Annotated in this window: 203 protein-coding genes and 2 pseudogenes (1 of these 205 cut by a window edge); 103 read left to right on the top strand and 102 right to left on the bottom strand. The window is 44.7% G+C overall.

Features of this window, described 5'->3' with window-relative positions:
• Window positions 1–9,859, bottom strand: partial view of a tandem-95 repeat protein gene (locus R7Q47_RS03025; RefSeq protein ID WP_411912865.1) — the 5' portion only. Its footprint begins 9,002 nt before the window's first position; only the first 9,859 of its 18,861 coding nucleotides appear in the window; its start codon is at window positions 9,857–9,859; its stop codon lies off the left edge, out of view.
• The gene (locus tag R7Q47_RS26875; RefSeq protein ID WP_411912864.1) at window positions 9,838–11,397 is read right to left on the bottom strand and encodes a tandem-95 repeat protein; all 1,560 of its coding nucleotides are present in this window, start codon (window positions 11,395–11,397) and stop codon (window positions 9,838–9,840) included. The genes R7Q47_RS03025 and R7Q47_RS26875 overlap by 22 nt, the downstream gene beginning before the upstream one ends.
• Window positions 11,398–11,579: 182 nt before the next feature.
• Between R7Q47_RS26875 and R7Q47_RS03020 the strand changes: the two genes are divergently transcribed.
• The 7 genes from R7Q47_RS03020 (at window position 11,580) to R7Q47_RS02990 (ending at window position 21,132) form a co-directional block, all read left to right on the top strand.
• Complete coding sequence (locus R7Q47_RS03020) at window positions 11,580–11,948, top strand: hypothetical protein (RefSeq protein WP_031777210.1); 369 nt, start codon at window positions 11,580–11,582, stop codon at window positions 11,946–11,948.
• Window positions 11,949–11,957: 9 nt separating this feature from the next.
• Window positions 11,958–13,307 (top strand): HlyD family type I secretion periplasmic adaptor subunit, encoded by a 1,350-nt coding sequence (locus R7Q47_RS03015; RefSeq protein WP_033906830.1) that lies wholly within the window; start codon window positions 11,958–11,960, stop codon window positions 13,305–13,307.
• A 3-nt stretch (window positions 13,308–13,310) separates the two neighbouring features.
• Window positions 13,311–15,542 (top strand): response regulator, encoded by a 2,232-nt coding sequence (locus tag R7Q47_RS03010; RefSeq protein WP_318088591.1) that lies wholly within the window; start codon window positions 13,311–13,313, stop codon window positions 15,540–15,542.
• Window positions 15,517–16,941, top strand: coding sequence for a TolC family protein (locus R7Q47_RS03005; protein WP_025768454.1), 1,425 nt, complete (start codon window positions 15,517–15,519; stop codon window positions 16,939–16,941). Before R7Q47_RS03010 ends, R7Q47_RS03005 begins: the two co-directional genes overlap by 26 nt.
• On the top strand, window positions 16,931–18,517 hold the full coding sequence (locus tag R7Q47_RS03000; protein ID WP_005389021.1) for an ATP-binding cassette domain-containing protein: 1,587 nt from the start codon (window positions 16,931–16,933) through the stop codon (window positions 18,515–18,517). The genes R7Q47_RS03005 and R7Q47_RS03000 overlap by 11 nt, the downstream gene beginning before the upstream one ends.
• Window positions 18,514–20,652: an ATP-binding cassette domain-containing protein gene (locus R7Q47_RS02995; protein WP_318088589.1), complete on the top strand. Its 2,139-nt coding sequence runs from the start codon at window positions 18,514–18,516 to the stop codon at window positions 20,650–20,652. Before R7Q47_RS03000 ends, R7Q47_RS02995 begins: the two co-directional genes overlap by 4 nt.
• Before the next feature lie 105 nt (window positions 20,653–20,757).
• Window positions 20,758–21,132 (top strand): hypothetical protein, encoded by a 375-nt coding sequence (locus R7Q47_RS02990; protein WP_005375619.1) that lies wholly within the window; start codon window positions 20,758–20,760, stop codon window positions 21,130–21,132.
• 26 nt (window positions 21,133–21,158) lie between these two features.
• On the opposite strand, the gene R7Q47_RS02985 is transcribed toward R7Q47_RS02990, so the two are convergent.
• From R7Q47_RS02985 to R7Q47_RS02975, 3 genes are all read right to left on the bottom strand, one after another.
• Complete coding sequence (locus R7Q47_RS02985) at window positions 21,159–22,049, bottom strand: RNA polymerase sigma factor RpoD/SigA (RefSeq protein WP_017635872.1); 891 nt, start codon at window positions 22,047–22,049, stop codon at window positions 21,159–21,161.
• A 333-nt stretch (window positions 22,050–22,382) separates the two neighbouring features.
• The gene (locus tag R7Q47_RS02980; protein ID WP_017635871.1) at window positions 22,383–23,825 is read right to left on the bottom strand and encodes a diguanylate cyclase domain-containing protein; all 1,443 of its coding nucleotides are present in this window, start codon (window positions 23,823–23,825) and stop codon (window positions 22,383–22,385) included.
• A gap of 195 nt (window positions 23,826–24,020) precedes the next feature.
• Complete coding sequence (locus tag R7Q47_RS02975) at window positions 24,021–24,308, bottom strand: alternative ribosome-rescue factor A (RefSeq protein ID WP_017821594.1); 288 nt, start codon at window positions 24,306–24,308, stop codon at window positions 24,021–24,023.
• 365 nt (window positions 24,309–24,673) lie between these two features.
• Between R7Q47_RS02975 and R7Q47_RS02970 the strand changes: the two genes are divergently transcribed.
• The 4 genes from R7Q47_RS02970 (at window position 24,674) to R7Q47_RS02955 (ending at window position 26,518) form a co-directional block, all read left to right on the top strand.
• The gene (locus R7Q47_RS02970) at window positions 24,674–24,883 is read left to right on the top strand and encodes a cold-shock protein (protein ID WP_005375625.1); all 210 of its coding nucleotides are present in this window, start codon (window positions 24,674–24,676) and stop codon (window positions 24,881–24,883) included.
• Window positions 24,884–24,972: 89 nt separating this feature from the next.
• On the top strand, window positions 24,973–25,518 hold the full coding sequence (locus R7Q47_RS02965) for a YaeQ family protein (RefSeq protein WP_064376786.1): 546 nt from the start codon (window positions 24,973–24,975) through the stop codon (window positions 25,516–25,518).
• Complete coding sequence (locus tag R7Q47_RS02960; protein WP_033906823.1) at window positions 25,505–26,047, top strand: hypothetical protein; 543 nt, start codon at window positions 25,505–25,507, stop codon at window positions 26,045–26,047. The genes R7Q47_RS02965 and R7Q47_RS02960 overlap by 14 nt, the downstream gene beginning before the upstream one ends.
• A 111-nt stretch (window positions 26,048–26,158) precedes the next feature.
• Window positions 26,159–26,518: a glutaredoxin family protein gene (locus R7Q47_RS02955; protein WP_154203946.1), complete on the top strand. Its 360-nt coding sequence runs from the start codon at window positions 26,159–26,161 to the stop codon at window positions 26,516–26,518.
• A 191-nt stretch (window positions 26,519–26,709) separates the two neighbouring features.
• Here the strand turns inward: R7Q47_RS02955 and R7Q47_RS02950 are convergent, their stop codons facing one another.
• Complete coding sequence (locus tag R7Q47_RS02950; RefSeq protein WP_025768460.1) at window positions 26,710–27,336, bottom strand: OmpA family protein; 627 nt, start codon at window positions 27,334–27,336, stop codon at window positions 26,710–26,712.
• Between the two features lie 282 nt (window positions 27,337–27,618).
• Between R7Q47_RS02950 and R7Q47_RS02945 the strand changes: the two genes are divergently transcribed.
• Both R7Q47_RS02945 and R7Q47_RS02940 read left to right on the top strand, forming a co-directional pair.
• Window positions 27,619–28,251 (top strand): thiol:disulfide interchange protein DsbA/DsbL, encoded by a 633-nt coding sequence (locus R7Q47_RS02945; RefSeq protein ID WP_318088587.1) that lies wholly within the window; start codon window positions 27,619–27,621, stop codon window positions 28,249–28,251.
• 13 nt (window positions 28,252–28,264) lie between these two features.
• Complete coding sequence (locus tag R7Q47_RS02940; RefSeq protein ID WP_054578695.1) at window positions 28,265–28,738, top strand: FKBP-type peptidyl-prolyl cis-trans isomerase; 474 nt, start codon at window positions 28,265–28,267, stop codon at window positions 28,736–28,738.
• An 82-nt stretch (window positions 28,739–28,820) separates the two neighbouring features.
• Here the strand turns inward: R7Q47_RS02940 and cyoE are convergent, their stop codons facing one another.
• The 4 genes from cyoE to R7Q47_RS02920 are packed head-to-tail and all read right to left on the bottom strand — an operon-like array spanning window position 28,821 to window position 32,061.
• Window positions 28,821–29,720, bottom strand: a complete 900-nt coding sequence (cyoE, locus tag R7Q47_RS02935; RefSeq protein ID WP_005375639.1) for a heme o synthase — start codon at window positions 29,718–29,720, stop codon at window positions 28,821–28,823.
• On the bottom strand, window positions 29,713–30,732 hold the full coding sequence (locus tag R7Q47_RS02930) for a COX15/CtaA family protein (RefSeq protein WP_005385220.1): 1,020 nt from the start codon (window positions 30,730–30,732) through the stop codon (window positions 29,713–29,715). Before R7Q47_RS02930 ends, cyoE begins: the two co-directional genes overlap by 8 nt.
• 11 nt (window positions 30,733–30,743) lie before the next feature.
• The gene (locus tag R7Q47_RS02925; RefSeq protein ID WP_017635864.1) at window positions 30,744–31,280 is read right to left on the bottom strand and encodes a hypothetical protein; all 537 of its coding nucleotides are present in this window, start codon (window positions 31,278–31,280) and stop codon (window positions 30,744–30,746) included.
• Window positions 31,270–32,061 (bottom strand): SURF1 family protein, encoded by a 792-nt coding sequence (locus R7Q47_RS02920; protein ID WP_033906819.1) that lies wholly within the window; start codon window positions 32,059–32,061, stop codon window positions 31,270–31,272. Before R7Q47_RS02920 ends, R7Q47_RS02925 begins: the two co-directional genes overlap by 11 nt.
• Between R7Q47_RS02920 and R7Q47_RS02915 the strand changes: the two genes are divergently transcribed.
• Window positions 32,060–32,296 (top strand): DUF2909 domain-containing protein, encoded by a 237-nt coding sequence (locus tag R7Q47_RS02915; RefSeq protein WP_005375504.1) that lies wholly within the window; start codon window positions 32,060–32,062, stop codon window positions 32,294–32,296. The two genes, R7Q47_RS02920 and R7Q47_RS02915, sit on opposite strands and share 2 nt — an antisense overlap.
• Window positions 32,297–32,320: 24 nt before the next feature.
• Here the strand turns inward: R7Q47_RS02915 and R7Q47_RS02910 are convergent, their stop codons facing one another.
• Genes R7Q47_RS02910 through coxB form a run of 4 tightly spaced genes read right to left on the bottom strand, consistent with a single transcriptional unit; the run spans window position 32,321 to window position 36,608 of the window.
• Entirely contained in the window at window positions 32,321–33,205 is an 885-nt protein-coding gene (locus tag R7Q47_RS02910) for a cytochrome c oxidase subunit 3 (RefSeq protein ID WP_318088585.1), read from the bottom strand.
• Window positions 33,206–33,256: 51 nt separating this feature from the next.
• Window positions 33,257–33,796, bottom strand: coding sequence for a cytochrome c oxidase assembly protein (locus R7Q47_RS02905; protein ID WP_017821600.1), 540 nt, complete (start codon window positions 33,794–33,796; stop codon window positions 33,257–33,259).
• A gap of 20 nt (window positions 33,797–33,816) precedes the next feature.
• Entirely contained in the window at window positions 33,817–35,448 is a 1,632-nt protein-coding gene (gene ctaD, locus R7Q47_RS02900) for a cytochrome c oxidase subunit I (RefSeq protein WP_005375510.1), read from the bottom strand.
• Complete coding sequence (gene coxB, locus R7Q47_RS02895) at window positions 35,445–36,608, bottom strand: cytochrome c oxidase subunit II (RefSeq protein WP_005385208.1); 1,164 nt, start codon at window positions 36,606–36,608, stop codon at window positions 35,445–35,447. Before coxB ends, ctaD begins: the two co-directional genes overlap by 4 nt.
• A 330-nt stretch (window positions 36,609–36,938) precedes the next feature.
• Between coxB and R7Q47_RS02890 the strand changes: the two genes are divergently transcribed.
• Window positions 36,939–38,633, top strand: coding sequence for a phospho-sugar mutase (locus R7Q47_RS02890; protein WP_318088583.1), 1,695 nt, complete (start codon window positions 36,939–36,941; stop codon window positions 38,631–38,633).
• Between the two features lie 100 nt (window positions 38,634–38,733).
• On the opposite strand, the gene R7Q47_RS02885 is transcribed toward R7Q47_RS02890, so the two are convergent.
• Together R7Q47_RS02885 and R7Q47_RS02880 are read right to left on the bottom strand one after the other, a co-directional pair.
• Window positions 38,734–39,156: a GNAT family N-acetyltransferase gene (locus R7Q47_RS02885; protein ID WP_213876042.1), complete on the bottom strand. Its 423-nt coding sequence runs from the start codon at window positions 39,154–39,156 to the stop codon at window positions 38,734–38,736.
• A gap of 79 nt (window positions 39,157–39,235) precedes the next feature.
• Window positions 39,236–39,868 (bottom strand): LysE family translocator, encoded by a 633-nt coding sequence (locus R7Q47_RS02880; RefSeq protein WP_213876040.1) that lies wholly within the window; start codon window positions 39,866–39,868, stop codon window positions 39,236–39,238.
• Between the two features lie 229 nt (window positions 39,869–40,097).
• Between R7Q47_RS02880 and R7Q47_RS02875 the strand changes: the two genes are divergently transcribed.
• The 3 genes from R7Q47_RS02875 to R7Q47_RS02865 all read left to right on the top strand — a co-directional run bounded on the left by R7Q47_RS02875 (window position 40,098) and on the right by R7Q47_RS02865 (window position 42,026).
• Entirely contained in the window at window positions 40,098–40,925 is an 828-nt protein-coding gene (locus R7Q47_RS02875; RefSeq protein WP_005385198.1) for an AraC family transcriptional regulator, read from the top strand.
• A gap of 79 nt (window positions 40,926–41,004) precedes the next feature.
• Complete coding sequence (locus tag R7Q47_RS02870) at window positions 41,005–41,715, top strand: AzlC family ABC transporter permease (protein ID WP_042521500.1); 711 nt, start codon at window positions 41,005–41,007, stop codon at window positions 41,713–41,715.
• Window positions 41,715–42,026 (top strand): AzlD domain-containing protein, encoded by a 312-nt coding sequence (locus tag R7Q47_RS02865; protein ID WP_005385193.1) that lies wholly within the window; start codon window positions 41,715–41,717, stop codon window positions 42,024–42,026. Before R7Q47_RS02870 ends, R7Q47_RS02865 begins: the two co-directional genes overlap by 1 nt.
• On the opposite strand, the gene R7Q47_RS02860 is transcribed toward R7Q47_RS02865, so the two are convergent.
• Together R7Q47_RS02860 and R7Q47_RS02855 are read right to left on the bottom strand one after the other, a co-directional pair.
• Entirely contained in the window at window positions 42,023–42,637 is a 615-nt protein-coding gene (locus R7Q47_RS02860; protein WP_017635857.1) for a fumarylacetoacetate hydrolase family protein, read from the bottom strand. The two genes, R7Q47_RS02865 and R7Q47_RS02860, sit on opposite strands and share 4 nt — an antisense overlap.
• A 221-nt stretch (window positions 42,638–42,858) precedes the next feature.
• Complete coding sequence (locus R7Q47_RS02855) at window positions 42,859–43,917, bottom strand: porin (protein WP_053303773.1); 1,059 nt, start codon at window positions 43,915–43,917, stop codon at window positions 42,859–42,861.
• 609 nt (window positions 43,918–44,526) lie between these two features.
• Between R7Q47_RS02855 and R7Q47_RS02850 the strand changes: the two genes are divergently transcribed.
• The 3 genes from R7Q47_RS02850 to R7Q47_RS02840 all read left to right on the top strand — a co-directional run bounded on the left by R7Q47_RS02850 (window position 44,527) and on the right by R7Q47_RS02840 (window position 47,478).
• Window positions 44,527–45,498 carry a porin gene (locus R7Q47_RS02850; RefSeq protein WP_136976480.1) on the top strand — a complete coding sequence of 324 codons (972 nt, stop codon included), beginning with the start codon at window positions 44,527–44,529 and terminating at the stop codon, window positions 45,496–45,498.
• A gap of 464 nt (window positions 45,499–45,962) precedes the next feature.
• Window positions 45,963–46,820, top strand: a complete 858-nt coding sequence (locus R7Q47_RS02845; RefSeq protein WP_042521505.1) for a DMT family transporter — start codon at window positions 45,963–45,965, stop codon at window positions 46,818–46,820.
• Between the two features lie 43 nt (window positions 46,821–46,863).
• Window positions 46,864–47,478, top strand: coding sequence for a glutaredoxin domain-containing protein (locus R7Q47_RS02840; RefSeq protein WP_213986982.1), 615 nt, complete (start codon window positions 46,864–46,866; stop codon window positions 47,476–47,478).
• Between the two features lie 127 nt (window positions 47,479–47,605).
• Here the strand turns inward: R7Q47_RS02840 and R7Q47_RS02835 are convergent, their stop codons facing one another.
• From R7Q47_RS02835 to R7Q47_RS02825, 3 genes are all read right to left on the bottom strand, one after another.
• Complete coding sequence (locus tag R7Q47_RS02835; protein ID WP_318088582.1) at window positions 47,606–47,740, bottom strand: hypothetical protein; 135 nt, start codon at window positions 47,738–47,740, stop codon at window positions 47,606–47,608.
• Between the two features lie 133 nt (window positions 47,741–47,873).
• Window positions 47,874–48,221, bottom strand: coding sequence for a hypothetical protein (locus tag R7Q47_RS02830; protein ID WP_005391198.1), 348 nt, complete (start codon window positions 48,219–48,221; stop codon window positions 47,874–47,876).
• Between the two features lie 178 nt (window positions 48,222–48,399).
• Window positions 48,400–49,593, bottom strand: coding sequence for a multidrug effflux MFS transporter (locus R7Q47_RS02825; RefSeq protein WP_017821607.1), 1,194 nt, complete (start codon window positions 49,591–49,593; stop codon window positions 48,400–48,402).
• Window positions 49,594–49,698: 105 nt separating this feature from the next.
• Between R7Q47_RS02825 and R7Q47_RS02820 the strand changes: the two genes are divergently transcribed.
• Together R7Q47_RS02820 and R7Q47_RS02815 are read left to right on the top strand one after the other, a co-directional pair.
• Window positions 49,699–50,586, top strand: coding sequence for a LysR family transcriptional regulator (locus R7Q47_RS02820; RefSeq protein WP_017635852.1), 888 nt, complete (start codon window positions 49,699–49,701; stop codon window positions 50,584–50,586).
• Between the two features lie 183 nt (window positions 50,587–50,769).
• On the top strand, window positions 50,770–52,590 hold the full coding sequence (locus R7Q47_RS02815) for a putative bifunctional diguanylate cyclase/phosphodiesterase (protein WP_205461312.1): 1,821 nt from the start codon (window positions 50,770–50,772) through the stop codon (window positions 52,588–52,590).
• A gap of 107 nt (window positions 52,591–52,697) precedes the next feature.
• On the opposite strand, the gene R7Q47_RS02810 is transcribed toward R7Q47_RS02815, so the two are convergent.
• Together R7Q47_RS02810 and R7Q47_RS02805 are read right to left on the bottom strand one after the other, a co-directional pair.
• Entirely contained in the window at window positions 52,698–53,981 is a 1,284-nt protein-coding gene (locus tag R7Q47_RS02810) for a peptidoglycan DD-metalloendopeptidase family protein (RefSeq protein ID WP_025768471.1), read from the bottom strand.
• A 124-nt stretch (window positions 53,982–54,105) separates the two neighbouring features.
• Entirely contained in the window at window positions 54,106–54,735 is a 630-nt protein-coding gene (locus R7Q47_RS02805; protein ID WP_017635850.1) for a hypothetical protein, read from the bottom strand.
• Window positions 54,736–54,935: 200 nt separating this feature from the next.
• Between R7Q47_RS02805 and R7Q47_RS02800 the strand changes: the two genes are divergently transcribed.
• The 4 genes from R7Q47_RS02800 to R7Q47_RS02785 all read left to right on the top strand — a co-directional run bounded on the left by R7Q47_RS02800 (window position 54,936) and on the right by R7Q47_RS02785 (window position 60,290).
• The gene (locus R7Q47_RS02800) at window positions 54,936–55,337 is read left to right on the top strand and encodes a GFA family protein (RefSeq protein ID WP_025768472.1); all 402 of its coding nucleotides are present in this window, start codon (window positions 54,936–54,938) and stop codon (window positions 55,335–55,337) included.
• A 153-nt stretch (window positions 55,338–55,490) separates the two neighbouring features.
• The gene (locus tag R7Q47_RS02795) at window positions 55,491–56,162 is read left to right on the top strand and encodes a YoaK family protein (protein ID WP_005375484.1); all 672 of its coding nucleotides are present in this window, start codon (window positions 55,491–55,493) and stop codon (window positions 56,160–56,162) included.
• 455 nt (window positions 56,163–56,617) lie between these two features.
• A complete protein-coding gene (locus R7Q47_RS02790) occupies window positions 56,618–57,982 on the top strand; it encodes a YjiH family protein (protein WP_017635848.1) in 1,365 nt (454 codons plus the stop codon).
• A gap of 436 nt (window positions 57,983–58,418) precedes the next feature.
• Complete coding sequence (locus tag R7Q47_RS02785; RefSeq protein WP_017821611.1) at window positions 58,419–60,290, top strand: methyl-accepting chemotaxis protein; 1,872 nt, start codon at window positions 58,419–58,421, stop codon at window positions 60,288–60,290.
• A gap of 144 nt (window positions 60,291–60,434) precedes the next feature.
• Here R7Q47_RS02785 and R7Q47_RS02780 read toward each other — a convergent pair whose 3' ends face one another.
• From R7Q47_RS02780 to R7Q47_RS02770, 3 genes are all read right to left on the bottom strand, one after another.
• On the bottom strand, window positions 60,435–60,776 hold the full coding sequence (locus R7Q47_RS02780; RefSeq protein WP_213871208.1) for a hypothetical protein: 342 nt from the start codon (window positions 60,774–60,776) through the stop codon (window positions 60,435–60,437).
• Between the two features lie 232 nt (window positions 60,777–61,008).
• Complete coding sequence (locus R7Q47_RS02775) at window positions 61,009–62,166, bottom strand: amino acid permease (protein ID WP_213867825.1); 1,158 nt, start codon at window positions 62,164–62,166, stop codon at window positions 61,009–61,011.
• A 723-nt stretch (window positions 62,167–62,889) separates the two neighbouring features.
• Window positions 62,890–63,201, bottom strand: a complete 312-nt coding sequence (locus R7Q47_RS02770; RefSeq protein ID WP_005375472.1) for a hypothetical protein — start codon at window positions 63,199–63,201, stop codon at window positions 62,890–62,892.
• A 141-nt stretch (window positions 63,202–63,342) separates the two neighbouring features.
• On the opposite strand from R7Q47_RS02770, the gene R7Q47_RS02765 reads away from it, so the two are divergent.
• A complete protein-coding gene (locus tag R7Q47_RS02765; protein ID WP_005375470.1) occupies window positions 63,343–63,675 on the top strand; it encodes a helix-turn-helix transcriptional regulator in 333 nt (110 codons plus the stop codon).
• 111 nt (window positions 63,676–63,786) lie between these two features.
• Here the strand turns inward: R7Q47_RS02765 and R7Q47_RS02760 are convergent, their stop codons facing one another.
• From R7Q47_RS02760 to R7Q47_RS02750, 3 genes are all read right to left on the bottom strand, one after another.
• Window positions 63,787–64,167 carry a hypothetical protein gene (locus tag R7Q47_RS02760; RefSeq protein WP_005375467.1) on the bottom strand — a complete coding sequence of 127 codons (381 nt, stop codon included), beginning with the start codon at window positions 64,165–64,167 and terminating at the stop codon, window positions 63,787–63,789.
• Window positions 64,168–64,334: 167 nt separating this feature from the next.
• Window positions 64,335–64,721 carry a heme-binding protein gene (locus R7Q47_RS02755; RefSeq protein WP_318088581.1) on the bottom strand — a complete coding sequence of 129 codons (387 nt, stop codon included), beginning with the start codon at window positions 64,719–64,721 and terminating at the stop codon, window positions 64,335–64,337.
• 9 nt (window positions 64,722–64,730) lie between these two features.
• Window positions 64,731–65,699 carry an aldo/keto reductase family oxidoreductase gene (locus tag R7Q47_RS02750; RefSeq protein WP_248486219.1) on the bottom strand — a complete coding sequence of 323 codons (969 nt, stop codon included), beginning with the start codon at window positions 65,697–65,699 and terminating at the stop codon, window positions 64,731–64,733.
• A 154-nt stretch (window positions 65,700–65,853) separates the two neighbouring features.
• Between R7Q47_RS02750 and R7Q47_RS02745 the strand changes: the two genes are divergently transcribed.
• Window positions 65,854–66,729 carry a LysR family transcriptional regulator gene (locus R7Q47_RS02745; protein WP_248486217.1) on the top strand — a complete coding sequence of 292 codons (876 nt, stop codon included), beginning with the start codon at window positions 65,854–65,856 and terminating at the stop codon, window positions 66,727–66,729.
• A gap of 9 nt (window positions 66,730–66,738) precedes the next feature.
• Here R7Q47_RS02745 and R7Q47_RS02740 read toward each other — a convergent pair whose 3' ends face one another.
• A complete protein-coding gene (locus tag R7Q47_RS02740) occupies window positions 66,739–68,496 on the bottom strand; it encodes an SgrR family transcriptional regulator (protein WP_248486215.1) in 1,758 nt (585 codons plus the stop codon).
• Window positions 68,497–69,059: 563 nt separating this feature from the next.
• On the opposite strand from R7Q47_RS02740, the gene R7Q47_RS02735 reads away from it, so the two are divergent.
• A complete protein-coding gene (locus R7Q47_RS02735; protein WP_005385152.1) occupies window positions 69,060–69,599 on the top strand; it encodes a redoxin domain-containing protein in 540 nt (179 codons plus the stop codon).
• 512 nt (window positions 69,600–70,111) lie between these two features.
• On the top strand, window positions 70,112–70,801 hold the full coding sequence (locus tag R7Q47_RS02730; RefSeq protein ID WP_318088580.1) for a hypothetical protein: 690 nt from the start codon (window positions 70,112–70,114) through the stop codon (window positions 70,799–70,801).
• A gap of 189 nt (window positions 70,802–70,990) precedes the next feature.
• Here the strand turns inward: R7Q47_RS02730 and R7Q47_RS02725 are convergent, their stop codons facing one another.
• Together R7Q47_RS02725 and R7Q47_RS02720 are read right to left on the bottom strand one after the other, a co-directional pair.
• Window positions 70,991–71,356 (bottom strand): winged helix-turn-helix transcriptional regulator, encoded by a 366-nt coding sequence (locus tag R7Q47_RS02725; RefSeq protein WP_005375456.1) that lies wholly within the window; start codon window positions 71,354–71,356, stop codon window positions 70,991–70,993.
• 167 nt (window positions 71,357–71,523) lie between these two features.
• Complete coding sequence (locus R7Q47_RS02720; RefSeq protein ID WP_017635228.1) at window positions 71,524–72,108, bottom strand: NAD(P)H-dependent oxidoreductase; 585 nt, start codon at window positions 72,106–72,108, stop codon at window positions 71,524–71,526.
• A gap of 270 nt (window positions 72,109–72,378) precedes the next feature.
• On the opposite strand from R7Q47_RS02720, the gene R7Q47_RS02715 reads away from it, so the two are divergent.
• Together R7Q47_RS02715 and arsB are read left to right on the top strand one after the other, a co-directional pair.
• Entirely contained in the window at window positions 72,379–72,720 is a 342-nt protein-coding gene (locus R7Q47_RS02715) for an ArsR/SmtB family transcription factor (protein ID WP_005375451.1), read from the top strand.
• An 85-nt stretch (window positions 72,721–72,805) separates the two neighbouring features.
• Window positions 72,806–73,861, top strand: coding sequence for an ACR3 family arsenite efflux transporter (arsB, locus tag R7Q47_RS02710; protein WP_005385145.1), 1,056 nt, complete (start codon window positions 72,806–72,808; stop codon window positions 73,859–73,861).
• A gap of 36 nt (window positions 73,862–73,897) precedes the next feature.
• On the opposite strand, the gene R7Q47_RS02705 is transcribed toward arsB, so the two are convergent.
• Window positions 73,898–74,677, bottom strand: coding sequence for an AraC family transcriptional regulator (locus R7Q47_RS02705; protein ID WP_005385142.1), 780 nt, complete (start codon window positions 74,675–74,677; stop codon window positions 73,898–73,900).
• Between the two features lie 19 nt (window positions 74,678–74,696).
• Complete coding sequence (locus tag R7Q47_RS02700; RefSeq protein WP_017635230.1) at window positions 74,697–75,230, bottom strand: YbhB/YbcL family Raf kinase inhibitor-like protein; 534 nt, start codon at window positions 75,228–75,230, stop codon at window positions 74,697–74,699.
• Window positions 75,231–75,417: 187 nt separating this feature from the next.
• Between R7Q47_RS02700 and R7Q47_RS02695 the strand changes: the two genes are divergently transcribed.
• The 4 genes from R7Q47_RS02695 (at window position 75,418) to R7Q47_RS02680 (ending at window position 79,395) form a co-directional block, all read left to right on the top strand.
• Window positions 75,418–76,209, top strand: a complete 792-nt coding sequence (locus R7Q47_RS02695) for a PhzF family phenazine biosynthesis protein (protein ID WP_115386742.1) — start codon at window positions 75,418–75,420, stop codon at window positions 76,207–76,209.
• Window positions 76,210–76,416: 207 nt separating this feature from the next.
• Window positions 76,417–77,367: an HlyD family secretion protein gene (locus R7Q47_RS02690; RefSeq protein ID WP_373417462.1), complete on the top strand. Its 951-nt coding sequence runs from the start codon at window positions 76,417–76,419 to the stop codon at window positions 77,365–77,367.
• A 4-nt stretch (window positions 77,368–77,371) separates the two neighbouring features.
• Window positions 77,372–78,298 (top strand): ABC transporter ATP-binding protein, encoded by a 927-nt coding sequence (locus tag R7Q47_RS02685; RefSeq protein WP_041056887.1) that lies wholly within the window; start codon window positions 77,372–77,374, stop codon window positions 78,296–78,298.
• Window positions 78,298–79,395 carry an ABC transporter permease gene (locus R7Q47_RS02680; RefSeq protein ID WP_318088624.1) on the top strand — a complete coding sequence of 366 codons (1,098 nt, stop codon included), beginning with the start codon at window positions 78,298–78,300 and terminating at the stop codon, window positions 79,393–79,395. Before R7Q47_RS02685 ends, R7Q47_RS02680 begins: the two co-directional genes overlap by 1 nt.
• Before the next feature lie 109 nt (window positions 79,396–79,504).
• Here the strand turns inward: R7Q47_RS02680 and R7Q47_RS02675 are convergent, their stop codons facing one another.
• Window positions 79,505–79,876 (bottom strand): hypothetical protein, encoded by a 372-nt coding sequence (locus tag R7Q47_RS02675; RefSeq protein ID WP_248486213.1) that lies wholly within the window; start codon window positions 79,874–79,876, stop codon window positions 79,505–79,507.
• Window positions 79,877–80,266: 390 nt separating this feature from the next.
• Window positions 80,267–84,505, bottom strand: coding sequence for a formate dehydrogenase subunit alpha (gene fdhF, locus R7Q47_RS02670; RefSeq protein WP_248486211.1), 4,239 nt, complete (start codon window positions 84,503–84,505; stop codon window positions 80,267–80,269).
• 315 nt (window positions 84,506–84,820) lie between these two features.
• Between fdhF and R7Q47_RS02665 the strand changes: the two genes are divergently transcribed.
• The 7 genes from R7Q47_RS02665 to R7Q47_RS02635 all read left to right on the top strand — a co-directional run bounded on the left by R7Q47_RS02665 (window position 84,821) and on the right by R7Q47_RS02635 (window position 95,018).
• Window positions 84,821–85,243: a hypothetical protein gene (locus tag R7Q47_RS02665; RefSeq protein WP_248486209.1), complete on the top strand. Its 423-nt coding sequence runs from the start codon at window positions 84,821–84,823 to the stop codon at window positions 85,241–85,243.
• A gap of 135 nt (window positions 85,244–85,378) precedes the next feature.
• Window positions 85,379–86,770, top strand: a complete 1,392-nt coding sequence (locus R7Q47_RS02660) for a TolC family protein (protein WP_248486207.1) — start codon at window positions 85,379–85,381, stop codon at window positions 86,768–86,770.
• A gap of 164 nt (window positions 86,771–86,934) precedes the next feature.
• Complete coding sequence (locus R7Q47_RS02655) at window positions 86,935–88,653, top strand: efflux RND transporter periplasmic adaptor subunit (RefSeq protein ID WP_138939634.1); 1,719 nt, start codon at window positions 86,935–86,937, stop codon at window positions 88,651–88,653.
• Window positions 88,654–88,655: 2 nt separating this feature from the next.
• On the top strand, window positions 88,656–91,865 hold the full coding sequence (locus tag R7Q47_RS02650) for an efflux RND transporter permease subunit (protein ID WP_154203963.1): 3,210 nt from the start codon (window positions 88,656–88,658) through the stop codon (window positions 91,863–91,865).
• Window positions 91,866–91,941: 76 nt separating this feature from the next.
• Window positions 91,942–92,508, top strand: coding sequence for a copper-resistant cuproprotein CopI (copI, locus tag R7Q47_RS02645; protein ID WP_154203964.1), 567 nt, complete (start codon window positions 91,942–91,944; stop codon window positions 92,506–92,508).
• Window positions 92,509–92,834: 326 nt separating this feature from the next.
• Window positions 92,835–93,686, top strand: a complete 852-nt coding sequence (gene blaCARB, locus R7Q47_RS02640) for a CARB family carbenicillin-hydrolyzing class A beta-lactamase (RefSeq protein WP_154203965.1) — start codon at window positions 92,835–92,837, stop codon at window positions 93,684–93,686.
• Between the two features lie 282 nt (window positions 93,687–93,968).
• Window positions 93,969–95,018 carry a sensor domain-containing diguanylate cyclase gene (locus R7Q47_RS02635; RefSeq protein ID WP_053303796.1) on the top strand — a complete coding sequence of 350 codons (1,050 nt, stop codon included), beginning with the start codon at window positions 93,969–93,971 and terminating at the stop codon, window positions 95,016–95,018.
• Window positions 95,019–95,130: 112 nt separating this feature from the next.
• Here the strand turns inward: R7Q47_RS02635 and R7Q47_RS02630 are convergent, their stop codons facing one another.
• Window positions 95,131–95,283, bottom strand: coding sequence for a hypothetical protein (locus R7Q47_RS02630; protein WP_005375418.1), 153 nt, complete (start codon window positions 95,281–95,283; stop codon window positions 95,131–95,133).
• A 246-nt stretch (window positions 95,284–95,529) separates the two neighbouring features.
• Between R7Q47_RS02630 and speG the strand changes: the two genes are divergently transcribed.
• Window positions 95,530–96,069, top strand: a complete 540-nt coding sequence (gene speG, locus R7Q47_RS02625; protein ID WP_005375417.1) for a spermidine N1-acetyltransferase — start codon at window positions 95,530–95,532, stop codon at window positions 96,067–96,069.
• Between the two features lie 47 nt (window positions 96,070–96,116).
• On the opposite strand, the gene R7Q47_RS02620 is transcribed toward speG, so the two are convergent.
• The 7 genes from R7Q47_RS02620 to R7Q47_RS02590 form a co-directional block, all read right to left on the bottom strand.
• Window positions 96,117–96,914, bottom strand: coding sequence for a hypothetical protein (locus tag R7Q47_RS02620; protein ID WP_005385112.1), 798 nt, complete (start codon window positions 96,912–96,914; stop codon window positions 96,117–96,119).
• 176 nt (window positions 96,915–97,090) lie between these two features.
• Complete coding sequence (locus R7Q47_RS02615) at window positions 97,091–98,176, bottom strand: OmpP1/FadL family transporter (RefSeq protein WP_213962360.1); 1,086 nt, start codon at window positions 98,174–98,176, stop codon at window positions 97,091–97,093.
• A gap of 120 nt (window positions 98,177–98,296) precedes the next feature.
• The gene (gene vmeQ, locus R7Q47_RS02610) at window positions 98,297–101,437 is read right to left on the bottom strand and encodes an efflux RND transporter permease subunit VmeQ (protein ID WP_318088579.1); all 3,141 of its coding nucleotides are present in this window, start codon (window positions 101,435–101,437) and stop codon (window positions 98,297–98,299) included.
• A 10-nt stretch (window positions 101,438–101,447) separates the two neighbouring features.
• The gene (gene vmeP, locus R7Q47_RS02605; protein WP_213962358.1) at window positions 101,448–102,590 is read right to left on the bottom strand and encodes an efflux RND transporter periplasmic adaptor subunit; all 1,143 of its coding nucleotides are present in this window, start codon (window positions 102,588–102,590) and stop codon (window positions 101,448–101,450) included.
• Window positions 102,591–102,680: 90 nt separating this feature from the next.
• Window positions 102,681–103,472: a hypothetical protein gene (locus R7Q47_RS02600; protein WP_017821525.1), complete on the bottom strand. Its 792-nt coding sequence runs from the start codon at window positions 103,470–103,472 to the stop codon at window positions 102,681–102,683.
• A gap of 527 nt (window positions 103,473–103,999) precedes the next feature.
• Window positions 104,000–106,159, bottom strand: a complete 2,160-nt coding sequence (locus R7Q47_RS02595) for a prolyl oligopeptidase family serine peptidase (protein WP_054577082.1) — start codon at window positions 106,157–106,159, stop codon at window positions 104,000–104,002.
• Between the two features lie 206 nt (window positions 106,160–106,365).
• Complete coding sequence (locus tag R7Q47_RS02590) at window positions 106,366–107,937, bottom strand: ATP-binding cassette domain-containing protein (protein WP_033906795.1); 1,572 nt, start codon at window positions 107,935–107,937, stop codon at window positions 106,366–106,368.
• 445 nt (window positions 107,938–108,382) lie between these two features.
• On the opposite strand from R7Q47_RS02590, the gene R7Q47_RS02585 reads away from it, so the two are divergent.
• The 3 genes from R7Q47_RS02585 (at window position 108,383) to R7Q47_RS02575 (ending at window position 111,553) form a co-directional block, all read left to right on the top strand.
• Window positions 108,383–108,808, top strand: coding sequence for a universal stress protein (locus R7Q47_RS02585; protein WP_318088578.1), 426 nt, complete (start codon window positions 108,383–108,385; stop codon window positions 108,806–108,808).
• Between the two features lie 166 nt (window positions 108,809–108,974).
• Window positions 108,975–109,592: an NAD(P)H-dependent oxidoreductase gene (locus tag R7Q47_RS02580; RefSeq protein ID WP_005375391.1), complete on the top strand. Its 618-nt coding sequence runs from the start codon at window positions 108,975–108,977 to the stop codon at window positions 109,590–109,592.
• A complete protein-coding gene (locus R7Q47_RS02575) occupies window positions 109,589–111,553 on the top strand; it encodes a monovalent cation:proton antiporter-2 (CPA2) family protein (protein WP_248486205.1) in 1,965 nt (654 codons plus the stop codon). Before R7Q47_RS02580 ends, R7Q47_RS02575 begins: the two co-directional genes overlap by 4 nt.
• 92 nt (window positions 111,554–111,645) lie before the next feature.
• On the opposite strand, the gene R7Q47_RS02570 is transcribed toward R7Q47_RS02575, so the two are convergent.
• On the bottom strand, window positions 111,646–111,939 hold the full coding sequence (locus R7Q47_RS02570) for a hypothetical protein (RefSeq protein ID WP_005375389.1): 294 nt from the start codon (window positions 111,937–111,939) through the stop codon (window positions 111,646–111,648).
• Window positions 111,940–112,184: 245 nt separating this feature from the next.
• Between R7Q47_RS02570 and R7Q47_RS02565 the strand changes: the two genes are divergently transcribed.
• Entirely contained in the window at window positions 112,185–112,478 is a 294-nt protein-coding gene (locus tag R7Q47_RS02565; RefSeq protein ID WP_005375388.1) for an ArsR/SmtB family transcription factor, read from the top strand.
• A gap of 108 nt (window positions 112,479–112,586) precedes the next feature.
• Here the strand turns inward: R7Q47_RS02565 and R7Q47_RS02560 are convergent, their stop codons facing one another.
• On the bottom strand, window positions 112,587–113,936 hold the full coding sequence (locus tag R7Q47_RS02560) for an alpha-amylase family protein (RefSeq protein ID WP_248486203.1): 1,350 nt from the start codon (window positions 113,934–113,936) through the stop codon (window positions 112,587–112,589).
• Between the two features lie 488 nt (window positions 113,937–114,424).
• Between R7Q47_RS02560 and R7Q47_RS26870 the strand changes: the two are divergent.
• From R7Q47_RS26870 to R7Q47_RS02550, 3 genes and pseudogenes are all read left to right on the top strand, one after another.
• A pseudogene (locus R7Q47_RS26870) lies at window positions 114,425–114,591 on the top strand (MerR family DNA-binding transcriptional regulator); the annotation flags it as partial.
• Window positions 114,565–114,810 (top strand): MerR family DNA-binding protein, encoded by a 246-nt coding sequence (locus R7Q47_RS02555; RefSeq protein ID WP_411912866.1) that lies wholly within the window; start codon window positions 114,565–114,567, stop codon window positions 114,808–114,810. The pseudogene R7Q47_RS26870 and the gene R7Q47_RS02555, both read left to right, overlap by 27 nt.
• A gap of 58 nt (window positions 114,811–114,868) precedes the next feature.
• On the top strand, window positions 114,869–115,246 hold the full coding sequence (locus tag R7Q47_RS02550) for a carboxymuconolactone decarboxylase family protein (protein WP_005375385.1): 378 nt from the start codon (window positions 114,869–114,871) through the stop codon (window positions 115,244–115,246).
• A gap of 77 nt (window positions 115,247–115,323) precedes the next feature.
• Here the strand turns inward: R7Q47_RS02550 and R7Q47_RS02545 are convergent, their stop codons facing one another.
• The 3 genes from R7Q47_RS02545 to accD form a co-directional block, all read right to left on the bottom strand.
• Window positions 115,324–115,554 carry a PAS factor family protein gene (locus R7Q47_RS02545; protein WP_005375384.1) on the bottom strand — a complete coding sequence of 77 codons (231 nt, stop codon included), beginning with the start codon at window positions 115,552–115,554 and terminating at the stop codon, window positions 115,324–115,326.
• A 281-nt stretch (window positions 115,555–115,835) separates the two neighbouring features.
• Window positions 115,836–118,262, bottom strand: a complete 2,427-nt coding sequence (locus R7Q47_RS02540; RefSeq protein WP_318088577.1) for a M9 family metallopeptidase — start codon at window positions 118,260–118,262, stop codon at window positions 115,836–115,838.
• A 606-nt stretch (window positions 118,263–118,868) separates the two neighbouring features.
• The gene (gene accD / locus R7Q47_RS02535) at window positions 118,869–119,732 is read right to left on the bottom strand and encodes an acetyl-CoA carboxylase, carboxyltransferase subunit beta (RefSeq protein WP_213960800.1); all 864 of its coding nucleotides are present in this window, start codon (window positions 119,730–119,732) and stop codon (window positions 118,869–118,871) included.
• A gap of 141 nt (window positions 119,733–119,873) precedes the next feature.
• Here accD and R7Q47_RS02530 point away from each other — a divergent pair, with 141 nt between their 5' ends.
• Window positions 119,874–120,773 carry a LysR family transcriptional regulator gene (locus R7Q47_RS02530; RefSeq protein WP_213960801.1) on the top strand — a complete coding sequence of 300 codons (900 nt, stop codon included), beginning with the start codon at window positions 119,874–119,876 and terminating at the stop codon, window positions 120,771–120,773.
• A gap of 146 nt (window positions 120,774–120,919) precedes the next feature.
• Here R7Q47_RS02530 and R7Q47_RS02525 read toward each other — a convergent pair whose 3' ends face one another.
• Together R7Q47_RS02525 and R7Q47_RS02520 are read right to left on the bottom strand one after the other, a co-directional pair.
• On the bottom strand, window positions 120,920–122,479 hold the full coding sequence (locus R7Q47_RS02525) for a methyl-accepting chemotaxis protein (RefSeq protein ID WP_248486199.1): 1,560 nt from the start codon (window positions 122,477–122,479) through the stop codon (window positions 120,920–120,922).
• A 549-nt stretch (window positions 122,480–123,028) separates the two neighbouring features.
• A complete protein-coding gene (locus R7Q47_RS02520; protein WP_248486197.1) occupies window positions 123,029–124,105 on the bottom strand; it encodes a nickel/cobalt efflux protein RcnA in 1,077 nt (358 codons plus the stop codon).
• Window positions 124,106–124,240: 135 nt separating this feature from the next.
• Here R7Q47_RS02520 and rcnR point away from each other — a divergent pair, with 135 nt between their 5' ends.
• Window positions 124,241–124,513 carry a Ni(II)/Co(II)-binding transcriptional repressor RcnR gene (rcnR, locus tag R7Q47_RS02515; protein WP_005375370.1) on the top strand — a complete coding sequence of 91 codons (273 nt, stop codon included), beginning with the start codon at window positions 124,241–124,243 and terminating at the stop codon, window positions 124,511–124,513.
• A gap of 266 nt (window positions 124,514–124,779) precedes the next feature.
• On the opposite strand, the gene R7Q47_RS02510 is transcribed toward rcnR, so the two are convergent.
• From R7Q47_RS02510 to ltnD, 6 genes are all read right to left on the bottom strand, one after another.
• The gene (locus tag R7Q47_RS02510) at window positions 124,780–126,273 is read right to left on the bottom strand and encodes a GntP family permease (RefSeq protein WP_005375369.1); all 1,494 of its coding nucleotides are present in this window, start codon (window positions 126,271–126,273) and stop codon (window positions 124,780–124,782) included.
• Window positions 126,273–127,232 (bottom strand): D-erythronate dehydrogenase, encoded by a 960-nt coding sequence (gene denD, locus R7Q47_RS02505; protein ID WP_064369125.1) that lies wholly within the window; start codon window positions 127,230–127,232, stop codon window positions 126,273–126,275. The genes R7Q47_RS02510 and denD overlap by 1 nt, the downstream gene beginning before the upstream one ends.
• Before the next feature lie 61 nt (window positions 127,233–127,293).
• Window positions 127,294–128,070 carry a 2-oxo-tetronate isomerase gene (gene otnI / locus R7Q47_RS02500; RefSeq protein WP_005375365.1) on the bottom strand — a complete coding sequence of 259 codons (777 nt, stop codon included), beginning with the start codon at window positions 128,068–128,070 and terminating at the stop codon, window positions 127,294–127,296.
• Window positions 128,070–128,717 carry an aldolase gene (locus R7Q47_RS02495; protein WP_195723059.1) on the bottom strand — a complete coding sequence of 216 codons (648 nt, stop codon included), beginning with the start codon at window positions 128,715–128,717 and terminating at the stop codon, window positions 128,070–128,072. Before R7Q47_RS02495 ends, otnI begins: the two co-directional genes overlap by 1 nt.
• A gap of 12 nt (window positions 128,718–128,729) precedes the next feature.
• On the bottom strand, window positions 128,730–129,986 hold the full coding sequence (gene otnK / locus R7Q47_RS02490) for a 3-oxo-tetronate kinase (RefSeq protein WP_154204425.1): 1,257 nt from the start codon (window positions 129,984–129,986) through the stop codon (window positions 128,730–128,732).
• A gap of 25 nt (window positions 129,987–130,011) precedes the next feature.
• Window positions 130,012–130,920: an L-threonate dehydrogenase gene (gene ltnD / locus R7Q47_RS02485; RefSeq protein WP_033906788.1), complete on the bottom strand. Its 909-nt coding sequence runs from the start codon at window positions 130,918–130,920 to the stop codon at window positions 130,012–130,014.
• A 274-nt stretch (window positions 130,921–131,194) separates the two neighbouring features.
• Here ltnD and R7Q47_RS02480 point away from each other — a divergent pair, with 274 nt between their 5' ends.
• A complete protein-coding gene (locus R7Q47_RS02480; protein WP_033906787.1) occupies window positions 131,195–131,953 on the top strand; it encodes a DeoR/GlpR family DNA-binding transcription regulator in 759 nt (252 codons plus the stop codon).
• A gap of 178 nt (window positions 131,954–132,131) precedes the next feature.
• On the opposite strand, the gene R7Q47_RS02475 is transcribed toward R7Q47_RS02480, so the two are convergent.
• From R7Q47_RS02475 to ppiC, 6 genes are all read right to left on the bottom strand, one after another.
• On the bottom strand, window positions 132,132–133,886 hold the full coding sequence (locus R7Q47_RS02475; RefSeq protein WP_411912863.1) for an ABC transporter permease subunit: 1,755 nt from the start codon (window positions 133,884–133,886) through the stop codon (window positions 132,132–132,134).
• Between the two features lie 4 nt (window positions 133,887–133,890).
• Window positions 133,891–135,405, bottom strand: a complete 1,515-nt coding sequence (locus tag R7Q47_RS02470; RefSeq protein ID WP_005441857.1) for an ABC transporter substrate-binding protein — start codon at window positions 135,403–135,405, stop codon at window positions 133,891–133,893.
• On the bottom strand, window positions 135,395–136,243 hold the full coding sequence (locus R7Q47_RS02465) for an ABC transporter ATP-binding protein (protein ID WP_104976472.1): 849 nt from the start codon (window positions 136,241–136,243) through the stop codon (window positions 135,395–135,397). Before R7Q47_RS02465 ends, R7Q47_RS02470 begins: the two co-directional genes overlap by 11 nt.
• A gap of 20 nt (window positions 136,244–136,263) precedes the next feature.
• On the bottom strand, window positions 136,264–137,025 hold the full coding sequence (locus R7Q47_RS02460; protein WP_104976471.1) for an ATP-binding cassette domain-containing protein: 762 nt from the start codon (window positions 137,023–137,025) through the stop codon (window positions 136,264–136,266).
• A gap of 178 nt (window positions 137,026–137,203) precedes the next feature.
• Window positions 137,204–138,508, bottom strand: a complete 1,305-nt coding sequence (locus R7Q47_RS02455) for an MATE family efflux transporter (protein ID WP_203345619.1) — start codon at window positions 138,506–138,508, stop codon at window positions 137,204–137,206.
• Window positions 138,509–138,851: 343 nt separating this feature from the next.
• The gene (gene ppiC / locus R7Q47_RS02450; protein ID WP_080276970.1) at window positions 138,852–139,193 is read right to left on the bottom strand and encodes a peptidylprolyl isomerase PpiC; all 342 of its coding nucleotides are present in this window, start codon (window positions 139,191–139,193) and stop codon (window positions 138,852–138,854) included.
• Window positions 139,194–139,407: 214 nt separating this feature from the next.
• Between ppiC and R7Q47_RS02445 the strand changes: the two genes are divergently transcribed.
• Entirely contained in the window at window positions 139,408–140,322 is a 915-nt protein-coding gene (locus R7Q47_RS02445) for a chemotaxis protein (RefSeq protein ID WP_005385059.1), read from the top strand.
• Between the two features lie 80 nt (window positions 140,323–140,402).
• Here R7Q47_RS02445 and R7Q47_RS02440 read toward each other — a convergent pair whose 3' ends face one another.
• The 4 genes from R7Q47_RS02440 to hutW form a co-directional block, all read right to left on the bottom strand.
• Complete coding sequence (locus tag R7Q47_RS02440; RefSeq protein ID WP_005375333.1) at window positions 140,403–140,939, bottom strand: ATP:cob(I)alamin adenosyltransferase; 537 nt, start codon at window positions 140,937–140,939, stop codon at window positions 140,403–140,405.
• A 97-nt stretch (window positions 140,940–141,036) separates the two neighbouring features.
• Complete coding sequence (hutZ, locus tag R7Q47_RS02435; RefSeq protein ID WP_005375331.1) at window positions 141,037–141,567, bottom strand: heme utilization protein HutZ; 531 nt, start codon at window positions 141,565–141,567, stop codon at window positions 141,037–141,039.
• A gap of 56 nt (window positions 141,568–141,623) precedes the next feature.
• Window positions 141,624–142,127, bottom strand: a complete 504-nt coding sequence (gene hutX, locus R7Q47_RS02430; RefSeq protein ID WP_005385051.1) for a heme utilization cystosolic carrier protein HutX — start codon at window positions 142,125–142,127, stop codon at window positions 141,624–141,626.
• A gap of 32 nt (window positions 142,128–142,159) precedes the next feature.
• The gene (hutW, locus tag R7Q47_RS02425) at window positions 142,160–143,530 is read right to left on the bottom strand and encodes a heme anaerobic degradation radical SAM methyltransferase ChuW/HutW (protein ID WP_213873866.1); all 1,371 of its coding nucleotides are present in this window, start codon (window positions 143,528–143,530) and stop codon (window positions 142,160–142,162) included.
• Between the two features lie 160 nt (window positions 143,531–143,690).
• Between hutW and R7Q47_RS02420 the strand changes: the two genes are divergently transcribed.
• Genes R7Q47_RS02420 through R7Q47_RS02395 form a run of 6 tightly spaced genes read left to right on the top strand, consistent with a single transcriptional unit; the run spans window position 143,691 to window position 148,272 of the window.
• Window positions 143,691–144,437 carry an energy transducer TonB gene (locus tag R7Q47_RS02420; protein WP_064354554.1) on the top strand — a complete coding sequence of 249 codons (747 nt, stop codon included), beginning with the start codon at window positions 143,691–143,693 and terminating at the stop codon, window positions 144,435–144,437.
• Entirely contained in the window at window positions 144,437–145,135 is a 699-nt protein-coding gene (locus R7Q47_RS02415) for a MotA/TolQ/ExbB proton channel family protein (protein ID WP_318088576.1), read from the top strand. Before R7Q47_RS02420 ends, R7Q47_RS02415 begins: the two co-directional genes overlap by 1 nt.
• Window positions 145,132–145,545: an ExbD/TolR family protein gene (locus R7Q47_RS02410; protein ID WP_005375322.1), complete on the top strand. Its 414-nt coding sequence runs from the start codon at window positions 145,132–145,134 to the stop codon at window positions 145,543–145,545. Before R7Q47_RS02415 ends, R7Q47_RS02410 begins: the two co-directional genes overlap by 4 nt.
• A gap of 28 nt (window positions 145,546–145,573) precedes the next feature.
• Entirely contained in the window at window positions 145,574–146,443 is an 870-nt protein-coding gene (locus R7Q47_RS02405) for a hemin ABC transporter substrate-binding protein (RefSeq protein ID WP_053303820.1), read from the top strand.
• A gap of 9 nt (window positions 146,444–146,452) precedes the next feature.
• A complete protein-coding gene (locus tag R7Q47_RS02400; protein WP_005375318.1) occupies window positions 146,453–147,490 on the top strand; it encodes a FecCD family ABC transporter permease in 1,038 nt (345 codons plus the stop codon).
• Window positions 147,490–148,272 (top strand): heme ABC transporter ATP-binding protein, encoded by a 783-nt coding sequence (locus tag R7Q47_RS02395; protein ID WP_005385036.1) that lies wholly within the window; start codon window positions 147,490–147,492, stop codon window positions 148,270–148,272. The genes R7Q47_RS02400 and R7Q47_RS02395 overlap by 1 nt, the downstream gene beginning before the upstream one ends.
• Before the next feature lie 112 nt (window positions 148,273–148,384).
• On the opposite strand, the gene R7Q47_RS02390 is transcribed toward R7Q47_RS02395, so the two are convergent.
• Complete coding sequence (locus R7Q47_RS02390; protein ID WP_005385033.1) at window positions 148,385–148,846, bottom strand: TetR/AcrR family transcriptional regulator; 462 nt, start codon at window positions 148,844–148,846, stop codon at window positions 148,385–148,387.
• A 607-nt stretch (window positions 148,847–149,453) separates the two neighbouring features.
• On the opposite strand from R7Q47_RS02390, the gene R7Q47_RS02385 reads away from it, so the two are divergent.
• Window positions 149,454–149,753 (top strand): YfcZ/YiiS family protein, encoded by a 300-nt coding sequence (locus tag R7Q47_RS02385; RefSeq protein WP_005375307.1) that lies wholly within the window; start codon window positions 149,454–149,456, stop codon window positions 149,751–149,753.
• An 88-nt stretch (window positions 149,754–149,841) separates the two neighbouring features.
• Here R7Q47_RS02385 and R7Q47_RS02380 read toward each other — a convergent pair whose 3' ends face one another.
• Window positions 149,842–150,114 carry a YnjH family protein gene (locus tag R7Q47_RS02380; RefSeq protein WP_005375306.1) on the bottom strand — a complete coding sequence of 91 codons (273 nt, stop codon included), beginning with the start codon at window positions 150,112–150,114 and terminating at the stop codon, window positions 149,842–149,844.
• Between the two features lie 319 nt (window positions 150,115–150,433).
• On the opposite strand from R7Q47_RS02380, the gene R7Q47_RS02375 reads away from it, so the two are divergent.
• The gene (locus tag R7Q47_RS02375; RefSeq protein ID WP_025998668.1) at window positions 150,434–151,033 is read left to right on the top strand and encodes a hypothetical protein; all 600 of its coding nucleotides are present in this window, start codon (window positions 150,434–150,436) and stop codon (window positions 151,031–151,033) included.
• A 74-nt stretch (window positions 151,034–151,107) separates the two neighbouring features.
• On the opposite strand, the gene R7Q47_RS02370 is transcribed toward R7Q47_RS02375, so the two are convergent.
• Window positions 151,108–152,217, bottom strand: coding sequence for a 1-acyl-sn-glycerol-3-phosphate acyltransferase (locus tag R7Q47_RS02370; RefSeq protein WP_017821238.1), 1,110 nt, complete (start codon window positions 152,215–152,217; stop codon window positions 151,108–151,110).
• 191 nt (window positions 152,218–152,408) lie between these two features.
• On the opposite strand from R7Q47_RS02370, the gene R7Q47_RS02365 reads away from it, so the two are divergent.
• Window positions 152,409–153,017, top strand: a complete 609-nt coding sequence (locus tag R7Q47_RS02365) for an AraC family transcriptional regulator (protein ID WP_318088575.1) — start codon at window positions 152,409–152,411, stop codon at window positions 153,015–153,017.
• A gap of 109 nt (window positions 153,018–153,126) precedes the next feature.
• On the opposite strand, the gene R7Q47_RS02360 is transcribed toward R7Q47_RS02365, so the two are convergent.
• Both R7Q47_RS02360 and R7Q47_RS02355 read right to left on the bottom strand, forming a co-directional pair.
• Window positions 153,127–153,609 (bottom strand): hypothetical protein, encoded by a 483-nt coding sequence (locus R7Q47_RS02360; RefSeq protein WP_248486195.1) that lies wholly within the window; start codon window positions 153,607–153,609, stop codon window positions 153,127–153,129.
• Window positions 153,610–153,623: 14 nt separating this feature from the next.
• On the bottom strand, window positions 153,624–154,157 hold the full coding sequence (locus tag R7Q47_RS02355; RefSeq protein WP_065275432.1) for a nicotinate-nicotinamide nucleotide adenylyltransferase: 534 nt from the start codon (window positions 154,155–154,157) through the stop codon (window positions 153,624–153,626).
• A gap of 178 nt (window positions 154,158–154,335) precedes the next feature.
• Here R7Q47_RS02355 and nadE point away from each other — a divergent pair, with 178 nt between their 5' ends.
• A complete protein-coding gene (gene nadE / locus R7Q47_RS02350; protein ID WP_005375299.1) occupies window positions 154,336–155,166 on the top strand; it encodes an ammonia-dependent NAD(+) synthetase in 831 nt (276 codons plus the stop codon).
• 99 nt (window positions 155,167–155,265) lie between these two features.
• On the opposite strand, the gene R7Q47_RS02345 is transcribed toward nadE, so the two are convergent.
• Window positions 155,266–157,083 (bottom strand): hybrid-cluster NAD(P)-dependent oxidoreductase, encoded by a 1,818-nt coding sequence (locus R7Q47_RS02345; protein ID WP_151515378.1) that lies wholly within the window; start codon window positions 157,081–157,083, stop codon window positions 155,266–155,268.
• A 267-nt stretch (window positions 157,084–157,350) separates the two neighbouring features.
• Between R7Q47_RS02345 and R7Q47_RS02340 the strand changes: the two genes are divergently transcribed.
• Entirely contained in the window at window positions 157,351–157,515 is a 165-nt protein-coding gene (locus R7Q47_RS02340; protein WP_005375297.1) for a YqaE/Pmp3 family membrane protein, read from the top strand.
• 155 nt (window positions 157,516–157,670) lie between these two features.
• A complete protein-coding gene (pyrC, locus tag R7Q47_RS02335) occupies window positions 157,671–158,699 on the top strand; it encodes a dihydroorotase (protein WP_248486191.1) in 1,029 nt (342 codons plus the stop codon).
• 95 nt (window positions 158,700–158,794) lie between these two features.
• Here pyrC and R7Q47_RS02330 read toward each other — a convergent pair whose 3' ends face one another.
• Window positions 158,795–159,700, bottom strand: coding sequence for a DUF808 domain-containing protein (locus R7Q47_RS02330; protein WP_017821242.1), 906 nt, complete (start codon window positions 159,698–159,700; stop codon window positions 158,795–158,797).
• Between the two features lie 172 nt (window positions 159,701–159,872).
• On the opposite strand from R7Q47_RS02330, the gene R7Q47_RS02325 reads away from it, so the two are divergent.
• Window positions 159,873–160,790 (top strand): M14 family metallocarboxypeptidase, encoded by a 918-nt coding sequence (locus tag R7Q47_RS02325; protein WP_248486189.1) that lies wholly within the window; start codon window positions 159,873–159,875, stop codon window positions 160,788–160,790.
• On the opposite strand, the gene R7Q47_RS02320 is transcribed toward R7Q47_RS02325, so the two are convergent.
• Window positions 160,785–161,573, bottom strand: coding sequence for an AraC family transcriptional regulator (locus R7Q47_RS02320; RefSeq protein WP_213961215.1), 789 nt, complete (start codon window positions 161,571–161,573; stop codon window positions 160,785–160,787). The two genes, R7Q47_RS02325 and R7Q47_RS02320, sit on opposite strands and share 6 nt — an antisense overlap.
• A gap of 98 nt (window positions 161,574–161,671) precedes the next feature.
• Between R7Q47_RS02320 and R7Q47_RS02315 the strand changes: the two genes are divergently transcribed.
• The 3 genes from R7Q47_RS02315 (at window position 161,672) to R7Q47_RS02305 (ending at window position 163,625) form a co-directional block, all read left to right on the top strand.
• Entirely contained in the window at window positions 161,672–162,577 is a 906-nt protein-coding gene (locus R7Q47_RS02315; RefSeq protein ID WP_248486188.1) for a DMT family transporter, read from the top strand.
• A gap of 145 nt (window positions 162,578–162,722) precedes the next feature.
• Window positions 162,723–163,208, top strand: coding sequence for an acyl-CoA thioesterase (locus tag R7Q47_RS02310; protein WP_005375279.1), 486 nt, complete (start codon window positions 162,723–162,725; stop codon window positions 163,206–163,208).
• A 171-nt stretch (window positions 163,209–163,379) separates the two neighbouring features.
• Window positions 163,380–163,625 carry a hypothetical protein gene (locus R7Q47_RS02305; protein ID WP_005375277.1) on the top strand — a complete coding sequence of 82 codons (246 nt, stop codon included), beginning with the start codon at window positions 163,380–163,382 and terminating at the stop codon, window positions 163,623–163,625.
• 367 nt (window positions 163,626–163,992) lie between these two features.
• Here the strand turns inward: R7Q47_RS02305 and malG are convergent, their stop codons facing one another.
• The 3 genes from malG to malE form a co-directional block, all read right to left on the bottom strand.
• Entirely contained in the window at window positions 163,993–164,883 is an 891-nt protein-coding gene (malG, locus tag R7Q47_RS02300) for a maltose ABC transporter permease MalG (protein WP_005375275.1), read from the bottom strand.
• 12 nt (window positions 164,884–164,895) lie between these two features.
• The gene (gene malF, locus R7Q47_RS02295) at window positions 164,896–166,470 is read right to left on the bottom strand and encodes a maltose ABC transporter permease MalF (RefSeq protein WP_005375273.1); all 1,575 of its coding nucleotides are present in this window, start codon (window positions 166,468–166,470) and stop codon (window positions 164,896–164,898) included.
• A 79-nt stretch (window positions 166,471–166,549) separates the two neighbouring features.
• On the bottom strand, window positions 166,550–167,728 hold the full coding sequence (malE, locus tag R7Q47_RS02290; protein ID WP_005375272.1) for a maltose/maltodextrin ABC transporter substrate-binding protein MalE: 1,179 nt from the start codon (window positions 167,726–167,728) through the stop codon (window positions 166,550–166,552).
• A gap of 672 nt (window positions 167,729–168,400) precedes the next feature.
• Between malE and malK the strand changes: the two genes are divergently transcribed.
• The 17 genes from malK to R7Q47_RS02205 all read left to right on the top strand — a co-directional run bounded on the left by malK (window position 168,401) and on the right by R7Q47_RS02205 (window position 186,530).
• The gene (gene malK / locus R7Q47_RS02285) at window positions 168,401–169,519 is read left to right on the top strand and encodes a maltose/maltodextrin ABC transporter ATP-binding protein MalK (protein WP_005375271.1); all 1,119 of its coding nucleotides are present in this window, start codon (window positions 168,401–168,403) and stop codon (window positions 169,517–169,519) included.
• Window positions 169,520–169,939: 420 nt separating this feature from the next.
• Window positions 169,940–171,340, top strand: a complete 1,401-nt coding sequence (locus R7Q47_RS02280) for an undecaprenyl-phosphate glucose phosphotransferase (RefSeq protein ID WP_042521578.1) — start codon at window positions 169,940–169,942, stop codon at window positions 171,338–171,340.
• Between the two features lie 10 nt (window positions 171,341–171,350).
• A complete protein-coding gene (locus R7Q47_RS02275; RefSeq protein ID WP_248486186.1) occupies window positions 171,351–172,556 on the top strand; it encodes an outer membrane beta-barrel protein in 1,206 nt (401 codons plus the stop codon).
• Window positions 172,557–172,568: 12 nt separating this feature from the next.
• Window positions 172,569–173,102, top strand: a complete 534-nt coding sequence (locus R7Q47_RS02270; RefSeq protein ID WP_005375265.1) for a polysaccharide biosynthesis/export family protein — start codon at window positions 172,569–172,571, stop codon at window positions 173,100–173,102.
• Between the two features lie 15 nt (window positions 173,103–173,117).
• Window positions 173,118–175,298: a GumC family protein gene (locus R7Q47_RS02265; RefSeq protein WP_171342490.1), complete on the top strand. Its 2,181-nt coding sequence runs from the start codon at window positions 173,118–173,120 to the stop codon at window positions 175,296–175,298.
• A complete protein-coding gene (locus R7Q47_RS02260) occupies window positions 175,276–176,085 on the top strand; it encodes a putative capsular polysaccharide synthesis family protein (protein WP_005375261.1) in 810 nt (269 codons plus the stop codon). Before R7Q47_RS02265 ends, R7Q47_RS02260 begins: the two co-directional genes overlap by 23 nt.
• A gap of 2 nt (window positions 176,086–176,087) precedes the next feature.
• On the top strand, window positions 176,088–177,140 hold the full coding sequence (locus R7Q47_RS02255; protein ID WP_005385849.1) for a glycosyltransferase: 1,053 nt from the start codon (window positions 176,088–176,090) through the stop codon (window positions 177,138–177,140).
• Window positions 177,106–178,353, top strand: coding sequence for an O-antigen ligase family protein (locus R7Q47_RS02250; RefSeq protein WP_248486184.1), 1,248 nt, complete (start codon window positions 177,106–177,108; stop codon window positions 178,351–178,353). Before R7Q47_RS02255 ends, R7Q47_RS02250 begins: the two co-directional genes overlap by 35 nt.
• Before the next feature lie 15 nt (window positions 178,354–178,368).
• Window positions 178,369–179,202, top strand: coding sequence for a putative capsular polysaccharide synthesis family protein (locus tag R7Q47_RS02245; RefSeq protein ID WP_005375258.1), 834 nt, complete (start codon window positions 178,369–178,371; stop codon window positions 179,200–179,202).
• Entirely contained in the window at window positions 179,199–180,230 is a 1,032-nt protein-coding gene (locus R7Q47_RS02240) for a glycosyltransferase family 4 protein (RefSeq protein WP_017821257.1), read from the top strand. Before R7Q47_RS02245 ends, R7Q47_RS02240 begins: the two co-directional genes overlap by 4 nt.
• Before the next feature lie 8 nt (window positions 180,231–180,238).
• Window positions 180,239–181,546, top strand: a complete 1,308-nt coding sequence (locus R7Q47_RS02235; protein WP_017635291.1) for an oligosaccharide flippase family protein — start codon at window positions 180,239–180,241, stop codon at window positions 181,544–181,546.
• Between the two features lie 2 nt (window positions 181,547–181,548).
• Window positions 181,549–181,944: a VanZ family protein gene (locus R7Q47_RS02230; protein ID WP_171345494.1), complete on the top strand. Its 396-nt coding sequence runs from the start codon at window positions 181,549–181,551 to the stop codon at window positions 181,942–181,944.
• 67 nt (window positions 181,945–182,011) lie between these two features.
• On the top strand, window positions 182,012–182,332 hold the full coding sequence (gene yqfB / locus R7Q47_RS02225; protein ID WP_005385855.1) for a N(4)-acetylcytidine aminohydrolase: 321 nt from the start codon (window positions 182,012–182,014) through the stop codon (window positions 182,330–182,332).
• Between the two features lie 50 nt (window positions 182,333–182,382).
• The gene (locus R7Q47_RS02220) at window positions 182,383–182,982 is read left to right on the top strand and encodes a TetR/AcrR family transcriptional regulator (RefSeq protein WP_005385858.1); all 600 of its coding nucleotides are present in this window, start codon (window positions 182,383–182,385) and stop codon (window positions 182,980–182,982) included.
• A gap of 151 nt (window positions 182,983–183,133) precedes the next feature.
• Window positions 183,134–184,168: an NADP-dependent oxidoreductase gene (locus R7Q47_RS02215; RefSeq protein WP_213873852.1), complete on the top strand. Its 1,035-nt coding sequence runs from the start codon at window positions 183,134–183,136 to the stop codon at window positions 184,166–184,168.
• A 14-nt stretch (window positions 184,169–184,182) separates the two neighbouring features.
• Window positions 184,183–184,800 carry a glutathione S-transferase family protein gene (locus R7Q47_RS02210; protein WP_005375238.1) on the top strand — a complete coding sequence of 206 codons (618 nt, stop codon included), beginning with the start codon at window positions 184,183–184,185 and terminating at the stop codon, window positions 184,798–184,800.
• 290 nt (window positions 184,801–185,090) lie between these two features.
• Window positions 185,091–186,530: a catalase gene (locus R7Q47_RS02205; protein ID WP_248486182.1), complete on the top strand. Its 1,440-nt coding sequence runs from the start codon at window positions 185,091–185,093 to the stop codon at window positions 186,528–186,530.
• A 195-nt stretch (window positions 186,531–186,725) separates the two neighbouring features.
• On the opposite strand, the gene R7Q47_RS02200 is transcribed toward R7Q47_RS02205, so the two are convergent.
• The 4 genes from R7Q47_RS02200 to norV all read right to left on the bottom strand — a co-directional run bounded on the left by R7Q47_RS02200 (window position 186,726) and on the right by norV (window position 190,829).
• Window positions 186,726–187,604: an NAD(P)-dependent oxidoreductase gene (locus R7Q47_RS02200; protein WP_017821261.1), complete on the bottom strand. Its 879-nt coding sequence runs from the start codon at window positions 187,602–187,604 to the stop codon at window positions 186,726–186,728.
• Window positions 187,605–187,788: 184 nt separating this feature from the next.
• Complete coding sequence (locus R7Q47_RS02195) at window positions 187,789–188,127, bottom strand: DUF1971 domain-containing protein (protein WP_005375231.1); 339 nt, start codon at window positions 188,125–188,127, stop codon at window positions 187,789–187,791.
• 42 nt (window positions 188,128–188,169) lie between these two features.
• Window positions 188,170–189,318, bottom strand: a complete 1,149-nt coding sequence (norW, locus tag R7Q47_RS02190) for an NADH:flavorubredoxin reductase NorW (RefSeq protein WP_047102580.1) — start codon at window positions 189,316–189,318, stop codon at window positions 188,170–188,172.
• 8 nt (window positions 189,319–189,326) lie between these two features.
• A complete protein-coding gene (norV, locus tag R7Q47_RS02185; protein WP_372052361.1) occupies window positions 189,327–190,829 on the bottom strand; it encodes an anaerobic nitric oxide reductase flavorubredoxin in 1,503 nt (500 codons plus the stop codon).
• Between the two features lie 190 nt (window positions 190,830–191,019).
• On the opposite strand from norV, the gene norR reads away from it, so the two are divergent.
• From norR to azu, 4 genes are all read left to right on the top strand, one after another.
• Window positions 191,020–192,552 (top strand): nitric oxide reductase transcriptional regulator NorR, encoded by a 1,533-nt coding sequence (gene norR, locus R7Q47_RS02180; protein WP_248486176.1) that lies wholly within the window; start codon window positions 191,020–191,022, stop codon window positions 192,550–192,552.
• A 397-nt stretch (window positions 192,553–192,949) separates the two neighbouring features.
• Complete coding sequence (locus R7Q47_RS02175; RefSeq protein ID WP_053307894.1) at window positions 192,950–193,468, top strand: hypothetical protein; 519 nt, start codon at window positions 192,950–192,952, stop codon at window positions 193,466–193,468.
• A 269-nt stretch (window positions 193,469–193,737) separates the two neighbouring features.
• On the top strand, window positions 193,738–194,388 hold the full coding sequence (locus R7Q47_RS02170; RefSeq protein ID WP_262636378.1) for an HAD family hydrolase: 651 nt from the start codon (window positions 193,738–193,740) through the stop codon (window positions 194,386–194,388).
• A 335-nt stretch (window positions 194,389–194,723) separates the two neighbouring features.
• The gene (gene azu / locus R7Q47_RS02165; RefSeq protein ID WP_005375211.1) at window positions 194,724–195,176 is read left to right on the top strand and encodes an azurin; all 453 of its coding nucleotides are present in this window, start codon (window positions 194,724–194,726) and stop codon (window positions 195,174–195,176) included.
• A gap of 226 nt (window positions 195,177–195,402) precedes the next feature.
• On the opposite strand, the gene R7Q47_RS02160 is transcribed toward azu, so the two are convergent.
• The 6 genes and pseudogenes from R7Q47_RS02160 to R7Q47_RS02135 form a co-directional block, all read right to left on the bottom strand.
• Window positions 195,403–195,753: an ethanolamine utilization protein EutQ gene (locus R7Q47_RS02160; protein ID WP_033906751.1), complete on the bottom strand. Its 351-nt coding sequence runs from the start codon at window positions 195,751–195,753 to the stop codon at window positions 195,403–195,405.
• Window positions 195,750–197,066 (bottom strand): FAD-binding oxidoreductase, encoded by a 1,317-nt coding sequence (locus R7Q47_RS02155; protein ID WP_318088573.1) that lies wholly within the window; start codon window positions 197,064–197,066, stop codon window positions 195,750–195,752. Before R7Q47_RS02155 ends, R7Q47_RS02160 begins: the two co-directional genes overlap by 4 nt.
• A gap of 12 nt (window positions 197,067–197,078) precedes the next feature.
• Window positions 197,079–198,362 (bottom strand): NAD(P)/FAD-dependent oxidoreductase, encoded by a 1,284-nt coding sequence (locus R7Q47_RS02150; protein ID WP_248486585.1) that lies wholly within the window; start codon window positions 198,360–198,362, stop codon window positions 197,079–197,081.
• Window positions 198,351–198,512 (bottom strand): annotated as a pseudogene (locus tag R7Q47_RS02145) (rubredoxin); the annotation flags it as partial. The pseudogene R7Q47_RS02145 and the gene R7Q47_RS02150, both read right to left, overlap by 12 nt.
• Window positions 198,513–198,654: 142 nt before the next feature.
• Entirely contained in the window at window positions 198,655–200,091 is a 1,437-nt protein-coding gene (locus R7Q47_RS02140; protein WP_104980126.1) for an aldehyde dehydrogenase family protein, read from the bottom strand.
• A gap of 1 nt (window position 200,092) precedes the next feature.
• Window positions 200,093–201,280 carry an aromatic ring-hydroxylating oxygenase subunit alpha gene (locus tag R7Q47_RS02135; RefSeq protein WP_017635305.1) on the bottom strand — a complete coding sequence of 396 codons (1,188 nt, stop codon included), beginning with the start codon at window positions 201,278–201,280 and terminating at the stop codon, window positions 200,093–200,095.
• Between the two features lie 319 nt (window positions 201,281–201,599).
• Here R7Q47_RS02135 and R7Q47_RS02130 point away from each other — a divergent pair, with 319 nt between their 5' ends.
• Complete coding sequence (locus tag R7Q47_RS02130) at window positions 201,600–203,336, top strand: BCCT family transporter (protein WP_151515359.1); 1,737 nt, start codon at window positions 201,600–201,602, stop codon at window positions 203,334–203,336.
• A gap of 93 nt (window positions 203,337–203,429) precedes the next feature.
• Here the strand turns inward: R7Q47_RS02130 and R7Q47_RS02125 are convergent, their stop codons facing one another.
• The 6 genes from R7Q47_RS02125 to R7Q47_RS02100 form a co-directional block, all read right to left on the bottom strand.
• Entirely contained in the window at window positions 203,430–204,356 is a 927-nt protein-coding gene (locus R7Q47_RS02125) for a LysR substrate-binding domain-containing protein (RefSeq protein ID WP_115386780.1), read from the bottom strand.
• 247 nt (window positions 204,357–204,603) lie between these two features.
• Window positions 204,604–205,968 (bottom strand): TrkH family potassium uptake protein, encoded by a 1,365-nt coding sequence (locus R7Q47_RS02120; RefSeq protein ID WP_025768536.1) that lies wholly within the window; start codon window positions 205,966–205,968, stop codon window positions 204,604–204,606.
• A 1-nt stretch (window position 205,969) separates the two neighbouring features.
• On the bottom strand, window positions 205,970–206,623 hold the full coding sequence (locus R7Q47_RS02115; protein WP_053320111.1) for a potassium channel family protein: 654 nt from the start codon (window positions 206,621–206,623) through the stop codon (window positions 205,970–205,972).
• A gap of 151 nt (window positions 206,624–206,774) precedes the next feature.
• Window positions 206,775–207,473 carry a response regulator transcription factor gene (locus R7Q47_RS02110; RefSeq protein ID WP_171342477.1) on the bottom strand — a complete coding sequence of 233 codons (699 nt, stop codon included), beginning with the start codon at window positions 207,471–207,473 and terminating at the stop codon, window positions 206,775–206,777.
• Complete coding sequence (locus R7Q47_RS02105; protein WP_171342591.1) at window positions 207,470–208,504, bottom strand: DUF4118 domain-containing protein; 1,035 nt, start codon at window positions 208,502–208,504, stop codon at window positions 207,470–207,472. The genes R7Q47_RS02110 and R7Q47_RS02105 overlap by 4 nt, the downstream gene beginning before the upstream one ends.
• A 237-nt stretch (window positions 208,505–208,741) precedes the next feature.
• Window positions 208,742–210,595, bottom strand: a complete 1,854-nt coding sequence (locus tag R7Q47_RS02100; protein ID WP_033906862.1) for an ABC transporter ATP-binding protein — start codon at window positions 210,593–210,595, stop codon at window positions 208,742–208,744.
• 145 nt (window positions 210,596–210,740) lie between these two features.
• Here R7Q47_RS02100 and R7Q47_RS02095 point away from each other — a divergent pair, with 145 nt between their 5' ends.
• The 4 genes from R7Q47_RS02095 to fhuB are packed head-to-tail and all read left to right on the top strand — an operon-like array spanning window position 210,741 to window position 216,564.
• Window positions 210,741–212,843: a TonB-dependent siderophore receptor gene (locus R7Q47_RS02095; RefSeq protein ID WP_171342476.1), complete on the top strand. Its 2,103-nt coding sequence runs from the start codon at window positions 210,741–210,743 to the stop codon at window positions 212,841–212,843.
• Between the two features lie 51 nt (window positions 212,844–212,894).
• Window positions 212,895–213,680 carry an ABC transporter ATP-binding protein gene (locus R7Q47_RS02090; RefSeq protein WP_005383893.1) on the top strand — a complete coding sequence of 262 codons (786 nt, stop codon included), beginning with the start codon at window positions 212,895–212,897 and terminating at the stop codon, window positions 213,678–213,680.
• Window positions 213,671–214,600, top strand: coding sequence for an iron-siderophore ABC transporter substrate-binding protein (locus R7Q47_RS02085; protein ID WP_171342475.1), 930 nt, complete (start codon window positions 213,671–213,673; stop codon window positions 214,598–214,600). Before R7Q47_RS02090 ends, R7Q47_RS02085 begins: the two co-directional genes overlap by 10 nt.
• Window positions 214,597–216,564: a Fe(3+)-hydroxamate ABC transporter permease FhuB gene (fhuB, locus tag R7Q47_RS02080; RefSeq protein ID WP_171342474.1), complete on the top strand. Its 1,968-nt coding sequence runs from the start codon at window positions 214,597–214,599 to the stop codon at window positions 216,562–216,564. The genes R7Q47_RS02085 and fhuB overlap by 4 nt, the downstream gene beginning before the upstream one ends.
• A 95-nt stretch (window positions 216,565–216,659) precedes the next feature.
• On the opposite strand, the gene R7Q47_RS02075 is transcribed toward fhuB, so the two are convergent.
• The 8 genes from R7Q47_RS02075 to R7Q47_RS02040 all read right to left on the bottom strand — a co-directional run bounded on the left by R7Q47_RS02075 (window position 216,660) and on the right by R7Q47_RS02040 (window position 225,560).
• Window positions 216,660–217,508: a mechanosensitive ion channel family protein gene (locus R7Q47_RS02075; protein ID WP_005375171.1), complete on the bottom strand. Its 849-nt coding sequence runs from the start codon at window positions 217,506–217,508 to the stop codon at window positions 216,660–216,662.
• Between the two features lie 95 nt (window positions 217,509–217,603).
• The gene (locus R7Q47_RS02070; RefSeq protein ID WP_005383906.1) at window positions 217,604–218,944 is read right to left on the bottom strand and encodes an HlyD family type I secretion periplasmic adaptor subunit; all 1,341 of its coding nucleotides are present in this window, start codon (window positions 218,942–218,944) and stop codon (window positions 217,604–217,606) included.
• A complete protein-coding gene (locus R7Q47_RS02065; protein WP_318088572.1) occupies window positions 218,919–220,637 on the bottom strand; it encodes a type I secretion system permease/ATPase in 1,719 nt (572 codons plus the stop codon). Before R7Q47_RS02065 ends, R7Q47_RS02070 begins: the two co-directional genes overlap by 26 nt.
• Window positions 220,638–220,789: 152 nt before the next feature.
• A complete protein-coding gene (locus R7Q47_RS02060) occupies window positions 220,790–221,380 on the bottom strand; it encodes a calcium-binding protein (protein ID WP_005375168.1) in 591 nt (196 codons plus the stop codon).
• A gap of 206 nt (window positions 221,381–221,586) precedes the next feature.
• Window positions 221,587–222,243 (bottom strand): LuxR C-terminal-related transcriptional regulator, encoded by a 657-nt coding sequence (locus tag R7Q47_RS02055; RefSeq protein ID WP_031777174.1) that lies wholly within the window; start codon window positions 222,241–222,243, stop codon window positions 221,587–221,589.
• Between the two features lie 228 nt (window positions 222,244–222,471).
• Window positions 222,472–223,140, bottom strand: coding sequence for a LuxR C-terminal-related transcriptional regulator (locus R7Q47_RS02050; protein WP_062730913.1), 669 nt, complete (start codon window positions 223,138–223,140; stop codon window positions 222,472–222,474).
• 246 nt (window positions 223,141–223,386) lie between these two features.
• Complete coding sequence (locus tag R7Q47_RS02045) at window positions 223,387–223,587, bottom strand: restriction endonuclease subunit S (protein ID WP_005375165.1); 201 nt, start codon at window positions 223,585–223,587, stop codon at window positions 223,387–223,389.
• A 56-nt stretch (window positions 223,588–223,643) separates the two neighbouring features.
• Window positions 223,644–225,560: a methyl-accepting chemotaxis protein gene (locus tag R7Q47_RS02040; RefSeq protein ID WP_017821859.1), complete on the bottom strand. Its 1,917-nt coding sequence runs from the start codon at window positions 225,558–225,560 to the stop codon at window positions 223,644–223,646.
• Window positions 225,561–225,870: 310 nt separating this feature from the next.
• Between R7Q47_RS02040 and R7Q47_RS02035 the strand changes: the two genes are divergently transcribed.
• From R7Q47_RS02035 to R7Q47_RS02015, 5 genes are all read left to right on the top strand, one after another.
• The gene (locus tag R7Q47_RS02035; protein ID WP_025768547.1) at window positions 225,871–226,827 is read left to right on the top strand and encodes an AAA family ATPase; all 957 of its coding nucleotides are present in this window, start codon (window positions 225,871–225,873) and stop codon (window positions 226,825–226,827) included.
• A gap of 13 nt (window positions 226,828–226,840) precedes the next feature.
• Window positions 226,841–227,767, top strand: a complete 927-nt coding sequence (locus R7Q47_RS02030; RefSeq protein ID WP_154203995.1) for a DUF58 domain-containing protein — start codon at window positions 226,841–226,843, stop codon at window positions 227,765–227,767.
• 37 nt (window positions 227,768–227,804) lie between these two features.
• Complete coding sequence (locus R7Q47_RS02025; protein ID WP_017821862.1) at window positions 227,805–228,281, top strand: DUF4381 domain-containing protein; 477 nt, start codon at window positions 227,805–227,807, stop codon at window positions 228,279–228,281.
• Window positions 228,274–229,278 carry a vWA domain-containing protein gene (locus R7Q47_RS02020; protein WP_050550100.1) on the top strand — a complete coding sequence of 335 codons (1,005 nt, stop codon included), beginning with the start codon at window positions 228,274–228,276 and terminating at the stop codon, window positions 229,276–229,278. Before R7Q47_RS02025 ends, R7Q47_RS02020 begins: the two co-directional genes overlap by 8 nt.
• The coding region (locus R7Q47_RS02015; RefSeq protein WP_318088571.1) for a VWA domain-containing protein at window positions 229,271–230,686 on the top strand (1,416 nt) is incomplete at its 3' end. The genes R7Q47_RS02020 and R7Q47_RS02015, both read left to right, overlap by 8 nt.

The following is a 230,686-nucleotide window of genomic DNA, read 5'->3' as shown; positions in this document are numbered from 1 at the left end:
GCAATACATCGATGTTTGCGTTAGTTGCCGCAGTTGCACCGTCTTCATCAACAACCACAACATCTAGGCTCACATCGCCATCGAAGTTTGCGTTTGGTGCGAAGCTGAATGTACCGTCACCGTTATCGGTAAAGATACCGTCGGAGCCGCTGTAGCTGACGCTATCAATCGCAACTTCACCTTCAACATCAGAAGCGTTCGCCAATAGCTGTTCAGAGCTAATGGTGATGACTTCGTCTTCGTTCACTGAGTAGCTAGTCGCACCTGCGATTGGTGGATCGTTCACCTCAAGAACAGTAATACCTGCGGTAGTTGAATCCGTCGCACCGTCTTCATCGACCACGACAACATCTAGGCTCACTTCGCCATTGAAGTTCTCGTTTGGCGAGAAGGTGTACGTACCGTCACCATTGTCTTGGAACACACCATCTGTGCCGCTGTAGCTAACGCTATCAATCGATACATCACCTTCAATATCCGATGAGTTCGCTAGTAGCTGTTCATCACTGATGGTGATCGAGTTATCTTCATGCACCGTGTAAGACGTGCTGCCTGCCACTGGTGGATCGTTCTCTGGCGTCACGCTTACATCGATATTTGCGGTCACGGTATCCGTGCCATCGGAAACATCGAAGGTAAAGTTCACGTCGCCATTGAAGTTTTCGTTTGGCGCGAAGCTATAGGTACCATCTCCATTGTCAGTTAGGACACCATCTGCGCCTGTGTAAGTGACACCTTCTACCGATAGGTCATCGCCATCGATGTCCGTTGCACCATCCAGCAGGTCTTGATCAGTGAAGGTCAACACACCATCTTCACCAATGGTGAACGCTTGATCTTCTGGCTGCGGCAAGTCATTAACTGGGTTAACCGTTAGGTCCGCCGTTGCAACAATAGTGTCACTGCCATCATTGATGTCGAACGTGATATCAATGTCGCCATTGAAGTTCGCATCTGGCGTGATAGTGAAGCTACCATCGTCGTTTGCCGTAACCGTTGCATCACCGTCAACCACTAGGTTAGACGCAGTCAGCGCATCACCTTCTACATCCGATGCTTGAGCAAGTAGCTGCTCTTGGCTTAGCGTAATTGAATTGTCTTCATCAACGCTGTACGCCAAGTTACCAGATACAGGTGCATCATTGATTGGTAAGACATCGACTGTGATGTAAGTATCAACCTCTGCGCCATCTTCATCGCGAATGGTCACATCCAACTGTACTTGACCGTTGAAGTTTTCATTCGGTGCAAAGCTACAAGTACCATCACCGTTTACTGAGAAGATGCCATCTGGACCGTCGTAGCTGATGCCTACTAGCTCAACATCCCCTTCAACATCCGAAGCGTTCAGTAGCACTTGCGATTCACTGAAGGTTAGAACTTGGTCTTCATCGATAGTGTATGCGGTAGGACCTGCGATTGGTGGGTCATTTACCTCAATCACAGTAATGCCTGCAGTGGTCGAGTCCGTTGCACCATCTTCATCGACAACGACAACATCTAGGCTCACCTCGCCGCTGAAATTTTCGTTTGGTGAGAAGGTGTACGTACCATCACCGTTGATTTCCAGCACGCCATCGTTACCGCTGTAGCTCACGCTATCAATCGCCACTTCGCCTTCTATATCAGACGAGTTAGCCAACAGCTGTTCGTTACTAATGGTAATCGAATTGTCTTCATGAACGGTGTAAGCCGTGCTGCCTGCAACCGGTGGATCGTTCTCCGGCGTCACGCTTACGTCGATATTCGCCGTCACGGTATCCGTGCCATCGGAAACATCGAAAGTGAAGTTCACGTCGCCATTAAAGTTCTCGTTTGGTGCGAAGCTATATGTGCCATCACCATTGTCAGTAAGAACACCGTCCGCGCCTGTGTAAGTGACGCCCTCAACAGATAAGTCATCCCCTTCAATATCGGTAGCGCCTGTTAGGAGATCCGCATCAGTAAAGGTCAGCACACCATCTTCACCAATGGTGAACGCTTGATCTTGTGGTTCAGGCGCATCGTTAACTGGTGACACCAATAACTCAAGGTTGGTTGAGACAACATCATCGCCGTCAGACACATCGAACGTAAAGGTGATGTCACCATTAAAGTCCGCATCTGGCGTTAAGGTGTAAGTACCGTCACCATTGTCTGTGATGGTGATGTTTTCATCATCCGTTGCCAAGTTCAGTGCTGTCAGTTGGTCTCCATCCAAGTCACGCGCATTAGCGAGCAAATCTTCTTGCGTGATTAGGATTGAACCATCTTCTTCAACCACAGCAGAAACAGGCAATGCTTCAGGCGTATGTTCAATGTGAGCACCCGTTGCATTGACGTAGATGGTTTGAGAAACGGTTTCAGAATCATTATTTGATAGCTCTGTCGCCGTTGCCGTTACATTGATTTCTAGCTGTTGGTTAAAGTCTTCTGGCAATTGAATCTGTAGCTCTTGTTCAATTGCTGTGGTTGGAAGCGTTACAGAACCATCTGGACCGACTGTTACTTCACCGCTGTAGATCTGGCTGTTCACTTCACCTACATCAATGGTGAAGTTGAAGTCACTATAATCGGCATCGCCGCCACCGTAGAGATCTTCAAAGCCGTAAACCAGTTCACCGTCTTCGTTCACAGTAGTTCGAGTATGTTCAATGCCATCTTGGTTGAGCTCTGAGCTTGTGCCGCCATGGAAGACTGCATCACCAAATTGGCTTTGAATCACGGTTTCAGAACCATCAGCACCCACAAACACGAGTTGTGGGTCGACCGTATCCATGTTCGCAGGAGAGCCATCTGCCGCACGGAACTCATACTGACCATCTTGCATGGACGCAAAGTCATTGAAGTTATGACCGTTAGGAATCAAGAATAGGTTGAAGCTTTCCCCTTCCGAGATTTGGAAGCTGAACTGATCTTGTCCCGGAATGAGGTCACCGCCTCCGCCAACTTGAGAGGCGTTTTCGTACACCACTTCAACGCCCGTGATATTGCCGTCTTCATCAACTTTGTAATAGCCAGCTGCGTTTTGGTAACCCGCGGTTTCACCTTCAAAGGTAACCGTGATTTCAGTATCGTTAAAACTGGTGATACCGTTGTCTTGATCGTTAAGTACCCCTTCGTTGTCGTAGCTGATCACCGAACCTTCTGGAACGCCATCAACGGTCACAGTCAGCGTTTCTGACAAGTCTTGGTCAACCAATGCTGCGGCGATGTTCACTTCAACAATACCGCCTGGCTCAACCAAGATCGCTTGGTCATCCACGTTTCGACCGTCGCCATCAGTGATGACTAGGTCTGGCGCATCTGCCACGGCTTCGATATGGACATTAATGTCTTGCTCAACTTCATCCGTACCGTCAGAAACCGTAAAGCTGAACTGCAAGTCACCACTGAAGTGCTCTTCTGGTACGAAGCTAAATGTACCGTCACCGTTGTCCGTTACAGTACCTTCATCACCCGAGTAGTTAATGCTGGTAACGGTGAGGTCATCACCATCAATATCAATCGCGCCACTTAGCAGATCTTCTTGCGTGAACAGGATGCTGCCATCCTCTTCAATTTGGTACATGCCAGGCGCAACAATTGGAATGTCATTGACTGGATTCACCGTCAATGTCATTTCATTAGCAACACTTAGTTCACCGTCACTCACTTCATAAGTGAATGCAATGTCACCATTGAAGTTTTCCGACGGTGTCACCGTGAAGGTGCCGTCGCCGTTATCCACGATAGAGGCATTCGGATCATTGGTTTCTAGTGCCGTTGCGTATAGGTCATCACCATCTTGATCGCTGGCATTTTCAAGCAGCATTTCTTGTGTCACGAGGATAGAGCCATCCTCGTCCACGTCTGCCACGATTGGCGCTGCTTCTGGTGCGTCGTTGACGAACTCAACTTTCAAGTCGATGTTTGCCGCCACCACATCGGTGCCATCACTCACATCAAACGTGAGGTCAACATTACCAAAGAAGCCCTGCTCTGGCGTTAACGTGTAGGTGCCATCGCCATTGTCTGTCACTTGAACCGTATCGCTTGAGCTCGTCACGTTCACAACAGATAAGTCATCGCCTTCGATGTCCGTCGCTTGAGCCAGCAGCTCTGCTTCAGTAATCGTGATGGCTTCACCGTCTTCTGTGGTGAAGGACAAATCAGGTACATCTGGCAGGTCGTTCACTGGGTTAACAGTGAGGTTTAGATCCGCGGCGACGGTTTCGATCGCGTCAGTTACGTCATAAGTAAATTCGATTTCACCAAAGAAGTTTTCACTCGGCGTAATCGTGAAGCTACCATCAGCGTTCTCAACGATGGTTGCATTAGGATCGTTGGTCGACAGGTTCACCGCTTCAAGGTTGTCACCATCCACGTCCGTCGCGTTCGCTAACAAGTCTTCTTGAGTGATGGTAATTGAGCCATCTTCATCAACGACCGCATCAACAGGACCGCTGACCTCTGGACCTTCGTTGACGATCTCAACATCGATCTTCGCAGTGCTTGGTGCACTTGCTTGACCGTCGCTGATATCGAAGGTCAGGTTCACTTCACCGTAGAAGTTCGAAGTTGGCTCGAAGGTAAAGGTGTTGTCGCCGTTGTCTGTCAACGTACCTTGTGACTGGTCAACAAGCAGTAGATTCTCGATATGAAGAATGTCGCCATCCACATCGGTCGCACCTGATAACAGGTCTTTTGCTTCGATGATGATGGTGCCGTTTTCTAGCATTTGAGTATGCAGCGGTGCACCAGGAACTGGCACATCGTTGACCGGAATAACGGTCAGATCTAGATGGGTATCGACTTCATCGGTGCCATCGAAGACTTTGTAATCGATATCGACTTCACCATTGAAGTTTTCATTCGGCATAAAGGTGTAAGTGCCGTCGCCATTGTCGACAAGCTCACCGTTATCACCGCTGTAAGAGATATCAGAGATAGACAGCGCATCGCCTTCCACATCACTTGCATTGGCAAGCAGATCGTCCGCGCTAAACGTAATGCCCACATCCTCATCAGTCGACAACACAATCGGACCAGAAACGATTGGCGCATCGTTTACTGCTTCGAAGTTGATGTTGATGATGTTGTCGTCAGTGAGTTCACCATCCGTAACTTGGTAACCCAGCTCAATCTCACCGTAGAAGTTCTCATCTGGTGTGACTGTCCATGTACCATCGCCGTTGTCAGTTAACGTAGCGTGCTCCGCGTTATCCCCCACCAGCTCTAGGTTTTGAATATCAAGAACATCGCTATCGATATCACTCGCTTGTGCGAGAAGCTGCTCTTCTGTGATAACCACAGAGGCAAACTGCGTAGAACCTTCGGTATCGATGGTCACATTTGGCAAGTCAGCGGTCAGTTCGATTTCACTGTCACCTTCTCGGATATTCAGTTCTACCGTCTCCGTGATTTCCGTGCCGTCCACGCCAATAGATGTGAACACTGCTTCATCATGACAAGTTTGCGATACCGTCATGTTTTGAACCACGTAAGTACCGTTACCTTGAATTGTTCCTAGCTCAAAGTAAGACACTGGCTCGTTCACCGTTAGGGTGTAATCCGTCTCATAGCTACCACGATCTTCTTTGTGGTAAGTCATCGAGTCGATCAAGTCACCATCGGAGTTGAATGCACGAATTTCGACTTCGGTAAAGTGGCGAGACTCTTCCATAAACCAGCCACCTAGACCGTCTAGGTGGAAGCTGATTTCGTTGATGTCTTGACCTTCAACGCTCACAGTCAGTTTTTCATCACCACTCAAGCCTTGACGGTCAGTATCACCAATACCGTGACCGATGTGTGTTTTACCATTCCACGCACCGAGTGGGTCATCATTACTTTGAACGGTAACTTTCAAATCACCATCAACAAACTCACGTGTGTAAGGGTCAACAGCAGTACCCCAATCATCGAGGCTAGCGTTGTCATCAAAGGTACCAATTTGACTCGTGTGCGTACCGTTTGCCAATGCGTCATCATTTGGAATGAAGCGCACTTCCGTATCTGCAGGCACCTCCTGCCCGACTTCTAGCTGTACCCATTCGTCATTTAGATTTGCTTCAATGATGCCGTTTTCAGGGGCTTGGTCGAGACGTAACGCAGGCTCTTCACGCAGAGAAACACCCACGGTTTGATCTTCTTCTGCTTGAATAAAGATCTCGTCGCCCGCTTCTGGCGCATCGTTGACAGGATTAACGGTCAGATCCAACGTGGTCAGAACATCATTTTCGCCATCGCTGATGTTGTAAGTGAAGTCCAACTCACCGTTAAAGTTTTCCGTATGCGTAATCGTGAATGAACCATCGTCGTTGGCTACGATCGTCGCATCTGGGTCATTGGTTTGTAGATTGCTGGCAACAAGGTCATCACCTTCAATGTCTGTCGCATTCGCAAGCAACTGTTCTTGTGTAATGGTGATGGCGTTATCTTCATCCACTTCAGCTTGAATGCCTGACGTTTCTGGTGCGTCGTTCACCGCGATAACATCGATGCCTGCGGTTGTTGTATCCGTTGCACCATCTTGGTCGATAACTGTAACGTCGAGCGAAATGTTACCGTCAAAGTTCTCATTTGGCGTGAAGGTATATGTGCCGTCGCCATTGTCCACGAAGCTACCGTCGTTACCAGAGTAGCTAACATTCGCCAAGGCTACCTCGCCTTCCACATCAGAAGAGTTAGCTAACAACTGCTCGTCACTAATGGTGATTTGACCGTCTTCTTGAACCGTGTAAGACGTAGAACCTGCCACCGGTGGATCGTTCACTGGTGTCACGCTGACATCAATGAATGCCGGTGTTGAACCTGTGCCGTCAGACACATCGAATGTGAACTGAACATCACCGTTGAAGTTCTCATTCGGCGCGAAGCTGTAAGTACCATCACCATTATCGGTAAGCACGCCGTCCGCACCTGTGTAGAGAACGTTTTCGATAGACAGATCATCGCCATCAATATCCGATGCGCCTTCCAATAGGTCTGCATCCGTGAACAACAAGGTGCCATCTTCTTCTACCGTGAACTGTTGATCTTGCGCTTGTGGCAAGTCATTCACAGGATTAACCGTAATATCCAGACCAACTTGTACCGAGCCACCATCGTTATCAATGATATCGAAGGTCAGATCTAGGTCGCCGTTGTAGTTTTCATCCGGTGTGATGGTGTAGCTGCCATCATCGTTGTATTGAATTGTCGCGTTGTCATCTGTCGATAGATTGATGGCTTCAAGGTTCTCGCTATCAATATCGCCCGCTTTGGCAAGCAACTGCTCTTGGCTTAGCGTAATTGAGCTGTCTTCGTTGATGGTGTAAGCCAAATCACCCGATACTGGTGGATCGTTGATTGGCAATACGTCGACATTGATGTGCGTATCAACGGTCGCCCCATTTTCATCTTGAATGGTCACATCCAACTGAACTTGACCATTGAAGTTCTCGTTTGGTGCAAAGCTGCAAGTACCATCGCCATTGACGGTAAAGATACCATCCGAGCCTTCATAGCTGATGCCAACAAGCTCTACATCGCCCTCGATATCAGATGCGTTGGCAAGAATTTGTGACTCACTAAATGTCAGTACTGAATCTTCATCAATCGTGTAAGACGTTGGACCGGCAACTGGAGGGTCATTCACTTCAATGACCGTAATGCCTGCGGTCGTTTCGTCAATCGCACCTTGCTCATCCGCCACAATCACATCAAGGCTGATATCACCGCTGAAGTTCTCATTCGGCATGAAGGTGTAAGTGCCGTCACCGTTGTCTTGGAATACGCCATCGGTGCCTGAATAGGTCACGCTATCGATGGACACTGCGCCTTCCACATCCGAAGAGTTAGCCAGAAGCTGCTCGTCAGAAATGGTAATCGCGTTGTCTTCATCAACCATGTAAGACGTTGCACCCGCAACCGGAGGATCATTGACTGGAGTGACGCTCACGTCCACATTTGCTGGTACGGTCTCAGTGCCGTCAGAAACACCAAAGCTAAAGCTGACATCACCGTTGAAGTTTTCGTTTGGTGCAAAGGTGTAAGTACCATCACCGTGGTCAGTCAGCACACCATCGCTGCCTGTGTAGCTAATGCCATCAACCGTTAAGTTATCGCCATCGATGTCGGTCGCGCCAGCAAGCAAGTCTGCGTCAGTAAACTGAAGCGTGCCGTCTTCTTCAACACTAAACTGCTGGTCTTGAGGAACAGGAAGATCGTTAACCGGATTAACCGTTAGATCCGCCGTTGCTTGGATAGTGTCTGTGCCGTCCGTAATGTTGAATTGGATATCAATGTCACCATTAAAGTCCGCATCTGGCGTAATCGTGAAGCTGCCATCATCGTTCGCTGTAACGGTTGCGTTTCCATCGACAGTCAAATCGCTAGCAGTCAGGTCATCGCCCTCAATATCAGACGCTTGAGAAAGAAGCTGCTCTTGGCTGAGTGTAATCGCACCGTCTTCATCAACGCTGTAAGCCAAATCACCCGATACTGGCGCATCATTGATTGGCAATACATTCACATTGATGACGGTATCAACTTCTGCCCCATCCTCATCTCGAATGGTCACATCAAGTTGAACTTGTCCGTTAAAGTTCTCGTTTGGCGCGAAGCTGCACGTACCATCATCGTTAACGGTGAAAATGCCATCCGGACCATCGTATCTAATACCAACAAGCTCTACGTCGCCTTCCACATCAGAGGCATTCAGCAGCACTTGCGACTCACTAAAGGTCAGAACAGAATCTTCATCAATGGTGTAAGAAGTTGGTCCTGCGACTGGTGGATCATTCACTTCCAGCACCGTAATGCCAGCAGTGGTGACATCCGTTGAGCCTTCTTCATCAGCGACGACAACATCAAGCGTCACTTCACCATTAAAGTTTTCATTTGGAGAGAAGGTGTACGTACCGTCTCCATTGATTTGCAACACACCATCGCTGCCAGAGTAGCTCACGCTATCAATCGAGACATCCCCTTCTAAATCCGAAGAGTTTGCCAACAGTTGCGCGTCAGAAATGGTAATAGAGTTATCTTCGTGAACCGTGTAAGACGTTGAACCAGCCACCGGAGGATCATTCACCGGCGTAACGCTCACATCTACATTCGCTGAAACTGTATCTGTGCCATCAGACACGTCGAAGCTGAAGTTTAAATCACCGTTGAAGTTCTCATTTGGCGCAAAGCTATACGTGCCATCGCCATTGTCAGTTAGAACGCCGTCGGTGCCTTCATAGCTGATTCCCGTTACAGAAAGGTCATCGCCTTCAATGTCGGTAGCACCTGCAAGCAGATCCGCATCAGTAAATTGCAGTGTGCCGTCCTCTTCCACACTGAATTGTTGATCTTGAGGAACAGGCAGATCGTTGATTGGATTAACGGTTAGGTCAGCGGTTGCTTGAACGGTATTCGTGCCATCTGAGATATCAAAGCTAATGTCGATATCACCGTTGAAATCTGCGTCCGGCGTGATGGTGAAGCTACCATCGTCATTTTGAGTCACCGTCGCGTTGCCATCTACCGAAAGGTTAGAAGCCGTCAGTGCATCGCCTTCCACATCGGAAGCTTGCGACAACAACTGCTCTTGGCTCAAACGAATCGAGCCATCTTCGTCCACCGAGTAAGCAAGATTGCCAGACACTGGCGCATCATCGACTGGTGTGACGCTTACATCAATGTTGGCAGAAACCGTATCTGTGCCATCGGATACATCAAAGCTGAAGTTCACATCACCATTGAAATTTTCATTTGGCGCAAAAGTGTAAGTCCCATTGCCGTTGTCGGTCAGGATACCGTCACCACCGTCGTAGCTTACGCCCTCAACTGTTAGGTTATCGCCTTCAATATCGGTAGCGCCAGTAAGCAGGTCTGCGTCCGTAAAGATCAGCGTGCCATCTTCTTCCACGCTAAACTGCTGGTCTGAGGAACCGGCAAATCGTTGATTGGGTTAACGGTTAGGTCAGCGGTTGCTTGAACGGTGTTCGTGCCATCTGAGATATCGAAGCTGATGTCGATATCACCATTGAAATCTGCGTCTGGCGTGATAGTGAAGCTACCATCGTCATTTTGAGTCACCGTCGCATTGCCATCTACCGAAAGATTAGATGCCGTCAGTGCATCGCCTTCCACGTCAGAAGCTTGCGACAACAACTGCTCTTGGCTCAAACGAATCGAGCCATCTTCATCCACCGAATAAGCAAGATTGCCAGATACTGGTGCGTCATCGACAGGCGTAACACTGACATCAATGTTGGCAGAAACCGTATCTGTGCCGTCGGACACATCAAAGCTGAAGTTCACATCGCCGTTGAAGTTTTCATTTGGCGCAAAAGTGTAAGTCCCATTGCCGTTGTCGGTCAGTATGCCGTCGCCACCATCGTAGCTCACGCCTTCAACGGTTAGGTTGTCGCCTTCAATATCCGTTGCGCCAGCAAGCAGGTCAGCATCGGTGAAGATCAGAGTTCCGTCCTCTTCCACCTCAAAGGTTTTATCTTCAGGCACTGGTGCGTCATTGATTGGACGAACGGTTAAATCGATAGAACTTGAAACGGTTTCTTGACCATCACTGATATCAAACGTTAAGTCGAGTTCACCATTGAAATCAGCGTCCGGAACCACGGTGAACGTGCCGTCACCATTGTCTTGAACCGATGCATTCGCACCTACTTGGACGTTAGACGCAACAAGGTCGTCACCATCAACATCACTTGCGTATTCGAGTAATTGTTCTTGCGTGAAGGTAATGGTGCCGTCTTCATCCATGATGTAAGCCAGATCTTGTTCTACCTCTGGCGCATCGTTTTCACCTTCGACTTTAATTTGGAACGTTTCGCTCGTGGTTTCAGAGTCGAAATCATCTTCTACTTGCGTCGTGGTTTCTTCGCTGGTGTCTTGTACATCCACCGCGAAGCTCTCTTCAGTGGTTTCTGAATCTAGCTCGTCACCACCTTGAGAACCTTCAGAGTCTGAAGAAGCACTTGGCGCAGATGAAGTTTGTACCGCTTGTCCTTGCGCTTCATTGCCTTCTGCGTCCGAACCACCTTCAGAGCCAGAGGCATCACCACCACCGACCGCTTGGGCACCCGCCCCAGAATCCGAACCACCGCTGCCCAGAGCCTCGTCACCTGATTCTCCGCTAGAAGCTACACTATCAACAACATTGGATTGTGCAGCGTCAGAGTCGCTGCTACTTTCAGTATCCTCTTCTTGAACTGCGCCACCCGAGCTCACTGCTTCTTCTTCCGTACCCGCGCCACTAGGATTTTCTTCCATCGCACGATTGGCTTCATCAACAGCATCTGCACTTTCAGCACCGGTCGCTACAGTCGAAGAGACGGTCGACTGCTGTTTTTCTTCTTTTGTCCCCGTATCCTTCGTTTCTGTTTGCTCTACCGCATCGTTAAGCTTTTCATTGTCTTTTTCTTGATTAGTGTCGCCTGCCATTACAGCCTCCGTTGCTTTTAGCTAACTGATCGTATTTAGAGGCAGTAAAGGACACCATTTTTAGAAACCAACTTTTTTATACAACTTTTTTCATACCTTTCGAGTTCCATAAAAACAAAAAAATTTGAAAACCCAGTATAAAGATCCTTACTTGTTGTCATTAAAGCAATTAGTGCGGTGGGATAATGATAAATATGACAAATCTGTTGCGCTCAGTCGACAACAGCCATAAAGGGCTGCAATTGCTATTAGGCGATTTTTACCAAGATTTCAGTGACGCAGGGATTGATATTGAGATGCTGCATAAACAAAACCGTTTTGAAGCACTCAGATGTTATTCAAAAAGACTAAAGACCATTCTCGTCTTGTTATGTGATGACGACTTACCACCAAAATTGGCAAAACTTGAACACTTAAATAAACACCATTTCCCTGCTCCTAATGAATTGATTGAGGACGTTAAAACCGAGCTTAACAACGTAAACAAACAAATTAGCCAGCTGTTAAAAATCGAAAATTCAATCGATAGCCGCACAGGTAGTGAATCATAGGGGTGGCTCATGAGTAATAAGCAAATAGAACATCACCTCAAAAAGGCGCTTGTTTCGAACAACGAAGCTTCGAAGGTAACAGCAGACGATACAATCGTGCTAGCCAGTGCAATGACCAGCGTACACAAAACCTTGCTGGTTATCTTTTTGCTTTCCATGGTGGCTATCGCCGTGGCATCTCAGGCTCGTATCGACATTGTGGTGTCGGTGCGCGGTGAGCTATTGCTCGAATCTGACATCGAAAAAGTGCAACACCTTGAAGGCGGTATTCTAGAAGAAATGCTAGTGCGCAAAGGCGAAGTGGTTTATGAAGGTCAGCCTATTGCACGCCTTCGCTCTCTGGATAGAAACACTCAACTTGATACGGTAAACACAGAGATCATTCAGCTTGAGCTAGACAAGATTCGTTACGAAAGCCTGCGCGATATGGTGGAACCCGATTTTTCTGCCTACATCGAAAAGTACCCAGAATTAGTGCAAGTCAACATGAATACCTGGCAGCAAGAATTTTCTAAAAACCGTTCCAATGAAGAGTTGATCACTCACGATATCCAACATAAGAATTCGCTTATTGATTCAATGCTCAAGCGCCGTAAAAGCTCCGAGAACCAGCTCTCCTTGATACGCAAGCAGCTCAATATTAAGAACACCTTGTACAAAGAGGAAATGGCGTCTTACGTCGATGTTCTGAATATGCAGGTTCAAGAGTCAAACATGGTGCGTGAGATTGAAAACCTTGATGAGTCGGTCATGAATGAGCGCTTCCAACTCGACAAACTAGAGAAGCAGTACCGAGACTTGGTGGAGAATCGTAATGCCGAGTATCAAGCACAAATCATTCAAGCAAACAAGGACTTAAAGTTGAAACGTATATTACGTCCTCAACACTCAGATAAAGTGGATCGCCTCGTGGTTTACGCCCCTATTGACGGTGTAGTAGATAAAGTGCACTTCAACTTCCGCTCCGCTGTGATACCGCCAGGTGAAAGCATCGCGGACATTGCACCGATCAATAACGCCCTTCATGGAGAGGCGAAGATCCCGCGTAAAGACATGGGTTTTGTAGAAATCGGACAAGCGGTCAAAGTGAAGATGGATACCTACAACTTTGCCAAATACGGATTTTTGGAAGGTCGAATTGCATCGATCAGCCGTTCTTCTTATGAAGAAGAAGACGCTGAATTCTACCTCGCGGAAATCCAAATCAGTCAAAACTATCTAGAGCGCGGAGGCACACAATACAAGCTGTCCCCTTATATGGAGTTTACCGCAGACGTGAAAACAGGTTCACGCCGGGTTATCGAATACGCAGCGAAGCCGGTTATGTCGGCTATCGAAGACGCATTCGATGAGAGGTGATGGATGAGTAGCAAGCCTTCTTACAATATTTCCGTTCCTGTTATGCGCCTAAGCATTGCTTTCAGCTTGATGCTGGCTGCCCTCGCCTTTTATTTGTATATCTCTTGGGAAAAAGTGGATTCAGTCGAGAAAGTGCAAAACGCGCCTCTTTTGGTTCAAGCTCAACAGCTCAACCAAACTATCGAGTTTGATATTCAAACGCTTCAACGCTGTTTAAGCGCACGTTATTGCAGTACAACAGAGCTTGATTTTGAGGTTCTGAAAGACGAAATTGACCAATTTAAGTCGCTCGCGTCACTCAACAAAACCGAGTTTAGCTTGGTGGGCGCGACCGAATACACGCAGCTTGAACTGGCAATCAATCGCTTCTCAGACAGCCAAAAAACACGCGACGATGTGTTGGCACTGTACCTCTCGCTCACCAATAACTACCTACAAATGGACGACAACTACCGGACCATATTTAACAACCATGCGAACGACCTAATGATGGAGAAAAACGAGTTCTTCATTTGGTTGTTTGTGGTCGTTGTCGTACTGGTTGGTATCGCAGTGCTATCGAACTTGGTGGCAATCCTTAAGCTGAAAAAATCCAGCTCGAATGAGCGTGACATTGACCAAGAATTCGATGAGCTTTATCAAGAGCTCAAACAACTGGATTTACAAAGGTTGGAAGAGTTGCTGAATGAAGTGAGCATCAATCCGAAGCAGCGTCAGATCTACTCTCACCTAAAACTGATTTTCAGCAAACTCGAAGAACAAAAACGCAATAACGATCTCTACAAGCAGCTCTATGCTCTGATTGGTTACGAGATTCGTGGCATCACCAACACCATTAACGGCGGCGTGCAATATCTCGTTCAAGAGACCGATGAGAGCGGCGTGTTGATGGCGCAAGATATAACCTCGGCTGCCAATACCCTGTCTGAATTGGCAGAGAACTACAACCGACTCATTTCACAAGGGACCGAGAGCAAATCGAAAGAGTTTTCACTGCTGAATGTACTGTCTGAATTGATGATTCACATCAGTTCAAAAGTGCAGCGAAATGAAGGTGAGCTAGACTGCTTTATCTCAGATAACTTACCAAACCGTGTTGAAGGACAATCCACCAGCTTATTCTGGGTGTTGTTCCTACAGCTATCAAATGCCATCCAACTCAAAGCCGACAAGAAACTGTTTGTCACCATTGAATCAGGTGCGGCGTCAGACATTGAAAATACCCGCCTGACCATCAATCTAAACTTCTTAACCACGCTGGATGTGCCGCTTGCCAAGCTCAATACCCTACACTGGAGCGACCATAAACAGCACACTGCAACCAAAGACGATTTGGCGAAAAGCGTGTTGAAAGATTATGGCTATTACGAGAGCCATTGGTATCAATCGGGCAATCAGGAACGTTTTCAAATTCAGCTCGATTTGAAAGCCAAAAGCTTCCACACCGAGAAAACTCGCTTCGACAATAAGCGCCTATTACTGTGTGCCAACTCTCAGCTGCGCATTGATGTGATGAGCAAAATGTTAGTCAACTTGGGCTTAGAGATTACGCCAATTCGAACGCCGAACGAACTCTTCTCTGCGGCAAAAACCTTTGGCGAATACGATGCCATCATGCTGACCGACACGTTCGAGCCAAACAAGCTGCCCTCACTGAGCAAAACGGTGAAATCGCAACTGCGCAATCACCCGAACACGAAGTTGTTGCTTTCAGTCACTAGCACTCAGCAAGCACAAGAGAGTCATACCTTTGTCGACAAGATTCTGAACTCCCCCGCGATTCCGTATGAGTTCATCCCTAACCTATTAGCAATCATGGAAGCGGAAGCCTCTGAAGAACAGATGGAGAACAGCTCATTCCTGATTGTGGAGGATGACCGTGTTCAACAGATTCTACTCAAACGTATTTTGAGCAAGCAAGAATACGAAGCCGACACCGTTGGCGATGGCGCAGACGCCGTTCAGCATTTCATGAATCAGCGCTCAGACATCATTTTTATGGACTGCATCATGCCGGGCATGGGCGGCATTGAAGCGACCAAACGCATTCGACAATACGAACAAGAGAGCGGACAGAACCCTTGCACCATTATAGGTGCGACAGCATTGACCAGCAGTAATGAACACCAAGCTTGTATCGAAGCTGGAATGGATTACGTGATCAGCAAACCTTATAAAAACGACGAAATCATCAAGGTGATCAACAAGTATGTGGCGGTACAGAAACTTAACTAGCTGTGTATTGGCAGCGCTTACATTGAGCAACGCTCCTTCGGCAATGGCGACCACCTTGCTTGAGGCGGTCAAACTCGGCTTGGAAAACAATTTATCTCTGCGCGCTAGTGACAAAGGCGTGGAAGAAAACGAATACAACATCGACATTAGCCGTTCTAAGTTTCTACCCTCTTTAAACGGTGCTGCTGATACCACATGGAATGAAAACGAAACCATATTAACGGGAACACCGGATACACGTTCTAGCTACAACTCGAACAGCTACAGTGTGTCTTTATCCCAATCGGTGTTTAACCTTGGTGACATCTTTAAATACGGCACCGCGAAGCTTGATTTCAACATTGAAGAAATCAAACACGAGAACAAAATCCAGAGCACCATTTCTGAAATCGCGACGCAATATTTCGAATACCTCAAAAACAACGCGCAAATCAAAGCCACCCAAGTAGAACTTAAATCGTCTGAAACACGTGAGCGCCAAATGCGTCGCAACGTGGAACTTGGCAACACTGCGGCGAGCGAGTTGTATGAGGTAATTGCCCAGAAAGAAGGCATTGCCAATCGCTTAAGAACCTTAGAGAAAGACCGGCGCGTAATTTTGAACGGTTTAGAGATTCAAGTTCAATACCCAGTCACCCCATCACAGGACATCTACGAAAGCGTGCCCTTGGCGGAAATCAGCGAATCCGAACAACGTGAGATTCTTGAACAAGCTTTGAAGCTCAATAACGACTTATTGGTTGCGAAGAAAACCGTCGAGCGCAGCCGAAGAGGCTTGAAAGAAAGCGGTTCAAACTTTGTGCCGACCGTATCGCTCTCTGCCAGTTACCGTTACGACGATGCGAACAACTATGACCGAACCGACCCAACCGCAACAGGGGACAGTAACTCGACCAGCGTCGGGTTGAACTTGAATGTGCCAATTTTCTCCGGCGGTTCGGATTACTACGGTTATCAAAAATCGTCGACTGCCATCGAGCGAACCGAGCTGCTGTACCAAGATTCATTGTTCGCGACGCGCAATAGCGTTAACACCTCAGTACTCAACATTAACGACTTCTCCCGCGCCATCAGCAGTTACGAGAACATCATCCGTGCCAACTACTCTTCCTACAAAGGCATTCAACGCGCCTATCAGCTTGGTACGCGAACCATTACCGACTTACTGGCAGCGGAAAGTAAACTGTTCAGCGCACTACGTGATTACGAGAGCGCGCGCTATGACTACATCATTGAATCGATCAATCTTGAGCAAATCAAAGGCATGCTATCGGTTCAATCTATCGAAAGCATCATGCAGTTGATGAGCGATATCGAAGGCAGAAGCAATCAAGACTTAGTTCCAAAACACCTTCTCTCTAAACCATCGATTAAGAAAGGAGGTCGCAATGCAAACTGAGCACTTTTCCCAAAAGATTAACTTTGCTGACAAGTGTTATCTGACTTTCTCAACGGTCATCTCAACACTGTTTGGTTTAGTGCTGCCCTTTTCGATTCTTATTATCTTTGACCGTGTTTTACCTAACCAAGCCAAAGACACGCTGTTTCTTCTGTTTGCCATTATCTTGATCACCATCTTCCTCGACTATCACTTAAAGAATCAGGAAGAGAAGATTTCGTCGGTGATCATGAAGCAATTCGAAACCAACTTAACCAACAAGGTGTTTCAATCAATCTGTTTGGCTGAGATATCGAAGTTTCGTCGTCTAGAACCCGGTGAATACCTAGAGCGTATTGCGACCATTCCAGAGATTAAATCCTTCTTTGGCGGAGAATCTGTACGGGCATTGATCAACCTTGCCGTCAGCATACTGACCATTCTGATTATCGGTGTGATCAACATTTGGGCGGGAGTGACCATCTTGCTCGCCTCCATCATTTTGGCGGTGTTCGCACTCAGTCTTTCCAAGCAGAAAATCAACAGCTTAGAAAACAAATCCGACATCGAAGGCTTAACTACTTCTAAAATCATCGAGATCATCTCTAGCCCACTCGATATCAAAGCGCGCAATATGGAATATCGCGTTGAGAGCTTGATGACACAAATGGTGGAAGAACGTGAAGTCGAGAACATCAAATACGAGCAAATTGAATCAAACTTCAACCTTATCTTGTCGCTCATACAACAGCTCTCCATCGCTTGTGTGGTGGTGGTTTTGGCAACGGCAGTTATCAACATGCAATCGAGCCAAGGCATCATGGCTGCCATCATCATGCTTACCAACCGCTACTTCGCGCCATACCAGCAAGTAATGCGCACGGTGAGTCGATGGGAGTTGAACAAGCTTCATATTCAACGTATCGCCGAGCTGCTTGAGCTTGCTGCATCTATAGAACAACAAAACGACACGACAGAAGTCGAGCGCATCTCGGTGAAGTATTCGGAAAAACAACGCATTGAGTTTGAACGCGGTCAGGCTTACTTGCTGACGGGGAAAAGCGGCGCAGGTAAAACCCACCTCGCCAATTGCATTACGCGGCAAAACACCGACAGCAAGCTCGATATCCAAATCAACGAGACACCGCTCGATGACGTCAACTACAACGTCTGGCGTAATAGCGTGCTCATGGTCGACAAAACCAGTTCGTTCGTCGAAGGCACCATCATCGACAACTTGACTTGTTTCCGCCCGAGCTTAAATAACACGGCATTTGCGCTTTGCGAAACCATGAACATCAAGGCACAAATCGATGCCCTTCCCGCTGGTTTTTACACCGAGCTTAAAGGACATTTACGCAACCCATTCTCGCGCCAAGTCGCTTATGCCTTGTTGTTAGTGCGTGCCTTACTCGCGAACAAACGTGTGTTGATCTTCGACGACATCGACTGTGTTTATGATGACGACTTTGCTCGATTGGTTTTGACCAGCACCGCCTATCGCGCCAACGACAAAATCCTCATCATCGTCAGCAACAAGATGGACAAACTCAATCATCGCCTCAAACGCGTCAAACTTACCGGAGGTGACCAATGAGTATTTTGGTTGATTTTAATAATGTCCCTCAGCGCTTGTTGGACTTTGAGGCTCGCAGTTATGACGAGCGATACAATCAGTCACCTTTGATTCGTGGTTTAGCTTACACCCTCATAGCGCTTGAATGGGAAGGCACACCTTCTATCCTCAGCGACGCTTTTATCCCTAAACCAAAAGACAGCGACAGTTTTATCGCTACGATTGAACGCCTTGGTTACCGTTGTGACGTCACCAAACTAAAAACGTTGGAGCACATCGAGGGGCATCCTCATCCTTGTTTTATCGAGATAGAAAACCTCACTGCGATTTTCTTGGGCACTAAAGACGGCAAACTGATCCTGTTTGATTACACAAATAACAACACCATTGAATACCCGCTCTGCAAGAAGCCGTGCTTGTTGGTCTCGATCAGCGAATACTCCCGCTTATTCCGAGAACCGCCACCTGAATCTCAAGACCGCAGTAACTGGATTAAATACGCGTTTTATCGCTACAACAATGAACTCAAAAGCCTGATTATTCTCAGCTTCGTGGTCAGCATTCTCGGCGCACTCCAGCCCTTTTTTATTATGAGTGTGTACAACTTCGCCTTAACCTCTAGCTCGCAAGCCACGCTTTATTGGCTCACGTTATTTGCTGTGATTGTTGGGTTCTCGGAATACTTTTTCAAGAAAATGCGGGTCAACATCATCGCCACATCAGGAAAGGATTTGGCGGTGCATATTTCTCAAAACGTAATATCCAAACTGTTGTGGCTTCCTTATTCGATGACATCTACCGCTGGTGTCTCTTCTCAGTTAGCACGATTGAAGGACATCGACACTTTCCGCCGTTTGGTAACCGCAGAGTCAACATTAAGCTACTTCGACATGCCGTTTGTTATCGTATTCATTATTGCCATTGCTCTTATGTCTGGTACCGCAGCGCTAGTCGTTATGGCGGGGTTGATTCTAATGTTGGTGTTCTGTGTTTATTCTCGTTACATCTACTCGCAAGCCACGTCCAAGAGCTCTCGCGCCAACGCCATGGTTTCTTACCAATGGAATGAGATTCTTCGTGGTATAAAAACCATCCAAGGCTTGCCATTGTTGCGTGTTATCCAGTCCCGCTTTAGCGCATCACATTTACAAAGCACAAACGATGCAGAACATGTTTCAGTGACTAATAGCAGGGTTCAGGCAGCAGGCGGGAGTTTGATTCAGGTTATTGGTACCGCAAGTATCGTCGCGGCCGTTATCGGCGTGATGGACGGCACCTCCGATGCAGGTGCAATGCTTGCTACTGTAATTTTAGTCTGGAAGGCGTTGGGGCCTATTATGGGCATCTACAACTCTATTTCTAAGTTCCAATCCATTAAGGCGTCTTCTGCGCAAATCAACAACCTTATGGCGATGAATGACGATAAGCTAACGTTAGAGAAAAGCCCCCCTATTCGCCTCTTTCAAGGTAGTATCGTCGGCTCTGGTGTGAGCCATCGTTATAGTGGTGCGGCAACAGGCTTAACTAATCTTGGTTTTAAAATTCCACCGGGCGCAAAAGTCGTGATTTGTGGACCAACAGGTTGCGGTAAAACGACGCTCATCTCTATTATCGCTGGGCTAGAGGAACGCTATCAAGGCTCAGTTTCGGTGGACGGTTATAACATCAAACAGTTCAACAGTTACCGCTATCGAACCTCGATTAACTACATCCCGTTTAACCTGCATATTTTTGAAGGCTCCTTGGAGATTAACTTCATCTTGCATAATGGATTAATCCCAACAGAAAAAATGCGTGAAATGGTGAGTTTCTTTGAGCTCGATACATGGTTGCCACAAGGCCTGGACACTCAATTGAGCGTTGATATCTGTAAAAGTTTACCAAATGGTATTCAACAAAGACTACGGCTCGCATTAGGGCTAGGCAACTGCGAACAATCTTTGATTATCATTGACGAGCCATTTAATGGTGCAGAGCAAGAAAACTCGCACTACTTCAAGCGGTTATTCAGCGATAAACTACTCAATAAGACCGTTATTTTCTCAACGAATGATCCGGGCATGATCTCTACATCCAATATGAGCTTAGTCTTGGAGCCAGATGGCAACCTGAAGTATTTCGGGTTAACCGATAAGTACTTAAAAAGCCTAAGTTAAGTTCGGAATGTGGTGTGGTTCATCATTCATACTTGAGCACGGTCATTGACAAAAATGTAAACGATGAGACTATTTACTCTGTAAGCGCGTACACTAAGGAATCCGATGTATACATTTGTTGCAGACAAATTGGATGTGGTTTATTTATCAACAATACCAGAAAACTACCAGTTACAAGACTTCGACGTGCCTGAAGAAGAACTCGAAATTCGTGAAATTGTAGAGGTATGGTATGAGTGTGCGTTTCTTCCTGACTTTAACCTTCAACACATCGACATCGAAAACAAAACTGCTTTGGTCGAGACACAAGCGCAAGTCGTAAACAACTACACAAGTACGCTCGCTTTTTTACTCAAAAGTCGTACTTATCGCGCAGCACTTAACCGATTATTGAGTGTATGGAGATTGGAGGCAGCAGCTAAAGCACAGCTTGAGCTGCTGTTACTTACGGAAGAACAGAGTAGCAAGCCAGTAAATTAATCAGCTAGGATAAGGGGCTAAAAATCTTAAACCCAACCATCGAATCGGAGACGTTTCTGCACGCGTTCAACCGCCTCTATCTGCATCTGACGAACACGCTCGTTAGACACGTTTAACAACAGGCCTATTTCCGACAAGGTTTTCACTCTCTGGTCAAATAATCCGAATCGATGGATCAAGACTTTCTGCAACTTAGTTGGCAAAGTTTTAATAATATTTTCAATGGCTTGAGTAAAGCACTGGTTTTCACAGTCTTGTTGTGGATCTGGCGTATACTCACTTTCACACAGTTCAAGAACAAATGGAACACGATGTAGGTCCGCAGTGGTCGATACATCAATAAAACCACTTAGAGCAACAAGTTCATCTATACGTTCTGCTTTCACCCCTGAGCAGCGTGAGAGTTCAGAAATAGACAACTCCTTGCTCTCACTTTTTGACGCATCTAGCTTTTTTAAAGCCAGGCTATTTATCTCTTTGCACACATGAGCAGGTAAACGTACCGTGCGGCCATTGTTCATTAATGCCGCTTCTATATTCTCGCGAATCCACCATACCGCATAAGTAGAAAAACGGTAGCCTGGCTCAGGATCGAACTTATCGACCGCTTTTATCAAACCAATGTTACCTTCTTCTATTAAATCGAGCAGAGTAAAGTTATTACCTGGCCGTTTGAGGTAACCTTTTGCGATTTTCACAACAAGTCGAAGATTAGACTCAATCAACATTTCGCGCGCTTCTTCATCACCAGCTCGATTAAGTTTGGCGTAATGCAACTCCTCTTCACGAGACAACAAATCAATCCCCACAATATCTTTGAGATAGTGAGCATAAGGGTCTTTCCCAACTGACAACGATTCTTTCATTGACAGTTCATCCGTGACAGCTCGGAACCTAGCAAAGCATTCGTTGTTCATTCCCCGTCCTTCTCAAGCCAACTTATTTCTTATCTTCTTTAATTGTTTTTGTACAACACTGTATGCATCATGCTTTATATGCATTACTTTACACTGAGTGTAGACAGGGGTTCTGATCTTTACCAAGAAATCACTTATCACTTTAAAACAATTACTGCTTCTATGATAAAAACGTGAGCAGGCGGGGGTTTATATATATGAAAGTGATAGTATTTGTACGCAAATTGGCCTCAAAGAAAACAACGCAACGTGGTCGTCAACGCTTACCACGTTACTCTGACTAAACCTTTGAGGCTTGAGGATGCTTTGAAGTATCAGTTGAATTAGCGAGACCTAATTCACTTGACGAAGCGCAGGTTGAAGCTGACAGTCTGTTATGACTTGGAAAACTGCACGATTCTTTCCTTCAGACTTACCTTGATACATCAACTCGTCAGCATCTTGCAAGCTCACGATGTGGGTAAACTCAGGATAGTAAGCACAGCCCAAACTGATACTCAAATGAATTGCTTGTCCGCCCAGTATAACAGGCTGATCGTAAACGGCTTTACAAAGCATATTCGCAAAATTGAGTGCTTCTCGCTCTGACAGAGACGACGTAACGAGTGCGAACTCTTCTCCTCCAATTCTCGCCAATGTCATTCGGTCATCAGTCATCGACTTAGCGGCTTCTGCGATGGCAACTATTGCTCGGTCTCCAGCAAGGTGGCCATATCGATCATTGATTGATTTAAAATCATCAATATCAAACACCATCACCGTTAAGTTTCGCTTCAAATGATTCAGTAGCGCCAATTGCTCAATCAGGTGTCTACGGTTGTATAGCTTTGTGAGAGAATCCGTCAACGTCATCTCTAGCAATTGCTGATTGGCAATCGTTAATTGCCTTGTCCGAAGAGCAACCATACGTTTGAGGGCAAAAATATGATAAAGCGTTGCAACCGCCATAATGAAAATAGCAATAGGGAAAAGATAAAGTGGATAAACCGTTTTCACCACACTCCAACGGGTGAGGATCCGCTCACGGTCCGTATCGATGACTTTTTCAAACGCTCTTGATACCTCTAAAATGGAAGTTGCACTGTGCATTCCTGCTGCAATCCGAAGATCTTTACTATATAAGCTAATTGTCGGGACAAACATACCCGCTCCCGGCGTGGTTGCCATATAAAAGTTAGCAACTTGCAGGTCTGCAACAAAGTACAGCACCTTTTTATCGACGGCGGCTTGTATCATCGAATCATTGTTAATGTATTCTGCGATAGGTGCATTCGGATAATTCGTCTGAACAAACTCAGACTCGTAACTTCCTTTAACAACGCCAATTGGCAGCGTCATTTCGCCAGTTAAAACACTCCTGATATCAACCGAAAGTACATCTTTATTTACGTACAATTTGGTTTGGATAGGCATTATGACGGCGCCAAAGTCCATATACTTCGCTCTTTCGGGCGAGTAGACAAGTCCTCCGTGAAAGTCAGCCTTACCCTCTTTTACGGCTTGCAAAGAAGCATCCCAATCCAAAAGGAGAAACTGAACGTCAATTTGGTTGTTCGCCGCGTACTCTTTCCAAAAGTCGATTAAAATACCTTTAGGTTCACCATCTGGGCTAAGGTAAGAGAACGGCTTCCACGCTTTGGAGTTAGCAACAATTAAAGAATGAGACTCTGATTTGTGCGCATGCGCCATCGGACAAATGGACAGCCACAGTAGTAATAAAGAAGCACACGCTTTTTTACATTTGCAACCATAAGTACCATAACTCGTCGATGACATACCTACTTCTCACCAGTCTTTTTAAACCATAATCTCGGCTGTTTGATTAGACTAAAGATATAGTAGAGTTGCATAAGACAGGAAGTGACGCTTATTGATATGAATCTAACTTAGTAAGTTTTAGTACTTAATTGGTACTTTCAACGCCTGGTTCGCTGAAGCAGTTGAAGCAGTACATGATAAATTAGGAATAACTTATCTGGTACTAAAAAATTGAATATCATCAGTTTTGCAAACACCTAGTACCAATAAAAAAGCCCTATTCAAAATCCACCTTGGGGAGAACTTTGAATAGGGCTCTTTGCCTCTATGCTTCATTTTACGGCTGAAGCTACCTTTACCTTTTTTCGCTTTAACGACTCGTGTTTGGAACAGCTGACTGGTAACAACCGCTTTTAACGCGTTGTCTTTGATTTCACCTCTGCCGAAGTCGGTCTCATGTTGTGAGCCACTCGGTTGAGGACTGATTTTACGCTTTGCCATAAATCCTCCTTAATGGTCGAACCAGATTGGACAATAATTATATAAATAAGTCAAATTTATAGATTTAGTTGAATTTTATGCTAAAAAACTTCACATCACCGTCATTTATTTGAAATTTAATCAAAAACATGCTGGTTAAATAGTGACTAAATACAAATATTTGTCCATAAAGCACTAATATATGTTGACTCTTCGTGGAATTAACCTAGACTCAAACACGGCTAGAAAGAAAGTTCTTTGTTTTCACATTTCGTTGGATTACTTGTAACCCGTCGTCCTGTGGTACGCAATAGCAATTTATTTTTCCACGCTATAAGCGCCGTTGAGGCGAAAGATTACATTATTTAGATATTTAGGAAATAGACATGTCTAACACAGCTACTGGCACAGTTAAGTGGTTCAACGAAACTAAAGGCTTCGGTTTCATTCAACAAGAAAACGGTCCTGACGTATTTGCTCACTTCTCTGCAATCACTGGTGACGGCTTCCGTACTCTAGTTGAAGGCCAGAAAGTAGAATTTGTTATCTCTCAAGGCCAAAAAGGCCCTCAAGCAGAGCAAATCAAAGTACTTTAATTCTTAAAGAATTTGATACGATAGCCAGCTTTTAAAGCTGGCTATTTTTTTGCCTAAAACTTATTTTGCCAACAAAACGATATAAATCTATGGCTCTTAAACCAACCATTTACAAATTTCGTATCGCCATTTCCGATATGAATAATGACTATTACGATTCTAAAAATCTAACTATCGCCCTTCACCCTTCTGAAAAGCCGCAACGAATGTTGGCTCGCATTCTAGCTTACTGTTTAAATGCTCAAAGCAATCTAGAGTTTACAAAAGGACTCTCTACGATTGAAGAGCCTGATTTATGGCATGTTGGCGATGATCAAAGCATTACTCACTGGATTGAAATTGGCGAACCAGAACCAGACAGAATTAAGAAAGCTTCTCGCCTCGCAAAGCATGTAAAAGTTTACACTTATAACACCAAAGCGGCTGTCTGGTGGGACAAAATGTCAGGAAAGTTCTCAATGCTTCCCGTCAACGTAGAGAGCTTTGACTATGACGCTATCGACTTGATTTGTCAGCATCTTGACCGAGGTACTAACCTTTCTGTTATGATTACTGGCAGCTCAATTTTTGTTGATATCAATGATCAACATATCGAAGTAACGGTGAAGGAACTAAAAAACCATGACGTCTCTTAGTGAACTGAGTCAAGAGATGGGATTTGAAGAAATCCCCTTTGTTAAAGAACATAAAGCAGCAAAGCGACGTTGGTTAAAAGAACAGTCACAACTATTTACAAAAGTTTGTGAGAACAAACCCTCAACAGCACCTACTCTTCACCTGCTTGGCCTTTTGACCAAATCACATATTGAAGCAAGTGCTAACTACGAGCAAAATGCTCACTCTACCCAGCGTATGCAGCAAGTTCTGACTGACTCCTTGGGTAATGAGCACGCGGATAAGTTTACTAACCAATCTGCTGAAGACCTAATCTTAGTCACCCACCTTTGGTTATACACGCAAGGCTATTTAAATATGGATTTCAGCTTGGCGCACGATCATGCCGAGCAGACTCAAAATACATTGCAGCACGAGCTTGTCATAAAACGCATGGACGTTGATGCATTCAGAACCGAACTCATGCAAAGTTTTTATCAAGGTAAAGAAGCCCGTCCGGCTTCAGCAAGTGGCTTTTGGGGTTGGTTTAAACGTCTATTTTCCGCATAAAATACATGGTTTTATCCATTTCAAACAACTGATAGACTTCACGCTCAGTGCAACAAGCATCATGATTGCATTCTTAAAGGACAATTACCCAATGAACATCAAGGGATCATTATGAAGTTTATCCGTTGGATTTTAGGCAAGGTTATCTTATTGCTGAACGCGGTGTTCTCACCTCGTGGTATTAAGCGCACCGCAGAAGAACAGCAACGTATTGATGAAAAAGCGAAACAATACGCACTTTACCAATTTGAAGCCTGCCCTTTTTGCGTAAAGGTCCGCCGTGCAATGAAGCGTCAATCGGTGAACATTGAGCTACGTGATGCAAAAAATAACCCGGCTCATCGAGCTGAACTAGAGCAAGGTGGTGGGCGAGTTAAAGTCCCTTGCCTTCGTATCGAAAAAGATGGCGAAACACAGTGGTTATACGAGTCATCGGACATCGTCGCTTACGTTGAAAAAGAATTTGCCTAAGTTCCCCCTATGAACATTGGCGGATGTAAAAGAGGCACCTAACGGTGCCTCTTTTCTATTTTTTCTAGCTAAATGTTGCCGTGCGAGCTTTCCTTATTCAGTCTTCTTGCTCAACTCCGAACTTAAACTCCACTAAGCAAATAACGGGTATGCAAGAACAACACAACGAAGATTACCACCCAACGTCTGCGTTATTCATCCACGATCAATGTTAGCTCTACGCGCCGATTGCAAGCTTTACCACTCGCTGTCGCATTGCTGCACTTCGGTACATACTCCCCGAAGCCTCTAGAAAACACTCGTTGACGTGGAATACTCGTCGCCAATAGTTGTTTTTCTACTTCACGAGCTCGCTTTTCAGATAGCGTGTCATTGAAGCTTTCAGCTCCCGTGCTATCCGCATGACCATCAATCACGACATCAACATCAGTTCTTCCAGCCAGATAGTGACCAATGTTTCGAATCCAGTCTTGAGATTGAGCAGATAACCGTGCAGAACCCGTTTGAAAATGCACTTGCTCTTTCAAACGTATCATCAGGTGACCACCACTGAGCGTCTCGTGAGGAATGTTATGCCTGCTCAGGAACATTTCCAGAGAGGTCACGTTTTGCGACTTTTTTACTGACGCCCTCGCCGTTTGATATGAACGAGGGGAAGAAGCCACATTGGATGCGCTCGGGTATCCCCACTCTGGGTGTCTCAGCTCAGTGTTTGATTTAGGAGCTGTATCTAAAATGTTCCCACCAGGGACCATATCTTGATCGAGGCTGCTGCACCCGGCCAGAATGCCACAAACAATTAAAAACCAATGCTTCATACCATTACCAACGTAGAAAAACTCTTGTTCATTGTGTCGACAAAACACGCCGAATCTTTAGCGCTTTTGTCCACCGATTGGTTTGTCTATGCAGCGTTCATGCCACTGGAGTCAATGCAAAATCATCTCTCAAATAAAACGCAACACTAAAATACCCTACCCTTACAGTCCATACTTCAGGCAAAGTCTGTTACCAATGGTCTCACTTTATTGTTATTTAATGGTTTTAGTCACTATCGTTAACCGATAAACTAACGCAAATTTCTCATTTAGAGCACTACTATGTTAAAAACCATATCGAAAGGCTTTGCTGTTGTTGTTGCCGTAATGGCTTTGTCGGCATGCGATAGCGGCAAGAGTCAGCCTCAGCAAGGCAAACAATACGAAGTTTTGCCAGTATCCCTTGAAGAGTATGATTTAGCTCCCCTGACTGAAGCATTCTCTTTAACTTGTGGCCACTGCCGCTCAATGGAAGAGTTTGTCCCTCAAATTGAATCATTGACCGATCAAAGCGTTGAAAAAATGCATGTAACGTTCAATGAAAGTGCACAAGTGAGCGCCATCATCTTCTATACTGCCGTAATGCAGCTTGAATCAACACCAGATAAAGCGTTTATGGCGGATCTTTTTACTGCTGTGCAAATGGGTGCCGATGCAACGGCTGAGGAACGCCAAATCGCCGTAGAGACAGCCTTTGAGTCTCGCAACCTTATCAGCCCTTACCATTTAGATGAAGCACAGCAAAAAGCGCTGTTTGAGTACATCACTAAGGCAGAAGCGATCACGACTCGCGGCCAAATTAACTCCGTTCCAGCCTTTATCGTAAACGGAAAATATCAAGTGATTACTGGTGGTCATGACAGCGTTGAAGCCATGGCAGAAACCATCAAATTTTTGCTAAAACAACCTAAATAGACAAGGAGATTACGTGTCTAAATTTTTGTTTCCTCTTATTATTTTTATTTTGGCGGGCTTTTTCATTTACCGTACTTGGACAAACCATAAAGTAGCAGATGAAAACTTTGCCAAAGGCCAAGCATTCTTACTAGAAAATGCGAAAAAAGAAGGCGTCATCACAACAGAAAGTGGCCTTCAATACATGGTTCTTGAAAAAGGCGAAGGTGAGGTTCACCCAACTGCAACAAGTAAAGTAAAAGTACACTACCACGGCACCTTGATTGATGGCACGATATTCGATAGCTCTGTTAATCGTGGTGAGCCTATTTCATTTGGTCTTAACCAAGTCATTAAAGGCTGGCAAGAAGGTCTACAATACATGGTAGAAGGTGAGAAAATCCGCCTTTTCGTACCAAGCACGCTTGGCTATGGTAAGAGTGGCTCTGGCCCAATTCCACCAGCAAGTGTTTTGATCTTTGATGTTGAACTGCTAGAAATTCAATAAATCTAGAAAGCTTTGTCTTAAAGCCAAAGTATCAAAACCAAAAACGCCGCGAACCACGCGGCGTTTTCTGTTTTAAGAAAGGTTAAAAACCAATATAGTGATCCGAAAGCAATGCAATGAACAACGCCAAAAGATGATAGATAGAGAATTTAAACGTCTCCATCGCGGTATTTGGCTCTGGTGCATATTTTAGCTTCCATGCATGGTACATAAAGCCAACATTGAGTAGTAGCGAGGCAAAAAGATACACCACGCCGACCATGCCAACCAAAACCGGTAGAACACAAACCAAAGTCAATAGCACCGTATACAACAGAATAGAAGTTTTGGTGTACTCAATGCCGTGTGTCACTGGCAGCATGGGAATATCTACCTTGCGGTAATCCTCGACACGATGAATAGCGAGAGCCCAAAAATGTGGTGGCGTCCAGATAAAAATGATCATCACGAGCAGCCAAGCATTCGCATGTAATTGCCCTGTTACAGCAGTCCAACCGAGAAGAGGCGGCATCGCACCGGCAATCCCTGCAATGACGATATTTTGGGGCGTAGCACGTTTGAGGTACATTGTGTATACCATCGCATAGCCGAGCAAACTCATCAAAGTCAACCATGCCGTCAGCGGGTTGACCATCGCATATAGAAGTACAAACCCTAAGACACCTAAAACTGTAGCGAAGGCTATCACCGATGATGGCTTAGTCTCACCCGATGGCAATGGTCGTTTGTGTGTGCGTGCCATTCTCGCATCAATTCGGCGGTCAATTAGATGATTAAACGCTGCCGCAGACCCGGCCATCAGACCAATCCCCGTTAGGCCAACTACCGCCTGCAACCAGGGGAAATCATCAACCGGGGCTAAGCTCATCCCTACTACTGCCGTCACCAACATTAACGCCACCACTTTAGGTTTCGTTAACTTCAAATAAACGGAACTTAGTCGCTTTCGCCCATTTAACGACAGCGCGATTTCTTTACTCATAGCGAACTCCTTTCGCGGTGTAATTCCAAGCCGTTTTACCCTGCCACAAGTAAAACTGGCTAACACAAACGAGACTCAACATAACAGCGGCACCAAGGTTGTGCGCCACCGCGACATAAATAGGAAGTTGAAATACTACGTTGCTTACACCCAGCATAATTTGGCACACCAGAGTGAACAACAACCACCCTCCGATTCTCTGTGAATGATGAGAATCTTGCCTCATAAGCCCAATACTATAAGCCAATACCACGGTGGCGGTAACAATAGCGCCAATACGATGAGTGACGTGTATAGTCATTCTTGCCGGATACTCCAAAACACCAAATTCATAATTCTCGAATCCAGTTTGCCAGAAAGAAAACGCTTCTTTCCATGAGAGATGGCTCATCCAGTCTCCCTCACAAATCGGCAGTGTGGTACACATCAGCGCAGCATAATTTGACGAAGTCCACCCTCCAAGGAGCACTTGCACCAAAACGACCAGAAAAACCAACAATGAAAAGCCTCTCAGAGAGCTAGAAGATGGAGAGAAATAGAGATTGTTTTGCGCTTTTAATTGGCAGTAAAAAATCGCCTGTAACGCCAATAAAACAAAACCACCGAGCAAGTGAAGCATCACGATGACGGGCATTAATTTAAGAGTAACTGTCCACATTCCCAAAAGTGCCTGCCCAATCACCAATACGCTGAGCAACATCGGAATGGTTGAATTTACACGCTCAGACCTCATTGATATCGCTGCCATCGCAAAAATAACTAAACCTAACGTTCCTGCAAAATAGCGATGAATCATCTCAAGCCATGCTTTCTCATGCTCTACTGCCCGCTCGGGGAAGTTCAGGTTAGCACGTATGACGTCTTCTTCTTGATGCGGCACAGAAAAGTGCCCATAACAACCAGGCCAATCCGGGCAACCTAACCCTGCATCTGAAAGGCGAGTATATGCCCCTAACATGATCACCACGAGAGTTAGCAGCAAACTGAATCTAACCAACTGAATTAATTTCATATGCACTTCCTCTAACCGACTCGTGACAGTTTTAAGAGCTTGCGTAAGTCCGCCAACATACCTTTATTCAATAGGACTAAGTCCTCATTTGGTTTCGGCGAGTAAGACATCACCAGTTGCCCAAGAGGATCAACGATCAACATTTGCCCAGGTTTCACTTTTGCGGTAACCAATTCATTCATTTGCATCGCTAACATCGATACTTCCATGGGATCTGAATGCTCAGTCTGCCAAACGACTGGCACTACTCGCTCTTGATACTTACCTAAAGCAACATGGCTTTGCTGAAGCAGGTAAAGCTGCTGTTTACACTGTTCAGTGCATTCGTTAGGCAATACATAAGCGAGTTGCCAACCATGGTCTTTGAGAGGTGACTCTTGACCAAGCTGCTCTAACGTCGTGTATGGTTCGACTAACTCGCCTCTATTGGTCACTCCGCTTTGATACCACCCTTGTGTGAGAATGACTTTTGCAATGACAGCGGGAAGCGCGAACGTACAAACCAGCGCAATCAACATTAGTCGTCCTTTGGTTACTTTAGATGTCATGCTTCACCTCCATGTGACGCAACTTTTTTTGCCAACGAACAAAAACAATTAAAGTCAGTAATAAGAAAACACCTGCCATCGAAAACCATTGAATCGAATAGCCAAAATGTTTGGCACTATTGAGTGGCAATGGATTCCAAGGAAAGTCATAGGGCCAACGAGTTAAATTGTCTGGCTGCAAGACTGCGGGCATAAGTTCAATATTCAGTAGCTGATTCAATTGCGCGATGTTTAGGTTTTGCACGCGAATAACATCGCCAACTTCCGGCATTAACTCTGAGCTCAGTGGATTAGTAGATTTTCGGTACAGGCGTCCTGTGATGAAAGTCGAATTATCGAGTTTGGTGACCGTTGGTAACACTGAGCGTTCTGCTCTTCCCTCGACAAAACCAAGCTCCAATAACGCATAGGCACTAGGCTCATCGCTCGTCAATACAATCTGAAATGCTAAATATCCCACACTGCCTTGATGCGTTTGGTTGTCTAACAAAATTACGGGAAACGCCTGAGGAACAACATTAACTTCCACTTTTTTCCCGAGGATACTTTCCTCTCGCCAGTCGTTGTCTTCAAGAACGACGCTTAGTGCTCGGTACGCACTATCCGCACGCGCGAGAATGGCTTGTTCCAATGCTTGTTTTTCTTGCCCTCTCTCAAACTGCCAAAAACCCAGTTTGACCAAAAGAGAAAACACAACCACAGTTAAACCAACTGCAACCCAAAACCGTTTCGATAGCCATAATTGTCTTGATAACAACAATGATGAAACCGGAGGTGCCATGTCCACCGTATTTCTATTCAAACTGACGCTTGTCCTTTTGCTGCTTTTCATTATCTTCAACCTCGCAAAAGCGCTTATCGAAATGGTTCGTGAAGACCCAGATAATCCTGAAAAAAGAGACAAACCCATGAGTCATTACTTAGGCCGTCGAGTCATGTTCTCCGCTTTGGTGGTCGTCCTTTTGCTTATTGCGCTCAGCTCGGGTTGGCTAGCACCAAACCCTCGCCCTTATTAGTCGGACCAAGAGTTCACAATGAGCCTAAAGTACGTAAACAAACACAAACAGACATAACCAAACCACATCCACGAAATGCCAATACCAGCTGCCCGCTTGAAAGGCAAAATGGTTCTTTGGCGAAAAGTGATCTTTAGCGATTCTGAACAGCAGCACGATTAAGAAGATAGTCCCAAGACAAACGTGTAAACCGTGGAATCCCGTCAACATGAAGAACGTGTTACCGTAAATACCGGACTGCAACGTGAGCCCTATGTCTTGATAAGCATGAACATACTCAACCGCTTGGTAATATAGGAAAAAGCCAGCAAGTACGATGGTTATCTCTAACCAAACAATCAGTGCCGTTCTTTTGTCTTGTTCAAGGCTTATATGCGCCATATGTAGCGTAATAGACGAAAATAGCAGCAAGATAGTATTGGTAAGGGGTATGCCCTGCCACGGCATAGCTTGTGTTGTTTCTCCCCCCGGTGTCAGTGTGAGTGGCCACATCGCTTCGAAGGTTGGCCACAGGACTTCGTTGGTCATGAAGTTATTATCTGCCCCACCTAACCAAGGCACAGAAATCATTCTGGCGTAAAACAAGGCACCAAAAAAGGCACCAAAAAACATCACTTCAGAAAAGATAAACCAGCTCATTCCTTGGCGAAAAGAACGAGTAATTTGCGAGCTGTATTTTCCACTCAGTGATTCAGTAATCACATTACTAAACCAACCAGCCAACATGTAAAGCAAGAACAAGAAGCCCACCGCTAGCACAATGCCACCAATGGTTCCCACTGCACTGTCACTTTGTGTCCCCTGGACGGTCATGCCTGCGCCAACAGCCACTAAAAACAGAGCAAATGCACCGATGATCGGCCAGCTACTTTGAGCGGGAACATAATATGTTCCTGGCTTGTTACTCATAATTTTTCTCCTTACTGACCAACCTTGGTCTGTATCTCTCTCCCTGAGTGGCTAAGAGCCTGTAGGAGGGGGAAGTTTATAGAGTGTGTAAGACAGCGTTAACGTGTGTATAGACTCCGGCAAGTCCGGTTCGATATAAAAAATCAACGGCATTTGAGCTTGCTGTTTACCATCCAGAGGCTGCTGGTTAAAACAAAAACACTCAATCTTATTGAAGTAAGCAGCTCCAGTCCCGGGAGAAACAGAAGGAACGGCTTGCCCCACCAACTTCTGCCCGCTTTCATTAAATGCAAGGTATTCGGTTTGCACGACTTCACCTGGGTGAACATCCATCGAAATCACTTTGGGTCTAAACTCCCAAGGCATATCTGGGCTGACATGCGCCATAAACTCCACGCGAATAGTTCGGCTCATGTCCGGTTGCATACCTGTCGGTTGAATGGCGGCTACTTCACTTGTCTTTCCATTGATTCCCAGTGCGTCGCACATCACGTCATAAAGTGGGACTAGTGCATAGCCGAAGCCAAACATTAACAGGGTCGCCAAAAGCAACTTCACTGTGAGCTTCTTGTTTGATGGATTCGGTTTCATGTCACTCACCCCACTCTTTGCTAGTCAATCTTAGGCGGTGTAGTAAACGTATGATGTGGCGCAGGGCTTGGCACTGTCCACTCTAAGCCTTCCGCACGTTCCCACGGTTTTGCAGAAGCCTTCTCCCCGCCACGAATACACTTGATCACCAACCACAAGAAGATCAGTTGTGACAACCCGAATGCAAACCCACCAATTGATACTATTTGATTAACATCAGCAAACTGAATGGCGTAATCCGGTATGCGTCTTGGCATGCCCGCTAAGCCTAGGAAGTGCATTGGGAAAAACAGGACATTGACGGAAATAATTGAGCACCAGAAATGCCATAAACTCAGCTTGTGGTCGTACATATTGCCCGTCCACTTAGGTAGCCAGTAGTATGCCGCTGCCATGATCGAGAATACCGCACCAGATACCAACACATAATGGAAATGGGCAACCACGAAGTAAGTGTCATGATATTGGAAATCCGCCGGCACAATCGCCAACATCAGTCCCGAGAAGCCGCCAATAGTAAAAAGCACAATAAAGGCAATGGCAAACAACATTGGCGTTTCAAATGTCAGAGCTCCACGCCACATGGTGGCAACCCAGTTAAAGACTTTAACCCCCGTTGGTACCGCAATCAGCATAGTGCAATACATAAAGAATAGCTCAGCAAAAACTGGCATCCCCGTGGTAAACATGTGGTGCGCCCACACAAGGAAAGATAACAATGCAATGCTGCACGTCGCGTAAACCATCGAATGATAACCAAACAGCTTCTTACCACTGAAAGCAGGCAGAATAGCGGAGATGATTCCAAACGACGGTAAAATCATGATGTACACTTCTGGGTGACCAAAGAACCAAAAGATGTGTTGGAACATTACCGGGTCACCACCACCAGCTGCGTCAAAGAAGCTAGTCCCGAAATATTTGTCAGTAAGAACCATGGTCACCGCACCCGCTAGTACCGGCATAACCGCGATCAACAAGAAAGCGGTGATTAGCCAAGTCCAAACAAACATTGGTAACTTGAACCAAGTCATTCCCGGAGCTCGCATATTTACGATCGTCACGATAACGTTGATCGCGCCCATAATGGAGCTGATACCCATGATATGAACAGAGAATACAAACAGCGCAGTGCTATCCGGGCCATAAGTCGTGGACAGCGGAGCATAAAACGTCCAACCAAAATCAGGACCGCCGCCAGGTAAAAACAACGAGCTCAACAAAATAAGAAATGCAAAAGGTAAGATCCAAAAGCTCAAGTTGTTCATGCGCGGCAGCGCCATATCTGGAGCGCCGATCATCATCGGAATCATCCAGTTAGCAAGACCAGTAAATGCTGGCATCACCGCACCAAATACCATCACTAAACCGTGTACCGTGGTCATTTGATTAAAAAACTGCGGATCGACTAGCTGTAGCCCTGGCTGGAACAGTTCGGCACGAATGATCATAGCCATCGCACCACCTGTTAGAAACATCGCAAAGCTAAACCAAAGGTAGAGGGTGCCTATGTCTTTATGGCTTGTAGAATACAACCAACGAGTGATGCCCTGGGGTGCATGATGCTCGTGACCATCATCGATCGCAATGGTACTGTTCGCACTGGCTTCTGCTGGCGCAGACTTCACTGCCTTATCTATTGGCTTACTCATATTTCCTCCTTAGCACTGCCTTGTGCCTTAAAGGCATTCACATCGGATGCTTGCACTGTATCGCCAGTATCGTTGCCCCATGCATTTCGTTGATATGTGATAACCGCGCCAATTTCTTTGTCACTTAACTGATTAGAAAAAGCCTGCATTGCGGTGCCCGGGCGACCGTTGACAATAATATCTATGTGCTCTGTAACATCTCCGGTTGCAATAGGACTGCCTTTAATCGCGGGAAATGCACCCGGAATCCCCTCACCATTTGCCTGATGACACACAGCGCAACGCGCCGTGTATATCGATTCGCCTTGCGACATCAATTCGTCCATAGATAAGTCTTGAGAGAGCGCTTCTTGTGCCGCCGCTTTTTGAAGCGCGAGTTCTTCCTTCTTACTCGCTAGCCATTCATCGAACTTTTCTTCTTCCATCGCATGCACCACCACTGGCATAAATCCGTGTGCACGACCACATAGCTCCGCACACTGACCGCGATATACGCCTGGCTCATCAATTCTTGTCCATGCTTCATTGATAAAACCTGGAATGGTGTCTTTCTTGACGGCAAAGTCTGGTACCCACCAAGAGTGAATGACATCATCAGAAGTCATCAAAAAACGCACTTTGCGATTCACAGGCAACACCAAAGGGTTGTCTACTTCCAGTAAGTAATGTGCGCCTTTAGCTTCGATTCCATCAATTTGTTTTTGGCTGGTGGCAAGCAAACTAAAAAACTCAACATCTTCGCCAAAATAGCTGTAATGCCATTTCCATTGCGAGCCTGTGATCTTGACCGTGATATCCGATTGGCTTGTGTCTTCCATTGCTACTAGAGTTTTTGTTGCGGGAATCGCCATAGCGACAAGAATGATGATGGGTATGACCGTCCAAATAATTTCCACTTTTGTACTTTCATGGAAATGTGCGGCAACTGCTCCTTTTGACTTGCGATGACGGAAGATGGAATAGAACATCACACCAAAAACAATCAAAGCAATTACACAGCAGATATAGAAAATCAGCATATGTAATTCATACACTTGCCCACTTATCTCTGTGACCCCTTTTGTCATGTTGTAGTCATTTTCCTTTGACCAACCAAAAGAGGAAAATGTGATTAAAATCACATTCAGTGATAAGGCTAGAGTAGTCGTTAATCTTTTCAAAAGATCTCTCCTCTGCTCAGCCGCTACGCCTACGCGAGCTTCCTTGCGTCCCGATGCAAATATCGAACAACTTTACGAAAAATCACAAAAACTACGATTTCGACACGGTTTGTTATATTTATGTTAAAAGGCTAGTTATAGTTCCAAGGTTCTTCAAGAAATTAAATATGATTAAATTTTGTTCGGATAAGAAAAATTAATTCGGTTTATCGATTGCCCTCTTTGAAATGTAATTGAGAACCATTTACATTGATTTAAAAGAAAACATTGAGATACTTACCAAACGAAGTGTCCAAGAAAGTAGGCTCCCCCTACTAAGGAATGACTGATATGACAGCACTAATTACGCAATGGCTAGAACGAGACCCTGACCCTAAGACTCGTGAAGAGCTACAACACCTCGTCGATACGAACAATGAACAAGAACTTACTGATCGCTTTGGCTCACGCCTTGCCTTTGGTACTGCAGGCTTACGTGGCAAAGTGGGCGCAGGTCCAAACCGAATGAACCGCTTGGTGATTCAAGAGACCGCCACTGGTTTTGGGAACTATTTGCTTGAGCAAGTCAAAGATGCCGCGAGTCGTGGTGTCGTTATTGGCTACGACGGTCGTCCCGATTCAAAACAATTCGCGCATGATACCGCATCCGTACTGACGGCCCTTGGTATCAAGGTTTACCTAACGTATGACGTTGCAGCAACCCCAATTGTCGCGTTTGGTGTCCGTACATTGAATGCGGCGGCCGCTGTTGTTGTTACTGCCAGTCACAATCCACCAGAATACAATGGCTTTAAAGTATATTGGGAGAATGGCGCACAGATTATTCCTCCGCACGACTCTGGAATCGCAGCGAAAATTGATGACGCAACAACGAAGCCATTACCTTTAATGTCTCTCGATGATGCAAAACAGCACGGTTTGTTAGTTTGGTTGGAAGACGACTACTACCAAACTTACCGTAAGACAATGAACGAAAACGCGCTGCTTACTCCTGACAACAATACCGATATATCTATTGCTTACACCGCAATGCATGGCGTTGGCGCGAATATGGCGGAAACGCTACTTGCCGACGCAGGCTTCCAAAAAGTGGCAAGTGTTAAGGAACAGCGCGAACCTGATGGAAGCTTCCCGACCGTCAACTTCCCAAACCCTGAAGAAGCCGGTGCAATGGATATGGTGATGGCATTAGGTAAGTCCGTAGATGCCGATATCGCTTGCGCGAACGATCCAGATGCAGACCGTTTTGCCGTGGCAGTTAAACGCCCAGATGGCGAGTATCAAATGCTAACAGGTGATCAGGTGGGCTCACTGTTTGGCGATTACTTGTTGGAACAGCAACCTAACGCTTTGGTTGGCAACACCATCGTATCCTCAAGAATGCTGAGCAGCATCGCTAAGGCGCATGGCGCACAATACTATCAAACATTAACTGGCTTTAAATGGCTTACTAACGTTGCCATGGAACAAGAGACAGAAACCAACCCATTCTTGTTTGCTTATGAGGAAGCGCTCGGTTATACCGTGGGTAACAAGGTGTGGGATAAAGATGGTTTATCTGCAATCGTCGCGTTTTCACAGCTAACAGGCAAGCTTAAAGCGCAAGGCAAAACACTGTGGGATAAACTGGAAGAGCTGTACCGCGAGCACGGTTTCTACTTCAACGCACAACGCAGCATCGCTCTCGACCCGAACTCTCCACCAATCGGCGACAAACTCCGAGCCAATCCACCAACAGAGATTGCTGGTAAAAAAGTTGCAGTAACCGAAGATCTAAAAACATCGGTTCGCATGTTTGACGACGGCTCTGAAGAATCCATTGACTTACCAGCAAGTGACGTATTGATTTATCACCTAGAAGATCAATCACGCGTGATTGTTCGTCCTTCTGGTACTGAGCCAAAACTAAAATGTTACTACGAAGTCATCAACCTCTTCCCTGCGGATATGAGCTATGAACAAGCACAGCAAGCAGCAGAAGCGAAGATGAACGAACTTATCGACGCGCACCAGCAAAGTTTGTAAGTCAAAGAGAAACATAGATATTTTATACAACAAGAGGCGCAAATTCGCGCCTCTTTTTTTGATTTTGACTAGAACAAGTCAAGCTAACCCGTGCTTTTCCCTAGCCTACAATTTCCTTTTGTAGAAAGTACTTCTGGATGCCTTCTGCAGGATAGCCTGAGTACTGCCCCACTTTCTCAAAACCTAATTTGAGATAGAACTCAAGAGCTTGAAAGCTGTAGGTATCCAAATAAACATGGGTAACCCCGTGAGGCTTTACTCTTTGCTCTAGCATCGACATTAATTGGCTACCGAGACCAGAGGTTCGACTTTCAGCGTCTACCCACAAAAACTCAACAAATACCGTATTTTTAAACATTTCGCCAGTCAAGCCACCCATGATCTTGCCATTCTCATCTTTTGCGAAACAGCCTACAGCATGCACTTCCCCTTCAGGTAAATGCAGTCGGTTATAAGATCGAATACCTTCACGAACAAAATCAAGGTCTGTTTGATCTGGATTTAAACAAAATTCAAGCTTCATATATCCTCTCCTTAGGAAACACCAATATCCTAAAACAAAAAGCCAGCAATTGCTGGCTTTCTGATGGAATATGATAACTTTACAAGGCGAAACTACTCAGCATCCACAACGCCAGAATAACAAACACTAACCCCATTAGTTTATGTTGATACGTGCGGAATTTTTCGTTCTCGAGCAGCCCTTTGCCCAATGTGCCTGCTAACCCAACAAGTAATAAATTGAATGACAAGCCAAGAACGTTCAACAATAACCCTAGCGCTAGCATCTGCTCACCAGAAGATGCCGTGATATTGCTTGAGACAAACTGCGGCAAAAACATCACAAAAAAGACTAAGGCTTTAGGGTTGAGCAAATTACTCATCAAAGCACGTTGATAATAAGTTGATGCCATTTTGTTTTGACCATCAAGCTCTGGAGCCGAAGATGTCTCAGCTCGTAAGCAGCCCCAACCCATTTTTAACAAGTAAGCGCCACCTAGTAGATGAAGGACTTTAAGGGCTATTGGGCTCATGGCAATCAGGGTAGATACTCCCATCGCAGCAAGCAAAGTAAGAATAACACCAGACGTCGCATTGCCTAAGCTAGCAAACAGACCGACCTTCTTACCGTAACTCATACTTGAGCTCGCTATCAGCAACATATCAGGCCCTGGTAAGAGCAATAAGGCGACAACTGCGGTGAGATAAACAGGAAGTACAGATAAATCAATCATGATGGAACCGCTTTTCTACAACAAGGCGGCGAATGTTATACCAACAAAATGACATCATCCAGCCCAAAATAGCCAAGATAAATCAAAAAATAAAAATCATAGTTTGCCCAGCTGAAAAATAGCAATCAATTCGCCTGTTTATCAAAATCGAATAGCAATTTTGTACAAAAATAAGCACGATGGATCCGTTACACTTCTAAAATGATTTTCTTGAGCAGACCGGATAAAGATGAAAGAAAAGAATAAGGAAATCGCTACCTTCAAGATAGCTCAAGAGCTCGGCGGTTTAGAACTTCTCGATGCAAAGTATGAGAAGCAGAATTTTTCACGCCATAGCCACGAAGGTTACACTATTGGTGTCATCGAAAAAGGGGCACAACAATTTTTTAGGACGGGCGGGAATCATATCGCGCCACAGGACAGCATCATCCTTGTTAATGCAGATGAAGTACACAACGGGCATTCAGCCTCGGAAGGCGGCTGGGAATACAAAGCAATGTACCCCGTACCTCAGCAGTTTCAAACTTTAGGACAAGAGCTTGGCTCACCAAATGTAGCTCTGCCCTATTTCCCTCAGCCTGTGGTTTACGATCCTGAGCTGGCTAGTCAGTTACGATTGGTATTTGAAACACTAGAAAAATCAGACAACCGTTTATTGAGAGAAACTTTGGTTTACGGCACGTTGATCAAGCTAGCCAGTAAACACAGCACTCATCGGGCACCACTGAAAGAATCAACCAGAGCTCAGCGACAAGTGCAGCTAGTCAGAGAATTTTTGGAAGACTTTCCACAAACGGACGTCTCACTAGAAGAACTCGCCAAACTGTCTGGATTAAGCCCTTTTCATCTGCTGAGAGAGTTTCAAAAGCAATTTGGCTTTCCGCCTCATGCCTATCAAATTCAGCAACGTTTACGTATGGCGAAGAAGCTACTAAAAATGGGACAAAAAATTTCAGACGTGGCACAAGAATGCGGCTTCCATGATCAAAGCCATCTGCATCGACACTTTAAAAAAGCCATGGGCGTCACTCCCGGCCAATACGTCCGTCACAGCTAAAGCAGCAATATTGTACAAGGCGTTATGCGACTACCGAGCTATCTTGGTAATCTGATTTAGGAATAAATAAGAAGAAACTATGGACCACACTTTGCCGTTACAAAAAGAATCAAAAGCCACGCTATTTTGGCAAGGTACACTTGCGATGATGCCTCTGAGTATCGCAGTGCTCCCTTGGGGCTTACTCGCAGGCTCATTCGCAATTGATACTGGGCTTCACCCTTTGGAAGGACAAGCACTATCCGCCATTTTGTTCGCAGGTTCTGCACAGCTCGTCGCGATGGGAATGATTAAAACGGGAGCAGGTCTAGTGACCATGTTACTGACAACGTTTTTTATCACCTCTCGACACTTCCTCTACAGTGTATCGATGCGCAGTAAAATTTCACCGCTCCCTCTAAAATGGCGATTATCACTCGGCTTCTTACTTACTGACGAGCTGTTTGCGATTGTAGGCCACCATTCCGATAAACAATTTAATCGCTGGTATGCACTTGGGGCTGGTCTGAGTTTTTACCTGTTTTGGAATGTCGCGACATTGACGGGCATTATTGCGGGAAGTCTAATCCCTGAACTGAACGAAATGGGTTTGGAATTTGCTGTGGCCGCAACTTTTATCGCAATTGTGGTTCCGACTATTAAAAATGCAGCGGTGCTCGCGAGTGTTCTTGTGGCTTTGGTGAGCTCGGTTGCCCTAACCTATTATCAAATTGAGGGAAGTTTGATGATTTCAAGCATTTTAGCCATGCTTACTGGTTACTTTGTGGAACAAGTAAAGGAGAAACGCTAATGATCATGTTGGCTATTTTACTGATGACGGTACTTGTTTTCACCAGCCGCTACTTGTTTTTAGAACCCAAGCTGCCATTGCGATTAGGGACGCGCACTCAAAAAGTACTCAATTACGCTAGCCCAGCAGTACTGACTGCGATCTGGGCACCTATCGTTTTCATTCCCGATGGGGAGCTCAGCGTCAATGTGCAAAACCCATTTTTACTGGCTGCCGTACTGGCTGCTTTAATCGCGTATTTTACTAAAAATGTTCTTTTAACGACGGTTATCAGTATGGTGGTATTTCTCGTTCTACGAATTTGGCTTTAATCCGCCAACCACTCAATCTCCAACAAGGTGACATCGCCACACTTTAATCGACCAAGGAAGATGTCACCTTCATGTACCTCACCAACGCCCTTTGGTGTACCAGTCATCACTACATCGCCATCTTGAAGTGTTGTGTAACTGGTTAATTCATCCAGGATAGTTAGCGGCGGGTAGAGCATTTGGTTAACGTGACCTTTTTGTACACGAACACAGTTAATTAAGAGCTCAAGGTTAAGATCGTTGATATCAATGTTATCCAAAGAGACAAACCGACTAAACACAGCAGAGCCATCAAATGCCTTAGCACGCTCCCACGGCAACCCCTGATTTTTAAGCGAGGATTGCAAACCACGCTTGGTCAGATCCAATCCCAAACCAACCGCTGAATAACGTCCATCCTTGATCAAAAAGCAGATTTCAGCCTCATAATGAAGGGGCTCTTGATGGAATGAACGCAGAGTTGTTGATACGGAAGTTGCGGGTTTATTAAATACCACCATTTGCTCAGGCATTGCATTATTAAGCTCATGAATGTGTTCAACGTAATTTCGTCCAACACAAAGCACTTTACCCACTTCTACTTTCTTTTCTTCAACTTGAATAACACTCATCATTCTTCCCTGCAAAACAAAAATCCCATCATAATCTAACCTATTGACTTAACGACACTAAATAGCAACCTCTAGTGTAAAAAATAAGACATTCACCCCGTTTTGAGTTTTGTATCATCTAATTGAAACAGCAAAGTATTTGTAAAACAAATAGACAAAAAAGCCAGCACGAGGCTGGCTTTAGATCAATGAGCTTGAATAATAGTTCTCGCTAAACCCTATTATAGGTAGTAACGAGCACCTAACGCCCATTTGTCATCAGTTTCACGACCATTGTCGTCATTTAGGTCAAACTGGTAACCCGCGTAACCAACAAATTTAGGCGTGAAGTTATATTCTGCTTGTAGTGCCATTTCTTCACGAGCAGTTTCTGTTTTAGAGCTCTTAAACTCTTTACCTTCCACCATCTCATAGTTAACACTCAAGTTTAGGCTGTTCGCCAGAGCGTATGCGATGATCGCCTCGTACGCATCACTTTCTTCTAAACGGTCGCCTTTTGCACTGAAGTTCATGTTTTCGTTTGAACCATAAACCGCAGCAAGGAATAGGCCTTGTCCGTACGCACCGTAAGATGCTGATACAACGTGTGATTCCGCCGTGTGCTTACCTGCATATGCAGGGTGCTGGAAATCACCGCCATTGTAAGAGTAACCGATTTTAGCGCCCATGATTGAGTAAGAAAGCGCAGCTTGCACACGGTCATCGTATTTGGCACCGCCAGTTATAACTCCAGCATCGTTGCGTGTGTAATCATCGTTTGCACCCTGCCAACCAAGACCAAAGTTGATCACCCCCGCTTCACCCAACTCGATGGCATTACGGTAAGAAAGCATTTTATCCGCACGGCCTGTGCCAAGGTTTCCATGATCGTCATAGATGAAGTCGTTGGCAAACGCGATTGGCATATCTGCAATACCTGCGACATCGTAGTAAGGTGACCATTGCGTACCACCTACTGCACGACCATAAACCTCATGCGTTACACCTAAGTAACCTAGACGAGTTTTAAACGACTCTTCACCACCGTCTAAGTAGTTTAGCGCCCATTCACCACGTGCGTCTGCGGTGAAGCCATTACCCAAATCCTGTGTCGCAGAGATATTGATACGAGGAGAGTTAGTACCCACATCCGTGTCACCTTGCTCTGATCCATTTAAATTAACAGAAACGTGGCCGCCCATCGAAAATGTTGTGCCATCGTTATTATATAGTTCCACTGCAACTGCTTGAGTACCGAAGGTTGCTGCCGCGATTGCCGCTGCTAATAATTTTTTATTCATTTCTAAATCCATTACTTATTAGTTGGTTAGTCAGTTTTAGACCCGGCTTTGGTTCACTTTCGTAAAAACGAAATGATGAACAAAGAGAGGAATACAAAGGCTATCCGAGGCATCGTTTCCACCAGATTAGTTTTACCTTTGTGTAACAACTGCCGACACTTTATTTGATTAGTTCCTGACAACCGAGTGAAAAGATCTCAGACAAAACCTAAAAAGCAATCGTTTACTTAGCCTTCAAGAAATCGAGAAATAAAAACCTTACAATAAGAAATGCTTTAGAGAGAGTTAGCTCACAAATAGCTGATGATTCGCTATTTTTAGGCCAAACTTCCCTGCCAAATTGAAATGTTTACTTACATTTAGGGTCAAGAAACAATTCAGGAACTTTTTGAAAAAAACACAGTCTTCAACGGAGAGGAAAAAACCTCAAAAAAGATAAACCTTTCTTTTTATAAGTGGTATGAGAAGGGGCACTTATTCTTTCCAGCAATAAAAGTGCAATCAAATCATAACTTAACAGAAATCTATCTTTCATTTTCAGCCTTTACCTTAGCGTCATCAACACATCGGGCAAGAAAGCCCATCGATTACAACTAGGGTAATAAGAAAATGAAAAAGGCAGCACTAACTACTGCAATTCTTACAGCATTGGTATCAGCACCATCATTCGCAGCAACTGTATACAAAAACGACGGTACTGAATTAAAAGTTGGCGGCCGCGTTGAGTTTCGTGGTGACTTCATCGGTTCAGACGGTGCTGAAATTGAAGGTTCCATGGAAGATAAAAGCCGTGCTCGTCTTAACCTAAAAGGTAAAACAGACATCGGCAACGGCCTTTCTGCTTTCGGTGTTTACGAAGCCGAACAAAAAACGGGCAAGAGTGAATTCAAAAACCGCTACATGTATGCAGGCGTCGACTCTGATATCGGTGCTTTCTCTGTAGGTCGTCAAGACATGGCTGCAGTCATCATCTCTGACATGACGGATATCACAGAATTCTCTGGTGTTCAGCAAGTTATTGATTCGTCGTCTGATAAGCAAGACAGCGTTTTCGCATACCGTGGTGCGTTTGATGCACTACAACTTCAAGCAACCTACCAAGCAAACTCTAGCGATAACGAAGATAAATACGGCATCTCTGGAATGTACTCACTACCAATGGGCCTCGACTTTGGTCTTGCATACTCTGGTGGCGATGTAGATAAAGATAACTCTGAAGATCAAATTCTAGGTGGTATCGCTTACTCGATGGACAACCTTTACCTAGCAGGTACTTATTCTCAAGGTTCCCTGACTGACTCTGAAGACTTTACGGCTTACGAGCTAGTCGCAAGCTACAAAGTAGCAAGCAAAGTGACACTTGCAGCTCTATACACAGCTCAAGAAAATGATCCAGACAACGGTTCAAAGTACGACACAGTTGAAGGTATCGAGCTTGTTGGTTACTACAAACTAAACAGCAACTTCCGTACTTACCTGTCTTACTACATCAACCAACTTGATGAAGCAAAAGATGCAACAACAGGTCTAGTAACAGAAGGCGAAGATACACTGCGCCTAGGCGTACGTTACGATTTCTAATTCACTCTTGTCCTAAGAGCGAGTCCACTTGGCCAGCACCTTTGCTGGCCATTTTTTATTTAACCCAACACAACTCGATAAGTTTTCACACTATCGAAGCATCGCTCAGCAATGAAAAACGAGCGTAACGACGCCTACTTCTGCCCTCTTTTAATGCGATTGATCACTAAGTTAGTGCATTTCATCTAATCGATAACATAGAAAAACCAAAAAACCATTTAAAATCAAACACATAAAAGTTGGCACGTGTTCTGCAATATTATTTATGCAAATGCATGGCAGCGTTTGTGCTTCTCGTTCTTTGTACCTGTTATAACAGGCACGTCCTTTGAATTGGTAATGTCGCCTCCCTCTGGGAGGCATTTTTTTATTGGCGCGAAAAACAATAGGACGTATGATCCCGCCACCTCTATCAAACTGGAATTTTTCAATTGAATCATCATCCTGTTCAAGGTGCGTCCTGGATGCTAACAGCTGGCTTGGCATTCGCCATAGTGAACAGCTTCGCCCAAATTGCTAGCATCAACTTTGGTGTCTCCTCCACCACATTTGCGTTATTCCAATATGCAATCGCCTTATTTGTTATTCTGCCCTACCTACGTACACTTGGGATTAGACGTTCTTTAAGAACCCAACACTTTGGCTGGCATGCATTCCGCATTTTTCTCTCTGTTATCGGGATTCAACTTTGGTTATGGGCTCTCGCTTACCCAGTTCCAATTTGGCAAGGTATTGCACTTCTCATGACCTCCCCGTTATTTGCCACAGTTGGTTCTGGCTTGTTACTCAAAGAGAAAGTAGGTACTGCACGCTCGTTAGCGACATTGACGGGGTTTGTTGGTGCCATGATCATTCTTGAGCCTTGGGCAGACTCATTTACATGGGCGACCCTGCTCCCTGTTGGCGCCGCATTTTTCTGGGCAGCGTATTCATTAATGGTAAAAAAAATGTCGGTAAACGATCCGCCTTCAACCATGGTTGTCTATTTATTGCTGCTGATAACACCATTTAATATCTTGTTAGCGATACCGACGTTTACTATGCCAGATACGTGGACGATATGGGGTGTGCTTTTAGCCGCAGGTGCACTTACAGCACTCGCTCAATGGGCTATCGTTAAAGCATATGCAGTAGCAGACGCCTCATTTGTGCAACCATTTGATCACGCCAAACTGCCTTTGAATGTTGTTGCTGGTTGGTTGGTGTTTGGTTGGGTGCCACCTGGTCGTTTATGGTTAGGTGCTGCGATTATTATTGCATCTATTGCGTTTATTACGCATTGGGAAGCGAAAAAGACAAAGTTAGTTGAAAGAAAAATCTAATTTAAAAGTTCTATATTTTCAGGAAAGGAAATGAGGAACCCATATGAGTCAACCAATCAAAATTACACTGTATCGCTGGGCTGGTAGTTGGGGCCCATTCAAAGTCAATATTCCTTGTGGTGAATGTACATTAACCAAAGATATTTTAAAGGATACTTTTGAAAACGAACTAGCCGATGTGCCCGTTGAACTTGAAGTAAAAGATTGGTTATCGCACTGGTGGGAACCATTAAAAGCTGGTGCTTGGCATGCACCCATTCTTCTTGTCGAAGGGAAAGTTATCAGTCAAGGAGAAGCATTGAATCGGGGTGTGCTTGTACAGTCTGTTATTGCTGAGTGGGTAAAACGCGATGAGCTAAAAGGTAACATTGTTTATGGTAAAGTAACTTGCCCTTACTGTGTCAAAGCCAAACAATTACTTGACGAGGCTGGCGTTCAGTATGAGTACCATGATGTAGTTAAAGACAGCGCCGCCTTATACCGCATGATTCCTGAAGTAAAAGCCATCATTGGCGAAAAAACACCGGTAACAGTGCCGCAAATCTGGTTAGATGGAACATATATTGGAGGCGCTGACGATTTAGAAAAGTGGTTATCAGCAAAGGGGCTAGATAAAGTGCCTAACAATGTTGTGGAGATACCAAGCCAATCCGCGTAATTCTAGATTTAAATGTCATCAGTCTTTGAGTAGCGTTTTGCCAATGTTGTGCAATATGTTGGCTACTTACTAACAACAAAACAGAGAAAAGCAAAAAGCCCTGATTTTTCAATCAGGGCTTTTTAAATTATATCGCCAGTTTTTTAATAACACGAGCAAAAACAGAAGCTTTTTTCTTCTTCGCTTTACCGTAAAGCGCTTTGTGCATCGCGTCTTTTGCAATCATCTGGCCAATATAAGCACCACCAAGTTCGTTACCCATGACCTTCTCCTGAATGTATTGACTTAACTATGTTGTAATTTTACACCACAACTAGATAAAAACAAGACCAGGGTCACATTTATTTTGTAAATAACTTTCAGATTGGTTCTGATTACTTTTTCTAAACGGGCGCCTATCGCTTAGGTTGCTGGTATGTTTTACCCGCTGCGACGTACGTATCTTTCTGTTTGATTTCAAAGAATGTTTCAAAGAACCACGCAGCAAATTTGATCAAGTGATCGCCTTCATTCATGACGTGCTCCACGTATTCTTGCTCTTCTCCGGACTCGTCTTCTTGAGTGGTAATATGGTAAATACGTTTCTCGCCATCAACTTCTGCAAGACCAAACTGACCCGTTAGGGATTGTGCCGCTTGTGCAACTTCTTCTTCCTCACACGCCTTCAAGACTTCGAGTGCCTTTGGCATGCTTTCTTGCTGAGTAATTTCTTTTACCAGTGTTTCAAATTCGTTTTGTTGCATTCTTTCACCTAACGATTAGAGATCGGATAGTCATTTGGGCAGAAATGTATCCCCAAGCTTGAGAGGAGCATCAGGCATTGCCCTCTTCCTCTCAAACTGAGTCATTCAATATGCACAATGATCCTGACTTAATTTAACAGCGCATTTTAGAAAGCCGACCTTCTGGTTGCAAGTATATTCAGATGGAAGTTTCTGCTTGAACCGTCCCTTCTGGCACTTTACGAAATTGGCTTAGTACAAGAACAAAGCAAGAAAGTAACGCAATAAACAAATAAAACACCCCAAGCTGCTGCTGATTCGTAACCCATGAGTCTACTAAGTACCCACCAAACAAACCTGCTAAACACATTTGAATAGAACCAGATAGCGCAGAAACCGCGCCTGCCTGTTGCTTATGTGGTGAAAGTAGCAAACTGATCGAGACCGGGAATGACATTCCTTGAGCAAAACTTAAACACGTGAATGCCGTCAGCAATGAAAATACACTGAAGGGGGTAACCAACAACATGAAGCCAGCAACAGCAACAATCGCGAAACTCATCAGCAAGATTTGCTGAGCTTTGTAACGAGCGTTAATCAAATTAAGCACCAAGCTACCCGTCAGCAAACCAACTGACGGTATGATCATCAACGAGCCATAATCCGCCGCCGTTAATCCTAACTCTTGTTGCATTAAAAATGGATACAAGGAGAGCGTAACCAGAGCCGATAAATAACTAAGCCAGTTGTAGCTCGCACTACCAATCACTTGTGTATTCGTTAACAGACGCAAATAGTTCGCGCTTACTTCGCCTACTTTAAATTTTCGCTTCGGGTAAGGCAGCGTTTCTGGCAGCACCAATAAACCAAGCGTAAAAATTGCCATTAAGTAAATCAGCACAAACACAAAGACAGCATGCCAGCTCAGGTGAAAAGCAATCCAACCACCAAACAGCGGAGCAATGATTGGCATCACAGATGCCGTGACTGAAATATAAGATAGCGCTTTGGTTAATTGCATACCGTCATAACTGTCACGCAGTACTGACCGACCAAGTACCGAAGCGCTGCCCGCTCCTAGACCTTGCAGTAACCGTCCCGCTTCAAGGGCAACAATGTTGTCCGAAAACGCGATGCAAATAACCGTACCAACTAGATATACACTTTGCCCCAGAATAAACACCGGCCGACGACCAATCGCATCAGACAATGGGCCGTAAAAAAGCTGAGAGATACCGAAGCCAACGAGAAATAGCGTGACGAGATTCTGAATCGAATGTTGCGGCAAATTCAAGTCATGACCAATCAATGGCAAAGAAGGAAGATAAATACTAACGCCAACTTGGCCTGTGGCAATGATCATCATCGCTAATAACAATGGTGTTTTACGCAAACGTTCCTCCTACTTTGTGACAGATTGATGGCAAACAGTGTATATTTGATACTCAAAGATGATAATCAGCTAAGTTGGAAAGGAATTAATTCCCAAGGAGATACAATGGACTGGATTCAAAGCGTGAAGAGTTATATTCGTGTGGTCGAAGAAGGTAGCTTTAATGCAGCAGCGCGGAAACTCAATACCACCAGCTCAGCTATCAGTAAGCGAGTTCAATGGCTAGAAGATAAAATTGGCGTTCAACTACTCAAACGTACAACCCGCTCAATTAGCCAAACTGAAGCTGGTGCTCTGTTTTATCAACGAGCAAAAAGTCAGCTTGATTCATGGCAATCGGTATTAGATGAGACTCGCTCAGTCAACCAATCACCAGCAGGGCTATTAAAAATTGGGGCAACGCTGGCCGTTGGTTCCAAGTTTCTAGTTCATTATCTTGATGATTTTCTTGAGAAATATCCAGACATCACACTTCAATTAACAACAACGCTACCAGGCCAATTGCCAGAGCTAAGCTTAGACCTGTTTATTAGCCGGGAATTAGAGCAACTGAACTCTCTAAGTTTCAAAGCCACTGCGCTTTTCGAACATAAAGCCCAGTTTTACGCCGCACCTAGTTACCTAAAGAAATATGGCACTCCACAATGCGTTGAGGATCTGACAGAGCATAATGTCCTGATTTGGGGTGAAAAGCCCTCACGAGAAATCAAAACAAATCGAGGTAAGCGTATCAGCTTGTCCGGTAACTTTGCCACGACCAACCCAGAAGCGCTGTTTCATGGTGCCAAAAGAGGCATGGGTATTTTGATGACGAACAACGTCATGATCAAAGATGATCTCAAATCCGGCGCGTTAGTCCCTATCCTGCCCGATATCACAGCGGATAAAGCCACTGTATATGCCTACTATCCAAAGCTGGATTATCAGCATACCCGAACTAAGCTATTCCTCGATTATCTCAAATCACGATTAGAAGAGGAGAAGCGAGCCTAGCTTAGCGTTTTTATCGCTCTAGCTTTAAAAGGTTCAAGCATAAAAACATGAAAATAATGATTTGTTCGTTCACAAAATTTGAAAAATCTGCCTTAGTAACCGATAGTTTATTTGATGCATATCAAATAATAATTCGTCGTGTCTTACACGATATGTTAATAACAACGCTAGGTGAAATGCTCAATGGGTCAGGTACAAATCAGTTTCCACAAAATTGATGAGATATTGAAGCTAAACGGCACGGCTCAGCTAAACCGAGTCACGCTAGATATTCATCAACACTTGCAGAGCCATTGCACTTGCGTTGTAGAAGTTGCGCATCTTCAGCATTCGGCTCATACCATTTCCTTCGCCAGCAATGGAAAAATTACAGACAACCTAAGCTACCACCTTTCAGGCACCCCCTGTGAAAAAGTGGCGAAAGACATTGGCGAACATATTTTCTATCAAGACCAGGTATACAAGCGTTTTCCTGAAGATAAGATGTTTCAAGAAGATGGCATTCAAGCTTACATTGGCCTGCCATTGAAGACACAAAATGGCGAAGTTCTGGGAATTTTACTGTCTACCTTTACCCGAAGCATCCACGCGAAAGAAGCGCAAGATATCCTCGACTGCCACCGATTTTATGCCAATGTCATTATTCATAGCTTACGTGAAAAGTGGGTCAGTGAACGTTCAGATAAGCTTCTTAATCAGCTTAGCTATGAGGTATCGCATGATAACCTAACTGGACTGCTCAACCGTAGCTGTTTAGCTGATACCTTGGAGACATTAACGCAGCAGGCGACTCGCCCATTCAGTTTGGCGTATCTTGATATCGATAATTTCAAATCGATCAATGATATCAACGGAAACTATATCGGCGACCAAATCATTAAGTTCACAGCTAACGCCATTCAACAGAGCTTGTCGTCGCCAAACAATGCGTTCCGTGTTGCAGGAGATGAATTCGCCTTCATCACGTACGACGAAGATCCTGTCGCCGTGTGTCAGGAAGTACTCGACAAAATTGAAAGCGGCTACAGCGACAAATCTAACCGGATTTCTTTCACCGTTAGTATTGGTATTGCACGTGCCCCAGTACATATGTTGAACAGCGATGAGCTGATTTTGAATGCCAGTCTCGCTCTCAAAGATTGTAAAAAACACCGCGATACACGGATTCAGCATTACGACACACACCTTAGTGCTTTATACCACCGTAGGACGCAGCTTATTGAGGCAATGCGAATCCAGCTAAGTACTGATATACAAGACAGCGATGAGTTGTATGTAGTGGTTCAACCGATCGTCGATATCACGAGCGACCGCTGGAATTACTTTGAAATTTTGACTCGTTGGAATAGCAATATCTATGGAAATATCTCTCCAGCGGAGTTCATTGAAGCTGCCGAACAATCAGGCCTGATTATCGAGTTAGGTGAACGGATTATTGAACTCGCGTGTATCGCAAAGCAAGAACTCGAAGCGAACCTAGGCTATAAAGTCAAACTCTCCATCAATTGCTCAGCGTATGAGCTGGTTGATTCCAACCGTTATATTAATCACTTAACCAACATGGTTGAAAAGTATCAGCACGAAGCAAAAGACTTTGTTATAGAGCTCACCGAGACCGTCTTACTCTCACAAAGTGGCCGTGAACAGATGGTACTTAACTCGTTGCGATACTTGGGTTTTAAAGTCGCACTGGATGATTTTGGTACGGGATACTCAAGCTTGAACTATATACACAATTATCCGATTGATAGCATCAAAATCGATGCTACCTTTGTGCAGAACATGCTCTCAAATACAACCTCTGAACAAGTAGTGTTTTTGATAGCGCAATTGGCAGAGCTGCTTGATGTGGATTTGATTGCCGAAGGCGTAGAAGACGATAGAGCACTACAAAAGTTAATTGAAATGGGCTGCCACTACATCCAAGGTTATTTTTACTCTCGTCCACACAGTGTCGAAGAGATCGTACACCTGATAAATGAACGTGAAGTGCGGAGTGCCTAACGTACTGAACAGACTGCTGTCATAGAATTCAAATCTAGTTAATGCACAAAGTAAAAGAGACCAAGCTATGCTTAGTCTCTTTTTGTTTTTTTAAGCGAAGTACTTTATTACAGCACTGCTTTCTCTTTATCGCGTAATAGTCTATCCATTTCATCTCTGTTCGCGACAAAAGTAGCCATCTCTTTCTTAGGAACAGAACTCGCCATTGGGATATTTGCTCGCATAGCGTTAACTGGACGGCCGTATTCAATCAACTCATAGTGAAGGTGTGGCCCAGTCACTCGACCTGTTTTACCAGAAAGACCGATACGCTGGCCTCGAGAAACCTTTTGCCCTTTCTTCACCAAAATCTTACTTAGGTGTAAGTAACGGGTTTTGTATTTGCTGCCGTGCTCAACAACCACGTAGTTACCCGCATAGGGGTGTTTACGAGTCATGATCACTGTACCATCACCAGTAGAAACGACTGGTGTACCGGTTGGTACAGCAAAGTCAGTGCCGTTGTGCGGCGCAACACGCCCCGTTACTGGATGTAAACGATTAGGGTTGAAGCCAGAACTGATACGCCAACGGCTACTTACAGGGTAACGCTGGAATGCGCGCTGTAAGCTTTCACCTTTGGCATTGTAGAATTGACCATCAGTATGAAGGTAAGCGGTGATCTCGCGGCCGCGATTATAAATCTTAATCGCCTCAATTTCGTTCTTACCTGTTGGTACACCATTGATGCTTTGTGAGCGACGAACAACTTCAAATCGATCACCTGCACGAAGGTCACGTCCAAAGTTAAGTTGTTCTTTGAGTAAGCTTACGACTTGACTCACTTCCGCCGACGTTAAACCTAAACGACTCGCAGAAGAAGAAAAACTGCCTTGAATAACGCCAACTAAAGGCTCTTGGCTCCACACGCCAGGAATGGAAATATCAGTAAAGTCATAGCTACCATCACTATTCAGCTTGTAGACCACTTTATCTGCAATAGAAAATTGCAGTTCCATTTTCGCTAACTCGCCTGTCGCATCATCACGCCAGAAACGGAGCGTATTGCCCGGCTTAAGTGTATCAAGTGCCAAGTAGTTCAAATCCGTTTCCATTACTTTCATTAACGAGCTGTAACCGAAACCGAGCTGACTAAAAATAGTGCTTAGGTTGTCACCTGCTTGGATTTGATATTCGAAGTTCGGGGGAGTGACAACTTCGGCAGTTGTCGCATCAAGAATTTTTTCAACGACCTGAGATTCAGGTAGGTTCAATGCGATGGTTTTGGTTAAAGATGACTCTTTGAGAGAGTGAGAAACACCAATCGCAACTAAAACTGGCAAGGAGTATAACAGCAGCGCTCTACGACTTGTCAGATTCGGCAACCGTCTTGTAATTTCATTTGTAGACACGGGAATTACTATCTCCTTTCAAACAAGGCTCATAGCTTATGCATTCCCGAATAAGAAATCACTAGGAAATTTCGAGATCTAGCGCAGAAAATACTGAATTTTTACAGAACTCAAAAAAAATTCATCACTGTTGCATATGTAAGTTATTCCCTACACGCTGTAATGTGGATGAATTGAATTGATTTGGCGTGTCTGCCATTGCTTGATCGTCACCGTGCGCTAAATATGAAAGCGTGATAGTTGTATCACTTTTCCATTCGAGCTGAGTAAATTTCACGCGGTCACCAACAAAAATACTGTCTAAAAGTACAACTCGGCTCGGCACGGGGTCAAACTTGAACAAGCCAACATAGTTAAACGAACCGCTACCTTGTGTCGTTACAATCATCGGTGCAACAACCCATGAAACACCTTCAATCTCACGCTGACTAATCGACGCAGTTGGGACAAGTACCTGACCTTTCGTCGCACCTGCATCATAGTCACCTATCAAATAGCCGTTTTCTTTATCCCACTCATCAAGAAAAGTGACCGCACCCTGCTCGGGGACTTGGATCGTCCAAGGATTACGTGCAGTGATACCAAGCGTCTCTTGCACAATAACGTTAGTTTCTACTTCTGTTTGAGGAAACTTAGCCATGATCTCGTCATCAGACAAACTAAAACGATAAACACCCGCGATCACAACCACAACTAATAAAACGATTGGAATAAGTAGAATAAGTGGTATCGGCAGGATTTTTTTGTGAGTCATGAAAGCTTCCTTGTTTCAAGGTATAAACGAAAAGCGAGTATACCATTGTATACCCAAATGATTTCACCTCTTCAAGTGTTTCAAAATTAAACTAAACTGATTATATCCAAATAGTTTCAAGTCCAGAGCTCATAACGAGCTAGTGACACAAGCTCTGTGCTCTAGGTCTATTGGTGTATTGGGACAAATAGGTAATCACGATGACAAAAACCATTCATACATGCGAGTGCGCCTGCGGTTTAGTTGAGATCCGTTGTAAAGGAGAGCCCACCCACACGTCTGTCTGCCATTGCTTCGAATGCCAAAAACGAACTGGCAGTGTTTTTGGGGTACAAGCTCGCTTTGAAAAAGAGCACGTCACTTTAAACGGTGAAGTCACTAGCTATACCCGAATTGGCGATGATGGCAGTGAGGTTCAGTATGACTTTTGTCCATCCTGCGGCACGACAATGAGGTTGTTCGTTGCTGCATACCCAGAAATCATGATCATTCCCGTCGGTCTATTTACCGATAAAGAGTTCCACCAACCTACCGTTTCAGTCTATGAACAAATGAAACACGGGTGGGTGAGTTTCGAATGCACAACGGAACACATCTGCTAGCGGGCAATCCACGTTCACATATTTACTTTGGCTCGGACAAACACCCTATAAGTGAGATTTTTTTGAGAATGATCAATCGAGTTTTACTGTAAAGGGTTTCGTAACTCGGTGTGAGCGTTATAATCGGCTCCTAATATTTGGTGGGGGTTTATTGTGATTTCCAGACTTCCTCGTTGGGTGGAATATGGCGCGTTTCTACTAGCTCTTCTCGCGGGCTGCGTCAACGCCGTTGGTCTTCTCGGCTTTCAACACCAAGCGATAACTCATCTTTCGGGAACCGTAACTCAGCTAGGGAACAGCTTGCTAACAGGTGTGGATAGCTCCATTCACCTGCTCTTCATCGTATTTAGCTTTTTGATTGGCGCTGCCTTTAGCGGCTTTTTTATTGAAAGCAGTGCGTTAAAGCTAGGACGAAGATATGGTGTTGCACTGTGCATAGAAGGAAGCTTGCTCTTACTCAGCTTGGGCTTTTTGGTGCAAGGGGATTTGTACGGCCAATATCTAGCATCAGCAGCATGTGGATTACAAAACGCAATGATCACCACGTTTAGCGGCGCAGTAGTCAGAACCACACATATGACCGGAATCATCACCGATCTAGGGATTATGATTGGAGAGAGCTTGAGAGGTCGTCAATTTGACCGACGTAAAGCAAAATTATTCCTATTCATTTTCTTTGGCTTTTTGTTTGGCGGCGTCGCGGGAGCGGCTCTATTTACGGTATATGGTTTATATACGCTGGTTTTCCCAGCAATATTGGCTTTTTCTACAGCTCTGATTTACTGGAGTTACCTATACATACTTAGCCGTCAACAAAAAGCATAAAATTTCGATCCGATTGAAGCGACATGCTTCAATCGGATTTGGCTCAATAGGTTCACACTGCAACGGTACAAGAAACGCTGAACGGTATTTTGACACCACTAAAAACCTTAAAATAGATAAGGCTAACTGAATTTCTGGCAAAGAAGTTAGTTAGATCAAAATCACATTTGTTTACCATTTTATTATTCCAGTCACAATGCGCCCCATAATTCACTGCGCAATTCGCCTCTCGTGCTACAATTTTCTAACACAAGCAACATATTCGCATACACTTAGACGTTATTTGACCAATTACCCGACAAATCGGCTGAATAACTAGATGTATTTAATGAATAGTATTGCAATGGATGCAGTTTGCGGGTACCCTCCGCAAAACTGTGATTAAATACGGATGTTTAGTGAATATTTATGTCATGGAAATGGCAAGTATTGACTAGTAGTAACACGAGACAACTATGCATAACACCACTAATGCTACTGAAGCTCCTAAGGGCAACTTTTGGATGTTTTTCATCCCTTCCCTAATTGGTCTTCTACTCTTTATGGCTCCGATCTCTTACGATGGCGGCCTAACCATTCCCGTTGCCGTGATGGCAAAAGTCATCCCAGCGGTGTTAGGCGATACCTTGATTGCTATCGTCACCAGTATCATCGCTTTCATGGCCGTTGCTTCTGTTCTTTGCAAAATTTTTAAGCCAGCTGCAATTTTACGTAATGGTTTTTTAAACGGTCTCTTCAACCCATCTCCACTTTGGCTCGTTGTTCGTTTAATCGGCGGCGCTGCCGTGTTAATGACGTTCTTCCAAGTGGGTCCAAAAGCAATTTGGGAAGAGAACACTGGCGGGCTTGTTCTTACTGGTCTCCTACCTACTCTGTTTGCCGTTTTCATTTTCGCGGGTTTACTGCTTCCGCTTCTTTTGAACTTCGGTCTTCTGGAGCTATTTGGTGCGTTACTCAGTAAAATAATGCGTCCGGTATTCAACCTACCTGGCCGCAGTGCAATTGACTGTATGGCATCTTGGTTAGGCGACGGAAGTGTTGGTATCTTGCTAACCAGCAAGCAATACGAAAATAAGTTCTATACTCAGCGTGAAGCGGCTGTTGTCGGGACCACTTTCTCAGCAGTATCGATCACGTTTAGCCTAGTTGTTATCGCTCAGGTAAAACTAGAGCACTTATTTTTGCCTTTCTACGGCGCTATCTGTCTAGCTGGAATCGTAGCTGCGATTATCATTCCTCGCCTGCCTCCGCTTAGTCTGAAGAAAGATCGCTACATTGACGGCAGCAACCCTGATAAAGACGCAGATGCAGTACCAGAAGGCCACACCACATTCTCTTGGGGTATGGATCTAGCTCTTAAGCGAGCTGGTCAAGTCACATCGGTTCAGTCTGTATTTAAAGAAGGCGTACACAACGCAGTCGACATGGTATTTGGCGTACTACCTGTAGTGATGGGTCTTGGTACCGTTGCATTGGTGATTGCAGAATACACGCCTGTATTTGCAATTCTGGGTCAACCGTTTATCCCATACCTAGAGCTACTGCAAGTCCCTGAAGCTGTTGCAGCATCACAGACAATCGTTGTTGGCTTTGCGGATATGTTTATCCCAGCAATTTTAGCGGCCTCAATCGATAACGAAATGACACGTTTTGTTATTGCGGCAATGTCAGTAACTCAGCTTATCTACATGTCGGAAGTAGGTGCCCTACTGTTAGGCAGCAAAATTCCAGTAAACATTGTAGAGCTCTTCGTAATCTTCATTTTACGTACGTTAATCACGTTACCTGTGATTGCTGGCGTTGCTCATCTTATTTTCTAAAATCGAGACGTCAATAAACAAAGGCTCCGCATCGTCGGGGCCTTTTTTATACCCAAAACTCCGTTCACATTAGGCTTTTAGTAAAAAGCTCATAATTTACAAAGACAAAACTTCAACAAAACACCTGCCAGCACCAACAAAATTTTCATCACCTCACCTGCAAAGCCAGTTGATGCCACTATTTGTTAAGCAATTCTTTTCATTATGACGATTTCATTAATCGAGCTCGCAAACATGATCACACTCACAAGTTTTAACGTAAACTACCGTTTTGTTTAAATTTAGTTAAAAAAGACGACAAATGAGTTCATGTTTTTGACAAAGATGTCGATAAAAATATAACCAAACACAATAGGTTTCTCTTTATGCCCAATTCGCTCGGTTTAAAAGAGGCGAAAGCAAAGTGGAACCAACCGGGAGAATCAGAGGAAAGCTCATGAAATTCAGACATAAGGTTGTCACAGCCTCTTCATTTTTGCTGCTAATTACCGTGTCGTTATTGTCGACACAACAAGTTATGACCATCCGCTCCCAAACTCAGGAGCAAATCGACTCAAGTGTAAACGAGATATTGACCAGTGTTGGTAACACTGTGCAATCAGAAATGAATGCAAAGAAGGATCTCGCTCGCTCCATTACTGAAGTGATTGAGCTTGACCCCAGTTCACATAGCTATGTTCAAAACATACTTGAAAGACCCACGCCAAAAAGCAGCTTCCTTGCCATCGGTTTTGGTTATGAAAGTAATGGCTTTGTGATTGAAAATGACGACGGCTGGGATGCGGGCCCAGACTACGACCCACGTCAGCGTCCTTGGTTTATTGCAGCTAAGAGCAAAGGCGATTTGGTCGTAACCGATCCGTACGTCGATGCGTCTTCGAAAAACGTTATCATCTCTGTTGGTACGCCAGTAAAAGAAAATGGCCAGTTTTTAGCCGGTATGTTTTATGACCTCGAATTAACTACCCTTTCTGATCTCGTCAACCAAGTGAATCTGTTTGATGCTGGTTACTTATTTTTGGTCACCGCTGATGGCACAACCATTGCTCACCCTCAAAGTAAATACAACGGTGAGAAAGTCGGTAGCTACCTCCCACAAATCGAACTTACGCAATCAGCACAACATGTTGAGATTGATGGCAACCGCTACATGGTTAACCTGACTCACATTCCTGGCGAGAACTGGTACGTAGGTTCGGTGATCGATGAAGCTGTTGCCTATTCTGCCGTAGGAGAGCTTCGTAACAACGCTATTATTTATTCAATCATTGCCGTGATTGCATCTATTATCGCCCTAACTCTGTTGATTCGCACTCTCATGCGTCCTTTGGACACGCTAAACAATGCGATTAAAGATGTAGCATCAGGGAAAGGCGACCTTACACAACGCCTCGAAACAGATACTGACCAAGAGTTTTCTGAGCTTGCCACAAACTTCAATACGTTCATGGAGAACTTACAACAGCAAATCATTGAGTCGAAACGTATTTCTGATCAAATTTTAAATGGAACTCAAATCACCGCTGAGGGCGCAAAAGACTCGGCAGGCGCAATTCACACTCAGCTGCAAGAGCTAGAACAACTTGCTACCGCGATGCATGAGATGTCTGTCACCGCGACAGAGGTTGCTAATAATGCGCAAGGTGCGGCAAGTGCAGCCAAAGAAGCCGACCAAGCAACGGTTGAGGGGTCTTCTATCGTTGGTGAATCGACACAAACGATAAACATGCTTTCCGATAGCATTGACCTTGCAGTCGAAGAAGTACAAGTGTTGGAATCTGCTACCGCCAATATCGAAACGATTCTAAAAGTCATCAACGATATTGCGGACCAAACGAACTTACTCGCGTTGAATGCCGCAATCGAGGCTGCACGTGCGGGAGAATCTGGCCGAGGCTTCGCCGTTGTTGCAGATGAAGTACGTACACTGGCACAACGAACTCAAGAGTCGACAACAGAGATTCGTACTATGATTGAGCAACTACAATCTGGCGCTTCATCTGTGGCAAATGCCATGCATCAAAGCAAAGGTAGTGCTATAGAGGCCGTTGAAAAAGCGGGTTTAGCAAATAGTGCGTTACAACGCATTCGTGATGCGATTCAGCGTATTTCCGATATGAACTTGCAAATTGCCTCAGCAGCGGAAGAGCAAAGCCTCGTCGCTGAAGAGATCAACAACAATACGGTGAATATTAAAGACCTATCGACTCAAGTCGCCGAATCGGCAAATCGAACCAACGACGCGATGCAGGCGCAACAAGAAGATGTACATAAACAAGATCAAATCTTAAATAGATTTACTGTCTAACACTCATCTAAGCAAAAACAGCGAGCATCGGCTCGCTGTTTTTGTTTTTAACCCTCAACCCTAGTATTGGTCGATGTTACGTGTGCCATGTTGGTGCTTTTAAGCTCAACATTACAAGAACGCCGACTATGTGTCCTTTCAAGTTTAATTGAACTCGACATGGATATAGCGATCATTAGAACGACGATAATAGCGGTCGTCCACTTTTAGATAAGTGAAATCTCCAATCTTTATGTAGGTACTATTCCGAGGAATTCGGTCATGGTAATAGTAACTGCGCCTTGGTCGTCGGGTCTCCACATAAATAACGTCACGATGTTTGTGTTTATGCTTGTGCTTGCGCTTGTGTTTATGATGGTGGTGATGCGCATGATGGTGATCGTACCGATGTCGATGCTTATGCTTCGGGTCAGCCACCGCTTCTGTACTCAACACACCTAAAGACAACATAACGCCAACCATGGCAAAAGATAATTGCTTTGACACAACAGAGCCTCTTATTCATATCAACATCGATATAATAGAAGGGTGAATCACTATACATGTCAGCCTTTCGCTAAGGAGTTTTACTAAAAAGTCAGCGCTAACCGTGATTATCAGAGAAACGTCAAACATCACAAATGCTGATGACTTTGAGTGGCCTGGGTTCGGCTATGAATACAAAAAAGCCGCCCGTTTGACTACGAGCGGCTCAGTTTTTAAATAAGCTAGCGTGATTTTATACTGCTTGGGCAAACAGCAAGAAACAGCCGAATAGGAAGATCATGCTCATTCCCATTGCGCCGCCACCAGCTTCATAAATATTGTCATCTTTTACCGGCACTCGGCGCACTTTCATGGTCATTGATAATGGGACAAAGACCGCGAGAAACACAAGAATAATCCCCGCGTAGCTGAGAATAGCTAGGAAGTGTTCTGGCGCAAATACAGCACCTAATAGTGGTAGCACAAAAGTAGTAACAAAAATCACTGGCTTACTTGCTTTCAGTAGGTCTGCATTTTGATCGTATAGCGCCATTGCAACACCTAAGAACGACGTTAGTAGTGCCAAACCAGTAAACATGGATAGGATGAACTCTAAGCCCTCGTATTGCTGACCTAGTACCGATATCAACTCTGTTACGTTGGAGTATTGAACAAGCTCATGAGGTGGTAGGTTGCCGACAACCGCTAACAACCATAATAGGTAACAAACAAGCGGAATAGTTGAGCCCACGATAATCATATTACGCAGCTGTGTTTTACTCGCTTCTTTGTTGTAAGTTACAAGCGATGGGATCACGACCATAAAACCGAAACTGGTGAAAAGCACCGAACTGGTTTTGATAAGTGCCATTTTATCGTCGCTCACAACCTCATCAAGTCCTTCAAACGAGACGCTTGGTGCAAGCGCAAAAAGTGTCAGGATCAGCGCTACGATCATGCCTAGGAACAAACCGCGATTCAGCTTATCTACTACCCCTGTACCTGCCGAAACAATGATACCAACTAAAAGAGTAAAACCGACTTGGCTTGAGATCGTAGATGTTGGAAGCCCAATTGAGGCTGTTACTTTTTGTACGAGATCACCCGCACCAATGATGTAAGCCATTAATAGACAAACTAACAGGGCGTAAAGCAAGCTGTTGGTTACCAACTGGCCTCCTTTACCAAGCGTTTCGCGAGCAATTGCATTCATGCTCACACCACCACCTACTTTACAACTGGCTTCAAGAAGGAGCAGCGCAGCATAAGTCGTTCCAGCCCAGATGAACAACATAAGAAGAGTGCCCCAAAGGAGGCCAAATTGAGCAAGCACCATTGGTATAGCAAGCATACCAGCGCCAAGAGCAGTACCTGCAACGATCAGGGAGCTGCCGACAAGTTTTAGGTTCACGGTTAATACCTCTAAATTCAATCCGTTAATTTCTCACCAGTTGTGCTTTATCTAAAGCACACAACAAAACGCTCCGACTTAGTCAAAATTTGGTTACAAGAGCACTATGTTACAAGAGCCCTGTATGGCTAAGAAAACATGCAACAAAAGGTGGTTAATCATTTGCACATGAACACTTGAGAGTCATTTTTGGCGATGTCATCGCTGATGAAATGTGCGCAACTTTGGGTTCGAAGCAAAATTGTTCATCTTAATTCATCAACCCCATTCGTTATGAATGGATTTGGTTCGAAAAGATTGTAAGGCATAAGCAGGACGATTGAAAAGCAAAAGGTCAATCTTATAGCGATATATTTTAACAACTCTTATCTTTTACCTAAGATGTGTTGTTTTTTTCGTCACTAATTAGTCTTTTATCGCTTAAAGAAAAGGAAGAACGTGCTCAATGGCTCAATTTGGCTGGGTGTACAGATTAATTTACAGGTTAAGTGAAGGTGTTAGATTCCAAGGACGTAGCCTAGATCGGACAATATCGCTATTATTCGCTGCGTACCGACACTGTTCGGTTCACATACCTCTAAACACTGATTTACGGTTCGAAAATATAGGTAAATGAGTGTCCGAATGCTGGGTGTGGTTCCCCAGCATTTGCATCCTTTCTTTTAGATGGCATCAATTGATCGAAATTCCATAAATCTTGTATCGCCCGACTTTACGGCTGTGTTAATACGCTTTATCTAGCGCGCCAATGATATAAGTTAACACTGGAATACCCATATCGGCGACCTGCTTCTCAGTCTCACTCATATTTTCATGCGCCATCCGCAACTCTACTTCACTTATCGATTCTTTGTGAAGGTAAAGCTCTTTGTAGTTCATCAATCGCTGTTGTGACTGTTGAATCAGTGTCACAACATTCTCTTTAGTCTCACGATGTTGCTGATCAATTTCACTAAATAAATGATCTAAAATGCGTTGCATTTTGCGAATAGAAGCTTTCGTTTCTATTGATTTGTATGATTGATACTTTTCCATTGAGTTAATAACTGACTAAAATATTTACGTTTTTATAAGACAGTTATTTTTATACTGATTGCAAAGCAGGTAAATATGTGGTGGTTAAACTGGTCCACTTCTTGCTCCGTTTAGGTCAAAACTGTCCTTTCAGGAGAGCACATGCAGGTAGACCCTATAATTCAAGCACTGATCGCAAGACGAAAATCGAATGGCCTCTCCCGTGAGCAAATGGCAAACATCGCTGGAATGAGCGTAAAAACATATCAAAGGATCGAGCGCGGAGAGTCCGATCTTAAACTCTCACAATATCGTGCCATATTGCGTTCGCTTCATTTGACTGACCTAGATATTGCCTTAGATGTACGTGATGTTCAGCATGTCACAGCAAATGACTTAACGGCCGTGGCGCGATTGCTCTCACCGGAAGCTCAGTCCCTGCTCGTTCGCCTGTTATCGTTAATCCTTGAACAAAAGAACAAGAAAGGTGATTAACCACATTACTCATACTCAAACGATGAATGCCCTGTTGAGCGTTGAAACATGAATCGTTTAGACAAGAATAAAACTCGTCAAATGACGAGTTTTATTCTTTATATCAGTCCGTTACTCTAGGCTTTTTAATTCCGATGTATCAACGCCTTTTATTGCATCTTTCGCCACTTTATCAGGATCAAAGACATCACGTTCTTCATACGAATTATCAATCATGCCTTGTCCTATCGCGGTCGCCTGCTTTTGTAACTTGTTACCCTCTACCTCACCAGCATCCCAGCCTTGTCGATAATCGGAGTCGGTTTGATACCTTGTTTCGTCCTTAATATAGTGTTCAAAATCATTCCCTGCCTCTTGCATACCACTATGCCGACCGTCATGAAAGCCTTGAATATAAGCTTCATCATAACCGCTCTCTTTTAACGCGCTGTCACTCGTACCACAGCCTGAGAGGAGAACAAAAAATAGCGAAACGAATACCTTATGAAACATATTTAGGCCTCAAAGCTTTCAAATAAATTAATCATAGTTCGCGATTTCAACTTCTGCTTACTTCAGGCTATTAGATAGCATTGTGACTCGACGAAGCCTGTGAACTTGAGTCCCTACAGTGAGTACAAAGCTGGACAAAGCATCACACCTACTGATAAACATTATACTCAACGCGCGTTTAATACTTCCATCGCAAGTGCTTCATCATCTTGCTCAGCCAAACCACTGATACCAATTGCACCGACGATTTTCCCCTCTTGTTCTATAGGCACACCACCCATAAAGCCTGTGATCTTCGGGTCAGTCCAATAACTCAACTGCTTACCCGTCTCACGAGCCCAAGCACCCAGATTGCCGCTAGGCTGACGGTCTCTAGCCGAGGTGTAAGCTTTGTTCTGTGCCAACAAACCTGCTTGCACACTCACATCATCCATTCGGGCAAAACCGAGCAATTCTCCATGTGTATCAACCACGCCAACCGCAATGTTTTGCTTGCGAGCAGTCGCAATTTCCAATGCCGTTTGAATTAGAGTTTGAACTTGTACGTATTTCATTTTTCTCTCCTAAGGGATCTCATGACCAAGGGTTTTCTCGAACAATCCATACCAATGGCTGCGTGATAGCGTGACGTTCTCTACTTGAGCACAAGCGCGAATACGCTGTGGGTTTGCAGTCCCAATAACAGGCTGAATTTGGTTTGGATGACGCGTCAAGAAGGCTAAAACAATCGCCTCTGACGGCACGCCATATTCAGCTGCTAGCGCCATCACCATCTCCGCCGTTTGTCTGGTGTTGTGATCATCAGAATGTAAACCACGCTCTGAGAATCTTCCCTGCGCCATACTGCCCCACGCTTGCAGTTGGATATTGTGCTTACGGGCATGCTCCAGTGTTCCCGCAACGTAGTCAGATGCAGACGAAGGAAGCCCCATACCTTGCTTGATGAAGTCAGACTTAGCCAGACTCATTTCCAACTGGTTCGCCACAATAACTTCGCCCGTTGCCTGTTTTAGAAGATCAATTTGAGCACTGTTCATGTTAGAGACACCGAAGTGGTTAACTTTGCCAGCTTGTTTCAGGGCTTGTAGCGCTGTGCCCAGTTCTTCAAATTCAACCAAAGGATCAGGACGATGCAGCATCAAAACGTCAAGATTCTCCACGCCAAGGCGCTCAAGAATGCCCTCAACAGAAGCCGTCACCCATTTAGCAGAGAAGTCATACTGCTTAACACCTTGCTCATCTCCTAGACGGATGCCGCACTTGGATTGTAGGTAAATTCGTTCTCGTAAGGTTGAATCATTGGCTAAGATGCGCCCAAACACTTCTTCTGCCTTACCGAATTTGTAGATATCCGCATGATCAAAGAGATTAATGCCTACCTCTAATGCTGCCTCTACAGCGGCATAAGCTTGGTTTTCATCTTGGGCGGTTAATGGGTTGCGATTCCATTCGCCTCCAAGCCCCATGCAGCCGAAGACCAAGCGGCTAACGTTAGGTAAGGTTTTGGCGAGCGGTAGTGTTGGATTGTTCATCGTTATTCTCACTTTTCCGATTTCTGTATTTTCAATTTCTGAAATTAACTCAAACCATCTTACCGTTCGTAAAAATTAGTTTAATACCGTAAAATCGAATTCATTATCCTCACTACCGAACAATTAAAGCGAACAATAAAGACGAGCAATCAAAATGGCAGATTACAAAAGAATCGAAAAACTGATGCTGTTTGCCGAAGTGGCTCAAACACTCAACTTTTCTAGAGCAGCAGAGCAACTTGGGATCTCTAAAAGTTACCTGTCGGAACAAATCAAGCGACTGGAATCGGAACTCGCCACGCCTTTGATTGTTCGAACCACACGCAGCGTGAGACTAACGGCAGAAGGTGAATCGATCTTTGCACAAGCGGAAGATCTCAAACGCCGCGTAATGGAAATGGAAAAGAGTTTAAGTCAGCAATCTGAGCAAGTAGACGGTCTGATTCGGCTTACCGCTCCCAAGATGTTTGCTGAAGCGGTGCTGCATGATTTGTGTGTGGCGTTTCGCGCTCTACATCCAAACGTAGAATTCGAAATACTTTCTAGCTATCAAGCATTTAATCTGACAGAAACCAGCGTCGACTTTGCGTTTCGAGCGACAAGAACGCCGCCAGAGAATATGATTGCGCATCACCTTTTGGACTACTACCACTGGCTGGTTGCTTCTCCTCAGTATCTGCAAGAAGAAGGCACGCCGGAGATGTTAGCGGATTTAAAACAGCATCAATGCTTAACCACATTGCATCAAAAAGAGTGGCCGTTAAAAACAGGAACAGTTCAAACCCAAGGTTGGCTTTCTAGCAATGAAAACCGCTTACTCAAAGAATCAGCCCTGTCTGGCAATGGCATTGCACGATTAGCAAGTTACTTTGTCGAGCAAGACGTTGAAAATGGCCGACTAGTGCAGGTTCTATCGGAAGAAACTGACCACCAGCACAACGCGGTTTACTTAGTGTATCCGCAACTCATCTATCAATCGGCGAAAACCAAAGCCTTCATTGAATTCGTGAAGCAGCACTTTGCTATATAACTAAGGCAGTTAATCCGCAGACCACACCGAGCGAATATCTGGCCAACCCCAGTTAGTAAGAGCGACGTCTTCTAAAACGCCTTGGAAACGCAAAGTTTGTGTATGGTGGAACATGGGTGCAATCCAGTATTCGCTGATCAACGTCGATGCAATTGGCTCCAATGCATTAAGGTAGTCCTCAAGTGGAACGAAAGATCTGACTCTCTGTAGTTGTTCATCTAACCATTTTGCGTTCTTCTCTCCCAAAGTGTGGAATAGCACAGCGTTGCTGAAGAAGTTCGTGAACGCTGAGGCATGACGATTATCATCTAGGTTTATGTTCGTTACGACCATTGTCTCATTTAGCTCACCGTTCTTAGCCTTCTCGTTCAGCTCACGGTAGGAATACATAACAATTTCTACTTTACTGCCAACACTCGCCAAACGATTAGAAATAGCCCGCGCACAGCGACGCAACGCGGTATAGTTATATCCTGCTATCGTAATGTGTTTAGGTAACTTAAGCGGCTCACTGAACGGACGGAGCACTGGCTTCCAACCTGGTAGCAGGTTATAAGCGGGTATACTCCCAAATACAATATTCTCGCGGCGCATCACTTCGGCCAAGTGCTCAGGTTGAATTAGCTCACTAATATAACGGCGCTGCGCTAAAGAGAGTTTGTGCTTAGCGTGCTGATTAAATAAGGCGAATAAGCAACCATCTTCTATTCGACTCCGCTTGCTCGCCGATGAGTTTTCTCGGTTTTGCGTCGACATATAGTGTCCACACAAATCCTCCTCGGGCGAAGTATCCCTTTGCAACGTATTTGCTGCCAATGACGGGTTCTCCATCTGCTCGTCATTAACAATCCAAATAGTCACCAAATCCGTTAGAACTCTACATGCATAGTAACCATTAAATGCTTGCAGTTTTAAACGACTTTCATTGTGCTCGACAACAGAGAATGGGCCACTTCCGACCACCAGCTTGTTATTCGCTACGTTAACTTGGCTTACTGGTTGAATGCCGTATTTCACACCAGAAATAAGTCCAGCAAAGCCCAAGTCAGCTCGATTAAGCTTAAAAACAACCTTCAATGGCGTTGGCGCAGTAATGTTAGCAACATGTGCCAATTCTTTTTCGTAATACTGTAGTGAACTCAATTTTGCAAACAAGCTAACCACTGTTTCTGCATCAATGGAATTACCATTATGAAAAGTCAGACCTGGACGAAGGTAGAAAGTCCATTCGTAGGTGTCTTCGTCATAACGCCAGTGATGTGCGAGTTCTGGTTGCACTTTCCCATTGTGATCACTCGAAACTAAGCAACAATAGATTTGCCTTAATAAGAAACGTTCGCTGCTACGCTGAAGTTGATGTGGAACGACGCGCTCAAACATTCGCTTATAGGTTAATTGAATATTGAGCTGTCCTTCTTGAACAGAAGCACCAGACGTTGTTTTTAACAAACGGCCAAATGCCATTTCGTCTTCATCTAATATCGCCAGTGCTTTTTCATACTTGCCTAACTTGATACGTTCAAGAGCCAAGCTCTCTTTTAAAACGTCTAACTCCATATTCAGAATAAGAGTCGATCGTTGGTTCCGCCCAGCTTTCGGGTGCCAGCTCAACCACGCCTTCTGCTGCATCTGCGTTAGCAGGCTACGAGCATGCCGAGAAGAAGTGAACATGATGTCGGCAATGTCCTGTAACGTGGTTTTTGTTTCATCACCAACACTAAACGAGAGTAATCGTTGGTAATAGCGAAACAAATTGAGATCAGACACTGAATCAACCTTAGATCTGTGAAGTTTGTGGATAGGAATAGTTTACTTAAGTTGGCGGTAATAAAATAAGAAAACTTCCTAATTATCTGTTCCCCTTTTCCACAATTAACCTCCAAATTCGGCTTTAAAGCCCCATATATTTACGTTATTAGGAAAAAAGCCAACAAAAGCACTCTCTTTTTTATATCCCCTTTTATACACATAATTTACTCGTCAGCTAAAGGAGGAAAAATGAAGAAGCCAATGATGGCGTACTTTTTTCAGCAACGCCTAGCTCAATCGAGTAATAAAATAGAAGTGATGACTCTGGTTTATCTTAACGATATGTTCCAGTGGTCATAGCCTAACCTCAAGCAGAACTTAGCTCCTGATACTACACCCCCACTTCGTTGTATCTTAAGTTCTGCTTTTTCATCTTTTGCACTCTACGACCTTATTGCAGGTTACTAAAAGTTAACTAGTTGAAACACCGCAAAACAGAGTCTACATTGAAGTCTCATCCCCCAATCGCTTTGTTGAGAAAGGGGCATTCATGGATATACACCACCAATTCGGGAGTCAATATGGCAACTTCAGTGAAACTTAAAGCGGGCGACAGCTTCCCTCATCTTCAAGCCACTTTGCTAGATGGTTCAAGCGTAACGTTGGGTCAGCCGCAAGGTGATGCGACTTGGCAAGCAGTATTCGTTTATCGTGGTAAACACTGCCCTCTTTGTACTAAGTACCTCAACGAGCTTGAGAGTTACAAACAGGCTTTCGCTGATGCTGGCGTCGATATTCTTGCCGTTTCTGGCGACTCAAAAGCACAGCTAGAGGGGCATCTAGAGAAACTCGAAATCAGCTTCCCTATCGCTTACGGCTTGACCGAAGAACAAATGAAAACGCTAGGCTTGTATGTATCTATTCCTCGATCTGAACAGGAAACCGATCATAATTTCGCAGAACCAGGTCTGTTTGTGGTGAATGAACACGGCGACTTACACGTGGTGGATATTTCAAACAACCCGTTTGTTCGCCCTGAGCTTGGCGCGCTATCACGCGGATTGGCATGGATTCGCGATCCAAACAATAACTACCCTATCCGTGGCACATTGGATTACTAATATCTTCTGCACCCAAGTAAACTTTCTATCCTTAAATAAGCTAGGATTCTTGCCTTAGTGAGAATAACTTGGAATGCATATCAGATCCGTGAGATCTGATATGTATCAACAAGTTGGAAATAGAGTCCTTGTTCATTATACAACGCCTTGATGAAAAACAAGATCAGTGAAGCCCAGGCTCCCCTCAAACAACGTTAGTTATTTACTTCTAAGTCACTTTCACGATAAATACATGAAATTAAGACTAAAAACTTAGACTTAACGGATATATAAATCATAACGGTACCTACACAAGTAGTTGGCTAGCGATTATTATCCTATTGCAACTCACAATTGTGCAAATCTAATAATTCATACCATAAATGAAAACATAGATACCGTAAGAGACAAAATAAAAGCAAACGATTAAATTACCAATAAAACACCGTTCAATTAAAATAAAAAACATTTCACTTTATAAAAATGTAATTAATCGTTATTTGCAATCACACATCTTAATTGAGAAATACAGTATGAATAAAATCTCTTTGCTTTATATGGCCGTTTGTATCGGATTAGTTGGATGCGGTTCAGGAGGAAGCGACAACGATCCAGCAAAAGATATACATCCCACCATTTCAAATCCGGAACAAGTCAACGCAATGACGGTGGACAAAGGTCATTTCTATTGTTCTGTAAACCAACAAAAACTGGAACACGGAGGGACATCTGCAACTATGTCCTACCTGATTGAAAAGAAAAGAAATTCTACGGTTGTCGACGATTATGAATGTACCGAATACGGTTTAAAGAAAGGTGAGTCAATTATCGTCACTAAAAGTGCAATTGAAAACTTTTCATACTCAAAACATTATAAAAGCACGAAGAAGAATGACATTAATGGGTTTAAAATCATCTACCCTACAGGGCTTACGACTCCGATTAATAAAGATTATGAAAAAATTACGATCACGTATAATACGGAGAGACCTGACGTTAACATTAAGATAATTCAATATTTTGACGAAAAGTCTAAATTATATACCATCAAAAAATATGAAAGCCATGTTAACGACAACTCACCAATAGGTTTAGTTGAGAAAGAGGAATTCGATAAATATTCCGATTTTGAAAAGAAACTGGAATTAAATAGTGTTTTTTTAAATTCAACTGAAGTGAGTGATTTATTCTACAACTTACTAATTATGACAAATAATAACTAAAAAATCAAAAAATTAAAAAGTACGATTATGCTCAAGTAGCCTCGATATGCCTGACTAGAAAGAGTACGTTGTTTTACGAAACAAATTACGATTTGAATGAAGCACATCTAAGTTACTTGGGTATAAACGGCGATGTATTGTTAATCAGCTTTCAAAAGAGAGTAACGTTTGCGATTAACTACTTTGGTCTTAACGAAGCTCAATTTGATGCTTTTCAGACCAAATTCGCAAATCATCAAGAATCTTAAGTGCGGTACGGCCGAACTCTGTTAGTTCATAGCTTACGGCAATTGGGCGGTCGCTGATCACTTTGCGCACCACCATACCTTCCGCTTCTAGCTCTTTCAGGCGTTGGTCGATCATCTTTTTACTTGCACCGCCTAGCATGCGTGCTAAGTCATTGAAACGAACTGGGCCGTCTTTCAAATGATAAATCAGAGAACCTTTCCATTTACCACCAATTAGACGCATCCCTTTCTCGATAGCACATGGCTCCGCACATACGTTCGCCACTGACTTACGACCTTTGCTATCTACACTGATTCTGCTTTCCACAATACACCTCAAGATACGCACCTAATCTAGGTAACGAAAAGTAAGCTAGATACATTTAGTGCTTTAGAGTAATAAAAACGTCACCTCGCCGCAAACAAATAAAAATGGACCGCATGCAGCAGTCCATCTCAATTCATCATTCAGTTCGCACTATCTTTCTAAAAGGATTAGAAGTTTTCGTTAATGTGCGCTTCGAAACGAACAAAATCGTTTTCGATATCTGCGTTCTTCATCACGTCGTAACAAGCGAATGTAGGCAGTGCTGACATACCAAAGAAGCGGAAGTTAGCGTGCATGTGGAACATCAAATCGTCCACGCCTTTACCTTGGAATAGGTATTCGCTCTCATCATCAAACGATTCTTCTGGCGCGTTGAATGTCAGTGACAGCATGTATTTGCTGTTGGTTTGAGTGCCGCCTGTACCATAGTTTTTCTTTGGTTCTTCTGCGCTACGGCCATCGAATGCACATAGTGCGCCGCCCATACCCGCAGTAAACACGTCGTCCATGTATTTTTTGAATGACCAAGGCACAGACATCCAGTTGATTGGGCTTTGGATGATCACGCGATCAGCCCACTCAAAGTGTGCGAGTTGCTCATCTACGTTGATCTCATCTTGCATTGTCACAACGCGAACCTCATGGCCTTTTGCTTGCAGAAGCGTCTGTGCTTTGTCGACAAGAGAAGCATTTAGACGACCTTCTGAATATGGTGATGGTTCGTGTGCATTGATGATCAGTACGTTGCTCATGGGATTACCTTTAAATAAGTTCACAAGATGACGCAGTAACCATTGTGCGTCGGATGTGGTTTATTATGGTAACCTAGAAATATAGTGCAATTAGTTAACTTTTAGTAACCTACTTAATTTTTTATTATATCACTGTTTTTAAAACATATATTTTTTCAATTTTTTATTCATCGTTATTTTACGATTAATTTTTTCATCGAGTTGTTGCATCTTCCACAGAGCAGGCGTACACTTTATCGCAATTCGACGATTAACTATTAAGGCCAGCGAATGAGTGATAAGTGCAAGGACACGTGCGAAGTTGTTTTTCAGACAACGCAACAACAGCTCGAGAAAGAACAAACTCTCGCAGCGCAAGCAAAAGCTTTGTCGCATCCAGCACGTTTGCGCATTCTGCATATCCTGCACACGCTCGATACCATGGGCGGTTGTTTGAACAGTGATTTGGTTTCTGAACTGGGTCTTGCGCAATCTACTGTTTCCGAGCACTTGCGTATTCTCAAGCAAGCAGGCTTTATCAGCGCCGAGCCAAACCCACCTAAGGTGTGTTACCGCATTCAACGCGACGCGTTTGATCAGTTCAATCTAGGATTTTCCAAGTTATTTGATTAATTCCCTTTGCACGCTGGTCAGGCGTGCAGAGATAAACTATACCTTTAACTATCGCCTTTCGACGATAAACGAATAAGAGAACACTATGACTACTCAAGTTTTAAATAGTGCCAGCGACAAAATGAGCTTCTTGGACCGTTACTTAACGGTGTGGATTTTTGTTGCAATGGCAATCGGTGTAGGTATTGGCGCAGCATTCCCTCAAGTTGCTGAGTGGAACGAGTCAATGTCAGTTGGTAGCACAAACGTACCGCTAGCGATTGGTTTGATTTTGATGATGTACCCGCCACTCGCAAAGGTGAACTACAACCTGCTAGGCACAGTGACGAAAGATAAAAAAGCAATCACGCTGTCTTTGGTCATGAACTGGATTGTCGGCCCTATTTTGATGTTCATCCTTGCATTGACTTTCCTAGGTGATCATCCGGGTTACATGGTTGGTATCATTCTGATCGGTCTTGCTCGTTGTATTGCGATGGTATTGGTATGGAACGATATCGGTGGTGGTAACAAAGAATACGGCGCAGCCCTAGTTGCATTAAACAGCGCTTTCCAAATCGTGACTTACAGTGTGATGGCATGGTTGTTTATCACTGTGTTGCCACCAGTCTTTGGTTACGAAGGTTTCGTAGTTGATATCTCGATGATGGACATCGCGGAAAGCGTTCTTATTTACCTTGGTATCCCATTCCTAGCGGGCTTCCTAAGCCGCAAATGGCTGGTCGCTGCGAAAGGTGAACAATGGTACAACGACGTATTCATCCCACGCATTTCACCAATTACGCTTATCGCCCTGCTTGCGACCATCGTACTGATGTTCAGCTTGAAAGGTGAAATGATTCTTGAACTGCCAATGGATGTATTCCGTGTAGCAATTCCACTGGCTATCTACTTTGTGTTGATGTTCTTTGTCAGCTTCTTCGTTGGTAAGAAAATGGGCATCGACTACGACAAAAACGCGTCAATTGCTTTCACGGCAACAGGCAACAACTTTGAATTGGCTATTGCGGTTTCTATCGCGGTGTTTGGCCTAAACTCAGACCAAGCTTTTGCTGGTGTCATTGGTCCGCTGATCGAAGTGCCTGTGTTGATTGCTTTGGTGAATGTAGCATTGCGAATGAAAGCCAAATATTATGGCTAACTTAAAAAGCACAAAAAATACAAAAGCGGTAAAACATTAACTCACTACCGTTTTAATATACTCGCTGGGCGTTAGGCCGAACTTACTTTTAAAGCGTTGGCTAAAACGCCCCTCTGACTGATAACCACACAACTGTGCGAGCATAGCAACGTTATACGAGCCATTTTGCATCAAGTAAAGTGCGTGATTTAAGCGCACTTCTGCCAATACTTCACGATACTGGGTACCTTCTTGTTTCAGTTTTCGTATCAATGTTGCTCGGCTCATAGCAAAGTGCCCCGCGACCATATCTAATGGATGCTCCTCCCCTGGAGAGCGCGATAAGTAACGACTAAGTTTCTGACTAAAAGAGATATGTGAACTCGAGAACAACCGATGCAATAACCCTCTCTCAGCTAGCTGCTGATATAGGCCCATAATCCAATAGCGTTGTGTCGCTTCACTTAAGCTTTCCCGCTCAAACGAAAACAAAGCATTTAACGTCGCTTGCAATGCTTTATCTGTCTCAACAACGGGTACATAGTTTCCTAATGCGTTGCTCATGCTTAGCTCCAACATTTCATCGCTAGGCACACAGTGAAAACTGAACATTCGAGAAAGAAATCGCCCTTGTAGAGGAAGATTTTCAAAATTTAGGGATGCATTTGCTTCACAAAGCATGATATTTGGATGATGGATGTCGAGTACTTCATCTTTCCAGAAAAGATGTTTACTCCCCTTAACAATCTGAATAAGGCTTGGGGAGTGAATCCTGACATTACGAAGCTTCTGCTGCTGCTCCGCACGAAACAGCGTAACCTGATATTGGTGACCCATTCTCTCCCCTTATATTCAATTATCGCGTGTAAGTCGTGGTTAATGTCGCTTTACCCAAAGCAACACTATTCAAAGTAAACCCTACAATGGCTGGTGGCGTGTTTTCATCCAAGTTCAGTTCTTCAGTTGGCAATGCCCACACCGTAAACTGGTAACGATGCATCCCATCATTCTTTGGAGGACACGCGCCGCCGAACCCCGTTGTGCCGTAGTCAATACGAGATTCTTTGCCGCCTAACTTGTTCATATCAATGCCTCGAGGTAGCTCGCTAACGGTGGATGGAATATTAAACGCTATCCAATGCCAAAAACCACTGCCTGTTGGTGCATCGGGGTCATACACGGTGATCGCAAAACTTTTTGTGCCCTTTGGAGCTTCTTTCCACATCAATTGTGGTGATTGATTCCCGCCATCACATCCCCAACCAGAGTATTCAAATGTCTTCGCCATCGGGTGGCCTTCTTGAATATCTCTACTCACGAGTTCAAATGCATGGGCAGAACCGACCGCAAAAACACTCAATACCAAAACTGACTTGTATATCGCTTTCATGTTTTTCTTCCTTTCAATGAATTCAACACTAGTCTAAATACCCAGCAGTCCGAATCCTTGTCAGTAAGTATCAAAAACCACAAAATAATCTATAATTTTGACACTTTAAGATTCTAACACAAACTTCTTACTCTCTTAATTGCACTTGGTTTATGCTAATTAATCGCTCACGGAATAAGGAAGGAAAATGGAATTGGATATCTACGTGGTGGACGCCTTCACCGATACGCAATTCAAAGGCAACTCAGCAGCGGTGATACCTTTAGAGGAATGGCTAGCCCCAGAATTGATGCAAAATATCGCGACAGAAAACAACTTGTCGGAAACGGCTTTTCTAAAATCCATTGGCGCAAACCGATATGAGATTCGTTGGTTCTCTCCGATTACTGAAATCGATTTCTGTGGACACGCGACACTGGCCTCGTCGTTAGTTCTGTTTGATGAGTTTGGCATTAATGGCACGATTGAATTTCATACTCTGGAAGTAGGAACCCTCACCGTAGAGAAGAATGCGCAAGGTAAGATCGAGATGACGTTCCCTGCTCGTCCTCCAAAAGCCGTTTCTGATATTCCCTCGGCATTGATTGAAGGCCTAAGTTGCGATGTGGAACGCGTACTGCTTAGCCCTCAAGCGTATTTTGTGGTGGTCGGCAACCAGCAGGAGGTACTTGAGGTTCAATACCGTTCAGAGCACCTCAAGACACTCGCTCCTTACGATGTGGTCGTTACCGCAAAAGGCGATCAACAAGACTTTGTATCTCGTTACTTTTGGCCTGCAAATGGTGGTGACGAAGACCCCGTAACTGGCTCGATTCACGCTGGATTAGCACCGTTCTGGACAGAAGAATTAGGCAAGACGTCACTGGTCGCTTACCAAGCTTCTCAGCGCGGAGGTATTTTGCACTGTGAAGTTACTGGCGAACAAGTAAGAGTATCTGGCGACGGCGTGCTCTACATGAAAGGCAAGATTTTTGTTTAAATGATATTCATGTAATCAACTTAAAAGAGCCAAGTAAAGCACGGCTTCCGCAGGATCAAGCCAGCTTCAATAATTAATCAATTGATGAATATTGAAGGAATTAACTTCCTAGCCGGACAAAACTGACTCACGTTACACTGAATGCAGTCCCACACTCTTCTATAGCTTGATACGATTTCGAGCTCACCTTCTTAGAGGAAGCGTCGCATGATGAAGCGAATCATTCTTTGCACCCTAGCCCTGACTCTTTTAACTGCCTGTTCCAAAGATGACGGACAGCAAGCCCTTGGTACGCTTGAGCGTGACCGCGTAACTTTTACTGCAACCTCTAGCGAGATAATTCGTGCCCTACCCATTAAGGAAGGCAGCCAAGTCACCGAAGGAGAAGTGCTGGTTCAGCTCGATACAAAGAACCAAGAAGCCGTTTTAGCTCACGCCGTTGCCGAACAAGCCAAGGCTGACGCCTATCTTTTGAAATTGACCAATGGTGAGCGACCAGAAGACATTGCCGCAGCGCAAGCTCGCGTTGCCAGAGCGGAAGCTCAATTGATTGAAGCGCAAAAGAACTACCAACGTAAAGCGGAATTAGTTCGTAAAAAGCTCATCAGCCAATCAGAAAAAGACACCGCTTTAGCAGCCAGAGATTCTGCCCGTGCAGAGCTAGACTCCTCACAAGAAGAGTTCAGCAAACTGACCGCTGGCTCTCGTCCTGAAGATATTGAACAAGCGAAAGCCGCACTCATGGCAGCAAAAGCCGATGTGGCACTGCAAGAACAGAAACTGGCAGAACTCACCATCACGGCCACGCGAGATGGCTTGTTAGATAACCTACCGTTTAACCTTGGCGAACGCGTTCCTGTGAATGGTGTGGTTGCTGTAATACAAGCCAGCCGCGTCCCATACGCTCGCGTTTATGTTCCTGCTAACTATCGAGTCGACTTTGTGCCTGGTAAAACGGTTAACGTGCATGTAGATGGCGTTGAGCAACCATATAGCGGCACCGTTCGTTGGGTAGCGACTGAGCCTTCATTTACGCCTTATTTCGCGCTTACCGAGGAAGAACGCTCGCGTTTGATGTACTTAGCAGAAGTCGACCTTCAAGACTCAGCACAACCCTTGCCTTCGGGCATTCCAGCGCAAGTGGATTTGGTGGAGTAAGCCAATGACCGAATACGCGATTCAAGCTGAAAATGTAGTGAAGAAGTTTGGTGACTTCACCGCCATCAACAACATCACGCTTAATGTGCCCAAAGGCAGTATTTATGGTTTTCTTGGCCCTAACGGTTGCGGTAAATCGACAACCATTCGTGTGTTGACTGGCTTGCTTAGCCCAAGTGAGGGCAATGTCGATGTACTCGGGCTAGAGATCCCAAAACAATCTGAGCTTCTGCGCCTCAAGATTGGCTACATGACACAAAAGTTCTCGCTTTATGATGACCTGACGGTTCAAGAGAATCTTGAGTTTATTGGACAAATCTTTGGTATGGAAACCAAGGCCCTGAAAGCTCGCATCGAAGAACAACTAGCCACCTACGGTCTCGACCAGTTGCGTAAACAGCGCGTCGGCGGAATGAGTGGCGGCCAGAAACAACGCTTGTCTCTCGCCGCAGCCACTATGCACAAGCCAGAACTGTTGTTTCTCGATGAGCCCACATCTGCGGTTGACCCAGAGAACCGACGCGATTTCTGGGAGCAGTTGTTTGATCTCTCTGACCAAGGCACGACGATTTTAGTCACAACGCACTACATGGATGAAGCAGAGCGCTGTCATCGTCTGGCTATTATGGAAGCGGGCGAAATTCGCGCCGATGGTGAGCCAGAAGAACTCATGGCGCAAATGGGCGTTAACATCGTCGAAGTCAAAGCGGATAACTTGCGCGAGCTCAAAGAGAAAGTCATTCAGCGCGAAGAAGTCCGTTCTGCCGCACAGCTCGGCATTCGCTTACGCATTTTGATCCACCAGCACATCGAACAACCGATCGAATGGTTAACCCAAACCTTTCCTGAGCTTGAGGGCTGCGAGATGAACATTGCTCGTCCTAGCTTGGAAGATGTGTTTGTCAGTGTTACGGGAGAAGGTCGCCAATGATGAAATCTATTGCCCGTATGAAAGCGGTAATGATCAAAGAGATCCGTCAGCTTTCACGTGACCGCATTACCTTTGGCATGGTCGTGATGATCCCGCTAATTCAGCTTCTGCTGTTCGGCTTCGCTATTAATACCGATATTCGCAATATTCCCGTTGGTGTCGTTGATCAAAGTGGCAGTACCGCCGGGCGCGTGATTACCGAGTCCGTTAAAGTAACGCAAGTGGTCGATGTGGTTGAAACCTTTGCTACCGCTTCAGAAGCCGAACAAGCCATTCAAGACGGTTTGGTGCGAGCGGCTTTAATTCTACCTAGCGACTTAACCCAACGTATGGTGAAAGGTCGAGAACTTGGCCAGTGGATTGTGGATGGTTCAGACACCATGATCAGTTCTGCGATTCTCTCGCTACAAACCATGCCGTTAACGGATTTTGATTTTGAGATACGTCCTGCTCCAACCAAAACCTTTGAAGTTGCGCTGTATTACAACCCGAGTCGGCGCTCAGCGGTGAACATTGTCCCTGGTTTGTTGGGCGTGATTCTAACCATGACGATGATCTTGTTCACCAGTGCAGCCATTGTTCGAGAACGGGAGCGTGGCAATTTAGAGTTACTGATTACTACGCCAATCCACTCCATAGAACTCATGGTGGCGAAGATCATTCCCTACATCTTTGTTGGTCTGATACAGGTGTTTATCATTTTAGGCTTGGGTCATTGGATATTTGGTGTACCGATAAACGGCGCCATTAGTCAGATACTGTTTGGCACGCTGTTGTTTATCGCCGCGAGTTTAACCTTAGGTTTGGTGATATCCACCATTGCGACGACGCAGCTTCAAGCAATGCAGATGACGGTGTTTATTCTTTTGCCATCGATTCTTCTTTCCGGATTTATGTTCCCTTATGAAGGAATGCCCATCGCGGCACAATGGATATCCGAAGCGCTGCCTGCCACCCACTTTATGCGAATTATTCGTGGTGTGGTGCTGCGTGGTGCAGACCTAATAGAGCTATGGCGAGATACAGTTTGGTTACTTGGATTCACCGTTATCGGCCTTATTGTCGCTTCATTTCGCTTCAAAAAATCACTCGACTAATCCCACGATATTGCGTTCATTCCTTAAAAACAAAAATAGCCCCAACGAAGGGCTATTTTTTGTTTGTGTATTCATACACTGTGCTATCGAGCTCAACTCTCAGACAATATTAATAGTACTCACCGTAGGAACAATCTCGTAAATCGGAAATATCGTAGTTTTTCAAAGAGTTTATTTTAAAGTTGAACACTACCTGTTTACAGACAACGCCTTCGCGATCCGTGTACGTGATAATACCTTCACTGTACGCTCGCTGACCATCAGAGGATGTCACGTCAGCAACAAGTTCCAAATGGCCCTTATGCGCGTCTACGCGATTCATCATCTCAAACACATCTACCCACTCTTCGCGATTTGCCATTTGTATTAGCATCGACTTCGCCTGTGTTTCCAACTGCTGGGGGTATACATAATAACGGTTGTAACCAAAGTATGCGCACATAAGTAATAAAACGAGTGCAAATGAGGTTGTTCTTGTCATACAAGCTTCCTCTTGTTGTTATAAAAATCTTGCTTCGTTAATTCAGTATAGGAAGCGAGCAAAGTTTAGGTTATAGAACTTGCCCAAATAACAGGGGACAGTCAGAGACAGTCAATTCTATGACAAGCTCAACAACAAACTTTATTGCACTCTCATCATGGGCTTGAACAAAAATACGCCACAGAGACAGTAAGAAGTAAGAAGTAAGAAGTAAGAAGTAAGAAGTAAGAAAGGAAAACTAACCGGAGCGCGGTGATAACAGAAAAGTAAAAGGAGTTTGAAGAAAAAGACAATCGAGTGAATGTAGTGAGAGCGGAAATCAAGAGTAGATTATCCGCCCATCAACTAGGCTCAAATTGTCAGTGCCCACAACAACGTGACTCGCCGAATTTAAACGTGTTGGTAACTATCTTCGAGAGACTCTGTCTGCGTTGTCTTTTCGCTCACTTCCACTTTAACCGCAGCGACCTTGAACTCAGGGATCTTCGCATGCGGGTCAGTTGCCGTTGTCGTTAGGCGGTTGACTGGCGATTCAACAAAGTGGAATGGAATGAACACCACTCCTTTTTGAATACGCTTAGTCACAAAAGCATCAATCTCAATGCTGCCGCGACGTGTAGACACCGTCAGACGCTGACCATTACTGATGCCAAGCGCTTCTGCGTCTTCCACGCTCACCATCGCACGAGGGCCAGCAAGATTATCCAACCCTTTGGTTTTGCGCGTCATGGTGCCGGTGTGGAACTGCTCAAGCACACGACCAGTCGTTAACACAAGCGGATACTCCTCATCTGGCAGTTCAGCCGCATAACGGAACGGTACGCCCACCATTTGCCCTTTACCACGAGTAAACTGGGTTTGGTGCATGATGCGAGTACCCGCAGGGTTGTTCTTATTGCTCGGCCATTGCACACCGTTTGGCGTAATGGCGTCCCAACGAAGACCCGCGTATTGAGGTGTCACACGTGCGATTTCATTTGTGATATCAGACACGCAGTGGTAATCCCAATCACTGCCCATGGCATTGGCGATTTCTTGAATAATCCACCAATCTTCTTTCGCTTCACCCGGTGCGGTTACGACCGGATTCACACGCTGAACACGGCGCTCCGTATTGGTGAAGTGACCCGCTTTCTCCGCAAACGAGCAAGAAGGCAGAACCACATGCGCGTATTGTGCAGTCTCCGTTAGGAAGATGTCTTGAACCACCAAGAAATCGAGCGCTTCTAAACCTTCAATCACATGCGCTTGGTTCGGGTCACTCAACACTGGGTTCTCACCCATGATGTACATACCACGAACATCACGATGGCAAGCCGCATCAATGATTTCTGTCAGGGTTAAACCTTGCTCAGAAGGCAGATTTGGTGCGTTCCATTCAATCGCAAACTTCTGACGCACAATTGGGTTGTATACCTTTTGATAGCCCGGGAAGCTGTTTGGCAAAGCGCCCATATCACACGCGCCTTGCACGTTTGATTGACCACGCAATGGGTTAATACCACCACCTTCAATACCGATGTTGCCACACAGTAATTGCAAGTTAGCGATAGAACGCACGTTGTCATGACCTGTCGTATGCTGAGTAATCCCCATCGAGTAGTAAACAGCCGTACGATCTGCCGTACCGATCATGCGCGCCATTGCTTGAATGTCTTCGGCTTTTACGCCCGTAACCAACTCCACTTTATCGAGGTTGTAAGCTGGCGACATCACTTCTTGCAGTAAGGTATCAAAGCCGTCGACACGTTCTTCGATGTACTCTTGATCGTACCAACCGTTCTTGATGATCTGCTGCATGACGCCGTTAAGGAGCATCACATCCGTACCCGGACGGTGCGCCATATACAGCTCAGCATGCTCTGCCATATCGACACGTTTCGGGTCAGCCACAATCAAACGTGCGCCATGGTGACGAATTGCTTGCTTGATGTGTGAAGCGATGATCGGGTGCGCCGATGTAGTATCCGAGCCAATAATAAAGATCACATCCGAGTGCTTAATACTTGGGATGTCATTGGTCATTGCACCACTACCGAGTGATGCTTCAAGACCGGTTACACTCGATGCGTGACACAAACGCGCACAGTGATCGACGTTATTGGTGCCCAGTTCACGACGGACAAATTTTTGGAACGCGTAGTTGTCTTCATTGGTGGTTTTTGCTGAAGAGAAACCCGCTAATGCGTTGCTGCCAAAATCTTGCTTGATGCCAGAGAACTTGTTCGCAATCAGTTGAATCGCCTCTTCCCAGCTTGCAGGCTGCAACCAACCATCTTTACGGATCAATGGCGTGGTAAGACGCTCTTCACTGCCAATGAAATCAAAACCAAAGCGCCCTTTCACACACAGCATGCCTTGGTTCACCGGCGAGTCACCGCCTTTCACGTAGCGAATCGTGTTGGTTGTCTCGTCCACGAACATAGTCAACTTACAGCCCACACCACAGTATGTACAAATGGTGTCGACCGCTTTCAGATCTTCAGTACGACCTTGTGAACGGTCACGACTATCGACCATCGCGCCCGTTGGACACACTTGAACACACGCGCCACATTGTACGCAGTTCGAATCGCCCATTAGGGTTAAGCCATTCTTATTACTTCCAAAGTGTGGACGATCATCAGGACGTAATGCCGGACGACCTTGTTTATCGCACACGAAGTTCAGTACACCGTGTACGGCTTTGTCGCGGCACGCTTGGATGCACTGACCACAGCTAATACAGCGGTTAGCATCAAACTCAATAAACTCAGAACTGCGGTCAACTTCGTACTTATGACGCAAGTCTTTCGCACGAAGATCTAACCAATCTTGGTGTGATTTAATCTGCAAGGAGAAGTCAAAGCTTTGCTCGGCTTCATATTCGGTGGAGTAATCACGCAGCGCACAATCGGTATTTGCCTGACAGCCACATTCAAGGCAGCGTGCAGCTTCCTTCATCGCTTCTTCGTTATCAAAGCCCAACTCGACTTCAGCGAAGCTTTGCTCGCGTTGTGCTGGAGTCAGTTCAGGCATGATAGAGCGAGCGACTTTCTGGATGTTCTCGAAGTGAAGCGGGTCGACTTGAGAGAGCTTCTTCTCTTTACGCGAGTTAAACGCCGCCTTTGGCATATCTGCCATATCGCCATTCAAAAACAGATCAATGGCTTTTGCCGCAACGCGGCCATCTCCCACGGCTTCAACTGCCGTTGCAGGACCACGGCGGAAATCACCAATACTGAAGATGTTGCCCGTGCCGGTGTGCATGGTCTTTTCATCTGCATCAGAGGTGTTCCAGCGTGTAAGCGGAATCGACAAATCTTCACCTTCGAGGAAGCTCAGGTCTGGCTTTTGCGATACTGCTGCAATCACGGTGTCGAACTCTTCGGTGAAGAACTCGCCGGTTGGTTTAGGGCTGCGACGACCAGATGCATCCGGCTCACCCAATGCCATGCGCTCTAGGCGAATCGCACTCACGCGTCCAGTTTCATCGGCAAGGTTTTCTGCAGGGTTGGTCAAGAAGTGGAATTTCACCCCTTCGTGTTCCGCTTCGACAATCTCGTAGTCTTCTGCCGGCATTTCGTCACGTGTACGACGATAAATCAACGTGGTGTCTGCACCAGCACGACGCGCAGTACGAGCACAGTCAATTGCCGTATTACCACCGCCGATCACCGCGACTTTCTGACCCGTTACATAGTTTTGCTCAGTGACGTAATCTTTAAGGTAATCAACGCCTAAGTAGCAACCTTCAAGGTCACTGCCTGTGTAATGCATTTCAACCGCTTGAGACGCGCCGACAGCTAAACACACCGCATCGTATTCTTCGCTCAATTGAGAAAGCGTGAAATCCACACCCAGCTTTTGATTAGTGTGAACTTGCATGCCATTACGGCACATCAGTTCGATTTCTTTATCGAGAATGTCTTTTGGCAAACGGTATTCAGGAATACCGTAACGCAACCAACCGCCCGCTTTTGGCATGGATTCAAAGACCGTAACGTCATAGCCTTCGTTCGATAGGTAGTAGCCAGCCGTTAGACCACCAGGACCACTGCCGACGACGGCAATGTTCAACCCTTTACTTGGTTTCTTTTCTGGTACATAGGCTTCATGCGCAGACAAATCCGCATCCGCGGCATGACGTTTTAGCTGACGAATTGCGATTGGTTCATCGACTAACGAGCGGCGACATTCGCTCTCACAAAATGCCGGGCACACACGACCAATCGATAGCGGCATAGGAAGCGTACGCTTAATCACTTCAATCGCTTTTTGATGATCGTTCTGTGCGATGTGATAAAGGTACGACTGGATATCCACGCCCGCTGGACACGCGGTTTTACATGGCGCTTCACAATCGGCGTAATGGTCCGTCATGATGCGGTTGAGTGCTTTTCTGCGGTGCTCGCTTAATTGTTCTGATTGCGTGACCACATTAAGGCCGCGGTAAACTTCGAGTTCACACGCACGCTTAGTACCGCCACTTTCGACTTCAACTACACACAAGTCACACGGTACTTTTTCATTACTTTTGTTCATTCCGCATAGCGATGGGATCTCGACCCCACACACTTTTGCTGCTTCTAAAAGGGTTAGACCCTCTTCTACAATTCTATATTTTCCATCGATGACAATTTCTATCATGCAACCCCCGCAGCAAAGCAAATCCAAATCTGCACAAGTAAAACCATGCATTCTATAAGGATAATCATTTGTAAGACAAGTTAGTGTGATGTAAAACTTATAAACCACATTTTTCACGTGTCATAAAAAGCGAGGGTTTCTTTCGCTAACTTTCAACACTCGGTGTTTAACAAACGTTTTGCTCCCTCGAAAGTGCGAAAACTGAAGGGGTGGACTATTTTGATAATAAGAGTAATAAATGATTGACCTTACCCTTAGGTTAACCTTTAGAATCGAAGGGTTTTCATCATTTTCATCAAACACATGGGAAAGGGTATGCACTTAAAATCGCTGCATACAATCTGGTTAACTCTCTTCACGACGCTAGTACTATTGGTATCTAGTGTGGTGAACAGTGAACCGTTGATGAATATTCAAATGATGTCTACTGGCATGGCTCACCATCCTTCTATGATGAGTGACAGCGAACACTGCGGTATGCCTGGCATGATGGACGTCTCCATGACTGACGGTTCTATGTCCGAAGATGGTGATGCAAGAGAAACCAGCATGAACTGTGGTGGAGGCTCCGGCATGGTTCATACCTGCTGTACTGCCGCGTGTACGATAGTTTTCGTCCCCCTACCGAATCCTGTCAATAGCCCGATGCCCGTCGTCTATCGCGCAACTATTACTCCTGAAGTTGCTTCCCCAGTCGTACACGTCAGCCGCGACCTGTACCGACCTCCTATAGCCTAAATCCGTCCTAGCATTCGACCCTGCACGTGTATCGCAGGTTGTTTTAATGCGCCTGAGCGATGAGGTAACAAGGCTTTACTGTTCCCGCAATAAAATCCGCACCTCCATCGATCCGGCGAACACTGGATTTAGATTATGGATATCAAACCATACCGCTTAGCTGCACCTATTTTTATGGTGGCTCTGGTCGCTGCGCCAACCTTGGTTAACGCCGCTGGTAAAGAGACGCACGCAGCACAAAATTCCGCATCAAGTGAGCGAGCTTCAACGACCAAACTTGCCCAACTGATCAACGTCGCTTTGAGTAACGATGGCAATCGTATGCAATACTCAGCGCAATCTGCTGCCATGCGTGAAACGGGCGTCGCGAGCGCGACCTTGATGGACCCAAAACTGAAAGTGGGTTTTGGTGGCTTGCCTGTCGACAGCTTCAAATTCGATGAAGACCCAATGACCAACATCTCCGTTGGTTTAATGCAACAGTTTGAGCGTGGCTCGACGCTTGATTTACAGCAGAAGAAAGCCAATCAACAAGCCGACGGCCTTGGGCTTCAAGTCCATGCTCGTGAGCTTGAAGTAGCCAACAGCATGACTCAACTTTGGTTAGAACTTGGTTACCAGCAACGCGCTGAACAAATCATGCTTGAGAATCGCAAGTTGATGAAGGAGATGGAAAGCTTTATTCAAACCAACTATTCGATTGGTAAGAGTGAAGCGCAAGATCTGCTCAATGCCCAGCTTCAAGTCAGCAAGTTGGATGAGAAACTGCAAGCCAACGCACAAATGCAACGTCGTCTTATCTCTCAACTCTCCGAATGGTTGGGGTCAGATTGGTTGGCAAACGAAGAGGCTCTGCACGCGAGCAATCAATTGAACTGGGACACACTGAACAGCAAACTTGCTGCCAGTCAGGGTTCCACCAAGCATTATCAGCAACTCAGCCAACACCCGATGGTTAAGATGGCCGACGTCAGCATTTCTGCCAATAAAACGCAGGTGGAAATTGCTGAGCAAGCCTACACCCCACAATTTGGCGTCGAAGTAATGTACGCCTACCGCCAAGCCGACAACATGATGGGTGAACCCGCCTCTGATTTGGTTAGCGCTTACCTCACCATGGACATTCCACTGTTCACAGGTGACCGCCAAGATCGCAATCTTGCTGCCGCTCAATACCAAGTTGGCGCGGCACAATCGCAAAAAGACACCTTACTAACGCAGATGAATGCCAAGGTGAACACTTTGCTGGTTGATCGCGGCAACTTAACCCAGCGTTTAGAACGTTATCAATCCACCTTATTGCCCCAAGCGAAAGCGCGCATTCAAGCCGTTGAGCGGGGTTATCAAAACAACACAGCGCAGTTTAACGATGTGATTTCTGCCACGACTGACGAGTTGGCTCTGCAATTAGAGCAACAACGTCTGCTGACCGATCTCAACATCGCAAACAGCAATTTAGCTACCCTACTCGGTGGTTTCGACTATCAAGTGGCCTCACCGGAAGCTCGCTCTATTTCGACATATTAATTTGTGATTCCCCAAGACAGTTGGGGCTACAGCTAGGCGGCAAACGAGAGAATCCCATGAGCACTTTCCCTAACAAACTAAGGGATCTGCTATGTGATTTGGGTGAACGAGAGCAGGCAACAACGCCGTAGCGTCAAATGTGAAGGGGAAAATAAGGTAAAACAATGAAAACATTACAAGTTGCAACCATCGCGCTGATTGTTGGTGGTGCTTTAGGGTTTGGTGCTAATCATTTTCTTACGGGCTCGGCTCACGACATGAGTGCGATGGGTGGCGAATCTGCTGCAAGCTCTAATGATCCGCTTTACTGGGTTGCCCCAATGGATCCGAATTACAAACGCGACAAGCCGGGTAAATCCCCAATGGGCATGGATTTGATTCCGGTTTACGCAGAAGACCTATCCGGTGAACAAGACGCACCGGGTACAGTGACTATTGACCCTTCAGTAGAAAACAACCTCGGGGTTAAAACCGCAAACGCGACACTACAACAGCTATCACCACGCATCGAAACGGTTGGCTATATTGCCTTTGATGAAAGTCTGTTATGGCAAACCAACGTTCGCGTGGCGGGTTGGGTAGAAAAACTCTACATCAATGCTGTGGGTGAGAAAGTGAAGAAAGGCGATGTGCTTTTCACGCTCTACTCTCCTGAACTGGTTAAAGCACAAGAAGAATTGCTGAATGCGTACCGTACTGGCCGCAAAGGTCTTGTAAAAGGGGCGACCGAACGCTTGGTAACGCTTGGGGTTGACCGTGCTCAAATCAAATCCATTACTCGTAGTGGTAAAGCATCGCAAACCATTGAAATCAAAGCGCCTGCTGATGGCGTTATCGCGAGCTTAAATGTGCGTGAAGGTGGCTATTTGTCCCCTGCTCAAGCGGTGATCAGTGCAGGTCCTTTGGACAATGTTTGGGTTGATGCAGAAGTCTTTGAGCGTCAAGCGCACTGGATGAAAGCGGGTTCTCAAGCCACGATGACCCTTGACGCGATTCCTGGCAATGAATGGCAAGGTGTCGTAGATTACGTGTACCCAATCCTTGATCCGAAAACACGTACGTTGCGTGTGCGCCTTAAATTCCCTAACCCAGATGGCGCATTGAAGCCAAACATGTTCGCCAACATTGCCCTTCAGCCTGTCACTGACGACGCAGTATTAACGATTCCTAAATCATCTGTTATCCGATCTGGCGGTATGACTCGCGTTGTTCTGGCGGAAGGTGATGGCAAATACCGTTCTGCTCGAATTGAAGTTGGCCGCGAAGCTGGTGAACAAATCGAAGTATTACAAGGACTTAAACAAGGCGATAAGATCGTTACTTCATCTCACTTCATGCTCGACTCTGAATCAAGCCAGTCGGCGGATCTGTCTCGCATCAATGGTGTAGAAGTAGCGGCAGAAACGGCATGGGCCAAAGGTGAGATCACGGATGTGATGAAAGATCACCGCATGCTGACCATCAACCACCAACCTGTACCAGAATGGGATTGGCCGGGCATGGTAATGAACTTCACTTTCGCAGATGGCGTTGAAATGGGTGACTTGAAAAAAGGTCAGGCTATCGAATTTGAAATGCAAAAGACGGAGTCCGGTCAGTACCAAATCGTTGACTATAAGGCAGACAACAGCGTCATTGCAGCAGAAGTTTGGCTAACTGGTGACATTAGCATGCTGATGGCTGATTTTGGCATGATCACCTTAAACCACCTACCGGTTGCAGAATGGAACTGGGATGCAGGTGAGATGAACTTCTCTGTGGGAGAAGACGTTGATCTATCGGGTTTTGAAGAAGGACAGAAAGTTCGGTTTCTAGTTGAAAAACAAGGATCTGACTACGTTCTTAAACAGCTAGTTCCTGCAACAACAGCCGTCGAGGGTTAATTATGATCAATGCTATTATTCGTTGGTCACTGAGCAACCGATTCCTAGTGTTGGTCGCGACCTTAGCCCTTGTATTAGGCGGACTTTACAGTGTAAAGAATACGCCTGTTGATGCGATTCCGGATCTTTCTGATGTGCAAGTGATCATCAAGACAAGCTATCCGGGTCAAGCTCCTCAAGTCGTTGAGGATCAAGTTACTTACCCACTCACCACCGCCATGCTTGCCGTGCCGGGTGCTGAGACAGTTCGTGGCTACTCCTTCTTTGGTGACTCTTACGTTTATATCATTTTCAACGATGATACCGACATGTACTGGGCACGTTCACGCGTGTTGGAGTACTTAAGCCAAGTAGCACCAAAGCTGCCACCGAACGCAAAACCAACCCTAGGTCCTGATGCAACGGGCGTGGGCTGGGTTTACAGCTACGTATTACAAGACAAAACTGGCAAGCATGATTTGGCGGATCTTCGCAGCCTGCAAGACTGGTTCTTGAAATACGAATTGCAAACCGTTGATGGCGTTTCTGAAGTCGCTACCGTGGGCGGTATGGTGAAGCAGTATCAAGTGCAGATTGATCCTGCCAAACTGCGTGCGTACAACCTCACTTTGAAACAAGTGAACATGGCAATCCAAAACGGTAACCAAGAAACCGGCGCGTCCGTTATCGAAGTGGCCGAAGCCGAGCACATGGTTCGTACCACGGGTTACCTAACCAGCATTGAAGACATAAAATCACTGCCGCTAAAAGTCACCGAGAAAGGCACGCCGTTGCTATTAGGAGACATCGCAGACATTAACCTTGGTCCACAAATGCGCCGTGGTATCTCAGAGCTGAATGGCGAAGGTGAAGCGGTCGGTGGCGTTATCGTGATGCGCTTTGGTGAAAACGCCAGTGAAGTGATTGCGAAGGTCAAAAACAAACTCGCAGACCTACAACGCAGCCTGCCAGAAGGCGTGGAAATTGTTGCAACCTACGACCGCTCTACCCTTATCGATTCAGCGGTAGAAAACCTATGGAAGAAGCTTGCAGAAGAGTTCATCGTCGTTGCGATTGTGTGTGCGTTGTTCCTGTTCCACATTCGTTCTTCGTTGGTTATCGCTCTGAGCCTACCGGTCGGCATTCTCACTGCGTTTATCGTAATGCATTGGCAAGGCATCAACGCCAACATCATGTCCCTTGGTGGTATCGCGATTGCCATCGGTGCCATGGTAGATGGTGCAATCGTGATGATTGAAAACGTTCACAAGCACATTGAACGAACGCCACTGACCGAAAAAAACCGCTGGCAAGTAATTGGCAAAGCCGCAGAAGAGGTCGGCGCACCGCTGTTCTTCTCGTTGCTTATCATCACTCTTAGCTTCGTACCGGTGTTCGCCTTAGAAGGCCAAGAAGGCAAGATGTTCTCGCCGCTTGCGTTCACTAAGACTTACGCCATGGCAGCGGCAGCAGGTTTGGCAATAACACTCGTCCCTGTTCTTATGGGCTACTTCATTCGCGGTAAGGTGTTACCGGAGCACAAAAACCCGGTTAACCGTGGCTTGGTCGCATTGTACCGTCCGCTGTTGAACACCAGCTTAAAATACCCTAAGACCATGATTGTTATCGCATTAAGTCTGATGGCGTCGGCTTACTACCCAACCAGTAAACTGGGTAGCGAGTTCATCCCGCCGCTGGATGAGGGCGACTTGATGTACATGCCAACGACCTATCCGGGTATCTCGATTGGTAAGGCGCGTGAGCTTCTACAACAAACCAACAAGCTGATCAAAACCGTTCCAGAGGTGAAAACCGTATGGGGCAAGATTGGCCGAGCTGAGACCGCAACCGATCCAGCACCACTCACCATGATTGAAACCGTGATTCAGTTGAAGCCACGCGACCAATGGCATGAAGGGGTAACAACCGAGTCACTGCGCAAAGAGTTCGACAAGCTGGTTCAGTTCCCTGGTCTTACTAACGCTTGGGTAATGCCAATTAAAACGCGTATCGACATGCTGGCAACGGGCATCAAAACCCCTATCGGCATTAAGATCGCCGGACCCGATCTGAAAGTGATCGAGAAGATCGGTTCTCAGTTGGAGCCAATTCTTAATGGTGTACAAGGCACGGCATCGGTTTATGCGGAACGTGTAGCAGGTGGTCGTTATGTCACGATCGACATTAAACGTCGTGCCGCAGCGCGTTACGGCTTGAGCATCAAAGACGTTCAGCAAGTGATCTCCACTGCGGTGGGCGGTATGAATGTGGGTGAAACCATTGAAGGCTTAGAGCGTTACCCAATCAACGTTCGTTACCCACAAGACTACCGCGATTCAGTGGTTAAACTGCAAAACTTACCATTGGTGACACCAAATGGCGCTCGTATTGCGCTGGCTGACGTAGCGGACATTCGTTACGAAGACGGCCCTCCGATGATCAAGACGGAAAACGCGCGTCCGAATGGCTGGGTATTTGTCGACATCGATGGGCGTGACCTTGGCTCTTACGTCGTGGAAGCACAGCAAGTCGTGGCCGATCAGTTGGAGCTTCCTGCGGGTTACTCGTTGGCTTGGTCTGGTCAATACGAATACATGGAACGTGCGAAAGACCGCTTGAGTGTCGTGGTACCAATTACCATCGCCATCATTATGCTGCTGCTTTACTTCAGTTTCCGTCGTGTCGGCGAAGTGATGATCATCATGCTTACCCTACCACTCGCTATGGTTGGTGGTTTGTGGCTCATGCATATCCTCAACTACAACTTCTCGATTGCCGTTGGGGTCGGCTTTATTGCCCTAGCAGGTGTCGCGGTTGAGATTGGGGTCATCATGCTCGTCTACCTTAACCAAGCATGGCACTACAAAAAGCTGGATGCGGAAGAGAGCCAACAGAAGCTTGAGGCGAAAGACCTAACCGATGCCATTCGTGAAGGTGCAGGCCTGCGTGTCCGCCCAGTAATGATGACGGTACTGACGGTCATTATTGGTCTGATTCCGATCATGTACGGCGAAGGTACAGGATCAGAAGTAATGCAACGTATCGCCGCACCAATGATTGGTGGTATGGCATCAGCACTGCTGCTGACGCTGTTGGTACTTCCAGCCATCTTCAAGCTGTGGAAACAACGTGAGTTACGCCCAAGCAACTCAACTCCGAGCCAAACAAGCACGCAAACTGGCAACCAAATCGAAAACGCCGCCAGCACAGATCGCACTGGCAACAAGGCTTAATCCCTACCTTCCCCTCAATCAATTCGTTTGGGGGGAAGCAACCAAGTTATTAATGAATTAAAACAAGGATATAAAAATGAAAAAGACACTAATCACTCTTGCTCTAGCCCTAACAACAACGACTGCGTTTGCCCAAATGAATCATTCAAACATGGACCACGCGAACATGGACCATGGCAACATGAAGCATGAAAACATGGACCACGGCAGCATGAAGATGGACCACAGTAAAATGGACCATTCAAACATGATGGATATGCCGGGCATGTCGGCAGTAGGTATGCCAGCGAAAGGGGCAAAGCCAGACAAGGTGGTACACGTTATCTTGGATGATGACATGACCATCAAGTTCAAGAAAGACGTCAAGATTGAGCCAAACGATGTGGTGCAATTTGTGGTGATGAACACAGGTAAGATCAACCACGAGTTTACGATTGGTTCGGCTAAAGAGCAGCTAGAACATCGCGAAATGATGAAGACAATGAGTGGCGATCACATGCACGACTCGGGCAACTCTGTGACGGTCGAACCGGGCAAAGCGAAGCAGTTGTTGTGGCATTTCCACGGTGACAACAAGATTGAGTTCGCGTGCAACATTCCGGGCCATGCAGAAGCAGGCATGGTTAAAAAGATTGAACTGTAAGTAATTATCCAACTAGACAAAGGAGCTGATGATTCAGCTCCTTTTATTTCTCTGGATCAAACTATTCGTTAGCTCATGATAAGAAATTCTGAGCCAGTGTCTCACGCTAAGATATTTTTATGACCGAATCACCGACGTAATATATAAGCCAAACTACGGGCCTTGATAGCAACACTCTTCTCCTCATATTGAGACCGTATTAGCGTATTGCAAAGAATCCTACATAAAATAGACATAGATTTAACAGTGTTTAGAGTATTGGCTCGTTATAGTTTACGTGACATCGCTACGGTGCGAACTAAAACTAAAATTGAAGAACACGATCCATGAAAAAGTTATTTTTGTTGGCTGGGCTAATGGTTTGCTCAACCCTAAGTTACGCGTCCCAACTGAATGAGGACATTTCTCTCCTCGAGCAACAAACCTCAAGCAGAATTGGGGTGTCAGTTTGGGATACCCAAGCAGACGAGCGTTGGGACTACCGTGGCGATGAACGCTTCCCACTCATGAGCACATTCAAAACCCTAGCTTGTGCCAAAATGCTAAGTGATATGGACAGCGGTAAGCTAAGTAAGAATGCGACCGCAAAAGTCGATGAGCGCAGTATCGTTGTATGGTCTCCAGTGATGGATAAGCTCGCAGGCCAAAACACACGCATAGAGCACGCGTGTGAAGCCGCTATGTTAATGAGTGATAATACTGCAGCCAACTTGGTATTAAATGAAATTGGCGGCCCTAAAGCCGTAACAATGTTTCTGCGAGCAATTGGAGATAAAGCAACGCGCCTAGACAGAATAGAACCTCGCTTGAACGAAGCCACACCAGGCGACAGCCGCGACACAACCACACCTAACGCCATACTAAACACTCTTCGAACTTTGGTCGAAGGCGAAACGTTGTCTTATGAGTCTCGTGTACAATTAAAAATCTGGATGCAGGACAACAAAGTTTCAGACTCGTTAATGCGTTCTGTATTACCAACAGGTTGGTCTATTGCAGACCGTTCTGGTGCGGGAGGTCATGGTTCGCGTGGCATTAACGCGATTATATGGAAGGAAAATCATCGACCTGTTTACATTAGTATTTATGTCACAGAAACCGAGCTCTCACTTCAAGCTAGGGACCAACTCGTTGCGCAGATAAGTCAGTTGATTTTACAAAAGTACAAAGACAATTAAGTCACCACTCACCTGACCCTATTTGTATCCTTTTCTAGCCCTTCTCTTCCAGAAGGGCTCATTCTGTACTTCCATCTTAAAAACACCACTTATTGAGTAATGACTTACTTATAAATAGGTATAAGATTTACTTATTTAGGGTGAGTTAACGCCCACATTAAGCAACCAAATGCACACAAACGGCGATAATTGAACCATACTCTTACCAAGAAGCACATTTTCTACAAAATAGCTTCACGTAATTTATTGTTGGTATTTGCAACATTGCCAAGGAGATGTCTATTGAGACTTGAAAGAACTTTTAACCCTGATGACTTATCGATGCAAAACATGGAAAGTCCGATATGTATGCCGATAGGGTTTGTTCACTTTTTAGCTCAATCGGAAACACTACAGCAAGTACTTGATACGGTGGCAGAATGGATAAATCGTATATTTAATTCTGACCGTGCGAGTATCACACTTTATGAAAACAATGATCATTTAAAGGTCTACTCTTTCTCTGGTAGTAAAGCGATTCCCGCTGAATTTTTAGTGCCCATTCATCAAGCGTTTGTTGGCCGAGTGTTCAAAAAGCAACAACTGATGATCTGCGACGATGTTACGCAATCTGATGAGATCGATTGTGTGATGCTCGCATCCAATGGTATGGGTACGTGTATGGACGCGCCTTTAATGCACGGTAAAGTCTGCCTAGGAACGCTTAATGTTGCGCATCATCAAACGCACATTTACACAAACGAACAAGCGGCACAGCTTCAGTGCATCGCTAATTGGATTGCTTTAAACATTGCCCTTCATATACAGATTATGAAAATGGAACACCTCGCCACGACGGATGATCTAACAGGTATTCCAAACCGCAGAGAGTTCATGCGACAAATCGAAAGCCGCCTAAATGAATACCGAACCCAGGGCATTGACTTCCATGTTGCTATTTTAGATCTCGACAATTTTAAAAGCCTCAATGACCGATTTGGTCATGACGCAGGCGATAAATCACTGATCCATGCAGTTAATACTATTAAAAGTCATCTACTTGATTGTGACTTACTTGCCAGAGTTGGCGGTGAAGAGTTTGCCATCGTATTAAGAAGTCGCTCATCACAGCAAGCTCTAGACACATTAGAAACGATTCGTAATGCACTAGAAACGACGACCGTTCAACATTCAGGTTGTGATATGAGCTTCACCGCGAGTATTGGGGTAACTCAAGTCTGTCGTCTCGACGACTCATTTGAACCACTCGTTAAACGCGCCGACTTAGCACTTTACAAGGCAAAAGAAACCGGAAGAAATCGCGTTGAGTTTCATATTGGTGAAGAAAGGTAGAAAAAATAAAAAAAGGTAGCGACTCATTGCGCTACCTTTTATCGATTCTAACCCGCTTAAAATAACTAATACGAACTTTAAGCCAGTTAAAAATAAGAATGAGCAAATTTAGTTATGCTTTCTTAAGATCTTTAGCTGGGTAAGTTAGTGTTTTTTCGCCTGCTTTTACATGTGTGTAAAAACCGCCACTGCTTAAACCTGTAACAACCATTTCGCCAAGATCGATACCTTTAGTCGCTACTACTACGTCACCGATTGAAAACATATTGAATACCTTGTTTGTTTAGATTAAGACACTAAGTCGTTGCGCGGTATTTAATACGATATTAGGCAAAGCACCTAATCGAGTTTTTTATCGTAAAGATTAATTTATATTTGTCGTGAACTCTAAGTTTCCACATTGAAAATCACAGGATATTTTCCAAAAAAAGATGCGCTATTCTTGTGAAATACGGTAATATTTTCTAGCATCAAGTGCGGAGGTATTCTCCGCCCTCATTGGAGAAAAATGATGAAGAAAGGCCTAAAAATGCGTGCATTAGAGCGTTCTGATTTGCGCTTTATTCATGAACTGAATAACAACCGAAATATCATGGCCTACTGGTTCGAAGAACCTTACGAATCTTATGACGAGCTCGAAGAACTTTATCGAAAACATATACATGATGACGCTGAAAGACGTTTTGTCGTCGAAGATGAAGACGGCATCGTAATTGGCTTAGTTGAGCTGATCGAGATTAACTACATTCACCGAAGCGCGGAATTTCAGATAATCATAGCCCCAGAGCATCAAGGCCGAGGTTATGCGACAGAGATGATTAATCGTGCGTTAGATTACTCATTCTCAATTCTTAATCTACGTAAAATCTACTTATTAGTCGCAGTGGATAACGAAGTCGCTATTCACTTATACAAAAAATGCGGCTTTATCGAAGAAGGTCACCTTGTAGAAGAATACTTTATTAACGGCGCTTACAGCGATGTTAAGCGCATGTATATATTAAAACACCAATACCAGAAAAAGATCGAAGAAAACAACTCAATTCACTAGTTCATTCTATCAAAGTAAAAGCGCAGCTATTTGGGCTGCGTTTTTATTTATTCAAATTGATATTGATATGATAATACGATGCGCTTGTCTGCTTCATCCAAATAGGTGTTGTTGTCCATGACAAACGTCATTACGTTAAAAGAGTGGCGTTTGCTCACGAGGTAACCAAGACCAATACCACCAAAGAAGCCTTTGTAGTTCTCTCCTTCACTGTTTTCTGAGCCGTAAGTGCCTGCTGCGAAGCTGATTAACGTCAGCTCTTTGGTAAACGATTTCAGCGCGAATGCACCAACGTAACCGCTACTGCCTGAAGAGCTCATCATATTGAAGCCATTCTCTGCACTTGGCGTCCCCGTAAAGTTAGGCTCGCTACAGAGACTACTTTCTGCACCGTCACAAACAGGAACATCACCAGTGTTGTACGTATAGCCTGCCATTGGGAAAATTTGGAAGCCTGCTGGCTCAATCCCGAAATAACTTAGCGGCATAAAGGTACCAACGCTGTAGTTGGTTTGATCCGCGCCGTTTACGTATTCATTTTTACCGAAGTTGAAGTTCACGATACCGACCGGAAACAACCACGAGCCACCAATACGCCACTCGCTCGCATCATCATTGATACGCAGGTTAATTTTGCGCGCTTGGTCAAGCGCAAGTGAGCCCGAGAATGAGATGTTTTGATCATCAAAATCGTAGTTGTTTGCGTACGACGCGCCAAATTTCGTGATGACTTTTGTTGGGTCATCCGCCAACTTGTTTTTATTGTCTTTTACTCGATGCTCGGCACCATGAGCCAGCGTACTAACCAACAAAGTCGTACACACTAACGCTAGTTTATTTTTCATTTTTTAGTCCTTTGAGATGTTGAATACCCGCACTTAGCTGCGCAGATACTTTTTGAATCATCACTCACTGGATGTGACAGAAGCGCCCTAACTACCTTAGATGGTGTGACAGCATCCAGTGCAGGTAGTTAGGGTAGAATGGCCTGTAAGGAAGGCGTTTTAGCGATTAGGAATGATTAGTTTTTCCAGTTGTAGCTCATGCTCATGAAGTACAGCGCAGGCTCATCAAAACCAGCTTGTAAGCGCGGCGTTTTTGACGATTCCATCAAGATCGCTTCAAACGCGAAACCAATTGAGTTTTCTGAATCCAATTTGTAATCAATGCCTGTACCAATGCGGTACGCCTTGCCAGTAGGAACGGTAATGTCACCGTTTGATTGACTTTCATACATGCTGGTATCGAATGCAAAACCTGCATTCCACATCATTTTTTCATTCAGTTTGTACTGAGTACCCAATGCGATTTGGTAAGTGTCTTGTGTCTCTACGTTCAGCGTGGTTGTGTATTCGCTCCAGTCTTGCCAGTTCACGTTCCACATCACCGCTAGGTCATCATTCACTTCGTGGTAAGCACTGAAGATCAGTTGTTGCGGAGCAATGGAGTTGCTATTGTCGAATTCAAATTCGGTTTCAGAAGAGTAAGACAACCCAAGACGCGTGCCTGCTGTTGCTTCATAAAGCACACCTACTCGGCCGTTAACCTGTGTGTCTTGGTCTTCGTCATTGAAGTTCAAGACTCCCTTCGTTTCCACTTCATACATACCGTACTGAATACCAAGCGCCGCACCCACAGACCAGTGATCATTGATGCGGTAAGAAGCGGAAGGTTGAATGGTTAAGGCTTGCGTCGTTGCTGTAGGAATATCTAAATGATTATCCAAAAGACCTTCGTACTCGAGGCCAAGGCCGTAGTTGCCATACAGACCAATACCCAGCGTCCATTTGTCGTTTACTTGTTGGCTGTAAAATGCCGACGCCATAGGAACAAAACCAATCACGTTGCCCGCATCGCCAGTCATCGTGTCTAGTTGCGCGTCACCGTAAAGGCCAATCAGGTTACCAGAGAAAGATTTACCAGAAACATTCGCCAGACCAGCCGGGTTTGCTGCCATTACTGAGGCATCTTGCGCACGAGCCGCCATACCAGCGGATGCCAAACCAATATCCGATGCAGTTGTTTCGTAAAGGTATAACCCACCCGCTTGCGCAGCAGCACACGTCAGTAGAGAGCTCGCTACGACGATTTTTGAAAGATTTTTCATGCTAAAACCTATTATTGTTTGGGGAACCCACGCTGCGACGGTGGTTGTATATCAATGAAAGGCATTGGCCAATCGCACACAGCGTGGGGGTGTTGTGGAGTCAGTCAGTTGAAATCAGCGTTATTGCTCGCTCACCTCAAGTTCAGTGGGTTTCTTTCGCTTAAACTTCTCGCGCAGAGATTGCATCATCACGAAGAACACTGGCGTCAGTAACGTGCCTACAAACGTAGAGAGAATCATGCCGCCGAATACTGCAAAGCCCAGTGAGTGACGAGATGCCGCACCGGCACCCGATGCAATCACCAACGGGAATACCCCCCAGATGAAGGCAAATGCGGTCATCTGTACTGCACGGAAACGGATTCGAGCAGCTTCTTTGGCAGCATCAATGATGGATAAGCCCTTTTCTTCTCGCAGAACTTTGGCAAATTCCACGATAAGAATCGCCACTTTGGCGGACATACCGATCAAGATGACCACACCAATCTGCACGTACAAGTCGAACGGTTGTCCCACCAGCAGTAGCGTGCCCATTGCGCCGAGAATCGCGACTGGAACCGCCATCATTACCGCTGCAGGAATGGTCCAACTTTCGTACTGAGCCACCAAGAACAAGTAGGTGAACAGCAAAGACAATGCGAACGCGATCGGCGCCATGTTGTCTGCTTTCATCTCTTGGTAAGTCATGCCTGACCACTCGTATGAGTAACCACTTGGCAAAGATTCCGCAGCCAGTTTTTCAATGGCTTTTACAACATCACCCGAGCTGTAACCTGGCGCTGGCGCACCGTTCACGGTTGCAGAACTGAACATGTTGTAGTTCGACAAGGTATCTGGGCCGAAGATCGGCTTCACTTTCACTAGCGTTGCCAGTGACACCATTTTTCCAGAGCTTGAGCGAACAAACAGATGGTTGATGTCGTCGATATTGTCACGGTATTGCTCTTCTGCTTGCACTTTCACTTGGTACGAACGACCAAACAAGTTGAAGTCAGAAATGTAGGCGCCGCCCAACTGTGCTTGCAGTGTGCTGAAGATTTCATTCAACGGTACGCCCATCGAAATCGCTTTATCGCGATCAATATCGATGTAACGTTGCGGAATATTCGCACGGAAAATCGAGAACGCACGTGCCACTTCAGGCAGTTGGTTGATTTGGGCAACAAAATCAGCGGTTGTTTTTGCCAACTCTTGTGGAGAACGGCCCAAGTTGTCCTGCAGCACAAGGTTGAAACCATCCACCGCACCCATACCTTTGATTGCCGGTGTCGCGAAAACGAACGAAGCGGCATCTGGCGTTGAGTTCAGCATTTGGTTAACTTTATTCATCAATGCGCGTTGGTGTAGCTCAGGGTCTTTACGTTTGCTCCAGTTATCCAGTTTGATGATCAACATGCCCGAGTTTGGAATCGACGCCATGTTAATTACCGAGAAGCCCGCAACCGAAACCACGTTCTCCACACCTTCCATCTGTTTTAGCTCATCAACGTACTGCTTCATTAATGGTGCAGTACGCTGCAATGCTGCTGCGTCTGGCAAACGCATTTCGACCATGAACACGCCTTTATCTTCGTTCGGTACGAAAGAGGAAGGTACGGTCATGAACGCAAATGCCAGCACCGCAATAAGCGCGCCATAAACACCGATACTCAGCACAATGCGACGGCTCAAGAAGCCAACTACACCTTGGTATTTGCGCGTTATTGCTTCAAAACCTCGATTAAACGCACGCAAAGGCACAATAGGTTGCGAGTGAGTAGATTTCAACATCAACGCACAAAGCGCTGGCGTTAACGTTAATGCGTTGATCGCAGAGATCAGCACCGACACACAGATGGTGACTGCGAACTGGTTGAACATTCGACCGGAAATACCCGGCAATAGCGCAACCGGTACGAATACTGCCAACAAAATAAGCGTTGTTGCCAATACTGGCCCCGTCACTTCTTTCATAGCTTGGATCGTGGCCGGAATCGGGTCTAAATGCTCTTCATGGATAACCCGCTCCACGTTCTCTACCACGATGATCGCATCGTCCACCACGATACCGATGGCGAGGATCAAGCCAAACAACGAGATGGTGTTAATGGTCATGCCCATCACGCCCATGATTGCGAAAGTCGCAATGATGGAAACCGGAATCGCTAAGGTTGGAATGATGGTCGCTCGCCAGTTCTGCAAGAAAACGTACACAACGAAGGTGACAAGAAGTACCGCAATCACCAGCGTCTCGTACACTTCATCAATCGATGTCTCTACGTATTCGGTAGAGTCATACGCGATGTCATAGACCAAATCATCTGGGAACGATTTCTCGTACTCTTTCATGGCCTCTTTCACCCGCTCCATCACGTCTAGCGCATTCGCTGTCGGCAACTGGTACAAGGCCAGAACGGCGGCTGGTTCGTTATTCATACGACCATCAGCTTCGTAACCTTGTGCGCCAACTTCGACACGAGCCACATCTTTCAAGCGAATCATAGAACCTTTCTTGCTCGCACGGATGATGATGTTCTCGAACTCTTCCGCAGAAGTAAGGCGGCCTTTGGTTTGCAAAACATATTGATATTGCTGATCACCCGGAGCTGGCATACCACCGATCTTACCCGCCGCCACTTGGATGTTTTGCGTTTTAATTGCGCCAATAACATCGCTAGCAGAAAGCTTCAAGGTAGCCAGTTTATTTGGGTTCAACCAAATACGCATTGAGTAGTCTTTCTTACCCAGCAGCGTAATGTCACTCATACCTTCGATACGTTTTAGACGCTCGACAATATTGAGATCCGCGTAGTTAGAAAGGTAGATACTGTCGTGAGACTGTTTCGGAGAACGCAGTGTGATAACGCCCAGCATGTCGGAAGATTTCTTCTTAACCGTCACACCGATTTGGTTTACTTCTTGTGGTAGAGACGACGTCGCCTGTGCCACCAAGTTGTTCACACGAACCTGCGCCATATCGCCATCTGCGCCCACTCGGAAGTAAATACGCAATGTGTATGAGCCATCGTTACCAATCACAGAAGACATGTAAATCATGTCTTCAACGCCGTTGACTTTGGCTTCTATCGGTTGTGCTACGGTCTTTTTAACCACGTCCGCGTTTGCACCCGGATACATGGTGCTCACCGTAATTACCGTTGGAGAGATTTGAGGATACTCAGAAATTGGCAAGACTTTCAGGGCGATCATACCCATCAATGTCATCGCCAGTGAGATCACCAAAGCAAACTTCGGCCGGTGAATGAAAAATTTACTTAACATCAGTACTCACTCAGCCTTGTTCACTCTGTAGCTCAACGTCTTTCACCGTTGCACCCGGACGCACTTTTTGTAGACCATTGACGATGACTTTTTCGTTAGCCGCCAAACCAGTCAGCACAGCACGTTTCACACCGTAGGTCTGACCGAGTTCAACGTTACGACGAGACACCACGTGATCATCACCAACCACCATGACGTAGTCACCCGCTTGGTCTTGTTGAACAGCCGCCGATGGGATAAGCAAACCATCAATGGTTTTGTTGCGCAGCTTGATGGTCAAGTTGCCATATTCACCCGGCATAAGCGCGTAAGTTGGATTATCGAATTGTGCTTCTGCTCGAATTGAGCCTGTTTCTAAATCGATCTTATTGCCAACGGCGTAGATCTTGCCATCAAGCGGATACAATGAACCGTCTGAAAGCGTCAGTGTTAAATCAACATCCAGTTTGTCATCGTTACGATGAGCTACATCAATCGCACTTCTTACGCGGCGGTAGAGCTTCTCATCCACATCAAAGCCAAAGTGAATTGGGTCTACTTGAGTGATCGAAACAAGAGGAACGAGTTGAATTTTCGAAATACGGTCACCCACTCGGAAGTTGCTGAAACCCACGCGACCAGAGAAAGGAGCACGCACAGAGCTAAATTCAAGATCGAGCCTTGCTGAAACCAGCGTCGCCTTCGCCTCTTCTACCGAAGCAATCGCTGCGGCTTGCGCGGCAATGGCGTCATCGTATTGCTGCTCACTGATGCTTTTATCTTTGATGAGTTTCTTCACACGTTCTGCATCACGCGTAGTTTGAACGAGTTGCGCTTTTGCTTTTTGCAACGACGCTTTTGCATACGCCAGTGCCGCTTTGTAAGGACGGTCGTCGATTTCAAACAACAATTGGCCTTTTTCGACCATATCGCCATCTTTAAAATGAATCGCGGTTAATTCGCCACCGACTCGCGGCATAATATCAACGTCATTTACCGCTTCAGTTCGACCGATAAAATTATGATAAGGAGTGATTTTTGTTTCGGTTAGGGTAACGGTTTCAACATAGGGTGCTTGGGCTGTTTTCGTTACGATATCGCCAGTTTTGCATCCTGATAGTAATGCAGAAGATATAGCAATAGATACCAACGCAAATTTATATTTGGCTTTCATGATAAACCTACTTTATGTAGAAAGTGCTTTGGCCTAAATATTTAAATATATGGATAAACACACTTTCCATTCTGGAAATAAACGAGGGAGTTAGAATTGGTAGTTAAATTCGATACGGTGATCACCATCACCGAAATTAACATGCTCATTCCAGTTTGCAAAGTAACGAATATTAGCGCGAGGATTAATTTGATAAGACAACGCAAACTCATGAGTTAAGATATTATCTTCACCCGCGTAATAAGTATCTTTATATTGACTAGACCCAGACAACGTATGCATATACATTGGGTTGTAGTTAATCCAGATTTTATCGGTTAATTCAATTTTTGAGTACATACCCACAACAGTGAAAGTACCTGGAATTTCATAACCTTTGTCATCACCACTAAAATCATTAGCAATAGTGACACCCGCACCAGCTAAAGGAAATAGCTGCAACATACCAAACTTAGGTAGACCTTGAATAAAGCTATAAGATGCATCTAATTTATCGTTATCAACGTCGTAGTTTACATCTAATTGACGGCCTAGACCTTTTGCGACTTCTACTTGGAAATTACGTAGTCGGAAAGAGTCAATGCTGTCATCAACGTTGGCATATATTGGATCGTCATTGTCGCGAATGCCAAATAGCTCACCACCAATGCCTTTCATTTCAATGATGTTCATCGCCATGGTACCAGGCTGGCTAGATTGGTAAGTTTGACCGATTTTGATGTTCGCGCCTTTATCAGTAATACCAAAGCCAGCTTGGGTGTATACCGCAAGTGGGTCAGACATATCTTGTAGTTCTTCGCTATTGTTTGTTTGCGCATAGGCAGAAGACGCGAGTTGTAGGGCTGCAACCACAATGGCAACAGACGGTTTCACTAAATTCATAAAACTGTATCCATTTTAATGATTATAAAATTATTCACGTCATGAGGTCATCATAAATAGCAAGCAACACAACTCGCTTTGGATAACATAAATTATCAAAGCAAATTCAATAATGACGAAACATTCGACGTTTTAATTAAAATAAAATAAAGCATCGTAAAAGTTCAATCACCGCTACTTATATCTTATATAACTTGAAATTTGGTAATACCAATGAAGAAGGAAATATTAAAACTTATGAAAATTAAATTATCATTAGAACAAATGATTAATTAATTTTACCATATAAATAGAGAGTGCAATGGATTTAGGTGATCGCGATCAATGTTTCATTTCGATCGTACAACACTCTTCAGATTAATTAGAACATTATAATAATTTAAAAACCTTAGTTTGATTAGCCTAGCATCAGATTAGAATAGTAGGCCTATAATAAATAAAAAGGGAATCACTCTCTGTGATTCCCTTTTATTATCGAGCGATAAAGCGCCGATGCGTTTCGATAACTAAAACGCAAACAATTCGCACTATTGCAGTTTCTCTATTCCCATATTGAACAGTGCAAAACTATAAATATCTGCATTTGTCTCAATTATTTTACGCGTTGGTGTGCCTGCACCATGTCCTGCATTGGTTTCGATGCGAATTAAGGTCGGATTTGAACCCGCTTGCTTCGATTGCAACTCAGCAGCAAATTTGTATGAGTGAGCAGGAACAACACGGTCATCATGATCACCGGTTGTAATCAATGTTGCTGGGTATTCCACCCCTGCTTTTACATTGTGCACCGGCGAATAACTTTTCAGATATTGGAACATCTCTTTACTTTGCTCTGCCGTGCCGTAGTCATACGCCCAACCAGCACCTGCGGTAAAAGTATGGTAACGCAGCATATCCAGTACGCCGACTGCTGGCAGCGCCACTTTAAACAGCTCTGGACGTTGCGTCATAACGGCCCCTACTAACAAGCCACCATTCGATCCACCGTTAATGGCTAACTTGTTTGATGACGTTACCTTTTCATCAATTAGGAATTCAGCCGCAGCAATAAAGTCATCAAACACATTTTGCTTTTGCATTTGAATGCCAGCGTTGTGCCATTCTTTGCCATATTCCCCACCACCACGAATGTTCGCTACCGCGTAAACACCACCAAGCTCTAACCAAGCTGCACGTGTCGGGCTAAAAGATGGCGTGAGGCTAATGTTGAAACCGCCATAACCATATAGGATGGTTGGTGCACTGCCGTCCATCGGTGTCCCTTTTTTATAGGTGATGATCATCGGCACTTTTGTTCCGTCTTTTGAGGTGTAAAACACCTGGCGAGATTCATACAAAGCAGGATCAAATGGCGCTTTAGATTTGTAGTACACCTCGCTATCACCGTCTTTGATGTTCAGACGATAGGTCGTGCTTGGCATCTTGTAGTTGGTGAAAGAATAGTAGACTTCGGTTTCTTCTTTTTTCCCCGAGAAACCGTATGCGCTGCCAATATCAGGCAATTTGATTTCTCGGATGAGTTTGCCGTTCATGTCGTATTGCTTCACCATCGAGATCGCATCAACAATATAGCTCGCAAACAAATTGCCACCCGCGGTAGAAACACGTAACACGTTCTTTGTTTCAGGAATCACATCTTTCCAGTTTTTGGGCTGCGGCTGACTCGCATCCACCGTCACGACGCGTTTGTTCGGCGCATTAAGGTTCGTAACCAAGTACAGTTTCGTGCCTTGGTTGTCTATCACCCAAGTATCAGAACTGGTGTTATCTAAAATGGTTTTCAGCGGGCTATTTGGCTTACTCAGGTCTTTGAAGAACAGTTTGTTACCCGACGTCGATACGCTGGCTGAGATAAACAAGTAGCGTTCATCTTCCGACGTGTAACCCCCAACGTAGCGATACTTTTCGTCCTTTACACCACCGAAAATTAATTGGTCTTCACTTTGTTTCGTTCCAAGTTTATGAAAGTAGAGCTTGTGTTGGTCTGTCTTCGCGGAAAGTTCACTCCCTTTTGGCTTGTCATAACTTGAGTAATAGAAACCTTGATTGCCGAGCCAACTGATGCCACTGAACTTAATATCCACCAGCGTTTCGCCGACGGGCTTTTTGGTTTCTGTGTCTAACACAATGACTTTGCGCCAATCGCTACCGCCTTCCGAAATGCTGTATGCAACCAAAGAACCATCACGTGAAAAGCTCACTCCCGCTAACGATGTGGTGCCATCTTCACTAAAAGTATTTGGATCGAGGAAAATTTCTGCTTCGCCATCACCTAACTTCCGATAAAGCACATCTTGGTTTTGTAGCCCGTCATTTTTGTAGAAATAAGTGAACTTACCCTCTTTGAACGGTTGGCTTTGCTTTTCGTAATCCATGAGCTTAGTAATGCGCTCTTCAATCTGCTCGCGGTAAGGGATTTTCGACAGATAATCAAACGTCACTGCATTTTGTGCCTTAACCCATTCTGCGGTTTCTGGGCTGAGATCGTCTTCCAACCAGCGATAAGGATCACTCACTTTTGTACCAAAGTAGTCATCGACAACATCCACTTTTTGTGTGGTTGGATACGTGATGGTTTTCGGGGTTACCTGTTCAACCGACGATTGCGCCGCTTCATTTGCATACGCCACAGACAACACACTTCCGAGTGCGAGAGCCGTTGTGAGTGCTAGGGTGTTCTTTTTCATGAAATTCCTTTTTATTTTTCTGTTGTCTTTTTGTGCAATACATCAGAACTCTACTATATATCGACAAAATGAATCTAATTTCATTAAACGAGTTGTGAAAGCCATCCTAACTCCCTCATTTCCTTCCAGTTCTACAAACTAGTAAGTGGAAGTGTAGAACTTGGGAACAATACTGAAGAGCCACGATGGCGTTTACTCTCTTTCGTCTAAGTCAGCTCGATTTGGCGCAAAACCCCAGACTCGGAAGCGAAATCTTGGTCGTGACTAATCAGAACAAATCCACCTTTGTATACATTTAACGCCTGACTAAGCATTATTTTTGACTCGAGGTCGAGATGGTTATCTGGTTCATCAAGCAGCAGCAAAGGCTGAGAATTTTGGTGGCTGACTATCAGCATCGCGAGCTTCATCTTCTCGCCACCGCTCAGTAGGCGCCCCAATCGAAACACTGCATCTCGACGAAAACCGATCCCGGCCAATAAGGTCCTCGCTTCACTTTCCGTCATCTCTTGGCAGCTCTCCATTACGTTCTCAAGTAACGAAAGATTTGGATTCACTGCACCAAAATGTTGGTCGAGATAATACAAAGGCGTATTCACTTGCAACTCACCACTCTGCAACGATAACTCGCCAAGCAACGTCTTTAACAAGGTTGATTTTCCGCAGCCATTTCTCCCTTTGAGATGGACTTTGTCGTTCGCAAAAATCTGCAACGTGATAGGCGTAGAATTCCCAAAAGGTAATATACCTTCTTGTATCGACAACACTTTTCGCGAACGGTTCGGATTATCTGTAAGATAAAGCTTTTGCGCCTTGAGTTGCTCATGTCGCGATTGCAACGCCTGTTCTTTGGCTTGTAAATGCGCTTGTCTGAGTTGCTCATTCTTATTGCGATTTGAAGCGCTGGCGGTCGCGCTATCCTTTTTTCCATCAAGCAAAATTTTGGGCTGACTGCCGTCTTTGCGCAGTTTGTTCCCTTGCGCGGCGCGTTGGTCTGCTTTTTCGCGATTTTTCTGGGCTTGCTCGGCTAACCGTTTTTTCTGTTTATCGACTTGCGCTAACTGCCTCTCGACCGCTTGCAGTTCAGTGCGTTTTTTCTCGGCGTACACATCGTAATTTCCACCAAAAGCCTGTAAACCTAGGCCCGATAGCTCCCAAATTTCCTCCATCTCTCGCAGCAGCTCACGATCGTGACTGATGAGTAAAATCGCACCGCTGAAATGCGTCATAGACTCTATCAGCCATTGTTTCGCCTCGGTATCGAGGTGATTGGATGGCTCATCGAGAATCAAAAGATCCGTTTCGTTTTCAAATAACTGCCATAACTGCAAACGCGCCAACTGACCACCACTGAGCCGAGCACAAGAGAAATCAGGGTCTTGCGGCAAGCCCATCGCAGCAAGCTGCTGTTTGAGTTTCAGTTCAATATCCCACTGTTCGCCAACCAGTTCGAACCAATGTTCAGAAACATCACCTTGTTCAATCTGCTTCAAAGCATGTAAGGCCGAGTCTGTTCCCAGAAATTGGGCGATCGATTGCTGACCTGAAAGCAGATCAGACGGCTGCTGGCGATACATCATGAAAGAAGAGGGAGCAGTCACAACACCGCTGGCAGGCTGAATTTCTCCCGCTAAAATGGAAGCCAAAAGCGACTTGCCGATGCCATTGCGCCCAACCAAACCAACACGTCGTTTAGTCATGGAACAAGAAATAGACTGGAATAGCGTATCGCCATTATCAAACTGATGGCTAACATTAAAAGCTTGTAAAACTGGCATAATTTGCCTCCTGTATGACAGGGACAACAGCCGTAGCTATGATTTGAAATGGCAACAAAACGCGTGCACAAACGCATTAAGCTCTATGTAAAGCTCGACGATATACGTCAAATCAAAAAGTCGTCTTGTTGCAAAGAAATATCGGAAAGTGAGCTACGCCTACTAACCCTGCAGATCCAAAAAATAAGTAAAAATATGGATGACAGGTTTAGTTCTTCATGTTGGCGTAATCTCCTAGAGAAATGATGCACAGAGTGTAGCCGCTTTTTTGTTCAAAAAGCAAGCTTTCTAACCAAATGTGAACAAAAAGAAAGTTTCACAGTAAGTTGTTATATCACATTAACTTTTTAACAAGTCTTTGAACAATTTCGAGATCTTAGCAACACAATTTTTATCCAAGCCATACTATGCTTAGAGTAAAGATAATCCACATAAGGGCGTGGTTATGAAATACAAACATATCCTTGTTGCACTCGAACTGTCAGATGAAAGCACCGTGCTTATCGACAGAGCGGTATCAATGGCAAACTATCTCGACTCCGATATCTCCTTTATTCATATTGATGGTACGCACGGAGAAATCTATCGTGAGCTTGTAGACATCAAAGAAAACCCGGAGCAAAGGCCGTTGAATGAGCATTCAATGGAATGTTTAAAAACATTTAGTGATTACATGGATTACCCACTTAAACATTTCTTCGTAGGTACTGGCGACTTGGCTGATAAATTAGAGGTCACCATTAAAGAGCAAGAAGTGGATCTTCTGATTTGTGGTCACCACCAAGATTTCTGGAGCAAGATTATTTCTTACTCCAGACACTTAATTAACAAGTCACCGGTGGATATTCTAGTCGTCCCTATTCATGATTAGTAAAACGTAACGCTTCCCAAAACCACCAATTTATTTGGTGGTTTTTTATTGATATTGAAACAGCTTAAACCGTTTTCCAAACTAGCTTGGCGATCATTTATGAGTTACATTTTCTAACCAACCCGCGCTCCTACTGGGCATGGTTATTTAGATAGCAAGGATCCCTATGGCAAATAAAAAAGTACTCATTCTCTTTGCTCATCCTTCCCAGCATCGTTCAGAAGTGAATACTCCACTTTTCAAAGAAGCTCAAAAAATTGAAGGCGTGACATGTGTTGATCTCTATGGCGAATACCCTCGTTTCGATATTAATATCGACCGTGAGCAGCAACGCTTACGTGAGCATGACGTGGTGATTTTCCAATTCCCACTATATTGGTATTCAACGCCTGCGATTTTAAAAGAGTGGCAAGATCTGGTTTTGGAATATGGCTTTGCTTACGGTACAGATGGCACAGCACTGCAAGGTAAGACCATGCTTTGTGTGCTGTCTGCAGGGGGTAAAGAAGAAGCTTATAAGGCAGAAGGCTACAACCACTTTACGATTCGTCAACTGCTTGCGCCTATTGAACAAATGTCCGCACTGACCGGCATGAACTACATTGCCCCTCTCGCGATGTTTGGCGCACGTACAGCAGATGAAGAAGGGCGAATCCCTCGTCATGTTGAGCGGTACAAGAGCCTGCTAACAGCTTTAGTCGAAGATAGGTTGGATGTTGAAGCTGCGGCGTCATTAATCAAGCTTAACAGCGCATTGCCAGAGCTCATTAAGGAGGCTTCATGACAGGGATATTCTTACAAGCCTTCGTATATTTGATTGCTGCTGTAATTGCAGTCCCACTTGCTAAGCGTTTGGGACTTGGGTCCGTTTTAGGCTATCTCATCGCAGGTGTGGTCATTGGCCCAATTATCGGTTTAGTCGGTGAAGAAACAACAACAATCCAGCACTTTGCCGAGTTTGGCGTGGTGATGATGCTGTTTCTCGTTGGTTTAGAGCTCGAACCCAAAATGTTGTGGGCGATGCGCAATCGCTTAATGGGTTTAGGAGGTCTGCAAGTCGGTGGTACCGTCGCGGCGATTATGGGTATTGCCTTGTACTTTGACCAGCCTTGGACCATAGCCTTAGCCATAGGTTTGATCTTCGCCCTCTCTTCTACTGCGATTGTTTTGCAAACTTTTAGCGAAAAAGGATTAACGAAGACGGAAGGTGGACAAAACGCTTTCTCCGTGTTGCTTTTTCAAGATATTGCAGTGATACCAATGTTGGCGTTCATTCCTCTATTGGCCTTACCTGAATTAATTGAACAGGCACAGTCCGCGGCTCAAACAGCCGCAGCGCACCATGAAGAATTAAGCCTCGTTGCGGGATTGCCAGGCTGGGCATACGGCATCGTAATCACAGCATCGATTGCAATCGTCGTCGTTGGTGGACACTTTTTAAGTCGACCTCTGCTCAATTATGTGGCTAGCTCTGGTTTGCGAGAAATCTTTACCGCAACTGCACTCATGCTTGTCATTGGTATCGCTGCACTAATGAGTTTAGTGGGCTTATCTCCTGCCTTAGGAACCTTCTTGGCTGGCGTTGTATTGGCGAACAGTGAATTCCGCCACGAGTTAGAATCCAATATCGAACCATTTAAAGGTCTATTGTTAGGTCTGTTCTTTATTACCGTTGGCGCAGGGATCAACTTCTCGGTCCTTTTTGGTGATTTCTGGTTGGTCATGGCATTGACCATTGGCGTGATGGTTTTGAAAGCCTTGGTGCTGTTTATTCTTGCACTGATATTTAGGGTGAAAGGCAGCAACCGCTGGCTGTTTACCCTAAGCTTGGCTCAAGCAGGTGAATTCGGCTTTGTGCTTCTAAGCTTTTCAGTGCAAAACCACGTCATCCCATTTGAACTCTCACAAACTCTTGCGTTAGTGGTTGCGATTTCGATGTTCCTGACACCAGGTTTGTTTATTCTGTTTGATAGAGTGATTCTGCCGCGCTTTGAAAGCCAGTCAAATGAACGCGAAAGCGATACGATTGAGGAAACAGGCACGGTGATCATCGCCGGCATCGGCCGCTTTGGACAAATAGTGAATCGCCTATTGGTATCAAACGGCGTGACTACCGTGGTACTTGACCATCAATCTGACCAAGTCGATAACATGCGCCAGATTGGCACTCGCGCCTATTTTGGCGACGCGACTCGACCAGATATGCTACATACAGCCGGCATTGAGCACGCCGCTGCGTTGGTTGTGGCGATTGATAACCAAGAATCGAGTGTAGAACTGGTGAAGTACGTTAAGCACACGTACCCAAAAGTAACAGTGATTGCACGTGCCTTTGACCGTGGACATGGCTATCTTTTGCGTCAAGCGGGGGCTGATATTATTGAATCAGAGACCTACCATTCTGCATTGGAGATGGGCGGTCACACAATGAAAGCCCTTGGCATTCACCCCTTCTTTGTTGAACAACAGAAGGCGACATATAAGCGTGTTGAAGCACGTAAGTCAGAAATACTTTACAAAGCTTGGGAAGATGATTCTGAAGGTGAACGCTATGACAACAATTTCCGACAACTGTTTATTCAGTTAGAGGAGAAAATGGCGGAAGAGATGCAAAAAGATCGTCATCACAAACTATCGCGGTCAGAACGTGGTTGGACACCGCCACCTAAAGGTTACGCCGATGACTTTAATGAAGATAACGTCCAAGAGCTAACACCACCAAGAGAAGAGCCTATCCAACGATAACGCACTCCATATTAAAAACCTCCCGCTTGGGAGGTTTTTATTTTTTCAGTACAGAGCCACACGCCGTGCAGGATAAAATGATCTTCTCGATATTACATAAGATCATTCATTAAAATCTCATACTCTTCGTTTGCTTCTTCCACTAAATGAGAAAGCTCTAACGCATCAGTAACTGCAAGATTGAACTGCCACGGAGTTGTGTCTTCTTTACCACAGATTCGAGTTTCACACCCACGACTCTCAAAAGACAAATCATCAAACTCTGTGGTGTGGCGCTCTTGAAGTTCAACAATCTCAACTTCTAATTTACCGACAGGATTGACTTTAACGTGGGCATGTAACTCCGAACTGTTAGACAAACAATAATCTCTATGAACCGCAATCATGGCCGCCTCCTTGGTCTGCCAACTGACAACTCAACATTGAGTGTAGACGAGGGATTTTGAACGTGGCGTGAAATAATAATGAAGATTGATCTGTCTCATTAGAACAGACAATTGTTGCCATGAAGGCATGAGCCAGTATGAATCTCACCTGATTTAAATTGTTCTGAGATCGTAATAGTTGGCATTTACTGAGACTTTCCCTATTATCGAAACAAAATTACTGTGGTCATTCTTTAGAGGTCAGTATGGAGCTTGAAGCCGTTGCTAAAGCACTAAAAGAGTTAGGGCATCCGACTCGTTTAAGTATTTACAAAGAAGTCGTCAAAGCGGGATACAAAGGTATCGCGGTAGGCGGCGTACAAGAAAAGCTTGGCATTCCAGCATCCACTCTCTCTCATCATATCTCTAGCCTTGCTTCAGCCGGTCTTCTCACCCAGCGCCGTGAGGGTAGAACCCTTTTTTGTGTTGCAGAATATCAGTGCTTAGATGACGTAATTGGTTTTTTAAAAGCAGAATGTTGCGTTAACGAGTGCTCATAAATTTCTAGCAAAAACGAGAGAGTTGGAGTTTATATTGAATTTCAGCAGAACGTGAATGACGATGAAAAACATACACACCGAAATTGCTAACCTCGGTGTGTACATCTTCTAGTTCGCGACGAGTAACATTGACGACTTAGATGGTACGATTAACTTACCTTCAGTTGGAATGATTTGTTCTGTCATCAAATCAACCCAATCACCATCGATTTTTAATGTCAAAGACTGTTGACGCTGTGATTTATTAAGCACCACAATACCTTTGTCACCTCGCTTAAGTACGAGCATGTCATCGTTACCTTCAAGAACACTCATCGGCTCGCCATGCGTCATATTATGGAACTGGATCATTTTTGCCATTCTCGGATCGCTCCATGCACCCTGCCATCTTGGCTGACCATTTTTACCTTTAATACCGCTAGTGTTTAAGTCGGTATAAATCAACGGCACACCACCATCTCGGCCTAGAATATAGGCATAAGCTAACCATTCGTTTTCCTCGTCCATGATGAGCTCAAGAAAGACATCATTGTTAGGAATATCATGTGTGATAGCAAATGTAATCGCACGACCGGGGGACAGAGCCTGACCAAAACAATAGGGATCAATCAGAGACTTGAAGCTACCCTTTTTAGCAAACGCCTTAAACATGGTTGAGAACAAAGGGAAATCGTACGCACCTAGGCGAGTTTCCTGTAGATACGGCTCAAGAAACAGCTGATACTCTTCTTCCGTCGCACCGCCATCGGTAATAATTTCACCAAATATATGCACATCCCGCGTGATGTCGTCTGTCCAAACACGCTTAAGATGCTCTAACGTCATGTGTTTCGCAGCGTCAATACGAAAACCTTTCACACCAATAGCTTTCAGCGCCTTTAGGTACGCTCGCTGCTGCTCAACTACATGGTCACAAACACGAAGAGTTGGCAAGCCAGGATCGGTTGGCCCACCTGTGATACGTCCGTTTTGAACCTGCCACTTATCTTTCCAGTCTTTGATGCCGAATGCTTCAACAAAGTCCTCTTCATCAAAAAGTGGTTGAGATAGATCGCCAAACAACGCTAGCGACTGATATTTCTGTTTGTCGTTCTGGTATTCCTCCAAGACCTCTTGTCTTGGGTACTGAAGGTCTCTGCGAAGGTGGGCCTCATTTGCCATATGGTTAAACACTACGTCGGCATAAACCCACACACCAACTTGCTCCAGTTCACGAACCATATGAATAAAATCTTTGGTATCACCCAAGGCATTATCGATAACACGATAATCTTGTGGTTGATAACGCTGCCACCAGCGCTCATCGTGTGCGCTTTTCATTGGTGGCGAAACCAACACAGAGCCATAACCAAGCTCGCGGATTTCTTTTGCTCGTTGGGCAATGTCAGCATACTTCCAATCAAACGCATGTAAGATAACGTTTGCACCGAATGATTGTGTTTCCTGTGAGCCACTCATGTTGTTCTCCTGCTCGTTTCCACTCACGATTACTTGTTTGCATTTTTTGTGAGTGAATTCAATAATCGAAATTATAAAAGCTATTCATCAGAGGCACTCACCCTTTTAGCACTAACTCAAGGCTGAAATCGAAGGCGTAGCGACTCATCCATTGCACAGCGATAAATCGTTCTGAGTGAATAACGGGCACACAACATACAACCCAAATAGCCCAACACAAACCTAAAACATTGTTTTAATTAACAAAAACTTCAATTTAAAAAGATAAAACATAAGACCTATGTACGCCCTAAATAGGCCCAAAGGATAAAAATAGCCAAGCCAACCCGTTTAGTAATCAATTGTTAATAAAACGAAACTGGCAGGTGGATCACGTTTGGCGCGTTTCAAAAATCCAGTAAATCACCATACCTAGCGTTAAAAGACTAAAGATTTCTGTTTGTATCTGTCCCGAAATGACTTCAAAATGCGAAACTTAGCTTATCTCTATGGGGTATGCTCTACCTTGGAGGATAATAATGAATATCAAAGAATTTTCTGACCTCGTCGGGCTATCTGCTCATACTCTTCGATACTATAAAAAATCGGTTTACTTAAACATGTCCATAGAAACGCGAGTGGACATCGAATGTATAGTTCGAAAGATCTAAACTGGATAAGCTTTGTTAAGCGTTTAAAAGAAACTGCAATGCCACTTGAAGAGATTCTAGAGTATGCCAAATTAAGGGAAGTCGGCTCTCAATCTGTACCACAACGTCAAGCCCTGTTAGAACAACACCAAGAAAACCTCAAACGCCACATTGAGCAACAGAAAAAGCACTTATCGGCTCTAGAAGAAAAAATTGCCTTGTATAAAAGCGGAAAAGTTCGTTGACTTAGAGTTAACTCTAACGATTAAGGTGTGTTTACGTTTATTCACTAGGAACATACCGATGGAACAATCACGCTTTAACAAAGGATTAGAACTACTCTCTCAAATTGATGGCGACGCTGGTCATAATGTCATCGAAACCTTACAAGATATTTGTCCAGATTTAGCTCAGTACACCATTGAGTATCCGTTTGGCGATATTTATGCTCGCCCGGGCTTAGACCTAAAATCGAGAGAAATCGCAACCGTCGCCGCGCTAACGGCAATGGGGAATTGCGCGCCGCAACTAAAAGTGCACTTAAATGCAGCGCTGAATGTAGGCTGTAGCGAGGATGAGATTAAAGAGATCATTTTGCAGATGTCCGTCTACGCAGGTTTTCCCGCGGCATTAAACGGCATGTTTGCATTCAAAGAAGTGCTAGCGGAAAGAGCAGAGTAATAACGACGTTGAAATCAATTTAACCGCAATTAAAAACGGCCCTTGGGGTTCGGGCCGTGATTAAAACAACGAGTGAATTAGCGCTCAGGAGTTTCAAGCAGTTTAACCGCGCAATCTACCGCGTTGTTAATGCCTTGACTGCTCTCCAACTTGCCTGAACTTGCAGGACCAAGGGCACAAGAATACAAAGCCAGCTGCTTATCGAACGGCAGATCCAACTGTTCATAGAGATTTTGTCGGATTCTTGCATGTTGTTCTGGTTCTTGGTTAGCAAGGCTAATCAACGTTTCATAAATAAGCGTTTTCATGTCTTTCCCTTTTCACTTTATTGCACGGGGTGCATATATATTGTATCCATTTGGGAAGCACAAATCAGAAGCTAGGTCACAGAACGCGTCGCTAAAAAAGTTTATGTACTCGGTAAATTGCAATACAAACTTAAAGTCGTTTAGAAAAAGGGCAACTGATAACTCGATAGATCAGCCGATTAACTAGCATTCGCCGCTGTTTGTTTATAATCGTGTCCGATATAAACAAAAACGTCGCTGTATCAGCGACGTTTTATCTCGACTTTAGTTAATCGAATTTTTTAGTTGAAGTGCACTAGCATTTCAACGTCATCGCCTTGCTCTGGAGCCTGAAGAGCGAAGTGCACGTACCCTGCTTCAGTCATAGGAATCGCAAGGTATTCATTGCTGCCTGCATAGTTGGACGCATACTCGTGCTGCTCTACTGTAGGCCAATGCTCCCTACTCGCGTATAGATCGACATTACCAGTTTGAGAGTGAGCCGTTAGCCATACACGAACCTCTTCAACACCTTCAGGCACATAAACTGCTGCATAACGCTGCTTGTGAACGGTAAGCATTTTGGCTTCACCAGACTCTAATACCACAGGTGCTAAATCATCTTGCACTTGGGTTGGCGGTGTTTGCGCTTCCACTTCTAACGCAGCCACAAGATTCACTGAGTCATAGCTATCACGTCCAGTTAAGCTGATGTAGTAACGACCCGCTTTAACGTAACCATCTTGCTCTGGTTCAAACACAATCTCTTCATTGCTGCCATCAGCATATTGACTCATTTCGAAATCATAGTAATGCGCGACTTTGTTGTAGCTCATGTAAAGATCCGCATCACCCGCACCCTCAATAGATACATTGAAGTTAACGGTGTTGGCTGGAACATCAACGTAGAACAGTTTTTCGCTGTATGCTTCGCCACTAAGCTGAAGGCTTTGGTTCGCCGTCAATTCAGTCACTTGTGCTTCAGGGCTTGTTGGTTCTGTTGGCTCTTCTGGGTCTGTATCAGGTTGCTCAGGTTCCACTTTTAATGTGTCCAACCAACGTTCAAACTCAGCATCGTATTGTTGACCTAAAGACGTCACCTGCTGTGCCCATTGTTCGAACTGGCCAGAGCGCGACAATGCCAACAAGCTTTCGACGTCTTGTGGATGATTTTCTAACATGAATCGAACAGCTAGATAACCCCAACGATAGATACGATTGGTATCGTGAGAGTACGTGGTATCAAACACAGTGGAAAGGCTCAGTTTACCATCTGCAATCAGCTCAATCGCAGCTTGGTAACCTTGCTTGTAATGCATGTATTCAGCAAAACCTTCTAGCCACCAAACAATATGACCATAAGCCAAGTTATCGCTGAACGAACCGTATTGGTTAAATCGTGCATCTAAATAGTGCGTGTATTCATGTTCTAGGTTCAAGATAGAGAGATCTTCACCATTCGCGTAGCGATAAGCGACGAAACGCGCAGTATTGTCCGCTTTTGAAGGGTCACCTTCTAGGTACTGACCACCGTTGTCCGTTGTATTACCAAATAGGAATGAAGAGTAATCAACGTAACTAGTGTTACTCGCGAATACCGCCACTTCAACACGATCATTCAAATCATCAGCGACAGGTTGATTACCCGTATTCGCAACTCGATGGAAGTCGGCTTCTTTTGCCGCTAGCACTTCACACGCTTTCGCTGCTTGAGCATCGGTCAGATCCTCAGAGCGAATAATGGCAGGTCCCTGACATTCAAAACGATTTGGCATTACACGTGCAGCTAAATCTTGCTTGGCTTGCTCAATATTCAGACCATTTAGGCCTTCTGGTGCGTAGTAGCTCATCATTTCAACGGCAGCAAGCCATAGTTTGTCATGCTCACTACCCAGTGGATAACGCTGCATCACCTGTTGCATTACTGCCAATGCTTTGCGTTTGGTCTCCTGATCTGGGCTCGCGAGCAAACGACCAGTTTCACGTAATGCATTGAAAACGATAAAGCTTGCATCCGTATCTAATGCCCAAGCATTATCAGATGCGAATTTCACCAACGTATCAATATGGTGTGTATTGTTTGCCATGTATCGGTAGAACGCATCGTTCGCCGCATGGCCTGCCATAGAGCGGAACAAGTTGTTTAAACCATCGACCCATTGCGTGTCCTGCGCGGTTTCACGATTAAAGTGCATCAACGCGGCCATCATGCTATCCATGGTCAGCGGCAACTGCTTAACGTTATCAACCATCAAAGTCAGGCTCTTCATTGCACCAACTTGTTCACGACCTTGATCCAAAGCATGAGGGTTGTTTAGGAATAGGTTCGTCGACTGAGCAAAACGCTGACTCAACGCTTGCGAAAACTCAGGTGTACCAGTACCAGCGTTGTAGCGAACGTAGTAGGCCGCTCGAATAAATTCGCCTAGGTTCTCTAGAATACGAGCTTGATCTGCTTCACCACGATAGCGAGCGATTTCTTGATCCAGCGCGACTCGGATACGGCTTAGGCTCGCTTCACTATAGATATCATTCAGCGTTTCTGAAGGTGCTGAAAACCAAGCGTGGTAGCAATCATACTCAGCACCAGAAACGGCAGTAGCCAGATCTCGCGATTGTTGTAAATCAGCAACAGCACACTGATTTTGTGCAAAAGAGAAGCCAGACACACTCGCTAGCATACAAGCAAGCGCCAAACGATGGCGCGGGAAAAAACGGATATGAGACATAACAACACTCATTGATTATTAACATACATTGAGTGGGGGTTTATATTCTTTACAGCTCAAACAGTGAAATCAGTGTCATAAAATTTATGAAACCGCTCCCAAAAATAGGTCTTTTACTCTAATTAAATGGGAGCAATCCCACTCCCAAAATAACTCACAATTATCAATAAAAACATTAATTTACCTTTTTCTAAATTATCGCTTAATAAAGAAAATGGTTCTAAAACGTTCCTCTTTAACCTTTCCAGTGGAGTTCAAGGTAGTCAAAAAGTGTAACTGATAGCTTGACTCATGATGCCATCTGTTTGTGTTTACAACTCACCCCAAAAATACACAATCAAGTGCGCATTAAAAATTAACATTAATGCTAGATGTGCCACCGAATTAGAAGCATTCCTCTTAGAGTGGTCGATGAGTAAACAAAGCAAATATTTAGCCAGAGAGAATACATATTACTTTGTGGTTTAGTCTGCGGCCATTTTGATGTGGAACCATATTGAACGACACGGGATCTAAACTTAATGAATACAGAACCAAGGAGCGAACAAAATGAACGCTTTGTGAGGTTCGCCTCTGAACACGTGTAAGTTTCAAATCAAACATCCCCTATTCTGAAGTCACTCTTGCATTAGTTAACTTAGCCAGTAAGCGGCCAACGCGATCGCGCATTTCACGTCTATCGACAATCATATCTAACGCACCATGCGCTAGTAAAAATTCACTTCGCTGAAACTCGTCTGGTAACTTTTCACGTACCGTTTGCTCAATGACCCGTCTTCCCGCAAAGCCAATACTTGCTTTAGGTTCACCAATATTGATGTCTCCTAACATGGCTAAACTCGCCGAGACGCCACCATAAGTTTGGTCCGTCAATACTGAGATATAGGGTAATCTGTGCTCAGATAAGTGGTTTAACGCGGCGCTGGTTTTTGACATTTGCATGAGAGCCACCAAAGACTCTTGCATGCGCGCCCCTCCGCAAGCGGAAAAACATACTAACCCAGATTTTGTATTAATTGCGCTTTCAACTGCTCGGACAAACTTCTCGCCAACCACTGCGCCCATCGAGCCTGCCATGAAAGAGAATTCGAATGCACACGCAACAACAGGCAGCCCCAATAACTTGCCCTCCATCACCACCAACGCATCTTTTTCTCCAGTCGTTTTCTGTGCTAAAGCAATTCGCTCTTTATATCGCTTTAAGTCTTTAAAACCCAAAATATCTTGTGGCTCCAACTCACTTGCCAACTCTTGTTGTGTTCCATGGTCCAGAAAAGAGATCAACCTTTGACGCGCAGCCATTCTCATGTGATATGAGCATTTAGGGCATACTTCCAAATTTTCTTTTAACGCGGCACGATAAAGTATTTGTTCACACTCAGGACACTTTGTCCAAACGCCCTCAGGGATAGACGCTTTGCGCGAACCTATTATATTTTTATTCTCAAATAACCGTTCTAACCAGCTCATAAATTCACCACTATTGATTACGTTCTAGCGCGATATCTCGTTGTTTGTTCGCTTAAACTTGTAAATAAAATTGTATGTAACTTAGTACAGGGATAAAGTGCGATATGCTGGCTTGATAATCCAATAAAGTGGGATAATGAAATGTTTGATAACGTTGACCAAATCTGGTTAAAAAGTTTTCACTGTGTTTATGAGAACAACAGCTTTAAGCGAGCCGCTGAGTGTTTGAATATACCAACATCAAATATCAGCCGACACATTGCCCTGCTTGAAGAAAAGTTAAACATTAGGTTGTTCAATAGAACAACAAGGCGAATGACGCCTACCGAGGCTGGAGAAGAGCTCTATAGCAGCACTCGTCCGTTATTGGAGCAACTCAACGCCGCACTAGAAACGGTAACGCGCCACTCACACACGGTAACAGGGGAACTGCGAATTCTTATGCCAGACACACCTGTACTGGCCAAAGCGGTTGTCACCTTTTGCACGCAATACCCGTCAATCTCTTTGTCTTGCGATACAACGCTAAACCCTAAAGATGATGTTATTGATAGCTTTGATGTCATTTTGAGTTTTCATAGAGGGACTTTGTCAGACAGTAACTGGGTGGCGAGAGAGATAAAACGCTGGCCCAGTGCCATTTTAGCCGCGCCTCAACTAATTGAGAAATACGCCACCCCTTACAACATTACGGATCTAAGTCATGTTCCCTGCATCACGACGCTTACCGCAGTAAATGGTGCACCATGGGTATTCAGAAACCCTGTTGGGGGCCATATTACTCAAACTGTGCAATCTTCATTCAAAGTAAACAGCGGTCATCTCGCCAGATATGGCGCGTTATCAGGGCTTGGATACGCAATATTGCCAATTGAGTCATGCCAAAATGAGATCAAAAATGGTGAGCTAGAAATAGTCACTCTAGAGTACGAACCTGAGGATTTAGTGCTTTACGCCTTTTACTCGTCTAGAAAACATGTAGCTAAGAAAATATCTATGTTTGTTGAACATTTAAAGCAAAACGCAAAACTTAACGCCTAGCTAAGCTTTACTCAACTAATTTATCGTATTCTGTTTTATCGTCTAGAAAGGACAAACACCGCTAAGCGATTTGAGACTCGATTTCTCAAATAAAAAAGCCAGCAATTAACATTTACTGGCTTTTATTAAAGAGGGTCAGTTGGCGTTTAGATTCTAAACGCTCCTACGTGACGATCGAGTGTTCGCGATAGCTCCGCGAGTTGTTGACTTGATTCTTCTAGTTGCTCACTCGCTGTTAGCGCACTTTTCACTGAGTGGCTGACGGTATCCATGTTCATATTAATTTCGTTTGCTACCGTTGATTGCTGTTCTGTTGCGGTTGCTACTTGAGTATTGATATCTGAAATAGTCGTCACTTGTGCAGCTATTGCTTCTAAAGCCTGTCGAGCTAACTCAGTTTCTGCCGTTCCTTCTTCAATAAGAGTCTTACTATTACTCATTGAATTCACCGCACTTTGAGCTTCAGTTTGTAGCTGGTGAATCATATTGTCAATTTCATCGGTAGAATGAGCCGTTTTAGTCGCTAGGTTGCGAACTTCATCAGCAACTACTGCAAAACCTCGGCCGGCATCACCAGCGCGTGCCGCTTCGATAGCCGCATTGAGAGCCAATAGATTGGTTTGCTCCGAAATACCTCTAATCACCTCTAGAATACTACCAATCGACTGAGTATTTTCAGCAAGACTCACGATAATGTTGGAAGTGCTGTTCATCTCGTTTTCAAGATTAGTCATCGCCGTTTTGGTTCTTTCTAGCGTCGTGTAGCCATCTTGCGCTTCATTACTTGCTGCACTCGCAGCATTTGCCGCTCCGGCAGCATTGGAGGCAATTTCATTGACCGTCGCAATCATTTCGTTCATGGATGTGACAACCAGCATGGTTTGCTCGTTCTGCTCTTGCCCTCTTGTGAGCGCTTGTTGAGATTGCCCACGCAAAGCGACAGCTGAACTATTAAGCTCCACACCAGTATTTACAACTTGTGTAATAATCTCATGTACTTTCCCAACAAAAACGTTGAAAGCAGAAGAAATTTGCGCGACTTCGTCATTACCTTTCGCTGGCAAACGAACGGTTAAGTCTCCGTCTCCTTTTGAGATGTCTTGTAGAGCGTCTTTAAGCGTAGAAAGCGGTCTCATCAGTTTATTTAGCAGAAGTGACAGAATCAAAACACACATAACGAAGATCGCCACCATAGAGATCAACTGGTAAGTAATAATTCCATTCGTCGCTTGGCTCACTTCGGTAATAGGAATACCAATATCAAAAGTACCGTATAACTGACCATCCACATAAATTGGTGCCATGATGTCAAACACCCATACTTTCTGGACATCGGCATACCACTTTGAGTACTGTTGAACACCTCTCGTCGCGCCTTCAACAGTATATTCATCGTTATAGGTTTTGTTCAGCTTGTGCTTATCACTGTGGGCTACTGCCGTTACGTTACGGTCAATTACAACGGCATAACTCACGTCTGAACGTTGTTTCAGCCCCTCAACAAGCGATTGTAAATCTTGCATTGGATTGGCTGAGTTCTCCAAAATATAACTCGCATTTCCCGCTAGAAACTCAGCTTGAACTTGGGATTTGTTTAAGATGATGTCATCGATTTTCTGACTCGAAATTAGGTACGTTGATGCCATACTCGCCACGACAGCAATACCAAACATGGCGCAGACTGCTAATAAGATGATTCTTTTCATTATAATTGTCTCAATACAATTCAATTGATGCTCATTAATCGAGCGCTAAGCCTTTCTTCTCCAAAACCAACCAAACTGCATTTTGGGTCTGTTTGGCAGAGCAAGACATAACTTTATAACTATGTATCTGCTTGGTTCCCGATTACTTTAGACAGAAGGAAAAAAAGTCTTCAAAACGTCACATTTCTACGAGGTTTGGCGAAGGGACGAGTACGCAAAAGGAAACGTTTGCATAGTTAAATTTAACTATGCGACCAAATTGGTATCGAACATTAAAGAAAAGAGTTCTAATTAGCGTTTTGCCGTCGGGAGCGCTGTGGTCAGTGCTCCCGTTTTATCATTTAGTATCTCAGGTTCAGATATTAGAGCCACAATTGCAGCGGTTGTAATCCGAGATGCTTGATGAAGCGAGAATGACTTGGTTTGTAGATATGGCAGCGATGTCAGATCGAGTGATTATCAATCAAAAATCGGCAGAAAAATAGGCAAACCAAGGCATTAAGCCATTACCAATGCAAAAAGAAAGAAAAAGAATCTTTACCACAGAGTTTAACTTGTCAGCGATATGTATCCATGCATACCCATGTACAAACCAACTGCACTGATCAAGACGCCCGATAAGTAAGGAGCTCGACGTGCAACATCATTCAAACCGCTCCATTTAGATGTCGCTTTTTGCACGCCCACTGCTGCCACAACGCCAACAGCAACCAGAGTCAAGGCTAAGCCAATACTGAATGACACAACTAATGTCGCACCAAGAGTCATTGCCTTAAGCTGCAAACAGATAAGCAAAACCGTTACCGCAGCAGGGCATGGAATCAAACCGCCCGTTAATCCAAACAGCAGAATTTGCCCATTCGTCACGTCTCGATTCTCAAAGCGTTTTTGAATGTCTAAAGCGTGAGCGCGTTCGTGAGCATCTTGATATTCCTTATCTTCGCTTTCTAAATGAGAACCAGGACGAAAATGTACATCAAAGTCATGGGTATGATCATGGTGCCCGATGATCAAAGTGACAGAAAGTCCATTAGAGACTTCAATGCAAGACGCCGATTCCAAGTATCCATCACGCTCTATAAAGTGATAAATATCAGAAGGTTGATAACCATCACTCGATACCGAAACCTTGATACCTTCAGCAGTTAAAGGTTTACCGCTGAGTGTTCGCAACTGGAAACGGTGATGCTCCCCTTCCTGTGTAATCGAAAGCGAAACATGCCCATGTCCTGTATCCACAACTTGCGTCGTCCAGTCGCGAGCATGATCCTGAGCTTTGTTCCAAGCTCGCTCATCGCTCCATGTCCGCCAAAACATCCATACGCCGGTTGTCACGATAATGACCCCAGAGATAAGTTGCATCCATGGTTCAGCCGCTTCAGCGGTGAATTTCTGGCTAATATACATCCCGCCAACAGCGATTAACCATACAATTATAGTGTGAGAAAGTGTGGCAGCTAAACCCAGCATCACGGCTTGTTTGACCGTTCCTTTCACCGCGACAATGAACGCCGCCATCATCGTTTTAGAGTGCCCAGGTTCTAAACCATGCAAGGCGCCAAGCAAAATGGCACTGGGAATAAAGAACCACCCATTACCTTGTTGTAGTAACGCGACAAAATCCATTGTTGTTCTCTGTTGTTGATTCTAATTTATCGCAAACTATACTCCCCCCCAGTATTAAATACTACCCCCCAGTATAAATTGAGTGCTACATTATCAGTTAGAATAACTCGGCCCGTAACTTAAAGAAGATAAGACATGTCGCATACAACCAGAGATCAAAAGAAGCTCAACACTCGAGTCAGTAAAATACAGGGTCAGGTGAATGGACTTAAAAAAATGCTGGAAGAAGAGCATGAATGCCAAGATGTGTTGCAGCAGATTGCCGCTATTCGGGGAGCAGTAAATGGTTTGATGCGAGAAGTAATTAAAGGTCACTTACTTGAACACGTCGTACTTGAGGAAGACAAAACTCAACGTGAAAAAGATATGGAAGTCGTATTAAAAGTACTGGACTCTTATATAAAGTAACCCTACTTCGCTAGAGTAAAATCACTAGAGTTAAACTCGAATAGAACCTTTATAGGTAATCTCTTACTAAGCGGGAAATAACAATTCCATTTCATATTGATTAAGTTGAAAACGGAACCTATATCGGTTCAATTTAAATAGTTTATTTATAAGAACTAAAACGGCCCAAACATAGGGCCGTTCATATTATTAAAAAACTCTAAACTATCTGATAAAAATACATATTGTGATAGGTTTTTACTTTATGGAAGAGTACAAGTAAACCTTTATACCTCTTGTAATTCGACGTGCTTAGCGCTGTAAGATTTTGTAAATGCAACACACCCCAAAAGTACAGCAAGTGGTAACACAGGATCAAAGATTGAACCATGAGATCCGAAGAATAAGTTAAGAATCATGACTAATGAACCACCAATAGCCCAAGCAATTGTTGTTGGAATAGTCCAAATAATGAGTTGTTTCTTAACCTCAGTCACCCCCATTAATCGATTAACAATATGGAATAGCGAGTCATTAAAGTAGCCAGCAAATAGAGATCCCATCGTAGCTGCCGTCGCTGCGAATAAAAGGTTAACGTCAGGAATATTCACTAAAACTGGGGCAGATATAGAAGCAGCGGTTATCATGGAGACTGTACCAGAGCCCTGAATAATACGAACTAACGTCGCAATAATAAATGGAATCATAACCGCAGAAATAGGAAGCCCTGCAACTTGGTTGGCAATCTCTGCGCCCGCACCCGTTTCACGCAATACGGCACCTAACGCGCCACCAGCTCCTGTTACTAACAAAATGATGCCACAAGTGGAGATTCCTTGTTCCATCTTTTCATTCGCTTCTTCTTTGGTAAGGTTATTACCCAATGTGTAAACCGCTAGTAACGTCGCTATTGATAGTGCAATAGTAGGGCTGCCGATAAAAGCGATAAATTGACCAAATGTTGTTGCAGTCAGCCCTTCGAAACCGAAAGTCCCCTCTAATAAACCCATAACTGATTTCGCAAGTATAAGTAAAATAGGGATAATAATTGGAGCGATAGATTTACTTAAAGATGGTAGGTCTTTCGCTTCTTTACTTGCAATGTACTCTTTGTGATCATTAATCAGTTGCTCACTAGACTTCGAGAAATGTTCGGTTGGAATGAATTCAGGAAACTGCTTTTCTAACCATCTTGCATACCAAACAATACCCATGACACAAGGCGCTGCGATCATCAAACCAAAACCTAACATGCTGGCAAGATCGACACCAAAGATACCAGCAACGCCCAAAGGTCCTGGAGTCGGCGGAATAGCGTGATGTGCTACGACCAAGCCGCCCGCCAGAGCAACCGTAAGCGTTAAAATCGAGCGATTGGACGTTTTTGACAAAGACTTCGCAATTGGATAAAGAATGATAAGCGCGCTATCCACAAAGATTGGGATGCTAACAATATAGCCAGTTACAGCAAGAGCGGCCTCTTCTTTCTTTTTTCCTAACCACTTTATAAAATTATAGGCAATACTTTCTCCTGCTCCAGAAGCCTCTAAAATAGCCCCCATCATAACGCCGAGACCGATGACAATCCCTATACCGCCTAATGTTCCACCAAATCCTTTGCTAACGGTCGCAATCGTGTCGTCAACACTTAACCCACCAATAATACCTGCGATACATGCCGCAATTAACATCGCAATTAACACATGTACTTTTGTACGTAACACAAGAAAAACAAGGACTGATACGGCTACTATTAGTCCAATTACTGAGGTTGGTAACATTAGACAATCTCCATATTGTTAACAGAAATAAATTGTTGTAATACATCCTTGAAATTACTGTCTGCTTTAAATCCAAGCTCCAGTTCTTTAGTACAATCAATTTTTTGTGGCCAACTACTCACAATACGATCAATACCCGCATCATGCTCATAGGTAATATAATTAGAAAGTTGTTTACCCGTTAGAGTGTCCATTGTTTGAATCATCTCAGCTGGTGTAGTTTGAATACCAGGTAAATTAAGCGTTCTATAGGACAGATTATTTAACTGCTCATAAGGCATTAGCCCTGCATATTGAATATTGTCCACCACTCTAGACGGGCTCGATATCCAAAGTTTTAGCGTAGGGTCTACAGGACAATTTGATTCTTGAGCATTCAAAGGCTCACGAATAATTCCGCTTACGAAAGAGCTAGCGGCAAGGTTTGGTTTCCCAGGGCGAATACAAATAGTCGGTAAACGTACGGATACAGCTTTAACAAAGCCTTTACGGGCATAGTCGTTAACCAATAACTCACCTATGGCTTTTTGCGTCCCGTAGGATGACTGAGGATGAAGTGCTGTTATTGGTGTAATCGTTTCCGGAAGATCACCACCAAAGACAGCTAAAGATGAAGCAAACGTAAAACGAATATTAGGGTTTACTTTACGGCAACGCTCAAGCAATAACTGTGTGGTCGTCAGGTTTACAGCTACACCTAAATCAAAATCTTGCTCAGCATGGCTCGATACAATTGCCGCTAAATGAAAAATGTGTGTCGTTTCGGCAGTAATAACTTGGTCTATATTTTCTCGCTTTGTCATATCCATGACTAAAGAAACGACTCGGTCATCAATGCCCTCTAAGCGCGACTTTTGAATGTCGACAATAGTAATACTTTCAGCTTTGTTTTCTTTTAGTAGTGATTTGGCAAGTAGGGTTCCGAGAAAACCCGCCCCTCCAGTTATGATAATATTCATAGTCACGACCCTTTGTTTTTGTAATTGGTTTCAAGTTATTTATGGATAGAAATTAAAATTGTTATAGGTATGGTTTAACCCAACTAAGGCCTAGCTGCGTGCTATGCCTTGGGTTGTATTCACAACCGATCCAGCCTTGGTAACCAGAGTCATCCAAAACATTGAATAGGTGTGGGTAATTCAGTTCGCCTTCCGATGGTTCGTGCCTTTCAGGCACAGAAGCAATTTGAATATGGCCTGTGTATGGCGCCACATCGCGAATCAACGTACTCAGATCACCGTCCATAATTTGTGCGTGATAGAGATCGAGCTGCAATTTCACGTTTGGACGAGCCACTTGTTTGATGAGTTCAACCGCTTCACGTTGATGTGCAACAAAGTAGTTCGGTACATCGCGATTGTTGAGTGGCTCAATCATCAGCTCAACACCATGTTCGGCAAACTTATCCGCTGCATAACGAATGTTTGAGATAAAGGTTTCAATATGCTGATCACGAGTGAAGCGTGAATCAACAATGCCAGACATAGCGTGAACCTTTTTACAGTTCAGTGCCTTGGCGTACATCAACGCAGTCTCGACGCTCGTTTTAAATTCATCCTCACGCCCCGGAATAGCTGCAAAACCTCGTTCACCTGCATCCCAATCACCTGGAGGCATGTTGAATAACGCTTGCTCAAAACCAAACTGCTGTATCTTGCTTGCTAGTTCTTGCGCTTCGAATGCGTATGGAAAAAGGTATTCCACCGCTTTGAAGCCCGCTTGGTGTGCTTTTTCGAAACGATCTAGAAAAGGAACTTCTGTGAACAACATTGTCAGATTTGCCGCGAATTTAGCCATTACTTACCTCTCCCTTTTAGGTCTTGAATCTCAGTATCCGTTAAATAGCGGATGTTGCTTTCTTTAAGAATGAACGCTAGCTTCGCTGTCTCTTCTAGCTCTTCTGCGTTATCCACTGCATCTTCAAAGTCCGTACCCGTGATCACTGGACCATGGTTCGCCAGGAGGAAAGCTCTGTAGTCACTAGCCCGCTGCGCAAGTTCTTCAGCAATCTGAGGGTCGCCCGGGCGCAGGTACGGAATCACTGGCAGTTCGCCAATGCGCATTACAAAGTAAGGTGTGAAAGCTTTGATGGCATTCTCGCGATCTAGACCTTCAAGACAAGAAAGCGCCGTCAAGTAAGTAGAATGCAGATGCACAATCGCATTACACTTTGAGTTATTTCGATAAATCGCCAGATGAAAAGCGACTTCTTTTGATGGCTTTTCACCAGAGATATGGTTGCCATCAATATCCACAACCGAAAGCTCTTCAGCAATCAAGCGGCCGAACGAGGAACCAGTTGGCGTTGCCAGAAAGTGTCCATTAGGCAGCTTTAGAGAAAGGTTGCCAGCGCCGCCAGTCGCATAGCCACGTTCAAACATTGAGCGCGCCATAGTGACCATTTGCTCTCGCAGTTGTTGTTCTGTCATCAATTCTTTATTCATCACAACCTTCACCTATTCAAAAAACGACTGTGCTTTGGCAAAGAAGTGTTCATCGCCGAAGTTGCCCGATTTCAAAGCCAAAGAAAGCTCGCCTTCAAGTGACTTCACCCAAGGTACACCAGGTGCGATTTGAGGACCGATATGAAAACCTTTTACGGCTAGGCTTTGGGTTACAACCCCTGAGGTTTCCCCACCCGCAACGATGAAATTTTTCACACCGTGCTGCTGAAGTTTAACTGCAAGTTGGCTAAAGAACTGTTCAACCGCGTGACTTGAAGCATGCGCGCCAAACTCTTGTTGAATCGCTTTTAACGCCGTTGCATCTGCGGTTGCGTAAACCAGTGGTGCGAACTCGCTTTCGATGTTGGTCATGACCCAATCAAACACTTGATTTGAGTAGTCTTCTTCCGTCAAACACGCCTTCACATCAATAGCAAAGTGTGGCGCTTTTTCTTTGTAAACAGCGACCTGTTGGTTGGTCATGACAGAACAAGATCCAGATAACACAACGGTTGGTGCCTTTTTAGGGTTCCCCTCTTGCTTCGCATCACTTTGATCTTCAAGGTTCTCTATCCAGTTCTTAGCAATACCCGCAGCCAAACCAGAACCACCAGTTACCAGTTTTAGAGACTTCGCCGCTTTGCCAAGTGTGACAAGATGCTCTGCATTGAATGCATCAACCACTGCATAGCGGTTGCCTTGTACTTTTAGCTCTTCAAAGCGCTCAATTACCGCTTTTGGACCTTGTTCAATTATTTGGAAGTTCACCAGGCCAGATTTGCCTTGAGATTGAGCATCCATCATACGAACTAGGCTTGAATCAGTCATTGGGGTCACAGGGTGATTACGCATACCTGAGTCGCTTAGCAAGTCTTGGAATACAAATAGATGGCCGTTGTAAACTGTGCGACCATTCACTGGTAATGATGGGCATACAATGGTGAACGCTTCACCTAGCTCTGCAAGCAGTGCATCCGTTACAGGACCAATGTTACCTTCTGCTGTGCTGTCAAACGTTGAGCAGTACTTGAAGTAAAACTGCTGACAGCCATTTGCTTGCAGCCACTTAAGCGCAGCTACTGAATCCTCGATTGCCTCATCTACAGGACAGGAACGAGATTTAAGACTGATCACGACCGCATCTGCGTTTACATCAATTTCTTCTTTTGGAATACCGTTAAGCTGAACTGTGCGCATGCCGTTTTCTACAAGAAAACCTGCGATGTCTGTTGCGCCAGTAAAGTCGTCTGCGATAACGCCTAATAACATCATTTTTTCTCCGTTTTACGTGCGCTTACTTCTGTTTGTTTTCTACACCTGGAAGCTCAATACCATCAAAAATCTTGATAACGGCACTGTCGTCTTCCTGGCCAAAACCAGCATTGCTTGCACTCAAAAACATGTTTAGTGCTGTGCTTGATAGAGGAAGTGGAAATTTGAGATCTTTTGCTGTGTCCGATACGAGGTTTAGATCTTTCACAAAGATGTCGACCATAGATTTAGGGGAGTAGTCACCATCAACTACATGCTTCATGCGGTTCTCAAACATCCAAGAGTTACCCGCTGCATTCGTCACCACGTCGTACATCAGGTCAAGAGGAATGTTTGCACGTGCCGCTAATGCCATTGCTTCAGCACCAGCTGCGATATGAACACCTGCTAGCAATTGGTGGATAATCTTCACAGTTGCGCCTAGGCCAATCGCTTCACCGATGTTGTAGACTTTAGCTGCCGTTGCGTTGAGTACTGGTTCAAGTGCATCAAATGTGCTTTGCGCTCCCGACGCCATAATAGTCATCTCACCTAATTCTGCTTTTGCAGCACCACCAGATACCGGTGCATCAAGCATCACAAGATTGTGTTCTGCCAATTTCGCTTCAATTTGTTTTGCGTCTTCTGCTGAGATGGTTGCTGAAACCATTACTGGCGTATTCGGCTTAAGCGCTGTAGCAAGACCGGTTTTGAACAAGACCGTGTTAACTTGAGCTACGTTCACAACAAGAACTAGAACCGAATCAAGCTTATCTGCAAACTCAACTGCATTTGTAGAAACAGCTTTTGCACCGAATGAACCTAACTCTTCAAGCGCTTGAGAATTTAAATCGAAACCATAGACATCTAGGCCTGCACGCACACATGACTTTGCGGCGCCCATTCCCATAGAGCCTAAACCGATAACACCTACAGATTGAACTTCACTCATAAAAACAATGCCTTCTGGTCTATTAAACTTTGTTAATTCTTGTTTGGTTGATGTGATTATATGTGAAGATTAATACTAAGACCTCGCTTTGAATCACATTTTTTCACACAAATTAACAATGTCGTGATATATACCTCTTTATGGGCAGAGATATTCCGAGCAGTTAACACAAGCGAAGGCTGTTCTTACAACGTTGAGAACATAATTCACAGATATTCACAACAAATGAAAAGATTGGTAGGATACTGAAAAACAAGAATATAGAAGTGAAACTATGATCCCAGCAGAACGTCAAAGAACCATATTATCCCTGTTATCACATCAAGAAGTGTTAAGCATTTCAGATTTAACCGACCACCTTGGCGTATCACATATGACCATTCGTCGTGATATCGTGAAGCTTGAATCCTCAGGTAAAGTCGTTTCTGTTTCTGGTGGAGTGCAACTCGCTCAAGCTCTACATTCCGAACTTTCCCATGATGCGAAGGTCGAGCAACAAGCGGATGAAAAAATTCAAATTGGTAAGCTGGCGGCTACGTTAATTGGTCAAGACGCTACGATTTACTTGGATGCGGGAACAACCTCTCTAGAAATCGCCCATCAAATAGCAAATCGTAATGATCTTTTAGTGATCACCAATGACTTCTCTATTGCTGCTTTCCTTATGACGCACAGTGAATGTGAGCTTTACCACACTGGGGGAAAAATTGACCGCGAGAACCAATCCACCATTGGAGGAAAAGTCGCAGAGTTCTTGAATGGGCTAAATATTGATATCGCCTTTATTTCGACTTCATCTTGGAGCTTGAAAGGCTTATCAACACCTAATGAAAATAAAGTCCTCGTTAAAAAAGCAATCATCAAGGCGGCACAAACCAATTATCTGATCTCAGACTCAACTAAATACGGTCAGATAGCGAGCTTTCATGCATTAGACATCGAGCAATTGGACGGAATTATTACCGATCGAAACCTATCCGAAGTGGTCACTAAAGAATTAACGGATAAAGGATTACGTGTGTATAAAGAGTAACACTACCTAAACATCTGAGTTCGCGTAACTTTTATACTCGTTAATTTATAGGTGCTTCCAATATACATAGACCGTGCTGTGTACTTTCTGGCAGAAAACACATCCTCTTGTTTTCTAAATTACCAAATTACTGATTACATCTGGGATATGGAAGCTCACTTCACTTTATCGCTGCTCGTCACTTGTCATCAAAAATCAAATTCACCGCAATTGCCATCAAAACTAAGCCTGAAATTGGCAGCAAAACACCTAATGGTGAGCGCTCTATGTAAGGCAAGTTTTCCGCAATCAATAAGCCCCACTCAGGTTCTGGCGGCTTAACGCCAAGTCCGATAAAACTCAGAGACGTCAGGCTGAGCGTAATGTATGGCAAACGCAGAAACGCGTGACGAATCAATGGCGGCAGCACATAAGGCAACAAGTAGTAACGGAGTACTCGCCACTGACTGGTTCCCCAAATGGGCGCAAGATGCGTGTAAGGCTGCGCTTTGGCTTCCATCAACAAACTTGCACAGTGCGCCGCTAATGGTGCCCATGACACCATAACAATCGCAATCAAGGCACTGTTTGGGTTCATCCCCGTTAGACCAGCAATCAGCAGACCCGCCACAATGTATGGCACACCTTTGGTGATCTCAATTAAGCCTTGGCTATAAAGAGTCACGAAGCCGAGCAACAAACCAATCACCAAACTTAGGAACGTTGCGATGATGCCCATTTTGATTGTCGACATCATACCGCCGCCAACGCGAGCAAGCAGATCTCGCCCGACCGCATCGGCACCAAACGGTGCTGCTAAGCTTGGCGATTCAAGGCGGGTAAATTGGATAGTGTAAGGATCGCGCATTAACGCCCATCCCGCACAACCAATCAGCAAGGCAAAGATTGTCGCACTGACAATACGTTTGGTGGTGCTTTGGGTAAAACGGAACGTGCTGTGACTGCTGATCAGCTTGCCACTTGTGACACTGTGCCCGAGTAACCAACGTTGCAATAAGATGCTCGCACTGCTGATCAACATCGAGAACACCAGCAACACCAACAAGCCACCTTGCAGCATCGGCAGATCTTGTGACTTCGCCGCGCCTAAAATTAGTCGTCCGATACCTGGAATGGAGAACACCTGTTCCACAGCAACCGCACCGCCGGTTAAACCAATCACCGTCATTGCGATTTGAGGAATCAAGTTACTAACGGCACGCCACAAGGCAAAGCGTAAGATTTGAAACTGACTGACGTTCGCCGATAGCCAAGTGATCACCCAAGGCTCATCTAGTACACGCTTGAGGCTGTCATTGAGCAAGCGCCCGAACAAGCCAGCAGCAGGCAATGCCATTGCCAAACTGGGTAGCCAGAGGTTTTGCACACCTTGCCAACCATAAGGCGGGAACCAGCCCAACCAGATGGAAAACACCATGATCAGCAACGAAGCAATCACGTATTCAGGCAATGAAACCAACACCGAACTGAGCGTGTCATGATGCTTATCTAAACGATTCTGTTGCCAACGACGCACAGTGTAAAGCACACTCGCCATGCACATTACAAATGCCATGCCTAGCGCTGTAAGCATCAGTAATAGCGACGTTTTTGCGGTTTGTTGAACGCTCTCCATGACGGATGCCCCGCTCACCCAAGAGACACCTAAGTCACCTTGCATGGCAAGCGTCAACCAATCCCACAGTCGCTCAGCAGCGCTGCGGTCAAGTTGAAGATCTTCTCGAATTGCTTGCAGAGCTTCCGCCGTCAGCAATTGTTGAGCACCCGCACGGGCACGCAGGATTGATTGGCTTGGGTCAATACCTGCAATATCCGGCATCAAACCCACCAGCACAACCACTACCCCGAGTGACAGGAAGCGCGACAAAAAACGCGTAAACCATTCAGGCATACAAGCGCTCCAACGAGAGCGCATGTTGGCAACAGACGACATCGAGTTAGTTCACCTCAGTAAACTGGTCGATCAGGCGACGCTCACGTGGGTCACGTTGTGCATTCTTCACGCGATCACTCTCACCTTGGATTACACGCTCGTGAAGCAGTGGAATCACAGCGTATTGCTCAAGGATTTTGCTTTCTGCTTCGATGATCGCTTGTTGGCGTTTCTCACCCAATGGTTGACGATCAGCGTGTTTCAATGCTGCGTCCACTTCTTCAGAGCAGAACTGACCTAGGTTGTAAGAACCTTTACAGCTAAAGTCACTTTGCATGTACGCCACTGGGTCACCAGAATCCAGCACTGTTGCACGTGACAACAAGAACGCATCGAACTTACCTGCTAGTGCATCGTTTTCGATTTGTGCATATTCACGAACGTCTAGTTCAACCACAAAGCCAGCCGCTTCAAGTTGTTGCTTTAGCAGCACCGCTACTTCTGGCAACTCAGCACGGTCGGTAAATGTACCGATGGTGATCTTCTCACCGTTCGCGTGGCGCATTTCCATGGTTTCCATACGAGGGTTCGCGTCACGAATTGGTTGAGCCCATGCCAATGCAGGACCTAACAAACCTTTCGCTGAGTCGGCGTGGTTCTCGTAAACCGTTTTGATGATTTGCTCACGGTTAACCGCTTGAGCTGCTGCTTTACGCAAACCGAACTGGCTAAACACATCTGATTTATTGTTTAGGTAAAGCGTGTTAGTACGCGGCATTGCGACTTCGTGCAGCTGTGAAGATTCCATCATCGCGATTTGCGATACAGGAACCGCTTCAACGACATCCGCCTCACCGGTACGTAGTGCAGCAGCACGAGCAAAACCGTTTGGTACGTATTCAGCAAAAATGCTGTCTACTTTCGCTTTTTCGCCCCAGTACCCATCAAAACGCTTCAGTTTCGCGCTGGTTGTACCGTTGATTTCTGTCAGAACGAATGGACCGGTACCCGCATTGATTGGCACAACACGACCGTTTTCTTGGTATGCAGCACCAGAAAGGATCGCTAACTGTGGGCTAGATAGACGGCTTGGCAACAATGGATCGTTAAAGGTCGTTTTGATTTCAACAGTGAAGTCGTCCAGTGCGCGAACTTGCCATTCGATACCATCCAAAATACGTGGTTTTGGTGCGGCATCTAATGCTTTTTGTAGAGAGTTCACAACCGCGTTTGCATCAAGGTCAGAACCATCGTGGAATTTCACGCCCTTACGTACCGTAAATTGCCACGTCATCGGATCAACTTGTTCCCACTCTGTTGCCAGCATTGGCTCTGCTACCGACTGATCGTTGAGGTTCACTAGCGTTTCTGCTGTGCTCCAACGTGACAGTTTGAACGCGTCATCTGAAAGTGGCGACAAACCTGTGCGTGGTGGTTGCATCATGGCAACGCGAATTTCCGTTGCTTGCGGTGCAGCTGCTTTTTCCGCTTCTGGCTTGCTTTCGCCAGAGTCAAAACAACCCGTCAACAGTGCGCTTAAAGCCAGCGACAAAGCTAACTTGGGAGTACTAAGGTGCATAAGAAACCTCTCCAATGGTTTTTGTGAATTCATTACTTTTGTGTTGAGCGCTCATCAAGGCTCTCGTGATCAAGTGTGATGGGTTATTTGTCACGTTCTGTGCTGTGCCGTGCTCGACAACGCGTCCTTTGTCTAACACTAGGATTTCATCGCATAGGGTTTGTGCCGCATCGAGGTCATGTGTCACCAAAATCAGGCGCATCTGACGACTCTTTTGAATGCATGCCAACAGGTCGAGAATCTGTTTACGACTGACGGGATCTAGGCTGCTGGTTGGCTCATCGGCAACCAACACGCAAGGTTCGACAATCAAAGCTCTGGCGATAGCCACACGTTGCGCTTGCCCAACTGATAATTGCTGCGGGTTGCGATCCAGCAATGTGAGATCCAAACCGACATCCACCAAGACCTTTTCCACCTTCTCATTGAGCTCTTGCGTCAAACCAATGTTGCTTAGCGGCTCCAGTAAGATCTGGCGAACGGTGTAATAAGGATTCAAGCTCGATTGCGGCTCTTGCGGAATCAATTGAATGTGCTGACACAACTCTTGGCGCTGCTTAGCCGAGCTACGCGATAGCGGATAGCCACACACATACACTTCACCAGATGTGGGTTTACGAAGACCAAACAGAAGTTCAATCAAGGTCGATTTACCGGCACCAGAAGGACCAACAATCGCAATGTTCTTTGTGTCGATGGCAAGATCCAATTGTTCGAGCGCTTTAAACGGTTTGCCCCCTAACCAACTTGGTTTGGAGTAATAGTGAACACTGGCTTGCTCAAAGCGAACTTCCGCCGATTTAGGCTGCGTGTGCCCGCTCAAGTTGTGCTTAGTCAAAATAGGCTCCAGAGATGAAGTTAAGGCAGCAGTTGCGCAAGTTGTTGGCAGAAAGGATGCGAACTTTGCTGAATGGCTTGCCATGGTGCGCCATAAGCCACCATGGTGTTGTCCGCAATCACCAAGACTTTGTCACACGCCAAAGCCGCAGATAGATCGTGCGTGATCAACAAACCACTGATGTTGCGTTGCTGAACACTACTGCGAAACAACTCGAGGATCTCCGCTTCGGTGATTGGATCGAGCGCACTGGTGGGCTCATCAGCGATGATCAAGTTGGCACTACCAAGCAACGCAATCGCAATACAAATACGCTGGCGCTGACCACCAGATAACTGGCTTGGATGCTGCGCTAATGCTGCTTTTGGATCCGCAAATCCGAGTTGAGACAACAAGGTCGTCACGGTGTCTCGGTTTGCTGAAGACAAGCGCGTTTTTTTGCCCGTCAATGCCAAACACAGTTGTTGTTCGACAGACGCCAATGGATTCAGCGCTTTAAGTGCATCTTGGAAAATGACCGCGGGACGCTGCAATTGACTACGTTGCAGCATGACAGTTTGTGCGACTTCACTGCTGTTAAGCTGGATACTTCCGTCTACCCAAATATCAGACGGCAAAAAACCTGCGACGGCTTTCGACAACATGGATTTACCAATGCCGGAAGGTCCCATAATGGCAAGAACTTCACCTTGAGACAGCTCAAAAGAAATGTCTTTGAAGAGTGTACGCTCTGAGTCTGTAAGGCTGAGATTATTAACGGAGAGTATTGGTTGAGAAATCACGGCATCAAACTAAATGTAATAATATAACATCACAAATAATATCATGCGGGTTAAAGCAAGGAAACCAGTCGGAAAGGTTATTTCATCACCTTTTTCAGATTTATCAACAAGGGCAGATAGCTCCCCCCCCCCCCTTGTGATAAGAACATCTAAGTTAGGTCATTTGTGACAGTGTGTATTAAAGACACTTTTGTTTAACTTGACCGAGGTATGGAAACAAGAAGACAAAGCGCCCAACGTAGAACAACGTGAATGCCAGCCATAAACCGTGGTTGCCCCAATATTGCACCGCAATAAATTGAGTCACTAAGAACAACACCATGGTTAGAAAGGTAGAGTTACGCACTGGTCGCGTCGTCCCTGTACCGGTAAAGATGCCGTAAAACGTAAGACCAAAACCAGCAACCAACGGGAATGCCAATAACCAAGGGCTCATGTCCAAATACAGCTCAACAAGATTTGGCAAAGTGGTAAATAACGACACCACTTGGTGTTTGAACTGCACTAGCAGCAAGGTCAAGACAACAACGAACGCTGCGGTCCATTGCGTGTTTAGCTTAATCACGTTATCAAGCAATGTCTTATTCTTCTGCCCTACTGCTTTACCTGCAAAGACGCTCGACGCATTCGCCACACCGTCGAACATGTAGCTGACGATAAAGGTCACTTGCATCAAGATTGCGTTCGCAGCAAGCACATCAGAACCAAGCTGAGAGCCTACACGCGCCATCATGTTGAAGAACACCAATAGACACACAGTACGAAGCAGCAGATCCATATTGGAAGACGCGATGACTTTGAGATCTTTACGCGTCATTTTTGCGGTCTGAATGTAATCAAACAGCGGGAAGCGACAGGTTTTCAACACCAGCACCGCACCAATAACAAACGTCGAAATTTGCGCGATAAGTGTCGCTACCGCAACGCCAGCAATGCCCATATCGAAGTACAACACAAAGACGATATCCAGCACGATGTTCAGCACGTTACCAAACACTTGCGTGAACAAGGTTTCTTTGGCTTTCGCCTGCCCCATCAACCAACCAATCACGGTGTAGTTCAGCAGTACAAATGGCGCACCAAAGATCATGATATCGAAGTAAATCTTAGCGTTTTCTGCCACAACTGCATCAGGGGAGATAATCAGCTCTGCCCCCATCCAAATCACGGACTGCAACGCAATGAAAATCAAGCCAAGGCAGAGCGAAAGCACGAAAGGACGGAATAAGCTGCTCGCTTGATCTTCCGGGCTATTTTTACCTAATGCGATTGCACTTTGCCCGGTAGTACTGACGCGGAAGAAGCCAAACAGCCAATACAAGGTATTCATGATGACGGTGCCTATCGCTACACCACCAATCATCTCAGCCACACCGAGTTTACCGATCACCGCGGTGTCCACCGCCCCCAATAATGGTTGGGTAACAGTAGAAACGATGAAAGGAAATGCGATTTTAAAATAGTCTTTATGAGTCAGGGACATCTTAAATTATGAACAGGATTAATTTTTATAAGGTCGCTATCATATGCGAATGGCGCCCGAACATGAACCAAAGTTCGCCAGCAAGGAATAGCATTGATAATTGATACAACCGGCAAACGTATCCTCATATCAAAGCTTGAAATAGAATAACAACTTATGAGAAAAGCCAAGTTAACTGCATATAAATGAGTTTCTAGTTTGGAAAGATTGGCGTTTGGTGGAGCATGGCAGATCAGAATGTATCTGCCATGTCATAACGGTAGTGATTGGTGAAAAGAGACCGTACAGATGATATTTAATGCTTGTGGGTTTCATCTGACAATGTTTAGGTCGATACCAAGCCTTATGTTCTGTAAAGCACCTTTACAACATGCCAACCGAACTTGGTTTTAACTAGATGCGGCGTTAACACTTCGCCAGAAAAGCACACTTTGTCGAATTGAGGTACCATTTGACCACGGCGGAATTCACCAAGGTCACCACCGCGTTTGCCTGACGGGCAAGTTGAATACTTCTTCGCTAATGTCTGAAACTTTGCGCCTTTTTTCAGTTGCTTGATTATGTCTTCCGCTTGCTCTTTGTGCTTCACAAGAATATGTAATGCGGCTGCTGTATTTGCCATTGATCTATCTCTCACTATTCTGGTCGCGCAAGTGTACCCAATCCTTTTTAACAGACCAAACATTTCTTAATAATAGCTCAGCGGTAAAGGCCCAAATACACGAGGAATATAAAATCGTCTACATAATGAGTTTAAAATACAAACAAGTTTTGCTCAGTTAATCACTATTCTCTAAAAGATTGTCTAAAAAGCTCACATTTGTCTCTCCGATGGTTGAAGCCTTCGTCTGATAAGATTAGATTAGACACAATTCGGTGGTATTTATAAGGTTATTTTCATGGCAAAAGTCGTTAGCAAAGCGAATCAATCTCAGGGCATGTTGATGTTTAAGCTCACCCTGCAACAGAGTTTCGCTATCGGTACGCTAAAAGTCCGTGAAATCGTCCCGTACATGCCAACGACAAAGATCCCTTACTCGCATCATCACGTCATTGGAACCGTTACGATACGTAACTTAACAGTACCAGTGATCGATATGTCAGCGGCTGTTGGCTTTCGTCCTATTAGTGAAGAAGAATATAAAAGCTGCTACTTGATCGTGACAGATTGCTTGCGAACCGTGGTTGCGTTTATGGTTCGTAGTATAGAGAAGATCATTGAGTGTGATTGGAAAGCTATTGAAACGCCACCTCCGAGCGCTGGAAAAAATATTTTCGTGACTGGAATTACTCGCTACGAGGACAAAACTGTTCAAATGCTGGATGTGGAGCTGCTACTTTCCAAAATTTATCCGCAGTACGAGAATTCAAAGATACCAATGCTGACAGATATTGAGCGAGAACGCCTAAAAGCACTCAGTATTCTATTGGTGGATGACTCTTCCATCGCTCGTAAACAGCTGTGTGACGCACTCGATAGCATCAATATTGGGTATCAAATCTGTAAAAATGGTTTAGATGCATTGGAACTGATGAAAAGTGACGCTGCGGCTCATCGCCCAATTGATATTCTGGTCAGCGATATTGAAATGCCCGGATTAGACGGTTATGAATTAGCATTTGAAGTTCAGAATAATTCCTCTCTGAACCATTCATACCGCATTTTACATACATCGTTATCGAGCGAAATCTGTGTAGACAGAGCTCACCAAGTTGGCGCGCATGAGGCACTTGAGAAATTCAATGCAGGAGAACTAATCGAAGCGATGCTTCGCGGAGCAAAAGAGCTAGAAGCCAAAGCTATGACTTCTTAACTCTTATTGGACGAGTTGATTTGAGAATATAATGCAGTGCTTGTCCTATCCCTGATGCTCACATCCGCTAATTTCTCAGCTCACTTCTTTGGCATCGCGTAACTACGAGAAACGAATTCCGTCTCTTTGACTTGGTGAGCATGATTAATATAAGAAGCTAGGCTGTAAAGTACATTCGCTAATAAGTTCGCGTAACGAAACAAAATAGGTGCGGGCTGCTTCTTACCTGTATGTTCAACGGCAACTAATGCTCGTACCGTTTTTTTAGCTTGGCAACGGCACAAATGCAATTGACTGGCTGCCGGGTGCCCTCCGGGTAGAACAAAGCCTTTGAAGCCGCCATCAATACGTTGCTTGAGCAAAGCATAATCGGCCTTTAACTCTTCAACTTCCGTCTCTGTAATCGCTAATTTCCCGCGAACCGAACCATTTAGATGATAAACATTAGGCTGCATTCTTGTCAGTATATCGCGGCTAAACTCGTCCAACTCCATAGCGAGAACAAGGCCAATACGACTACAAAGTTCATCTGCTGTAATTTCAAAGTCACAAACCGGACTGTCCTCGTAAATAAACGGATAGCAAATCTCGCTCAATTCCTTACTTACAGGTTTCATGCTTTTGTTCCAATATAAAAAAGGGAGTCAGTATAACCTAACTCCCTTTAAACGTTCATTATGCCAAATGATCGACATTCATATGATCGGTTTACAATCAGGCACTTTCGACTTTCTTGTGACCTTCTTGAAGGTGAACAAAATCGACTAAATCATCACCAGACACTTGATACGCCTGACCAAAACCTTTAACAAATAGCCCCGATTCTGGCTTTAAGTTGAACAAAACGAAATCCTCTAGCTGGCTTAGACCATCAATAATCTCACCAAAACGCTCTTTCATTTGTCCAACAACTTGTTGCCACATCTCTGTGTCTCGCTCAACTACATTTGCTACCGCATCAAAAGTTAAGCGCTTACGAGCAAACAGCTGCTTTGAAGACTCTTCATCTTCGATCATCATCAATGAAACATTTGGATTTTCTAAAAGGTTACGGGCATGACGAGCGATTTTAGAAATGAGAACGAAATAACCTTCCTGGTTTTGGACATAAGGCGCGTAGCTTACATTCGGGCGACCTTCTGCATCGACAGTTGCAAGCTGAAGTGTACGGCGCTCCTGACGAAACTCTTTGATCTCTGGCCCTAAACGACCTTGCAAACGCTCTTGTTTAACTTGTTGATCCATATTGATACCTGACTTTACTAATTAGTATTCGAGTTAAGCCTCGATTATGTTTGTGATTACTTTTTTAATTCGGCTTGTAGGGCGCGAAATGCGGTGACTTGCTCTTCAATCAACTCGCGCTTTTCGTTACGGCCTAAATAAACCTTGAAAATATTGCTTCCGCACTCTGAGAAAAAACCAAAATAGTGACTCTCTCTACCCATAAACGGTTTACTGACTAATGCGACATTTTTAACGTTATCTAATTTAAGGTGGCCGTGCAGTTCACCTTCTCTACCCATTAAATTGTAATAGCCACGCGCCACTTTTCCTTTTGGAAACGGCGCTTTAACTTCAAAGATAGAACCAAAAGAGTGGACGATGGTCGTCACCGGGCCAAAACCAACCAAACTTTCTAAGATGCTTTGCGCTTGCTCTCCTGGTGCAATAGCCACCATTTCCTGAGGTAGAGCCGCAACAACCTCAAACTCGGAAATGCCAAGACGCTCTGCCATCGCAGCTGGCAATAATTGTGGTTCTTGCTCTAGTAATACTTCAACTTGTTGCTTGATTGATTCCATTGTGTCTTCCGTTTTTGTTCAATTTGTTTTCATTAATTATTGAATGCTTTCGGTACCGTTTCGTTCATCTCTGACGTGAGTACCTGAATACAACTTTGAGCCAATGACACTGCCCAGAAGCTGCCTGCAAGAGTAAGGACTGCGCTACGTTCATGTAGCTGTACTAAGCCTTTCGCTTGCCACACTTTAAATAGAGGCAATAAAAACACGAACGCGTCCTCTCCCATAAATGATGGAAGTTGATTTGCTTGAACAATGCCACGGTCAAACGCAGATTTGAGTGCAGAAAAAAGTGGTTCTAGAGGGCTTTGCTTCATCATCATCGCGATGGTGCTTTGACCTTCTTTGACCGCTTTAATATAGGTCTCTAGTGTGCGGTGTTGCATCATCCCGTAGCCACCGATATTACCTCCAGCACCACAGCCAATTGGCAATACCTCTGCATAAGTCTTGGCTAAACTATTGTATAAACTACGCTCGCGGTTATCGATTGCCCAATGGTTCACGCTCAGTTGCTTCATATGGTGTTTGGCCATAAAGTTCACACCGAGCTCGTACATTCCCGCTTTTTCTGGTGTGGTCGCAGGTGGCGGGATTTTTCCCTTTTCTACGAGGTTGAGCATGGGAGCTGACCCACCAACCACTAACTGATACAAATCCAGTCCGTGTGCGCCAGTCGAGAGGAAATCATTTAAATCTTGCTCTAACACTTCTTTGGTTTGATAAGGTAAGCCATAGAGTAAATCGATAATGACCGGAATTTTGTCTTCTTTGGCGATCTCGCTCACTCGTTTGAGGACATCTTCTCTATCATCTAAACGTTTTGCGCTGCGGCGCACTTGTGTATTAAAACTTTGCACACCAAAAGAGAAACGATTAAACCCACCCTCTAAAGCGCCTTGATACAACTCATCAGAAAAGCGATTGATGCGGCCTTCTAAGGTGATTTCGCAGTCTGCAGCCAAAGGAAAGTGGTCTCGGATAGCCTGGCCTAACACACGAACCTGTACTGGAGATAAATCCGTTGGCGTTCCGCCCCCGATGTATACGGCGTGAAAAATACCATTTTGTGTCCAAGGTAATGCCGCTTTCTCTCTAAGCTCCTGCATTAATGCTTCAAAGTACTCATCAACCAGTGTGCGACTTGCAGCATTTTGAAAGAAGTTACAAAAAGTGCAACGAACGCGACAAAACGGAACATGAATATAAAGACAGCGTTTATTGGTCGCTTTAATTGAGTTAGCCGTAATACTCGAAAAAATCGCCTGTTGTTGAGACGAGGGCACAGGTACGCTCGCTCCCCCGGCATGTGCAGAATGCTTCTTAACAAAAGCAAATCGCAATGGATCAGGACTATCACTGCCCAACACTGATTCATCAAGCTTATCGATATCGACGCTCATATATACTCGCTTAACTCCCATCATGTAAGGGATGGAAGCTGATCTTGAAAATTCTGCAAGAATCATAATTTGAGCGTAATGATAATGCAATTGATAATTGATCTTATTTCCATTGTAAGTAATAATCTGCCCAAGTTTTCATAGTTTCCCGAGATATTCCGTGAACGTACAAAGATATGTCATTGCAGGAGGTGCTTCCCTTGCCATCCATGCCGCACTTCTTTTTGTTTCTCAAGAGACAAAGGTGTTCGCGATGCCGGCTGGAAACCCAGCAAGTTCGGTAAGTCTAAATCTTGTGTCTGCTCCTCCAGCTGTCGAAAAATCTACACCAGAAAATGTAGCACCACCAAAAGAGCAGCAGCCTCAAGACCAACCTGAACCAGAAAAGAAGATTGTAAAAAAACAGGTCGTCAAGAAAGACGCTGTTAAGAAGAAGGTAGTAGAGAAAAAACCTGAACCGGTTAAACAATCTAAACCTAAAGCGGTCGAGCCCACCAAAACCGTAACAAAGCAAAAGGTTCAGCCCGAAGCGAAACCAAAGAAAAAAACGGAACCAGTGAAGAAAGAGACGGTAGCTCAACAATCCGCACCTGCGAGCCAATCCAAAGGGGCAACGTCTCAGCCTGTCTTGGTCGACAAACCAACGTTTGTGAGTCAACCAACACAACCCCGTTACCCAAGATCTGCACAAAGACGCGGTATTGAGGGTGTAGCCTTGTATGAGATATGGCTAGATGAGAATGGTAACCAGATTAAACAGGTTTTGATTGAGTCTTCCGGCACAGAGTCGCTAGATGCCTCAGCACTTCGTGCGATAAAACAGTGGCAATTTACACCACATATTTCAGGTGGGCTAAAAGTCGCTCACCGAGTACAAGTACCTGTTCGTTTTAAGTTGGATGGATAATGGAACAACTACAAGAATTACAAACTCAATTTGGGCTGATGACATGGCCTTTGATCATTTGCTCAGCTCTAACGGTGATGATCATCGCCGAGCGATTATTCCATGTGTTAATTAGCCTTGGTGTAGGAAAGCGAGCCATTCGCCAAAAGCTCACAGGATTAGACCCAACAAATGGGAGCGAGCTTGAAGCACTTGCTGAAGAGTTGTCGAATAAGCGGCCGCTTCTGTACCGTGGTGTTGCGATGTTGCTTGCTCATCATTCTTTCTCGAAATCTTTAAGAGAGGATGCCGCAGGTATTTGGCTGCAAGAAAAACGCCATCAGCTGCATTCCGGCCTTCGTTTGCTGACGCTGATTGGCGTCATCAGCCCTTTAATTGGCTTGCTTGGCACGGTACTTGGCTTAATTGACATGTTTAAAGGCATCGCGGTTTCAACGGGGAATATCACTCCGAATGATTTGGCTGACGGCCTAGGTCTTGCTATGCGCACCACTGCCGCGGGTCTCATTATCGCACTTCCTGCCATTTCAGTAGCGCAGATCATTGGTTTGTGGGCGGATCGTGTAATCGCCAAGCTTGAGCACACTTTAAACTACGTCAACTTATGGCTTGAAGGTATCTCGTTACAGCATGTCTCGCCAGACCACTCAAAAGTAACACTGCGCTCTTCTGAGAAGATTGAGGCTGCAACTCAATGATTAAAACACCACAAGAAAATAGTCGTAACGGTTTAACCCCCGATTTAACACCGCTGTTAGACATTATTTTTATCGTCATGGTTTTCCTGATGTTAACCGCAGCGGTCAAACTCGATTCATTAGACGTCAATTTACCGAGCACTGAATCTCAGGCTGTTGCAGATGTCGATAAGCAATCCATCACGGTAAATATTCTTAAAGACGAGCCTTACTGGGCTATTAACGGCAAGACATATATCGATTGGGACAACTTTACCCTCGCGCTGTTAGAAGAGAGTAAGTCAAGCGATAAACCGATTGTAATTGGAGCAGAAAAAACCGCGAATATTCAGTCGCTAGTACAACTTCTCGGCTTTTTACAAGAAAACGGAATTCAAGCAACTCAGTTACTCACTGAAGAGCCATCATAAAAATAAGTAAGATAGAGATCCTTTCAAAATGAAGAACACACGCATCACTATTCATGCTGTTGTCACGGCAGCTATTTCCCTACTTGCGAGTAGTCAACTTTTTGCCAATGAAACGCCATCCTCAGAGCGCGTTGTTAGCGCAGGCAGCGCCGTCACTGAACTCTTGCTTGAACTCGACGCTAAAGATAGCTTGGTTGCTATCGACGTCACCAGTCAATTACCAAAAGAAATGGAACTGCCTAAAGTGGGCTACCATCGTCGTCTTTCAGCGGAGGGGTTGCTCGCCTTACGTCCGACAAAAGTCATTGGTTCTGATGAGATGGGGCCGAAAACAACATTGAACCAATTGAAATCGGCTGGCGTAGATGTAGAAATCGTTAATACTGATGCAAATGTCGAGGGCCTTTATCAACGTATTGATCAAATTGCGAACCTTATGGATCGCAAAGCTCAAGCTGAAAGCTTAAAGCAAGATGTCCAGGCGCAAGTACAAGCACTCAATGCAAACCAACCTGATCAAGCGAAGAAAAAGAAAGTGCTCTTTCTGCTGATCCATGAAGGGCGACCTGCAAATGTTGCGGGCTCACAAACAACACCCGATGCAATTATTCAACTCGCCGGCGGACAAAACCCAGCCGCTACACAACTCTCGTCTTACAAGCCTCTATCCACAGAAGCGATGGTAGAGATGCAGCCTGACGTGATTCTTGTTAGTGGTCGCAGCTATGAAACGTTGGGTGGTGCCGATGCAATTTTAAAAGCAATGCCGCTTCTTGCTGCAACACCCGCTGGAAAGAACAAAGACATCATAACGATTGATGGCCATGCTCTGGTAGGTGGTTTGGGCCTTAAAAGCCTTGCAGAAGCTAAACGCTTGAATGCACTGCTTTACCCATAGAGACATGACATGTTGTTAAGACGCATCCCCCTTTCAACGACGTTATCAGTGCTTAGTGGATTTTTAGCATTTATTGCTATCGCCTCTATTACCGTTGGCCCAATGAACATTAGCTTTGCTGACAGTTTGCGTAGCCTAACGGGAGGCAGTTCTGATCTCGCTCCTCACATTCAGTTGGTCATTAACGAAATCCGATTGCCTCGCACCATTTTGTGTATGTTCATCGGCGCCATTTTAGCAATTTGTGGTGTGGTTATGCAGGGCTTGTTCCGTAACCCATTAGCCGAGCCTGGTATCATTGGTGTGTCTGCTGGCGCTGCTCTTGGTGGTGCATTCGCTATTGTTGTATTTGCTGAATTTAGCCAAAACTATCCGCAACTAATGAACTTAGCGGCTCTGCCTCTTTTTGCTTTCCTTGGCGGTGCACTAACGACTATTCTCGTTTATAAACTCGGCACAAGTAAGTTTGGTACCTCAGTTACAATTATGTTGTTAGCCGGCGTTGCCATCAGTGCGCTCTCGGGTGCTGCGATTGGCTACATGAACTTTATCGCAGATGATCAGATGCTGCGAGACTTGACGCTTTGGTCGATGGGCTCATTAGCTGGTGCAAATTGGTCAGGGATTGCTCTATCTGCTGTAACACTCGTCATCCTATTACTCTGGTTCCAGAAGAAGTCGATGGCGCTGAATGCTCTGTTGTTAGGGGAATCAGAAGCAAGACACTTAGGAGTTCCGGTTCAAAAACTCAAACGTCAGCTTATTTTACTTTCTGCACTGGGTGTTGGTATTACGGTGAGCATCAGTGGTGCAATTGGCTTTATTGGGCTCGTGATTCCTCACTTAGGGCGCATGCTCGCTGGGCCTGACCATCGAACGCTATTACCAATATCTGCCTTAATGGGAGCACTGCTTCTTACTGCCGCAGATATGTTTGCTCGTGTTGCCGTGGCACCAGCTGAATTACCAGTTGGAATCGTGACCGCATTGATTGGCGCGCCCTTTTTCATCTACTTATTGTTCCAGCAAAAAGGGAAGATTTTGTAATGAACCAGATCGTTTTATCGGGGAAAAACATTTCGATGACGTATGGCAACCGTGTGGTGCTCGATGACATCAACATTGATATCCGAGCTGGTGAAGTGACCGCCCTACTCGGCCCCAATGGCGCAGGTAAAAGTACTTTGCTCAAGCTTCTATGCGGTGAGATCTCTTCGAATCATCACATCACCTACTTCGGTAAACAAAAGCATGATTGGGAGCCTGAAAAAAGCGCCAAACATATTGCAATGCTCCCGCAGCACAGCACCTTAACCTTCCCATTTCTAGCCAGAGAAGTAGTAGAGCTGGGGGCAATACCGCTATCACTGTCCAATAAAGAAACCACTAAACTGGCTTTACATTACATGGAACAAACCGACGTATTGCATTTAGCAGAAAGCCTGTACCCGTCTTTATCTGGTGGAGAAAAGCAACGACTGCATCTAGCACGAGTGATGACACAACTACATCAATCTGGCGAAAAACGAATCTTAATGCTTGATGAACCTACCTCAGCGTTGGATCTCGCCCACCAACACAACACGTTAAAGATTGCTCGTGAAACGGCAAAAGCACAAAACGCAGCGGTGGTTGTGGTGTTACATGACTTGAATCTAGCCTCTCAGTACGCAGACCGCCTTGTACTCTTGCATAACGGGAAACTAGTTTGTGATGACACGCCATGGAATGCACTAACGTCAGAGCGCATTGAGCAAGTTTATGGCTATCGATCTATTGTGACAAAACATCCGACGCTAGACTTCCCTCAAGTGCATGCCGCAGCATAAAGCGTATCTCCTCTAAGCCGTCTCTAAAACACTTCGATACGACAAAGGCCCGCAATATGAGAGTTGCGGGCCTTTGCTTTGATAGTGGCAGAATTTGGTGCTTTAAAGGCTATTACTTGCTCATTTGGATCAATGATCGACCAATCAACCACTCAAGCTCTTTGTCACCACCCGCACCAAACTGGCTTTCAACCATTTTGTATAAGCGGTCAATACCATTAGCAGCAAATTCTTGCGCATTTTCAGCGGTGACAATGTGATGGAATAGCAGTCGTAAAATCGCGAGAAACTCAGCATCTTCCAGCGCTTTAATCCAACTTTGTGAAAATGCATTTAATCCTTTATCAAACTCTAAGTGTTCAATAAACATTTTAAAGATACGGCCATCCAGTGCGGCGGTGAAGTCCGTTTTCTTAGGGAAGTGATGGCTAATACCGGTACGCGATATACCTGTCTGCTGGCTTAGCGTCGTGTACGACATTTTGTCGTAACCTAATCTGAGTAGCTGATCAATAACGGCATCCATGATCTTTTGGATAGTGATTTCGGTATCTTCTTTACTACGCTTTGGCATATTTTAAGCTCTTCTCTTTGTAAATCCATCTAACTCACTATTAAATGAGGCCAGAATGAAATCATTCTTAGCATTATACCCGGCTCGCCGATGCGGTTCGATTAGCGAAAACCTAGAAATCAGGTTGCTAAGCGCTGCACTTGAAAGCGCTTTGGGTATATGTATTGCGACTATTTAATATCATGTCGAGTTCCAAACCATAACGTCTTTACACTGCGTAATGTGTAATTTTCAGTTATGTTTTTGTCAATACATGCTACTCAAAATAAGGCGAAAAGTTAGTCTCATCAAAACCTTGCGCCAATTATTCATCGAAACTATTCAAAGACCAAGAATGATAATTATTAAAAATAATCAATCAAGAAATAGTCTTATAAATTAACCATTAGTTCAACTGGACTGAGCAAAATCTCGTCACTATGTTCGTTAATTGATTTTAAATGTTGATATATATCACATTAACGTTCTTGATGATTTAGTAATCCAATCTTTAACCCTTACTTAACAAGTGCCTATTCTGTTCCTTTTTTACGCAAAAGTCGTCATTTTTGTAGATACAGATCAAATACCTGATAGAATACCCTTAGTATTTACAAGAGGATTCGTTATGAGTGTCGAATTAGAAAAAAACCAAGTATGTGAGGCCTGCGGCTGTGCTGGCGAGATTGGCTTTATCATCAAAGAAGGTGACGAAGTTGCCGACGTAACGGTTTTCGCACAGACAAAAACAGAGCTAGAGTCTGAACTACAAAAATACATCGAGCTCGCTAAATCAGTATGTGCTGATGTTGAATACAATGTTTCAGAAATAACCGAAGAATCGAACCAAGCGACGGCTCGATTCAAATTTGAAGTAAGTGCTGAAAAACTTATCTTTGAATTAAAAACTCGCTCACTCGCGCGTTAATGAAAAAAGCGAGCATGATGCTCGCTTTTTATTTTTCCAATCTCTTAATCTTAAACCGCTCTAAATGAAACAGACAACTTCGGCGCGTTTATTTATCTTTTTTGAACACGACCCACTTTAACGAGCCATTGGTTTCAAAATCGTTCTCAGCGGTACACATCAGTAATACGCCTTCAACATTAATCACGGCCCCTGTGGTGTAGGCTTTATCATCGTAGTAACAGATACGCTGACCTACCTTACCGTCAGCAACTATTAGCGCTTTGTTTTCTGGTGTACTGTATGATTTAGCAAAAACGGAACCCGACAGCAGTACTGCAAAAACACCAGCGGTAAAAATAGATACACTTTTTAACTTCATGAAAATCTCCCTCAAACCTCAATAATACTAACAAGGACCCTTGTGAAGTTCTTGGAAGAATCTCATATTATTCAAATATCTACTGATATTTTTCTCACCTCTACACTTGGGTCTGCTTCACATTCAATCATTTAATTTATCTCATTTTAGTAAGCTTGAAGTTACTTAGCTCAGTAAAGAAGCGCACACTTTTAACGTGTATCTCTAATTTGAATATTTAAGTTATGAATCAAAAACTGTGAGCAAAAAATGCATAATAGGTTTATTTAAGTATAAGATAAGCACCTGTTGATCTCGGTATTTAACTAAATCTTTGACTATGCGTTTTGTTTCCCTATGCATTACTTCAATCCTGCTCTGCTCGTCTCCTTTGGCATATGAGCTAGATTACTATTCTAAGTTTGGTCACATCGATAATTACGGCAATCTTGATCTTAGAAACAAGCCTTACACCCAACTCCCCTCTGGCCTAGTGGTAAAGGGCAACTTAAACATCTCACAAACCCCTATCAAAACCTTGCCTAAAGGGCTTGATGTTGAAGGCAGTCTGGAAGCAACTAACAGCGCACTCAAAGTTATTCGCTCAGGAACAAAGATAAAAGGCTATGCAAACCTACTAGGTAGTAAGATCGAAAACTGGCCTAAAGGCATCAAACTAGGCGGTTACCTAAATCTGACAGATACACCGTTAAAAGCGCTTCCAGCTAAACTTCGAGTAAAAGGTGATCTAAGTGTTATTCGCACTCCCATTTCTGAACTTCCTGAAGGATTGGTGGTTGATGGTAATCTTTATATTGGAGGATCAGCGCTGAAAGTATTTCCAGACACAATGACGGTGAAAGGGAATATCTATTTAGGTGGTAACAGGATCACCAAATGGCCTAGCAATTTAACCCTTGGTGGCGCCGTCGCACCTTAAAGAGCAGATAAACAAAAGCCCCGGCAGGCCGAGGCTTTAAGGCATTCTGAATCAACAGAGTTCAGTGACGAAGATTACTCTTGGTTATTCACAGGATTAGCATAGCTCGCCACCAAATAAGGTCTTGCGCCTTCAGGTAGCTGATCCAACTTATCCGCGAGATGACGCTTAACCGCTTCCGTAATGATGCTCGAATCTTCATGCCCAGCAGCTAACAAGTTGATTGGGTACAATTTGTAGTTGTTGTGAATTTGGCGGTCGATTTCACCAGCAAGAGCTTCCGGCGTTTCAAACTCTTGCTCAATCACATCACCAAACGCAACATGTACACGGCCTTTATAGCCAACGATACCTTGAATGATGCTTTCGATATCTTCAAATTCGCCTTTTTCATAGCGGCCATTTTCTGCTTTTTCGTACAGCTCTTTTGCTTTGGCAATGTCACATGGATCATTTTCATAGGCAATCGAGACAGGAACGATTTTCAAAGAACGCGTGTACTCACCAAAACTGATTTTTTGTTTACGACCTTCGACATGGAACATTTTTAAAATCGCAGGATCAGTAAAGTCGTTTCCATCTTTAGCACGACCTTCCTTTTGGGCAATCCAAATTGAATTGCCAGTATCAAGCGAATGTTTGATATAGCTTGACAGTTGTCCCAATGCTTTCATCATTTCTCTAGGCGCTTTAGCAGAGCGCTTAACGATGAAGCTCTTATTGAGTCGCATCAATTCTGTCGCACATGGCTTCTTCAGCAGGTTATCGCCAATCGCTATACGAACTGTACGGTGCCCACTTTGGTACAAGCCATAATTTACGAGCGCGGGGTCCATCGCAATATCACGGTGGTTAGAAACGAATAGGTATGACGTGTTTTTATCCAGCTTATCCAAACCAGAAAAAGTGACGCCATCCGTTGTCTTATTCAATGTATCTTTCAGGTACTTCTTCACTTCAATCTGAATTGCTTCGACAGAATCAAGCTTGCTCCACTTAGCTTTCAGGTAGATTCGCAGGATCGGGCTCATTAGCGTTTTGAACCACGCTGCTTTATTAGCAAAGCGATGTTCTAGGATAGCAGTGATAAATTCATCATCTTGGATTAGACGATCCAGCGCTGCTGGAATTTCTTCGTCGTTGTAAGGACGAATTTCAATATAAGGATCGGTATTGGCTGTCATTGTTCATTACATATCAAAAAAAGCTGGCACATTTTACGCATAGTTTTGCTGACAAGCAGCATTTCAACCCATACTTTTAACATGGTCATACCAGTTAAGCCACCATTTATCATGCTAAAAAATTATCTCAGCTGGTTGGAATCGTATGGGTTTAACGTTACCCTTAGCGCCAAAAAACACTGGTACTCATAATGAACTACGCAATTGAATTTCACGACGCTAAATACCCCTTTCTTGATGTAGCTGCGCGTAAAAAAGCACTGAAGCACAGTCTACTATCTGTCATCGAAGGGTTAGCCGTCATTAAATTGGGTAAGCAGGAGTATGCCATTGAACCAGGCCAATATTTTTGGATTCCTCAAGGATGTTTGAGCTCCCTCACCTTTTTACCTAATTCTCGTGTATATCGTTGTGATTTTTCTGTGCGTTTAAATGACGACTTCTCACAACAGGCGGGCTTTGTGAAGCCTTCACCGCTACTAAAAGCGCTCGTCGAGAAGCTAGCAACAACTGCCGAACGCTCGGATCTGCAAACCGATATACTGACAGTAGTAAGACATGAAGTATTGACGCTGTCTCCTAAACTAGCGCACTCAACGTTAACGAGAACCATCAATCAATGGACTCCTGGCTGTGACATGAATATTTCTAAAGAGCTTTGCTTGGTACTAACACTACGTGAAGCAAGAAAAATGAAACTGTCGGGGAAGAAGGAAGAGCAAATTGTTGACTCTCTTTTTGCTGGTAACACCGAAGAATATGAACAGCTTTGCTTTTTAGTCTTTGGAGAAGCGCTATAACTTGCTCTTCAACAAGCTACGTGTTCAGAATTACGGACACAGAAAGTAGATTAAAACAAAAAGGGCGTACATTGATAATGTATGCCCTTTTTTCATTTGCTTGAGATGTCTAGAAAGGTACTTCTATCTGCATCATCCAGTCAGCGTCATAATATTCGTGCCAACGATAATCAAACCGCATTCTTGGCCGTCCGTCTGATTTATCACCAAAACCAACGCTGAACATCAACCCGTGACTACGAAGCCACTCTTCTGTATCCATTTTACTCTCTTCGTCTCGGAGCTCTTCCGGCATCCAAAAACCAAGACCAAAGTAATTCTTTTCTAAGTTTTGAGTTAGAAGTGGGGTCTCTTCCGGCTTAATCGCCCACTCCTCCCAATAGTTTTCTGTTGGTCCTTCAAGCTTCGCTTCCGCTGCATACCAAATCAACGCTTCAGTACTTAACACACCGATGGAATCTAAAATTTCTTCACAGATTGGAAGAGTGTTATCTTCAAACACCACGGAACGATCAGAAAAATAGTTACACGCGGAATGAGCTTGTGTCACCACAAGCAGCGCACATGCACTAAATAAAACGACTCTGACCATGAAAATCTGACCTCTCAGTTCCCAGACAATGTTTCTCTGTATAAGCCTTTACTAAGTAATAAATCACGTACGGAAGGTGTTGTATAGGCACCGATCTCTTCACCCTCGGCCAATGCTTTGCGAATATCTGTGCTTCTGACTTTTACTTTTTCAGGACATGCCATAACAGTCCAACGTTCCGTAATCTCTTCAGCTCTACTAAATTTAGCAAATTTGAAGAAATTATCAGGACCAATGACAAAAGTTATATCGGCAGTTGGGTAGATTTCTTGAATTTTTTCTAACAACGCATAGGTCGTCACACTTTGTCCAGGTTGGTATAAAGCTTGCTCTGCATCAGAACGCTGAACATTAGAAAGCCCCATATCCTTGATGAACACATCAACCATTTTGCACCGAGTTGGGTAATCAAGCATGTTCTTGCCCCAAGCGTGTGCAATGCTTGGCTCAAGTAGCACAAGATCAAAGTGGCTCAAAGACTCAATAACACTTTTATGCCCTAAACTAGGTGGGTTAAATGCACTACCAAAAATGGCGATTTTTTTCATATCCGGTGATTACCTGGTTGAAGAGAGTTTTCTAATCTGATGATTTCGGTATGATACTACTAATCTTTACAGCTTTTGACCCTAAAGTCGCGTTTAATGAGCCTCAACTGTATGGTTTATCACCATTTGAGCAAATGCGCTTTAGAGTCTGAAATATTTGCAGGAAAAGGAACCCTAAATGGAACAATCCATCCGTGACGAAATGCGCGTACTCCCTTCAATTGATCCGCATTTTGAAATTGAACGCCGTGTCGCTTTTATTAAGCGTAAATTGCAAGAAGCGGGCTGTAAGTCTCTTGTTCTTGGCATCAGCGGTGGCGTTGACTCAACGACATGTGGTCGTTTAGCTCAGTTGGCTGTAGACCAACTAAACGAAGAAGCGGGCAACAATAGCTACCAATTTATCGCAGTTCGTCTGCCATACGGGGAGCAAAAAGATGAAGATGAGGCTCAGCTCGCTCTGTCTTTTATCCAGCCAACCCATTCTGTATCGGTGAACATCAAAGCAGGTGTTGACGGGCTTCATTCGGCTTCTCACGTTGCATTAGAAGGCACAGACCTTCTACCAACTGATGCAGCAAAAGTCGACTTCGTAAAAGGCAATGTAAAAGCGCGTGCTCGCATGGTTGCTCAATACGAGATCGCGGGCTACGTAGGCGGCCTTGTTCTTGGTACTGATCACTCAGCAGAAAACATCACTGGTTTCTACACTAAATTTGGTGATGGCGCTTGTGACATGGCACCATTGTTCGGATTAAGTAAACGCCAAGTTCGTGAAGTGGCTGCTACATTGGGTGCACCTGAGCAACTAGTGAAGAAAGTGCCAACAGCAGACTTAGAAGAGCTTGCTCCACAAAAAGCAGATGAAGATGCCCTAAGCTTAACTTACGAGCAAATCGACGATTTCTTAGAGGGCAAACCCGTTCCACAGCAAGTAAGTGACCGTCTGGTAGCGATTTACAAAGCAACGCAGCACAAACGCCAGCCAATCCCGACGATTTACGACTAAGCGATATTTTCAGCTCTCTTTAAAACTCAAAACGCTGCTAAAAATAGCAGCGTTTTTTGTCTAGGAACAGTTTTTGTCGAAGGACAAAGACGTTCTCGCCTAGTTGGTTACTGTTACGTCCGTCTCTGGCACAGCACAACACGCCAATACGGTTCCCATTGCACGTTCCTCATCAGTCAACGCGGGCACGTCCGGATGATGTACTTGACCCGACGTAAGCTGAACCTTACACGCGCCGCATAAGCCAGCACGACAGCTATTGCTAACAACCTTCCCAGCATCCTCGAGCTGATCTAACAACGTTTTTTGGTTGTTGCCTACGACTTTAGTTCCATTAAAGTCAATAGCGAGACTTTTCTCTGGCTTTGACGTAAGAGAAGAAACTCCAAACGCTTCTTGATGGTAGTTTTCCTCTGGCAGCCCTTTTCTTAGTAGAAGACTTTTTGCTTTATCCATAAAGCCATCCGGGCCACACACAAACACCTGCCGCTGTTCAACATCTTTGATTTGCTTAATGTGTGACAAACTTAAACGCCCTTTCAAACCAAACCAATCAACAGCAGGTTGCGTTAAACAGACTTTTACTTCTAGCCCTGGGTGCTCACGCTTTAACTGCTCCAACTCTGAGCGACAAGGAATATCATTCTCGGTGCGACATTGATGGTAGAAAACCACGTTATCCAACTGATTGTGATCCGCTAAGTAACGCACCATTGATAACATTGGCGTTACTCCGCTACCCGCAGAGAGTAACAGCAGAGGCTGCGCTTCATGCGTTTTAAGGTGGAACTGACCGTCAGGTTGTTCTGCCTCTAAAACATCACCGACTTGTAAGTTGTCTAAGAGTGAGTTAGAGACTCTTCCACCCGCGATACGCTTTACAGAAATAGCATAACGACCCGGGCGAGAAGGACTGGATGACAAGGTATAGCGTCGACCCACTTTCTTACCATCAATATTCACCTCTATTGGCAGGTGTTGTCCTGGCAAGTAATTAGGCAACGAACCTTTGTTTGGCTCTAACCATAAGGTCACAAAGTCTTGGGCAATTTCTTCACGCTCAACACATGTAAGCTTCATGCGCACTGGCGAGTTATCTGCGTAAAACTCCGGCTCTTTGTACTCCAATACTTCAACTTTATCGCCTTGACGAATAATGCCTTCATTTCGCGCGACAAGATTCTGGCCAAAGAACACACCACCGACATCGTTTGCACGGAACTGTTGCAAGGTTTTGAGCGGCTCTTTGCTCTCACGGAATGTGCCTCTTTGGATATTCACCGTAGTCAGGATACAGCGCTCGCAAGGTTTGAGAGACTCAAACTCTACCTCACCGATTCGTATGCGCTTCCATGAATCTTCTTCAAATGGCTTAGTATCAGAGACAACTAAGTTAGTACGAAACTGATCCATTGAGTGTAGCTCTGAACTTCTTCGGTTCAGCTCATCAAGTGAAGCTTGGCTGATCACTAAAACCGGATAACCATCAGCAAAACTGACGTTTTGACCTAGCTTTTCACGGACACGATTCGATTGCTCACCACTAAACAACAACTCAACGCGCTGCCCCAGCACTCGACTAAACCAGTCATCTGCATCATCTGTCGTGGTATAGGCAGTAAACGTATCTTTCCAAACCGTTGCAGGTGTCTCCTGCATTTTGAAATCTTGGTAACGGATTTTAAGTGGTTCCATACCCAAAGTACTAAACACCACTCCATCGGACAATAAGGCAGACTTAATGGTTACCATTTGCGGATACTTTCGCGCAGTGATCATCGAGCCATCAGCTTTCGCAATCATAAAGCGACGATCGAAGCTCAATCCTTGCTTCTCAACCCATACGGACGACAGCGATAATCCGCCAACTGACTTAACCGGAAAAACATTAATTTGGGATAAAACGGGTTGCGACATAGCCTTCTTCCTACGGGTGTTTTTTATTTGTTGCGGTATTGTATACTCAAATCACATTAAGTTGCAGAGTCTGCTGCCTCTTCATCCATTTCAACTTTCTCGAAACCATATTCTTATAAATTTGGTTTTAGTGACAAGTATTTACTACACTCAATATTCGCGTTTTTTAACACCGTTCTGACCAAATACCGTTTGATAAAGTGTGATACGACACACATAATTCACCCAAGTTATCACTACTCCCATTTATCGATTTGGAGCTTAATTATGGATACAAGAAAACTGGTTCTGATTTTGTTATGTATCTTTCTTCCGCCTGTCGCGGTGTTTATGGAGAAAGGTCTAAATAAAGACTTTTTGATTAATCTAATATTGACGTGTTTCTTCTTTCTACCAGGTACGATCCATGCGCTTTGGTTAACAATGAAGTAACCACTTACACTCTCACTCTTTATAAAATTGAAAAATGGGATGAAATATGAGGGCAATTCCTCTATCATCCTGTCGCCTAAGCGCAAGCGTTTGCTCAAAAGCAAATACGGCGCTTAGGCTCCAATCAGACAACTTTTCAATGGTGGGAGCAATTAATGACAACACTGACTATCACTCGTCCTGACGACTGGCACGTTCACTTACGCGATGGGGAAGTTCTTAAAGACACCGTTCGCGACATCAGCCGCTACAATGGCCGTGCGCTGATTATGCCAAATACCGTCCCACCTGTTACTACAACTGAGCTCGCCCTAGCCTACCGTGACCGAATTCTCAAAGAGCAACATGGCGAACAGTTTAAGCCTTTAATGGCGCTTTACCTTACAGATAACACGACACCAGACGAAATACGTAAGGCTAAAGCCACCGGAAACATTGTTGCTGCCAAGCTTTATCCTGCAGGCGCTACCACAAACTCAGATTCCGGTGTGACCAATGCGAAGAACATTTATCACGTTTTAGAAGCGATGGAAGAAGTCGGAATGTTACTTCTGGTTCATGGCGAAGTAACACATCACGATGTTGATATCTTCGACCGAGAGAAAGAATTCCTTGATACTGTCCTCGCTCCTATCGTCAATGACTTCCCTAATCTTAAAATCGTTCTAGAACATATCACCACCGCCGACGCAGCAAACTTCGTTAACAACGCCTCAGACAACGTAGCGGCTACCATCACTGCCCACCACCTTCTTTTCAACCGTAACCACATGCTTGTGGGTGGTATTAAACCTCATTTCTACTGTTTGCCAATTCTTAAGCGCGGAACCCACCAGCAAGCGCTGATCGAAGCAGCAACTAGTGGTAGCAAGAAGTTTTTCCTAGGTACAGACTCAGCGCCACATGCGAAAGGGGCAAAAGAATCGGCTTGCGGTTGTGCTGGTTCTTACACTGCACACGCAGCGCTAGAGCTTTATGCAGAAGTCTTCGAAAAAGAAGACAAGTTGGAAAACTTGGAAGCTTTCGCAAGCTTCAACGGTCCTGATTTTTACGGCATTGCACGTAACACAGATACGGTAACGTTAGAAAAATCCGCTTGGGATGTGCCAGAAACGATGCCATTTGGCAATGATATCGTTGTGCCTATTCGAGCAAATGAACAGATCGAGTGGAAAGTGAAGTAAGTACTTTACTGACATTTCACCTATAAAACAGGGTCATGCTTTTTGTAAAAAGAAGTCATGACCCTTGTTATTATCGTCTCATGTTTTAGATGTGATTATTGACCACGAAGCTTTTCAACCATCGTCCATACCGCAACCACAACCAACCCCGCCACAAAGCCGATAATACCGTTCAATAAAATAGGCAAAATGGCTGTAGCAACCGAATGACCACTAAAGTTCATAATAATCGGCTCTACAAAGTGATGAATGGCTGGCACGTTGTGCACCACAATTCCTCCACCCACCAAAAACATCGCAGCAGTTCCTACAATGGTTAACAACTTCATCAACTTTGGTGCAAAAGCGACCAAGGCCCCTCCGACTTTCGCCACCCAACCTTTACCGTTTGAGCGACTTTCAAGGTAAAGGCCTAAATCATCTAGCTTCACAATCCCAGCGACTAGTCCATAAACTCCAACCGTCATAATCACTGCAATTAAACTGACAACTAAAATTTGCGTAACAAGACTGGCTCCTGTCACGGTACCTAACGCAATCACGATGATTTCTGCTGAAAGGATAAAGTCTGTTCGAATCGCACCAGAAACTTTACGCTTTTCATACTCTTCTATCGACTCGCCAGTATTAACTAGCTCCTCTTTTTCTTCGTGCGGATGCGAGTGAGGAAACACTTTCTCAAGTACTTTCTCTGCCCCTTCAAAGCAGAGAAATAAGCCGCCAATTAGCAATAATGGCATAATAAGCCATGGAATAATCGCGCTAATAAGTAAAGCTGAAGGAACTAAAATCAATTTATTTTTGAATGAGCCTTTTGCAACCGCCCAAACCACTGGAATCTCTCGCTCAGATGCAACACCAGACACTTGTTGAGCGTTTAACGCTAGATCATCTCCCAATACACCTGCGGTTTTCTTTGCCGCCATTTTTGACATTAAGGCGACATCATCAAGCACCGTGGCAATATCATCCAACAGTGTGAGTAAACTTGCTCCAGCCATTTTTTGTCTCTTATATGAAATTGAGTAAGTAACAAAATGTAACACCAATGAATCACTCATCAAAGTGATGATTTTGCAAAGAGTACCACCCCAAATGGTGTTTTATATTGCCGTAAAGATAAGACAGGTCTAGTCTTGTGATACCTTTCAGCAGTCAAAAGAAAAAGTATAGATGAAAAGTGGATACATTTACCCGATCGGTACTCCTGGCCAACCTTGGACCGAAGAAGAACGTAAAGCTTGGTTAGCAACGCAAGAAGTAAAACGTAGCTACCAAGATGAAGTCGTCAGTAAAATCGATGCCCTACGCGGGCATTTTGATGTTGAACAATATGGTGCGCTCTCATACAACGAGGCACGCTTCCCTCTGTTTTGTATCAAAACACGCAATTGGGATTCAACTAAACCTGTTGTGTTGGTCACAGGCGGCGTGCACGGTTACGAAACCAGCGGTGTACATGGCGCATTAAAGTTTGTAGAAACGGAAGCAGAGCGCTATGCAGAGCATTTCAATATTGTCGTTGCCCCCTGCGTAAGCCCTTGGGGTTACGAGGTGATCAACCGCTGGAATCCAAACGCGATTGATCCAAACCGCTCTTTCTATAAGGATAGTCCTGTCGAAGAATCCGCTAACCTCATGAAGCTCGTTGCAACTTTAGGCGATGTGTTAATGCACATTGATCTACATGAAACGACAGATTCTGACGAAACTGAGTTCCGTCCAGCCTTAGCTGCTCGTGATGGTATTGAGTACATTGAAGGTATGATCCCAGATGGCTTTTACACGGTGGGAGATAGTGAAAACCCTCAGCCTGACTTCCAAAAAGCGGTCATTGAGTCAGTTGCAAAAGTGACTCACATTGCACCAGCAGATGAAAACGGCGAAATCATTGGTTCACCCGTCGTACAGTTTGGCGTTATCAACTACCCAATGGTAAAACTGGGCCTGTGTGGCGGCGTAACAAATTGCGTTTACGGCACGACAACGGAAGTGTACCCAGACAGCCCAACAGTGACCGACGAAGAATGCAACGATGCACAGGTTGCAGCCGTGGTGGGTGGTTTGAATTGCATAATCGCTCAGCTATAACAATCGATTCTTGTATTGCTCCGGTGTCATGCCGGAGTATTTCTTGAACATCGCGATAAAAGGGCTAGCTTGGTTATAACCTAACGTCAGAGCGACTTCTTTTACGGTCTGCCCTTTACGCAGCAACTCCATAGAATGTAAATATCGCACACGTAAGCGCCACTCAGTAAAGCTCATTCCTAACTCACTCTGGCAATGTCTCGCTAACGTGCGTTCTGTGGTATGCACTTTTGCTGCCCACTCCGCCAAGCTGATTTCATCGGTTGGCGATTCTTCTACCGCTTTTAAGATTGGCTGAAGATATTTGTTGTCGGTTGTCGGTAAAAAGTGATGTTCCACTTCTTGTTTCGCCAGTTGATCCAACAACACTCGCACCAAGCGTTTGTCTTCATCGCTCTGCGCGACGTTAATGTCTCGCTGACGAAAGTCCTCAATAATAGATGACACGATTGGAGTCACTTTGATCAAGCTCGTTTTAGTTGGAAAATGCGCCGTCAATTCAGGGGCAATATTCAAAGAACAATATTCGATTGGCTTACGGTTGTAGCTAGTGTGACGAATTCCGGCGGGAACCCAAATAGCAAGATGTGGAGGTGCTAGAAATCTTGTGTCTTCTGCATCCATCTCCAGAATCCCACCGCTGATCAGTTGCACTTGCCCCCAAGGGTGGCTATGAATTCGTGTTTCTGTATTAGAGAGAAACGCTTCGAAATTCATAAATACATCTGATGGCGCACGATCGATTGATAAGGAGGGGTGAAGATTTCTGGCGCTCTTTTTCAAAATTGTCTTCCTATCGCTTACGATGTCTTTTAAGAGATACTTTTTATTATAAAGACCTGCCAGACTAGCGCCATCAATAATTGTGCTATAGGGTTCTCATGATTTATTTACTTCCGTTTTTCACCGTTATGATTTGGGGTGGTAACTCAATTGTGAACAAGATGGCTGCGAGCGCCATTGAACCAAGTGCGATGAGTTTCTACCGTTGGTTTGTCGCAATGGTACTCCTAACGCCATTTTGCCTGCCTGCAATCATCAAACAACGACACATTATTCGACCTTACTTAGCTAAGTTGGCGTTTCTTGCGTTACTTGGTATGGTTCTCAACCAGTCACTTGGATACTATGCCGGTTTAACAACAACGGCCTCTAGTATGGCCCTGATCACCTCTTTAGTTCCTTTGATCAGTGTGTTTTTAAGTGTCCCATTGCTCGGTAAATCTATATCAATGTTAAGTATCGTCGGTGGTGTCATTTCGCTCGGCGGCTTGGCATTTATGCTTGGTCACGGTGATATCACTTACTTTTTACATCAAGACTTAACGCAAGGTGACAGCTTAATGCTCGTTGCTGCCATGGTATACGCGGCTTATTGTGTTCTGCTAAAACGCTGGAAAATGCCATTCAGTAGTTTGACTCTGGTTTACATGCAGGGCTTCTTTTCTGTTTTGATGCTCACACCACTTTGGCTCTCTAGTGAGCAACTGTTACCAAGCCAAGACGCGCTACCATTAATCGCTTATGCTGGTATTGCTGCTTCCATTTTCGCGCCGCTGATGTGGGTCAAAGCGATTGATTCAATTGGTGCTGATTCAAGTGCTATGTTCATGAACCTAATGCCTGTGGTTTCCGTCATACTTGCTTCAACACTAATTGGTGAGAAAATTTACGCTTACCACATTATTGGTGGGTTGTTAGTCATCTCTGGCGTTATCTTGTCGCAAATAAAAGTAAGACAGAGAAAACCATTGTCCAATTCTGAGATTGCCTCTACCGCCAATTAACATCTACACCCCAAGCCACAGAACTACGCTGTGGCTTGTCACTTCCAGCGTTCGAATAAAAGTTGATATTTTGTTTCATTCGCTATTCCCGAAAATTCATCTTGCTGCTAAATTGGGAAAACAATAACCCATCAAGGAAAGACAGATGAGCAGTGGTCAAAGAGACATTACCCTTCGCTTTTTAGCAGAACCCAGCGACGTAAATTTTGGCGGAAAAGTGCACGGCGGCGCCGTAATGAAATGGATCGACTTGGCAGCGTACGCCTGCTCTGCAGCGTGGAGTGGTAAATATTGCATTACCGCATATGCTGGCGGCATTCGGTTTGTTGCGCCGATTCATGTCGGCAACTTAGTCGAAGTTAGCGCGAAAGTCATTTATACCGGACGAAGCTCAATGCACATTGCGATTGACGTGCAAGCCAGTGATCCAAAGCAAATGAAAAACAGACTCACCACTCACTGTATCGTTATCATGGTTGCTGTAGATGAAAACGGAAAACCAACCGATGTACCGAAATGGATTCCAGAGTCAGATGAAGACAAAGCCTTAGAGCAATCCGCGATCCGTCTTATGAACATGCGTAAAGAGATTGGGGAAGAAATGGAAGCACACGTTAAATATCTCAAGTAACTGGCATCCGTTAAGAACACTATTAAGTACCTCAACGTTACCCAGACCCAGAGTGTGGAGCAACATCATGGTTTTGCCATTTGTTTCACGCTCGCCCTTCTCTGTCATAAATCCTTCACCTAGCTTTGCTTAAATCCATCCATTATTTTAGAGTTGGATAGAGTTTGGATCTTGAGACTAAAAGAAACGACCTTAAGTGAAGAGACGTTGACCAATTTAAAAGCGGTCGAGTACCAGTGGGTGAGAACCATGTACGTCGAGGGGTATAACGAAACAGAAATTAATCATTACATTCAAACTTGCTTTGGCGGTGACGTTACCTTTGCTAATCTATTTCGTCGCGTCGCACTGCAGCAAGAAAGTTTGTACACGCTGCTTCAATACGTTGGATGCGCACCTTCCAGCCGAGAGTTTTAATCTCTTCCTTCCCTACCTCAATTTAGCTTTTTACTAAGCTCTAGTTATTTATGTGAAGTGCTACGCAGGGCATTATTCAAGCCCTGTGTAATCCATTGCAAAGCCGCTAATCTCTATCTACTTATTGCACAATTGCCTTTAACAGGCATAAAAAAACCTGAGTCTAAACTCAGGTTATGGTTACAAAAACTGTTAGTGATTGAATCGTAAGGAACTAAGCTAACAGCCAGCTATGCGTAACGCCAATAAAAGCCAAGATATTACTGATCGGCGGCCAAACCAAAATTGTAATATCCGTGCTAAGTATAAGGGCGACCATGTGGTCGCCCTTTTCTAGTTATTCTTATCAATCTCAGACCACAAGAGATTATCCTTTCACACCACCAGCGGTTAGACCACCAACCAACCAGCGCTGCGCAAGTAAGAATACGGCAGTGATTGGCACTGCTGAAAGTACAGCAGCTGCGGCAAAGTCACCCCACAAGTAGTTTTGTGGATATAGGTATTGCTGCATACCCACTGCAAGTGTGTACGAGTCTACATCAGAAAGCAGTAGTGACGCTACAGGAACTTCACCAATTACCATGATGAACGACAAGATGAAGACTACCGCTAGGATTGGCACAGACAGTGGCAGCAATACCAAACGGAATGCTTGCCATGGTGTAGCACCATCAAGAGCCGCCGCTTCTTCTAGAGACGAGTCAATACTTTCGAAGTAGCCTTTAATGGTCCAAACGTGCAGTGCGATACCACCTAAGTAAGCGAAGATCAGACCGCCATGCGTGTTCAGGCCAAGGAAAGGAATGTACTGACCCAGTTTGTCGAACAACGCGTACAGAGCAACCAGTGCCAACACCGCAGGGAACATCTGGAAGATCATCATCGCTTTAAGAATGGTGTTCTTACCTTTGAACTTCATACGAGCAAACGCGTAAGCCGATGTGGTTGATAGCGCCACGATTAGGATTGCAGAAATACCACCCACTTTTACAGAGTTCCACAGCCATGTCATTACTGGGAATGGTGGCGGTGTAACTGTACCGTCTGGATTAGTCACCGAGAAACCTAATGCCAATTTCCAGTGATCAAGTGTTGGGTTGTCTGGGATCAGGCTACCCGTTGCAAAGTTACCTTCACGGAATGAAATCGCGATGATCATCAGTAAAGGGAAAATAATCAGTGCCAAGAATGCCCACATTGCAATATGAGTAGCCCAAACACGATACTTTAATGACTTACCTTGTACCATTGCCATTGTAATTTCTCCTTAGTCCTGAGCTACTTTAGTTACGCGTAGGTTGATAAGTGCCAATGCGCCAACCAATAGGAAGATAAGCGTTGCTACTGCACTTGCTAGACCGAAGTCTTGACCACCAGCACCTTCGAATGCGATTCGGTAGGTGTAACTTACTAGCAGGTCGGTGTAACCCGCAGGCTCTGATGTACCAATCATGTTTGGACCACCGCCAGTCAACAACTGGATAAGTACGAAGTTGTTGAAGTTAAATGCAAAACTCGCGATCAACAATGGTGTTAACGGCTTCAACATCATTGGTAGTGTGATACGTGTGAAGTTCGTGACAAAGTTCGCACCATCAATTGCTGATGCTTCATATAAATCGTCTGGAATCGCTTTTAGTAAGCCCATACACAAAATCATCATGTAAGGGAAACCAAGCCAAGTGTTAACAATTAAGATCATGGTTTTCGCCATGAACGGATCAGAGAACCAAGCCGGGCTAATGCCGAATAAGCCTTCCAACAACATGTTGATCTCACCAAAGCTTTGGTTAAACAAACCTTTAAAGATCAAGATAGAAATAAACGCCGGAACTGCATAAGGCAGGATTAGCAACAAACGGTAAACTGAGCGACCTTTAAGTGCTTCCCACTGAACCACACTGGCAAGGACAAGACCAATAACAAGCGTAAATAATACGGTTAGCGCAGAGAAAACAATGGTCCAGATAAAGATACTGATAAACGGCTCTTTGATACCATCATCTTTCCAAACACGCTCAAAGTTGTGGGTACCAATGTTCACCACGAAACCTGGTGACACTGTGCTGCCAACAAATTGACCGTTTTCATCGACAGGCTGGTAGTAACCTACTTCCATATTTGGACGTAGCGTTTCTTCAGTCCGGTTGTTGTAAAGCGTTTCACCATCTTCTTGTAATGTGTACAAAGGCACAACTGCAGCAAATTTGCGCAGCCCACTCATGCGGATATCATCACCACTTGGCAAATGTAAATCGACACTGCTCAACGCACTGCGGTTCTTAACAATCGCCTTGATTGATTCTTTTTCACCCGTTACTTCTTCAATTGGTGAAAGATCAAACTCCGATGCTGAAAGGTTATCAAGCTGAAAAGTCGGGCTTGCAAGTAGCTCACCATCTTTTTCAACCACAAGTTGATGGCCTTGCTCCGTTTTATACAAAGTGAACGGGTAGCTATCACCACTTTGGTAAGTTCGGTCCAAAAGTACGTTCTGAGCGCGATCAAAAGAGAGTTGGTTTTTCGCGCTATAGTTGGTAAACGCCAAACCTATGGTGTACGCCAAAGGAAAAAGAATGAAAAGGATCATCCCTGCTATACCAGGGTAGATGTAACGGTGTGCGTACGTCTTTTTGCTACCAAAGATGAACAACGCTAAAGCGGTAAGAATGAGCGTAAGTAGTGCAAACGCAATCTCACCGCGAGAATACATAAGGATTGTTGCGTAGCCATTGATGATGCCGACTGTGCCTAAAAGTGACCATTTCATGAACACTTTTTTGCTGCTCGGAAGGCTGGCTTCTGGTGCTGTCATAGCATTTGTACCTTGAACTGACTGCATAGGGAACCTGCTAGCGAATATAGAATAAATATAGAAAAGTAAGGAGGAGTTGCCTCCTCCTTAAAAAGGTCTTACTTAATTATTTAGTCATTTGTTTTTCTGCATCTGCAAGAGCTGCATCGACAGTTTGACGACCGTCAACTACGTTGATGATTGCGTTCTTAGCCGCACCCCAGAATGCGTTCATTTGAGGGATATTTGGCATGATTTCGCCGTTCATCGCATTGTCCATTGTTGCTGCGATACGAGTATCTGAATCAAGCTCACGTTGGAACGAGTTAAGTGCTACCGCACCTAGAGGCTTATCGTTGTTAACCATACGTAGGCCATCGTTTGTTAGTAGGTAGTTCTCAATGAACTCAACTGCTAGGTCTTTGTTTGGAGACGCAGTGCTGATACCAGCCGTTAGAACACCAACGAATGGCTTAGAAGATTGACCTTGGAACTTAGGTAGCGTAGTCACGCCGTAGTTAACGCCAGACTTCTCAATGTTGCCCCAAGACCATGGACCGTTAATCGTCATCGCTGTTTTGCCTTGGTTGAACGCAGACTCAGACACGGAGTAATCCATATCCGCAGAGATTACGCCTTTATCAACTAAGCCTTTTACGAAGCTCATTGCGTCTTTAACGCCTTCTTTCGCGATACCAGCGTCTTTAACATCGTAACCTTCAGAAGTGTATTTGAACGCGTAGCCGCCATCAGCCGCCATTAATGGCCAAGTGAAGTACGGTTCTTTTAGGTTCCACATGATTGCAGACTTGCCGTCTTTTTTAAGTTTTGCATCTAATGCTGCAACCTCTTCCCAAGACTTTGGTGGGTTTGGAACTAGGTCTTTGTTGTAGATTAGAGATAGAGACTCAACCGCAACTGGATAGCCGATCAATTTGCCGTCGTAACGTACTGCATCCCAAGCGAAATCAACGATACCTTCTTGAATATTCTTAGAAGGTTTAATTTCTGCTAGCAGGCCAGCTTCTGCGTAACCACCGAAACGGTCGTGAGCCCAGAATACGATATCAGGACCGTCGCCAGTCGCTGCAGTTTGAGGGAATTTGTCTTGAAGGCCATCTGGGTGAGCCACAGTCACTTTAATGCCTGTGTCTTCTTCAAATTTCTTACCAACTTCAGCAAGGCCGTTGTAGCCTTTATCACCGTTGATCCAGATAGTAAGTTGTCCTTCTTCGATGGCAGCATTAGCACCAAAAGAACCCAAAGCAACAAGAGTACCTAGTGCTACAGCGCTTAACTTTTTCATGTTCGTATCCTTTTTATATTTTTGATGTAGGGCTAGTCCATTGAGGTTCAGCCGTATTTCGACATATATCATCTGAAATAATCCAATATGTCTCATCCTCCTAATCCCTACGCCCTTACAATTATGACGTATTTTCGTGATCTAAATCGCCAAGGGTAAGAGACTCAAATCACAAAATGGATAGTTCCTGTGATCGGTTTCAACTTTAGGTGGTGCAATAATGTGATTTCCGACCAACTGCTTTCTTCCTCCTCCTTTTTTACTCCTCCCTTTCTACTCCCCCTACAATTATTTCTATTAGGAGGATGTCGCACTACGAACAATCTTAGAAACTGCAGTCATCCAAGAGTGGATGGTAAGAACCCTTTCCCAGCAGTGCCTACGTATTAGGAAAAAGATTTGCTGGTTTTGCATTGCCAGACGAGTGGAATGTCATTATTAGTGTTGTTTGTGGTAATTATTTCACGGGGGAGACAATACGAATAATGTGGGGGAGAGAAACTCGTACTTGGCTATGATGGGTAGCACTTCTATTCAGGACATTTTATTGAAGTGCTACCCTACTTTTCTTACCAACCGCAAGAACTTACCGATTCCTACTGTTACTGCTCGCTAGATAATTCATATAATGATGAGCGGTGAATAATAAAAAATTGATCGAGGACGAGCTACATGGCGAGTGTCACGTTAAAAAATGTTTGTAAAGCGTATGGCGACGTACTGATTTCTAAGAACGTAGACCTAACAATCAACGAAGGTGAATTTGTTGTTTTCGTAGGTCCATCAGGTTGTGGTAAATCTACCCTTTTACGTTGTATTGCCGGTCTTGAAGACATTACTTCAGGTGATTTGTATATTGGTGACCAGCGCATGAATGACGTCGAACCATCCAAACGTGGTGTTGGTATGGTATTCCAGTCTTACGCTCTTTACCCGCACCTTAACTTATATGACAACATGTCATTTGGCTTGAAACTAGCAAAAGCAGACAAAGCAGAAATCGACAAGCGTGTTGAACAAGCAGCAGAAATCCTACAACTAGGCCACTTGCTTGAGCGCCAACCAAAAGCACTTTCTGGTGGACAGCGTCAACGTGTGGCGATTGGCCGAACATTAGTATCGCAGCCAAATGTATTCCTTCTAGACGAGCCACTATCAAACTTGGATGCGGCACTGCGTGTAAACATGCGTGCACAAATTACTAAGCTACAACGCCAACTTGGTTGTACCATGATCTACGTAACGCACGATCAGGTAGAAGCGATGACAATGGCAGATAAAATCGTTGTACTAGACGGCGGTTATGTATCGCAAGTTGGTAAGCCGCTTGAACTTTACCATTACCCACAAAACCGCTTTGTAGCTGGCTTTATCGGTTCTCCGAAAATGAACTTCATGAGCGTGTTCATTGATGAAGTAGAAGCAGAGCGCGTCAAAGTTCAACTATCTAACGGCGTATCTTTCTGGATTCCGGTGGATGGTACAACAGTTAACCGCGGCGACCGAATGTCTTTAGGCATTCGCCCTGAGCACCTATTATCCGCTTCTGAAGCTGATGCAAGTATTCACGGTGAAGTGATGATTGTTGAGAAGCTAGGTAACGAAACTCAAGTATACCTAAATCTAGAAGGCGCGGACGCCGACGTTATTTTCCGTCAGCCGGACACGCTTGCAGTCGACACTGGCGATAAAATCGAGATCGGTATTCCAGCTCATCGTTGTCACCTGTTCCACAGTGATGGTCGCGCATGCCGCCGCCTATACAAAGAAAACGGCGTAGAAGTCGAATAGTTCATTCGTCCTTACTCAAAAATCCCTCTCAAGTGAGAGGGATTTTTTTATTTTAATAAATATCAGCAATTCGATACTAAATCATTAATCGTGAACGAATCAAATCACCCGTTTCTTCTACCCTCACATAAACCATTGTCTTTGTACTGATACTTCATTTTTAATACTTTTCCTCATTCCTCATAAGTAAGTACCAGCTTTTTCCTAACCCGCCAAACTTAGCCAAAGGGCTAAATATCATTCTTATTTCCACTTACCTCAACAAAGCAAATTTTTACACTTATCAACGAAATTACACGTGACAAAAAACTCAGCAGCATTCCACAGAGTGCTCTGTGCACTAACTACTAATAACGTTCACGACACGGCAATTGGGGAAGACACCCAAGGGCGGTAGCGTGTCAGAAGGGAAACTGAGTCATGAAACAAAAAGGACTTATCCGCTCTCATGAGATGGAGTTCGCTTTTTTATATCGCATCTCAGATCTTGCTGTCATCGTCTCTTTTATGCTGCTTTTAGTGTTCAAAGACATGAATACTGCGATGGGGAAAGATTACGTCATATTGGCTTTCGTTGGAGGCATCTCCTTTCTATTTATGGCAGAAAGCGGCAATCTGTATCGCTCTTGGCGAACCAGTTCGTTTAAAGAGCAGATGTTTATTGTCTGTGTTGCTTGGGCGGTGACTTCTGCACTTATCTTTGTTGTGCTGTATTTTTCTGAAGTCCATACCTTATTTGATAACACAATTTTAGCGCTGTGGTTTGCGATTACGCCCGCTCTGCTTTTGGCATGGCGAGTAACATTCCGTACCGGATTGGCCTATTTGAGAAAAAAAGGATTCAACACTCGCACTGCAATCATCATCGGCCAAACTCCTCACGGCATTACCCTAGCTAACGAAATTCAAAACCACACAGAACACGGCGTGCTTTTTGATGGCTTTTACGACGAACGATCTTCCGACAGATTGCCAAATTCTGATTATCCTATTAAAGGAGCTGTTGACCACGCCCTTGAGCGAGCTAAAAAAGGGGAAGTAGATTACGTCTATATCGCGATGCCAATGCACGCAAAAGAGCGCATTGCGTCACTTCTTAACCAATTCTCAGATACCACCGCAAATACGTATCTGATTCCCGACTTCTTCACTTATAACCTTTTACATTCTCGTTGGGCGCAGATCGGCCAAGTTCAAACACTAAGTGTCTTTGATACACCTTTTGCTGGAATTTCTTCTTGGGTAAAACGGTTTGAAGACATCTTGTTTTCGAGCATTATTTTGGTCTTAATCGCCCCTATTCTATTCGTCATTGCGATTGGCATTAAGGCAACTTCTAAAGGCCCTGTCATCTTTAAACAACATCGTTACGGTCTTGATGGACGCAAGATTGAAGTCTGGAAGTTCCGTTCAATGACAACCATGGATCAAGGTTCCAACGTGAAACAGGCGACAAAGAACGATCCTCGTATTACGCCTTTTGGCGGATTTCTGCGTCGCACTTCTTTGGACGAACTACCTCAGTTTATCAATGTACTGCAAGGGACCATGTCTATTGTCGGCCCACGCCCTCATGCCGTGGCACACAATGAAGAATACCGTCAGATCGTGGATCGCTACATGCTACGTCACAAAGTAAAACCAGGCATTACTGGCTGGGCGCAGATTAATGGTTATCGCGGCGAAACCGACACCTTAGAAAAAATGGAAAAGAGAGTCGAGTTTGATTTGGATTACATCCACCACTGGTCGGTTTGGATGGACATCAAAATCATCTTTATGACCGTTTTCAAAGGCTTCACTGGTGCTAACGCTTACTAAGGTTAAGATTATGAAGAAACTGACAATGGCAATAGCATTGAGTCTGTTTTCTACTGACTTGCTCGCAGAACCGATGGCTTACCAAACCGAGTCTGGTTTAGAGTTGATTCCCCTCGTAAAAACTTTCTACGAGGGAGATGACAACATCAATAAAGCGGAAAAATCCGGCAATGTAGAATCGGTCAATATTTGGGGTATAGAACCAAGCTTACTAGCACGTATAGAACGGAATCGCTATCGCGCAGATATTTTATATAAGTTAAAAGCGGGCTTTTCATCTGACGATCGCAACGACTTCGACGACCACACTTTTCAGTTTTCCAACTTTTTCGAATTTAATCATCGTCATCGTTTAGTGGTTGATTACCGTTTTCGCGCCCAGCATGAAGTTCGAGGAGAAGATATTACCGAAGGTAATGGTAGCGCAATCGACTCACCAATAGAGTTCAACCGTAACGATGTAAAAACCAATTATGTCTTTGGATCTAACGGTGCCAAAGGCAGACTCGAATTCGGTTTAGGCTATAGTGATAAAACCTATCAAAACTATCGTGACGGCTTGCCTGGTCGCCCAAACGCTAAAACTAAATACAACGATTTTCGAGCTCCCAATGCACATTTGGAGTTCTATTTAAGAGCGACGCCAAGAACCTATTGGTTAGTCGGAACAAACCAAATCGTAACCGAGTATCAGCACCGAAATTCTGCGCAGCCATCGAAAGATAACAACACCAGTTTCTATTACACCGGTGCCGAATGGGAAGTCACAGGAAAAACCAAAGGCATCGCTCGAATCGGTTATCAAATCAAAGATTTTGACAGCGCTCAACGAGAGACATTTAAAGGCTTTAGTTGGGATATCGGCTTTGAATGGTTGCCTCAAGAACAAACTCTAGTCAGCGTGAAAACCACTCAAGCGGCGGTTAACCCCGATCAAGATGGCGATTACAACCTACAAACTCGTTACCGACTGAACCTGAAGCACGATTGGAATAGTTACCTTGCAACTCGCTTAGGTGCTGTTTATCAACAAGATGATTACACGGGAATCTCCAGAAACGACGATCGGTACACTCTATCTTTTGGTATCGATTATCAGATCAAACGTTGGATACAGCTGCAAGCCGATTGGCAATACCAAGATAAAAACTCTAGCCGATCGGGTTATAGCTTCGAACAAAACATTTGGACTTTAAGCGCACAGTTTTCTCTGTAAAAAGGATTATTAATGAAGGCATTCATCAAATTCATGAGTGTAGCGTTGTTGCTATTTAGCACTTTGGTCAACGCTGACTCAAACGAGGAAGATTACTTACTCGATACTGGCGATACCATTTCCGTGCAGGTCTATGGTGAAGAAGATCTTACGATTAAAAATATTCTAATAACGTCAGATGGCTATTTTGATTACCCCTACCTTGGCCGAATCAAAGCAATCAAAAAAACACCAAAACAACTCAAGTACGAAATAGAAACGGGCTTAAAAGGCGATTATCTCATCAATCCAAAAGTGATGGTCACCATCAATAACTTTCGTCTGTTTTACGTTAATGGCGAAGTCAGGAAACCTGGTGGATTTGAGTACCGTCCAGGGTTAACCATAGAGAAGGCCATCGCTCTAGCAGGTGGCTTGACCGACAGAGCCTCACGCAAAGGCATTAACCTCACCAAGCATAAAACGGGTCAAACGATGGAAGGAGTCAGTATGCACCGCAACGTTGAACCTGGTGACATTGTATTTATTGACCAGAGCTTCTTTTAAGTGACAGGGAATCAAATGAACGGGACTCATCCAAATAATCTCCAGATGAACAAAGTAGAACTGATTCGTTTTGGCCATCACTTCAAAGCGATTAAAAAGAATTGGCTAAGCATCGCAGCATTCACGCTTCTGTTCTCATTAACTTGTACTTGGTATATCTACTCCAAAGCATCGATATACCAAGCTACAGCTACGCTACTCATCCAAGAGGAGCAAAAAAGCGCCCTTTCAATCGAAGAAGTATATGGCGTCGACACGACAAAAAAAGAGTACTTTCAAACGCAAATCGCCATTTTAAAATCGAATCATATTGCAGATAAGGTCATTAGAGAGCTGAACCTCACCCAATTACCTGAATTCACAAGCTCAGGGGGGTTAAATAAAAAAATCGACCAAATAAAGTCGATTCCTTTTGTTCAAGACCTACTGAATGTGGCACCAAGCCCAAAAGAAACCGCCCAGTTTTCAGAGTCCTATTATCAGGCACTTCAAGCTTTCAGAAGTAAACTCGATATTGAGCCAGTACGTAACACCCAATTAGTCAGAATTCGCTTTCGTTCTACCGATCCTAAGCTTGCGACGACAATCGCCAACGCGGTCGGCCAAGCCTATATTGACGCAAATTTTGAAGCCAAATTGGTCGTTACACAAAATGCGGCTACTTGGTTGACAAATAACTCTCAAAAATTGGAGGAGCGATTACGTAACTCGGAGCAAGCGCTGCAAGAATTCTTGTTAAAAGAAGGGTTGATCGATATAAACGGTATTGATGAAATTTACGCAAATGAGCTAGAAGAACTCACTCGCAAGCTGAATATCGCTGTTAATAAGCGTATTGAAGCGCAGACGTTAATCCAACTGTTACGACGTAAATCTTCGCAAAGTTTAGACAGCTTGTTGTCAATTGATGAATTCGCTAATCAAGCGCAAATCCGCGATCTAAAATTGTCGGAAGCACAGGCAGCCAAAAATCTCTCTGAACTGGCACAGCGCTACGGACCTAAACATGATCGAATGATTCAGGCGAAAGCACAGCTTGCTGAAATTCAATCAAGAACCCAGCAACTCATCCGTGACATTTCTTTCAGTAAGCAACAAGACCTTCTTGCTGCAAAAGCGCAAGAGGACATGCTTCGAGCAGAACTCGATAACAAAAAGTCAGACTTCCAATCGTTAGGGTCACAAAAAGCGCGTTACGAACAGTTAAAACGCGAGGTTGAATCGAATAAGGCACTCTATGAAGCGTTCTTAAATCGTGAGAAAGAGACCAACGCCACCAGCGACTACAAGAATGTCACGGCTCGCTTTACTGATAAAGCCATCATTCCTCTATTCCCGGTGGCACCACAACGAATCAAACTGGTACTGATTGCCACCTTTTTTGGCTTTGCCATTGCTTGCGCTCTAGTCATCATCTTAGAAACGATGCGAGAAGTTATCCGAAGCACAGCCGATGTGCAGGAAAAACTTGGTGTTACGTGTTTAGGTGTGATTCCTATGGTCAAAAAACGCAATTTGCGTAAAAACGGCGTCAGTTATACCGCGTATCTAGATGATGAAGAAAAGCTATTTAGTGAAGCTTGCCGCTCCGTCAGAACCTCGCTTCTGCTCAGATTAACCAACACGAAGCAAAAGATATTGCCCTTTACCTCTGCTATTCCAGAAGAAGGAAAAACATCGACCAGTATCAATATGGCGGTGTCGTTTTCAAAAATGGAAAAGGTGTTGATCATCGACTGCGATTTACGTCGACCTTCCATAGCAAAGCGATTCGGTATTGCTGAATCAAGCCCTGGCTTAACGCATATCCTGACTATGGATACGCCAATCAAAGATTGTGTTACACATATAAAAGAAGCCAACTTAGATGTATTACCGGCCGGCCTAATTCCGCCAAACCCACAGGAATTACTGGCTTCTGATCGCTTTAAAAAGTTGCTCGAACATTTTCAAAATAAGTATGACCGGATCATTATCGATACACCACCCCTACTGTCAGTGAGTGACGCACTTATTCTTGGTCAGTATGCCAATGGTCTGATCACCGTCATTCGCTCAGAATCAACAAAATCATCACTGGTTAACCTTGCGTTATCTAAACAAATACAACACTCAGTTCCATCTCTTGGCGTCTTAATCACACAAGCCAAGGCCAAGGAAGGAGAGACGCTTTATGTCCAGAAATACGCCTACTAACGTAAACCTATCTTGGTACCAAACGTTGAAAAGCCAAGAACAGCCGGTATTGATCTATCAAATGGGCAAAGTAGGTTCGAGTGCATTAGAGCATTCCATTCCTAACTCGATTCACTTGCACGACCTTATGACCGTCGATGCGCAAAAACAAATATCCCCCGTTAGAGCGCAATTGCATAAGCCTCAGATCAATGCGTTAAAGCGACGACTAAAGCGTATAACGATGAGCCATATGTTAAAGCGCAAGAAAAAAGTTCGAATTATCTCGCTGGTGCGTGAACCGATCGGACGAAATGTCTCAATGTTCTTTCAAGCACTTCCTTTTTGGATGGCGGACAAATATCTAAAGGATGACAGCGCAATACGTACCGAACGACCGCAATTACTCCAAGAAGCATTTGATAAGCACATGAATCATCAATATGCGCTGCAGTGGTTTGACAACGAGATCAAACAACTAACAGGGATTGATGTGTTTAACGAGTCTTTTAATCACGAAGTAGGCTATCAAACATACCATAACAATAACTTCTCACTGTTGGTCATTCGAAGTGACAAGCTAACGAAGGCTAACTCCGCAGTTGAAGACTTTTTAGGTTACCCCGTGGATGTTGTTTATGAAAATCAATCAGACAACAAATGGTACTCGCCACTAATGAAAGAATTCAAAACGCAATTTCAACCTACACCCGAGTACGTTGAAGAAATGCTGAATTCTAAATTGACGAAGCACTTTTTCTCAAATGCAGAAATCACCGACCTTAAACAGCAATATCTGACCAATTAATCATGAAAACCAAGATTCTACATATTATTAATGATCTTTCTCAGAACGGCGGTGCTCAGAAGTTCTTAGTCGACCTTGTTTTAGAACATAAGCCTGAATACGAAATCAAAATTTTGGTCTTGTGTGATGAAAATGATTACTTACCAATGCTATCCGCCCAAGGGATAGAGTGTTTTAACTGGCGCACTTTGTCATTGAGTGAGAAATTCTCTTTGCTGCGTTGGCCGGATGTCGTTCACGGGCACCTCTACCCTTCCATTTACCTAGCGCTATTGGCGGTAGGTAAAAAACGAATCCAAACTGAGCACTGTTCTTATAACCGTCGACGTGACTATCCGCTGTTTAAGTTCATGGAATACGTCTTGTATTGGGGCCACGACTTGACGGTCAGTATTAGTGAAAAAGTACAAGATGAACTGGTGAAGTTCATGCCTCGTTACCAACACAAATATCACGTGGTGCACAATGGCGTTGATTTAAAACGGTTTTCTATGACGCCAAGATGCGCCAGCCACCTAATCGACAAACCAGTTATCAAGATTGGAATGGTGGGCCGACTTCACCAACATAAAGATCATGAAACGCTTATCCAAGCACTTATCCATTTACCAAGACGATACGAACTCCACCTTGCGGGAGATGGAGAAAAAAAATCGTCACTGCAAGCATTGGCAACAAAAATCAACGTCGCGCAACGTGTTCACTTTCATGGCGTAGTTTCTGACGTTCCAGCCTTTTTGAACGACATGGATATTTACGTGCAATCGTCGCACGTCGAAGGCTTTGGTTTGGCGGCGGTTGAGGCGATGGCAGCAGGCTTACCCGTACTATCGTCGGACGTACCTGGTTTGGATGACGTCACCGGACGTGCCGAATATTTATTTCAAGTTGGTAACGTCACTGAACTGAGCCAAAAAGTGCTCCAGCTGTGTGAAAGTGTTGAGCGGTATGACGCTGCAAGTCAATACTCAGTCAATAGGGCCTCTCTCTACACCATCGATAAATTTCGTGAAGGTTACTATGGAATCTACCAGCAGCTTTGCGCCAACAAATAATTCCGCGCCATCGAGCCATCGCGCCTCATTGCTTGCAGCATGCCTATTAGCATTGTTCTTTATTCCTATGAAGTTTCGTGCTGGAGGAATAGCGCTAGCCCCGTCTGACATCGCAAGCCTTTTGTCCATTGGTTTTACTGCATTAGTGGTATTGGAAGGAAAAGCTGAAAAACTCATGCATCCCTGTATGGGGTTCCTCATATTGTTCACTGGGTATGTGTTCATAAATGGTCTGCTAAATCGCGTCCCTTTAATGCCGCTAGTTATAGAAACTGTGCAATGGTTAGCGATTTTGTGCCTACTGAGCCTAATGTACGCCTATGGCGTGTTTGATGACGAACGGGTAATGGTTTATTTCACGTATTTGTTGTTTTTCATCTGTACGCTCGTTGCCTTATGGCACTTTGCTCAGGGCTATCAAAGCGGGTTTAAGTTACTCGGGGTAAGTAAATACGGGTTCGGTGTACTGTGCTCGCTACTGTACCTTTATCGAGATAAAATTCGCGCTTTCCACCTTTTGATGCTCGTAGCTTTAGTATTACTGGTGTTGTCACAAGAAAGAAAAGCGCTACTTGGTTTTTGTCTGCTTTTCTTCTTTGACCAACTGCTCGTAAAAAACTTAATGAGAAAATCGCTCAGCGAAACGTACACGTGGACAATTTTATTAGCCTTGAGCTTCATTGTGTTTACTGCCGTCACAACCACACTCTACGTTGGGTTTGAAACGCTAGCAGACACATTGGAAATAACCCAAGAAGACGTCTTATTTGCCAACCAAAGTGAAGCGCGCTGGGTATCGAATCTTCATAGAAAACTTTTACTTGCCAATGGGCTAGATATTTTACTTCAACACCCGGTGTTAGGTGTCGGCGCGAAAATGTTACCCAACTTTATGATCAGTTACTTTAACTATGATGAGCTGGCGATCTACACCCACAACTTTGTGTTAGATACCGCAATTGAATACGGATTGCTTGGTATCGGTCTGCTGTTTGGTGGTTATTTTCTTTTTATTCGCTTTTGCTTCCGCAGCCTTAATGAAAACAGAAAAAGCCTATTACTTGCGATATACGCCCTCATCATGGTGTTTTTCGTTGCGGTAAACACCACCATAATTTTAATACTCTTGTTACCCGTCATGATCAGCATGAGCAACGACTCACGGGCCATTGCTCATACTTTTCCGGTAAGCCATCACCACGAATATGAATAATCAAGGATAGGATAGATGAAGTATTCAATCTCTCGACAATTTGAAAAGAACCGAGAACTCCAAGCTGATAATTTTGTTTTAGTTTACCAAATGGGCAAAGTTGGCTCCTCATCAATTGAGCACACGCTAGGGGAGAAAAATATCCCGAGCTATCACATCCACACCTTTGATGATCACGAAGAATTTCACATGTATCATAATAAAAAAGACGTGAGTAAATTCTTCGACTTCCGAAACCGCGCACTCTATCGCTTAGTGCTCAAGCAGCGAAAACGTATCTTACAAAAACGAGAACAGATTAAAATCGTTACGCTGGTCCGCGATCCAATCGCAACTGTCTTTTCTCGCTTCTTTCAAGATCTCCATTTGCAATTTATCGAAGGCAAAAAGAACGATGCAATTCACCGAGATATGGAAGTCACGTATCAGCACCTCGAGCATTGCTTTGATAACTATATCAATCTCAACTATTTTGCGGACTGGTTCGACAACGAGTTAAAGCGTAATTTCAATATCGATGTGATGCGCCAAGAGCTGGACAACACTCAACCTTTCTTCACATTCCAGAACGATCAGGCCAACGTCATGCTAATCAAATGCGAACAGCTCAGTTCTCTTGATAAAGAAATCGGTGAGTTTCTTGAGTTGCAAGACTTCGTGCTGAAAAACAGCAACGAAGCGAAAAACAAGTGGTACTCCAATATCCACCAACACTTTAAGAATCACTACGACTTCTCAAAACTGTTCTATATGTACGATCTTCCCTTGTATCGCCACGTTTATTCAGAGCAAGAGCGTGATGCTTTTAAACACAAATGGATGCAAACACCAGGGACAAAATCATCATGAAGAAAGTGCTCCATGTTACAGAAGCATTTGGAGGTGGCGTTCAAACCGCCCTCTATAGTTATGTTCACTCATCCAGAGACGAGCCTTATCAGCATTTCTTGCTAGCCAGAGCCCGAGAAAACGACTTGACCAATGAGAACAACCACCACATTTTCGTACAGACAAAGTGGGTAGAAGGCGGCTTGCTTCAATTTATTCGCGATGCAAACCACATGATTGCATCACTTGGTCCCGACGTCGTGCATTTGCACTCGAGTAAAGCAGGATTTCTCGGCCGATTTCTAAAGCTTGGCAAGGCACGCTTGGTTTACACACCGCACTGTTATGCCTTCGAACGTGAAGATATCTCAGAGCTTGCACGCCAGATCTATAAAGCACTAGAGAAAGTAAAACTGAGCAAAATTGATGTGGTTGCAGGCTGTAGCCAACGAGAGTGTGACCTAGCCATTAGCATTGGTGCGAAACGTGCCGAACTGCTCAACAACTACGTGTCTTATCAAAGTGAAGATCGTATAGAGCGAAACAAGCAAGAAGCGCTGAAGCTCGTTGTACTTGGTCGTGTCGCGCCTCAAAAAGATCCTCAGTTTCTTATCAGCACATTGCAGTTCCTTAATCGGTATGCGCTTAACCGCCCGATAGAGATCACATGGATAGGTGGCGGTGACCACGTACTCGAACAGAAATTACGCACTGAAAATGTGGATGTAACGGGCATGCTGCCTCGCGATGAGGTAGTTGAAAAGCTCAAGGGTTCAGACCTTTATCTACATACTGCAGCATGGGAAGGGATGCCGTTAACCATTCTAGAAGCATCCAAGTTACATCTTCCTATGGTTATTCGGACCATCGGCGCAACCAAAGATCTCAACTACCCGTTTTTAGCGCTCACACCTGAAGAAATGGCCAAGCAGATCGCGCATTGTGTCAATCATTATGAAGAGATCGATTTTCGCCAATATACAGCAGAATTAAACGATGCCTTCAGTGAAGAAAAACAGCGCCTCGCACTCAATAAACTTTACGGTTAAATGCCCCTATGTTTCACACTGTTCAACAAAAATTACTGTTGATGCCCAGCGGTAAAAAAAGCTTGTTATCTACTGGATTAAAAACCGCAATCACGCGTGTGTTGAGTGCGCTATTTGCTTTTTTACTGACTCTGATTGTATCGAAGACCAGTGACGCTTCGACGGCCGGTCAATTCTTCTTTTTATTCAACCTAGTCTCGCTACTCGCCATCGTTTCTCAGCTAGGTTTTGATGTCTCGTTAGTTCGTTACAATGCGATCGCTTTTAATAACAAAGAGAAGCTTGAACAAAGCCAAAACTATAAAACCGCACTTTATCGAAGTATGGCATTTTGCTTGCTCGCCATAGGCGTTTTGTTGGCAGGGTTTAATCTGTTTCCAGAGCAGCTAAACCAGACTCAATCACCAATGTATGCGATTATTTTATGCTTGCTTTGCATACCTTTCTTGGTGCTTGCGCAAACCAACAGTCGGGTGCTTCAAGCATGTAGAAAAGTTGTATCATCTCTGTTTGCGTTGCAGCTTGGGGTAAGCATGTTGATGGTCATTTTTGTCTTTGCCCTAGACTATATCGGTCAGCAAAATATCAACAATCTAATGACCGCACTGCTTTTAGCGAGCATAGGTGTCGCGGTCATATCTAGTGCCAATTGGCTTGGCTCAGATCAATATCAAACATCGGCTTTCGTACCAAACAAAAAAATGGTCGCTTCTGCCAAGCAAGTCTGGGTTGGCAGTATCTTCACGAATGTTCTTCAGTGGGGAAGCCTTGTTATTGCGGGCTTTTTTATCTCAACAGCGGAACTCGGTTTGTTAGCCGCAGCCCAACGCACATCACTACTGATTGGCTTCGTGCTGATTACCATTAACTTTGTGGTCGCCCCGATGTTTGCCTCTCTCTACAAAGAGCGCCAAATGCGCAAACTGCAGAATCTGAGCCGCTTGGCGTGCCGAGCCAATGTTGGTTTAGCGATTGTACCCGTAATTATTTGCACCCTCTTCCCCGAGTTTGTAATGCAACTTTTTGGTGGGGAGTTTCTCGCCGCGGCACCACTATTAGTCGTCCTTTCTCTGGGGCAGTTAGTCAATGTTGCGACTGGTTCAGTAGGTTTTTTATTATTAATGAGCGGTCATGAGAGAACCATGAAATACATTACAATTTCCTCAGGTATGGTGTCTATCTGCCTACTTGTTACGCTTTGCCAAATGTTTGGGGTGATTGGTGCAGCGTGGGCAATGGCAATTGGCATGGCTATCCAGAATTTAGCAGCACTGTATTTTGTAAAACGTTACTTAGGCTTCTTTCCAATAGGTTAATTATGGCTTTAATACTGGCACGCACGAGTTTTGTTTTAGTCCTGACGCTAACCGCTTCACTCTCTTTGTGGAAAAGCTCTGACCTACACCATACTGCTTACCTGCAAATGGAAACCTACTTAGGCGGCTCAAGTACGCTTCACTTTACTTTCAGTTTATTGATCGGCTTTTTATCGGTTTTCACGTTCCCTTCTCTGGTGAGCCCGAATAAAACCGACGTTTTTGGGATTCGTCTTTTGCTACTGCTGTTAGCTATCGTTTCAATGGAAGAAATAAGCCAACTTTTTATTCCAAATCGATCATTTAGTTTTGATGATCTCAGCACCAACTGGATAGGCGTTATCTCAGGTTACTTTAGTGCCAAGTTAATTCGCTTCATCCGCGCTCGATCGTTCTAGTAAAACAGGAATATCTGGGGTATTTGGGTATATAATTACGCCAAACAACCAGACTAACGAGTACATCATGCCATCTCATCCAACCAAGATAACTTTTTTTGAATTCTTAACCCCGTTGATCACGTCAGGCAAAAAGACGATAACGATTCGAGATGAATCAGAAAGCCATTACGTTCCCAATACAGAAGTCGAAGTTTTTACCTTAGAAACGGATCGTAAAGTCTGCGATATCAAGATACGCTCTGTAGAACCACTTCACTTTGAAGATATTAATGAGTTTCATGCAGAACAAGAAGCCATCGAACTACCAAAACTCAAGCAGTTAATTCGAGAAATCTACCCAAATACCGACACGCTCTTTGTTATTGAGTATGAGCTGATTAAATAACCCACAACAAATACTAGACGACTGGTCTAATTCATTCTATAGTACACTCCATGAACGCAAAGACGAATGACACACGCCAACATATTCTCGACGTCGGATACGAGTTGATCGTAAACCGAGGGTTCACGAGTGTTGGTCTTTCAGAGCTATTAAAAAAGGCCGCAGTGCCAAAAGGCTCGTTTTATCATTACTTCAAGTCCAAAGAACAATTTGGTGAAGCGATGATTCAAGACTACTTTACTAAGTATTTTGAGCGTTTAAACGCACGCTTTACCAATACTGAATTGAGTGGCTACCAACGCCTAATGAGCTATTTCGAAGAAATGGTCAAAGTAGAAGACGACGTGTGTAATGCGAACAAATGTTTATTGGTCAAGTTAAGTGCAGAAGTCTCCGATCTCTCTGAGTCAATGCGCTTGGCATTACGCCAAGGAGCAGACAAAACCATTCAAGCGATAGCGGATTGCATAGACATCGGCATTCAAGATGGCTCAATCCCCAATGGTGACAGTGCGTTATTAGCAAGGCAGATATACTACCTTTGGAATGGCGCTAGCTTGCTGAACAAACTTTATCAAGATCAGGCAGCATTGACGCAAAGTCTGACCTATACTCAACACTTACTGCAGAATACGCGCACTTGTCCATAACAGGCGGCGTGGAAGCAGAATGAACACCCTACACACGTTTCACTGTCAGAAAAAGCGTCAGTGTTAACACAGTAAACCTTCCCGCTTTAAATAAGCGGGATATTTTGAAATAAATACTAGACGACCGGTCTAATCAACAAGTGAGATAGATATGACTAACGCAACAAATCGCAGAATCGTACTCGCGTCACGTCCCCATGGTGCACCGACACAAGAAAACTTTCGTTTAGAAGAGGTAACGAAACCGACTCCGAGAGAGGGTGAAATGCTATTGAGAACGGTTTATTTATCTCTAGATCCATACATGCGTGGTCGCATGAGTGATGCCGAATCATACGCTGACCCTGTTGCAATTGATGACGTAATGGTCGGTGGTACAGTTTGTCAGGTAGAAACATCAAACCACCCAGATTACGAAGCGGGTGAATGGGTTCTTGCCTACACTGTTGGCTGGCAAGACTACGCTATCTCAACTGGTGAGATGGTCATTAAACTTGGTAAAGAACCGCAAAACCCTTCTTACGCGTTGGGCGTTGCAGGTATGCCAGGATTTACCGCGTACATGGGTTTACTCGACATTGGTCAGCCAAAACCAGGGGAAACCATCGTGGTAGCAGCTGCTACGGGGCCTGTAGGCGCAACAGTTGGTCAAATTGGTAAAATCAAAGGTTGCCGAGTTGTTGGTATAGCAGGCGGAGAAGAAAAATGCCGTTACGCTAAAGAGGTGCTTGGTTTCGATGAGTGTATTGATCACAGAGCTGAAGACTTTGCAGAACAACTGAAAAATGCCTGTGACAAAGGTATCGATGTTTACTTCGAAAACGTAGGTGGCAAAGTATTCGAGGCTGTAATGCCACTTCTGAATACAAATGCGCGTATCCCACTTTGTGGTTTGATTTCTCAGTACAACGCGACAGAGCTGCCTGAAGGTACCGACCATCTTCCATTACTAATGGGTAAGCTCCTGACCAAACGAATCAAGGTGCAAGGCTTCATCATTTTTGATGATTACGGACATCGTTACGGTGAATTTGCGCAAGATATTAATCAATGGTTGGCAGAAGGAAAGATCCAATACCGCGAACATCTAGTACAAGGACTGGATAATGCGCCAGAAGCATTCATCGGTCTGTTGGAAGGTAAGAATTTCGGCAAGCTTGTAGTACAGATTAACGACCCATTATAAAAAGGGATATGTAAATGATTAAACTTCACCACCTCAATCAGTCTCGTTCAAAGCGCATCATTTGGTTACTTGAAGAGCTAGATGTAAATTACGAGATTGTACCCTATGTCCGTGATTCCGTGACCTTCATGGCACCGCCAGAACTAAAAAGTGTTCACCCATTAGGAAAGTCACCTGTTCTTGAAGATAACGGCGAGATTATCATTGAGTCAGGTGCAATGACCGAATATTTGATTGAGAAATACAGTGACGGAGCCTTTGCTCCTGAGCGTGGTACAAAAGCACACACAGAATATTTGCAATGGATGCACTTTGCAGAAAGCTCTGCAATTTTACCTATGCTGCTAAAAATCTTCGTAAGCAAAGAGCCAAATGAAACTCAGTTTTTATCAGGCTATGCCGACAAGGAAGCAATGAATGTACTAGGCTACTTCGAGCAATCCTTAGAAGGCAAAACTTACCTAGTAGAAGAGCGTCTGACTGGCGCTGACATCATGATGTCTTTCATTGTCGAATTGGTTCAAAAGTTTGGTTTAGTTAATCACTTCCCTAATATTGAACGTTATGGGAAACAGCTCGCGACACACCCAGCATTTGCAAAAGCTGAACAACTTGAAGTGAAGTACTCTTAATTACTTCCCCCCTTTCGCCCCTTTGATGACACGTAAAACTTCATTTAAGGGGCGATATTACTAGCATCGCAGACACGCTAACTGGATAGCGCTCCCCCCAGTCAATCGCTTTCGAGAACGCCGATTGTTATGTCAATCAAGCTAATGTAGTAAATTTCTGATTCTAATATAGTTTCGACCATAGTCACCATCTATTGAATTGATAAGCAATATCAGTTTTCTCCCCCAGCTTTTCCGTAATAACCTCCTCTACAGTTTCTAAGGTATTGAACCCTGGAGGGGGAAGAAAAATGACAAACAAGAAATTGACTACAGCAGCAGGCTGCCCTGTCGCACATAACCAAAACGTTATGACTGCAGGTCCTCGTGGCCCTCAACTATTACAAGACGTTTGGTTCCTTGAAAAATTGGCACACTTTGACCGCGAAGTGATCCCTGAGCGTCGTATGCACGCAAAAGGTTCTGGTGCTTACGGTACGTTCACAGTAACGCACGACATCACAAAATACACTCGCGCTAAGATCTTCTCTGACATCGGCAAAAAAACAGAACTATTCGCTCGCTTCACTACTGTAGCTGGTGAGCGCGGTGCAGCAGACGCAGAACGTGACATCCGTGGTTTCGCACTAAAATTCTATACTGAAGAAGGTAACTGGGACTTGGTTGGTAACAACACACCAGTATTCTTCCTACGTGACCCACTAAAATTCCCAGACCTAAACCACGCAGTAAAACGCGACCCTCGCACTAACATGCGTAGCTCTACCAACAACTGGGATTTCTGGACATCACTACCAGAAGCATTCCACCAAGTGACTATCGTAATGAGTGACCGTGGTATCCCAGCTTCTTACCGTCATATGCATGGGTTTGGTAGCCACACATTCAGCTTCATCAACGCAGAAAACGAGCGTTACTGGGTGAAATTCCACTTCAAAACTCAGCAAGGCATCAAGAACCTGACTGACCAAGAAGCAGAAGCGATCGTAGGTAAAGACCGCGAAAGCCATCACCGTGACCTTTACGAAGCGATTGAGCGCCAAGACTTCCCTAAATGGAAGATGTACGTACAGATCATGCCTGAGCTAGAAGCGGATGAAGTCAACTTCAACCCATTCGACCTAACACGTGTATGGTCTCAAAAAGATTACCCACTGATCCCAGTTGGTGAGTTCGAACTGAACCGTAACCCAGAAAACTTCTACGCAGAAGTTGAGCAATCAGCGTTCAACCCAGCTGCAGTCGTACCTGGTATCGGCTTCTCTCCAGATAAAATGCTACAAGGTCGTCTGTTCGCTTACGGCGATGCTCAGCGTTACCGTCTAGGTGTGAACCATCATCAAATCCCAGTGAACGCACCTCGTTGCGCTGTTCACAGCTACCACCGCGATGGCGCAATGCGCGTTGATGGCAACTTTGGTTCAACACTGGGTTACGAGCCAAACTACAAACAAGAATGGGCAGAGCAACCAGATTACTCTGAGCCACCTCTACGCATCAATGGCAACGCTGATCACTACGATCATCGTGTAGACGAAGACTACTTCAGCCAAGCGGGTGACCTATTCCGTCTGATGAGCGAAGAGCAACGTCAAACTCTGTTCGATAACACAGCTCGCGCAATGGACGGTGTGCCAGAGTTCATCCAACAGCGCCACGTTCAACACGCATACCAAGCGGACGAAGCGTACGGCAAAGGTCTTGAAATTGCACTAGGCTTAAACAAGTAAGCGAACGCTGCAATCATTACACTGTGTGATTTAAAGACGAAAAAAAGGAGGTGCTCTACAGCACCTCCTGATTTCAAATCACTAATCCTTAATCACAAGTCACAAAACATGCTCAAGGTGATTCATTATGATTAACTTAGATTTCTTTAAGCTCTTTGATACCAAAGAACTGTTTATCTATTACTGATTCATCAACTACTGATTTTTAGCTACCGCTTTGATCAGTACTGATGTATCCATGCGACCTAAACCATCACGTTGAAGGTCTGCGTATTGCTCATCCACTTTCTTAGTCAGTGGAAGTTCTAGACCCACTCGCTCAGCTTCTTGCAGACAGAAACCTAAGTCTTTGCGCATCCAATCAATAGCGAAGCCAAAATCGAACTTGTCTTCAGCCATCGTATTTGCGCGGTTTTCCATCTGCCAAGAACCTGCAGCGCCATGCTTAAGTGTTTCTACAACTTGAGCAATGTCCAAGCCTGATTTTTGTGCTAGCAACAAAGCTTCACTCAGACCTTGTAAAACGCCTCCAATACAGATTTGGTTTACCATCTTACAGCGTTGACCCTGACCGTTTTCACCCAGTAGCGTCATCTGCTTCGCGTACACATCCATCGCCGGAGACACACGGTCAAAAATGCTTTGTTCACCACCACACATGATGGTTAGAACACCATTTTCTGCGCCCGCTTGACCACCAGAAACTGGCGCATCAATAAAGTGATTACCGTACTTAACACACGCTTCAGCCAGCTCAACCGCTAGGTCTGCAGAAGTGGTCGTGTGATCGACTAGCACTGCGTCCGCTTTCAAGCCGACCAGAATGCCCTCTTCACCGTAAACAACGCTACGAACGTCATCATCATTACCCACACAGGTAAAAACGATGTCACAGCCTTCCGCCGCTTCACGTGGTGTTTCACAAGCTACGCCTTGGTATTCTTCAGCCCATTTGTCGGCTTTCGCTTTTGTGCGGTTGTATACTTTGGTTTCAAAGCCCGCTTTACTTAGGTAACCAGCCATTGGGTATCCCATCACACCCAGACCAATAAATGCTACTCGTTGTTTTTCCATTGCACGCTTCCCTTAGTTCACCTGACTGAAATATTTCGTAACATGCTACTAAAGAATTGAAATCATTACTCGTGATTTCTCTTTCCTCGGTCTCGATGATCCTGCATTGCAGTCCGTTTATTGCGCCTTCTACACCCCTTTACTTGACGATTAGCGTAACAGTCAAAGCACTTACATAGGTTCACTACTGCTTAGCATGGAACATCGCTTGCCCACTCTTGTCCTTGTTCGACCAGAAATTGATGTTGAACTGAGCATCATCGCTCATCTCAATGCGGTGCCAGTACTGCGGTGGACTTGTAGCAAACTGGCCTGCATTAATCACCACCACTACTTCTGCTTCTGTGGCATTTTCATCAGCAAAGCCGTAGTAAGTCACTTGCCCTTCCATGACGCAAAGCTGTCCAAACACTCCCTCAGCGGTATTGTGATGAGTCAGTAGCGCTGGTGGCACATTGTCTTTAGTGAAGAAAGGCGTTGAACGTTGAACAGTCCAGTCTTTAGGAATTCGTAGATGCGACATAATGATATCCTCTCTAATTACAATTCTTTTCGTTTAAATCGGTTAAGCCTGACCGGCTTGAGACAACTCTCGAAGCAATGGAAATGCTTGCGTAACTTGTTCTCCCGTCACGACGAAGCCCATGAGTCGGCTATTTTCATCTTCTGCTTTCGCGGCAATGCCAGTTTGAGAAATCTGCACGCTCCAGTTCGTCACCGAACTAAAATCGCCTGCCAATTGAATTGGGTAGCTCGGCGTTTTGACCTTTACCATCATAGGCGGTAGTTTCAACTCTGCTTCTTGCCCCAGTAGTTGTTTGCCCAAAGCATTGGCACTTAGCACGATCGGTTGGAGGTACGGCATCATTCGACCTTGGATCTCAGCACAATCGCCTAATGCGAACACATTGGCTGCTGATGTCTGTAATCGAGCGTCCACCTCGATGCCTTTATTGACACTCAACCCACAAGCCTTCGCTAACCAAGTGTTAGCACGTAAACCCGCAGCTGAAATCACTACATCGGCTTCGATTGCTTTACCTTTGCTCAAGCTTGCCACCAGCGAATCATCCGAGTGATTGATCGCGACAACTCCAGTCTCTAAGGCAAGTTGAATACCTTGCTGCTTAAGTTGATTCTCCAGCGGCAATGCAACAAATTCAGGAATCAAGTTAGCGAGCAAACGGGGATTTGGCTCAACCACCGTAACGGCTTTACCACTGGTTGCGAGATCCATGGCGATCTCGACGCCGATCAAACCACCACCCATTACTAGAATTCGTTCCGCCCGGCTAATTTGCTCTTCCGCTAATTGATATTCTTGTAGCGAGTTCAGCGTTATCACCTCAGGTGCTGCATCGCCAGATATTGGCGGCACAAAGGCTTTCGCGCCTGTCGCAAACACCAGTTTGGAGTAAGAATAGGTTTGGCCGTTGGCTACCACTTGCTGGGCTTGCACGTCGACATGCTCAATCATGGTATGGGCGAACAGTTCGATGTTGTGTTCCTGTGCGAACGCCTCACCACTTTTAACCACTAAGTCTTGGGCGGTTTGCTTGTTGCTGAATACATGACTCAAATCAGGCTTGTTGTATTCCGCGCCGTCATCAGCAGTAAACACTTGCAGCGGAATATGTGCGTCCATTCGACGCACTGTTTTCACCAATTGGTAAGCCGCAAAGCCGCTACCAATAATCACAATAGGTGCTTGCATATTCCCTCCTAACCGTTGTATTCAACGAAAACGTCTTTACCTAAATGGCATTCTGGGCACAAGAAGTAATCTGGCACTTCCGACCAAGCTGTACCCGGTTCAACACCTTGGTTAGGCTCGCCTTTAGCTGGGTCGTATACCCAATTACAAACCGTACAAACCATGCATTGACAATCTGCGGGATGCGCCTCAGTACTAGGGTTGCTAGGAGCAGCATCTACTACCGCTTGTGTTGTCACTGGCGCAACGGGTTGTGATTGAACTTGTGGTACAGATGCAGTAATCGCAGGAGAAATAACAGGACTTGTCAGGTCATGCTTTGCCCACAATTTTGCGATGTTCTGACCATGTTCGCGACATTCACGCATCGCTTTACCATCTGGTCGCCATTTGGTTTTCAAGCTCACTGCGGTTTCAAAACCTGCGTCAGTCAATCGAGCATGGATACGATCCACCGCGCCACCATTCCACCCGTAGCTACCGAATGCAGCGGCCTTTTTCGCTTTAAAGCGCAGACCGGTAATTTCTTCTAGCATGCCAGCGATCTTCGGCATCATGACGTTATTCATGGTAGACGAACCAACCAAGATGCCTTTTGAGCGGAATACATTGGCGAGAATTTCATTCTTATCATGCTTAGAGACATTAAAGACTTTGACCGCCACACTAGGGTCGACATCGTGAATGCCTTGCGCGATTGCATCGGCCATCATTCGGGTGTTGTTTGACATAGAATCGTAGAAAATCGTAATGCGATCTTCTTGATAATTGTCTGCCCACGCTAAGTATTGCTCGATGATTTGAACCGGATTATCGCGCCATACAATACCGTGTGACGTTGCGATCATGTCAACAGGCAAATTAAAGCTCAGCACTTCTTTGATTTTAGCGGTTACCAAGCTGCTGAATGGCGTTAGGATGTTTGAGTAGTAACGCAAACACTGTTCCATCAACTCATTTTGATCCACTTCATCATTGAACAAACGTTCATCGCAGTAGTGCTGACCAAATGCGTCGTTACTGAATAACACTGCATCGCCAGTTAGGTAAGTCATCATGCTGTCTGGCCAATGCAGCATCGGCGCTTCCACGAACACCAATTGCTTACCGTTGCCAATATCAATGCTGTCGCCTGTTTTTACGGTTTTGAAGTTCCACTCAGGATGGTGGTGATGACCCACAATCGAATCAATCGCCGCTTCTGTACAGTAAATTGGCGTGTTCGGAATCTTCTCCATCAATGCCGACAATGCACCTGAGTGATCTTCTTCTGCATGGTTTACCACGATAAAGTCGATAGACTTAAGGTCGATTTCCATCTCTAAATTTTGGATGAATTGTTGACTGAATCGATGATCGACCGTATCAATCAATACGGTTTTCTCTTCACGAATTAGATAACTGTTGTAGCTGGTACCTTTTGTCATTTTGTATTCTGTACCGTGGAAGTCTTGAACTTCCCAATCGCGTTGACCTACCCAGTGGATGTTGTTTTTTACGTGAATTGTCATAATTACTACCTTGAATGACGGGATAAACAAAAATAATTTCTTCTTGTATTGCACTGGGCATGCCAACTTTTTATTACTATATATTTCAATATCTTAATTAAAATCCAACTTTGATAAGTGTCATTTGGACACAGTTGAAAATTGTCATTAAGACACTACAATAGTCATATTGACACAATCGGTATTGGCTATGACTTCTTTAATCGCGCAATGGCTACACATCACGCAAGACCTTAACTCGGCGCTCACTCAACAGGCTCGCTTCGATACGTTATTAACGGCGATTCGAGATGTATTGAAGTGTGACTCTTCAGCCCTTCTTTTGTATGAAGACCAGCACTTTAAACCTTTAGCGATCAATGGATTGGCGAAAGAGGTCCTTGGACGCCGTTTCTCTATTGAGCAACACCCAAGATTAGAAGCCATTGCCCGAGCAGGCGATATCGTGCGCTTTCCCTCCGACAGCGACTTACCTGATCCATACGATGGCTTGATTCCAAACCACGATGACAAACTGCATGTCCATTCCTGCATTGGTTTACCTCTGCTGATCGACGATCAACTGATTGGTGCCATTACGATTGACGCCTTCGACCCCAACCAATTTGATGGGCTACGCAACCAAGAGTTACGGTTTGTCAGCGCGTTGGCAGCAGGTGGCTTGCACACTGCACTTCTGCTAGAGCAACTAGAAACTCAAGCGAGCCTGCCACGTGACTCTTACGCTGAGAAACGCACGTTGAGTAACGAAATCATTGGCAACTCTCAGGGCATGAGGAATCTTCAAGAGCAGATTGATGCCGTCGCCGATACGGAATTGTCTGTGTTGGTCATGGGAGAAACAGGCGTAGGTAAAGAGTTGGTTGCCAGCGCTATTCACCATCGTTCTAGCCGATCGAACAATACTTTGGTTTACCTCAACTGTGCGGCGCTGCCAGAATCAGTCGCGGAAAGCGAGTTGTTCGGCCATATCAAAGGCGCATTCACAGGCGCAATCAGCAATCGTAAGGGTAAGTTTGAACAAGCCGATGGCGGCACACTGTTTTTAGATGAAGTCGGCGAACTGTCGTTAGAACTGCAAGCTAAGTTACTTCGAGCTCTACAATACGGCGACATTCAACGTGTGGGTGATGACCGCCATATTCGAGTCAATACACGCATTGTCGCCGCCACCAACCGTATATTGCATGAAGAAGTGACTGCTGGTCGCTTCCGAGCCGACTTATATCACCGCCTAAGCGTCTTCCCGCTTCATGTTCCACCTCTTCGTGAACGTGAAGACGATGTGGTGTTACTCGCAGGCTTTTTTGCCGAACGTTTAAGAAGCAAATTGGGATTGAACAGCATTCGTTTGTCCCCCACTTTGGTGCAGGCACTCAAAGACTATTCATGGCCAGGCAACGTGCGAGAGCTTGAACATGTCATTAAACGTGCTGGTGTTTTGGCAAAAGCGCGTACCCACGCCATGGACATTGAGCTAGTTGAGCAAGATTTTGACATCCGAACGCCGAATCAGAACATCAAGAACGTTGAAGAAACGGAACAAAAATCTCGGCTTGAGCTACCAGAAGGCGGATTAAAGCCTGCCACAGACGCCTTCCAAAAAGCGATGATTGTTCGAGTTCTGGAAGAGAACCAAGGTAACTGGGCAGCAACGGCACGTCAGCTTGAATTAGATAACGGCAATTTGCACCGATTAGCAAAACGGCTAGGGATAAAATAGACACTAACGAATATCACCTAATATGGCATATTCATCGCCAAATAAAGAGCCGATGCCCAACCGCTCACTCAGCCCACTATAAGTAGTGAGCTGAGTGCTCAGATAGAATAGCCACCTAAGTTTGACGGTATTTTCTTCTAAATTTTATTGTCTTGAACCACCTCACAGATTTAATAACCCTTAACAATAAACACAATAATAGTTAAGGTATTTTTATGAGCCAGATCTAATAAAATTAAATATATAGTATTTATTTTAAGAATCTAAACTTTCAAAGTTCATCATAATAAATACAACCTCTATGTATACACTTTACCTTCAAAAAACATCAAAATATAATCCCTTCGATAAAAACAATTAAATGAATTTAACTGTATAAAAGTGAGGAGAATAAAATATGGGGTATGGGGCGACAGTATATTCATTAGATACTGAAAAGGTTTTTAACGTACTAAAGAATGAGCGTAATCCAGAGCTAGAAAAAGCCATCATGGAAAGGTGTCAAGACTCCTTTAAAGTGATTAATGAAATGCTGGAAAGTAGTGGCGAAAGCATCCGAGCTGAAGAGCTTCTTATGCAGATGCTGTCTGAAGAGATAAAATACAGTCACTTGGGTTACGCCTATGCTTACTTGCTTGAAGCTATATGTAAGATCACTGGTTATTACTTATCCAATAACTCTTGGTATCCTTGCGATGTAAACGATTTCTGCGATATTCCATTCACTAATACCGATTATCCCATAAAATTCCCACTCCCTGACGATTTCCCTGTTGTTTTTATGATAAAAAATCAAGATATTCACCAAGATAACGTTGACTTCGGAGGCTTATCAGAGCAACAAATATCTGAAGTCAAGAGCTGGTACACTCATGCAGTCGTAAACAATCGTGACTTGGTATTATTTTATTATTAATTTTAACTATTAATAAATTATCCAATAGTTAAAATAACAATAGAATATTAATAAAACTCTAGCTTATATTAAGATAGAGTTTTATCTATTTAACTGAAATTTTTATAATTTTAAAAATATTATATTTCACACCTAATTTATAGACTCTGTGTATAGTGTGTTCAGAGGCAATGTGAACTCATAGGATCAAAATCAAGTTCTAATTTTTAGAAGAAAAAACGATCTGCTTGTGTCAAAATGCGCCATCCCAACCAAAAAGTCTTAATGTAATGAACTACCAAGCTGCTATTTTTGATATGGATGGTTTGCTCCTTGATACTGAGCGCGTCTGTATGCATATTTTCCAAGAAGCATGTGAAACCCAGAACCTACCCTTCTATAAAGATGTTTACCTTTCAATCATTGGTCGCAATGCAGCGGGCATTGAAGTGATTTTTCGTAAAGCTTATGGGGATGATCTTGACCGCTTACACCAAGAGTGGCGCGACCGTTACGACGCTGTGGTTAAGCACCAAGCGATACCGGTAAAAGAAGGGGTGATTGAGCTGCTTGAGTGGTTGAAAGGCCAAGGGTTGCCAATTGCAGTCGCCACTTCTACAGCAAAAGAAGTGGCACAGAAGAAGTTGGAGTTAGCGGGCCTAAGCAAGTATTTCGACAACTTAACGACAGGCTGTGAAGTGTCACACGGCAAACCTGATCCAGAGATCTACCTGCTTGCAGCAAGTCGTCTAAGCGTAGATCCAACCAAATGTCTCGCCTTTGAAGATTCAAATAATGGCGTACGTGCTGCGGTAGCAGCGAACATGATCACTTATCAAATTCCTGATCTGGTTGAGCCTTGTGACGAAATAAAGCAATTAGGCCATACTGTCGCACCTTCACTGCATGATGTGTTGCACACGTTAAAACAAACTCGCTAGGTTTACTTGTCGTCTGTTCTCTAGAAGCTCAGCAATTTAGCTGAGCTTCTTTCTCGAAACCTCTCCAATACCGTAAAACCAAACAATTCTTCCACCCGTTTAGCGAGATTATTTTCACCTTAACTCTGGCTAATCACGACTTTTGATTTAACTCACGCAATCGCATGAAATAAGGCATTTGAGTGATCAAATAGCGGAACTGACCAGTACAAGCTTGCAACAAAACGTCAATATACCGATTGAAGCACGTTTTTGGAGTGAAAATTGGCTGATAATGAGAACTATTGGATAAGATCAATCCAAGTCAGCCTAAAATACAAAATGGAGAGTGTTATATGTCTTTACGTTTATTAGCAACAACCTTCGCATTAGTAGGAATGAGCTTTGGTGCCCAAGCCAGTGCCGAGTGTGAAGTGTCATTAGATGCTAACGATATGATGCAGTTTTCTACTAAAACATTGAGCGTACCAGCCACTTGTAAAGAGGTAAAACTGACGCTGAACCACACAGGTAAGATGCCAGCGCAATCGATGGGTCACAACGTGGTCATATCTGACACTGCCAACCTACAAGCAGTCGGTACTGACGGCATGGCAGCTGGAGCAGAAAATAACTACGTAAAACCAAATGATGATCGCGTCTACGCTCACACAAAAGTAATTGGTGGCGGTGAAAGCACCAGCATTACGTTCAGTACTGAGAAAATGAAAGCCGGCGGTGACTATTCATTCTTCTGTTCGTTCCCGGGTCACTGGGCAATCATGCAGGGTAAATTTGAGCTAAAATAAAAGATTTAGCCAAGCCAAAAGAAGACTCATTATAGGGAAGCCAAGGCTTCCCTTTTTGATAGATAAAATAGCAATTGAGAAAGGTCTAACACGTCTGGAAACGTGACCAAGAAACATAGCAAGTATGAAACCCTTGCTCCATTGAGATTAAGTTCTTTTGCGAAAAGTTATGGTTAAAAATCAGATTTTTATTTTGCCTTTCCGAAAAACAACTAAATGATAAAAGTCATTTAATACCATGTAACTCTTTCCAGTTTCCCGGATGAACCACATAGCCGAACAGAGCATGCCCACCATAAACCAATTCAGTCCCTTCCGGTATCCACAGCATCTGACCTGGGTGCACAAAATGTGTTTCACCATTTGCGGTCAGCTCGAAACAGCCTTCAATCACGAAAATAACCTCATCATAAAGCACTGTCCAAGCCACTTTAGCGCCTTCCCATTTAGCAAAGCCTACGCCTATGTTTGGTGAAATTTCTGGGCTTAACGCCCTGGCAACATACGCCATTCCTGGCGTATCACCACGAACATTGAAATCTAGACTTTTACTATCAACAAGTTTGACTGGCTTCATAATTCACTCCGGCTTTGCCATTTTGCTAATTGGATACGCGTTTTTACTCCCAAACCTAAAAAAGGCTCTGGCGGATTCAAACAAGGCATTCCTGTCACTTGCTGTATGTCATCCAATGATTTAGATGTCGCACCAACGACATAGTCAGCTAACAGTGTTCCAGAAATGGTTCCCCACGCAGCACCAACACCATTGTCACAAGCGCTGGCATAAACACCTTCATCTAATTGACCGAAAAAGTTAGTAAAGTTACGAGAGATTGCATACACCCCACCCCATGTGTGAGTAAATGGTACGTCGGCCAGCTCGGGATAACGCGCCAGAAAGACCAGACGATGATCGTCGCGAATTTGTTCTCTGACTTTATCGTTCATGCTTGAGCCATATTTCGGCACGTGTTTGTAAGTATTGCGGATCAAAATACGTCGATCGGCGGTCATACGTAACGTCGTTCCCGCATGATCAGCTGGAGTTAACCCCCAATTCAGCTCACCTCCGTATCGTTGCATTTCTGCGTCGGTTAATGGACGCGTCCAGCTTGCAAACGTCATCACTGGAAGTAGTCTGTTTTTAAGATAACCAAACTCCCGAGTAAAAATGCTGGTCCCAAGCAGCAGTTCAGGGGTTTCAACAGAGCCACTATCTCCATGTAATACCCAGCAACCGTTTTCTTTACTGAGCTTGCGGATTGGCGAGTTCTCTAACACCTCGACGTTCTCTGGAAGGCTTTCCCCTAGCCCACGCACCAAAGCAGCAGGTTGCATTAAATAACCACCTGGCGTGTAAATTGCGCGGCTGTAGTAGTTGGTTCCCAAGACTTTCGCCAGCTCACTGCCATTAACATGGAAGTATGGTTCGCCAAGGTCTTTCATTAGGTGCTCAAAGTGATCGAGATACGCTTCACCGCGCGCCCCTACGGCTCCTTGATATTTGCCCTTTGCTGACCACTGACAAGAAATACTGTGCTTCGACACTAAAGTGTTTAGCTGAGCAATCGCAGAACGGTTGAGCGACAATAACTTTTGTTTGTGCTCAGGGTCGGGATGCTCAAGTGAAAACTTATGAGGCAAATCGATAACAAAGCCCGAATTTCTTCCTGAAGCCCCTTGGCCGATACGTTGCGCATCAATCAGTATAATTCGTGCATTAGGCATAAGTTCAGCTAAACGTCTTGCCATAGCTAGGCCTGCGAAACCGGCACCTAACACGGCATAGTCAGCACTTTGTTTACCTTTTAACGCCGATTTTTCTGGAATACTTGGCAACGCATGGTACCAACCACACGTCACGTCATCATTGGGTAAATGAATCATCTTTTTTCTCCGCTACGCTGCTGACAGTTTCAATGACAATTGATCTAGCCAAGGGCCGCGTAATGACTGTACTTTTCTTCCTAGCAACGCAAAACCGAGCATTGCTCCTTCTGGTGAATAAAACGCAGCGGTCAATTCATCTGCTTGGTTCTCGATGTACCATTGTCCCTGTTCTTCAGCGGCTACCGGGAAAATCGTGAGTGGAAGAATCGGCGTTTTTACAATCACTGGAGTTGGTGTTAAAGAGGTAGGCGTAATATCACCTAGCAAGCTTTTCGCTACGGAAGGAATCATTTGATTAATCGGCGCAATATACGGCTGCCAACCTTGCTCCGTTTCAACACAGTCGCCTAGCGAGTAAATACTCTCATCACTCGTCTGGCCGAATTGATTCACTTTAATGCCCCGGCCAACTTCAAGCCCCGCGCGCTCAGCCAGAGAAACATTTGGCTTGAGTCCAACCGCGCTCAGCACTAGATCTGCTTCAATCTGCTTGCCACTGTTTAGATGTAAAACCGCACTGGATGCGGACCTTGGCTCGATTCTGGTGATACTGTCTTGTAGAGCCCATTGCACGCCTCGATCGGCAAGTGCGCTTTGTAATGATTCACCCAACTGTTGCGGGATCAAACGCTCCATTGGCCATTGACCCAACCCGATAACTGTTACTTCATAACCGCTTTCGATCAGATCATTTGCGAACTCACAGCCAATTAAGCCATCACCTAGGATCGCGATGCGCTTTTTGTCTTGCAGCTCCGCTCTGAAACGGCGGTAATCAACTAAGTCGTTCACACTCATAACCCAAGAGCGATCGCCCTCAATTGGGATTTCAATCGGTGATGCACCTGTTGCCAGTACCAAGCGGCTGTAGGCGTGTTTACCGATGGAGGTATGTAACGTTGAATTGGCACGATCGATCTGTTCAACACGGGTATGCGGGTAAACTCGGATGTTGAGACGGCTTTCCCACTCCAACGCGCTCTCACTTTGTAGCGCGTCGCCGTCTTTATTCATGACCAGTGCATTAGACAAGGCAGGCTTGCTGTACAGTGCGCCATCATCAGCGGTAAAGACAGTGATCGGAACCGTTTCAGATTGTGCTCTAAGTGCCGCTGCCAACTGGTAACCACTGTGGCCACTGCCGATGATAACGATAGGGTCAGCTGAAAATATAGGTTGAGTGACTTCAGATGGAAGTGGCTGAGCCGTATTTGGCTGAACAGACGCTTCTACCGATACCGAAGACACTGCCACGACCTCTTCTACTGGCGCATCGTCGGTGATTTCGATCATTTCAAAATCGGCCTTACCCACTAAACAATCGGGGCATAACCAATCATCCGGCACATCTTCCCATGCTGTTCCTGGTGCAATGCCATCGGATGGCCAACCTTGTGCTTCATCATAGATTAAGCCGCAAATAATACAGAGCCACTTTCTCATCACTTATACTCCAACTACCTTGTTCAGAATTTCCGTGTTTACAAACCGCTGTCAGATTTGTTGTGATTCCATCAACCTCGCCCTAGCTTGTGGTCTGAAATCCAAGCCGGTACGAGGTGATGAAAATACAGTTACACGGTAGCTATACGTTGCTGTCTTGCTGCAAACGAATGGCAATATTGCGTGTCTGGACATAGCTATAAATCGCTTCTTGTCCTTTTTCTCGCCCAAAACCGGACAAGCCCACGCCACCAAATGGTGTTTCGATGCCACCAGCAAACCATTCATTGATGAACACTTGACCACCACGCAGTTGCTGTGCCACATGTAATGTTTGGTTTAGGCTTTCACCAAAAACACCAGCGACCAGGCCAAAATCGGTGCCATTCGCGATCTCGATTGCTTCTTGCTCAGTTTCAAACGGTGTAATCACCAATACAGGACCAAACACTTCTTCTTGTGCAATGCGCATATCTGGCGTGGCTTCAATCACTGTTGGTGCCACAAAGTAACCCGATAGATCAGGTGCGTAGCCACCCGTTAGGATATTCGCGCCGTCGGCTTTTGCTTGTTCTATCATTTCAAGCACGCGTGCTTGTTGATCAGCAGATACCAACGGTGTGATGTCCGGCTGGCTTTCGCCTTGGCCAATGGTTAGGCTTTTTGCCATTTCCACTACTGCCGCTTTTACTTCTTCATAACGCTCTTTTTGAATCAGCAAACGAGACATTGCCGAACACACTTGACCAGCGTTAAAGAAAATACCGACCTGAACGCTTTTCAAAAGTGTTTCGAGGTTCGCATCTTTCAGCGCGATAGCAGCCGATTTACCACCCAGCTCCATCACCGATGGAGTAGCGCGTTGCGCTGAATCTTGCAGGATGTGTTGGCCGGTTGGAACGGAACCCGTAAAGACAATTTGATCGACCTCTTGGTGCTGCACCAAATGACTGCCAACGACTGAGCCTTTACCGCATAGAAGGTTAATCGTACCTTTCGGGAAGCCCGCTTTTTCAATCGCTTGAATCAACAGAGTCATGGCAAGTGGGGAAATCTCTGGCGATTTGATCACCACTGCGTTACCTGCGGCTAATGCAGGTGCCAATGAGCGTGCACAAATAGAGACAGGGAAATTCCACGGCACAATCTGCACCGACACGCCAAACGGCACATATTGAGTGAAGTCGACATAGTCTTTACCCAACGGAATTGATGTGCCTTCCAGCTTGTCGGCCATGCCTGCGTAGTATTCAAAGTAACGTGCCGACTCTAAAAACTCATCTTTGGCATCTTGCAAAGATTTCCCATTTTCACGACAGGCAACTAACCCACCTTCATCAACCATTTCACGAATAGCTGCGGCGGCTTTTAACATCCACTCGGTTCTGACGGCTGGACGAACGTCCGAAAGAAGGCCTTGATTGACCACTCGGCGTGCCGCTGCCATTGCGCGATCTGCATCGGTGATAGTGGCTTCTGCAATCGTCGCATACGCTTCGGCTGTGCCAGGGTTCATGACGGTCAGCGCTTGCTCTGAATCGCACCACTCACCATCAATATAATTAAGGTAATGCATCATATTACTGCTCCAGTGCCGCTTTCACTTGCTTTGCCAACCAGGTTTGGAAGAAATGCGTCGGAACATCCATTTCTGGTGAGAACACACCACCACCAAAGCCAGGTGAGTAACGACCTTCCTGCATGCCCTCGACCGCTCCAATATCTTCGCCGAATACGACTCGCCATGACTCAACGGTAGCAGTACGGCACGCAGCGAACTCATCTTTCGTTGCTTCATCACCCACATAGAAAACACGTAGGTGCTCAACACTCTTATTCGCAGTGATTGGTTCAATCATCATCGCAAAGGCATGATCGGCTTGAATACCAAGCAACACGTTTGGAAAGAGTGCAACATATTCTGCATGACGCAGTTTATCTTCTGGCCAGCTTGGAAATTTAGGTAAGTGTGTTCCTGCAGTATCAGAGAGGTTGTATGCGAGACTACCTTGGCCAGCAAAACGCTCTGCAAACATGATGTTGTAGTGATCCTCTAGGCGAGAATAACTGTTCAAACTCGGATGCACCCAAGGTAAGTGGTAAGCTTCACAATAGTTTTCTACGGCAAGCTTCCAGTTACTTTTCACTTCTATCTCTAAGTTGCCACCCATGTTCACGCGGCGAAGAAGCCCTAATCCTTCTTCACCTAAGAATTGCTGCCAACGTTGCTCTAGCGGCGCGATATGCTCTTCAAAGCTTTCTGCTTTGCCCGATAAGTTGACGAATACCATGTCCATCCAAACGGCTGAACGAAGTGGCTTAAGGCCATGCTTTTCACACTTAAATCGGTCATCTTTGTGTTTTGCGATACCACCGATGTGTGGTGTGCCTTTTAGATTGCCGTCAAGATCGTACGTCCATGAATGGTAAGGACAGCGAATCATGCCTTGAACTTCGCCTGCCTCATGAACCAGCTTCATACCACGATGACTACATACGTTGTGGAAAACTTGGACTTCACCTTGGCGATTTCTCATCATGAGTAGTGGAAGATTCATGAAATCAAGTGGCATCACATAACCATTTTTAAGCAGGTCTGATGCAAAACCAATACATACCCAAGTGTTACCAAACACCTGATCACGCTCAAAAGTAAAATACTCTTCGCTGGTGTAGGCCTGATTCGGCATTCCTGTTGCTTCACTGATTGGGTTCAGTACATTATCAACAAGTTCAACAGGAATAATGGTTTGGTTGACATTGCTCATATTCATATCTCCGAGAGTCGAGTTGCATCCAGTGCGTACAACATCGTGTTGTGTTAGTGGAGATGATTTTGATTAACAACCCGGCAACAAACAAACGACTTTTTCGCCGGGCTTGGATGAGTTTTTGTCATTCATGCATTGATCTCGAACAAAAAAATAACCTTTTAATTAACAATGATCTTCTTGTCATGATTAATACTCATTAACCGATGAGTATTAATCAGTTGAAACACAAAAGCCCTCTCTCTACTCTCTTTCAAAAATTAACAATAACGCAACAAACAATAACGCTAAAACAAACGCACTGTGAGGGATGCCTATGAGAGCAACATCTGGGATATTGAAAGGACTCAATCCGACTGTGACTATCGCATCAAAGATCGTCGTTATCGGTTTTGTACTTTTCTGCGCCATTCTCGCCAACCAAGCGGGCCAATACTTCGAAACGATTTCCGGCATTTTGCTGCAGAATATGAAGTGGTTTTACATCGGACTTGTTTCACTCGTTGTCGGTTTTCTTCTTTACCTTATGGTTAGTCGATATGGGCATATTCGTTTGAGTAAAGATGACGAAAAACCAGAGTTTAGTTATTTGTCTTGGGTATCCATGCTTTTTTCCGGAGGCATGGGGATAGGCTTAATTTTCTGGTCGGTCGCCGAACCGATGTGGCATTACGCTGACAACCCATTTACTCAAGGCCTGACCAATGAAGCCGCAACAACATCAATGAAACTGACATTCTTTCACTGGGGTCTACATCCTTGGTCTGTCTTTATCATTGTGGCACTCGCATTAGCTTACTTTTCCTACCGTAAAGATCTGCCTTTTACCCTACGCTCTATCTTGTACCCTTTGATTGGTGATCGTATTTATGGGCCTATCGGACACACGGTTGATATCCTAACAGTCGCGGTGACTGCTTTCGGTATCTCTCAAACCTTGGGGATGGGAGTTATCCAAATAAACTCTGGTTTGAATCAAGCCTTTGGTCTAGACATTAGTTTGGGGATTCAACTCTTTATTATCGTTTCCCTTTGTACTTGTGCGGTTGCGTCGGTGCTATCTGGTGTAGGGAAAGGTATTCGCCGTTTATCAGAATGGAACATGCTGCTTTCACTCGCACTCGTGCTGGTCGTACTTTATATTGGCCCAACTCGCTATATCTTAAATACGCTACTTGAAAGCACGGGGCTTTATGCACAAAACATTGTCGGTATGAGCTTATGGAGCGATGCACAGAATGACTCTGGCTGGCAAAACTGGTGGACGGCTTATTACTGGCCTTGGTGGATGACTTGGGCGCCTTTCGTTGGCATGTTTGTAGCTCGTATCTCTAAAGGACGCACAATACGTGAGCTTATCGGCGGTGCTCTCATCGTACCCACGCTGATCACATTCTTATGGATTTCAGTATTTGGTGGTGCAGCGTTGAAGGTAGAGCAAGACGCTCGTGTTGCTCATCAAGAGCAAGTCACTGCGGCACAAGAAACCAAACAAACACCACCTGCGGATTTTTCTGGCGGCCCTATTCTTGAAGCGACTAAAGCCGATACGACACGCGCTTTGTTTACGCTATTCGACAATCTAGATACAGGTATGTTTGGTAAACTACTTAGCGTGCTTGCGTGTCTATTACTCGGTACTTATTTCATTACCTCCGCAGACTCGGGTACCTTGGTTCTATGTACCCTCGATGCCGCTGGGCACAGTGAGCCTCCTACCTCTATACGCGTATTGTGGGGGATCATGATCGCAGCCATTGCGGGAGTACTTCTATACGCAGGAGGGTTAAAAGCAATGCAAACGGCCTCCATTATTGCCGGTTTCCCTATCGCCATTTTTATCGCAGTGATGAGCTTAACGCTGTTTCATAGTATTCGACGCGAACCTAAGCCATGGGCAATGCTTCCAGAGCACGTTCACCCAGAGCAAGAGAAACTTGATGGTCCTGTTGAACCGCTTGTTGAAAGCAAAACAGTGGTTTCCGAGCCTATCGCTTCAACATCCTCACTAAAAGATGATTCCACACTCAATCAGGGACCAGTACTAAGTTAGTGCGTCGTTTCATCAATCAATTAAAACAAAGCGGGAACTGGTACTCCCGCTTTTTAACATGACCAAACTCTGTTATTTTCTCTGCTTATTGATTTAGGCTAAACCTCGATCACCCACCTCATCTGGCAACTGTTGCAAAAGCCACTCTCTAAAACGCTTGACGCTTGCTGGGATTAAACCTCTATTTTTAGGTTCAAGCATAGAGAAATTGGAAGGTGTTGAAAGCACGTGTTCGACTGGCCTAACTAAAGCACCGCTTTGTAAATAGTCGTCCACTAATGACCCCCAGGCTAACGCGATTCCCTGACCATTAATTGCCGCTTGTAACAGCATTGGATAGTTATTGATGTTCATGCGATTACGAGGCGAAATATTTGGCAATCCTACACTCGCAAACCACTGCTCCCAATTCACCCAATCTCTTTGAGACTCTTCCAGATAGAGTAACGTTTTATTGAAGATTTCTTCTGGCTTACTAGGCTGGCCGATTTTCTCTAAATAAAGCGGGCTACACACAGGGAATACTTCTTCTGAAAACAGCGTTGTCACATCCATTTCCGCAGGTGGAGTGCGACAATAAAACAAGGCGAGATCGCAATCTAATCGGCGTAAGTCCAACACATTATCTGAGGCCAATATTCTTATATCGATGTCATCATGTTCATTTTGAAATTGAGCAACCTTAGGCAACAACCACAAGGCTGCCATTGCATTTGTCGTCGCAACCGTGATCTTTTGTTCGCCCTGCCACTTCTTCACTTCACCAGTTATTTGAGCAATATCGAGCAAAGATTGGCTGACAGCTTGATAATATTGAAGACCTGTAGGCGTTAAATTAATGCTTCGATTGGCTCGCGTGAACATAGCCTTGCCTAAGTATTCTTCTAATTGTCTAATTTGGCGACTGATAGCACCTTGGGTCACGTTTAGCTCGTCAGCGGCTAACGTAAAACTCAAGTGCCGCGCCGACGCTTCAAACGCAACGAGGCTATTTAAAGGTGGGAGGGGTTTGATTTTCATGTATCTTCCAGTAAGGCAGTATTGTAATTATTTTTATTCCCGGCAATCTTATGTTGCACGTGGATAATGCCATTCTGGACAACACCTCAAAAACGACAATTTATAAATGATAAAAAATAGAGATGAATCATAAATTGTTGTGAGAGAGACTGCCGTATACAGTTTCGTGGCTACAACGAGCACAAAAAGAGGAGCAGTTACTCCTCTTTTGTCTAGCCTTTTGCTCACTTTGTACGAGTTAGCCCATTTACCCTATTGCCAGTTTAGTACTCGCGTAACGCGCTTTTTTCTTTCTTGGACTGGCTAAGAAGTACGCTAATGTAAGAGGCCCTAATCGTCCCATAAACATCATGAAGATGATCACTAACTCACCCGGTTCGGACAAACTGCCCGTTAAGCCTCGCGATAACCCAACCGTACCCAGTGCCGAGACCGCTTCGAACATAATGTCTAACATAGACGCTTTCTCTGTCAGTAACAGCGTGAATATGGCAAACCAAGTCACCCCCACCGAGATCAGAGTCAGCGCCAATGCCTTGCTGATGGTCTCTTTGGGAATCTCGCGTTGAAAGGCATAGGTTGCTTCATCGCGACGCAAATAGCTGTAAGTCGCCAAGACTAACACTATAAATGTCACAACTTTAATGCCACTTGCCGTACTCAATGATCCACCGCCGATAAACATCAACACCAGAATGATCGCCGTTGTGGCATCTTCCAACTGATCGATAGCTAAAGTGTTGAACCCTGCCGTTCTTGGCGTCACCGCTTGAAACCACGATGCCCACCATTTCCCTGCTTCGCTCAACGGGGCAAGCGTGTTGGGGTTGTCATATTCAATCAGATAAATCGCGATAAGTGCCACCACGTTAATGATCATCGTGCCTAAGATCATCATTCGACTGTAAACGGTGAGTCGATGCCAACGGCGATTGCGTTTTAAGTCAATCCAAACCGAGAAGCCTAAACCACCAATAATGAACAAACTGGTAATGGTGAAGTTAACGACCGGGTCGTCCACGTAAGGCATTAAGCTATCGGCACTCAACGCAAAACCTGCATTGTTAAACGCACTGATGGTGTAGAAGAAACCATGGAACAAACTGGTTTCCCAGCCCAGCTCTTCACTCCAATAAACGCTCAAAATAGTGAAACCAATAAGTTCAACGAGCAGAGCGAACATCAATACAGATTTAGCAGTGGCAATGAGTGTCGATGAATCAGTCTGGTTGAACGCCTCTCTCGCGACTGCTCGCTCCAAAAAGCCAATTTTTCCGCCCAGAGCCAGCAAGGTCACGATAGCAAACGTCATCAAACCTAGGCCACCACATTGAATCAGGAAAGCAATAACCACTTGCCCAAAAGGCGTAAACGCCGTGCCCGTGTCTACCACAACTAATCCCGTCACCGTAATGGCCGATGTTGCTGTAAACAGGCTTTGAATCCAAGTGATGGGCTCTGTGGTGGCAATCGGCAGTTTGAGTAAGACCGTGCCGAGCATGATCAAGCACGCAAAGCTGAGGCTAAGTATTAATGGCGGTGCGCCCAACAATTTTTTGCCCGCTTTGGGTTTTCGCTCGATTGGGATAATAGAGGGATGCCACAAAACCATGTTACACCAACCTTGGAGCGACGTATTTCAGCTCAGCGCGACTACCGCAAAGCAACAGCGTGTCGAACTCATTAAGCACAAACTCATCATTGATATTGGTGTAGACGGCTTCTTCGCGCTTCACCAAGATTGGCTGAATGTTGTAACTGCCTCGGCTGATCAACTTAGAAAGCGGCGTATCGTGCAGATTGGATTTAACGTGGATTTCCACCACATACAAGCCATGCCCCATTTCTAAATAGTTGTTCACCATCGGATAGTTGAGTGCCTGCGCGACTCTTACGCCCATCTCCTCTTCCGGATGAATAATGCGTTGTACACCAAGCTTAGACACGATGGTATGGTGCGCTTTGGTGCTCGCTTTGACCCAAATAGATTTCACACCCAGATTTTTCAGCGCCAGCGTACACAACAAACTGGCTTGCATGTCTTCGCCAATCGCCACCAACACCACATCACTGTTCGCTAACGCTAACTCTCTGAGTGCACCTTCGTCTGTTGCGTCACATATGACCGCTTGCGTTAACTCTTCGACGTATTTTTCGACGATTTTCGGGTCGCTATCCATCCCCGTTACGGTGTGTCCAAGATGAATAAGTTCTAAGCTGGCGGCAACGCCAAATCGCCCTAGACCAATTACTGTAAAGTGAGCCATATCAATACCTAACTGTGTTTTATGTATAGAAAATGCTAATGCGTTAAGGGTTAGACTGATTTTCCGTCACGGAAAATAGGCAACACGAATCCTGTTCGAGTGCCGATAACCAGCACTAAACCTTGGCATTAACGTTGATTAAATTTGGAATTTAGTGGTGCTTGGACGCCTCTAGCACTAAACGATAACCCAGCCCCGGCTCGGTTTTTAATAGCCGCTGTTCGTCAGCACTATCGTTCAGTTTTTTGCGTAGTTGACTCACTAGCACGCGTAAGTAGTGAGTATCTTCGACATGACTTTTTCCCCAAATCACCGCTAGCAAATGAGTTTGCTCAATGAGTTTTCCCGGCTTGAGAATCAATTGTTCAATGAAAGAAAACTCTTTCTTGGTGAGTGGAATTTCCCTCTGATCCAACCAAAATTGGTGAGTGCTTTTGATGATTTTGACTCGGCCAGCCACCAGCTCATCAGCGACGGTTTGCTCATCCACCAAATCTCGAACCAGCACTTTGATGCGCGCGATGAGCTCTTTTACGCCAAAAGGCTTGCTCAAGTAATCATTCGCGCCCGCTTCTAAAAGGCGGATTTTTTCCTCTTCTTGATCGCGAGCTGTCAGCACTAGCACTGGCGTTTTATAGGTCTGACGAAGCGTAGTGAGAAACTCCTTCCCATCGCCGTCGGGCAAGCCTAAATCTAGCAGAATGACGTGCGGCGAATGCGCTTCGAAACACGCTTTGGCTTCTGAAATGGTACTCGCGCCAATGTAATCAAACCCTTCAGCAGACAGCGAAATTCGAATAAAGGTATGAATGCGAGGCTCATCGTCCACGACTAAAACTTTGTAACTCACGCCTGCTCTGCTCCTTGATTGAGTGGAAGTCGAATGCGGATCAGCGTCCCTTCTGATACTGGCATAGATTGAATATATCCTTGGTGTGCGGTGATGATGCCTTTGGCAACCGCGAGTCCCATTCCGGTGCCTGAATCGGCCGATTTGTTGTTCGTGCCGGAATAGAAAAGGCTGAATATTTTTTCCGCATCTTCAGCTTTAATGCCAATCCCCATGTCCCGAACATCAATCACGCACGACGAACCCTGCTTAGAAAGTGAAACCTCAACAGATTCATTCTCTGGTGAAAATCGCATGGCATTATCCAACACATTAAAAATCGCTTGTTCGATGAGCGAACGACTTACTGACAAATAATCAACGGAATCATCCATATTCATGGACACTTTCTCGGTGTAATTTGGCAAACGAGAAACCGCATCCCGAACAATATCTGCAATCAACTCATCTTTTTTGGTAATTTTTAATGTGCCGTGCTGGAGCTTAGTCGCCTGTAAGAGGTTCTCGATATATTGATGCAAGCGATGGCTTTCTGAAGTCGCACTGTCGAGCAATTCTTTACGCTCTAAGTCATTGAGCTTGGGCATGTACTCGTTGAGTGTGGTCAATGTTCCAATAATGGTTGCCAGCGGCGTGCGTAAGTCATGGGACACCGATAGCAGGATGCTGTTTTGCAGCTTGGTTTGTTTTAACTCGCCCTGCTGGCGACGATAAAGATCCGCAAAGGTGCTGGTGATAAATGCCACCACCATAAACACGACTAAATTAAAAATGTCTTCCGGACGAAACATCTGCAAAGAGTAACGAGGCGTCGTGAAAAAGAAGTTGAAGCTCAACGCTTCGATCACCGCCGCCGCATAAGCGAATCGCGAGTTGCATTGAAACGCCACTACCACGACCGCTAACTGTAAAATCAGCAGGACTGCGGCTGTAGAGCCAAACAGTTGGTCTAACAACCATGAGACGACAACCGCGCCAACAATCACGGTAGTAGAAAAGAGAAAGGTGTTATCTCGCCATTGAACAAACATAAAATACATCAACCAAAATTCGATGTAGAAAACTTTAGCAAAAGCCCATTCGGAGTTCGCGTAAAAAAAGCGTAAAAAATTCAATAACGACAGTGAGTTATAAACATAATCATCATTAAGTTGGCCTAACTCAATGAATAATCACAAGTTAACGTTGCCCATTAACGCCTACTTACTCGGTATAAACGACAGACACAAAAAAGAGGAGCATTTGCTCCTCTTTCGTGTAGCGTCATATTAGATGACTTGCAGTTGAGCATCACCTTGCTCAGACAAAAATCCGCCGGTTTGATGCTTCCACAACTGAGCGTAAACACCACCCAATTGCAGCAGCTCGTAATGCGAGCCTTGCTCAATGATTTTGCCGTCATCCATTACAATCAAACGATCCATCGCGGCAATCGTTGATAAACGGTGAGCAATCGCAATCACTGTTTTTCCTTCCATCAGAACTTCAAGGTTTTCTTGAATTGCCGATTCTACTTCTGAATCAAGTGCAGACGTTGCTTCATCCATGATCAAAATTGGCGCGTTTTTCAGCAGAACGCGAGCAATCGCCACACGTTGACGCTGACCACCAGACAGCTTCACACCGCGTTCACCCACTTCAACGTCATAGCCAACGTTACCTTGCTCGTCTCGTAGAGATTGAATGAAATCATGAGCATGTGCTTTCTCAGCAGCTGCGATAACGGCATCCATTGAAGCATCTGGATCACCGTAAAGAATGTTCTCTTTAATTGAACGATGCAGCAAAGAGGTGTCTTGCGTGATCATACCGATGTGTTGGCGAAGCGACTCTTGTTCGACTTGAGAAATGTCCTGCCCATCAATACAAATCTTACCCGTATTCACATCGTAAAAACGCAGCAACAGGTTAACCAACGTGGATTTACCTGCCCCAGAACGACCGACAATGCCGACTTTTTCGCCCGGTTTGATAGTCAGATTCAAGTTCTCAAATACTGCCTTCTCATCACTGTAGTTAAAACCTACGTGATCAAAGCAGATCTCACCTTGAGAGATTTGCAAAGGCTTAGCATTTGGTACGTCTTTCACTTCAACATCGTTTGAAATCGTATTAATACCGTCTACTACTGTACCGATGTTTTCAAACAGTGCGCTAACTTCCCACATGATCCACTTCGACATACCTTGTACGCGCAACGCAATACTGATAGCAATCGCAATAGCACCAATTGTTACAGCGTGATCTAGCCATAGATAAACCGAAATAGCACTAATAGACATCAGCAGCAAATAGTTGATGGCATCCACACTAAACAGTAAACAAGTCACCATGCGCATTTGGCGGTAAACCGTCACCAAAAATTGCTTCATGCTGCTTTCTGCGTATTCCAACTCTCTTTGCGAGTGCGCGAATAGCTTTACGGTAGATATGTTGGTGTAAGAATCGACAATGCGCCCAGTCATTACAGAACGAGCATCCGCTTGCTCCGTCGCTACTTGTTTCATTTTAGGGATAAAGTAGAACTGGATAACCGCGTACATTCCTATCCAAATCACAATAGGCAACATTAGCAAACCATCGGCTTCGCCCATCATCCAGAGCATCGAAAGAAAATAAACGCTGATATAAACCAGTACATCCACCAGCTTCATGACCGTTTCTCGTACCGCTAACGCACTTTGCATCACTTTGGTCGCAACTCGGCCTGCAAAGTCACGCTGGAAAAATCCAACCGCTTGTTTTAGCAAGTAACGGTGAATCAACCAACGGATAGACATCGGGTAGTTACCCAATAACGTTTGGTGCATCACCATTGAGTGGACAAAACCGAGAGCTGGCATCACAACCGCCACTAAGAACAGCATCATTAGCATGCGATCACCCTGGTCTTGCCAGAATGTTGCGCGATCTTGATTAGAGAGAATATCGACGAGCTCGCCCATATAACGCAACAGCGTCACCTCAGTAATGGCAATAAGCGCACTGAACACAGCCATAACGAGTAAAGGGGCTTCAAAGCCACGAGTGTAAAAACGACAAAAGCCAAATAGCGTCTTCGGTGGCTTTTCGGTTTCCATCTGGGGAAAGGGTTGGGTCAGCTTTTCAAACCAATTGAACATAACAATGACTTTAGGTACCGCGAATGAATTTGCGAACGTTTTACTATCTTTTGATACAAAAGTCAGTAAAATACCGAAACAAAAGCTCAAATGATAATAATTACAATTAAGCTTAGCGTTAATCATAATTATCGGGAATAGATTTATGCAAAAGAATAACTCACTGACCATCGCTATCCGCAACGCGTTGGTTTGTGCTTTAGCACCTACAGCAGTGGTTGCATTCACAGCACAAGCTCAAGAAGACGTCGTACAAGATGACGTGATTGCCATGGAGACCATAACGGTCACCGCGCAAGCACTTAAAGTAGAAACCCCGGCAGCAGAAACGCCGCGCAGCGTATCTATCATTTCTGAAGATGAACTTCGTGTTCGTGCACCGAAAAAGCTAGATGAAGCATTACGCTACACGTCTGGTGTAACCGCTCAGCCTTATGGCGCAGACAACGACACTGATTGGTTCAAAGTTCGTGGATTTGATGCAGCGACTTACCTAAACGGCAACCGCCTATTCCGCGATGGTTACTACACATGGTTGGTCGAACCTTACGGCCTAGAAAGTGTAGAAGTCGTTAAAGGTCCATCGGCTATTCTGTTTGGTGAATCGGCACCAGGCGGTATCGTGAATGCGGTGCAGAAAAAACCAACGTTTACGCCTCAAGGCGAAGTAAAAGTCGAAGTTGGCAACAACCAACACCAATCCGTAGGTTTTGACATTGCTGACGAAGCAAACGACGCAGGCACTGTGCGCTATCGTTTGGTTGGCTTGATGACAAGCCAAGATGGTGAACTGGACGGCACAAATAACGAGCGTTTCTACCTAGCGCCAAGTGTCGAGTTCGACATTTCTGACCGTACAATGCTGACCGTTTTGGCAACTTACCTTCATGATGACGGTGTACCAACTAACCCATTCTTCCCGGCAGCAGGTACTCTGATTGGTTCTAACTTTGGCAAAATCGATCCTTCGACTAACCTTGGTCAGCCAAACTACGATAAATACGAACGCACGCAGTTTTCTCTAGGTTACTTACTAGAGCACGACATCAATGACACGTGGTCACTCTCGCAAAACCTCAACTACGGTTCGAATGAGTTGTACTTGCGCAGCTCTTACGCGTTCTCAAACAACGATCCAGCGAAAGAAGAGTTAACGCAAGGCATCGTATTCCGTGACGGAAAAAACCAGAGCATCACGTTCGATAACAATGCCGTCGGCAACTGGATGACAGACAACGCAGAGCACACAGTGCTTATCGGTATGGATCTGCAATTCCACAAAACCGATGGCGACGAGCAGGACAACTACGCATTTGGTACCATCAATCCGTGGAACCCAGTTTACGGCAACTTCACCCCTCTTGATCCTGCCAACAACGTGAAACGTGAGATTGAGAAATCTCAAGCAAGTCTCTATTCACAATACCAATTGAAACTGCATGAACAGTGGATTGGTAACATAGGTGCTCGTTACGATTGGGTGAAAACAGAAAACTCTGGCAAAGGCGCTACCGTTGATCAAAGTGAATCTCGTGATGATGGTCAGCTCTCTCTAAGTGCGGGTGTGATGTACCTTGCAAACAATGGCCTGTCACCTTACGCAAACTACTCTCAGTCGTTTGAAGTGATCAGCACTATTGATGCGGCAACCAATGAACTTTACAAACCGCTGGAAGGCGAGCAAGTAGAAGTGGGTGTGAAGTATGAGCCAAACTTTATGGATGGCTTTATCAACCTTGCATGGTTCGACATCACGCAAAAGAACGCGTTGGTTACTAACCCATCAACATGGATTGCGACACAAACAGGTGAAGTGACATCTCAAGGTATTGAGCTAGAAAGCACGGCGCAGCTAACCGACGATCTAAAGCTGATGGCAAGCTACACCTACACTAAAGCGAAAACAGATGAGAGCTTTGGCCAAGGTAAAAAACAAGCCGCACTTATTCCTGAGCACCAAGCGTCTGCATGGGTAGACTACAGTGCCTACAGCCTGATTCCAGGCCTCAATATCGGTACTGGTGTGCGCTACGTAGGTGAGTCAAAAGATAACCCTAAGAGCTCGAACCTAACTGTTCCTTCAGTCACTCTTTGGGATGCGTCAGTCACTTACGACATCACTTCACAGTGGCAAGCACAGCTAAACGTGAACAACATCCTAGATAAAGAGTTTGTTTCAGGTTGCGATTACTGGTGTTACTACGGCCAGTCTCGCTCTGTTATGCTAAACGCAAACTACCGCTGGTAATTGTACTTCTACTCCCCTCTATTGAGGGGAGTTTTCTCCTAAGAGCCATCCATGTTTCAACTGTCTAATATTGAGATCGTGCGAGGTGGACGTCAGATCCTCGGCATCGAACAACTTAACATCCCAACAAATGAGCTAACGGTCGTTTTAGGCCATAACGGTTCAGGTAAGTCGACACTGGTGAACCTGCTTTCTGGTCAAATGCCACCAGATAAAGGCACGGTAACACTAAACGATACTTCCCTTTCATCACTCAAAACCAAAGAGTTGGCAAAACAGATCGCCTATTTGCCACAAAAGCTGCCCTCTTCGGCTGGTTTAACGGTAGAAGAGCTAGTGCGCTTAGGTCGCTTTCCGTGGCGTGGGGCACTTGGTCGTTGGAAAACCGAAGACAAACAGATCATCACGCAGGCTATGGAACGAACAGGAGTTACACCTTTTGCTCAAGCTTTGGCGGATGACTTATCGGGCGGCGAACGCCAACGTGCTTGGGTGTCTATGCTACTGGCTCAACAATCGCCAATTTTAATTCTCGATGAGCCAACCTCGGCGCTCGATGTTCACCATCAGTTTCAACTAATGGCGCTGCTGGCAGAACTGAATCGAACCGAGAATGTAGGCATTATCGTGATCCTGCACGATCTGAACTTAGCACTGCGCTACGCCACCCACATTGTTGCGCTCAAAAAAGGTAAGATTGCCTTTGAAGGCAACGCCGACATGTTGTTAGACGAGGCACGCCTTTCTAAACTATATGAGTCACCAATTAAGCTGATTGAGCACCCAAGCCCGGCTAACACATTAGCGAGCCAAAAGGTGGCTGTTGTATGCGCATAATGGCTCGTTTACTTACCGTGGTTACACAATCTGCTTTTCTCCTCGCATTTTTTATGACCAATGCACATGCAGTCATCACCGTTACCGATGAATATGGTGAGCATAGTTTTGAGCACGCGCCACAACGCGTTGTAGCCTTAAACTGGGACATCTTAGAACAAGTTTTGGCGCTAAACGTAGAACCAATCGCAGCCCCAAATTTACCAGGCTACCGCCAATGGGTCGTCAATCCAACTGCACCAGAATCAATTGAAGATATTGGAACCCGAGCAGAGCCCAACTTAGAAAAAATAGCCAGTTTGAAACCAGATGTCATCCTTGCTGCGTCTCCACAGCAAGACTTGATTCCGTTACTCAAACAAATTGCTCCGGTAATCTATTTACCTAATTTTTCTGAAAATGAGGCCGCTGCTGAAACGGCCATTCGTCACTTTCGTACGCTCAGCAAGCTATTCAATAAAGAGGCACTTGCTGAACAGAAACTGGCAGAATTAGATTCTTCATTTGCGCAGATGCGCCAGCGAATTCGCCACTATTACTCTTCTCCACTCAGCGTTCTTGTGATGCGATTTTCAACTCCGAATACTGTATTACTTGCAACCGAAAACTCCACCACTGACTACGTGGTTAGAAAACTGGGATTACAGGCTCCAATTAAAGAGGACCCACGAGCGTGGGGAGTAAAGCAAGATCGAATCAATCGGCTTCAGGGCCTTCAAAACAGCTACGTTCTCTACGTACAACCTTTCCCAGAAGAACGAAAACTGAAAGAGTCGCCACTTTGGCAAGCGATGCCGTTTGTGAAAAAGCAGCGGGTAAATTCAGTCAGAGCAGTGTGGGCGTATGGCGGTGCCATGTCTTTGCAATACACCGCTGAAGCGATTACCGACAGTCTAATAGAGTTGGCACCAGAACAATGAGAACGAAACATTATATTGGTTATCTGGCGCTGATTACGTTACTTAGCGTCTTTAGCCTACAAATTGATACTAATTTATCACTTTTCGAACAATGGCAATTATTAACAAAACCAGAGGTAGCAACCGAGTTTCGTGATGTATTCTTTACGCAAGCGCAACTTCCTAGGTTAAGTATGACCCTGCTTGTTGGTGCCATGCTTGGTCTCACCGGCAGCTTAATGCAGCAATTAACGCAGAATAACCTCACCTCGCCGTTGACTCTTGGCACCTCTTCTGGTGCTTGGCTTGCATTAGTCGTGGTAAACATTTGGTTCGTCGATTGGGTCGCCGATTACTCTGCATTAGCCGCAATGTTTGGGGCTTTAGTGGCGTTTGGCCTGATCGTATCAATTGCCGGTGTGCGTAATATGACAGGTTTGCCGTTGGTCGTTTCGGGGATGGTGATCAATATCTTGCTCGGTTCTATCGCCACAGCCATTATTATTTTAAACGCCCAGTTCGCACAGAATATTTTTATGTGGGGAGCAGGAGACCTCTCTCAATACAGCTGGGATTGGTTTGAGTGGTTATTGCCTCGCTGCGCTATCGCAATCGTAATTTTGATCGTCGCACCACGTATTCTGACCTTAATGAAACTAGGACAAGAAGGCGCAGCAGCCCGAGGCTTAGCGGTATTACCCGCGTTTGGTGCGTTAATGGTGATGGGTATTTGGCTGGTATCTGCCTCCATCACCGCAGTTGGTATTATCAGCTTCATCGGATTACTGACACCCAATATTGCCAGAGCGATGGGGGCAAGAACACCGCGCGACGAATTGATCAGCAGCATGCTTTTGGGCGCAATGCTACTAATCATCACAGACTCTGCCGCTATCTCGCTGAGCTTATGGTTAGAGGAAACCATTCCTAGCGGCGTAGCGGCTGCAGCTATTGGCGCTCCCGCTTTAATTTGGTTTACTCGTAAAAAACTGACGGCAACCGATCAACTTAACCTTTCAATGAGCCAAGGAAAAACGGCGCTTTCTAAACGCGCGGTATGCAGCATTGCGCTATTCAGTCTGGTTGGGATTCTAGCTTACTCATTCGTTACCCATGGTATAAACGGGATCCAATGGTCTGTGCCAGGTGAGTTCCAATGGCAATTGCGTTGGCCGCGAATGTTAACCGCACTTTCTGTCGGTATTGCGCTATCCGTTGCCGGAATCATTTTGCAACGCATTGTTTATAACCCTCTGGCAAGTCCCGATATTCTCGGTGTGTCTTCCGGAGCCACGTTTGCCATTATAACGACAGGAGTCATCGCTGGGTCGCTTCTCTCCGCATTTAGCTGGGGTATCGCTTTTTTCGGAAGTATGTCCGTATTGATGTTATTGCTGATTATCGGTAAACGAAGCCATTTTAATCCATCTAACTTCGTGTTGTCCGGCATCGCACTAACGGCACTACTAGAAGCCCTCGTTCAATTTTCGCTAGCTCAAAGTTCTGGTGACAGTTACAAAATTTTATTGTGGCTAACTGGTTCTATTTATCGAGTCACAGCCGACACCGCACTGATGCTATGTTTGGCCATAATAGTTCTGCTTGCCGCTGTATTCTCGATTTCTCGTTGGCTAACACTAATTGCCATCGGGCGACAATTCTCAAATGCACGAGGGCTTAACCCTACCGTAGCCAATACGCTTATGCTCACCATCGTTGCTTTGTTATGCGCCTTTTCTACCGCTACAGTTGGTCCAATATCTTTTGTTGGCTTGGTCGCTCCCCATATGGCGATGATGTTAGGAGCAAGAAAAGTGAAAGAGCAACTGTGTGTCGGTGCCTTAATTGGCGCAACCCTAATGTTGTGGGCAGATTGGCTAGGACAAATCGCTATTTATCCAAGTCAGGTCGCAGCTGGCACGTTGGTCGCTATTATAGGCAGCACTTACTTCCTATTTTTAATGCTGAAGAGTAAATTCAGCTAAGTTGGGAATATTGTTACAGCCTAAAAATACGCTAAGAAAAACAAACCCCGCTATTTTGATAGCGGGGTTTGAAATTAAAGGCGAAGTACGATGCTCTATTCTTCTCGCACTACAGGAAAACGTTGCTCATAAAGTTCCATAAAGTCCTTACGAATTAAGTGCTCTAAGTGGTTCGCTTTATCGGTTGGGCAGAAAATCATCACGTGCAGAATTTGTTCACCATTAATGTTACTAGAAATATGCATATGTGGCTCAGAACCAGGAAGGTCAACACCGGCATGTTTTTCAATCATCGCATTGTAACGATGTGCAACATCAGCAAAGTAACTGCAATGTTCTTCAATTTTATCAGTTAAAATCGGTAGCAGTGGATACAAATTGACGAAGTCTTTCACCACTACAGAAAAGTTGTGGTAAACGTACCGCTTCATGAAGTTGAGGTTCTTTACTGGATAGGTAAAGAACATACTATTAGGCAATGTCGCTGTTTTGCCGGTGTAATGATATTGCCCATGATGCAGGTCGATCTCTTGAATCACCGTCGCCATCATATTGTGCTCAATCACTTCACCGCATAACTTCCCGACCTCAATCCAGTCCCCAACGCGAAAAGAACGTGAACTTGCTCTTTGAATCGAACCCGTAAAACACAAAATGATTTCTTTGGATGCCACTACAATGGCAACGGCAATCGCCGTTACACTCAGAGCAAACTCGTTAATTTCTGATTGCCATAAAATAAATAAAATCAGTAATGTAACAGCAAAGGTGCCATTTTTAGTTCTGGACATCCAACTACGCTGATCTTCTGAGAGAAAAGCGTGATCACCACGAATCATCGATAAAATTGCACGACGAATTAACCACATAATCGCAAAGATCAGTGCGGTAAAAATCAATTTATGAGTGAGAAGAAAATCGACAACTAACTGCACTTTCTCCATTCCACGGCTCCCTCGAATAAAAATACGGCCCAGTAACAGCTAACGATAACAAATTATTTTGTCTGTTGTCCGTGCTCACTCAAGTCTTTTTGAAATTACTCCTCTCTGAAGGCGCGATTCATGCTTTCTGTAATTGGCTTTATTAGGTAGCTCAATGGCGTTCGTGGCTCAGATAAAATAAGCACTTCGGCATTCATGCCTGAGGTTAAACGATGTTTTGTCACATCTTCCGGTGAAATTGCAATTCTAGCGAGATAAAAATCTTCTTGGTTTTCTTGCGAGAGCTTATCGGCAGAAATCGTCAGCACTGTACCGTCTAAAGGTGCCAACGTCCGTGCATTCAGAGCGGTCAGACGAACATGCGCTTGCTGGCCTGGATTCACTAAATCAATATCCTGAGGATTAACACGAGCCTCGACTAACAACTTATCGTCTTGCGGGACCAGTTCTAGTAACGTTTCACCCGACCCAATCACACCTTTTTCGGTAAACACTTGCATGTTGACTACGCGACCAGAAATAGGTGCGTTGATCGTTGTTCTTGCGACAATATCTTGAGCGGAGCGATATTCTTCCCGAATTGCGACAATTTCCGTTTTGGTATTTCGTAGTTCCTCGACAATCTCATTCAGCCTTTCAAGCTTCAACTCTTCAATTTGCGCTAGGTTCTCATCTAACCTTTTTCTAACGGTGAGCGATTGCCTGTCTAACTGGCTTAAGGTACTTCTCACCTCCGCTGCTAAGCGCTTGAGTTGAAGTAAAGTAGATTTTCCCGAGAAACCTTTTTGCACCAAGGCTTGGTTGCTGTCTATTTCTTCAGCAATAAAGTTGAGTCGTTCCGTCTCAATCACTTTGGTTTGCTGAAGGTTTTCAAGCTCTAAATTTGCTCCAGAAATACTCTGCTCAATGATACTCAGTTTACTATCAAAGAATCGCTTTCTCGCTTCAAAGATCTTGTTTTGAACCAGTTGTGCTTCTTGTACGATATCGACACGGGGAATGCTTTCAAGATCATCAGACCATACAATCGTTGGAAGCTCGTCAAGCTCCGCACTTAAACGGTTTTCCTTTGCTAGAGTATGGATAAAACGACCACTTAACGAGTCCAACTTAGCCATAGCTTGACGCTTAGAAAGTTGAATTAATAACTGACCTTTTTCGACTAAATCCCCCTCCTGTACATATAGCTTTTCAATAATACCGCCTTCTAAATGCTGAATTTCTTGTCGCTTAGTGAGAACTGACAAATCACCATAAGCAATCGCTGCACTTTCTAATTTGGCTGTTGCAGCCCAGTAGCCAAGACCTCCAAGAAAAACACTTAAGGTCACCACACCAAGTAAAATTGGTTTTCGAAAGCTTAGTCTCGCTTTGGGGCTAAAACGATATACGATCTCGGTAGAACTCTGATTAACGGTTGGCAGTTGATTGCTCATTTCTTACCCTTGGGATATCTGTTCTTTCTTCGCCCATCAAACGTTTTAATACTTCATCTTTAGCGCCGTATAACTTGACTCGGCCGTCAGCCAAATACAACAGCCTATCCATTTGTCGTAACGTACTCGGATTGTGGGCAATGACGATAATCGTTGTACTCTGTGCTTTTAAATGGGCAATCAAACGTTGATACGCAGCCTCTCCCTCACCATCGAGGTTGGCATTCGCTTCATCGAAAATCACAATAGATGGGTCGCCATAAACGGCTCTTGCAAGAGCGATTCTCTGCCTTTCCCCCCCAGATAAACCGCGGCCATTTTCACCAATAATGCAATCATAGCCTTTGTTTTTCTTGAGTATTAATTCATGACATCCTGCTAGTTGCGCCGCCTTGATAACTTTAACCGGGTCTTCTTCTTTAAAGCGCGCGATGTTCTCTCGAATTGTGCCAGGAAATAACTCCACCTCTTGAGCGAGATACCCAAAATGCACGCCGCGATCTTCAGATGCCCATACGGAGACTTCCATTCCATCAAGAGTCACTTTACCCGCTAATGGCTTAACCGTACCTAATAACAGCCGAGCAAACGTCGATTTACCCGTACCAGAAGGGCCAATCACCCCAACAGCAACACCCGGAGGAATCGATAAGCTGATCGATGAGAGCACTGGTTCGGTTGCTCCAGGATGGCGATAGGCTAGTCCGGTAAGCTCATAGTGTCCTTTTGGTTTAGGCAGTGGCATATCTGATTCATCTTGGCGCACGATCGCATCGATTTCTTTCAACCTTTTATAGGCGCCTTTAGCAGACATCGCACTTCGCCACGTGCCTATCGCCTGATCCATCGGCGATAATGCCCGACTCATTAATATGGAGCTCGCGATCATCGCCCCTGCCGTTATCTCATGTTGGATTACTAACCATGCACCACCTCCCAGTAAAAATATCTGTAGTGATCCACGCACAAACTTAGAAAAGTTAGCCATGTAGATAGACTTACCTGCAACTCGCTCTTCAAGCACATTCACTTCACTCACGCGCGACTGCCACTTCTCTAAAAATGCATTCATCATCCCCATTGCGAGAATTGAATTGGAGTTTTGCGTGGCTAATTCAGCGTTGTTGATATGAGAAATCGCTCTGACTTCGCTCTCTTGCATTGTTTTACGCGTCATCAGCTCATTAAGTAGACCTAGGCTAAACAATACGATAGATCCAAGTAACGCGATGTGACCTAGTATCGGGTGCAATAAATACACAAATAAAATAAACAGCGGTGTCCAGGGCGCATCCAACAGTGGATAAGGTGCTTGACTGCTCAAAAAGCTTTTGATGTTCTGAATGTCTCTCAGAGTTTGCGAGGTATAACTCTTCCCGGTATGTGATTGATATTGAATCGTGCGCTTGAGCATGAAAGCGGAGAGTTTTGTGTCCATCCAATAACCAAAAGATTTACTCATTTGTGCTCGTGCAATGTCGATGATGGACATGGTTAACAGCGCGACAATTACGATGACAGTGAGCAAGAATAAAGTATCGGTTGAGTAGGAGGATATCACTCGGTTGTACACTTGAAGCATGTACAGCGGAATCGAGAGAACCAATAAGTTGATAAAAAGGCTAAAAACGATCAGCAAGCCCGCAAGCGTGCATAGTTTTTGTTTCACTTCTTTGAAAACCGTTTTTTGCACGACTACTTCCGTTTAACGTGAAAATTGTAGGCGCCAGAAATACTAGCGCCTAGCTTAAGGTAACCTCAAATCGCTCTAGAGTGTCCGATTAGTTCACCTCAGTATGGCAGAGCCACGCAAACTAATTCCCATCCAGAGTTATTTTCAGTCGTTTAGATTACGAACAGATCAGCACCATAGGTGTTGATGTCAGTTTCAGTCACGCCAATAAGTTTCACTGTTAGATCAGCCCCATCGGTAAACACTGCATTCCCAACTGCATCGTAGCTAAAGCTTAAATCACCAAAGTCTGTGACAGAGTCGCTAATGATGTGCAAAGAGTCTTCACCAATGGTGAAATCAACAACTTTGGCTTCGCCATGGCCACCAAACTTATCCGTGAACACAAACTTATCGCCATTGCTGCCGCCAACTAAAACGTTGTCACCAGAACCAGCAACAAGAATATCTTCACCGACACCACCATTTAATTTATTGTCGCCCAGCAAACCCAACAGCAAGTCATTACCGGTACCACCGCCGAGGTAGTCGTTTCCTGTACCAGCCCTAAGGATGTCATCTCCAGCACCACCAGTTAGGCGATCATCGCCGTCGCCGCCGATCACATAATCATTACCGCCACCGCCAACAAACGAGTCATTACCACCAAAACCGATAAACAAATCATCGCCGCCATCGAAATCAGCAAATTGGTTATTTACACCTGCATCGCCTAAATACGTGTCATTGTCACTTGCGCTCATTTTTATTCCCTCTTAGCTTATTAATTGAATAGACCTTCTGTTCCACGTCTGACTAGATTCGTCACGACATGAGAAGTCTAATAGTCAACTGAATAGGAATAAGTTTGAATATGGGATGATATTTCAGACTGACATTTTAATAATAAATATAAAATTTAGTACTTTATAGAGTATTTTCTTTTTATTACAGCAAGTTAATACTAGTACTACAGGTTTCTCTTAGCCCAACTTGTAGCTTGCGTACGGTTCTTTACTTCTAACTTTCTAAAAATATTGTATAGATGTGATTTAATAGTATGCTCGCTGATAAATAAAGAATCAGCGATTTCCATATTTGAACCACCTTCTTTCAACATTTTTAAAACCTGAACTTCACGCCGAGTAAGCTCAACCTCAATAGCAGGTTCGATAATGCTATTTACTTCTCTGCCTCGATAATAATTTACTAGCTGATCAAGTAATCTTCGAGACAGCCAATTATCCCCTTTTATTATTGCTTTTAATCCCTGACAAACCTTGTCCATTGAATCTCCTGGACCAAATATACCTTTTACATGAGGCCAAGAAGCGAGTTCTTCTGTGTCTAAGTCATAACCTAGATTAAGCATTATAGTTCCTAGCACTTTATTACTATCTTTTAAATAAACTAAAGTTTCGGAAGGAATCTCAACTGAAAAATCAACAAGCAAAAAGTAGCGTTCCGGAATGAGTTCATGATAACTAGGGTTTTTAGTATCAATGATCGTTATTTTAGTTTCTGTATTTTTAGAAAGCATTTCCTTAAAGTTTTCACTCTGTAAACTTTGTTGAGTGAGCATTAGGATTTCAGGCTTTTCCATATACTGTTCCATAATGTTTCTCATACTTTCAGTGACTTAACATTCTTAAATTAGTAGTTAATCGTCGGCACTTAGTTTGATATGTAAGTGCTAGTTCACAGAGTAAAGTTATTTGCTACTTTTTTAAATTCTAAAGTTATTAAAAAGAGAACCAAAAAAAGTGTTTCTCATAAAAGAAACACTTTTAACACATTCAGGTCACAGAAATTATTAAGAGTTTACTAAATTAGGCAACCTCATATTGCAATAGCATTACACCGTCAACGAGTTGTCTGAAATATTTTCCTTTGCCCAAATAAGTGCTTGAACTCTATTTTTCACATCAATCTTCTTGAAAATATTATGTAAATGCGTTTTTACCGTATTCTCACTGACAAATAATTGTTCGGCGATTTGTTGATTGGACGCCCCCATGGAAAGAAAGGTAATTATTTGTTGCTCTCGTTTGGTCAGAATAGCGGAAACATTCTTATTTATAGGTTTGCAATGTCGACGAAGGTAAGTAATGTACTGCTGAGAAAACTTACGGCTGAACCACATATCTCCTTGAAGCACCTTACCAATACCAACTTGCAACGTTTTTATATCATCAGAGGTATAGAAAATACCGGCCAAAGTACGCCAAGCAAAGAGGTCTTCTGTCGATATGGATTGCTCACAATTAATTAAGATTTCAAGCGTGTCTTTCTGCTTGGCCGCTTTAAACTCCGCATAACGGCGAAAAATTTCATCCGTGATCACGCTGCAATCAACAATAATGGCTGATGCAAGAGATTCATGTAACACTCCGCGAATCAGATTATCTGGCGTGATTAGAGCAACACTAATACCGAGTTTGGTCTCCAATACATCTTTCAACAGAGATGACTGTAGACTTCCCTCCGTGATTAAAATAACGTTTCTTTTTTTTTGCTGCTCCATCCTGATCGCATTCCCTTGGTCGTTTTTATTGAAATACGCAATAGATTTAGATAGAGCGGTAGTATTGTCAAGTATGAAAATCACTAGTACTAATTAATAACTCATTGAAGTGTCAATAATTTTTAAGTGGCAAGTATGTGAGAGGTATTAGCATTTTTCAGACATTAAAAAAGGGAGTATAAACTCCCTTTTTGTGTTTGAGCAGGTGATTTAATCACGCACGTTAGAGGCAAAACACCACCTAACTTAGTGGATTGGAACTGCGTTTTTTTGGTTAAACTTACCAAAGTGTTGTTCTAACACTTCTGGCGTCAGCTTACCTTCCGCTTCCAGCTTTTTCAGCTCAGCGACGATCGCTTTTTGCTCTTCTAGCGACGGCAGTTTTACTTCTGGCTCCTGAGCGGTTTCTTGAGAAATTTGCTCTAGTTCTTTTTCGAAGTCATTCATAGTACTTACCTAAAATTAATGATTGAACTTTTAAACTTCGCCTATTCTATCCAACTCTATAACTTGAAGCTACCAACCATCTTGTCTAAACGAGAAGAGAGCGCTTGAAGATCGCGACTTGCATCCGCCAACTCTTCTGCTGTCGCGGTTGTCATTTCATTTATCGCGTTGATTTCTTCGATATTTTGATTAATGGTATGCACCACCGTGGATTGCTCTTCCGTCGCCGTTGCAACTTGTGTATTACGATCAGAGATGTCGGTGATTCGTTCAGAAATACTGATTAATACCTCGACTGCTTCATCGGTAGAAGTAACCCCTTCTATGGTGACCGCTTTGCCCGCTTCCATAGCACTTACCGCGTCTTGTGCGTCACTTTGAAGCTGATTGATCATGCGCTGAATCTCTTCTGTAGAATCAGCCGTGCGTGAAGCTAGGTTTCTTACCTCATCAGCAACAACCGCAAAACCACGTCCCTGCTCACCAGCACGAGCAGCTTCAATTGCAGCGTTTAGCGCAAGTAAATTCGTTTGCTCAGAGATGTCACGAATTACACCCAGAATCGAGCCAATATCTTTGGTTGTCGATGCCAACTGCGTCACAACAATATTGGTTGTTTCAACATCATCGGCTAGGCGGCTGATCACCTCTTTTGCTTTCATCACAACTTCTCGACCAGTTTGAGTGTTATCTGAAGCCTGATTTGCCGTATCAGCAGCGGTAGCCGCGTTTGATGCAATTTCACTGATGGTCGCACCCATTTGGTTGATAGCTGCAACTACTTGAATGGTTTGATCACGCTGCTCTTGGCTGTTGTCGTGTGTGGATGTTGCTTTCGTTGACACACTTTCTGCCGCTTGACTTAATGAGCCACTGGTTAAAGCAACCTCTTTCATCGTGGCATGAATCTTCTCAATAAATCCATTAAAGCCTTTTGAAAGCTGAGCAATTTCATCATTACCCTTAATTTCAATACGCTGCGCCAAATCGCCTTCACCTTGCCCAAGGTCGGTAAAACGATCGGCAATCAGTCGGATTGGTTTCGTAATGCTGTTTGCTAACCATACGCCCATGAGGATGAATACAACGGCAACAATGATGGTCGTAAACAGCATTTTTTTAGCTGTCGCATTCAGGTCTGCGAATACTTCATCAACGGGAACCACGCCAATAACAAACCAGTTCATTGAAGGAACATACAAACTAGAAACAAAAGTATCCTGCCCTTCAAACTCCACATTAATTAGGTTGAAGCTATTTTTGTTCAACAGCGCACTTGCGTCACTACCAAATAGTTTAGTGATAGAAGTTTGGTTCTTACCTTGTTGGCGGTGTATTTGAATCTGGCCTTGTTCATTAGTGAGAAACACGTAACCCGTATCTTCAATTTTAAACCCATTGAGCAAAGCAACCATATCTCCCATAGATTTAGAGAGACCTGACATTGATGTACCATTAAGATCTTGGAAATTGGCAAACATTTTCACTTCGCCATTTGCCTCTTGGAACACACTCACGGACGTTTCTTGACCAGACGACGTAAATCCAAAGAACCAAGCATCTTGCGTTCGGTTAAGTTGACGTAAGAATCCGTTTTGATTCCAGTAATATGCCGTTTGACGATTCGCTACCGACGCATCATTAAGACCATACTGTGATTTAACGTTATTGAGCTGCTGAACCAACTGAACTTCTACTGACGGATCACGGTCTGTATTAGATAGGGCTTCAACAATAAATTCATTTGTAGCCAGCTGTTTTGCCGCTTGTTGCATTTCGACAACTTCGCGGTCAATTTCGGTATTGATTTGCTGCAACATCGCAGGTAGCTCGATGTCAATAAGACGATGGCTCAATACATCTCTCGCATGACGCTGAGCCATAACACCAACAATGATTGTTGATGCTAGAACAGCAAACGTAATGCCAAGTACAACCTTCTGTTTGATGCTCAAGGAATGAAGTTTCAACATATTCGGACCTTTTAAAAGAATCACTTGTTATTGGCCCCACAAGGGGAATCAGGTGCATATCTCATGACACGCACACCACGGAATCTTTATCGGCTCATATGTACAAAACTAGAGGCATTTCTCATTATATTATGAAAAATAAATGTAACACACTGTCAAATAAGCACTTTCAGAGATAGCACGTACTTGCAATTCTCTGTAGCGTCCCAATATTGAAAAGATAAATTGCAATAGAGCGTTGGAACTTTTTTCACATGGAAAATGACCAATACTCAACACGAAAATCATATGGATACCGAGAGTCCAAAGCATGCATAAATCTAACTTCGAAACTCTTCAGCAATACTTAGAGTCGCAGATCATCGGACAGCAAGATCTGGTAAAGCAACTGCTTGTTGCGCTTCTTGCGGATGGGCATATTTTAGTTGAAGGCCCTCCTGGGTTAGCAAAAACCCGTGCAGTAAAATCACTCTCAGACTGTGTTGAAGGCGACTTCCACCGCATTCAGTTCACCCCTGATTTGCTGCCAGCCGATTTAACCGGCACCGATATCTTCCGTCCCGAAACCGGAGAATTCACTTTCCAATCAGGTCCTATCTTCAACTCGCTTATTCTTGCGGATGAGATAAACCGTGCGCCAGCCAAAGTACAAGCGGCAATGCTTGAAGCAATGGCAGAGAAACAAGTCACAGCAGGTCGTCATACCTACCCGCTGCCAGAGTTGTTTTTGGTTATGGCAACTCAAAACCCGATAGAGCAAGAAGGGACCTACCCCCTTCCTGAAGCGCAGCTAGACCGCTTTTTATTGCATTTAGAAGTGGAATACCCAGATGCGGAGCATGAGCTATCTATCTTGCGTATTAACCGCGGTGAAGCAAAAGGCGAAGCAAAGGTTGAACGCCCAATGTTAAGCCAACAAGATATATTCACCGCACGTAAAGAAGTGTTGGATATTCATATGGCGGAAACGATAGAGCAGTACATCGTCCGTTTAGTTATGGCGACACGTCAAGCCAACGAATATGACACTGAGTTGGACAAGTGGTTGTCAATGGGTGTGAGTCCGCGAGCCACCATCGCTCTTGATCGCTGTGCACGTGCGCACGCTTGGCTTGCTGGTCGTGATTTTGTCTCTCCGGAAGATGTTCAAACCATGGCTTATCCGGTACTGCGCCACCGTTTATTGTTGAGTTACCACGCTCAAGCGGAAGGCATTACGGCAAACCAGGTCATCGATAAACTGCTAAACCTTGTTGGCAGTGCATAAACAGGTGAGTGATATGTCCGCTACACATTCATTACCACCTCATGCGAATGGGGTGACATTAACCCTTGAAGAGCTGCTCCAATATCGCACTCAATCTGTACGTTGGTTACCACCAGCACAGAGTCTCTGGTCGCAGATGAGTGGTAACCATACCAGTCGCCAAAAAGGGCGAGGTATGGATTTTATGGAGGTGCGCCAATATCAACCTGGCGACGATATTCGCAGCATTGATTGGCGAGTCACCGCTAGGACCGGTAAAGCACATACGAAGTTGTTTGCAGAAGATAAAGAGCAAGCGGTCATTCTTTATCTTGATCTAAGTTCTAGTCTACATTTTGGATCTAAGTATGTACTCAAATCCGTTCAATTGGCCCACTTTGCCAGTGTTCTAATTTGGCTAACTCTAGCTAAAAAAGATCGCATCGGCGCAGTGATTGATGACGGACATCAATGTCTTGAATTTCGCCCCTCTTCTTTACAAAGACAAGGGCTGCGGATTCTTAACGCCATAGTCGACATACATAATGCGCAAGTAACTCGTACTGCAAGCAACGACACTCGTACACTGCCGTATGCACAAGTATTGGAGACACTTCATACGCTCACCCCAAAAGGTAGCGAATTGATTATGCTCAGTGATTTTGCCCACGTAATACCAACGGAACTGGCACAACTACGTCGACTCAAACAACACAATAGCGTAAGGGCTGTTCAATTTTATGATCCGTTAGAAAGAGGCGAAACAGACTTTAGAGGTCAAGTGAAAGCTTCGGATGGGCTGCATAGTCAATGGTTTAACTTTGGCTCTAAAGGACAACGAAGAGAACTCGAAAACCACTTTACCCAACATCAAGAAACCATTAAGCAGCAGTGCCATTCGATAGCAATTCCATTTAACACGCTATCAAGTGGCTGGCCCTTAATTTCACAATTAAGCTAACAAACTGACAAGCAGTATTTATTAAGCAGTAATAATAATGACAACAAACAACCAAAGCCTAGACCTTGAACCTTTGATTTTGCCAAACGCACCGGATTGGTTTCCGCTCGCTTGGGGATGGTGGGTGGTGCTTGCAGCCACCTTGCTCTTCGTTTTCGGCATTTGTCTTTATGTGAGATGGCGTAAAAAACACTTACGCGCAAAAAAGACAGCATTAACACTTTTAACTCAACCTACCGCGCCTCATACCCCCTCTTCTGCTCTGGAAATATTGCGCCAGGCAGCATTGAGTTACTTTCCGCGTGAAGAGATCGCACCATTAACCGGAATCGCTTGGTATGAATTTCTCGATAGCCATACCAAAGAAAGTCGATTCGTAGACAAACAACATCAGTGGCAAGAAGCGTTGTATCAGAATTCTTCCCAAGGGCAGCATCAAAGCTTGGTAGACGATTGTGTCTTTTGGATAACCTACGCTTTACCACCAAAGAAAAAGGCAAATAACCGTGACTGAGCAAACACTCATAACCGATCTTGCCCAATGGCTAAACATTGAATTTGTCTGGTGGTGGGCACTGTTTTTGTTGCCCATCCCCTGGCTGGTATACAAGTTCCTGCCACAAGAATCTCAACAAGCCGAGATCAAATTGGCGTACTTACCAACCAATGAGAATCGCAGCAAGCCTAAGCAAGCGCTGCAAAAAGCACTTTCAATCGCGATCTGGGGCCTTCTTGTCGTCGCTTGTGCGCGTCCAGTTTGGTTTGGTGATCCCGTTGAATTCCAACCCAAATATCGGGACTTGATGTTAGTCGTCGATCTGTCCGGTTCGATGCAGCAGGAAGACATGGAACTCAACGGCGAATATATCGATCGCCTCACAGCAGTCAAAAAAGTTCTGTCTGATTTCGTAGCAAAGAGAAAAGGTGACCGTCTCGGAGTTGTTTTGTTTGGCGACCATGCTTATTTGCAAACACCACTCACTGCAGACCGAAAAAGCGTCATGCAACAGATTAATCAAACCGTCATCGGCTTGGTTGGTCAACGAACCGCCATTGGTGATGGTATTGGGTTAGGCACAAAAACCTTTGTAGACAGTGATGCTCCCCAACGAGTCATGATTTTGCTCAGTGACGGCAGCAATACTGCAGGGGTACTCGAGCCGCTAGAAGCAGCGGAAATTGCGAAAAAATACAACGCCACTATTTACACCGTGGGCGTGGGCGCTGGTGAAATGATGGTGAAAGAGTTTTTCATGACTCGCAAAGTCAACACCGCAGCCGACTTAGATGAACAAACACTGACTAAAGTGGCAGAGGTGACAGGTGGACAATATTTTCGAGCGCGAGATACGGAAGAGCTCGAAAAGATTTATGACACCATCAACCAGCTAGAACCCGTATCTAGCGACACACAAACTTGGCGCCCACAGTCTGAATGGTTTCCATATCCATTAAGCGCTGCATTTGTATTATCGGTATTGTTATTCCTATTAAGGAGAAAACATGGCTGAGTTTATTTTCCTCAATCCTTATTGGCTTTTGGGGCTCATCGTGATCCCTATAGCACTCTTGCTTAATCACAAATTTAGAGCCCAAAAGTCCACACTGATTGCCCCTCACCTATCGCGGATGCTCGGACAAAACACGCAGTCTAAGCATTACTTCACTCTATGGGGTTTAGCTTGGGCAATAACTTGCATTTCATTAGCGGGGCCAAGCTGGCAGTCCAATGCTCGACCAAGCTTTGAGTTAAACCAAAACCGTATCTTGGTGCTTGATATGTCTCGCTCTATGTTTGCTACAGACATCAAACCCAATCGGCTAGCACAAACACGTTATAAGGCGCTCGATTTGCTGCCTAAATGGAAAGAGGGAGCCACTGGACTTATTGCTTACGCTGGCGATGCCTATAACTTAAGTCCACTGACAACTGATTCCAGCACGCTTGCGGGCATTATCGAAAATTTGTCACCAGAGCTGATGCCTTTTCAAGGAGCAAACCTGCCTGCCGCGATTGAACTTGCGATCAACCAGTTTTCTCAAGCCGGCACGCAACAAGGCGATATCATCGTGTTAGCGGATGATCTTGATACGTCAGAGCTGTCTCGCGCGTTAGATTTAGTCCAAGGTACAAAGTTTCGCATTTCTGTTCTTGCCGTCGGGACTCCTAACGGTGCGCCTATCGCGCTGCCCGATGGCTCTCTGCTAAAAACGGCACAAGGCACAACCGTCGTAGCGAAAACAAATCTGAAAAATCTACAAACGCTAGCGAATAAGACTGGTGGCCTATTTGTTCCTATTCAACACACCAACCGTGATGTTGAAAACATCGCGGCCTTTACCAATAACATTGGTAGCCAGCTTTCTGCGACCCAAAGCGAAGAAGTTAAAACTGATTCTCGTCTCAACAGTGGCTTTTGGTTACTGCCGTTGTTACTTCTTCCTGCCGCTTTACTGTTTCGACGCGGCCTGATTTGGATGGTAGTTGCGACTGTAGTCCCAGTAACGTGGACACCGCATGCAGAAGCTAATCCGTTCTTAAATGCCGACCAACAAGGAGCGGAACTATACAAGCAAGGTGAGTATGAACAGGCGCAAAACCTATTTACAAACCCAAGCTGGAAAGGAGCCGCCAGTTATCAAAAAGGTGACTACGAAGCCGCTATCGAAGCATTTTCTCATGATGCCTCCCTTAACGGCCGCTATAACCTCGCCAACTCGCTCGCTAAAAATGGTCAATTAGAAGATGCGGCTGATTTGTATAAAAAACTGCTAGAGGAAAAGCCTAACTTTGAAGCCGCGAAGAAAAACCTATCGGTTGTAGAAGAAAAGCTAAAACAGCAACAGCAACAGCAACAGCAACAGCAACAGCAACAGCAACAGCAACAGCAACAGCAACAGCAACAGCAACAGCAACAG

Source organism: Vibrio sp. Vb0349, from assembly GCF_033338975.1.
Note: the sequence above shows the minus strand (reverse complement) of the source record. Positions and strands in the feature narration are given on the sequence as shown.

What these genes read in the sequence shown, in the direction of transcription:
- R7Q47_RS26875 (WP_411912864.1), bottom strand. Translation starts at nt 11,397, where the DNA reads ATGGCAGGCGACACTAATCAAGAAAAAGACAATGAAAAGCTTAACGAT.
- R7Q47_RS03015 (WP_033906830.1), top strand. Translation starts at nt 11,958, where the DNA reads ATGAGTAATAAGCAAATAGAACATCACCTCAAAAAGGCGCTTGTTTCG.
- R7Q47_RS03010 (WP_318088591.1), top strand. Translation starts at nt 13,311, where the DNA reads ATGAGTAGCAAGCCTTCTTACAATATTTCCGTTCCTGTTATGCGCCTA.
- R7Q47_RS03005 (WP_025768454.1), top strand. Translation starts at nt 15,517, where the DNA reads ATGTGGCGGTACAGAAACTTAACTAGCTGTGTATTGGCAGCGCTTACA.
- R7Q47_RS03000 (WP_005389021.1), top strand. Translation starts at nt 16,931, where the DNA reads ATGCAAACTGAGCACTTTTCCCAAAAGATTAACTTTGCTGACAAGTGT.
- R7Q47_RS02995 (WP_318088589.1), top strand. Translation starts at nt 18,514, where the DNA reads ATGAGTATTTTGGTTGATTTTAATAATGTCCCTCAGCGCTTGTTGGAC.
- R7Q47_RS02990 (WP_005375619.1), top strand. Translation starts at nt 20,758, where the DNA reads ATGTATACATTTGTTGCAGACAAATTGGATGTGGTTTATTTATCAACA.
- R7Q47_RS02985 (WP_017635872.1), bottom strand. Translation starts at nt 22,049, where the DNA reads ATGAACAACGAATGCTTTGCTAGGTTCCGAGCTGTCACGGATGAACTG.
- R7Q47_RS02980 (WP_017635871.1), bottom strand. Translation starts at nt 23,825, where the DNA reads ATGTCATCGACGAGTTATGGTACTTATGGTTGCAAATGTAAAAAAGCG.
- R7Q47_RS02975 (WP_017821594.1), bottom strand. Translation starts at nt 24,308, where the DNA reads ATGGCAAAGCGTAAAATCAGTCCTCAACCGAGTGGCTCACAACATGAG.
- R7Q47_RS02970 (WP_005375625.1), top strand. Translation starts at nt 24,674, where the DNA reads ATGTCTAACACAGCTACTGGCACAGTTAAGTGGTTCAACGAAACTAAA.
- R7Q47_RS02965 (WP_064376786.1), top strand. Translation starts at nt 24,973, where the DNA reads ATGGCTCTTAAACCAACCATTTACAAATTTCGTATCGCCATTTCCGAT.
- R7Q47_RS02960 (WP_033906823.1), top strand. Translation starts at nt 25,505, where the DNA reads ATGACGTCTCTTAGTGAACTGAGTCAAGAGATGGGATTTGAAGAAATC.
- R7Q47_RS02955 (WP_154203946.1), top strand. Translation starts at nt 26,159, where the DNA reads ATGAAGTTTATCCGTTGGATTTTAGGCAAGGTTATCTTATTGCTGAAC.
- R7Q47_RS02950 (WP_025768460.1), bottom strand. Translation starts at nt 27,336, where the DNA reads ATGAAGCATTGGTTTTTAATTGTTTGTGGCATTCTGGCCGGGTGCAGC.
- R7Q47_RS02945 (WP_318088587.1), top strand. Translation starts at nt 27,619, where the DNA reads ATGTTAAAAACCATATCGAAAGGCTTTGCTGTTGTTGTTGCCGTAATG.
- cyoE (WP_005375639.1), bottom strand. Translation starts at nt 29,720, where the DNA reads ATGAGTAAAGAAATCGCGCTGTCGTTAAATGGGCGAAAGCGACTAAGT.
- R7Q47_RS02930 (WP_005385220.1), bottom strand. Translation starts at nt 30,732, where the DNA reads ATGAAATTAATTCAGTTGGTTAGATTCAGTTTGCTGCTAACTCTCGTG.
- R7Q47_RS02925 (WP_017635864.1), bottom strand. Translation starts at nt 31,280, where the DNA reads ATGACATCTAAAGTAACCAAAGGACGACTAATGTTGATTGCGCTGGTT.
- R7Q47_RS02915 (WP_005375504.1), top strand. Translation starts at nt 32,060, where the DNA reads ATGTCCACCGTATTTCTATTCAAACTGACGCTTGTCCTTTTGCTGCTT.
- R7Q47_RS02920 (WP_033906819.1), bottom strand. Translation starts at nt 32,061, where the DNA reads ATGGCACCTCCGGTTTCATCATTGTTGTTATCAAGACAATTATGGCTA.
- R7Q47_RS02910 (WP_318088585.1), bottom strand. Translation starts at nt 33,205, where the DNA reads ATGAGTAACAAGCCAGGAACATATTATGTTCCCGCTCAAAGTAGCTGG.
- R7Q47_RS02905 (WP_017821600.1), bottom strand. Translation starts at nt 33,796, where the DNA reads ATGAAACCGAATCCATCAAACAAGAAGCTCACAGTGAAGTTGCTTTTG.
- ctaD (WP_005375510.1), bottom strand. Translation starts at nt 35,448, where the DNA reads ATGAGTAAGCCAATAGATAAGGCAGTGAAGTCTGCGCCAGCAGAAGCC.
- R7Q47_RS02890 (WP_318088583.1), top strand. Translation starts at nt 36,939, where the DNA reads ATGACAGCACTAATTACGCAATGGCTAGAACGAGACCCTGACCCTAAG.
- R7Q47_RS02885 (WP_213876042.1), bottom strand. Translation starts at nt 39,156, where the DNA reads ATGAAGCTTGAATTTTGTTTAAATCCAGATCAAACAGACCTTGATTTT.
- R7Q47_RS02880 (WP_213876040.1), bottom strand. Translation starts at nt 39,868, where the DNA reads ATGATTGATTTATCTGTACTTCCTGTTTATCTCACCGCAGTTGTCGCC.
- R7Q47_RS02875 (WP_005385198.1), top strand. Translation starts at nt 40,098, where the DNA reads ATGAAAGAAAAGAATAAGGAAATCGCTACCTTCAAGATAGCTCAAGAG.
- R7Q47_RS02870 (WP_042521500.1), top strand. Translation starts at nt 41,005, where the DNA reads ATGGACCACACTTTGCCGTTACAAAAAGAATCAAAAGCCACGCTATTT.
- R7Q47_RS02865 (WP_005385193.1), top strand. Translation starts at nt 41,715, where the DNA reads ATGATCATGTTGGCTATTTTACTGATGACGGTACTTGTTTTCACCAGC.
- R7Q47_RS02860 (WP_017635857.1), bottom strand. Translation starts at nt 42,637, where the DNA reads ATGAGTGTTATTCAAGTTGAAGAAAAGAAAGTAGAAGTGGGTAAAGTG.
- R7Q47_RS02855 (WP_053303773.1), bottom strand. Translation starts at nt 43,917, where the DNA reads ATGAATAAAAAATTATTAGCAGCGGCAATCGCGGCAGCAACCTTCGGT.
- R7Q47_RS02850 (WP_136976480.1), top strand. Translation starts at nt 44,527, where the DNA reads ATGAAAAAGGCAGCACTAACTACTGCAATTCTTACAGCATTGGTATCA.
- R7Q47_RS02845 (WP_042521505.1), top strand. Translation starts at nt 45,963, where the DNA reads ATGCTAACAGCTGGCTTGGCATTCGCCATAGTGAACAGCTTCGCCCAA.
- R7Q47_RS02840 (WP_213986982.1), top strand. Translation starts at nt 46,864, where the DNA reads ATGAGTCAACCAATCAAAATTACACTGTATCGCTGGGCTGGTAGTTGG.
- R7Q47_RS02835 (WP_318088582.1), bottom strand. Translation starts at nt 47,740, where the DNA reads ATGGGTAACGAACTTGGTGGTGCTTATATTGGCCAGATGATTGCAAAA.
- R7Q47_RS02830 (WP_005391198.1), bottom strand. Translation starts at nt 48,221, where the DNA reads ATGCAACAAAACGAATTTGAAACACTGGTAAAAGAAATTACTCAGCAA.
- R7Q47_RS02820 (WP_017635852.1), top strand. Translation starts at nt 49,699, where the DNA reads ATGGACTGGATTCAAAGCGTGAAGAGTTATATTCGTGTGGTCGAAGAA.
- R7Q47_RS02815 (WP_205461312.1), top strand. Translation starts at nt 50,770, where the DNA reads ATGGGTCAGGTACAAATCAGTTTCCACAAAATTGATGAGATATTGAAG.
- R7Q47_RS02805 (WP_017635850.1), bottom strand. Translation starts at nt 54,735, where the DNA reads ATGACTCACAAAAAAATCCTGCCGATACCACTTATTCTACTTATTCCA.
- R7Q47_RS02800 (WP_025768472.1), top strand. Translation starts at nt 54,936, where the DNA reads ATGACAAAAACCATTCATACATGCGAGTGCGCCTGCGGTTTAGTTGAG.
- R7Q47_RS02790 (WP_017635848.1), top strand. Translation starts at nt 56,618, where the DNA reads ATGCATAACACCACTAATGCTACTGAAGCTCCTAAGGGCAACTTTTGG.
- R7Q47_RS02785 (WP_017821611.1), top strand. Translation starts at nt 58,419, where the DNA reads ATGAAATTCAGACATAAGGTTGTCACAGCCTCTTCATTTTTGCTGCTA.
- R7Q47_RS02770 (WP_005375472.1), bottom strand. Translation starts at nt 63,201, where the DNA reads ATGGAAAAGTATCAATCATACAAATCAATAGAAACGAAAGCTTCTATT.
- R7Q47_RS02765 (WP_005375470.1), top strand. Translation starts at nt 63,343, where the DNA reads ATGCAGGTAGACCCTATAATTCAAGCACTGATCGCAAGACGAAAATCG.
- R7Q47_RS02760 (WP_005375467.1), bottom strand. Translation starts at nt 64,167, where the DNA reads ATGTTTCATAAGGTATTCGTTTCGCTATTTTTTGTTCTCCTCTCAGGC.
- R7Q47_RS02755 (WP_318088581.1), bottom strand. Translation starts at nt 64,721, where the DNA reads ATGAAATACGTACAAGTTCAAACTCTAATTCAAACGGCATTGGAAATT.
- R7Q47_RS02750 (WP_248486219.1), bottom strand. Translation starts at nt 65,699, where the DNA reads ATGAACAATCCAACACTACCGCTCGCCAAAACCTTACCTAACGTTAGC.
- R7Q47_RS02745 (WP_248486217.1), top strand. Translation starts at nt 65,854, where the DNA reads ATGGCAGATTACAAAAGAATCGAAAAACTGATGCTGTTTGCCGAAGTG.
- R7Q47_RS02735 (WP_005385152.1), top strand. Translation starts at nt 69,060, where the DNA reads ATGGCAACTTCAGTGAAACTTAAAGCGGGCGACAGCTTCCCTCATCTT.
- R7Q47_RS02730 (WP_318088580.1), top strand. Translation starts at nt 70,112, where the DNA reads ATGAATAAAATCTCTTTGCTTTATATGGCCGTTTGTATCGGATTAGTT.
- R7Q47_RS02720 (WP_017635228.1), bottom strand. Translation starts at nt 72,108, where the DNA reads ATGAGCAACGTACTGATCATCAATGCACACGAACCATCACCATATTCA.
- R7Q47_RS02715 (WP_005375451.1), top strand. Translation starts at nt 72,379, where the DNA reads ATGAGTGATAAGTGCAAGGACACGTGCGAAGTTGTTTTTCAGACAACG.
- arsB (WP_005385145.1), top strand. Translation starts at nt 72,806, where the DNA reads ATGACTACTCAAGTTTTAAATAGTGCCAGCGACAAAATGAGCTTCTTG.
- R7Q47_RS02705 (WP_005385142.1), bottom strand. Translation starts at nt 74,677, where the DNA reads ATGGGTCACCAATATCAGGTTACGCTGTTTCGTGCGGAGCAGCAGCAG.
- R7Q47_RS02700 (WP_017635230.1), bottom strand. Translation starts at nt 75,230, where the DNA reads ATGAAAGCGATATACAAGTCAGTTTTGGTATTGAGTGTTTTTGCGGTC.
- R7Q47_RS02695 (WP_115386742.1), top strand. Translation starts at nt 75,418, where the DNA reads ATGGAATTGGATATCTACGTGGTGGACGCCTTCACCGATACGCAATTC.
- R7Q47_RS02690 (WP_373417462.1), top strand. Translation starts at nt 76,417, where the DNA reads ATGATGAAGCGAATCATTCTTTGCACCCTAGCCCTGACTCTTTTAACT.
- R7Q47_RS02685 (WP_041056887.1), top strand. Translation starts at nt 77,372, where the DNA reads ATGACCGAATACGCGATTCAAGCTGAAAATGTAGTGAAGAAGTTTGGT.
- R7Q47_RS02680 (WP_318088624.1), top strand. Translation starts at nt 78,298, where the DNA reads ATGAAATCTATTGCCCGTATGAAAGCGGTAATGATCAAAGAGATCCGT.
- R7Q47_RS02675 (WP_248486213.1), bottom strand. Translation starts at nt 79,876, where the DNA reads ATGACAAGAACAACCTCATTTGCACTCGTTTTATTACTTATGTGCGCA.
- fdhF (WP_248486211.1), bottom strand. Translation starts at nt 84,505, where the DNA reads ATGATAGAAATTGTCATCGATGGAAAATATAGAATTGTAGAAGAGGGT.
- R7Q47_RS02665 (WP_248486209.1), top strand. Translation starts at nt 84,821, where the DNA reads ATGCACTTAAAATCGCTGCATACAATCTGGTTAACTCTCTTCACGACG.
- R7Q47_RS02660 (WP_248486207.1), top strand. Translation starts at nt 85,379, where the DNA reads ATGGATATCAAACCATACCGCTTAGCTGCACCTATTTTTATGGTGGCT.
- R7Q47_RS02655 (WP_138939634.1), top strand. Translation starts at nt 86,935, where the DNA reads ATGAAAACATTACAAGTTGCAACCATCGCGCTGATTGTTGGTGGTGCT.
- R7Q47_RS02650 (WP_154203963.1), top strand. Translation starts at nt 88,656, where the DNA reads ATGATCAATGCTATTATTCGTTGGTCACTGAGCAACCGATTCCTAGTG.
- copI (WP_154203964.1), top strand. Translation starts at nt 91,942, where the DNA reads ATGAAAAAGACACTAATCACTCTTGCTCTAGCCCTAACAACAACGACT.
- blaCARB (WP_154203965.1), top strand. Translation starts at nt 92,835, where the DNA reads ATGAAAAAGTTATTTTTGTTGGCTGGGCTAATGGTTTGCTCAACCCTA.
- R7Q47_RS02630 (WP_005375418.1), bottom strand. Translation starts at nt 95,283, where the DNA reads ATGTTTTCAATCGGTGACGTAGTAGTAGCGACTAAAGGTATCGATCTT.
- speG (WP_005375417.1), top strand. Translation starts at nt 95,530, where the DNA reads ATGAAGAAAGGCCTAAAAATGCGTGCATTAGAGCGTTCTGATTTGCGC.
- R7Q47_RS02620 (WP_005385112.1), bottom strand. Translation starts at nt 96,914, where the DNA reads ATGAAAAATAAACTAGCGTTAGTGTGTACGACTTTGTTGGTTAGTACG.
- R7Q47_RS02615 (WP_213962360.1), bottom strand. Translation starts at nt 98,176, where the DNA reads ATGAAAAATCTTTCAAAAATCGTCGTAGCGAGCTCTCTACTGACGTGT.
- vmeQ (WP_318088579.1), bottom strand. Translation starts at nt 101,437, where the DNA reads ATGTTAAGTAAATTTTTCATTCACCGGCCGAAGTTTGCTTTGGTGATC.
- vmeP (WP_213962358.1), bottom strand. Translation starts at nt 102,590, where the DNA reads ATGAAAGCCAAATATAAATTTGCGTTGGTATCTATTGCTATATCTTCT.
- R7Q47_RS02600 (WP_017821525.1), bottom strand. Translation starts at nt 103,472, where the DNA reads ATGAATTTAGTGAAACCGTCTGTTGCCATTGTGGTTGCAGCCCTACAA.
- R7Q47_RS02595 (WP_054577082.1), bottom strand. Translation starts at nt 106,159, where the DNA reads ATGAAAAAGAACACCCTAGCACTCACAACGGCTCTCGCACTCGGAAGT.
- R7Q47_RS02590 (WP_033906795.1), bottom strand. Translation starts at nt 107,937, where the DNA reads ATGCCAGTTTTACAAGCTTTTAATGTTAGCCATCAGTTTGATAATGGC.
- R7Q47_RS02585 (WP_318088578.1), top strand. Translation starts at nt 108,383, where the DNA reads ATGAAATACAAACATATCCTTGTTGCACTCGAACTGTCAGATGAAAGC.
- R7Q47_RS02580 (WP_005375391.1), top strand. Translation starts at nt 108,975, where the DNA reads ATGGCAAATAAAAAAGTACTCATTCTCTTTGCTCATCCTTCCCAGCAT.
- R7Q47_RS02575 (WP_248486205.1), top strand. Translation starts at nt 109,589, where the DNA reads ATGACAGGGATATTCTTACAAGCCTTCGTATATTTGATTGCTGCTGTA.
- R7Q47_RS02570 (WP_005375389.1), bottom strand. Translation starts at nt 111,939, where the DNA reads ATGATTGCGGTTCATAGAGATTATTGTTTGTCTAACAGTTCGGAGTTA.
- R7Q47_RS02565 (WP_005375388.1), top strand. Translation starts at nt 112,185, where the DNA reads ATGGAGCTTGAAGCCGTTGCTAAAGCACTAAAAGAGTTAGGGCATCCG.
- R7Q47_RS02560 (WP_248486203.1), bottom strand. Translation starts at nt 113,936, where the DNA reads ATGAGTGGCTCACAGGAAACACAATCATTCGGTGCAAACGTTATCTTA.
- R7Q47_RS02555 (WP_411912866.1), top strand. Translation starts at nt 114,565, where the DNA reads ATGTATAGTTCGAAAGATCTAAACTGGATAAGCTTTGTTAAGCGTTTA.
- R7Q47_RS02550 (WP_005375385.1), top strand. Translation starts at nt 114,869, where the DNA reads ATGGAACAATCACGCTTTAACAAAGGATTAGAACTACTCTCTCAAATT.
- R7Q47_RS02545 (WP_005375384.1), bottom strand. Translation starts at nt 115,554, where the DNA reads ATGAAAACGCTTATTTATGAAACGTTGATTAGCCTTGCTAACCAAGAA.
- R7Q47_RS02540 (WP_318088577.1), bottom strand. Translation starts at nt 118,262, where the DNA reads ATGTCTCATATCCGTTTTTTCCCGCGCCATCGTTTGGCGCTTGCTTGT.
- accD (WP_213960800.1), bottom strand. Translation starts at nt 119,732, where the DNA reads ATGAGCTGGTTAGAACGGTTATTTGAGAATAAAAATATAATAGGTTCG.
- R7Q47_RS02530 (WP_213960801.1), top strand. Translation starts at nt 119,874, where the DNA reads ATGTTTGATAACGTTGACCAAATCTGGTTAAAAAGTTTTCACTGTGTT.
- R7Q47_RS02525 (WP_248486199.1), bottom strand. Translation starts at nt 122,479, where the DNA reads ATGAAAAGAATCATCTTATTAGCAGTCTGCGCCATGTTTGGTATTGCT.
- R7Q47_RS02520 (WP_248486197.1), bottom strand. Translation starts at nt 124,105, where the DNA reads ATGGATTTTGTCGCGTTACTACAACAAGGTAATGGGTGGTTCTTTATT.
- rcnR (WP_005375370.1), top strand. Translation starts at nt 124,241, where the DNA reads ATGTCGCATACAACCAGAGATCAAAAGAAGCTCAACACTCGAGTCAGT.
- R7Q47_RS02510 (WP_005375369.1), bottom strand. Translation starts at nt 126,273, where the DNA reads ATGTTACCAACCTCAGTAATTGGACTAATAGTAGCCGTATCAGTCCTT.
- denD (WP_064369125.1), bottom strand. Translation starts at nt 127,232, where the DNA reads ATGAATATTATCATAACTGGAGGGGCGGGTTTTCTCGGAACCCTACTT.
- otnI (WP_005375365.1), bottom strand. Translation starts at nt 128,070, where the DNA reads ATGGCTAAATTCGCGGCAAATCTGACAATGTTGTTCACAGAAGTTCCT.
- R7Q47_RS02495 (WP_195723059.1), bottom strand. Translation starts at nt 128,717, where the DNA reads ATGAATAAAGAATTGATGACAGAACAACAACTGCGAGAGCAAATGGTC.
- otnK (WP_154204425.1), bottom strand. Translation starts at nt 129,986, where the DNA reads ATGTTATTAGGCGTTATCGCAGACGACTTTACTGGCGCAACAGACATC.
- ltnD (WP_033906788.1), bottom strand. Translation starts at nt 130,920, where the DNA reads ATGAGTGAAGTTCAATCTGTAGGTGTTATCGGTTTAGGCTCTATGGGA.
- R7Q47_RS02480 (WP_033906787.1), top strand. Translation starts at nt 131,195, where the DNA reads ATGATCCCAGCAGAACGTCAAAGAACCATATTATCCCTGTTATCACAT.
- R7Q47_RS02475 (WP_411912863.1), bottom strand. Translation starts at nt 133,886, where the DNA reads ATGTCGTCTGTTGCCAACATGCGCTCTCGTTGGAGCGCTTGTATGCCT.
- R7Q47_RS02470 (WP_005441857.1), bottom strand. Translation starts at nt 135,405, where the DNA reads ATGCACCTTAGTACTCCCAAGTTAGCTTTGTCGCTGGCTTTAAGCGCA.
- R7Q47_RS02455 (WP_203345619.1), bottom strand. Translation starts at nt 138,508, where the DNA reads ATGTCCCTGACTCATAAAGACTATTTTAAAATCGCATTTCCTTTCATC.
- ppiC (WP_080276970.1), bottom strand. Translation starts at nt 139,193, where the DNA reads ATGTTTGGTCTGTTAAAAAGGATTGGGTACACTTGCGCGACCAGAATA.
- R7Q47_RS02445 (WP_005385059.1), top strand. Translation starts at nt 139,408, where the DNA reads ATGGCAAAAGTCGTTAGCAAAGCGAATCAATCTCAGGGCATGTTGATG.
- R7Q47_RS02440 (WP_005375333.1), bottom strand. Translation starts at nt 140,939, where the DNA reads ATGAAACCTGTAAGTAAGGAATTGAGCGAGATTTGCTATCCGTTTATT.
- hutZ (WP_005375331.1), bottom strand. Translation starts at nt 141,567, where the DNA reads ATGGATCAACAAGTTAAACAAGAGCGTTTGCAAGGTCGTTTAGGGCCA.
- hutX (WP_005385051.1), bottom strand. Translation starts at nt 142,127, where the DNA reads ATGGAATCAATCAAGCAACAAGTTGAAGTATTACTAGAGCAAGAACCA.
- hutW (WP_213873866.1), bottom strand. Translation starts at nt 143,530, where the DNA reads ATGAGCGTCGATATCGATAAGCTTGATGAATCAGTGTTGGGCAGTGAT.
- R7Q47_RS02415 (WP_318088576.1), top strand. Translation starts at nt 144,437, where the DNA reads ATGGAACAACTACAAGAATTACAAACTCAATTTGGGCTGATGACATGG.
- R7Q47_RS02410 (WP_005375322.1), top strand. Translation starts at nt 145,132, where the DNA reads ATGATTAAAACACCACAAGAAAATAGTCGTAACGGTTTAACCCCCGAT.
- R7Q47_RS02405 (WP_053303820.1), top strand. Translation starts at nt 145,574, where the DNA reads ATGAAGAACACACGCATCACTATTCATGCTGTTGTCACGGCAGCTATT.
- R7Q47_RS02400 (WP_005375318.1), top strand. Translation starts at nt 146,453, where the DNA reads ATGTTGTTAAGACGCATCCCCCTTTCAACGACGTTATCAGTGCTTAGT.
- R7Q47_RS02395 (WP_005385036.1), top strand. Translation starts at nt 147,490, where the DNA reads ATGAACCAGATCGTTTTATCGGGGAAAAACATTTCGATGACGTATGGC.
- R7Q47_RS02390 (WP_005385033.1), bottom strand. Translation starts at nt 148,846, where the DNA reads ATGCCAAAGCGTAGTAAAGAAGATACCGAAATCACTATCCAAAAGATC.
- R7Q47_RS02385 (WP_005375307.1), top strand. Translation starts at nt 149,454, where the DNA reads ATGAGTGTCGAATTAGAAAAAAACCAAGTATGTGAGGCCTGCGGCTGT.
- R7Q47_RS02380 (WP_005375306.1), bottom strand. Translation starts at nt 150,114, where the DNA reads ATGAAGTTAAAAAGTGTATCTATTTTTACCGCTGGTGTTTTTGCAGTA.
- R7Q47_RS02375 (WP_025998668.1), top strand. Translation starts at nt 150,434, where the DNA reads ATGCGTTTTGTTTCCCTATGCATTACTTCAATCCTGCTCTGCTCGTCT.
- R7Q47_RS02370 (WP_017821238.1), bottom strand. Translation starts at nt 152,217, where the DNA reads ATGACAGCCAATACCGATCCTTATATTGAAATTCGTCCTTACAACGAC.
- R7Q47_RS02365 (WP_318088575.1), top strand. Translation starts at nt 152,409, where the DNA reads ATGAACTACGCAATTGAATTTCACGACGCTAAATACCCCTTTCTTGAT.
- R7Q47_RS02360 (WP_248486195.1), bottom strand. Translation starts at nt 153,609, where the DNA reads ATGGTCAGAGTCGTTTTATTTAGTGCATGTGCGCTGCTTGTGGTGACA.
- R7Q47_RS02355 (WP_065275432.1), bottom strand. Translation starts at nt 154,157, where the DNA reads ATGAAAAAAATCGCCATTTTTGGTAGTGCATTTAACCCACCTAGTTTA.
- nadE (WP_005375299.1), top strand. Translation starts at nt 154,336, where the DNA reads ATGGAACAATCCATCCGTGACGAAATGCGCGTACTCCCTTCAATTGAT.
- R7Q47_RS02345 (WP_151515378.1), bottom strand. Translation starts at nt 157,083, where the DNA reads ATGTCGCAACCCGTTTTATCCCAAATTAATGTTTTTCCGGTTAAGTCA.
- R7Q47_RS02340 (WP_005375297.1), top strand. Translation starts at nt 157,351, where the DNA reads ATGGATACAAGAAAACTGGTTCTGATTTTGTTATGTATCTTTCTTCCG.
- pyrC (WP_248486191.1), top strand. Translation starts at nt 157,671, where the DNA reads ATGACAACACTGACTATCACTCGTCCTGACGACTGGCACGTTCACTTA.
- R7Q47_RS02330 (WP_017821242.1), bottom strand. Translation starts at nt 159,700, where the DNA reads ATGGCTGGAGCAAGTTTACTCACACTGTTGGATGATATTGCCACGGTG.
- R7Q47_RS02325 (WP_248486189.1), top strand. Translation starts at nt 159,873, where the DNA reads ATGAAAAGTGGATACATTTACCCGATCGGTACTCCTGGCCAACCTTGG.
- R7Q47_RS02315 (WP_248486188.1), top strand. Translation starts at nt 161,672, where the DNA reads ATGATTTATTTACTTCCGTTTTTCACCGTTATGATTTGGGGTGGTAAC.
- R7Q47_RS02310 (WP_005375279.1), top strand. Translation starts at nt 162,723, where the DNA reads ATGAGCAGTGGTCAAAGAGACATTACCCTTCGCTTTTTAGCAGAACCC.
- malG (WP_005375275.1), bottom strand. Translation starts at nt 164,883, where the DNA reads ATGGCAATGGTACAAGGTAAGTCATTAAAGTATCGTGTTTGGGCTACT.
- malF (WP_005375273.1), bottom strand. Translation starts at nt 166,470, where the DNA reads ATGCAGTCAGTTCAAGGTACAAATGCTATGACAGCACCAGAAGCCAGC.
- malE (WP_005375272.1), bottom strand. Translation starts at nt 167,728, where the DNA reads ATGAAAAAGTTAAGCGCTGTAGCACTAGGTACTCTTGTTGCTTTGGGT.
- malK (WP_005375271.1), top strand. Translation starts at nt 168,401, where the DNA reads ATGGCGAGTGTCACGTTAAAAAATGTTTGTAAAGCGTATGGCGACGTA.
- R7Q47_RS02280 (WP_042521578.1), top strand. Translation starts at nt 169,940, where the DNA reads ATGAAACAAAAAGGACTTATCCGCTCTCATGAGATGGAGTTCGCTTTT.
- R7Q47_RS02275 (WP_248486186.1), top strand. Translation starts at nt 171,351, where the DNA reads ATGAAGAAACTGACAATGGCAATAGCATTGAGTCTGTTTTCTACTGAC.
- R7Q47_RS02270 (WP_005375265.1), top strand. Translation starts at nt 172,569, where the DNA reads ATGAAGGCATTCATCAAATTCATGAGTGTAGCGTTGTTGCTATTTAGC.
- R7Q47_RS02265 (WP_171342490.1), top strand. Translation starts at nt 173,118, where the DNA reads ATGAACGGGACTCATCCAAATAATCTCCAGATGAACAAAGTAGAACTG.
- R7Q47_RS02260 (WP_005375261.1), top strand. Translation starts at nt 175,276, where the DNA reads ATGTCCAGAAATACGCCTACTAACGTAAACCTATCTTGGTACCAAACG.
- R7Q47_RS02255 (WP_005385849.1), top strand. Translation starts at nt 176,088, where the DNA reads ATGAAAACCAAGATTCTACATATTATTAATGATCTTTCTCAGAACGGC.
- R7Q47_RS02250 (WP_248486184.1), top strand. Translation starts at nt 177,106, where the DNA reads ATGGAATCTACCAGCAGCTTTGCGCCAACAAATAATTCCGCGCCATCG.
- R7Q47_RS02245 (WP_005375258.1), top strand. Translation starts at nt 178,369, where the DNA reads ATGAAGTATTCAATCTCTCGACAATTTGAAAAGAACCGAGAACTCCAA.
- R7Q47_RS02240 (WP_017821257.1), top strand. Translation starts at nt 179,199, where the DNA reads ATGAAGAAAGTGCTCCATGTTACAGAAGCATTTGGAGGTGGCGTTCAA.
- R7Q47_RS02235 (WP_017635291.1), top strand. Translation starts at nt 180,239, where the DNA reads ATGTTTCACACTGTTCAACAAAAATTACTGTTGATGCCCAGCGGTAAA.
- R7Q47_RS02230 (WP_171345494.1), top strand. Translation starts at nt 181,549, where the DNA reads ATGGCTTTAATACTGGCACGCACGAGTTTTGTTTTAGTCCTGACGCTA.
- yqfB (WP_005385855.1), top strand. Translation starts at nt 182,012, where the DNA reads ATGCCATCTCATCCAACCAAGATAACTTTTTTTGAATTCTTAACCCCG.
- R7Q47_RS02220 (WP_005385858.1), top strand. Translation starts at nt 182,383, where the DNA reads ATGAACGCAAAGACGAATGACACACGCCAACATATTCTCGACGTCGGA.
- R7Q47_RS02215 (WP_213873852.1), top strand. Translation starts at nt 183,134, where the DNA reads ATGACTAACGCAACAAATCGCAGAATCGTACTCGCGTCACGTCCCCAT.
- R7Q47_RS02210 (WP_005375238.1), top strand. Translation starts at nt 184,183, where the DNA reads ATGATTAAACTTCACCACCTCAATCAGTCTCGTTCAAAGCGCATCATT.
- R7Q47_RS02205 (WP_248486182.1), top strand. Translation starts at nt 185,091, where the DNA reads ATGACAAACAAGAAATTGACTACAGCAGCAGGCTGCCCTGTCGCACAT.
- R7Q47_RS02200 (WP_017821261.1), bottom strand. Translation starts at nt 187,604, where the DNA reads ATGGAAAAACAACGAGTAGCATTTATTGGTCTGGGTGTGATGGGATAC.
- R7Q47_RS02195 (WP_005375231.1), bottom strand. Translation starts at nt 188,127, where the DNA reads ATGTCGCATCTACGAATTCCTAAAGACTGGACTGTTCAACGTTCAACG.
- norW (WP_047102580.1), bottom strand. Translation starts at nt 189,318, where the DNA reads ATGCAAGCACCTATTGTGATTATTGGTAGCGGCTTTGCGGCTTACCAA.
- norV (WP_372052361.1), bottom strand. Translation starts at nt 190,829, where the DNA reads ATGACAATTCACGTAAAAAACAACATCCACTGGGTAGGTCAACGCGAT.
- norR (WP_248486176.1), top strand. Translation starts at nt 191,020, where the DNA reads ATGACTTCTTTAATCGCGCAATGGCTACACATCACGCAAGACCTTAAC.
- R7Q47_RS02175 (WP_053307894.1), top strand. Translation starts at nt 192,950, where the DNA reads ATGGGGTATGGGGCGACAGTATATTCATTAGATACTGAAAAGGTTTTT.
- R7Q47_RS02170 (WP_262636378.1), top strand. Translation starts at nt 193,738, where the DNA reads ATGAACTACCAAGCTGCTATTTTTGATATGGATGGTTTGCTCCTTGAT.
- azu (WP_005375211.1), top strand. Translation starts at nt 194,724, where the DNA reads ATGTCTTTACGTTTATTAGCAACAACCTTCGCATTAGTAGGAATGAGC.
- R7Q47_RS02160 (WP_033906751.1), bottom strand. Translation starts at nt 195,753, where the DNA reads ATGAAGCCAGTCAAACTTGTTGATAGTAAAAGTCTAGATTTCAATGTT.
- R7Q47_RS02155 (WP_318088573.1), bottom strand. Translation starts at nt 197,066, where the DNA reads ATGATTCATTTACCCAATGATGACGTGACGTGTGGTTGGTACCATGCG.
- R7Q47_RS02150 (WP_248486585.1), bottom strand. Translation starts at nt 198,362, where the DNA reads ATGATCGAAATCACCGACGATGCGCCAGTAGAAGAGGTCGTGGCAGTG.
- R7Q47_RS02140 (WP_104980126.1), bottom strand. Translation starts at nt 200,091, where the DNA reads ATGATGCATTACCTTAATTATATTGATGGTGAGTGGTGCGATTCAGAG.
- R7Q47_RS02135 (WP_017635305.1), bottom strand. Translation starts at nt 201,280, where the DNA reads ATGAGCAATGTCAACCAAACCATTATTCCTGTTGAACTTGTTGATAAT.
- R7Q47_RS02130 (WP_151515359.1), top strand. Translation starts at nt 201,600, where the DNA reads ATGAGAGCAACATCTGGGATATTGAAAGGACTCAATCCGACTGTGACT.
- R7Q47_RS02125 (WP_115386780.1), bottom strand. Translation starts at nt 204,356, where the DNA reads ATGAAAATCAAACCCCTCCCACCTTTAAATAGCCTCGTTGCGTTTGAA.
- R7Q47_RS02120 (WP_025768536.1), bottom strand. Translation starts at nt 205,968, where the DNA reads ATGGTTTTGTGGCATCCCTCTATTATCCCAATCGAGCGAAAACCCAAA.
- R7Q47_RS02115 (WP_053320111.1), bottom strand. Translation starts at nt 206,623, where the DNA reads ATGGCTCACTTTACAGTAATTGGTCTAGGGCGATTTGGCGTTGCCGCC.
- R7Q47_RS02105 (WP_171342591.1), bottom strand. Translation starts at nt 208,504, where the DNA reads ATGTTTGTTCAATGGCGAGATAACACCTTTCTCTTTTCTACTACCGTG.
- R7Q47_RS02100 (WP_033906862.1), bottom strand. Translation starts at nt 210,595, where the DNA reads ATGTTCAATTGGTTTGAAAAGCTGACCCAACCCTTTCCCCAGATGGAA.
- R7Q47_RS02095 (WP_171342476.1), top strand. Translation starts at nt 210,741, where the DNA reads ATGCAAAAGAATAACTCACTGACCATCGCTATCCGCAACGCGTTGGTT.
- R7Q47_RS02090 (WP_005383893.1), top strand. Translation starts at nt 212,895, where the DNA reads ATGTTTCAACTGTCTAATATTGAGATCGTGCGAGGTGGACGTCAGATC.
- R7Q47_RS02085 (WP_171342475.1), top strand. Translation starts at nt 213,671, where the DNA reads ATGCGCATAATGGCTCGTTTACTTACCGTGGTTACACAATCTGCTTTT.
- fhuB (WP_171342474.1), top strand. Translation starts at nt 214,597, where the DNA reads ATGAGAACGAAACATTATATTGGTTATCTGGCGCTGATTACGTTACTT.
- R7Q47_RS02075 (WP_005375171.1), bottom strand. Translation starts at nt 217,508, where the DNA reads ATGGAGAAAGTGCAGTTAGTTGTCGATTTTCTTCTCACTCATAAATTG.
- R7Q47_RS02070 (WP_005383906.1), bottom strand. Translation starts at nt 218,944, where the DNA reads ATGAGCAATCAACTGCCAACCGTTAATCAGAGTTCTACCGAGATCGTA.
- R7Q47_RS02060 (WP_005375168.1), bottom strand. Translation starts at nt 221,380, where the DNA reads ATGAGCGCAAGTGACAATGACACGTATTTAGGCGATGCAGGTGTAAAT.
- R7Q47_RS02055 (WP_031777174.1), bottom strand. Translation starts at nt 222,243, where the DNA reads ATGAGAAACATTATGGAACAGTATATGGAAAAGCCTGAAATCCTAATG.
- R7Q47_RS02050 (WP_062730913.1), bottom strand. Translation starts at nt 223,140, where the DNA reads ATGGAGCAGCAAAAAAAAAGAAACGTTATTTTAATCACGGAGGGAAGT.
- R7Q47_RS02045 (WP_005375165.1), bottom strand. Translation starts at nt 223,587, where the DNA reads ATGAATGACTTCGAAAAAGAACTAGAGCAAATTTCTCAAGAAACCGCT.
- R7Q47_RS02040 (WP_017821859.1), bottom strand. Translation starts at nt 225,560, where the DNA reads ATGTTGAAACTTCATTCCTTGAGCATCAAACAGAAGGTTGTACTTGGC.
- R7Q47_RS02035 (WP_025768547.1), top strand. Translation starts at nt 225,871, where the DNA reads ATGCATAAATCTAACTTCGAAACTCTTCAGCAATACTTAGAGTCGCAG.
- R7Q47_RS02030 (WP_154203995.1), top strand. Translation starts at nt 226,841, where the DNA reads ATGTCCGCTACACATTCATTACCACCTCATGCGAATGGGGTGACATTA.
- R7Q47_RS02025 (WP_017821862.1), top strand. Translation starts at nt 227,805, where the DNA reads ATGACAACAAACAACCAAAGCCTAGACCTTGAACCTTTGATTTTGCCA.